This window comes from Variovorax sp. NFACC27 (genome assembly GCF_048301545.1).
Lineage (GTDB): Bacteria > Pseudomonadota > Gammaproteobacteria > Burkholderiales > Burkholderiaceae_C > Variovorax > Variovorax gossypii.
In genome coordinates this window covers 7874386-8105071 of record NZ_CP157613.1, presented here as the reverse complement: position 1 = coordinate 8105071, position 230686 = coordinate 7874386, and the positions used below count along the sequence as shown (strand labels likewise).

Annotated in this window: 199 protein-coding genes and 9 pseudogenes (2 of these 208 running past the window's edge); 113 read left to right on the top strand and 95 right to left on the bottom strand. The window is 66.9% G+C overall.

Annotated features, from left to right (window positions below; genetic code table 11):
* Window positions 1-225, top strand: the 3' portion of a protein-coding gene (locus ABL840_RS38050; RefSeq protein WP_093300147.1) for a murein transglycosylase A. 924 nt of this gene lie to the left of the window's left edge; 225 of the gene's 1149 nt are visible here — the last part of the coding sequence; its start codon lies off the left edge, out of view; its stop codon occupies window positions 223-225.
* A 168-nt stretch (window positions 226-393) separates the two neighbouring features.
* Entirely contained in the window at window positions 394-2640 is a 2247-nt protein-coding gene (locus tag ABL840_RS38045) for a PhoX family protein (protein WP_093300145.1), read from the top strand.
* Between the two features lie 137 nt (window positions 2641-2777).
* Here the strand turns inward: ABL840_RS38045 and ABL840_RS38040 are convergent, their stop codons facing one another.
* Complete coding sequence (locus ABL840_RS38040; RefSeq protein WP_093195988.1) at window positions 2778-3251, bottom strand: Lrp/AsnC family transcriptional regulator; 474 nt, start codon at window positions 3249-3251, stop codon at window positions 2778-2780.
* Window positions 3252-3356: 105 nt separating this feature from the next.
* Between ABL840_RS38040 and mdeB the strand changes: the two genes are divergently transcribed.
* The 11 genes from mdeB to ABL840_RS37985 all read left to right on the top strand — a co-directional run bounded on the left by mdeB (window position 3357) and on the right by ABL840_RS37985 (window position 15670).
* Window positions 3357-6020 carry an alpha-ketoglutarate dehydrogenase gene (mdeB, locus tag ABL840_RS38035; protein ID WP_093300144.1) on the top strand — a complete coding sequence of 888 codons (2664 nt, stop codon included), beginning with the start codon at window positions 3357-3359 and terminating at the stop codon, window positions 6018-6020.
* 76 nt (window positions 6021-6096) lie between these two features.
* Entirely contained in the window at window positions 6097-6873 is a 777-nt protein-coding gene (locus ABL840_RS38030; protein WP_093195990.1) for a FadR/GntR family transcriptional regulator, read from the top strand.
* A 124-nt stretch (window positions 6874-6997) separates the two neighbouring features.
* Window positions 6998-8323: an MFS transporter gene (locus tag ABL840_RS38025; protein WP_093300143.1), complete on the top strand. Its 1326-nt coding sequence runs from the start codon at window positions 6998-7000 to the stop codon at window positions 8321-8323.
* Window positions 8290-9273 (top strand): L-threonate dehydrogenase, encoded by a 984-nt coding sequence (ltnD, locus tag ABL840_RS38020; RefSeq protein WP_418116146.1) that lies wholly within the window; start codon window positions 8290-8292, stop codon window positions 9271-9273. Before ABL840_RS38025 ends, ltnD begins: the two co-directional genes overlap by 34 nt.
* Window positions 9270-10166 carry an alpha/beta fold hydrolase gene (locus tag ABL840_RS38015; protein WP_093300142.1) on the top strand — a complete coding sequence of 299 codons (897 nt, stop codon included), beginning with the start codon at window positions 9270-9272 and terminating at the stop codon, window positions 10164-10166. The genes ltnD and ABL840_RS38015 overlap by 4 nt, the downstream gene beginning before the upstream one ends.
* Window positions 10167-10191: 25 nt before the next feature.
* Window positions 10192-11208, top strand: a complete 1017-nt coding sequence (denD, locus tag ABL840_RS38010; protein WP_093300141.1) for a D-erythronate dehydrogenase — start codon at window positions 10192-10194, stop codon at window positions 11206-11208.
* A 16-nt stretch (window positions 11209-11224) separates the two neighbouring features.
* On the top strand, window positions 11225-12496 hold the full coding sequence (gene otnK, locus ABL840_RS38005) for a 3-oxo-tetronate kinase (RefSeq protein WP_093300140.1): 1272 nt from the start codon (window positions 11225-11227) through the stop codon (window positions 12494-12496).
* Complete coding sequence (locus ABL840_RS38000; RefSeq protein WP_093300139.1) at window positions 12493-13158, top strand: aldolase; 666 nt, start codon at window positions 12493-12495, stop codon at window positions 13156-13158. The genes otnK and ABL840_RS38000 overlap by 4 nt, the downstream gene beginning before the upstream one ends.
* Before the next feature lie 12 nt (window positions 13159-13170).
* The gene (gene otnI, locus ABL840_RS37995; protein WP_093300138.1) at window positions 13171-13992 is read left to right on the top strand and encodes a 2-oxo-tetronate isomerase; all 822 of its coding nucleotides are present in this window, start codon (window positions 13171-13173) and stop codon (window positions 13990-13992) included.
* Entirely contained in the window at window positions 13989-15188 is a 1200-nt protein-coding gene (locus ABL840_RS37990; RefSeq protein WP_093300137.1) for an amidohydrolase family protein, read from the top strand. The genes otnI and ABL840_RS37990 overlap by 4 nt, the downstream gene beginning before the upstream one ends.
* Window positions 15185-15670, top strand: a complete 486-nt coding sequence (locus tag ABL840_RS37985; protein ID WP_093300136.1) for a RidA family protein — start codon at window positions 15185-15187, stop codon at window positions 15668-15670. Before ABL840_RS37990 ends, ABL840_RS37985 begins: the two co-directional genes overlap by 4 nt.
* Here ABL840_RS37985 and ABL840_RS37980 read toward each other — a convergent pair.
* The 12 genes from ABL840_RS37980 to ABL840_RS37925 form a co-directional block, all read right to left on the bottom strand.
* Window positions 15663-16352: a TetR family transcriptional regulator C-terminal domain-containing protein gene (locus ABL840_RS37980; RefSeq protein ID WP_093300135.1), complete on the bottom strand. Its 690-nt coding sequence runs from the start codon at window positions 16350-16352 to the stop codon at window positions 15663-15665. The two genes, ABL840_RS37985 and ABL840_RS37980, sit on opposite strands and share 8 nt — an antisense overlap.
* Entirely contained in the window at window positions 16349-17314 is a 966-nt protein-coding gene (locus ABL840_RS37975) for a PDR/VanB family oxidoreductase (protein ID WP_093300134.1), read from the bottom strand. Before ABL840_RS37975 ends, ABL840_RS37980 begins: the two co-directional genes overlap by 4 nt.
* A gap of 31 nt (window positions 17315-17345) precedes the next feature.
* Window positions 17346-17942 carry an NAD(P)H-dependent oxidoreductase gene (locus tag ABL840_RS37970; RefSeq protein ID WP_093196002.1) on the bottom strand — a complete coding sequence of 199 codons (597 nt, stop codon included), beginning with the start codon at window positions 17940-17942 and terminating at the stop codon, window positions 17346-17348.
* A gap of 157 nt (window positions 17943-18099) precedes the next feature.
* Window positions 18100-19128, bottom strand: coding sequence for an ABC transporter substrate-binding protein (locus tag ABL840_RS37965; protein ID WP_093196003.1), 1029 nt, complete (start codon window positions 19126-19128; stop codon window positions 18100-18102).
* Between the two features lie 59 nt (window positions 19129-19187).
* Window positions 19188-20573 (bottom strand): FAD-binding oxidoreductase, encoded by a 1386-nt coding sequence (locus tag ABL840_RS37960; protein WP_093300133.1) that lies wholly within the window; start codon window positions 20571-20573, stop codon window positions 19188-19190.
* Window positions 20563-21450 (bottom strand): ABC transporter permease, encoded by an 888-nt coding sequence (locus ABL840_RS37955; protein ID WP_176947407.1) that lies wholly within the window; start codon window positions 21448-21450, stop codon window positions 20563-20565. The genes ABL840_RS37960 and ABL840_RS37955 overlap by 11 nt, the downstream gene beginning before the upstream one ends.
* Window positions 21428-22243: an ABC transporter ATP-binding protein gene (locus ABL840_RS37950; protein ID WP_093300132.1), complete on the bottom strand. Its 816-nt coding sequence runs from the start codon at window positions 22241-22243 to the stop codon at window positions 21428-21430. Before ABL840_RS37950 ends, ABL840_RS37955 begins: the two co-directional genes overlap by 23 nt.
* Entirely contained in the window at window positions 22240-23061 is an 822-nt protein-coding gene (locus ABL840_RS37945) for a creatininase family protein (protein ID WP_093196006.1), read from the bottom strand. Before ABL840_RS37945 ends, ABL840_RS37950 begins: the two co-directional genes overlap by 4 nt.
* Before the next feature lie 171 nt (window positions 23062-23232).
* Window positions 23233-25854 carry an autotransporter outer membrane beta-barrel domain-containing protein gene (locus ABL840_RS37940; RefSeq protein ID WP_093300131.1) on the bottom strand — a complete coding sequence of 874 codons (2622 nt, stop codon included), beginning with the start codon at window positions 25852-25854 and terminating at the stop codon, window positions 23233-23235.
* A gap of 121 nt (window positions 25855-25975) precedes the next feature.
* Window positions 25976-27601, bottom strand: coding sequence for an MFS transporter (locus ABL840_RS37935; protein WP_093300130.1), 1626 nt, complete (start codon window positions 27599-27601; stop codon window positions 25976-25978).
* 29 nt (window positions 27602-27630) lie between these two features.
* Window positions 27631-28401, bottom strand: a complete 771-nt coding sequence (locus tag ABL840_RS37930) for an amino acid ABC transporter permease (protein WP_093300128.1) — start codon at window positions 28399-28401, stop codon at window positions 27631-27633.
* 84 nt (window positions 28402-28485) lie between these two features.
* Window positions 28486-29250, bottom strand: coding sequence for a basic amino acid ABC transporter substrate-binding protein (locus ABL840_RS37925; protein WP_093300127.1), 765 nt, complete (start codon window positions 29248-29250; stop codon window positions 28486-28488).
* A gap of 263 nt (window positions 29251-29513) precedes the next feature.
* Between ABL840_RS37925 and ABL840_RS37920 the strand changes: the two genes are divergently transcribed.
* From ABL840_RS37920 to ABL840_RS37900, 5 genes are all read left to right on the top strand, one after another.
* Window positions 29514-30149 (top strand): hypothetical protein, encoded by a 636-nt coding sequence (locus ABL840_RS37920; protein WP_093300126.1) that lies wholly within the window; start codon window positions 29514-29516, stop codon window positions 30147-30149.
* Window positions 30150-30161: 12 nt separating this feature from the next.
* Complete coding sequence (locus ABL840_RS37915; protein ID WP_093196018.1) at window positions 30162-30704, top strand: GTP-binding protein; 543 nt, start codon at window positions 30162-30164, stop codon at window positions 30702-30704.
* The gene (locus tag ABL840_RS37910) at window positions 30701-31084 is read left to right on the top strand and encodes a roadblock/LC7 domain-containing protein (protein ID WP_093196019.1); all 384 of its coding nucleotides are present in this window, start codon (window positions 30701-30703) and stop codon (window positions 31082-31084) included. The genes ABL840_RS37915 and ABL840_RS37910 overlap by 4 nt, the downstream gene beginning before the upstream one ends.
* Before the next feature lie 105 nt (window positions 31085-31189).
* Window positions 31190-31549, top strand: a complete 360-nt coding sequence (locus ABL840_RS37905) for a hypothetical protein (RefSeq protein ID WP_093196020.1) — start codon at window positions 31190-31192, stop codon at window positions 31547-31549.
* A gap of 213 nt (window positions 31550-31762) precedes the next feature.
* Window positions 31763-33439 carry a M28 family metallopeptidase gene (locus tag ABL840_RS37900; RefSeq protein WP_093300125.1) on the top strand — a complete coding sequence of 559 codons (1677 nt, stop codon included), beginning with the start codon at window positions 31763-31765 and terminating at the stop codon, window positions 33437-33439.
* 9 nt (window positions 33440-33448) lie between these two features.
* Here the strand turns inward: ABL840_RS37900 and ABL840_RS37895 are convergent, their stop codons facing one another.
* Window positions 33449-33946: an Lrp/AsnC family transcriptional regulator gene (locus tag ABL840_RS37895; protein WP_093196022.1), complete on the bottom strand. Its 498-nt coding sequence runs from the start codon at window positions 33944-33946 to the stop codon at window positions 33449-33451.
* Between the two features lie 175 nt (window positions 33947-34121).
* Here ABL840_RS37895 and ABL840_RS37890 point away from each other — a divergent pair, with 175 nt between their 5' ends.
* The 5 genes from ABL840_RS37890 to ABL840_RS37870 all read left to right on the top strand — a co-directional run bounded on the left by ABL840_RS37890 (window position 34122) and on the right by ABL840_RS37870 (window position 43896).
* On the top strand, window positions 34122-37748 hold the full coding sequence (locus tag ABL840_RS37890) for an indolepyruvate ferredoxin oxidoreductase family protein (RefSeq protein ID WP_093300124.1): 3627 nt from the start codon (window positions 34122-34124) through the stop codon (window positions 37746-37748).
* Window positions 37749-38057: 309 nt separating this feature from the next.
* On the top strand, window positions 38058-38387 hold the full coding sequence (gene yajC, locus ABL840_RS37885; RefSeq protein ID WP_093196024.1) for a preprotein translocase subunit YajC: 330 nt from the start codon (window positions 38058-38060) through the stop codon (window positions 38385-38387).
* Window positions 38388-38465: 78 nt separating this feature from the next.
* Window positions 38466-40349 carry a protein translocase subunit SecD gene (gene secD / locus ABL840_RS37880; RefSeq protein ID WP_093300123.1) on the top strand — a complete coding sequence of 628 codons (1884 nt, stop codon included), beginning with the start codon at window positions 38466-38468 and terminating at the stop codon, window positions 40347-40349.
* Between the two features lie 22 nt (window positions 40350-40371).
* On the top strand, window positions 40372-41325 hold the full coding sequence (gene secF, locus ABL840_RS37875; RefSeq protein ID WP_093196026.1) for a protein translocase subunit SecF: 954 nt from the start codon (window positions 40372-40374) through the stop codon (window positions 41323-41325).
* Between the two features lie 162 nt (window positions 41326-41487).
* Complete coding sequence (locus ABL840_RS37870; protein WP_093300122.1) at window positions 41488-43896, top strand: DUF1631 family protein; 2409 nt, start codon at window positions 41488-41490, stop codon at window positions 43894-43896.
* A gap of 27 nt (window positions 43897-43923) precedes the next feature.
* Here ABL840_RS37870 and ABL840_RS37865 read toward each other — a convergent pair whose 3' ends face one another.
* The 3 genes from ABL840_RS37865 to ABL840_RS37855 form a co-directional block, all read right to left on the bottom strand.
* A complete protein-coding gene (locus ABL840_RS37865) occupies window positions 43924-44442 on the bottom strand; it encodes a DUF494 family protein (RefSeq protein ID WP_093300120.1) in 519 nt (172 codons plus the stop codon).
* A gap of 107 nt (window positions 44443-44549) precedes the next feature.
* The gene (gene dprA / locus ABL840_RS37860; protein WP_093196029.1) at window positions 44550-45695 is read right to left on the bottom strand and encodes a DNA-processing protein DprA; all 1146 of its coding nucleotides are present in this window, start codon (window positions 45693-45695) and stop codon (window positions 44550-44552) included.
* A gap of 34 nt (window positions 45696-45729) precedes the next feature.
* Window positions 45730-46947 (bottom strand): LysM peptidoglycan-binding domain-containing protein, encoded by a 1218-nt coding sequence (locus ABL840_RS37855; protein WP_093196030.1) that lies wholly within the window; start codon window positions 46945-46947, stop codon window positions 45730-45732.
* A 158-nt stretch (window positions 46948-47105) separates the two neighbouring features.
* Between ABL840_RS37855 and def the strand changes: the two genes are divergently transcribed.
* The 5 genes from def to ABL840_RS37830 all read left to right on the top strand — a co-directional run bounded on the left by def (window position 47106) and on the right by ABL840_RS37830 (window position 50286).
* Window positions 47106-47624, top strand: coding sequence for a peptide deformylase (def, locus tag ABL840_RS37850; protein WP_093300119.1), 519 nt, complete (start codon window positions 47106-47108; stop codon window positions 47622-47624).
* Complete coding sequence (locus ABL840_RS37845; protein WP_256228243.1) at window positions 47621-48148, top strand: hypothetical protein; 528 nt, start codon at window positions 47621-47623, stop codon at window positions 48146-48148. The genes def and ABL840_RS37845 overlap by 4 nt, the downstream gene beginning before the upstream one ends.
* A complete protein-coding gene (gene fmt, locus ABL840_RS37840) occupies window positions 48145-49104 on the top strand; it encodes a methionyl-tRNA formyltransferase (RefSeq protein WP_093300117.1) in 960 nt (319 codons plus the stop codon). Before ABL840_RS37845 ends, fmt begins: the two co-directional genes overlap by 4 nt.
* A complete protein-coding gene (locus ABL840_RS37835; protein ID WP_093196034.1) occupies window positions 49104-49844 on the top strand; it encodes an AzlC family ABC transporter permease in 741 nt (246 codons plus the stop codon). The genes fmt and ABL840_RS37835 overlap by 1 nt, the downstream gene beginning before the upstream one ends.
* Window positions 49845-49938: 94 nt before the next feature.
* Window positions 49939-50286 carry an AzlD domain-containing protein gene (locus ABL840_RS37830; protein ID WP_093300116.1) on the top strand — a complete coding sequence of 116 codons (348 nt, stop codon included), beginning with the start codon at window positions 49939-49941 and terminating at the stop codon, window positions 50284-50286.
* Window positions 50287-50382: 96 nt separating this feature from the next.
* Here ABL840_RS37830 and ABL840_RS37825 read toward each other — a convergent pair whose 3' ends face one another.
* Genes ABL840_RS37825 through ABL840_RS37800 form a run of 6 tightly spaced genes read right to left on the bottom strand, consistent with a single transcriptional unit; the run spans window position 50383 to window position 55898 of the window.
* Window positions 50383-51357: a Bug family tripartite tricarboxylate transporter substrate binding protein gene (locus tag ABL840_RS37825; RefSeq protein WP_093300114.1), complete on the bottom strand. Its 975-nt coding sequence runs from the start codon at window positions 51355-51357 to the stop codon at window positions 50383-50385.
* 53 nt (window positions 51358-51410) lie between these two features.
* Entirely contained in the window at window positions 51411-52376 is a 966-nt protein-coding gene (locus tag ABL840_RS37820) for an MBL fold metallo-hydrolase (RefSeq protein ID WP_093300113.1), read from the bottom strand.
* Window positions 52373-52588: a DUF2783 domain-containing protein gene (locus ABL840_RS37815; RefSeq protein WP_093300112.1), complete on the bottom strand. Its 216-nt coding sequence runs from the start codon at window positions 52586-52588 to the stop codon at window positions 52373-52375. Before ABL840_RS37815 ends, ABL840_RS37820 begins: the two co-directional genes overlap by 4 nt.
* Entirely contained in the window at window positions 52585-54237 is a 1653-nt protein-coding gene (locus ABL840_RS37810; RefSeq protein WP_093300110.1) for an FAD-dependent oxidoreductase, read from the bottom strand. Before ABL840_RS37810 ends, ABL840_RS37815 begins: the two co-directional genes overlap by 4 nt.
* A gap of 7 nt (window positions 54238-54244) precedes the next feature.
* A complete protein-coding gene (locus ABL840_RS37805) occupies window positions 54245-55366 on the bottom strand; it encodes an alpha/beta hydrolase family protein (protein WP_093300109.1) in 1122 nt (373 codons plus the stop codon).
* On the bottom strand, window positions 55359-55898 hold the full coding sequence (locus ABL840_RS37800; protein WP_093300107.1) for a VOC family protein: 540 nt from the start codon (window positions 55896-55898) through the stop codon (window positions 55359-55361). The genes ABL840_RS37805 and ABL840_RS37800 overlap by 8 nt, the downstream gene beginning before the upstream one ends.
* A gap of 93 nt (window positions 55899-55991) precedes the next feature.
* Between ABL840_RS37800 and ABL840_RS37795 the strand changes: the two genes are divergently transcribed.
* The 3 genes from ABL840_RS37795 to pyk all read left to right on the top strand — a co-directional run bounded on the left by ABL840_RS37795 (window position 55992) and on the right by pyk (window position 59750).
* Window positions 55992-56900 (top strand): LysR family transcriptional regulator, encoded by a 909-nt coding sequence (locus ABL840_RS37795; protein WP_093300106.1) that lies wholly within the window; start codon window positions 55992-55994, stop codon window positions 56898-56900.
* Window positions 56901-57018: 118 nt separating this feature from the next.
* On the top strand, window positions 57019-58212 hold the full coding sequence (locus ABL840_RS37790) for a phosphoglycerate kinase (protein WP_093196043.1): 1194 nt from the start codon (window positions 57019-57021) through the stop codon (window positions 58210-58212).
* An 89-nt stretch (window positions 58213-58301) separates the two neighbouring features.
* Window positions 58302-59750 (top strand): pyruvate kinase, encoded by a 1449-nt coding sequence (gene pyk / locus ABL840_RS37785; protein WP_093196044.1) that lies wholly within the window; start codon window positions 58302-58304, stop codon window positions 59748-59750.
* A 102-nt stretch (window positions 59751-59852) separates the two neighbouring features.
* Here the strand turns inward: pyk and ABL840_RS37780 are convergent, their stop codons facing one another.
* Window positions 59853-60869: a 1-aminocyclopropane-1-carboxylate deaminase gene (locus tag ABL840_RS37780; protein WP_093196045.1), complete on the bottom strand. Its 1017-nt coding sequence runs from the start codon at window positions 60867-60869 to the stop codon at window positions 59853-59855.
* Between the two features lie 138 nt (window positions 60870-61007).
* On the opposite strand from ABL840_RS37780, the gene ABL840_RS37775 reads away from it, so the two are divergent.
* The 5 genes from ABL840_RS37775 (at window position 61008) to ABL840_RS37755 (ending at window position 66453) form a co-directional block, all read left to right on the top strand.
* Window positions 61008-61493: an Lrp/AsnC family transcriptional regulator gene (locus ABL840_RS37775; protein ID WP_093196046.1), complete on the top strand. Its 486-nt coding sequence runs from the start codon at window positions 61008-61010 to the stop codon at window positions 61491-61493.
* A gap of 35 nt (window positions 61494-61528) precedes the next feature.
* Window positions 61529-62458 (top strand): alpha/beta hydrolase, encoded by a 930-nt coding sequence (locus ABL840_RS37770; RefSeq protein WP_093300105.1) that lies wholly within the window; start codon window positions 61529-61531, stop codon window positions 62456-62458.
* Window positions 62459-62523: 65 nt separating this feature from the next.
* Window positions 62524-63588 carry a class II fructose-bisphosphate aldolase gene (gene fba / locus ABL840_RS37765; RefSeq protein WP_093196048.1) on the top strand — a complete coding sequence of 355 codons (1065 nt, stop codon included), beginning with the start codon at window positions 62524-62526 and terminating at the stop codon, window positions 63586-63588.
* A gap of 202 nt (window positions 63589-63790) precedes the next feature.
* Window positions 63791-64696, top strand: a complete 906-nt coding sequence (locus ABL840_RS37760; RefSeq protein ID WP_093196049.1) for a phosphoribosylaminoimidazolesuccinocarboxamide synthase — start codon at window positions 63791-63793, stop codon at window positions 64694-64696.
* Window positions 64697-64776: 80 nt separating this feature from the next.
* The gene (locus tag ABL840_RS37755; protein WP_093300103.1) at window positions 64777-66453 is read left to right on the top strand and encodes a hypothetical protein; all 1677 of its coding nucleotides are present in this window, start codon (window positions 64777-64779) and stop codon (window positions 66451-66453) included.
* A gap of 8 nt (window positions 66454-66461) precedes the next feature.
* Here the strand turns inward: ABL840_RS37755 and ABL840_RS37750 are convergent, their stop codons facing one another.
* Window positions 66462-66917, bottom strand: coding sequence for an META domain-containing protein (locus ABL840_RS37750; protein ID WP_093300102.1), 456 nt, complete (start codon window positions 66915-66917; stop codon window positions 66462-66464).
* A gap of 155 nt (window positions 66918-67072) precedes the next feature.
* Window positions 67073-67993 (bottom strand): tetratricopeptide repeat protein, encoded by a 921-nt coding sequence (locus ABL840_RS37745; protein ID WP_093300100.1) that lies wholly within the window; start codon window positions 67991-67993, stop codon window positions 67073-67075.
* A 36-nt stretch (window positions 67994-68029) separates the two neighbouring features.
* On the opposite strand from ABL840_RS37745, the gene purE reads away from it, so the two are divergent.
* From purE to ABL840_RS37730, 3 genes are read left to right on the top strand one after another with little or no spacing between them, the layout of a single operon-like run.
* Window positions 68030-68581 (top strand): 5-(carboxyamino)imidazole ribonucleotide mutase, encoded by a 552-nt coding sequence (gene purE / locus ABL840_RS37740; protein ID WP_093196053.1) that lies wholly within the window; start codon window positions 68030-68032, stop codon window positions 68579-68581.
* A complete protein-coding gene (locus ABL840_RS37735) occupies window positions 68578-69786 on the top strand; it encodes a 5-(carboxyamino)imidazole ribonucleotide synthase (RefSeq protein ID WP_093300099.1) in 1209 nt (402 codons plus the stop codon). The genes purE and ABL840_RS37735 overlap by 4 nt, the downstream gene beginning before the upstream one ends.
* Window positions 69783-70784 (top strand): L-threonylcarbamoyladenylate synthase, encoded by a 1002-nt coding sequence (locus ABL840_RS37730; RefSeq protein WP_093300097.1) that lies wholly within the window; start codon window positions 69783-69785, stop codon window positions 70782-70784. Before ABL840_RS37735 ends, ABL840_RS37730 begins: the two co-directional genes overlap by 4 nt.
* A 115-nt stretch (window positions 70785-70899) precedes the next feature.
* Here the strand turns inward: ABL840_RS37730 and ABL840_RS37725 are convergent, their stop codons facing one another.
* The 3 genes from ABL840_RS37725 to ABL840_RS37715 all read right to left on the bottom strand — a co-directional run bounded on the left by ABL840_RS37725 (window position 70900) and on the right by ABL840_RS37715 (window position 74714).
* Window positions 70900-72504, bottom strand: coding sequence for an alpha/beta hydrolase family protein (locus ABL840_RS37725; protein WP_093196056.1), 1605 nt, complete (start codon window positions 72502-72504; stop codon window positions 70900-70902).
* A 169-nt stretch (window positions 72505-72673) separates the two neighbouring features.
* Complete coding sequence (gene dacB, locus ABL840_RS37720) at window positions 72674-74119, bottom strand: D-alanyl-D-alanine carboxypeptidase/D-alanyl-D-alanine-endopeptidase (RefSeq protein WP_093300096.1); 1446 nt, start codon at window positions 74117-74119, stop codon at window positions 72674-72676.
* 7 nt (window positions 74120-74126) lie between these two features.
* The gene (locus tag ABL840_RS37715) at window positions 74127-74714 is read right to left on the bottom strand and encodes a GDP-mannose pyrophosphatase (protein ID WP_093300094.1); all 588 of its coding nucleotides are present in this window, start codon (window positions 74712-74714) and stop codon (window positions 74127-74129) included.
* A 79-nt stretch (window positions 74715-74793) separates the two neighbouring features.
* Between ABL840_RS37715 and ABL840_RS37710 the strand changes: the two genes are divergently transcribed.
* From ABL840_RS37710 to pyrF, 5 genes are read left to right on the top strand one after another with little or no spacing between them, the layout of a single operon-like run.
* A complete protein-coding gene (locus ABL840_RS37710; protein ID WP_093300093.1) occupies window positions 74794-75615 on the top strand; it encodes a DeoR/GlpR family DNA-binding transcription regulator in 822 nt (273 codons plus the stop codon).
* Between the two features lie 8 nt (window positions 75616-75623).
* Window positions 75624-76337, top strand: coding sequence for a tRNA (adenosine(37)-N6)-threonylcarbamoyltransferase complex dimerization subunit type 1 TsaB (gene tsaB / locus ABL840_RS37705; RefSeq protein ID WP_093300091.1), 714 nt, complete (start codon window positions 75624-75626; stop codon window positions 76335-76337).
* 10 nt (window positions 76338-76347) lie between these two features.
* Window positions 76348-76890 (top strand): ribosomal protein S18-alanine N-acetyltransferase, encoded by a 543-nt coding sequence (rimI, locus tag ABL840_RS37700; protein WP_093300090.1) that lies wholly within the window; start codon window positions 76348-76350, stop codon window positions 76888-76890.
* Entirely contained in the window at window positions 76887-77690 is an 804-nt protein-coding gene (locus tag ABL840_RS37695) for a uracil-DNA glycosylase family protein (RefSeq protein WP_093300088.1), read from the top strand. Before rimI ends, ABL840_RS37695 begins: the two co-directional genes overlap by 4 nt.
* A 44-nt stretch (window positions 77691-77734) precedes the next feature.
* Window positions 77735-78559, top strand: a complete 825-nt coding sequence (pyrF, locus tag ABL840_RS37690; protein WP_093196062.1) for an orotidine-5'-phosphate decarboxylase — start codon at window positions 77735-77737, stop codon at window positions 78557-78559.
* Window positions 78560-78562: 3 nt separating this feature from the next.
* Here the strand turns inward: pyrF and ABL840_RS37685 are convergent, their stop codons facing one another.
* Window positions 78563-79297 carry a helix-turn-helix domain-containing protein gene (locus ABL840_RS37685; RefSeq protein WP_019653935.1) on the bottom strand — a complete coding sequence of 245 codons (735 nt, stop codon included), beginning with the start codon at window positions 79295-79297 and terminating at the stop codon, window positions 78563-78565.
* Window positions 79298-79443: 146 nt separating this feature from the next.
* Between ABL840_RS37685 and ABL840_RS37680 the strand changes: the two genes are divergently transcribed.
* The 7 genes from ABL840_RS37680 (at window position 79444) to ABL840_RS37650 (ending at window position 85824) form a co-directional block, all read left to right on the top strand.
* Complete coding sequence (locus ABL840_RS37680) at window positions 79444-80298, top strand: hypothetical protein (RefSeq protein ID WP_093196063.1); 855 nt, start codon at window positions 79444-79446, stop codon at window positions 80296-80298.
* Between the two features lie 14 nt (window positions 80299-80312).
* The gene (locus tag ABL840_RS37675; RefSeq protein WP_093300087.1) at window positions 80313-82271 is read left to right on the top strand and encodes an MFS transporter; all 1959 of its coding nucleotides are present in this window, start codon (window positions 80313-80315) and stop codon (window positions 82269-82271) included.
* A 126-nt stretch (window positions 82272-82397) separates the two neighbouring features.
* The gene (locus ABL840_RS37670) at window positions 82398-82916 is read left to right on the top strand and encodes a YiaA/YiaB family inner membrane protein (RefSeq protein WP_093300085.1); all 519 of its coding nucleotides are present in this window, start codon (window positions 82398-82400) and stop codon (window positions 82914-82916) included.
* A 29-nt stretch (window positions 82917-82945) separates the two neighbouring features.
* Window positions 82946-83407: a hypothetical protein gene (locus ABL840_RS37665; protein ID WP_143042907.1), complete on the top strand. Its 462-nt coding sequence runs from the start codon at window positions 82946-82948 to the stop codon at window positions 83405-83407.
* Window positions 83404-84204, top strand: a complete 801-nt coding sequence (locus ABL840_RS37660) for a DUF2145 domain-containing protein (RefSeq protein ID WP_093196067.1) — start codon at window positions 83404-83406, stop codon at window positions 84202-84204. Before ABL840_RS37665 ends, ABL840_RS37660 begins: the two co-directional genes overlap by 4 nt.
* 22 nt (window positions 84205-84226) lie before the next feature.
* On the top strand, window positions 84227-85303 hold the full coding sequence (locus ABL840_RS37655; protein WP_093300082.1) for a zinc ribbon domain-containing protein: 1077 nt from the start codon (window positions 84227-84229) through the stop codon (window positions 85301-85303).
* 137 nt (window positions 85304-85440) lie between these two features.
* Window positions 85441-85824: a DUF3597 domain-containing protein gene (locus tag ABL840_RS37650; RefSeq protein WP_093196069.1), complete on the top strand. Its 384-nt coding sequence runs from the start codon at window positions 85441-85443 to the stop codon at window positions 85822-85824.
* Between the two features lie 134 nt (window positions 85825-85958).
* Here the strand turns inward: ABL840_RS37650 and ABL840_RS37645 are convergent, their stop codons facing one another.
* Window positions 85959-86741, bottom strand: coding sequence for an SDR family NAD(P)-dependent oxidoreductase (locus ABL840_RS37645; RefSeq protein ID WP_093300081.1), 783 nt, complete (start codon window positions 86739-86741; stop codon window positions 85959-85961).
* Between the two features lie 113 nt (window positions 86742-86854).
* Between ABL840_RS37645 and ABL840_RS37640 the strand changes: the two genes are divergently transcribed.
* The gene (locus ABL840_RS37640) at window positions 86855-87232 is read left to right on the top strand and encodes a hypothetical protein (RefSeq protein WP_093300561.1); all 378 of its coding nucleotides are present in this window, start codon (window positions 86855-86857) and stop codon (window positions 87230-87232) included.
* Between the two features lie 9 nt (window positions 87233-87241).
* Here ABL840_RS37640 and tgt read toward each other — a convergent pair whose 3' ends face one another.
* Window positions 87242-88414 (bottom strand): tRNA guanosine(34) transglycosylase Tgt, encoded by a 1173-nt coding sequence (gene tgt, locus ABL840_RS37635; protein ID WP_093196071.1) that lies wholly within the window; start codon window positions 88412-88414, stop codon window positions 87242-87244.
* A gap of 5 nt (window positions 88415-88419) precedes the next feature.
* On the bottom strand, window positions 88420-89463 hold the full coding sequence (gene queA, locus ABL840_RS37630) for a tRNA preQ1(34) S-adenosylmethionine ribosyltransferase-isomerase QueA (protein WP_093300079.1): 1044 nt from the start codon (window positions 89461-89463) through the stop codon (window positions 88420-88422).
* Window positions 89464-89583: 120 nt separating this feature from the next.
* Between queA and ABL840_RS37625 the strand changes: the two genes are divergently transcribed.
* From ABL840_RS37625 to recG, 3 genes are read left to right on the top strand one after another with little or no spacing between them, the layout of a single operon-like run.
* The gene (locus ABL840_RS37625; RefSeq protein WP_093300078.1) at window positions 89584-90261 is read left to right on the top strand and encodes a DUF4166 domain-containing protein; all 678 of its coding nucleotides are present in this window, start codon (window positions 89584-89586) and stop codon (window positions 90259-90261) included.
* Window positions 90258-91748, top strand: a complete 1491-nt coding sequence (locus tag ABL840_RS37620) for a TIGR01777 family oxidoreductase (protein WP_093300076.1) — start codon at window positions 90258-90260, stop codon at window positions 91746-91748. Before ABL840_RS37625 ends, ABL840_RS37620 begins: the two co-directional genes overlap by 4 nt.
* An 11-nt stretch (window positions 91749-91759) precedes the next feature.
* Window positions 91760-93889 (top strand): ATP-dependent DNA helicase RecG, encoded by a 2130-nt coding sequence (gene recG, locus ABL840_RS37615; RefSeq protein ID WP_176947406.1) that lies wholly within the window; start codon window positions 91760-91762, stop codon window positions 93887-93889.
* A gap of 6 nt (window positions 93890-93895) precedes the next feature.
* On the opposite strand, the gene ABL840_RS37610 is transcribed toward recG, so the two are convergent.
* Window positions 93896-94528, bottom strand: a complete 633-nt coding sequence (locus ABL840_RS37610) for a LysE family translocator (RefSeq protein WP_093300073.1) — start codon at window positions 94526-94528, stop codon at window positions 93896-93898.
* A 396-nt stretch (window positions 94529-94924) separates the two neighbouring features.
* Here ABL840_RS37610 and ABL840_RS37605 point away from each other — a divergent pair, with 396 nt between their 5' ends.
* A complete protein-coding gene (locus tag ABL840_RS37605) occupies window positions 94925-97978 on the top strand; it encodes an autotransporter outer membrane beta-barrel domain-containing protein (RefSeq protein WP_093445738.1) in 3054 nt (1017 codons plus the stop codon).
* Between the two features lie 41 nt (window positions 97979-98019).
* On the opposite strand, the gene ABL840_RS37600 is transcribed toward ABL840_RS37605, so the two are convergent.
* Entirely contained in the window at window positions 98020-98730 is a 711-nt protein-coding gene (locus tag ABL840_RS37600; protein WP_093196187.1) for a GntR family transcriptional regulator, read from the bottom strand.
* Between the two features lie 325 nt (window positions 98731-99055).
* On the opposite strand from ABL840_RS37600, the gene ABL840_RS37595 reads away from it, so the two are divergent.
* The 11 genes from ABL840_RS37595 (at window position 99056) to ABL840_RS37545 (ending at window position 117371) form a co-directional block, all read left to right on the top strand.
* Entirely contained in the window at window positions 99056-99796 is a 741-nt protein-coding gene (locus ABL840_RS37595; protein ID WP_093300072.1) for a DUF969 domain-containing protein, read from the top strand.
* A gap of 5 nt (window positions 99797-99801) precedes the next feature.
* Window positions 99802-100758 carry a DUF979 domain-containing protein gene (locus ABL840_RS37590; protein WP_093300071.1) on the top strand — a complete coding sequence of 319 codons (957 nt, stop codon included), beginning with the start codon at window positions 99802-99804 and terminating at the stop codon, window positions 100756-100758.
* Between the two features lie 9 nt (window positions 100759-100767).
* Window positions 100768-101454 carry a pyroglutamyl-peptidase I gene (gene pcp, locus ABL840_RS37585; protein ID WP_093300069.1) on the top strand — a complete coding sequence of 229 codons (687 nt, stop codon included), beginning with the start codon at window positions 100768-100770 and terminating at the stop codon, window positions 101452-101454.
* 18 nt (window positions 101455-101472) lie between these two features.
* Window positions 101473-102237, top strand: coding sequence for a LamB/YcsF family protein (locus ABL840_RS37580; RefSeq protein WP_093300068.1), 765 nt, complete (start codon window positions 101473-101475; stop codon window positions 102235-102237).
* A gap of 2 nt (window positions 102238-102239) precedes the next feature.
* Complete coding sequence (locus tag ABL840_RS37575) at window positions 102240-103808, top strand: urea amidolyase family protein (protein ID WP_093300558.1); 1569 nt, start codon at window positions 102240-102242, stop codon at window positions 103806-103808.
* 10 nt (window positions 103809-103818) lie between these two features.
* On the top strand, window positions 103819-105549 hold the full coding sequence (locus ABL840_RS37570) for an acetyl/propionyl/methylcrotonyl-CoA carboxylase subunit alpha (protein ID WP_093300066.1): 1731 nt from the start codon (window positions 103819-103821) through the stop codon (window positions 105547-105549).
* An 11-nt stretch (window positions 105550-105560) separates the two neighbouring features.
* A complete protein-coding gene (locus ABL840_RS37565) occupies window positions 105561-106559 on the top strand; it encodes a TRAP transporter substrate-binding protein (protein WP_093300065.1) in 999 nt (332 codons plus the stop codon).
* Window positions 106560-106864: 305 nt separating this feature from the next.
* Window positions 106865-114364, top strand: coding sequence for a non-ribosomal peptide synthetase (locus ABL840_RS37560; RefSeq protein ID WP_093300556.1), 7500 nt, complete (start codon window positions 106865-106867; stop codon window positions 114362-114364).
* A gap of 4 nt (window positions 114365-114368) precedes the next feature.
* Window positions 114369-115694 (top strand): glycosyltransferase, encoded by a 1326-nt coding sequence (locus ABL840_RS37555; RefSeq protein ID WP_093300063.1) that lies wholly within the window; start codon window positions 114369-114371, stop codon window positions 115692-115694.
* A 29-nt stretch (window positions 115695-115723) separates the two neighbouring features.
* Window positions 115724-115945, top strand: coding sequence for an MbtH family protein (locus tag ABL840_RS37550; protein WP_093196085.1), 222 nt, complete (start codon window positions 115724-115726; stop codon window positions 115943-115945).
* A gap of 169 nt (window positions 115946-116114) precedes the next feature.
* Window positions 116115-117371: an acyltransferase family protein gene (locus ABL840_RS37545; RefSeq protein ID WP_093300062.1), complete on the top strand. Its 1257-nt coding sequence runs from the start codon at window positions 116115-116117 to the stop codon at window positions 117369-117371.
* Window positions 117372-117446: 75 nt separating this feature from the next.
* Here the strand turns inward: ABL840_RS37545 and ABL840_RS37540 are convergent, their stop codons facing one another.
* From ABL840_RS37540 to ABL840_RS37505, 8 genes are read right to left on the bottom strand one after another with little or no spacing between them, the layout of a single operon-like run.
* Entirely contained in the window at window positions 117447-118277 is an 831-nt protein-coding gene (locus tag ABL840_RS37540; protein WP_093300555.1) for an ABC transporter substrate-binding protein, read from the bottom strand.
* A gap of 5 nt (window positions 118278-118282) precedes the next feature.
* Entirely contained in the window at window positions 118283-119254 is a 972-nt protein-coding gene (locus ABL840_RS37535) for a tripartite tricarboxylate transporter substrate binding protein (RefSeq protein WP_093300060.1), read from the bottom strand.
* A 54-nt stretch (window positions 119255-119308) separates the two neighbouring features.
* On the bottom strand, window positions 119309-120295 hold the full coding sequence (locus tag ABL840_RS37530) for a zinc-binding dehydrogenase (RefSeq protein ID WP_093300059.1): 987 nt from the start codon (window positions 120293-120295) through the stop codon (window positions 119309-119311).
* Between the two features lie 22 nt (window positions 120296-120317).
* The gene (locus ABL840_RS37525) at window positions 120318-121133 is read right to left on the bottom strand and encodes an enoyl-CoA hydratase (RefSeq protein WP_093300057.1); all 816 of its coding nucleotides are present in this window, start codon (window positions 121131-121133) and stop codon (window positions 120318-120320) included.
* Window positions 121133-122323, bottom strand: a complete 1191-nt coding sequence (locus ABL840_RS37520; RefSeq protein ID WP_093300056.1) for a CaiB/BaiF CoA transferase family protein — start codon at window positions 122321-122323, stop codon at window positions 121133-121135. Before ABL840_RS37520 ends, ABL840_RS37525 begins: the two co-directional genes overlap by 1 nt.
* 5 nt (window positions 122324-122328) lie before the next feature.
* A complete protein-coding gene (locus ABL840_RS37515) occupies window positions 122329-123399 on the bottom strand; it encodes an isocitrate/isopropylmalate dehydrogenase family protein (RefSeq protein ID WP_418116145.1) in 1071 nt (356 codons plus the stop codon).
* 24 nt (window positions 123400-123423) lie between these two features.
* Window positions 123424-124794 carry an MmgE/PrpD family protein gene (locus ABL840_RS37510; RefSeq protein WP_093300053.1) on the bottom strand — a complete coding sequence of 457 codons (1371 nt, stop codon included), beginning with the start codon at window positions 124792-124794 and terminating at the stop codon, window positions 123424-123426.
* Window positions 124795-124853: 59 nt separating this feature from the next.
* Window positions 124854-125822 (bottom strand): Bug family tripartite tricarboxylate transporter substrate binding protein, encoded by a 969-nt coding sequence (locus ABL840_RS37505; protein ID WP_093300051.1) that lies wholly within the window; start codon window positions 125820-125822, stop codon window positions 124854-124856.
* 100 nt (window positions 125823-125922) lie between these two features.
* Here ABL840_RS37505 and ABL840_RS37500 point away from each other — a divergent pair, with 100 nt between their 5' ends.
* The 4 genes from ABL840_RS37500 (at window position 125923) to ABL840_RS37485 (ending at window position 128857) form a co-directional block, all read left to right on the top strand.
* Window positions 125923-126837, top strand: coding sequence for a LysR family transcriptional regulator (locus ABL840_RS37500; protein WP_093196094.1), 915 nt, complete (start codon window positions 125923-125925; stop codon window positions 126835-126837).
* A gap of 698 nt (window positions 126838-127535) precedes the next feature.
* The gene (locus ABL840_RS37495) at window positions 127536-127820 is read left to right on the top strand and encodes a hypothetical protein (RefSeq protein WP_093429308.1); all 285 of its coding nucleotides are present in this window, start codon (window positions 127536-127538) and stop codon (window positions 127818-127820) included.
* The gene (locus ABL840_RS37490; protein ID WP_093300048.1) at window positions 127817-128380 is read left to right on the top strand and encodes a hypothetical protein; all 564 of its coding nucleotides are present in this window, start codon (window positions 127817-127819) and stop codon (window positions 128378-128380) included. Before ABL840_RS37495 ends, ABL840_RS37490 begins: the two co-directional genes overlap by 4 nt.
* Before the next feature lie 3 nt (window positions 128381-128383).
* On the top strand, window positions 128384-128857 hold the full coding sequence (locus tag ABL840_RS37485) for a hypothetical protein (protein WP_093300047.1): 474 nt from the start codon (window positions 128384-128386) through the stop codon (window positions 128855-128857).
* Here the strand turns inward: ABL840_RS37485 and ABL840_RS37480 are convergent.
* The 4 genes from ABL840_RS37480 to ABL840_RS37465 form a co-directional block, all read right to left on the bottom strand.
* Window positions 128854-129429: a DUF6998 domain-containing protein gene (locus ABL840_RS37480; RefSeq protein WP_093300045.1), complete on the bottom strand. Its 576-nt coding sequence runs from the start codon at window positions 129427-129429 to the stop codon at window positions 128854-128856. The genes ABL840_RS37485 and ABL840_RS37480 overlap by 4 nt on opposite strands.
* Before the next feature lie 10 nt (window positions 129430-129439).
* On the bottom strand, window positions 129440-130618 hold the full coding sequence (locus ABL840_RS37475) for a hypothetical protein (RefSeq protein WP_093300044.1): 1179 nt from the start codon (window positions 130616-130618) through the stop codon (window positions 129440-129442).
* A 216-nt stretch (window positions 130619-130834) separates the two neighbouring features.
* On the bottom strand, window positions 130835-131161 hold the full coding sequence (locus ABL840_RS37470) for a hypothetical protein (protein ID WP_093300042.1): 327 nt from the start codon (window positions 131159-131161) through the stop codon (window positions 130835-130837).
* A gap of 74 nt (window positions 131162-131235) precedes the next feature.
* Window positions 131236-133014 (bottom strand): hypothetical protein, encoded by a 1779-nt coding sequence (locus ABL840_RS37465; protein WP_418116144.1) that lies wholly within the window; start codon window positions 133012-133014, stop codon window positions 131236-131238.
* Between the two features lie 830 nt (window positions 133015-133844).
* Between ABL840_RS37465 and ABL840_RS37460 the strand changes: the two genes are divergently transcribed.
* The 4 genes from ABL840_RS37460 to ABL840_RS37445 are packed head-to-tail and all read left to right on the top strand — an operon-like array spanning window position 133845 to window position 141470.
* Window positions 133845-135308: a hypothetical protein gene (locus ABL840_RS37460; RefSeq protein WP_418116143.1), complete on the top strand. Its 1464-nt coding sequence runs from the start codon at window positions 133845-133847 to the stop codon at window positions 135306-135308.
* Window positions 135305-136033: a hypothetical protein gene (locus ABL840_RS37455; protein WP_093300041.1), complete on the top strand. Its 729-nt coding sequence runs from the start codon at window positions 135305-135307 to the stop codon at window positions 136031-136033. Before ABL840_RS37460 ends, ABL840_RS37455 begins: the two co-directional genes overlap by 4 nt.
* A gap of 8 nt (window positions 136034-136041) precedes the next feature.
* Window positions 136042-140430 (top strand): hypothetical protein, encoded by a 4389-nt coding sequence (locus ABL840_RS37450; protein WP_093300039.1) that lies wholly within the window; start codon window positions 136042-136044, stop codon window positions 140428-140430.
* On the top strand, window positions 140427-141470 hold the full coding sequence (locus ABL840_RS37445; RefSeq protein ID WP_093300038.1) for a Wadjet anti-phage system protein JetD domain-containing protein: 1044 nt from the start codon (window positions 140427-140429) through the stop codon (window positions 141468-141470). Before ABL840_RS37450 ends, ABL840_RS37445 begins: the two co-directional genes overlap by 4 nt.
* Here ABL840_RS37445 and ABL840_RS37440 read toward each other — a convergent pair.
* From ABL840_RS37440 to ABL840_RS37410, 7 genes and pseudogenes are all read right to left on the bottom strand, one after another.
* Window positions 141467-143257 (bottom strand): TniQ family protein, encoded by a 1791-nt coding sequence (locus tag ABL840_RS37440; RefSeq protein WP_143042906.1) that lies wholly within the window; start codon window positions 143255-143257, stop codon window positions 141467-141469. The genes ABL840_RS37445 and ABL840_RS37440 overlap by 4 nt on opposite strands.
* A gap of 10 nt (window positions 143258-143267) precedes the next feature.
* Window positions 143268-144719 carry an AAA family ATPase gene (locus tag ABL840_RS37435; RefSeq protein ID WP_093300034.1) on the bottom strand — a complete coding sequence of 484 codons (1452 nt, stop codon included), beginning with the start codon at window positions 144717-144719 and terminating at the stop codon, window positions 143268-143270.
* Window positions 144707-146878: a hypothetical protein gene (locus ABL840_RS37430; protein WP_143042905.1), complete on the bottom strand. Its 2172-nt coding sequence runs from the start codon at window positions 146876-146878 to the stop codon at window positions 144707-144709. Before ABL840_RS37430 ends, ABL840_RS37435 begins: the two co-directional genes overlap by 13 nt.
* A gap of 158 nt (window positions 146879-147036) precedes the next feature.
* Entirely contained in the window at window positions 147037-147906 is an 870-nt protein-coding gene (locus ABL840_RS37425; RefSeq protein WP_176947405.1) for a TnsA endonuclease N-terminal domain-containing protein, read from the bottom strand.
* Between the two features lie 495 nt (window positions 147907-148401).
* Entirely contained in the window at window positions 148402-148659 is a 258-nt protein-coding gene (locus ABL840_RS37420) for a DNA-binding protein (RefSeq protein WP_093300026.1), read from the bottom strand.
* Between the two features lie 317 nt (window positions 148660-148976).
* Window positions 148977-149105 (bottom strand): annotated as a pseudogene (locus tag ABL840_RS37415) (3-isopropylmalate dehydratase small subunit); the annotation flags it as partial.
* 5 nt (window positions 149106-149110) lie between these two features.
* Window positions 149111-149253: pseudogene (locus ABL840_RS37410) on the bottom strand (aconitase family protein); the annotation flags it as partial.
* Window positions 149254-149299: 46 nt separating this feature from the next.
* Between ABL840_RS37410 and ABL840_RS37405 the strand changes: the two are divergent.
* Window positions 149300-149482 (top strand): annotated as a pseudogene (locus ABL840_RS37405) (PLP-dependent cysteine synthase family protein); the annotation flags it as partial.
* 345 nt (window positions 149483-149827) lie between these two features.
* Here the strand turns inward: ABL840_RS37405 and ABL840_RS37400 are convergent.
* The 8 genes from ABL840_RS37400 to ABL840_RS37365 are packed head-to-tail and all read right to left on the bottom strand — an operon-like array spanning window position 149828 to window position 156062.
* Window positions 149828-150703: an amidohydrolase family protein gene (locus ABL840_RS37400; protein WP_093300024.1), complete on the bottom strand. Its 876-nt coding sequence runs from the start codon at window positions 150701-150703 to the stop codon at window positions 149828-149830.
* A 4-nt stretch (window positions 150704-150707) separates the two neighbouring features.
* On the bottom strand, window positions 150708-151637 hold the full coding sequence (locus ABL840_RS37395; RefSeq protein WP_093300022.1) for a VOC family protein: 930 nt from the start codon (window positions 151635-151637) through the stop codon (window positions 150708-150710).
* Window positions 151638-151650: 13 nt separating this feature from the next.
* Window positions 151651-152547, bottom strand: coding sequence for a fumarylacetoacetate hydrolase family protein (locus ABL840_RS37390; RefSeq protein WP_418116142.1), 897 nt, complete (start codon window positions 152545-152547; stop codon window positions 151651-151653).
* Between the two features lie 2 nt (window positions 152548-152549).
* On the bottom strand, window positions 152550-152945 hold the full coding sequence (locus ABL840_RS37385) for a RidA family protein (RefSeq protein WP_093300019.1): 396 nt from the start codon (window positions 152943-152945) through the stop codon (window positions 152550-152552).
* Between the two features lie 29 nt (window positions 152946-152974).
* The gene (locus ABL840_RS37380) at window positions 152975-154027 is read right to left on the bottom strand and encodes an Ldh family oxidoreductase (protein ID WP_093300018.1); all 1053 of its coding nucleotides are present in this window, start codon (window positions 154025-154027) and stop codon (window positions 152975-152977) included.
* Window positions 154024-154446, bottom strand: a complete 423-nt coding sequence (locus tag ABL840_RS37375; protein ID WP_093300016.1) for a cupin domain-containing protein — start codon at window positions 154444-154446, stop codon at window positions 154024-154026. The genes ABL840_RS37380 and ABL840_RS37375 overlap by 4 nt, the downstream gene beginning before the upstream one ends.
* A 24-nt stretch (window positions 154447-154470) precedes the next feature.
* Window positions 154471-155247, bottom strand: a complete 777-nt coding sequence (locus ABL840_RS37370) for an ABC transporter permease (protein ID WP_093300014.1) — start codon at window positions 155245-155247, stop codon at window positions 154471-154473.
* Window positions 155247-156062: an ABC transporter ATP-binding protein gene (locus tag ABL840_RS37365; protein WP_093300013.1), complete on the bottom strand. Its 816-nt coding sequence runs from the start codon at window positions 156060-156062 to the stop codon at window positions 155247-155249. The genes ABL840_RS37370 and ABL840_RS37365 overlap by 1 nt, the downstream gene beginning before the upstream one ends.
* A 127-nt stretch (window positions 156063-156189) precedes the next feature.
* Here ABL840_RS37365 and ABL840_RS37360 point away from each other — a divergent pair, with 127 nt between their 5' ends.
* Genes ABL840_RS37360 through ABL840_RS37350 form a run of 3 tightly spaced genes read left to right on the top strand, consistent with a single transcriptional unit; the run spans window position 156190 to window position 159575 of the window.
* Complete coding sequence (locus ABL840_RS37360) at window positions 156190-157206, top strand: ABC transporter substrate-binding protein (RefSeq protein WP_093300011.1); 1017 nt, start codon at window positions 156190-156192, stop codon at window positions 157204-157206.
* A gap of 33 nt (window positions 157207-157239) precedes the next feature.
* The gene (locus tag ABL840_RS37355; protein ID WP_093300010.1) at window positions 157240-158841 is read left to right on the top strand and encodes an FAD-dependent monooxygenase; all 1602 of its coding nucleotides are present in this window, start codon (window positions 157240-157242) and stop codon (window positions 158839-158841) included.
* Complete coding sequence (locus tag ABL840_RS37350; RefSeq protein WP_093300008.1) at window positions 158838-159575, top strand: SDR family NAD(P)-dependent oxidoreductase; 738 nt, start codon at window positions 158838-158840, stop codon at window positions 159573-159575. Before ABL840_RS37355 ends, ABL840_RS37350 begins: the two co-directional genes overlap by 4 nt.
* 38 nt (window positions 159576-159613) lie before the next feature.
* Here the strand turns inward: ABL840_RS37350 and ABL840_RS37345 are convergent, their stop codons facing one another.
* The 4 genes from ABL840_RS37345 to ABL840_RS37330 form a co-directional block, all read right to left on the bottom strand.
* Window positions 159614-160285, bottom strand: coding sequence for a GntR family transcriptional regulator (locus tag ABL840_RS37345; protein WP_093300007.1), 672 nt, complete (start codon window positions 160283-160285; stop codon window positions 159614-159616).
* An 88-nt stretch (window positions 160286-160373) separates the two neighbouring features.
* A complete protein-coding gene (locus ABL840_RS37340) occupies window positions 160374-161363 on the bottom strand; it encodes an AraC family transcriptional regulator (protein WP_418116141.1) in 990 nt (329 codons plus the stop codon).
* 11 nt (window positions 161364-161374) lie between these two features.
* Window positions 161375-162172, bottom strand: a complete 798-nt coding sequence (locus ABL840_RS37335) for an SDR family oxidoreductase (RefSeq protein WP_093300003.1) — start codon at window positions 162170-162172, stop codon at window positions 161375-161377.
* 13 nt (window positions 162173-162185) lie between these two features.
* Window positions 162186-163145, bottom strand: a complete 960-nt coding sequence (locus ABL840_RS37330; RefSeq protein WP_093300002.1) for a PDR/VanB family oxidoreductase — start codon at window positions 163143-163145, stop codon at window positions 162186-162188.
* Window positions 163146-163399: 254 nt separating this feature from the next.
* On the opposite strand from ABL840_RS37330, the gene ABL840_RS37325 reads away from it, so the two are divergent.
* Window positions 163400-165739 (top strand): helix-turn-helix domain-containing protein, encoded by a 2340-nt coding sequence (locus ABL840_RS37325; protein WP_418116140.1) that lies wholly within the window; start codon window positions 163400-163402, stop codon window positions 165737-165739.
* An 85-nt stretch (window positions 165740-165824) separates the two neighbouring features.
* Here the strand turns inward: ABL840_RS37325 and ABL840_RS37320 are convergent, their stop codons facing one another.
* The 5 genes from ABL840_RS37320 to ABL840_RS37300 are packed head-to-tail and all read right to left on the bottom strand — an operon-like array spanning window position 165825 to window position 170490.
* Window positions 165825-166997: an ABC transporter substrate-binding protein gene (locus tag ABL840_RS37320; protein ID WP_093299997.1), complete on the bottom strand. Its 1173-nt coding sequence runs from the start codon at window positions 166995-166997 to the stop codon at window positions 165825-165827.
* A gap of 49 nt (window positions 166998-167046) precedes the next feature.
* Window positions 167047-167775 (bottom strand): ABC transporter ATP-binding protein, encoded by a 729-nt coding sequence (locus ABL840_RS37315; protein WP_093299996.1) that lies wholly within the window; start codon window positions 167773-167775, stop codon window positions 167047-167049.
* Window positions 167772-168527 (bottom strand): ABC transporter ATP-binding protein, encoded by a 756-nt coding sequence (locus ABL840_RS37310; protein WP_093299994.1) that lies wholly within the window; start codon window positions 168525-168527, stop codon window positions 167772-167774. Before ABL840_RS37310 ends, ABL840_RS37315 begins: the two co-directional genes overlap by 4 nt.
* Window positions 168528-168543: 16 nt before the next feature.
* On the bottom strand, window positions 168544-169518 hold the full coding sequence (locus ABL840_RS37305; protein WP_093300550.1) for a branched-chain amino acid ABC transporter permease: 975 nt from the start codon (window positions 169516-169518) through the stop codon (window positions 168544-168546).
* Window positions 169519-169569: 51 nt separating this feature from the next.
* The gene (locus tag ABL840_RS37300) at window positions 169570-170490 is read right to left on the bottom strand and encodes a branched-chain amino acid ABC transporter permease (RefSeq protein ID WP_093299993.1); all 921 of its coding nucleotides are present in this window, start codon (window positions 170488-170490) and stop codon (window positions 169570-169572) included.
* A 349-nt stretch (window positions 170491-170839) separates the two neighbouring features.
* On the opposite strand from ABL840_RS37300, the gene ABL840_RS37295 reads away from it, so the two are divergent.
* The 4 genes from ABL840_RS37295 to ABL840_RS37280 all read left to right on the top strand — a co-directional run bounded on the left by ABL840_RS37295 (window position 170840) and on the right by ABL840_RS37280 (window position 174611).
* On the top strand, window positions 170840-172207 hold the full coding sequence (locus ABL840_RS37295) for an aromatic ring-hydroxylating dioxygenase subunit alpha (protein WP_093299991.1): 1368 nt from the start codon (window positions 170840-170842) through the stop codon (window positions 172205-172207).
* The gene (locus ABL840_RS37290) at window positions 172204-172740 is read left to right on the top strand and encodes an aromatic-ring-hydroxylating dioxygenase subunit beta (protein ID WP_093299989.1); all 537 of its coding nucleotides are present in this window, start codon (window positions 172204-172206) and stop codon (window positions 172738-172740) included. Before ABL840_RS37295 ends, ABL840_RS37290 begins: the two co-directional genes overlap by 4 nt.
* Complete coding sequence (locus ABL840_RS37285) at window positions 172737-173339, top strand: cysteine hydrolase family protein (RefSeq protein ID WP_093299988.1); 603 nt, start codon at window positions 172737-172739, stop codon at window positions 173337-173339. The genes ABL840_RS37290 and ABL840_RS37285 overlap by 4 nt, the downstream gene beginning before the upstream one ends.
* A 321-nt stretch (window positions 173340-173660) precedes the next feature.
* Window positions 173661-174611 (top strand): AraC family transcriptional regulator, encoded by a 951-nt coding sequence (locus ABL840_RS37280; RefSeq protein WP_307698096.1) that lies wholly within the window; start codon window positions 173661-173663, stop codon window positions 174609-174611.
* Here the strand turns inward: ABL840_RS37280 and ABL840_RS37275 are convergent.
* A pseudogene (locus tag ABL840_RS37275) lies at window positions 174608-175636 on the bottom strand (IS630 family transposase). The gene ABL840_RS37280 and the pseudogene ABL840_RS37275 sit on opposite strands and share 4 nt — an antisense overlap.
* A gap of 385 nt (window positions 175637-176021) precedes the next feature.
* Between ABL840_RS37275 and ABL840_RS37270 the strand changes: the two are divergent.
* From ABL840_RS37270 to ABL840_RS37260, 3 genes are all read left to right on the top strand, one after another.
* Window positions 176022-177191, top strand: coding sequence for an ABC transporter substrate-binding protein (locus ABL840_RS37270; RefSeq protein ID WP_093299985.1), 1170 nt, complete (start codon window positions 176022-176024; stop codon window positions 177189-177191).
* Between the two features lie 157 nt (window positions 177192-177348).
* Window positions 177349-178137 carry an alpha/beta hydrolase gene (locus tag ABL840_RS37265; RefSeq protein ID WP_176947403.1) on the top strand — a complete coding sequence of 263 codons (789 nt, stop codon included), beginning with the start codon at window positions 177349-177351 and terminating at the stop codon, window positions 178135-178137.
* A 41-nt stretch (window positions 178138-178178) separates the two neighbouring features.
* Complete coding sequence (locus tag ABL840_RS37260) at window positions 178179-179366, top strand: amino acid ABC transporter substrate-binding protein (RefSeq protein ID WP_093299981.1); 1188 nt, start codon at window positions 178179-178181, stop codon at window positions 179364-179366.
* Window positions 179367-179392: 26 nt separating this feature from the next.
* Here the strand turns inward: ABL840_RS37260 and ABL840_RS37255 are convergent, their stop codons facing one another.
* The 7 genes and pseudogenes from ABL840_RS37255 to ABL840_RS37225 form a co-directional block, all read right to left on the bottom strand.
* Window positions 179393-179989, bottom strand: a complete 597-nt coding sequence (locus tag ABL840_RS37255; RefSeq protein ID WP_418116139.1) for an ABC transporter substrate-binding protein — start codon at window positions 179987-179989, stop codon at window positions 179393-179395.
* A gap of 104 nt (window positions 179990-180093) precedes the next feature.
* Window positions 180094-180503 (bottom strand): annotated as a pseudogene (locus tag ABL840_RS37250) (tripartite tricarboxylate transporter substrate-binding protein); the annotation flags it as partial.
* A gap of 216 nt (window positions 180504-180719) precedes the next feature.
* The gene (locus tag ABL840_RS37245; protein ID WP_093299977.1) at window positions 180720-182243 is read right to left on the bottom strand and encodes an indolepyruvate oxidoreductase subunit beta family protein; all 1524 of its coding nucleotides are present in this window, start codon (window positions 182241-182243) and stop codon (window positions 180720-180722) included.
* The gene (locus ABL840_RS37240) at window positions 182240-184492 is read right to left on the bottom strand and encodes an indolepyruvate ferredoxin oxidoreductase subunit alpha (RefSeq protein WP_093299976.1); all 2253 of its coding nucleotides are present in this window, start codon (window positions 184490-184492) and stop codon (window positions 182240-182242) included. The genes ABL840_RS37245 and ABL840_RS37240 overlap by 4 nt, the downstream gene beginning before the upstream one ends.
* A gap of 31 nt (window positions 184493-184523) precedes the next feature.
* Window positions 184524-185303, bottom strand: a complete 780-nt coding sequence (locus tag ABL840_RS37235; RefSeq protein ID WP_093299974.1) for a cyclase family protein — start codon at window positions 185301-185303, stop codon at window positions 184524-184526.
* Between the two features lie 49 nt (window positions 185304-185352).
* On the bottom strand, window positions 185353-186948 hold the full coding sequence (locus tag ABL840_RS37230; protein ID WP_093299972.1) for a phytoene desaturase family protein: 1596 nt from the start codon (window positions 186946-186948) through the stop codon (window positions 185353-185355).
* A gap of 84 nt (window positions 186949-187032) precedes the next feature.
* A pseudogene (locus ABL840_RS37225) lies at window positions 187033-187451 on the bottom strand (FAD-binding oxidoreductase); the annotation flags it as partial.
* Here ABL840_RS37225 and ABL840_RS37220 point away from each other — a divergent pair.
* Window positions 187449-187622, top strand: a pseudogene (locus ABL840_RS37220) (flavin reductase family protein); the annotation flags it as partial. The pseudogenes ABL840_RS37225 and ABL840_RS37220 sit on opposite strands and share 3 nt — an antisense overlap.
* A 3-nt stretch (window positions 187623-187625) precedes the next feature.
* Here ABL840_RS37220 and ABL840_RS37215 read toward each other — a convergent pair.
* The 3 genes and pseudogenes from ABL840_RS37215 to ABL840_RS37205 all read right to left on the bottom strand — a co-directional run.
* Window positions 187626-188102: pseudogene (locus ABL840_RS37215) on the bottom strand (IS3 family transposase); the annotation flags it as partial.
* A 192-nt stretch (window positions 188103-188294) separates the two neighbouring features.
* Window positions 188295-189170: an alpha/beta fold hydrolase gene (locus ABL840_RS37210; protein ID WP_143042902.1), complete on the bottom strand. Its 876-nt coding sequence runs from the start codon at window positions 189168-189170 to the stop codon at window positions 188295-188297.
* Between the two features lie 108 nt (window positions 189171-189278).
* Window positions 189279-190325 carry a phenylacetaldoxime dehydratase family protein gene (locus ABL840_RS37205; RefSeq protein ID WP_093299969.1) on the bottom strand — a complete coding sequence of 349 codons (1047 nt, stop codon included), beginning with the start codon at window positions 190323-190325 and terminating at the stop codon, window positions 189279-189281.
* Between ABL840_RS37205 and ABL840_RS37200 the strand changes: the two genes are divergently transcribed.
* Window positions 190318-191208 carry a helix-turn-helix transcriptional regulator gene (locus ABL840_RS37200; RefSeq protein ID WP_143042901.1) on the top strand — a complete coding sequence of 297 codons (891 nt, stop codon included), beginning with the start codon at window positions 190318-190320 and terminating at the stop codon, window positions 191206-191208. The genes ABL840_RS37205 and ABL840_RS37200 overlap by 8 nt on opposite strands.
* A gap of 179 nt (window positions 191209-191387) precedes the next feature.
* Here the strand turns inward: ABL840_RS37200 and ABL840_RS37195 are convergent, their stop codons facing one another.
* Window positions 191388-192323 carry a LysR family transcriptional regulator gene (locus tag ABL840_RS37195; RefSeq protein ID WP_093299966.1) on the bottom strand — a complete coding sequence of 312 codons (936 nt, stop codon included), beginning with the start codon at window positions 192321-192323 and terminating at the stop codon, window positions 191388-191390.
* 90 nt (window positions 192324-192413) lie between these two features.
* On the opposite strand from ABL840_RS37195, the gene ABL840_RS37190 reads away from it, so the two are divergent.
* The 8 genes from ABL840_RS37190 to ABL840_RS37155 all read left to right on the top strand — a co-directional run bounded on the left by ABL840_RS37190 (window position 192414) and on the right by ABL840_RS37155 (window position 202513).
* A complete protein-coding gene (locus ABL840_RS37190) occupies window positions 192414-193391 on the top strand; it encodes a Bug family tripartite tricarboxylate transporter substrate binding protein (RefSeq protein WP_093299965.1) in 978 nt (325 codons plus the stop codon).
* 1 nt (window position 193392) lies between these two features.
* The gene (locus ABL840_RS37185) at window positions 193393-194298 is read left to right on the top strand and encodes an alpha/beta fold hydrolase (RefSeq protein WP_176947400.1); all 906 of its coding nucleotides are present in this window, start codon (window positions 193393-193395) and stop codon (window positions 194296-194298) included.
* Between the two features lie 11 nt (window positions 194299-194309).
* Window positions 194310-196166: an AMP-binding protein gene (locus ABL840_RS37180; RefSeq protein ID WP_093299962.1), complete on the top strand. Its 1857-nt coding sequence runs from the start codon at window positions 194310-194312 to the stop codon at window positions 196164-196166.
* A gap of 883 nt (window positions 196167-197049) precedes the next feature.
* Complete coding sequence (locus tag ABL840_RS37175; protein WP_093299960.1) at window positions 197050-197463, top strand: hypothetical protein; 414 nt, start codon at window positions 197050-197052, stop codon at window positions 197461-197463.
* A 273-nt stretch (window positions 197464-197736) separates the two neighbouring features.
* On the top strand, window positions 197737-198669 hold the full coding sequence (locus tag ABL840_RS37170) for a LysR family transcriptional regulator (RefSeq protein WP_093299959.1): 933 nt from the start codon (window positions 197737-197739) through the stop codon (window positions 198667-198669).
* A gap of 167 nt (window positions 198670-198836) precedes the next feature.
* Window positions 198837-200105 carry a carboxylesterase/lipase family protein gene (locus tag ABL840_RS37165; RefSeq protein WP_418116138.1) on the top strand — a complete coding sequence of 423 codons (1269 nt, stop codon included), beginning with the start codon at window positions 198837-198839 and terminating at the stop codon, window positions 200103-200105.
* 42 nt (window positions 200106-200147) lie between these two features.
* Window positions 200148-201098, top strand: coding sequence for a Bug family tripartite tricarboxylate transporter substrate binding protein (locus ABL840_RS37160; RefSeq protein WP_418116137.1), 951 nt, complete (start codon window positions 200148-200150; stop codon window positions 201096-201098).
* 212 nt (window positions 201099-201310) lie between these two features.
* Entirely contained in the window at window positions 201311-202513 is a 1203-nt protein-coding gene (locus ABL840_RS37155; RefSeq protein WP_093299956.1) for a porin, read from the top strand.
* A gap of 858 nt (window positions 202514-203371) precedes the next feature.
* Here ABL840_RS37155 and ABL840_RS37150 read toward each other — a convergent pair.
* Window positions 203372-204703: an NAD(P)/FAD-dependent oxidoreductase gene (locus ABL840_RS37150; protein ID WP_093299954.1), complete on the bottom strand. Its 1332-nt coding sequence runs from the start codon at window positions 204701-204703 to the stop codon at window positions 203372-203374.
* Between the two features lie 81 nt (window positions 204704-204784).
* Here ABL840_RS37150 and ABL840_RS37145 point away from each other — a divergent pair, with 81 nt between their 5' ends.
* A complete protein-coding gene (locus ABL840_RS37145) occupies window positions 204785-205678 on the top strand; it encodes a LysR substrate-binding domain-containing protein (RefSeq protein ID WP_093299953.1) in 894 nt (297 codons plus the stop codon).
* Between the two features lie 13 nt (window positions 205679-205691).
* Here ABL840_RS37145 and ABL840_RS37140 read toward each other — a convergent pair whose 3' ends face one another.
* Window positions 205692-206621, bottom strand: coding sequence for a LysR family transcriptional regulator (locus tag ABL840_RS37140; protein WP_093299951.1), 930 nt, complete (start codon window positions 206619-206621; stop codon window positions 205692-205694).
* Between the two features lie 96 nt (window positions 206622-206717).
* Here ABL840_RS37140 and ABL840_RS37135 point away from each other — a divergent pair, with 96 nt between their 5' ends.
* From ABL840_RS37135 to ABL840_RS37110, 6 genes are all read left to right on the top strand, one after another.
* A complete protein-coding gene (locus tag ABL840_RS37135) occupies window positions 206718-208760 on the top strand; it encodes a hydantoinase/oxoprolinase family protein (protein ID WP_093299950.1) in 2043 nt (680 codons plus the stop codon).
* A gap of 1 nt (window position 208761) precedes the next feature.
* On the top strand, window positions 208762-210750 hold the full coding sequence (locus ABL840_RS37130; protein WP_093299948.1) for a hydantoinase B/oxoprolinase family protein: 1989 nt from the start codon (window positions 208762-208764) through the stop codon (window positions 210748-210750).
* Window positions 210747-211739 (top strand): tripartite tricarboxylate transporter substrate binding protein, encoded by a 993-nt coding sequence (locus ABL840_RS37125; protein ID WP_143042900.1) that lies wholly within the window; start codon window positions 210747-210749, stop codon window positions 211737-211739. The genes ABL840_RS37130 and ABL840_RS37125 overlap by 4 nt, the downstream gene beginning before the upstream one ends.
* A gap of 286 nt (window positions 211740-212025) precedes the next feature.
* A complete protein-coding gene (locus tag ABL840_RS37120; protein ID WP_093299945.1) occupies window positions 212026-213507 on the top strand; it encodes an aldehyde dehydrogenase family protein in 1482 nt (493 codons plus the stop codon).
* Window positions 213508-213641: 134 nt separating this feature from the next.
* Entirely contained in the window at window positions 213642-214307 is a 666-nt protein-coding gene (locus ABL840_RS37115) for a haloacid dehalogenase type II (protein ID WP_093299944.1), read from the top strand.
* Between the two features lie 346 nt (window positions 214308-214653).
* Window positions 214654-216276 (top strand): ABC transporter substrate-binding protein, encoded by a 1623-nt coding sequence (locus ABL840_RS37110; RefSeq protein WP_093299942.1) that lies wholly within the window; start codon window positions 214654-214656, stop codon window positions 216274-216276.
* Between the two features lie 85 nt (window positions 216277-216361).
* Here the strand turns inward: ABL840_RS37110 and ABL840_RS37105 are convergent.
* Window positions 216362-216830: pseudogene (locus tag ABL840_RS37105) on the bottom strand (GNAT family N-acetyltransferase).
* Between the two features lie 616 nt (window positions 216831-217446).
* Window positions 217447-217821 carry a hypothetical protein gene (locus tag ABL840_RS37100; protein WP_418116136.1) on the bottom strand — a complete coding sequence of 125 codons (375 nt, stop codon included), beginning with the start codon at window positions 217819-217821 and terminating at the stop codon, window positions 217447-217449.
* Window positions 217822-217896: 75 nt separating this feature from the next.
* On the opposite strand from ABL840_RS37100, the gene ABL840_RS37095 reads away from it, so the two are divergent.
* From ABL840_RS37095 to tnpC, 3 genes are read left to right on the top strand one after another with little or no spacing between them, the layout of a single operon-like run.
* Window positions 217897-218415 (top strand): transposase, encoded by a 519-nt coding sequence (locus tag ABL840_RS37095; RefSeq protein WP_093308105.1) that lies wholly within the window; start codon window positions 217897-217899, stop codon window positions 218413-218415.
* Window positions 218391-218741 (top strand): IS66 family insertion sequence element accessory protein TnpB, encoded by a 351-nt coding sequence (gene tnpB, locus ABL840_RS37090; RefSeq protein WP_093307515.1) that lies wholly within the window; start codon window positions 218391-218393, stop codon window positions 218739-218741. The genes ABL840_RS37095 and tnpB overlap by 25 nt, the downstream gene beginning before the upstream one ends.
* Window positions 218742-218765: 24 nt before the next feature.
* On the top strand, window positions 218766-220361 hold the full coding sequence (gene tnpC, locus ABL840_RS37085) for an IS66 family transposase (RefSeq protein ID WP_093307516.1): 1596 nt from the start codon (window positions 218766-218768) through the stop codon (window positions 220359-220361).
* Window positions 220362-220418: 57 nt separating this feature from the next.
* Here the strand turns inward: tnpC and ABL840_RS37080 are convergent, their stop codons facing one another.
* The 6 genes from ABL840_RS37080 to ABL840_RS37055 all read right to left on the bottom strand — a co-directional run bounded on the left by ABL840_RS37080 (window position 220419) and on the right by ABL840_RS37055 (window position 224264).
* A complete protein-coding gene (locus ABL840_RS37080) occupies window positions 220419-220913 on the bottom strand; it encodes a metallophosphoesterase (protein ID WP_418116134.1) in 495 nt (164 codons plus the stop codon).
* Between the two features lie 76 nt (window positions 220914-220989).
* Complete coding sequence (locus tag ABL840_RS37075; protein WP_418116133.1) at window positions 220990-221934, bottom strand: metallophosphoesterase; 945 nt, start codon at window positions 221932-221934, stop codon at window positions 220990-220992.
* A 1-nt stretch (window position 221935) separates the two neighbouring features.
* On the bottom strand, window positions 221936-222493 hold the full coding sequence (locus ABL840_RS37070; protein ID WP_176947658.1) for an HAD domain-containing protein: 558 nt from the start codon (window positions 222491-222493) through the stop codon (window positions 221936-221938).
* A gap of 18 nt (window positions 222494-222511) precedes the next feature.
* Complete coding sequence (locus ABL840_RS37065) at window positions 222512-222964, bottom strand: hypothetical protein (RefSeq protein WP_093307518.1); 453 nt, start codon at window positions 222962-222964, stop codon at window positions 222512-222514.
* Window positions 222961-223794: a metallophosphoesterase gene (locus tag ABL840_RS37060; protein ID WP_093307519.1), complete on the bottom strand. Its 834-nt coding sequence runs from the start codon at window positions 223792-223794 to the stop codon at window positions 222961-222963. Before ABL840_RS37060 ends, ABL840_RS37065 begins: the two co-directional genes overlap by 4 nt.
* A 29-nt stretch (window positions 223795-223823) precedes the next feature.
* Window positions 223824-224264 (bottom strand): hypothetical protein, encoded by a 441-nt coding sequence (locus ABL840_RS37055; protein WP_418116132.1) that lies wholly within the window; start codon window positions 224262-224264, stop codon window positions 223824-223826.
* Between the two features lie 328 nt (window positions 224265-224592).
* On the opposite strand from ABL840_RS37055, the gene ABL840_RS37050 reads away from it, so the two are divergent.
* From ABL840_RS37050 to ABL840_RS37030, 5 genes are all read left to right on the top strand, one after another.
* Window positions 224593-224874, top strand: coding sequence for a helix-turn-helix domain-containing protein (locus ABL840_RS37050; RefSeq protein ID WP_093307521.1), 282 nt, complete (start codon window positions 224593-224595; stop codon window positions 224872-224874).
* Between the two features lie 326 nt (window positions 224875-225200).
* The gene (locus tag ABL840_RS37045) at window positions 225201-226166 is read left to right on the top strand and encodes a LysR substrate-binding domain-containing protein (protein ID WP_093307522.1); all 966 of its coding nucleotides are present in this window, start codon (window positions 225201-225203) and stop codon (window positions 226164-226166) included.
* A 148-nt stretch (window positions 226167-226314) separates the two neighbouring features.
* Window positions 226315-226890 carry a Dps family protein gene (locus ABL840_RS37040; protein WP_093196096.1) on the top strand — a complete coding sequence of 192 codons (576 nt, stop codon included), beginning with the start codon at window positions 226315-226317 and terminating at the stop codon, window positions 226888-226890.
* Entirely contained in the window at window positions 226880-227779 is a 900-nt protein-coding gene (ubiA, locus tag ABL840_RS37035) for a 4-hydroxybenzoate octaprenyltransferase (protein ID WP_093307523.1), read from the top strand. The genes ABL840_RS37040 and ubiA overlap by 11 nt, the downstream gene beginning before the upstream one ends.
* A gap of 8 nt (window positions 227780-227787) precedes the next feature.
* Window positions 227788-228267 carry a MaoC/PaaZ C-terminal domain-containing protein gene (locus tag ABL840_RS37030; protein WP_418116131.1) on the top strand — a complete coding sequence of 160 codons (480 nt, stop codon included), beginning with the start codon at window positions 227788-227790 and terminating at the stop codon, window positions 228265-228267.
* Window positions 228268-228269: 2 nt separating this feature from the next.
* Here the strand turns inward: ABL840_RS37030 and proC are convergent, their stop codons facing one another.
* Together proC and ABL840_RS37020 are read right to left on the bottom strand one after the other, a co-directional pair.
* Complete coding sequence (gene proC / locus ABL840_RS37025; protein WP_093196098.1) at window positions 228270-229127, bottom strand: pyrroline-5-carboxylate reductase; 858 nt, start codon at window positions 229125-229127, stop codon at window positions 228270-228272.
* Window positions 229124-230215, bottom strand: coding sequence for an esterase-like activity of phytase family protein (locus tag ABL840_RS37020; protein ID WP_418116386.1), 1092 nt, complete (start codon window positions 230213-230215; stop codon window positions 229124-229126). The genes proC and ABL840_RS37020 overlap by 4 nt, the downstream gene beginning before the upstream one ends.
* Before the next feature lie 309 nt (window positions 230216-230524).
* Here ABL840_RS37020 and rplN point away from each other — a divergent pair, with 309 nt between their 5' ends.
* On the top strand, window positions 230525-230686 hold the start of the coding sequence (gene rplN, locus ABL840_RS37015; protein WP_009124801.1) for a 50S ribosomal protein L14. It continues 207 nt past the right edge of the window; 162 of the gene's 369 nt are visible here — the first part of the coding sequence; the start codon lies at window positions 230525-230527; the stop codon falls past the right edge of the window.

The following is a 230686-nucleotide window of genomic DNA, read 5'->3' as shown; positions in this document are numbered from 1 at the left end:
CGCGAGAGCATCCCGTACGGCACGCCGGTGTGGCTTGCATCCAACGGACCGGCGGCGCAACTGCAGAAGCTGGTGGTGGCGCAGGACACCGGCAGCGCCATCCTCGGCGCGGTGCGGGCCGACTACTTCGCGGGCACCGGTGCCGATGCGGGCCGCTTCGCGGCGAGCATGAACCAGCCGCTGCGGCTGTGGGCGTTGTGGCCACGGCAATTGCCGGCGCCCTGAACCAGACGGGCCGATACGGCCCGCGCTGGTCTGCACGGTTGATGAAGGGATGCTGAAAAGACCCGATTCAACCTGACCTGAACCTGAGCAATTCACGGAGTCGTCATACGAAGTGCCTAACTTCGCGGGCTGGTTTTCCTTTCCAACCCACGAAGAAAGACATTGCGCATGACCGCAAACACCCGCACCGACGATCGTCCGGTCGAAATCGAAGACATCGGCACCAACCCCACTTCGAATCCCTCGTTCAACGACCTGATCGCCTCGCGCCTGAGCCGCCGCCACCTGTTCGGCCTGGGCGTCGGCACCGCCGGTACCGCACTGCTCCAGGCATGCGGCGGCGGTGGTGGCGGCGGCACCGCCTTCCCCGTCCTGCCCCCGGCACCGGCTCCTGCTCCCGCGCCGGCTCCCGCTCCTTCTCCCGCTCCGATGAAGCTCGGCTTCAATGCCGTCGCCAAGAGCCTCGCCGACGTGGTCACCGTGCCCGCCGGCTACACCGCCAGCGTGCTCTACCGCCTGGGCGACCCGATCGCCTCGGGTGTCGCCGCCTACAAGAACGACGGCACCGACGACGCCACCACCTACGACCGCCGCGCCGGCGACCACCACGACGGCATGACCTACTTCGGCATGAACGCGTCGAACAAGTGGGACGCCGCCGGCGCTTCGCGCGGCCTGCTCGTGATGAACCACGAGGCCATCACGCCGCTGTTCCTGCACCCCACCGGACAGACCATCACCGGCACCGGCAATGCGGCCGCACGCACCGTCGCGGACGAAGTGCTGCGCGAGTTCTACCTGCACGGCGTGAGCGTGATCGAGGTCAACAAGAGCGGCAGCACCTGGAGCTACAAGCAGGACTCGAGCCTCAACCGCCGCGTCCACACGCTCACCGAGATGAGCTTCTCGGGCCCGGCCGCCAAGACCGACTACCTGAAGACCAAGTACTCGACCGACGGCAGCAAGACCCGCGGCACGCTCAACAACTGCGCCAACGGCACCACGCCGTGGGGCACGTACCTGACCTGCGAAGAGAACTGGGCCGGCTACTTCCGCCGCATCAAGGCCAACGACGATTCCAAGCGGACCGCGAAGGAACTTGCGAGCTTCTCGCGATACGGCGTTGGCGGCAGTGACGGTACCGGCCGCGAACTCTGGGCCACCGTCACGCCCGACACCGCCGAAGACCTGTATGGCCGCTGGAACACCGAAGTCATCGGTGCCACCGCCACGGATGACTACCGCAACGGTTCCAACACCTACGGCTGGGTGGTCGAGATCGATCCGTTCACCCCCTCCAGCACACCCAAGAAGCGCACCGCGCTCGGCCGTTTCGGCCACGAAGGCGCTTGCCTGGGCCCGGTCGTGGTCGGCAAGCCGCTGGTCTGGTACATGGGCGACGACTCGCAGAACGAGTACCTCTACAAGTTCGTGTCGACCAAGGCCTGGGATGCGGCCGACATCGGCGGCGGCATCGGGGCCGGCGACAAGTACATGGACGATGGCAAGCTCTATGTCGCCAAGTTCAAGGCCGACGGCACAGGTGACTGGCTCGAGCTCAAGCTGGGCGTCAACAACATCAACGCCAGCTATTCGAAGTACGCCTTCGCCGATGCAGCCGATGTCGTGATCAACGCGCGCCACGCAGCAGATGCAGCCGGTGCCACGAAGATGGACCGCCCGGAATGGACGGCCGTCAACCCGAAGAACGGCGACGTGTACCTCACGCTCACGAACAACTCGGCGCGCCCGGTCACCGGTACCGACGCGGCCAATCCGCGCTCGTACAACGACCCGAAGAATGGCGTGGATCAGAAGGGCAATCCGAACGGCCACATCGTCCGCTTTGCCGACGCCGGTGGTAACCCGGCCGCCGTGACCTTCAAGTGGGACGTCTATCTCTTCGGCGCGCGTTCCACCGCGGCAGCGGACGTGAACCTGTCGAACCTCGTTGCCGACAACGACTTCTCCAGCCCCGACGGCATGTGGTTCAGCCAGGCTGCGCCCGGCCTGCTGTGGCTCGAGACCGACGACGGCAAGTACACCGACGTGACCAACTGCATGCTGCTCGGCGCCCTGCCTGGTGTGGTCGGCGACGGTGCCGCGAAGACCATCACCAATGTCGATGGCTCCACCACCGCCACGCAAGCCACCTTCGTCGGCAAGGCCCCCGGCACCGACGGCCTGCGCCGCTTCCTGGTCGGCCCGATCGATTGCGAAATCACCGGCATTGCCGAATCGGGCGACGGCCGCGCGCTGTTCGTGAACATCCAGCACCCGGGCGAGAACACGGCCAAGGGCAACATCTCCGATCCCACGAAGTTCCTCAGCCACTGGCCCGACGGCGGCATTACCCGCCCGCGCTCGGCGACCGTGGTCATCACGAAGAACGACGGCGGCCTGATCGGTCTCTGATCGGCTGGCAGGGGCAGGATCCCGGCCCCTTTCTTCACGGGAGACACCGCGGAACCGGCTTTGCCGGGCCGCAGGTGTCGCCCCCGGCGAGGGGGTGGCGTAGCGACACGAAGTGCGCGAAGCCTGGGGGAGCGCTATTACCCTGGCGCTGCCGGCAACGGCAGCGCCGTTTTGTATCTCACCTGCTTGAGCGCAAAGCTCGAGCGGATCTTCTCGATCCCCGGAATCGGCGTGAGCTGTTCCAGGATGAATTTCTCCAGCGCCGCCATGTCCGCCACCGCGATGCGGATCAGGTAGTCGCTGTCGCCCGTCATCAGGTAGCACTCCATCACCTCGTCGTGCTCGGCGATGCGTTGCTCGAAGTCGGCGAGCGACTGCTTGCTCTGCGTCGTGAGGCTGATCGATATGAACACGTTGAGGCCCAGGCCCAGCGCCTTGGCGCTTGCGAGCGCGACATAACGGTCGATCACGCCGTTGGCCTCGAGCACCTTCACGCGCGACAGGCAGGGCGACGGCGAGAGGTGCACGCGTCGCGCGAGCTCCACGTTCGACAGCGCGCCGTCGCGTTGCAGTTCGTCCAGAATGCGCAGGTCGATGGCGTCAAGTTGCATGAAATGCCGCTCAGTTTGAATTTGGCGGAATTTTATGCTGCGACGCGAACGCGGATTTGGCTTCGCCGGTAGCTAATTCTCCGCATTGCGGCCTAAAGTGCCGATATGAACGCCCCGATTTCGCCCGACCAGATGCGCGCCCTGCTGCTGGATGAAACGCAGCTCTCGCACGACCCCGACCCCGCCGAGACCGCCGAATGGCGCGATGCCTTCGTGGCGATGGCGCAGACGCAGGGGCCGCAGCGCGCGCGGCAGATGCTGGTCGAGCTGGCGCGTCTCGCGCGGCAGCAGCGCATCGGCTGGCAGCCCGAACTCGCCACGCCGTACGTCAACACCATCGCGGTGGAAGACCAGCCGCCGTTCCCGGGCGACCTCGCCATCGAGGAAAAGCTCGCCTCGCTGATGCGCTGGAACGCGCTCGCGATGGTGGCCAAGGCCAACCAGGCGTACGGCGAACTCGGCGGCCACATCGCCAGCTACGCCAGCGCGGCCGACCTGTTCGAGACCGGCTTCAATCATTTCTTCCACGCGCGCAGCGAGCACCATCGAGGCGACCTCGTGTTCTTCCAGCCGCACAGCGCGCCGGGCGTCTACGCCCGCGCGTACCTCGAAGGCCGCCTGAGCGAGGAAGACCTGAAGCACTACCGCCAGGAACTCACCGCGCCTGCGTTCGTCGACGGCAGCGGCGCGCGCGGCCTGTGCAGCTATCCGCATCCGTACCTGATGCCGGACTTCTGGCAGTTCCCGACCGGCTCGATGGGCATCGGCCCCATCAGCTCGATCTATCACGCGCGCTTCATGCGCTACCTCACGCACCGCAACCTGCTGAACTGCGAAGGCCGCAAGGTGTGGGGCGTGTTCGGCGACGGCGAGATGGACGAACCCGAGTCGATGAGCGCGTTGACGCTCGCCGCGCGCGAGAAGCTCGACAACCTCGTGTGGGTGGTCAACTGCAACCTGCAGCGCCTGGACGGCCCGGTGCGCGGCAACGGCCGCATCATCGACGAGCTGGAAAAGCTCTTCGCCGGCGCGGGCTGGAACGTCATCAAGCTCGTGTGGGGCAGCGACTGGGACGGCCTCTTCGCGCAGGACCTGAGCGGTGCGCTGGCCCGCGTGTTCGCCAACACCGTCGACGGCCAGATGCAGACCTTCGCGGCCAAGGACGGCCGCTTCAACCGCGACAACTTCTTCGGCCAGAACCCCGAACTCGCGCGCCTGGCCGAAGGCATGACCGACGAGCAGATCGACCGCCTGAAGCGCGGCGGCCACGACCTCGTGAAGATCCATGCCGCCTACGCCGCCGCCGCGGCGCACCGGGGCCAGCCCACCGTGATCCTCGCCCACACCAAGAAGGGCTACGGCATGGGCAGCGCCGCGCAGGGCAAGATGACCACGCACTCGCACAAGAAGATGGGCGACGTGGACCTCATCGAATTCCGCGACCGCTTCAACCTGCCGCTGACCGACGCGCAGGCCACTGCGATGGACTTCTACCGCCCGGCCGAGGACAGCGCCGAGATGCGCTACCTGCGGCAGCACCGCGAGGCGCTCGGCGGTGCCATGCCGCGCCGCGAGACCGCCTGCGAGGTGTTGGCCAAGCCCGACATCGCAAGCTACGCGCAGTTCGCGACCGTCGCGGGCGGCAAGGAGATGAGCACCACCATGGCCTTCGTTCGCATGCTGGGCAACCTCATGAAGGACAAGGCCCTGGGCCCGCGCATCGTGCCCATCGTGGCCGACGAGGCGCGCACCTTCGGCATGGCCAACCTGTTCAAGCAGGTCGGCATCTATTCGAGCGTGGGCCAGCGCTATGCGCCGGAAGACATCGGCTCGGTGCTGAGCTACCGCGAGGCTACCGACGGGCAGATCCTGGAAGAGGGCATCAGCGAGGCCGGCGCCATCGCGAGCTGGACGGCCGCGGCCACCAGCTACAGCGTGCACGGCCTGGCGATGCTGCCCTTCTACATCTACTACTCGATGTTCGGCTTCCAGCGCGTGGGCGACGCCATCTGGGCCGCGGCCGACCAGCGCGCGCGCGGCTTCCTGCTGGGCGCCACTTCTGGACGCACCACGCTCGGCGGCGAGGGCCTGCAGCACCAGGACGGCAGCAGCCACCTCGTGGCCGCGACCATCCCCAACTGCAAGGCCTACGACCCGGCCTTCGCGGGCGAGATGGCGGTGATCGTCGACGCGGGCATCCGCGAGATGATGGTCGAGCAGCAGGACGTGTTCTATTACGTCACGCTCATGAACGAGAACTACGCGCAGCCCGACGTGCCGGCCGGCGCGGAGGGCGACATCCTGCGCGGGTGCTATCGCTTCGGCACTTACGCTCCCGTACCGGGCGGCAAGGCAAAGAAGAAGGTCACGCTGATGGGCTCGGGCGCGATCCTCACCGAGGTCGTCAAGGCCGCGCAGCTGCTGGCCGACGAAGGCATCGAGGCCGAGGTGTTCAGCGTCACGAGCTGGAGCGAACTCGCGCGCGACGGGCTGGCCTGCGAGCAGCGCGCGCTGGCTGGCGAGGCCGACGCCGGCACGCCGTTCATAGCGCAGCAGCTCGGCAAGGGCGGCAAGACGCCGATCATCGCCGCCACCGACTACGTGCGCGCCGTGCCCGAGAGCGTTCGTGCCTTCCTGCCCGAGGGCCGCCGCTACATCACGCTCGGCACCGACGGCTTCGGGCGCAGCGACACGCGCGCCGCGCTGCGCGGCTTCTTCGGCGTCGATGCGCAGAGCATCGTGAATGCCGCGCGCCACGCGCTGGGCTGAGCCGGCCTGAGCCTTGTGCGGCCGCGAAAGTGGCGGGCCCTGCGTTAGAGTCGCAGGCCCCACCACCTTCGCGTCCATGACCGCCCGCTTCCAATCCATCGCCCCCGCCGTCCGCCTGGCCGACCAGGTCGCCGATGCGCTCGCGGCCGAGGTGCGCAGCGGGCGTTTGTCCGAAGGCGACCGGCTGCCCACCGAGACCGCGCTGGCCGAGCAGTTCGGCGTGAGCCGCACCGTGGTGCGCGAGGCGGTGTCGCGGCTCAAGTCGCTGGGGCTGCTCGATTCGCGTCAGGGCAGCGGCGTGTACGTGCGCGCCGCCGCCGTCGAGCCGCTGCGCTTCGAGATGCCGCACGTGGCCTCGCGCGAGGCGGTGATCCAGATGGTCGAGCTGCGCCGCGCGCTCGAAGCCGAGGTGGCCGCGCTGGCCGCCGAGCGCCGCACGGACGAGGACGTGCAGCGCATCCGCGACGCCATCGCCGCACTGCACGCGGCGGTCGAGGCCGGCGGCAACGGCGCAGACGAGGACGTGCTCTTCCACCGCGCCATCGCAGAGGCGGCGCGCAACCCGTTCCTCATCGGCACGCTGCAGTACCTGCGGCAGTTCCTGCACGGCGCCACCCGCGTCACGCGCGCCAACGAGGCGCGCCGCGCCGACTTCGCGCGCGAAGTGGCGCAGGAGCATGCGCGCATCGTCGAGGCCATCGAGGCCGGCGATCCGCTGCGCGCGCGGGAAGCAGCCAAGAACCACATGGACAACGCGATCCGCCGCATCGAGCTGGCCGATCCGGTGTTCTGGCAGCAGGAGGGCGAGCAGCTCGCCCGTCCGCTGGTCGAAGGCTGGCCCGTCGGCGGCTGAGCCGACACACAAAGACACCAGAAAGTCGCCGGAAGACGCTTTTTCCGAGGGTTTACCCGGGTCGGTCAGCAAAACTCAAATTTGTATGATGACCTGACAAATCACCCGAGACATAGCCTCCCTCATGACTTCCTCGACCCTCCAGGCCGGCGCCGCGTCGCTCGCCGCCGCAGATGCCGCGCTCGAAAAGCGCACCTACTCCAAGGTGTTCTGGCGCCTCGTGCCCTTCCTCATGCTCTGCTACGTGATCGCGTACCTCGACCGCGTGAACGTCGGCTTCGCCAAGCTGCAGATGGGCCAGGACCTGGGCTTCAGCGAAACCGTGTTCGGCCTGGGCGCCGGCATCTTCTTCCTGGGCTACTTCCTGTTCGAGGTGCCGAGCAACCTGCTGCTCAACCGCGTGGGCGCGCGCATCTGGATCGCGCGGATCATGATCACCTGGGGCCTGCTCTCGGCCTGCTTCATGTTCGTGAAGACGCCCACCAGCTTCTACATCCTGCGCTTCCTGCTCGGGCTGGCCGAGGCGGGCTTCTATCCGGGCGTGATCCTCTACCTCACGCACTGGTACCCGGCGCATCGGCGCGCGCGGATCATCGCGGTGTTCATGTCGGCGATTCCGGTGGCGGGCATCTTCGGCAACCCGCTCTCGGGATGGATCATGGACAGCTTCCACGGCGTGTCGGCCATGAGCGGCTGGCAGTGGATGTTCCTGATCGAGGCCATCCCCGCCGTGCTCATCGGACTGGCGGTGCTCTTCTATCTCGACAACGGCATCGCCCAGGCGCGCTGGCTGAACGCCGAGGAAAAGGCGCTGCTGCAGCGCGAGGTGGCGAGCGACGCCGCCCACGGCGCGAAGGGCCCGCACTCGGTGGCCGGCGTGTTCCGCGACGCGCGCATCTGGTGGATGGCGTTCATCTACTTCGCCTTCGTCATGGGCCAGTACGCACTCACCTTCTGGCTGCCCACGCTGGTCAAGGCCACGGGCGTGCAGGGCAACCTGAACATCGGGCTGCTCAGCGCCATTCCGTTCCTCTGCGCCATCGTCGCGATGAACCTCTTCGGCCGCAGCGCCGACCGCCGCCAGGAGCGCCGCTGGCACCTGATCGTGCCGGCCATGATGGGCGCCGTGGGCTTCACCGTCGCAGCCTCGTACACGCAGAACACGGCCGTGTCGCTGGCCTTCCTCTCGCTCGCCGCCGCCGGCGTGCTGACCTGCGCGCCGCTCTTCTGGTCGCTGCCCACCGCATTCCTCACGGGCACGGCCGCCGCCGCAGGCATCGCCGCCATCAACTCGGTGGGCAACCTCGCGGGCTTCGTGAGCCCGTACCTCATCGGCTATCTGAAGGACCTCACGGGCAGCACGCAGATCGGCATGTACGTGCTGGCCGGTGCGCTGGTGCTCGGCGCCATCGGCGTGTGGTTCACACCCAAGCAACTGGTCAACCGTTGACCGTTCATCGAAAGAACTCCTGCATGACTTCCAGCAACAACACCCCCGTCGTCGGCCTCGTGGGCCTGGGCGCCATGGGCGCCGGCATGGCGCAGTCGCTGCGTCGCGCGGGCCACGCGCCGCATGTGTTCGACGTGCGCCGTGAGGCCGCCGAAGCCTTCGCGCGCGAGGGCGGCACCGCCTGCGCCACGCTGGCCGAGCTCGGCACGCAGTGCGACATCGTGGTCAGCGTAGTGGTGAACGCCGCGCAGACCGAGTCGGTGCTGTTCGGCGACGGCACCGTGCCCGGCTGCGTCGCGTCGATGAAGCCCGGCAGCGTCTTCGTGATGTGCTCCACCGTCGACCCGAACTGGTCGGTGGCGCTCGAAGCGCGCCTGGAGAAGCTGGGCATCCTCTACATCGACGCGCCCATCTCCGGCGGCGCAGCCAAGGCCGCGAGCGGCCAGATGACGATGATGACCGCCGGCAAGCCCGCCGCCTACGAGAAGGCCGGTGCCGTCCTCGACGCCATGGCCGCCAAGGTCTACCGCCTGGGCGACAGCGCCGGCGCGGGCAGCAAGGTGAAGATCATCAACCAGCTGCTGGCCGGCGTGCACATCGCGGTGGCGGCTGAGGCCATGGCGCTGGGCCTGCGCGAAGGCGTGGACCCGGCGGCGCTGTACGAGGTCATCACGCACAGCGCGGGCAACAGCTGGATGTTCGAGAACCGCATGGCGCACGTGCTCGCGGGCGACTACACGCCGCTGTCGGCCGTGGACATCTTCGTGAAGGACCTGGGCCTGGTGCTCGACGTGGCGCGCGCGAGCAAGTTTCCGCTGCCGCTGTCGTCCACCGCGCACCAGATGTTCATGCAGGCCTCGACCGCGGGCTATGCGCGCGAGGACGACAGCGCCGTCATCAAGATCTTTCCGGGCATCGAGGTGCCGGCGCCGAAGGGGAAAGCCCCGTGAGCGAGCCGCAGGCCAGGTTCGTCGACACGCCGCTGCTGCGCATCGGCTACGAGGAGTGGAACCCCGCCGGCAAGGCCACCGCGGTGCTGGTGCACGGCTGGCCCGACAGCCCGCGTTGCTGGCACGGCGTGGCCGCGCGGCTCGTCGAAGCCGGCTGGCGCGTGCTGCTGCCCGCCCTGCGCGGCTTCGCGCCGACGACCTTCCTGCATGCCGAGACGCCGCGCAGCGGACAGCTCTCGGCGCTGGGTCGCGACCTGCTCGACTTCATCGATGCGCTCGGCCTGCAGCAGCCTGCGCTGGTCGGCCACGACTGGGGCGCGCGTGCGGTGGGCAATGCCTGCGGGCTTCGGCCCGGCGTCGCGAGTTCGCTCACGCTGATGTCGGTCGGCTACGGCACCAACGCGCCCGACCAGCCGATGCCGCTCGAGCAGGCACGCAACTACTGGTACCACTGGTACATGGCCACGCCGCGCGGCGAACGCACCGTGCACGAAGACCGCATCGCCTTCACGCGGATGATGTGGGACACCTGGGCGCCGGCCGGCTGGTACGAGCCCGCCGAGTTCGAGGCCACAGCCGCCGCCTTCGAGGGCGACGACTGGGCGCGGGTGGTGGTGCACTCGTACCGCCATCGCTGGGGCCACGCGCCGGGCGACCCGCACTATGCGGCCGACGATGCCGTGCTGAACCCCGCGCCCGTGCTGTCGGTACCCACGCTGGTGCTGCACGGCGCGGCCGATTCCTGCAATCATCCCGACACCTCGGCCGGCAAGGAACGCTTCTTCAGCGGCCCCTACCGCCGCGAGCTGCTCGACGGCGTGGGCCACTTCCCGCAGCGCGAGGCGCCGCAGGCGGTGGCGGACGCGCTGCTGCGCTTCCTGCCCGCGCTCTAGAACAAGTACGAAAGACAAGACGACCATGAACATCCTCATCACCGGCGGCTGCGGCTTCCTCGGCGCCCGCCTCGCACGCACGCTGCTCGCCGGCGGCAATCTCGCGCTGGCCGGCGGTGCCGCGCAGCCCGTCTCGCGCATCACCCTGGCCGACCGCGTGCCGCCGCCCGCCGACCTGGCCGCCGACGCGCGCGTGCAGTTCGTGCAGGGCGACCTGCTGGAGCAGCTCGCAAGCGGCGCGCTGCCCATTGCCGACACGCAGCTCGTCTTCCACCTCGCCGCCGCAGTCAGCGGCGAATGCGAGGCCGACTTCGACCTCGGCATGCGCAGCAACCTCGACGCCACGCGCGGCCTGCTAGAAGCGGCGCGCCGCGCGGGCCACTCGCCGGTGTTCGTGTTCTCCAGCTCGGTGGCGGTGTTCGGCGATTCGCCCGAGCAGCGCCTGCCGGCCGTCATCGAAGACACCACGCTGCCGACTCCGCAGAACAGCTACGGCATCCAGAAGTTCATCGGCGAGCAGCTGGTGGCCGACTTCACGCGCAAGGGCTTCGTGCAGGGTCGCAACGTGCGGCTCATGACGGTGTCGGTGCGCCCCGGCCGTCCCAACGGCGCGGCCTCGAGCTTCCTCAGCGGCATGCTGCGCGAGCCGCTGGCCGGCGAGCGTGCGCGCTGCCCCGTGTCGCCCGACACGCCCGTCGCGCTGGCCTCGCCCGGCAACACCGTCGCCGGCATCGTGCGCGCGGCCACCGCTGGCGCCGCCGAGTGGGGCGCGCGCACGGCGGTCAACCTGCCCGCGCTGACCACCACCGTGCGCGAGATGGCGCAGGCGCTCGAACGCATCGCAGGCAAGGACGCCACCGGCCTGATCGACTGGGAGCCCGACGCCGCCATCGCGAAGATCGTCACCAGCTGGCCCAGCCGCATCCACGCCGCGCGCGCCGAGGCGCTGGGCCTGAAGGCCGACGCGAGCTTCGACGCGATCCTGCGCGACTACGTGCGCGAGAACGCGCAGGCCGTGAAGCTGCCCGTCGCCAAGGACTGAAGAAGGACCGAACACCATGGCAAAGCTCGTGCTCGGCTGCATCGCCGACGATTTCACCGGCGCCACCGACCTCGCCAACAACCTCGTGCGCGCCGGCATGCGTGTGGTGCAGGCCATCGGCGTGCCCGAGGGCCCGCTCGATGCCGACGTGGATGCGGTGGTGGTCGCGCTCAAGTCGCGCACCATCGCGCCGGCCGAAGCCGTCGCGCAGTCGCTCGATGCATTGCGCTGGCTGCAGTCGCAGGGCGCGAAGCAGATCTACTTCAAGTACTGCTCCACGTTCGACAGCACGCCGCAGGGCAACATCGGCCCGGTGACCGAGGCGCTGATGGACGCGCTGCAGTGCGACTTCACCATCGCCACGCCCGCCTTCCCCGACAACAAGCGCACCGTGTTCAAGGGCTACCTGTTCGCGGGCGACGTGCTGCTCAACGAGAGCGGCATGCAGAACCACCCGCTCACGCCGATGACCGACCCGAACCTCGTGCGCGTGCTGCAGGCGCAGTGCAAGCGCAAGGTGGGGCTCGTCGACTACGCGGTGGTGGCGCGCGGCGCGGCCGCCATCGGGGAGCGCATCGAGCAACTGAAGTCCGAGGGCGTCTCCATCGCCATCGTCGACGCGGTCTCGAACGACGACCTGCTGCGCATGGGCCCGGCGCTCGCGAAGATGCCGCTGCTCACGGCGGGCTCGGGCGTGGCCATCGGCCTGCCGGCCAACTTCGGCCTCGCTCCGTCGTCGCAAGCCAGCGCACTGCCCAAGGCTGGCGGCAGGACGGCGGTGGTCTCGGGCAGCTGCTCGCTGGCCACCAACCGCCAGGTGCTCGACTTCATCCAGCGCGGCGGCGCGGCGATGGCCATTGATCCGCTGCGCATCGCGGCGGGCGTGGATGTCGCCACCGAGGCTCTGGCGTGGGCCGCTCCGTTGATCGACAAGGGCCCCGTACTCGTCTACTCGACCGCCGAGGCCGGTGCCGTGAAGTCGGTGCAGGGCCGCTTGGGCGTGGAAGAGGCCGGCGCGATGGTCGAGCGCACCATCGCCGCCATCGCGCGCGGCCTGGTCGAGCGCGGCGTGCGCCAGCTGGTGGTGGCCGGCGGCGAAACCTCCGGCGCCTGCGTGCAGGCGCTGGGCATCGCGCAGATGCAGATCGGCCCGCAGATCGATCCCGGCGTGCCGTGGTGCCATGCGCGCTCCGAAGCCGCGCCCGAGGCCGGCCTGCACATCGCGCTGAAGTCCGGCAACTTCGGCAGCGACGATTTCTTCACCAAGGCATTTACAGTGCTCGCATGACCGAGAACGAAGCCCGCGAGGAAATCTGCCGCGTTGGCCGCAGCCTGTTCGAGCGCGGCTACGTGCACGCCACGGCTGGCAACATCAGCGTGCGGCTGGACGACGGCTTTCTCATCACGCCGACCGATGCCTGCCTCGGTTTTCTCGACCCCGCTCGTCTGGCCAGGCTCGATGCTCAGGGGCAGCAGACCGGCGGCGATCGCGCCAGCAAGACCATCGCGCTGCACACGCGCATCTACGCCGCTGCGCGCGAGTTCGATGCAGGCACCGCCTGCGTGATCCACACGCACAGCACGCACTGCGTGGCGCTCACGCTGCAGGCTCCCGGCGACGAGCTGCTGCCCGCGCTCACGCCCTACTTCGTGATGAAGGTCGGCCATGTGCCGGTCATTCCGTACCACCGTCCGGGTGCGCCCGAAGCGGCCGAGCAGGTGGCGCAGGCCATCGGGCGCTTCGGCGTGGCCGGCACCCCGATCCGCGCCGTGATGCTCACGCGCCTGGGTCCCAACGTGTGGCACGACACGCCGGCCGCCGCCATGGCCGTGCTCGAGGAACTCGAGGAAACCGCAAGGCTCCAGCAGCTCGCCCAGGCCGCAAGGCCCGAGCCGCTCGATGCCGATCAGATCGATGAACTGCGCCGCACTTTCGGCGCGCGCTGGTAGTAAAAACACCCCATGCCCCAATTCGCAGCCAACCTCTCGATGCTCTATCCGGAGCTCGCCTTCCTCGACCGCTTCGACGCCGCCGCGAAAGACGGCTTCAAGGCCGTGGAATACCTCTTCCCCTACGACTTCGCGAAGGAAGAAATCGTCGCCAGGCTGAAGCACAACGGCCTGCAGCAGGTGCTGTTCAACGGCCCGCCCGGTGACTGGAACGGCGGCGAGCGCGGCCTGGCCTGCCTGCCGGGGCGCGAAGCCGAGTTCCGCGAAGGCATCGCGAAGGCCATCGACTACGCCGTGGCGCTCGACTGCCCGCGCATCCACGTCATGGCCGGCCTCGTGCCCGCGGGACAGCAGCGCGACGCGCTGCAGCCGGTGTACGTCGACAACCTGCGCTGGGCCGCGACCGAGGCCGCCAAGGCGGGCCGCGACGTGCTGATCGAGCCGATCAACACGCGCGACATCCCGGGCTTCTTCCTCAACCGGCAGGACCATGCGCACGAGATCGTCGAGACCGTCGGCGCGCCCAACCTCAAGGTGCAGATGGACCTCTACCACTGCCAGATCGTCGAGGGCGACGTGGCGATGAAGATCCGCAAGTACCTGCCCACCGGCCGCGTCGGCCACATCCAGATCGCGGGCGTGCCCGACCGCAACGAGCCCGACATCGGCGAGCAGAACTACCCGTACCTGTTCGACGTGCTCGACGAGGTGTCGGCGCAGTGCGGCTGGCAGGGCTGGGTCGGCTGCGAGTACCGGCCGAAGCGCGGCGCGGAGCCCGGCGGTACCTCGGCAGGGCTCGGCTGGCTGCGCGACTGGCGGCAGCGGCACGCATGAGGCTCGAAGCGCTGCGCATACCGGCGCCGCTGCGTGCATTCGCGGCGGGCGATGCGCAGCTGTTCGACGTCGTGCTGGCCGGCGACAAGGTCGCCTCCATCGTGCCCAGCGCCCGGCAGCAGCACGCGAAGGGCACGCTGCTGAGCGCACTCGTCGAGGCGCATGCGCACATCGACAAGAACTACACCGTGCAGGACGTGGGCGCGGCCGAGGGCAACCTCTTCGTGGCCATCGAGCGCATGAACCGGCACCGCGAGAGCTGGACCGGCGAATCGCTGCGCCTGCGCATGGAGCGCGCGCTGCAAGACGCCTGGCGATCGGGCACGCGCGCGCTGCGCACGCACCTCGACTGGGTGCAGCCCGAGCCGCCGGCCGCGCTGGAAGTGTTCGAGGCGCTGCGCGAGGAATGGCGCGGCCGCGTCGAGCTGCAGTTCGTTTCGCTCACCCCGCTCGACCTGTTCGCAGACGTCGCCGCGGGCGAGCGCATCGCGCGCGAGGTGAAGCGCGCGGGCGGCGTGCTCGGGGCATTCGTCTATCGCAACGAAGGCATCGTCCACAAGCTGGGTCGAGTGTTCGACCTCGCGCAGCAGCACGGACTGGCGCTCGACTTCCATGTCGACGAGGGCCTGGACATCGAGGCCACCGGCCTGCGCAGCATCGCCCAGCTGGTGCGTGCGCGCGACTTCAGGCTGGGCGTGGTCTGCGGCCATGCCTGCTCGCTCTCGGTGCAGGACGATGCCGTCGCCGCCGAAACGCTCGCGCTGTGCGCCGGCGCCGGCATCCACCTCGTCGCGCTGCCCACCACCAATCTCTACCTGCAGGGCGCGTGGGAGCGCACGCCGGTGCAGCGCGGCATCACGCGCATCCGCGAGGCGGCGGCACGGGGCTTGCGTGCGAGCCTGGCAACCGACAACGTGCAGGACGCCTTCTATCCCTACGGCAGCTACGACCTGCTGGAGACCTTCGGCCTCGGCGTGCAGGCAGCGCACCTCGCGCCCGCATCCGACTGGCTCGACACCGTCACCGTGAATCCCGCGAAGGCGCTGGGGCTCGCATGGGACGGGCGCATCGCGCCGGGCTGCCCGGCCGACCTGCTGGTACTGTCGGCCACCGGGGAACACGAACTGATCGGCCCGCGCGGACGGCAACGCACCGTCGTCCGCGCCGGCCAACGACTGGAGAGCAACGAGCAATGAGCATGGGCAAGCCGATGGCCAACTACGCCGCCGCGAAGCGCGTGGGCGATTTCGTCTTCATGAGCGGCGTGGTCGCCGTCGATCCGGCCACGCGCCGCGCGGTCGCCGGCTACGACGCCATTCCGGAAGAAGCGCGCACCGCGCTGCAGAGCGTGGGCTATGCCACCGGCCAGATGTCGGTGGACGTGTTCGAGGCGCCCATCGTCGCGCAGAGCTGGTTCGTGCTGGAGCGCATCCGCCAGATCGCCGCCGAGCACGGCGGCACGATGGAAGACGTGGTGAAGCTGGTGCAGTACTTCCGTCACCTGCCGCACTACGCCTTCTACAACCGCGTGCGCGGCCTGTTCTATCCGGGCGAGCCGCCGGTCAGCACGGTGGTGGAGGTGTCGCGCTTCCTGCCGGGCGACGAGGTGCTGGTGGAGGTGGAAGCCACCATGTACCTGCCCCGCACTGCCTTTTCTTCTTCGCCGTCTTCTACCTGACGCCCGCGCCCTTGAGCAGGAACTCCGTGACCTGCTCGATCAGGTAGCGCCGGTCCTTGTCGTCGCCTTGCTGCGCGGTGTCGCGGAAGTAGGCGGCCTGCGTGGCGTGGTCGGCATAGAACTGCGTCACGGCCCAGATGTGGAACAGCACCAGCATCGGGTCGGCCTCGTCCATCAGGCCCTGGTTCATCCAGTTGCGGATCACGGCGGCGGCCTGGTCGGTGCGCTGCTTGCTCGTGTCCATCATGCTGTTGAGCACCGGCGCGCCGCGCATCATCTCGGCGGTGAAGATGCGCGAGCGCAGCGGGTGCTCGAACGAGAACATCATCTTGCGGCGGATCAGGTCGCCCAGCACCTTGCGCGGGCCGAAGGCCTCGTCGCTGAAGCCGAACACCACGATCCAGTCGTTGAGGATGTCCTGCAGCACCTGCCGGTACAGCGCCTCCTTGCTGTCGATGTAGTAGTGCAGCTGCGCCTTCGACAGGCCCGCCTTGTCGGCGATGGCCTGCGTCGAGGCGCCGGCCAGCCCTTCGCTTGCGAACACCTCGATGGCGGCCTGGTTGATGAGGCCGAGCACCTGCGTGTACTTGCGCGAGCGCCCGCGCGTGGCGGGGGCCTCGCACTCGCCGCCCTCTTCGTTGACGACAGCAGCGGAAGACGCGGAGGAAGCGCGTGCGCTCACAGCTGCAGTTCCAGTTCCAGCCCCTTGGCGCGCGAGCAGCACAAGGCCACCTTGTGGCGGCGCTCGCTGCCCGTGAGGCAGAAGTCGCGGTGCTCGGCACCTTCGCCGTCGCCCTCGACCACGCAGGTGCCGCACAGGCCCTGCTGGCACGACACCGGAATGTCGATGCCGACCTCGTGCAGCGCGTCGACGGCGGTCTGGTCGGCGGCCACCGGCACCGTGATGCCGCGCCGCGCGAGCTTCAGCGTGAAGGGCAGGCCGGCGGCGGCACCGGCGTCGGTGGGCGCTGCGAAGTATTCGGCGTGCAGCGCGTCCTCGGGCCAGTGCGCGGCGGCGTCGCGCACCGCCTGCATGAAGCCGCCGGGGCCGCACACGTAGAGATGCGTGCCGCTCGCGCGCTCGGCCAGCAGCGAGCGCAGGTCGATGCGCTGCGAGGCATCGCCCTGGTCCAGGTGCAGGCGCAGGTGCGGCGCCAGCGATGGCGCGTGCAGCGCATCGGCGAAAGCCAGGTGCTCCTCGCTGCGCGCGAACACGCACAGCGTGAAGGCTGCGCCGCGCGCCGCGAGCGCCTGCGCCATCGCCAGCAGCGGCGTCATGCCGATGCCGCCGGCCAGCAGCAGGTGGTGCGTGGCTTCATCGCGCAGCGGGAAGGTGTTGCGCGGCGCGCTGATCGGCAGCAGGTCGCCCTCGCGCACGCGTTCGTGCATCGAGGCCGAGCCGCCGCGGCTGGAAAGCTCGCGCTTCACGCCGATCACGTAGCGGCCCGCGTTGGCGGCCGACGGCGCCCGCGCCAGCGAGTACTGGCGCGAGAAGCCGCCGGGCATGTGCACGTCGATGTGCGCGCCGGCCTCGTAGGAAGGCAGCGGCCGGCTCCACGGGTGGGCCAGCTCGAAGGCCAGGATTTCCGGCGTCTGGCGCGAGATGCGTTCGACGCGGACGGTGAGCGTGCGTTCGAGGCTCATGGTGTCGTGTCTCCCTCTGGAGTCTGTGGCTCTACTGCTGGATGCTGCTCAGCTTGCGCGAGACGCGTTCGATGAAGTGGGTGCGGTCGTTCGCGGTGACGGCGTTCATGTCGTGCAGCTGCAGCCATGTCACCTTGCAGCGCCACGCGAAGAGCGCGCGCAGCGCTCGCGTGAAGAGCCGCCTGCCCGGGTCGCCGATGACCATCACGAACCAGCGCGGCGAGCCGCCGGTGGTGACCACCGTGAGCCGCCTGATGTGCCGCATGCCCGACTTCGCGAGCTGCCCCTTGCGTTCCGCCGGCAGGAAGGCCACGCCGGGCAGCCAGACCCGCTCCAGCCAGCCCTTGAGCATCGACGGCGGCCCGTGGAACCAGGTGGGAAACACGAACACCAGGTGCTCGGCCCACAGCAGCGCTTCGACGTGGGGTTTCACACGTTCGCGTATCAGGTCGGGGTTGTCGAGGTAGGCGATGCGCTCTTCGCATGTCAGCGTGGGGTCGAAGCCCTCGGCGTACAGGTCGATGGCCTTGACGGGATGTCGCGGCTGGAGCGCCTCGAGGGCGGTGCGGTAGAGCGCGTGGTTGAAGCTGTCAGGATTCGGATGGCAGTGGACGACTAGCGTTTTCATGGTTGAGGGCCGGTTCGCCCAGGACTTGCGTCGCTGGCGAGACGGGGTCAGAGCCCAAGGAATAAAAGGCCGCGCAGTGCCTTATGGCAACCCAGGCGCCGGCATCTGACCCCGGCGCAAGCCCCGCGCGACCCACGGGAGAAACTTTCGAAGCGACTTACTTGCCGGTGAGCTTCTTGCGGACGTCGATGCCGACGCCCTTGTTCACGAACTGCGTGGTGACGACCTTCGACAGGTCGACCTCGCCGGGCTTGTACAGGCCCGCCTTGACCATCTTGTCGTAGAAGTCCTTCACGCGGGCCTCGTCCATCGCGCCGATTCCCTTGGTGAGCGATTCGCCGCTGTCGACGATGCCCATCTTCTTCATCAGCTCGATGGAGCCCTGCGAGGAGGCCACGGGCGAGTCGGGGTTGATCTTGGCGATCATCTCGTTGGCGGCCTTGTTGTCGCCGTAGAGGTAGTTGTTCCAGCCGATGATCGACGCCTCGATGAACTTGCGCACCGTCTCGGGCTTGGTCTTCACCAGGTCGGCGCGCGTCTCGATGGTGGTCGAGTAGGTCGAGAAGCCGTTGTCGGCCAGGAGCTGCACCACCGGGTCGAAGCCGGCCTGCGCCTTGATCGACAGCGGCTCGGAGATGGCGTAGCCCTGCTGGATCGATTTCTTGTCGGCCAGGAACGGGCCCACGTTGAAGGTGTAGGGCTTGAGCTGCGAGTCCTTGAAGCCGTGCTCCGACTTCATCCACTGCCAGAAGCTGAACTGGCCGTCCTTGCCGATGAAGGCCACCGGCGCCTTGGTCATGTCCTTGAAGGTGTCGAAGCCCTGGCCCGGGTGGGCGAACATGGCCTGCGGGTCCTTCTGGAAGAAGGCCGCCACCACCACGGTGGGCACGCCGTTCTTCACGTTGTCGAAGGACTGCAGCAGGTTGCCGGTCATGAGGAAGTCGACCTTGCCGGCCGGCAGCATCGGCCGGTTGTTGACCATCGGGCCGCCCTGCTGGATGTCGACGTCGAGGCCGTACTTCTTGTAGGTGCCGTCCACCAGCGCCTGGTAGAAGCCGCCGTGGCCGGCCTGCGCCTTCCAGTTGGTGGCGAACACCACTTTTTCCTGCGCCTGCACGGCGAAGGCGGCGCCCGCGAGGGCCAGGCCGAAGACAAGCGGGCGGAGATCGAAAGCGGGGATGCGCATGGGGACGTGCTCCTGTGGAGGTTTCGTTGAAAAGTACGGGATGCGGAGACTAAGGCTTTTCAGCGCCCGACGGCCATGTCGGGGCGCCATCCGCGCGTTTTTCCGGGGTTCATCAGGCCCATCGGGTCGCTGCGCTTCTTGAACTCGATCTGCTGCGTGTCGATGGTCTTCATGCCGCCGTCCTCGATGGTCACGACGTGCGGGTTGAAGATCACGCAGCCGCCTTGCGACTCGATCTCGCGGATCACCTCGTACTGGTGCGCCTCGCCCTTCCAGCGCACCAGCAGGATGCCGAAGGTGCCGCATTCGCCGTTGGCGCGCGCGAAGTCCTGGTGCTGCAGCACGTCGTCGCCGAAGATCTTCAGGTGCCGCTCCACCACGGCCGGGTCGAAGGGCTGTGCGTAGGCCACCTGCAGGTAGGTCCAGCTGCGGTCGGCCTTCAGCGCCTGCAGCGTGGTGTGGTTGAAGGCGCACTCGTAGGCCGGCGGCAGCCCTTCGGCGAGCAGCTCGGCCTCGGTGCCGGCCACCGAGATGGTGCCGCCCTGCGCCGAGGCGAGCGCGCGGAAGTCCGCCATCGATTCGGGAGAGACCATCGCGAACACCGCATGCCGGTCGGCCGGGAAGCGGTCGCGCATGGCCGTGTAGTAGGGCGAGAAGCGCGCTTCCACCGTCGACAGCAGGAAGATGTCGAGCGAAGGCGCCTGCGCGGCGATGCCGAAGTCGAGCGCGCCGCGATACGTGTCGAACAGCACCGTGCAGTGCACCCAGTCGACGGCGGGGCTCAGCGCCACTTCCACGTCGAGGATCACGCCGTTGGTGCCGTAGGCGTGGTGTACCTGCTGGATCTCGTCGCCGTGCAGTTCGATGACGCGCGGCTCGCGCTCCACCGTCATCACGCGCGCGCGCAGCAGGTTGCCGGGGTCGCGCAGGATGCCGTGGCGGAACGAGCCGATGCCACCGAAACCGCCCGCGATGAAACCGCCGATGGAGGCCACATGCCAGGTCGAGGGCCACATGCGCAGCGCCTGCCCGGTCTCGCGCGCGGCGAGGTCGATGTCGTGCATGCGCGCGCCGGCCTCCACGCGGATGCTGCCCGGCTGGATGTCGAGCACGCGGCACATCTGCGTCACGTCGAGCACGATGCCGCCTTCGAGCGGCACGCACTGGCCGTAGTTGCCGGTGCCGCCCGCGCGCACCGTGAGCGGCAGCTTCCACTTCGCGGCCACGGCCGCGGCCTGGCGCACGTCGTCCTCGGTGCCGACCTTCACCACGAGGTCGGCCACGCAGCCCGCGAGCTGCGCGGTGAGGATGGGGCTGTACCAGTAGAAGTCCTTCGACAGCTGCTTGCGCTGTCCGGGCGCGGTGATCACGTTGAGGCCGCGCAGGTCCTCGCGCACGGCGTCCCAGTCGACGGCCGGTGCAGGGGTTGGAGTCCTAGCGTTCACGACGCATCTCGCTTTCGTGCCAGTGGCCCAGGACCAGGCGCGACAACGCGGCGAACACGATGAAGATCACGATGCCCAGCAACGAAACCAGCAGCAGCGCCGCGAACATCATCGGGATCTCGGTGCGGAAGCTCGATTCGAGGATGCGCGAGGCCAGCCCGGTCTCCTTGCCCGCCGTGCCTGCCGTGAACTCGGCCACCACCGCGCCGATCAGGCTCAGGCCGCCCGCGATCTTCAGGCCCGCCATGAAGTACGGCAGCGCGCTCGGCGCGAGCAGGTAGCGGAAGGTCTGCCAGGGCGAGGCCTTGTAGAGCTGGAACAGGTCGCGCAGGTTGCTGTCGGCGCTCTTCAGACCGATGACGGTGTTCGACAAGATCGGGAAGAAGGCCACGATCCACGCGCACAGCAAGAGCGCTGCCGTGGTGCTCGACACGTAGATCAGGATCAGCGGCGCGATCGCGATGATCGGCGTGACCTGCAGGATCACCGCGATCGGGAAGAGGCCGATCTCCACCCACTTGAAGAGCGCGAAGGCAATGGCCAGCAGCACGCCGCCCACGATGGCCGCGACCAGCGCCAGCAGCGTGAGCTTCACCGTGAACCACAGCGCGCTGGACAGCGATTCCCAGTTGTCGAACAGCGTGCGGATGATGAGCGAGGGCGCGGGCAGGATGTAGTGCGGGATGTTGTTGGCGCGCACGGTCCATTCCCACGCCAGCAGCAGCAGCGCGACGATGGCCGCGGGCACCACGATGCGCAGCATCGACTCGCGCCGGCGCAGCCGGTCCTCGTGCGCGCGCAGCGAGGCCTCGGAGGGAGCCGCGTCCGCATCTGCCGTGACGGCGACGGCGGGTTCAGTGATCGATGTCGACGCCATGCAGGGCTCCGTGCAGGGATTGCGACACCGCGGTGCAGTGCGCGTTGTAGCGGGTCGAGGTGCGGAAGTCTTCTCCGCGCGGGTAGGGCTCGTCGATGCGGATCTCGTCGATCACGCGGCCGGGCCGCGCCGCCATCACCACGATGCGGTTCGACAGATACACCGACTCGTACACGCTGTGCGTGACGAACACCACCGAGAAGCGGTGCTCGCGCCAGATGGCCAGCAGGTCGTTGTTAAGCTTGATGCGCGTCATCTCGTCGAGGGCGGCGAAGGGCTCGTCCATCAGCAGCAGGCGCGGGTGCGTGACCAGCGCGCGGGCGATCGACACGCGCATCTTCATGCCGCCGGAGAGCTCGCGCGGGTACACGTCGGCGAAGCGCGAGAGGCCGACCATCTCCAGCGCCTGCTTCACCACCGGCGCGGCGGCGTCGCGGCTGGTGCCTGCCAGCTTCAGCGGCAGCCAGACGTTGTCGAACACCTTGGCCCAGGGCATGAGCGTGGGCTCCTGGAACACGAAGCCCAGGTCGCGGTCGGTCTTGCCGTTCTTGTTGCCGGCGGCTGCGGCACCGGACCAGTGCATGTCGCCCGAACTCAGGCGCGTGAGCCCCGCGATGAGGCGCAGCGCCGTGCTCTTGCCGCAGCCCGAGGGGCCGAGGAAGCTGATGAAGTCGTGCTCGCCGATGTCGAGCGACATGCCCTGCAGCGCGAGCGTGCCGTTGGCGAAACGCTTGCTGACGTTGCGCAGGCTGACCAGCGGCGCGCTGGCGGTGGTGGTGGCGTCGGAGCTCATTTCCAGGCGGGCTGGTTGGCCAGGCGCGAGAGCGGGAAGCGGTCGATTTCCTGCAGCAGCTCGACGAAGCGTCGGCCCACGTGGTCGAGCACGGCGGCGCCCTTCTCGGCGGTGGCGCGCGTGGCGTCGCCGGCGGCGCCGGCGGGGTTGATGTCGTGCATCTGCCAGCCGAGCTTGCCGCTGGGGGTGATCGAGAGGAACTTGTTCTCCGCGGCGAGCTGCTCGGTCATCGAGCTGAAGTTCTGGAACTGGTCGCGGCGCACGTAGTCGGGCGTGAGGTGCAGCATCACCGAGCTTTCGAGGTCGCCGGCGTGGATGCCGTGCTTGCCCTCGTGCGCGGTGAACAGGCCCTCGGGCAGGCCCAGCGTGTACCAGTTGGCGGCCACGACCATCATGTCGTGCTCCTCGCGCAGGTCGCGCGCGACGATGTCCATCACGCTCATCTGGCCGCCGTGGCTGTTGTAGAGCACCAGCTTGCGCACGCCTGCCTTGGCGACGCAGGAGCCGATGTCCTTCCACATCGAGATCAACGTGTTCGCCGACACGGTGAGCGTGCCGGGGTAGCGCGAGTGCTCGTTGCTCTTGCCGTAGGGCACGGTGGGCAGGAACAGCACCGGCAGGTCGTCGGGCAGGTGCGGCAGCGTGGCGCGCACCATGCCGTCGATGGTGGCGGTGTCGGTCGACATCGGCAGATGCGGACCGTGCTGCTCGGTGGCGCCCACCGGCAGCACGGCAATGAGCCGTTCGCGGTCGAGGCGGGAGAACTCTTCGCTGGTCAAGTCGGACCAGAAGCGGCTGCGCAGGGGAGGCGGATTCATCGCGGTGGTACCTCGTGGCGCCTGTTGTGGCGGTGGCTTAAATTATCCATACGGTCAAAAAAGACAGGCTATCCGTGGATACCCGGCGATTTTCACTCATGCAAGCCGCGTGCCATCAAATTCACCCAGTTGGTCAAAAATTGACCGTCCACGGGCAAACCGCCGTTGCGTTCACCAGCGCAGGCGCATCCCGACCTGCCCCTGCCAGCCGGTCTGCTGGGTGTTGCCCACGGCGCTGGTGTAGGCCAGGCCGCCGTAGACCGCCAGCTTCCTGTTCAGCTGCCCCACGATGCCGCCGCCCGCCTCGAGCGCGCCCGAGTTGCGGCGGTTGACGACCTGGTCGGTGGGCCCGAGGTAGATGGCGTTGCTGCCGCCGAAGGTGTGCCACAGGTTGAGCTTGAGGTACGGCTTCCACACGCCGCCGCCGGCTTCGAAGCGGCCTTCGAGCCGCGCGCCCAGCCGGCCGGTGACGGCGTTGTCGCGCTGGAAGCGCACGGAGGAGATACCGTCGTCGAAGCTGTCGAGCGAGCTGCGCTGCCAGATCAGCTGCACCTGCGGCTGCAGCGTGACGTCGTCGCTCAGCGCCAGCGGGTAGCCGGCCTCGATCGACGCGGTCACGCTGGTGCCGTGCGGACGGCCGCCGCGCCCGAGCGTGGAGCGCGCATCGGCCTTGTAGCGGGTGGCCAGCAGCACGGCGTCGCTGTACCAGCCGCTGCTCGCGATGCGGGTCCAGTAGGCGCCCAGGCTGTAGCCCTCCACGGTGATGCGGCCGACCGCCTCGTTGGTGGCGCCGTCGGCGATGCCGCTCGCGTTGCCGCTGGCGCGCGTGTAGCCGCCCAGCACGCCGACGCGATGGCGTCCGCCCGATGCGTCGGTGGCGGCCAGGAAGTCGTGGCCCAGCTGCAGGCCGCTGACGCTGCCGTCGAACTGCGGGTTCGCGTCGCCGCGCAGGCGCTGGCGCGTGCTCTCGCCGAACACGCGGCCCCACGAGGCCTGCCGGCCTTCGCCGCCGGTGTCCCCCGCGTCGTTCGCGAGCAGTTGCTGGTCGCCCTGCCGGTCGTGGAAGGTGCCCAGTTGCGCCAGCCCGAGGCGGCGCACCGCGATCGGCAGCGCGCCGTAGAGCGGGATCTCGGGGCGGTAGAGCTTGACCTGCTCCACCGGCATCGGCCTGCCCGAAGCCTCGGCCTCCTCGATGGCTTCCTCCAGCGAGCCCACCACGTGGCCGCCGACCAGGTAGCCGTTGTTGCGCAGGTACCAGTTGTCGGGGTTGGCGCCGGTCGCGCCGCCGCGGAACAGCCGGTAGCTGTAGGCACCGGCTTCCACCGCCTGGGTCAGCGAGAAGGCGCTGTCGGCCGTGGTGGCGCCGTTCACGGCCTGCACCACCAGGATGCCGTCGGCCAGCGTGGGCGCGCCCATGCCGCCGCGGTTGACCACGCGCAGGCTGGTGGCGCCCGAGGCGGTGCCGCCGTCGATCACCAGCCGGTCGGACGGCGAGTTGTCGCCCGCCAGCACGGTGCTGACCTGCATCAGCGCGCCGCTGCCGCCGAAGTAGTTGCCGCGCACGGTGAAGGCGCCGAAGTTCGTGCCGTCGTTCGGGCCTGGCAGCAGCGTGCCCTGGTTGGTCACGTTGCCCGCGAAGGTGCCGGTGCCGGCCACCGTGGCGCCCGGCAGCACGGTGATGACGGGGCTCGTGAGCGTGGCCGGAAGGGTGAAGCGCCCGGACTCCACGCGCACAGAGTCGGAGAAGTTCGCGTCGGTCAGCCACGACCACGCGGTGCCGCGCATCGTGAGGTTCTGGAAGTTGCGGAAGGCGTTGTCGACGGTGCCGCTGCCTTCGAGGAAGGTGCTGGCGGTCTTGCCGACGCCGCCGTCGGCCCCGCCGCGGATGACCGATCCGGTCTGCAGGATCAGCGTGCCGAGGCCGAGCGCGCCCATGTAGATCGCATCGGTGTTGCCCGCGCCGCCGTGTCCCTCGATGGTGCCGGCGTTGACCAGCGTGTCGTTGCCGTTCTGTCCGCGATAGCCGTAGCCGTTGGCGCTCGACAGCGTGGCGCCGGCGCGGTTCTCCACGCGCGAGAAGAAGCTCGTGCCCAGCGTGTTCGCATGCACCGCGTCAGCCCCGCCCGAGGGCGAGTTGGCGCCGGTGGTGGCGATGCTGCCGGTGTTCACCAGCAGGTTGGCCACGAGGTTGCCGCCCTGCAGGTAGACGCCCTTGGCCGAGTTGCCGCTGGCCGCGATGCTGCCGTTGTTGACGACGGTGTTGCCCGGCCCCAGCGTCGAGATGCCGTGCGAGCTGCCGCCCGTGGTGGAGATGCTGCCGTTGTTGGTGATGAGCGTGCGCGTGCTGCTGTTCGACGTGACCAGGATGCCCGAGGTGCCGCTGCTCGTCGTGCGGATCGTGCCGTTGTTGGTCATGGCGTTGTCGTTGCCCGTGGCCACCATGGCCGCGCGCGCCGAGCCCGAACCGCCCGAGACGGTGATGGTGCCGTTGTTCGTAATGGTGCTGGCGTCGCGCACCAGCAGGGCCTGCGTGGCGTTGGTGGTGAGCGTGGCGCCGTTGTCCACCGTGATGCTCACGCCGGTGCTGCCCGGCGTTGCGATCACGCTGTCCGAGCCGGCGGTCGTTCCGCTGCAGACCACCGTGTCGCCAGTGCCCGGCGTCGCGGTGGGACCGCATGCGGCGTTCGCGGCGCCGCCTGCCAGCCCCGCGAGGGCGGCTGCGAGCCATGGAAGAGGAGAGACCGGGAAGGCCGCATTGCGGCGTGCGGACCTGTCGCGCTGCTCCAGACGCATGGCTCTTGTTCCTTCTTGTTCTTCGCAAGGCCGAGGGGCCCGGCGCGGCCCATTATTCAGGGCAATTGACAATCAGGAAACAATCGAACTTCCGTATCACAGGGTCCGACCGGATGCCCGTTCAGCGCCGCACGATGTACCGCGTGATGACCGGCGACGACTCGCCGATGTGGAAGGCGAGCCGGCGTTCGCGCAGCGCCATGTCGCTGGCGGTGGCGCGGTTGAAGCGGCGCAGGTGGTCGGTCCACGACTCGTCGACGATCTGCTCCACGTAGCGCTCGGGCTGCGCGATGTCGTGCAGCAATTCCCAGCCGATGGCGCCCTGGCTCAGCCGCGCGCGGCGCGTCTGCTGCATCACGAGGTGGAAGGCCGCGGCGCGCGCCGGATCGATGAGGTACTCGACGGTGATCACCACGCGGCCGTTTTCCTCCGGGGCTTCCGCGGGCGGGCCGACGGCCCAGCCGGCCTGCGCGGGGCTGGTGTCGTCCTCGCCGCTCACGTCGGTCACCCAGCGCAGCGCCGCGAGCATCAGCAGCGTGCCGCTGACGGCCGCCACGCTCAGGCTCGCGACCAGCGTGGTGACGGTTGCCACCTGCCCCCAGATGGCCGCGCCGATCGCGCTCGCGCCCATGATCGCCATCTGGTACATCGACATGCCGCGCGCCCGCACCCAGTCGGGCAGCGCGAGCTGGGCCGACACCGACAGCGAGTTGGCCACCGTGATCCACGCCATGCCGCCGAAGAACATCGCCGGCACCGCGACCCATGCATTGGGCGCGAAGGCCATCACCGCCGTGGCGCCCGACTGCAGCAGCGTGCCGCGCAGCACCAGCTGGTCGCGCCCCATCGCCTGGCGCAGCCGCGGCAGGAACAGCACCGCGACGATCGCGCCCGCGCCCATGGCCGCCAGCAGCAGCGTGAAGGTGCCCGCGCCGCCGCCCTGGAGGTTGCGCGCCAGCAGCGGCAGCAGCGCCAGCAGCGCGGTCGAGTGGAAGAAGAAGATCGAGATGCGCGTGAGCACCGCGCGCATGCGCTGCGACTGCCGCACGAACTGCACGCCCACGCGCATCGCGCTGATGAGCTTCTCGCGGCCCAGCGGATTGGGCGTGTGCTCGCGCCGCCAGCGCAGCACCACGAAGCCTGAGGCCACCGACAGCACCGCGTTCAGCGCGAACACCCAGATGCTGCCCGCGCTCGCGATCAGCATGCCGGCGGTGAGCGGGCCCACGATGCGCGATGCGTTCATCGCGATGCCGTTCAGCCCGAGCGCGGCCGGCAGCTGCGTGCGCGGCACCAGCTCGGGCACGATGGCCGCGAACACCGGCCAGCGCAGCGCCAGCCCGATGCCGTTGGCGAAGGTCAGCGCCAGCAGCAGCGGCGCGGTCATGAGGTCGAGTGCCAGCGCGCCGCACAGCACGATGGCGGTGCCGGCCAGCCAGAACTGCGTGGCCACCAGCCAGCGCCTGCGATCGAGGATGTCGGCCAGCGCGCCGCTGGGCAGGCCCAGCAGGAACACCGGCAGCGTGGAGGCCGACTGCACCAGCGCCACCCAGATCGGCGAGGAGGTCAGCGTGGTCATCATCCACGCGGCGGCCACGTCGTTCATCCACATGCAGATGTTGGCGACGAGCCAGGTGCTCCACAGCATGCGGAACACGGGGAGCTTCAGGGGCACGAGCGCCGCGAACTTCGTCGGCTGCGGCCTCGCGGCGGGGATGGGCGTCTCTTCGGGGGATATGGGCGGCATGTGGCGCTATTTTGGCGCGGCCGCCGCTGCTATCCCCTGTCGCTACGCGCGAGGCGGTGCTCCAGGCGGCGCAGCATCGTCGTGAGGATCAGCGTCATCACCCAGTAGATCACCGAGATCGCGAGGTACGGCTCCCAGTAGCGCGCATAGGCGCCGGCCACGGTGCGCGCGGCGTAGGCCAGCTCGGCCAGGCCGATGGCGGAGACCAGCGACGTGTCTTTCAGCAGCGCGATGGCGTTGTTGCCCAGCGGTGGCAGCATGCGGCGGAAGGCCTGCGGCAGTACCACGTAGCGCATCACCTGCGCGGGCGAGAAGCCCAGCGAGCGGCCCGCGTCGAACTGCCCGCGCGAGATCGACTGGATGCCCGCGCGGAACACTTCGGAGATGTAGGCCGCCGAGTTGAGCGTGAGCGCCACCACGCCCGAGATGAGCGCGCCATGCTCCTGCTTGAGCGTGCGCGCGAGCTCGCCGTCGATCAGGATGCCCGAGGTCGGGTGGATGAACACCGGCATCACCGCGAAGTGGATCAGGAGGATCTGCACGAACAGCGGCGTGCCCCGGAAGAAGCTCACGTACACCGTGGCCGGCCAGCGCAGGAAGAAGCGCGCGACCCAGGTCCATGGCGCATGGCGCGGATGCGCCAGCCGCGCGAGCGCGAGGCACAGCCCCCAGCTCGCGCCCAGCAGCACGCAGACCACCGTCATGCGCAGCGTCATCCATGCGCCCTGCCAGAACAGGTCCTTGTATTCCACGAGGATGTCCCAGCGGAACCATCCGAAAAGCAGCACTGGTTGTTCCATGCTTGCGTCCTCAAACTCTCATCGATCAACGGAAAACGAAACGGCCGCGTTGGGGCGGCCGTGTTCGGTGAAATGCCGTGCGGCTCAGCGCACGTTCGGGTCCTTGTTGAACCACTTCTTGTAGATCGTCACGTAGCTGCCGTCGGCGCGGATGGCCGCGAGGCCGGCCGTGAGCTTGTCCAGCAGCGGCTTGTCGCCCTTCTTCACGACGATGCCGAAGCCCTCTTCGGGGAAGGACTTGTCGTCCAGCGTCTTCAGCTCGGGGTTCTGCGCCACGCGGTAGGCGATCACGCCGTTGTCGCCCATGGCGGCATCGACGCCACCGCCGGCCAGCTCGGAAATGATGAGCGGCGTGCTCTCGAAGCGGCGGATGTCGGGGTTGGTCTTGCCGAACTCGCGCGATGCGATGTCGTCGGCGGTGGAGGCGCTGACCACGGCGATCTTCTTGCCGGCCAGGTCCTTCAGCGAGGCCACCTTGCTGTTCTTCGGCAGCGCGATCAGCTGGCGGGCCGCGAAGTAGGGCGGCGTGAAGTCGTAGCTCTGCTTGCGCTTCTCGTTGATGGTGACGCCCGAGATCACGAGGTCGACGTCGCCGTTGTTCAGCGCGCCGAAGATGCCGGTGAAGGGCGTGTTGACGATCTTGATCTTCAGGCCCTGCTGCTTGGCGATGGCGTTGATGATGTCGATGTCGAAGCCGACGATCTGCTTGTCCTTGTTCTCGAAGGCGAAGGGCGCGTAGGTGGCGCTGGAGGCCACGATCAGCTCGCGGTTCTGGGCCTGGGCGCCGAGCGTGAAGGCCGCGCTGGCGGAAAGAAGAACGAGCGACAGGGCGCGCCGGATGCGGTTCATGGGGTGTATCTCCCGGGAAGTGATGGCTAAGGCCGCCCGAAAAGGGCAAAGGAGCGGGATTTTAGGCTCCCGGCCGCGGGCCCCCGGTTGCGCCGCAGCCTGCGCGGATGTGGTGTCGACGCCCTCCCTGTTAACAAACGCTGTGGATTTCTTCTCGTTGCCAGCCCCAATTTCAAGCGTTGCCCCGATTTGCAATACACCAATAGTTAACAGGAATAACAATGGCAAACCTTTGAAAACAAGTAATCAGGGAAGAAGAAGGTATGTCTCTCGTTCTGGGCGTCATGGGGCTCCCTCAGGTTGAGGTCGAGCTCCTGAGAATCATCGTGCGCCTCAGCTCCAATCTCCGCTCGCGCTGGACCGTCAGCGAATCGCGATCCTGCGATCTGCTGCTGATGGACGGCGATTTCCCGGCCTCCGAATGGCAGTCGCTCAGGGCACGCTTCGTGGTGCCCATGGTGAGCCGTGGCGATGCCGCCGCCGCGAGCGGCAGCCGCGCGCTGGCGCGACCCATCTATGCGGAGGAACTGGTCGAACTGCTCAACCAGGTCGGTCCGGGCACGTCGTTGGGCGATGCCGCTCGTGCCGCGCAGCGCCCGGCCGGCATGCGTGCCTCGCTCGTGCGCTGGCCCTCGCAGGCGACACTGCGGCGCCATCCGGCCTTCGCCCGGTTGGCGGCCGCGCTTGCCAGGAGCACGCAGTCGGCGGAAAGCCTCAGCGTGCTCGGCCGCGTCGACGTCGAGGTGTGCAGCACCTTCCTCGGCCTGCTCGACGGCGAAGGCGCCCTGGCCTGGGCCGGGGAGGCCCCCGTGCCTTCCCGCGCGCAGGCCGGCGGCGATGCCGCGCGGCGCAAGCAGGGCCTGCTCTCGCGCATCCGCCAGCGCCTCGGGCTGGCCTGAGCGGAGACAGCCATGAGGGACTACAAGCTCGTCTTCACGGGCCCGATGGGCGTGGGCAAGACCACCGCCATCGCCGCCATCAGCGAAACCCCGCCGATCAGCACCGAGGTCGCGAATGCGGACGCCTCGGTCGCCAAGGCCACCACCACCGTCGGGCTCGACTTCGGCCAGGTGACGCTGGACAACGGCGACCGGCTGCGCCTGTACGGCACGCCGGGGCAGGCCCGCTTCGACTTCATGTGGAAGATCCTGGTGCGCGACGCACTGGGCTTCGCCATCCTCATCGACAACAGCCGGCCCGATCCGCTCGCCGACCTGGCGGCCTACCTCGACGGCTTCGCGGGCGCGCTCGAGAAGATGCCCTGCGCGCTCGGCATCAACCGGCTGCCCACGCACCCCCTTCCCACGCTCGACGACTATGCGCGCGCGCTGGCCGCTCGCGGGCTGGTGCTGCCCGTGCTGGAGATCGATCCGCGCCGCAGGGACGACGTGGTCTCGCTGATAGAGATGCTGCTGATGCAGATCGAGGCGCTCGACGAAGAGGTCGCGCCATGAGGATTCCCCATGCCATCAGGCTGCGCGCCGCGGACGAGGTGCAGCGCGTGCTCGAGGACGTGAACGGCATCGTTTCCGTGGTGATCGCCACGCCCGACGGCTTCGAGATCGCCAGCGCGAGCCAGCGCGACATCGAGCCCGCGCGCATCGCCGCGATGGCCAGCTCGATCTGCGCCATCGGTGCCGTCGCGGCGCAGGAGGCGCGGCTGGGCCGCTGCACCTGCATCACGGTCGCCACCGACAACGGCTTCGCGCTCGTCAGCCCGGTACGCAACGGGGAGACCGAACTGGTGGTGAACGTCATCGCCGGCGCCGGCGCGGTGCTGGCCCAGGCGATGTACCGCACCGCGGCCTGCGTGCGGGCGCTCGAGGCGCCATGAGCGGCCGCCGGCCGGATCGAACCACAGGCGCGGACGGGTTGCATGCGACGCCCTCGCCTCACTCCTTCATTCGCATGAGCAACCGAACCTTGGGAAAACATTGAAATGGCCTCGATCCAGAACAGCCTCGAAAACCTCCTGACCGCCGACGGCGCGCTGTGCGCCGCCGTGGTCGACTCCTCCAGCGGCATGATGCTGGGCTCCGTCGGCACCGGCGTCGACCTGGAAGTGGCCGCCGCCGGCAACACCGAGGTGATGCGCGCCAAGCTCAAGACCATGCGCGCCCTCGGCCTGAACGACAGCATCGAGGACATCCTGATCACCCTCGGCAAGCAGTACCACCTGCTGCGCCCGATGGCGCGGCACGAAGGCGTGTTCATCTACTTCGTGCTGGACAAGGCGAAGTCGAACCTGGCGCTGGCCCGCCGCAAGCTGCAGGAAGTCGAAAAGGAAATGGCCTTCTGACGGCCTTCCGACCTGAGCCCGCGCTGCCGGCCGTACGCGGCCTGGATTGCCGGGCCGGCTCCCTCGCGGGGGCCGGCCCTTTTTCTTTTGCGTCCCTTTGGGTTCCTTCGCGCGGGCGGGCTAACTAAGGTTCTCCGGGCGGGATGAAGGGCATCGCGATACGGCCGGTGCCCGCTGGCTAGCATCCGGGACTTTGCTGTCGAGGAGCCTTGCATGAAGACGTTCCGGCCCGCCTTTCTTCTCTGTGGCATCGGTCTCGCATGGAGCGCCGCGAGCGCGCTGGCGGCCGATCCCGCGGTGCCGGTCTTCGATCCGCAGCGCCTCTCGCAGATCGTGAAGACGGTCTCCGGCGACGACTTCGAGGGCCGCGCGCCCGCCACGCCGGCGGAAGCGAAGACGGTCGACTACCTCGTCGCCCAGTTCAAGGCCGCGGGCCTCGCTCCCGGCGGCGATCTCGAAGGCGGACGGCGCGCGTGGACGCAATCGGTGCCGCTGGTGAAGACCGAGTTCCGCGGCACGCCGCAGATCACGCTGCAGGTGGGCGCCCAGCGCGACGCGCTGGCGCAGGGCGAGCAGATCGCGGTGCGCGCGGCGCTCGACGGCTCGACCGCGGTTTCGATCCAGCAGGCGCCGCTGGTCTTCGTGGGCTACGGCGTCAGCGCACCCGAGCGGCGCTGGGACGACTACAAGGGCGTCGACCTGAAGGGCAGGATCGCCGTGGTGCTGGTGAACGACCCGGATTTCGAAACCGGAAGCGGCGACTTCGGCGGCAAGGCCATGACCTACTACGGCCGCTGGACGTACAAGTTCGAGGAGGCCGCGCGCCGCGGCGCGCTCGGCGTGCTGATCGTGCACGAGACCGCCCCCGCCGCCTACGGCTGGGCCACGGTCAAGAATTCCAACACCGCGACCATGCTCGACATCGAGCGCGACAAGCCGGCGGCCGTGCATCCGAAGCTGGAGGCCTGGATCCAGCGCGACGTGGCCGTCGAGCTGCTGCGCCGCGCGGGACTGGACTTCGAGGCGCAGAAGAAGCTCGCGCAGACCCGCGAGTTCCAGCCCCAGGTGCTGAAGGACGCGAGCCTGTCGGCCGAGTACGCCATCGACCGGCAGGTGATCGTCTCGAAGAACGTGGTGGGCCGCATCGAGGGCCGCAGGCACCCGGGCGAGACGGTGATCTACAGCGCCCACTGGGACCATCTCGGCGTCAGCGCGCCCGATGCGAAGGGCGACCGCATCTACAACGGCGCCGTCGACAACGGCACCGGCCTGGCCGCGCTGATCGAGATGGGTCGCGCCTTCGCAGGCGCGCGTCCCAGGCCCGACCGCTCGGTGGTCTTCCTGGCGGTGACGGCCGAGGAGCGCGGGCTGCTGGGCTCCGAGTTCTACGGAGCCAGGCCGCTGTACCCGCTCGCGAAGACGGTGGCCGTCATCAACATGGACGCGCTCAGCCCCGAGGGCACGGCGCGCAACTTCAGCACCTCGGGCAGCGCGGTCTCGCAGCTGCAGGACCTGCTGGTCGAGCAGGCCAGGGGCTTCGGCCTGGCCTATGCGCCCGATCCGCACCCCGAGGCCGGCTACTTCTTCCGCTCCGACCATTTCTCCTTCGCCAAGCGCGGCGTGCCCGCGCTGTCCTTCGCCTCGGGCAACGACCTGGTGGAAGGCGGGCTCGCGGCCGGCGAGGCGGCCGGCAAGGCCTACACCGCCGAGCGCTACCACCAGCCGGCGGACGAATGGCGCGCCGACTGGTCCTTCGCCGGCATGGCGCACGACCTGCCGCTGCTCTACCGCGTGGGCGAGACGCTGGCCAACAGCCGGCGCTGGCCGGAATGGGGGCAGGGTTCGGAATTCCGCGCGATCCGCGAGGCCAGCCGGGCCGAGCGGCGCTGACCCAAGGACTTAGGCCGCGCGCGGCCGGGCGCCGCCGCCCAGGTGCGCCAGCGGCAGCGCGCTGCTGGCCTTCACCTCGCCCAGCGAGAAGCTGGTGTGCAGGTCCTTCACGTTCGGCAGGTTCATGAGGTGCTGGCGCGCGAAGGCGGAGAAGCTGTCGAGGTCCTGCGCCACCACCTGCAGCTCGAAGGTGCCGGTGCCGCTGATGTAGTGGCAGGCGATCACGTCGGGCAGCTTGCGGATCGCGTCCTCCAGCTTGCGCGTGGCCTCGTGGGTGACGCGCTCGGTGTCCACCCGCACGAAGGCGAGCACGCCCAGGCCGATCTTGTGGCGGTCGATCTCGGCGTGGTAGCCCTTGATGAAGCCGGCCTCCTCCAGCGCGCGCACCCGGCGCCAGCACGGCGCGGCCGACAGGCCCACGCGCTGCGCAAGCTCGGCGTTGGTGAGGCGGCCGTCCGCCTGCAGTTCTTGCAGGATCGCGAGGTCGAACTTGTCAATGCTTTCCATGGATGCCGATGTTAAGCAAGATTCTTTCTGGATACGCGTTTTTCCCGGCAAAGAACGCAAACACCTGTCGCGGACCCCGGCATACACTTTGCGGGATCATGGGCTCGTGCCCTACCCGGGCACAGACCCAGAAACAGCCAGGCCCACGAGGCCCTGCCAAACGGAGACAGACGACATGAATGCACCGCTACCCGCGCACATTCGCAAGGCCCTAGAAACCGTCACGCTAGACGACAAGTACTCCCTCGACTACGGCCGCGCCTTCATGAGCGGCGTCCAGGCCCTCGTGAAGCTGCCCATGCTGCAGCGACTGCGCGACAAGCAGGCCGGCAAGAACACCGCCGGCTTCATCAGCGGATACCGCGGCTCCCCGCTCGGCGGCTACGACCAGGCGCTGTGGAAGGCCAGCAAGTTCCTCAAGGAACAGAACATCGTCTTCCAGCCCGGCGTGAACGAAGAGCTGGCCGCCACCGCGCTGTGGGGCACCCAGCAGCTGGGCTTCTCCCCGCAGGGCACCAACAAGTTCGACGGCGTCTTCGGCATCTGGTACGGCAAGGGCCCGGGCGTGGACCGCTGCTCCGACGTGTTCAAGCACGCCAACATGGCCGGCACCACCCAGTACGGCGGCGTGATCGCGGTGGCGGGCGACGACCACATCTCCAAGAGCTCAACCGCCGCTCACCAGAGCGACCACATCTTCAAGGCCTGCGGCACGCCGGTGTTCTTTCCGGCGAACGTGCAGGAAATCCTCGACCTGGGCATCCACGCCTTCGCCATGAGCCGTTTCGCGGGCGTGTGGTCGGGCATGAAGACGATCCAGGAGATCGTCGAGTCGAGCGCCACGGCCATGATCGACCCCGAGCGCGTCGAGATCGTCATTCCCACCGACTTCGAGATGCCGCCCGGCGGCCTGCACATCCGCTGGCCCGACCATGCGCTGGAGCAGGAAGCCCGGCTCATGCACTACAAGTGGTACGCCGCGCTGGCCTACATCCGCGCCAACCGGCTCAACCACAACGTGATCGAGGGCCCGAACGACCGCTTCGGCATCATGGCCAGCGGCAAGGCCTACAACGACACCCGCCAGGCGCTCATCGACCTGGGCCTGGACGACGCGGCCTGCCGCCAGCTCGGCATCCGCCTGCACAAGGTGGGCGTGGTGTGGCCGCTGGAGGCGCAGCTCACGCGCCAGTTCGCCACCGGCCTGCAAGAAATTCTGGTGGTGGAAGAGAAGCGCCAGGTCATCGAATACCAGCTCAAGGAAGAGCTCTACAACTGGCGCTCCGACGTGCGGCCCAACGTGGTCGGCAAGTTCGACGAGGGCGAGGTGCACGCGGCCGAGGGCTACTCGGGCGGCGAATGGTCGATGCCCAACCCGACCTCGCACACGCTGCTGCGCGCCAACGCCGACCTGAACCCGGCGCTCATCGCCAAGGCCATTGCCACGCGCCTGAAGAAGACCGGCCTGCTGGCCGCCGCCGGCGCCGACATGACCGCGCGCATCGACGCCCAGCTCGCCATCCTCGAGGCCAAGGAGCGCTCGATGGTGCTGCAACAGGCCTCCACCGGTGTGGCCGACGCCACGCGCCAGCCCTGGTTCTGCTCGGGCTGCCCGCACAACACCAGCACCGTGGTGCCCGAGGGCTCGCGCGCGATGGGCGGCATCGGCTGCCACTTCATGGCGACCTGGATGGACCGCTCCACCATCGGCTTCACGCAGATGGGCGGCGAGGGCGTGCCGTGGGTTGGCCAGCAGCCCTTCACGACCGACCAGCACATCTTCGCGAACCTGGGCGACGGCACCTACTTCCACAGCGGCCTGCTCGCCATCCGCCAGAGCATCGCGGCGGGCGTGAACATCACCTACAAGATCCTCTACAACGACGCGGTGGCCATGACCGGCGGCCAGACGGTGGGCGAGCGCCCCGAGGGCCACTCGGTGCTGCAGATCGCCGAGAGCCTGCATGCCGAGGGCGCGGCCAAGGTCGTCATCGTCACCGACGAGCCCGAGAAGTACGAGGGCGTGACCATCCCCGGCGAGCACGTGCAGGTGAAGCATCGCGACCTGCTCGACGACGTGCAGCGCGAGTTCCGCAAGATTCCCGGCACCACGGCCATCATCTACGACCAGACCTGCGCCACCGAGAAGCGCCGCCGCCGCAAGCGCGGCACGGCCGTCGATCCGGCCAAGCGCGTGGTCATCAACGAGCTGGTCTGCGAAGGCTGCGGCGACTGCAGCGTGCAGAGCAACTGCCTGAGCGTGGAGCCGCTGGAGACCGAGTTCGGCCGCAAGCGCACCATCAACCAGAGCAGCTGCAACAAGGACATGAGCTGCCTGAAGGGCTTCTGCCCGAGCTTCGTGACGGTCGAGGGCGGCCAGCTGAAGAAGAAGGGCAAGAACAAGGCGGCCACGCCGGCCGAGTTCGGCCTGCTGCCCGAGCCGTCGATCCCGTCGCTGGAAGGCGGCAGGGTCTGGGGCGTGGTGGTGGCGGGCGTCGGCGGCACCGGCGTGATCACCATCGGCCAGCTGCTGGGCATGGCGGCGCACATCGAGGCCAAGGGCATCGTCACGCAGGACGCGGCCGGCCTCGCGCAGAAGGGCGGTGCCACCTGGAGTCACGTGCTCATCGGCGACACGCAGGACGACATCCGCACCACCCGCGTGGGCACGGCGGCGGCCGACCTGATCCTGGCCTGCGACCCGCTGGTCACGGTGAACGCCGAGACCATGGCGCGCATGCGCGAAGGGCGCACGCACGTGGCGCTCAACAGCCACAGCGCGCCGACGGCCGCCTTCGTGCGCAACGCCAACTGGAAGAACCCGGAAGAAGCCTGCGCGGCCGAGATCGTGCGCGCCGTGGGCACCGACGGCGTGGGCAGCTTCGATGCCGATGCCACCGCGACCGCGCTGATGGGCGACACCATCTACGTCAACCCGATGATCCTGGGCTACGCCTGGCAGAAGGGCTGGATCCCGCTGGCGCACGAGTCGCTGATGCGCGCCATCGAGCTGAACGCGGTGGCCGTCGATAACAACAAGGCGGCCTTCGAATGGGGCCGCCAGGCGGCGGTACGGCCGGAAGAGCTGCAGAAGCGCGTGCGTCCGGGCCAGGTCATCGAGTTCAAGAAGCGCGAGTCGGTCGAGAGCATCGTCGAGCGCCGCGCGGAGTTCCTGACCGGCTACCAGAACGCCGCCTACGCCGACGAATACAAGCAGTTCGTGGGCAAGGTGCAGCGGGCCGAGGCGGCGGTGGGCAAGAGCACGGCGCTCACCGAGGCGGTGGCGCGCTACCTGTTCAAGCTGATGGCGTACAAGGACGAGTACGAGGTCGCCCGCCTGCACAGCGACCCTGCCTTCCTCGGCCGCATCGAGGGCATGTTCGAGGGCCAGATGGGCAAGGACTTCAAGCTCAACTACCACCTGGCGCCGCCGATCATCGCGAAGAAGAACTCCAAGGGCCAGCTGCAGAAGCAGAAGTTCGGCCCCTGGATGCTCACGGGCTTCAGGTTCCTCGCCAAGCTCAAGGGCCTGCGCGGCACGGGGCTCGACATCTTCGGCCGCACCGAGGAGCGCAGGACCGAACGCGCGCTGATCGGCGAGTACCGCGCCAGCATCGAGGAAGTGATCGGCGGCCTGCGCGCCGACAACCACGCGCTGGCGCTGGAGATCGCCGGGCTGCCCGAGCAGATCCGCGGCTACGGCCACGTGAAGGACCGCAACCTGGCGGCCGCCCGCACCCGCTGGAGCGAACTGATGACCCGCTGGCGCAACCCGCAGCAGGCGCCGCGCGCGGCGGCCTGACCCCGGGGGCGCTGGAGCCGCAAGGGCCGGCGGACCATGCAAAGGGCGCCCTCGGGCGCCCTTTGCTATCGAAACCGTAGCAAAAAGCCGGCTCCCGGGACAGCTCGAAAGCCCTCCCCACTGCGCCGGATAAGCGCTCGGAGCCGGCATCCGCGCCGAATACAATGCCCGGTGCTGTGCGCGGCCAGGCCCCGCCGCGCTTTGAGTTGCAGCCCGCATCCCGCGTGGCGGCGAAGCCCAAGGAACCGCGGGCGTGACCCGCGCTCCCACACGTTTTCTTTTCTCTTCTTCCCTCTGCTGGAGACTCTCTTGTTCATTTCCTCTGCTTTCGCCCAGACCGCGCCCGCTGCAGGCGGCGGCGACATGATGTCCTCGCTCGGCAGCATGCTGCCCCTGGTGCTGATGTTCGTGGTGCTGTACTTCGTCATGATCCGGCCCCAGATGAAGCGCCAGAAGGAAGCCCGCGCCATGATCGAGGCCCTGGCCAAGGGCGACGAAGTCGCCACCGCCGGCGGCCTGCTCGGCAAGATCACCTCGCTGAACGACCAGTACCTGGGCCTCGAGATCGCCAACGGCGTCGAGATCAAGATCCAGCGCAGCGCCGTGGTGCAGGTCCTGCCCAAGGGCACCGTCAAATAAAAGCGTGAGCTGAACCTTGCGCCTTGCGGCGCGGGCCCCAGATCACGCCGTGTCTCGTTTCAGAAAAAGCGCTTTCTCATGAACCGTTACCCGGTCTGGAAGTACGCGATCATCGTGATCGTGCTGCTCGTGGGGCTCGTCTACGCCCTGCCCAATTTCTTCGGTGAAGCGCCTGCGGTGCAGGTGTCGGCGGCGAAGTCCACCGTCAAGATCGACGCGTCGACCCAGGCCAGGGTGCAGGAGCTGCTCAAGACGGCAGGCCTCGCGCCCGACCTGCTGACCCTCGAGCCCACCGCCGTGCGGGCCCGCTTCGCGACCACCGACGACCAGATCAAGGCGCGCGACACGCTCCAGCAGGCGCTGGTGCCGGACGCCGACGACGCCTCGTACACGGTGGCGCTCAACCTCGTGTCGCGCTCGCCCTCGTGGCTGACGGCGCTGCACGCCTTCCCGATGTACCTGGGCCTCGACCTGCGCGGCGGCGTCGACTTCCTGCTGCAGGTCGACATGCGCGGCGTGCTCGACAAGAAGGCCGAGTCCTTCGCCGGCGACATCCGCACTGGCCTGCGCGAGAAGAAGGTGCGCGGCAGCGCCGTGAACCGCAACGGCCAGGCCGTCGAGATCACGCTGCGCGACGCCGACAGCGTCGAAGTCGCCCGGCGCCTGATCCAGGACCAGATGCCCGACCTCAGCACCGTCGAGACCCAGCAGGGCAACGAATGGCGCATCGTGGCGAGCATCAAGCCCGAGGCGGCCCGCCGCTTCCAGGACGCGGCGCTCAAGCAGAACGTGACCACGCTGCACAACCGGATCAACGAACTCGGCGTGGCCGAGCCGGTGATCCAGCAGCAGGGCATCGACCGCATCGTCGTGCAGCTGCCCGGCATGCAGGACCCGGCCCAGGCCAAGCGGATCATCGGCCGCACCGCCACGCTCGAGATGCGCATGGTGGACGAGAGCGCCGAGGGCCGCGCCGCCGAACTGAGCGGCGGCCCGGTGCCCTTCGGTTCCGAGAAATTCCTCGACCGCCAGGGCCGTCCGGTGATCGTGAAGAAGCAGGTGCTCGTCACCGGCGAGAACCTCACCGACGCGCAGCCCGGCTTCGACCAGCAGAGCAACCAGCCCAAGGTCGACCTGACCATGGACTCGAAGGGCGGCACCATCATGCGTGACGTCAGCCGCGAGAACTACAAGAAGCGCATGGCCATGCTGATCTTCGAGAAGGGCAAGGGCGAAGTGCTCACGGCCCCCTCGATCAACGGCGAGCTGGGCAACCGCTTCCAGGTCTCGGGCTCGATGAGCGTGGCCGAAGCCAACGACCTCGCGCTGCTGCTGCGCGCCGGCTCGCTGGCCGCGCCCATGGAAATCATCCAGGAACGCACCATCGGCCCGACGCAGGGCGCCGAGAACATCAAGAAGGGCTTCGACAGCGTGATGTACGGCTTCGCCGCGATCATGGTGTTCATGTGCATCTACTACGCGCTGTTCGGCCTGTTCTCGTCGATCGCGCTGGCCGTCAACCTGATGCTGCTGGTGGCCATCCTCTCGATCCTGCAGGCCACGCTCACGCTGCCCGGCATCGCGGCCATGGCGCTGGCCATCGGCGTCGCCATCGACTCCAACGTGCTGATCAACGAGCGCGTGCGCGAGGAGCTGCGCAACGGGGCGACGCCGCAGGCGGCGATCCATGCGGGCTACGAGCGCGCCTGGGGCACCATCCTGGACTCCAACGTGACCACGCTGATCGCGGGCATCGCGCTGCTGGCCTTCGGTTCGGGACCGGTGCGCGGTTTCGCGGTGGTGCATTGCATCGGCATCGTCACCTCGATGTTCTCGGCCGTGTTCTTCTCGCGTGGCCTCGTGAACTTCTGGTACGGCCAGAAGAAGAAGCTCAAGACGGTGTCCATCGGCACGGTCTGGCGCCCTGCGGCCGACGGCACGGCCGCGGCCGAAACGAAGTAAGAAGCAGAAGAGACGCACAGCCATGGAATTCTTCCGCATCCACAAGACCATCCCGTTCATGCGCCACGCGGTGGTGCTGAACATCGTTTCCGTCGTCACCTTCGCGCTGGCGGTGTTCTTCCTGTTCCACCGCGGGCTGCACCTGTCGGTGGAGTTCACCGGCGGCACGGTGATGGAAGTCGCCTACACGCAGTCGGCCGACGTCGGCAAGGTCCGCGAAATCGTCGGCACGCTGGGCTACACCGAAGTGCAGGTCCAGAGCTTCGGCAAGTCGGTGCAGATCCGCCTGCCGGTGAAGAAGGGCGCAACCTCCGCGCAGCAGAGCGCCGAGGTGATGAACGCGCTGAAAGCGGCAGAGCCCACGGTGGAACTGCGCAGCAACGAATTCGTCGGCCCGCAGGTCGGCGACGAACTCACCACCAACGGCCTGAAGGCCCTCGCCATGGTGGTCGTCGGCATCATGATCTACCTGGCGTTCCGCTTCGAATGGAAGTTTGCGCTGGCTACCGTGCTGGCGAACCTGCACGACGTGGTGATCATCCTGGGCTTCTTCGCCTTCTTCCAGTGGGAGTTCTCGCTGGCGGTGCTGGCGGCGGTGCTGGCGGTGCTGGGCTACTCGGTGAACGAATCGGTCGTGATCTTCGACCGGATCCGCGAGAACTTCCGCCGCTACCGCAAGATGTCGACCACCGAGATCATCGACAACGCGATCACCTCGACGATCAGCCGGACCATCATCACCCACGGTTCCACCCAGCTGGTGGTGCTGTCGATGTTCTTCTTCGGTGGCCCGACCCTGCACTACTTCGCGCTGGCGCTGACCATCGGCATCTGCTTCGGCATCTACTCGTCGGCCTTCGTGGCGGCGGCGATCGCCATGTGGCTGGGCGTGAAGCGTGAGGACCTGGTCAAGGGCGGCCCGACCAAGCGCGACGGCGGCTCCGAGGACGACCCGAACGCCGGCGCCGTCGTCTGACGGATACTCCAGGGTTAGGCAACAAGGCGCTGGCGACGGCAACACCGCCGCCGCGGTTCGCATGCAACGCCGGGCACTTCCACACTTGTGCGGCAGCCCGTCCCGATGCAAGCTCGCGGTTGTTGCCGACGAACAGAACACCCTGGCCCTTCCGACTTTTCAATGAGCACCGCTCGGTCCGCCTCTTCCCTGCAGCTCGCACGCGAGACGCGTGAGCGCTTCGTATCGGCCACTGAAGGTGCCATCGTGCCGCTGGCCCGCGCTATACGGGACCGGCTGACGACCATGGCCTCCGAGGCCGGCACCGCCCGCTCCATGCAGGAGAACCGCGACGACTTCGTCGCGTTCCAGGGCCAGGCAACGCAGTGGGTCACGCTTTCCCAGACCGGCTGGCGCAAGGCGCTGGCCGCCTCCGGCGGCGCGTCGAGCATGCCTTCGGCGCTGCGGCTCGAGCTGATCGGCGACGAGGTGGTGGAGAGCAACATCCTCTCCTCGCGGCTCGCCCAGCTGATCCACGACAAGGCCAGCTTCGAGCTCAGCGACCTGCGCCTGCGCATCCAGCACCTGGAGGGCACCACCGAACTCGACGCCAAGGACGTGCTCAAGCCCGAGACGCTGGCCAAGCTGCTGGTCGAGCAATGGCTCGCGGTGGGCCTGAGCCGCGGGCTCTGGACCCGGGTGCAGGACACCGTGCAGCAGGGCCTCGTCGACGTGATCGTCAAGGCCTACGAGAGCGCCAACGCCTACCTGATCGCCAACGGCGTGATGCAGGAGATCGACCTCAAGAGCTTCGTGCGGCGCACGGGCAACGCTGGAGGCGGAGCCGGTGGCAGCGGTGCTGGTGGCGGTTCGGGTGCCGCGCCGGTCGACAACGGAGTCTCCGGCGGCCCCCAGAACAACATGCAGCGCGCCGGCTTCGGATACGACGGCCAGCAGCAGCAGTCGACGCCGACCGCTCCGGCGACCACGTCGACGATGAGCAGCTCGCCACTGATGATCGCGCGGCAGCGCGCCCAGACCGCGCTGCTGAGCCTCAAGCGCTTCGTGACGGCGCGCATCGGCGGCGAAGCGGGGGGCGGCGCCGGGGCGTTCCAGACCGCGAACACGGATGGCCGGGCCACGAGCCCCGGCAGCCAGTCGGGCCAGGGCGGCGGTGGCGGGGCGCCACGCGCGTTCTCCAGGACATTCGCCGGCGCCATCGCCGAGGCCGAGGCCGCCTACCGGATGGCCGCCACGCAATACATGGAGGGCGCGGGCGAGCAGGCCACGCTGATGCAGCAGACGGCCGTCGACCTGCGCCGACGCTCCGCCGAGCTCAAGAAGCGCGCGCCCACCACGGCCGACAAGGCCACGGTCGAGATCGTGGCGCTGATGTTCCAGGCCATCCTCGCCGAGGAACGCATTCCGTTCTCGGCCCGCGTGTGGTTCGCCCGCCTGCAGATGCCGGTGCTGCGCGTGGCCATCGCCGAGCCCGAATTCTTCGGCACCCTGCAGCACCCCGCGCGCATGCTGATCGACCGCATGGGCTCCTGCGTGATGGGCTTCGACGCGGCCGCCATCACCGGCAGCGCGCTCGAAGGCGAGATCCGTCGCGTGGTGCAGGTGATCGAGCAGTATCCCGAGACCGGCCAGCGCGTGTTCAAGCTGGTGTTCGACGAATTCGTCGCCTTCCTCAACCGCTACCTGACGCAGAGCGACACCACGCAGCGCGTGATGAGCGTGGCGCAGCAGGTCGAGCAGAAGGAGACGATGGCGATCCAGTACACCATCGAGCTGCGCAAGATGCTGAACGACATGCCGGTGCGCGACGAGATCCGGGAGTTCCTCTTCAAGATCTGGGCCGAGGTGCTGGCCATTGCCGCGCTGCGCTACGGCGCGCAGGGCGAGCAGACCGTGATGCTCAAGCGCGTGGCCTCCGAGCTGGTGTGGGCCGCGAGCGCCAAGCCCAATCGCACCGACCGCGCCCGCGTGATCCAGGACCTGCCGCAGCTGCTGCAGCGCCTGCGCCAGGGCATGGCGCTGCTGGGGATCGTCGACGAGCCGCAGGAGGCGCAGATCAAGATCATCGGCGCCACGCTGTCCGACGCCTTCCTGTCGAAGACCGAGGCGATCCCGCAGGCCAAGATCGAAGCCATGGCCGAGCGGCTGGCGCACCTGGAAGATTTCGTGAGCGACGTGGGCGGCACCGCCGACCTGCCGCTCGACGCGCAGAGCATCGAACTGCTGCTTGGCGTGGACGCGGCGTCGATCGAGGTCATTCCCGACACCGCCGGCACCAAGGTGCCCGAGGACATGGTCGCCTGGGCCAACGAGCTGCAGGTGGGCAACTGGTTCATGCTCGACCACAACGATCGCGTGAGCCAGGTCCAGTTCGTCTGGCGCAGCGACCGCAAGCAGCTGCACCTGTTCGCCTCGGGGGATGGGCGCAGCTTCCTGATCCAGGCCGGACGCCTGGCGACCTATCTGCAGGCCGGCCTGCTGGTGCCTGCCGAAGAGGAAACGCTCACGGTGCGCGCCACGCGCGAGGCACTGGCGAAGCTCGACGCGAATCCGGAACGTCTGCTGAACTAGCCGGCGCCGAGGGCGCCGGGCCCAGGCCTAGTGTGCCGTGCGGCCTTCGCGGCTCTCGCAGAGCTCGTCGAGCACCAAGGCATCGGGCTCGATGCCGGTGCTCCAGTGCACCATCAGCACGATGATCTTCAGCTCGTCGAGCGCGACCGGTGCGCCCGGCGCGGCCATCGCACGCTCGACGACGATCTCGCGCAGCCCGCAGGGCAGCACGTTCGACGATTCGAGAAAGCGGATGAAGCCGAGGCACTCGGCGCCAAGGTGGTCCTGCTCGGCCAGCGAGTAGACGCGCATCGCGTCGGCGGATTGCGGCATGGCCGCGGGAGGCGCTCCGGACAGCACGACCGTGGCGGTGGCGTCGTCATCGGAGCTTCGCTCGATCTGCATGCCCTGCGTTGCAAGGCTCAGGCCGTCGAGCCAGTGAAGGGCTTCGCGGATCTCTTCTGCCTCGAAGCCGTGTGCACTGAGCTTGCGGCCCAGTTGTTCGGCCTCGGGGCAGGCATCGCCGCGCCAATAGTTTTCGTAGACAAAAACAAGCACTTCGAACATGGGCCCAATATAGCCGACGTTCGTGCAATGCCGACCAGGGCCTGTTCACACTATTTCCGGGGGTGCGAAGGGCACCAACGCAACCCCGGAAATAGTGTGAACAGGCTCTAGGTGGATGCCACTCGTTGGAAGAGGCCGCCGGGCAACCGGGAGACATGCCCGTCCAGTTCCAGCTCGAGCATCCTGGCTTGCAGCGCTGCGGCGCCCCAGCCGGTGCGCGCGCCGAGGGCGTCGAGGCTCGCCGGCTCGAATCCGAGGGCCTCCAGCAGCGGATCTCTCGGCGACGAAGCCATGCTCGCGCTGTCGGAGACGAATGAAGCCGGGGCAGCGCGCGGCGCATGCAGGGGCGGCAGCTCCTCGAGGATGTCGCTCACCGACTCCACGAGCTTCGCGCCCTGGCGGATCAGCGCGTGGCAGCCTCGCGACTGCGGCGAATGGATCGAGCCGGGGATCGCGAACACCTCCTTGCCCTGCTCCGAGGTGAGTCGCGCGGTGATCAGCGAGCCCGACTGCAGCGCCGCCTCGACCACCAGCGTGCCGCGCGCAAGGCCCGCGATGAGCCGGTTGCGCTTCGGAAAATTCTGGGTGAGGGGCGGCGTGCCCAGCGGCAGTTCGCTCACGATCAGCCCCTGCAGCGTGATGCGGTGCGCAAGGTCGCGGTGCCGCGCGGGATAGACCCGGTCGAGCCCGGTGCCGACCACCGCCACCGTCGCGAGCCGGTGCGCATCGCCCGCCGCGTCGAGCGCGCCGGTGTGCGCCGCGCCGTCCACGCCCAGCGCCAGTCCCGACACCACGGGCAGCCCGGCCTCGCCGAGCGCCCGGCCGAAGCTGCGCGCGTTGGTCGCGCCCTGCGGCGTCGGGTTGCGGCTGCCCACGACGGCGATGCTGTGGCCGAGCTGCGTGAGGTCGAAGCCGGTGGCGCCGAGCACGTAGAGCATCAGCGGCGGGTCGGCCATTTCGAGCAGGGAGGCCGGGTAGCCGGCGTCGCCGAGCGTGACCACGCGGCGCGAGACCTTGTCGTCGCCCGCCTGCAGCCATTGCCAGGTCAGGTCGATCTGCGCCTGCAGGCCGGCGGGCGGCTGCGCCAGCGCTTCTGCCTGCGCATGCGAGACGACCTCGCGCAGCGCGGCGTCGGGTTGCACGAAGATGCGCTCGGGCAGCCCGAAGGCCGCGAGCAGGCGGCGCGCGGCACCATCGCCGATGCCGGGCGTCAGCGAAAGCCGCAGCCAGCCTGCGAGTTCTGCGCGTTCCAAACGAGTGTGCGAGAAGAAAGGCCGGAGTCGCGGGTCAGGGATTGACGAGGAAGTCGCCGGCGCGCGGAGTGTCGTTGATTTCGAGCACCAGCGCGTACGAAACCTTCTCGAAAGTGCGGAACACCATCAGCAGGCCGATGCGTTCGTTCGGCAGCTTGATGGTTTCCTTGCGGGCACCGGTGCGGTCGAGGATGGTCTCGCCGTTCTTCAGGATGGCCAGCACGTGGCCGTTGTCGATGCCGTCGCGCGTGCCCTTGTTGATGGCCACCACCTGGTTCTGCGCCGCGAACTGCACCGCGTTGCCGTAGACCGAGATGATGCGGCCGTCGACCTGCGTCGACGGGGCGCGCGGCACGTAGCTCAGCAGCTGGCGCGGCGGCTCGGGCAGCAGGCGGTCGCCGGCGCGCATTTCCTCGCGCGAGGCAATGATGTCGATGCTGGCGGGCACCACCGTGATGAGGTCCTTGTCCTCGACCGTCTCGACGGTGGTCGATTCGCCGCGCTGCAGGCGGGCCTTGCCCAGGTACTGCGCCTCGTAGCCGAGGATTTCACCCGTGCCCGGGTCCTTCAGCGGCGTGGCGTTGCGGAAGATGCGGAAGTTCTGCACCGGGCCCGGCACCTCGACCAGCGGCGCCTCGGCGGTGCCGCGGGCATAGGCCCGGTCGCCGCGCGACAGCAGCACGCGGCTGTCGTTGCCGGCGACGATGCGCGGCGCGGCCTCGAGCGTGCCGGCGTCGACCACGATGGGCTCGCTCAGGAAGGGCTCGATGATGCTCGGGTTGAGCGTGGGCAGCGCCATGCCGGCCAGCGAGTCGAAGCGGGTGCGCGGCGAGAGCTTGATGGTTCCGCCGTCGCCGCTGACGCCGCCGCGGCGGGTGGTCAGGCGGGCGCGGCCGCCGGTCTTGTCCAGGTAGAGCACCTGGCCGGGGTAGATCCGGTGCGGGTTGGCGATTTCATTGATGTTCATGCCCCAGAGTTCCGGCCAGCGCCAGGGGCGCAGCAGGTAGAGGCGGGAAATGGCCCAGAGCGTGTCGCCCGGCTTGACGGTGTATTCGTCGGGCGCGTTGGGCGCCAGCTCGCTCAGCGGCACGCCGGCCTGGGCGGTCTGCTGGGCCGTGGCGCGCTGCTGCTGGGTGATGGGGTAGTTCTGTGCCCAGGACGTCGCGGCGCCGCAACTGCCGATCACCGCCAGGGCTGTCAGCGTGGCAAGAAAGGAGGGGCGCCGGCGTTCGGTGAGTCTGAGCTTTTTCATGTCTGGATGGTGAGCGCGCGACGTATCGCTGCGCATACGAATCTCACAATTTGCTACGAATTCTGCGCTGAAGCCCTTGGGAGGGCAACGTTTTCGGGCTCCTACGGCGCGTGTCGTCGCGGAATTGGCGAAAATAGCCACAACTTTCCCCCGATTTCATGGCCAAACGAAACATTCTGAGTTACCCGGACAAGCGCCTGCACACCGTCGCCAAGCCGGTGCAGGGCGTCGACGCGCGCATCAAGGCCCTGGTCACCGACATGCTGGAAACCATGTACGACGCCAACGGCATCGGCCTGGCGGCCACGCAGATCGACGTGCACGAGCGCCTCGTCGTGATCGACGTGTCCGAGGAGCGTAACCAGCCGATCGTGCTGATCAACCCCGAGATCACCTGGGCCAGCGAGGAAAAGGTCGTGAACGAAGAGGGCTGCCTGTCGGTGCCCGGCATCTACGACGGCGTGCTGCGCTCCACCTCCGTGAAGGTGCAGGCGCTCGACGAGAACGGCGAGATGCGCACCATCGAGGCCGAGGGCCTGCTGGCCGTGTGCATCCAGCACGAGCTCGACCACCTGCTGGGCAAGGTGTTCGTCGAATATCTCTCCCCCCTGAAGCGCAACCGCATCAAGAGCAAGCTGCTGAAGCAGCAGCGCGAAGAAATGCGGGAGCGGGCTTGAACCTCCCCGCCATGACCGACGCACGCCGCCGCTCCCTTGCAGCGATGGCGTTCCTCGCGGTCGCCGGCCTCGGCCTTCTTGCCGGCTGCGCCAGCGAACCCACCCGCATCCAGCCCGGCGCCACCGCCGCCGAGACCCTGCAGCGCCTGGGCACGCCCACCGGCCGCTACCCGCTCACGGGCGGCGGCGAGCGGCTGCAGTACTCGCGCATGCCGGCCGGCTTCGAGGTCGTCGACATCGACGTCGATGCCTCCGGCAAGGTCGTCTCGGTGACGCAGGTGCTCAGCGAGGCGCGCTTCGGCCAGGACATCAAGGTCAACCAGTGGCGCCAGAACGACGTGATGGCCTTCTACGGCCGGCCCTATGAGATCACCCGCGTGAGCTCCTTCGACGGCGCGGTCTGGACCTGGCGCTACAAGGCCGTGAACGAGCGCCGCATGCTGTACATCTACATCGATCCGACCGGCGTGGTCCGGCGCTATCACACGGGGGACGATCTCGATTTCGATCGGATCCGGGATTGAGCCGCCTCAGAGTCGTTTTCGCGGGCACGCCCGAGTTCGCGCGCGTCGCGCTCGAAGCCATCGCCGCCGCCGGCCATGAGGTCGTGCTGGTGATGAGCCAGCCCGACCGCCCCGCCGGCCGCGGCATGAAGCTGCAGGCCTCCCCCGTCAAGCAATGCGCCGTCGCCAACGACTGGCCCGTGGCCCAGCCGCGCAGCCTGCGCCTGGACGGCAAGTACCCCGACGAGGCCTCGGCCGCGCGCGACACCCTGCTGGCCGCGAAGCCCGACGTGATGGTGGTCGCCGCCTACGGCCTGATCCTGCCGCAGTGGGTGCTCGACCTGCCGGTGCGCGGCTGCCTGAACATCCACGCGAGCCTGCTGCCGCGCTGGCGCGGCGCCGCGCCGATCCACCGCGCCATCGAGGCGGGCGACGCGCAGACCGGCATCACCATCATGCAGATGGACGCCGGCCTCGACACCGGCGACATGCTGCTGCGCGAGGCCGTCGACATCGGCCGCGACGACAACACCGCCCGCCTGCACGACCGCCTGGCCGAACTCGGCGGAAAGATGATCGTCGAGGCGCTGGCGCGCATCGGCACGCTCGTCCGCACGCCGCAGCCCGCCGAGGGCGTCACCTACGCCAACAAGGTCGAGAAGCACGAGGCGCTGGTCGACTGGACCCAGCCCGCCGACGCCATCGTGCGGCGCGTGCTGGCCTTCGACCCGTTCCCGGGCGCCAACAGCCCGCTGGACGGCGAAACCGTCAAGCTCTGGGCGGGACATGCGGCGACATCGGCTGAACAGGCCGCGCCGGGCACCATCCTCGCCGTGAGCGACACCGGCGTGACCGTGGCCGCCGGGGCCGGCTCGGCCCTCACCGTCACCGAACTGCAGCGGCCGGGCGGCAAGCGCCTGGCCGTGGCCGATTTCCTGCGCGGCTTCGACCTGAAGCCCGGGCAGGCCTTCGGCTGATGTTCCTCTCGCAAAGCATCCGCAGCCGCCCCGAATTCCGTACCGGCGTGCGCGACATGTCTCCCGTGGCGCTGGGCATCGGTGCCTGGGGGCTCATGACCGGCGTGGCCATGGTCAAGTCGAACATGAGCCTGGTCGAGGCGGTGGCGATGACGCTGCTGGTCTACGCGGGCAGTTCGCAGCTCGCGGCCATTCCGCTGCTCTTCGCCGGCGCGCCGGCCTGGGTGATCCTGGCCACGGGCTTCTGCGTCAACCTGCGCTTCGTGGTGTTCAGCCTGCACCTGCGTCCCTACCTCATGCACATGCCGCGCTGGCGCCGCATGCTGCACGGCTACCTCACGGCCGACATGAGCTACGCGCTCTTCACGAAGAAGTACCCCAAGCCGCCGCTGACCGTTGCCGAGCAGCAGGCGCAGGAGGCCTATCTCACGGGCAACTACTTCGTCACCTGGTGCGCCTGGATGGGCATGAGCCTGCTGGGCATCGCGCTGGCCAACTTCATTCCGCAGAGCTGGGGCCTGAGCTTCGCCGGCGTGCTGAGCCTGGTGGCCATCGTCTGCTCGATGGCGACGACGCGCCTGCGCGTGCTGGCCGCGCTGATCGCCGGCGCGACGGCGGTGGCGGCCTATGCGCTGCCGCTCAAGCTCAACATCGTGGTGGCCATCGGCGTGGCCGTGCTGCTGTGCTTCTGGCTCGAGAAGCAGCTCGGACTCGACCCTGACGCGGAGGACGACAAGTGAGCGCCGCCCGGCCGCCCGAAGGCGCTCGCCCCCTCCGTCCGGAGGGGGGAGGAGAAGCGACACGAAGTGCGCGGAGCCTGGGGGAGGACAACAAATGAGCGCCGCGAATGCGACCACCGACTGGTGGACCATGGGCGTGATCGTCGGCCTGGCCCTGGTCACCGTGCTCACGCGCTGCTTCTTCTTCATCCTCGACAGGCCCTGGGGCCTGCCCGAGTGGGCGCACCGCGCGCTGCACTATGCGCCGGCCGCCGCGCTCGCGGGCGTGATCGCGCCCGAGATCGTCATGACGCAGGGGCACCTCATCACCACGCTGCACGACGCGCGCCTGTACGCGGCGGTGGTCGGCGCCGCGTACTTCTACTGGCGGCGCGGCGTGCTGGGCACGATGCTCGCGGGCATGGCGGTGTACCTGCCGCTGCACCTCGGTCTGGGCTGGTAGGCGGCCGCCGCCGGGCCGCCCCAAGGCGGGCCGCGCCTCCCCCTCGGGGGGAGTTACACGCAGCGAAGCGAAGTGAAAAGCCGGGGGCTCCGGTTTCTAGTCGAGCTTCACGCCAGCGGCGACGATGATCTTGCCCCAGCGATCGCTCTCGGCACGCGAGAGCTTGTAGAAGTCCTGCGGCGTTCCCGGCAGCGCCTCGAAGCCGAAGTCGGCGAACAGCTTCACCACCTTTGGCGCCTTCATCGCCTTGTGCAGCTCGGCGTTGAGCCGCGCCACCGCCTCGGGCGGCATGCCGGCCGGACCGATCAGGCCGTGGAAGGCGTAGGCGTTGACGTCGCTGAAGCCGGCCTCGACGAAGGTCGGCACGTCCGGCAGGGCGCTCGCGCGCTGCGGCAGTGCAATGGCCAGCACGCGCACCTTGCCCGACTTGATGATCGGAAGGCCCGAGGCCAGGTCCAGCATCATCGTCGGCACCTGGCCGCCCATCACATCGGTCATGGCGGGCGCCGCGCCCTTGTAGGGCACGTGCGTGATCGTCAGTCCGGCCTTCTGCTTGAAGAGCTCCATCGCCATGTGATGCGGCGAGCCGTTGCCGGGCGAGGCGTAGCTCACCTTGTCGGGGTTGGCCTTCACGTAGCGCACGAACTCCGCCACGTTCTTCGCGGGAAAGTCGGGGTGCACCACCAGCGCCACCGGAAAGCGGCCGATGGTGCCGATGTAGGTGAAGTCGCTCGCGGGCTTGTACGGCAGCTTGGCGAACATGTGCTCGTTGAAGAGCAGCGCGGCGTTCTCGGCCTGCATGATCGTGTAGCCGTCGGGCTTGGCCTGCATCATCACGCCCACGCCGATGTTGGTGGAGGCGCCCGGCCGGTTGTCGATGATGAGCGGTTGCCCGAGCGACGGCTGCATCGCCTCGGCCAGCGTGCGCGCGAGGTTGTCGGTGCCGCCGCCGGCCACGTAGGGCACGATCCATTTGATCGGCTGGGTGGGGTAGGCCGCCGGCTGGGCCGATGCGAAGGGGGAAGTGGCCAGCGCGAGGGTTGCGGCCAGCATGGGAAGGAATCGCTTCATCGTCTCTTGTCTCCGTTGCTCGTTTTGAAATCGTCGAAAGAAGTCGGTCGGGCTCAGCCGCCGCGCAGCGTCTGCCACAGCTCGCGGTCGCGCTCGGCGGTCCACACCACCGGGTGCTCGATGCCGCGCAGCTCGTCGTACGCGCGCGAGACGTCGAAGGGCAGCACGTGCTGGAACACGGGCCAATCGCCGAAGCGCGGCGTCATCGCCGCCTCGGCGCGCGCGAAGCAGCCCTTGAGCGTGTCGCCGGCCGCGATGCCGGCTTTCACGCTCTCGAGCAGCGTCGAGAGGAATGCCTTGGTGAGCCCGATGGCCTCGGCGCAAGCGGCCTCGTCCTGCAGCACCGCGCCGCGGCCGGGCACCAGCACGCGCGGCTTCAGGGCTGCCACGGCGTCGAGCGTGCCGGCCCAGTCGCCGATGTAGGCGTCGCCTGCATACACGCCGCAGTGGTTCTCGACCACGTCGCCCGAGAACAGCACGCCGCTGTCGGGCAGCCATGCGACGGTGTCGCCGCTCGAATGGCCCCGGCCCAGAGCCATCAGCCGCAGCTCGCGGCCGCCACCGAGCGGCAGCGTCATCTCGCGCTCGAAGACCGTCGTGGGGATGGTCAGGCCCGGAATCTCCTCCACGCCCGCGAAGAGCCGCGGAAAGCGGCCGACTTCCGAGTCGAAGTCGGCCTGCCCGCGCGTGCGGATCCAGTAGAGCGTGCCGCTGCTGGCGACGATGTCGCGCGCCTCGTCGAATGCGCTCGCGCCCATCACGCGCACCGCGTGGTAGTGCGTGAGCACGATGGTGCGGATGGGCTTGTCGGTCACCGTGCGGATGGCCGCGAGGAAGTCGCGCGCCATGCGCGGCGTGGGGCGCGTGTCGATCAGCACCACGTGCTCGTCGCCGACGACGAAGCCGCAGTTGGGATCGAAGTCGCTGATGTAGCCGTACGCGCCGGGCGCGAGCTCCTGCAGCCGGGGCTTCTGCTCGCGGGTGTCGGAGGCGGATGCGAAGGAAACGGTCGTGGTCATGGGGCCTTGTCGTTCGTCGTCGTGGGGTCTTCTTCTTCGGCCGCCGCGCGGATGCAGGCGAGCAGCACGTCCTGGTCGGCGCACTGGTTGGCCAGCAGCAATACGAGGCGCGCGTTGAGGTCGGCGCTCTGCGCTTCGGTGCGGCCCTCGTGCGCGGCGAGCAGCGCCGCGTAGAAGCCGTCGGGGTCTGGGATGCGGGGCTCGGTGATCATGGGTTGCGTTCGTTGGCGGCCAGTGCGGCGCGCACTGCAGATGCGACGGCTTCGGGCGTGGCGCTCGCCAGCGCGGCGGCGCGATAGGCGTCGGGGCGCACGAGGACGAAGCTGCCTGCATCGCCTGCGCCGAGATGGCTTGCGAGCTTCTCGTCGACCTGCAGCGTGGGCAGGCCGCTGTCGCCGTCCACGGCCAGCAGGCGCAGCGGCAGTGAAGCCATCGCATCGAGCGCCGCCCGCGCCTGCTCGCGTGTCGGCGCGAACCACAGGCCGATGCACTCGGTGCTCTCGGACAGCAGCTGCATCAGCGTCGTCTCGCGGCCGTCGGTCCAGCGCAGCGGCAGGTTCTGCACCGAGCGCGCGCCTTCGGGCAGCAGCGGCGCGGGCGGATAGTCGTTGGCCACCGACATGCGGCCGGTGTTCACCAGCGCCCGTGCGAAGGGATGGCGCGCCGCCAGCGCAACCACGGCGCGGCGCAGCGTGTGCTCGGCGGGCGAGCGCGGCGCGAGGAAACGAGCCGAGCGGCTAGTCACCTGCAGGTTCTGCTTCGCGGCGGGTTGCCGCTCCGCGTCGTAGCTGTCGAGCAGCGCGTCGCTCGCCTTGCCCTGCGCGACGAGCGCGAGCTTCCAGCCGAGGTTGGCCGCGTCCTGGATGCCGCTGTTGCCGCCGCGCGCGCCGAAGGGGCTCACCACGTGCGCCGCGTCGCCGATGAAGAACACGCGGCCGTGACGGAAGCTGTCGAGCAGGTGGTCGCGGTAGCCGTAGGGGCCGATCCAGACGAACTCGAACTCCACGTCCGGCCCGAGCTGTTCGCGCAGCCGCGCGCCCGCCACTTCGGGCTTGCTGATGTAGGCGGTGTCGCAGTCCTCGGGCATCTGGTAGTCGATGCGCCACACGCCGTCGGCCATCAGGTGCTGCCACACGCCGCGGCCTTCGTTGAAGGGCGCGTCCACCCAGGTCCAGCGCTCGGTGGGCAGCGGCTTCCTGAAGCGCACGTCGCTGATGCACCAGCGGTCGGTGCTGCGCGAGGAGTGCGCGTCGATGCCGAGCTGCGTGCGGATCGCGCTGTTGGCGCCGGTGGCGTCGATCAGCCGGTCGGCCTCGATGGTGTAGCTGCCCACGGGCGTCTCCACCTCGAGGCGCACGCCGTCGGCCAGTTGCTCCACGCGCGTGACGCGGCTCTTCCAGCGCACGTCGGTGAGTCCCAGTTCGAGGATGCGGTCGACCAGGAACCACTCGACGTAGAACTGCTGCAGGTTGATGAAGGGCGGCTGCCGCGAGACGCTGTTGGCCTGCAGGTTGAAGTTGTAGACCTCCTGCTCGCCCGAGAAGGTGCGCCCGAACGACCAGGTGATGCCCTTGGCCGCGATGCGTTCGTAGATGCCCAGGCGCTCGAAGATCTCCAGGCTCTTCTGCGCGTAGCAGATGCCGCGCGACGATGCGCCGCGCACGCCGACGGTGTCGTCCTCGTCCAGCAGCACGGCGCGCACGCCACGTTGCGCGAGGTCGCAGGCCAGCGTGAGGCCCGAGGGGCCGGCGCCGACGATCACGATGGGGTGGCGCGCGATGGTCTTGCTGCCCAGTTCGGGCGGCGGCGTGAAGGGCCAGGCCGGCAGCTCGTAGGCCGGCGCGAATGCGAAGTTTTCCATGTCTCTGCTAAAGCGCGTGAGCGAACTCGGCGATGGCATCCGCCGCCTTGGGGATCAGTTCCGGCTGCCCCGCGAGATAGTGGTTGCCGCCGACGATGTCGACGTTGCGGATGCGCGATCCGCCCGCCGCCATCCACGCGTCGCGCGTGCTCGGGAAGGTCGACTGGTCGCCCGTGTAGGTCAGCAGCAGCTTGGGCACCGTGGTGCGCGCGAGGTTGGTCGGCCCGTCGGCCTGCGAGCGCGACGACCACTGCGAGAGGAATGCGGTGAGCGAGGTGGTGCGACCCATCGCGTTGGCCGAGTAGTTCACCTGTCGCGCATCGCCCCACACGCTGCCGGGCAGGCGGTCGTTGGGGTCGAGCGAGAGATCCACGCAGCGCGGATCGGCGTGCGTGCGGTAGACGATGAAGGTCTGGTCGCGCGGGGCGCCCGGCGTGTCGCGCAGCAGCGCGAGGCGGTCGATGCACCACTGCTCGATGCGATCGAGACGTGCCTTCTGCGCGGCGCTGAAGCGCGCGAGGAAGTCGCTGTCGTAGGGCACGCGATGGCGCGCGTCGTACATGTCGAGCTCGGGGTCGACCGAGAGCGGGTCGTGCTCGTCGGTGACGGAAGGGTCGATCCAGTCGCGCATCAGCCGCGTGCGGCCCAGGTGCGCGGCGCACAGCGCGATGCCGTCCACGGGCGGAAGGTCGCCCGGGTGCAGGTGCGTGGGGTCGCCGTCGGGCAGGTGCGTGGCGGTGAGCTTCTCGGCCTGCGCCTGGTAGAAGGCCGAGAGTGCGGCGCCGCCGGAGTTGCCGACGAGGAACACCTTCTCGTAGCCGGCCGAGCGCAGGTACTGCACGCCGGCGCCGAGGTCTTGAATGGCGCGCTCCATCAGCAGCACCGTGTCGTTGCCCACGAAGCGGGAGTTCAGGCCCATGCAGCAGATGCCGCGCTCGGCCAGCGGGCCGATCAGGTAATGGCCCATGAAGTTGCTCGTGGGGTGCATCACGATGGCTGCGATCTTCTTCGGCCCCTGCGGCGCGCGGAATGCGCCGTAGATGCGCGGGCGCAGCAGCTGGAGGCCCGACTGGCTCTCCATGGCCGCGCCGGGCTTCACGTCGATGACGGCGAGTTGCAGCTCAGGCATTCGACACGCCCCTTGCCGAGCGAAGTTCAGCCTTGCGCGCGGTCCATGCGTCGAGGTCTGCCCGGGCATGCAGCGCATGCGCGTCCATCTCGGCCTGCGGCACGGTCGGCGTGGTCAGCTCCACGCGGATGCCGTTGGGGTCGAAGAAGTAGATCGATTCGATGATGTGGTGGTCGGTCACGCCCAGCACCTCGATGCCGGCGCCTTCGAGCCGCGCCTTGGCGGCCAGCAGGTCGGCCACGGAATCGACGCGCAGCGCGATGTGGTTCACCCACGAGGGCGTGTTGGGCGAGGGCAGCGCGGCGATGTCGTCGCCCAGGTCGAAGAAGGCGATGTACGAGCCGTCGCGCATCTGGAAAAAGATGTGCACGTAGGGGCAGTACTCGCCGGTGCTCGGCACGTGGTCGCTCTTGATGACGTGGGCCAGCGGCAGGCCGAGCAGGTCTTCGTAGAAGCGGCGGGTTTCCTCGCTGTCGCGGCAGCGCCAGGCGAAATGGTGCAGCCCGCGCACGGGCGGTGGTGGGGTCGGCATGGCTCGTGTGTCTCCGGTGAGCCGGTATTGGGCGATGCTGGGTCTTATGATGCAATCGAAATTAATTCATCGATTGATGAAATAACCGTATATATGAACCTCACCCTGCGCCAGCTGCGCGCCTTCGCCGCCGTGGCCGGGACCGGCAGCTTCACCGCCGCGGCGCAGCAGCTGCACCTCACGCAGTCGGCGCTCAGCGTGCTGGTGCGCGAGCTGGAACGCGAGATGGGCGTGCAGCTGCTCGACCGCAATACGCGCCGCGTGCAGCTGTCGGAGGCGGGGCGCGAGTTCCTGCCCTCGGTGCACCGGCTGCTGGGCGACCTTGCCGGCGCGGTGGCCGGCGTCACGGATTTGCGTGACAAGAAGAAAGGCTTGCTACGGCTTGCCGCGCCGCAGCTCATGGCCTGCACGCTGATGCCGCGCGTGATCGCGCTCTACCGCGAGCAGTACCCCGACGTGGACGTGCGCCTGGCCGACACCCTGCCCGAGCACCTGCTCGCGGGCGTGACGGCGGGCGACGTGGAACTGGCCGTGGGGCAGGACGTGGCCGTCGACGACGCCATCGAGCGCCGCACGCTGCTGCGCGACCGGCACTGGCTGATCTGCCCGCCGGGCCATGCCTTCGCCAATCGCCGCAAGGTGCGCTGGCACGAGCTCGGCCCCTACACCTTCATCGCGCCCACGCGCGACTTCCGCCAGCGCGTGCTGCCCGAGCTGGCACCCGCGGAACGCGAATACATGCTGCGGCCCGGCACGCAGGAGGTGTCGTACATGACCACCGCGCTGGGCATGGTGGCCTCCGGGTTGGGGCTCACGGTGTGCCCGACCTACTCGGCGCCGCTGGTGCGCGCCCACGGCCTGCAGATGGTGCGGCTCGAATCGCCCGACTTCCATCGCGAGGTGTGCGTCTACAGCGCGGCGCGGCGCTCGCTGTCGCCGGCGGCCGCGAGCTTCGTCGAAGTGCTGGAAGGCTTCGCGCGCGAACAGCAGCAAAAAGACTGAAGAACGGGCTGAAGAAAAGCATCGACGCGCGGCAAGAGGCGCACAGGTCGGCGATGGGGCCAAAACTACAATGCAGGCCGATCTCCGTCTTGTCTTCCATCTTCTCCGGACTCCCCTCATGAACGTCATTCGCTTCACCGACCTCTGCGCGCAGGGCAAGGCCGCCGGCCAGCGCGTCTTCATCCGTGCCGACCTCAACGTGCCGCAGGACGACGCCGGCAACATCACCGAAGACACGCGCATCCGCGCTTCGGTGCCCTGCATCAAGCTGGCGCTGGACGCCGGCGCCGCCGTGATGGTCACCTCGCACCTGGGCCGCCCGACGGAGGGCGAGTTCAAGCCCGAAGACTCGCTGGCTCCCGTCGCCAAGCGCCTGGGCGAGCTGCTCGGTCGCGAAGTGCCGCTGGTCTCCAACTGGGTCGACGGCGTCGACGTGAAGCCCGGCCAGGTCGTGCTGCTCGAGAACTGCCGCGTCAACAAGGGCGAGAAGAAGAACGACGAAGGCCTGGCCCGCAAGCTGGCCGCGCTCACCGACATCTACGTGAACGACGCCTTCGGCACCGCGCACCGCGCCGAGGCCACCACCTACGGCATCGCGCAGTTCGCCAAGGTGGCCGCGGCCGGCCCGCTGCTGGCGGCCGAGATCGACGCCATCACCAAGGCGCTGGCGCAGCCCAAGCGGCCGCTGGTGGCCATCGTGGCGGGCTCGAAGGTCAGCACCAAGCTCACCATCCTGAAGAGCCTGTCGGCCAACGTCGACCAGCTCATCGTGGGCGGCGGCATCGCCAACACCTTCATGCTGGCCGCCGGCCTGAAGATCGGCAAGTCGCTGGCCGAGCCCGACCTGGTCGACCAGGCCAAGGCCGTGATCGACGCCATGCGCGCGCGCGGCGCCGACGTGCCGATCCCGGTGGACGTGGTCACGGCCAAGACCTTCGCGGCCGACGCGGCCGCCACCGTCAAGGACGCGAGCGACGTGGCCGACGACGACCTGATCCTCGACATCGGCCCCAAGACTGCCGCCCAGCTCGCCGCGCAGCTGCGCGAAGCCGGCACCATCGTCTGGAACGGCCCGGTGGGCGTGTTCGAGTTCGACGCCTTCGCGGGCGGCACCAAGGCCATCGCGCAGGCGATTGCCGAGAGCAGCGCGTTCTCGATCGCCGGCGGCGGCGACACGCTGGCGGCCATCGCCAAGTACGGCATCGAGAAGCAGGTCGGCTACATCTCGACCGGCGGCGGCGCTTTCCTGGAAGTGCTGGAAGGCAAGACCCTGCCGGCCTTCGAGATCCTGTCGAAGCGCGCCGCGGGCTGAGCGAGGCCCGAAGCGGGAAAACCCATGGGTGACTTCCGTTCGACACACAAACTGTATACAGTAGCGAATACAAAACGGAGACTACCCTCATGAGCACGGACCGCATTCCCCGCCACGCCACCAAGATCGTTGCCACCCTCGGTCCGGCGTCCAGCACGCCCGAACTGCTGGAAAAGATGATCCAGGCCAAGGTCAGCGTGGTGCGGCTGAACTTCAGCCACGGTACGGCGCAGGACCACATCGATCGCGCCGCCATGGTGCGCGAAGCCGCCCGCCGCGCGGGCCGCGAGGTGGCCATCATGGCCGACCTGCAGGGCCCGAAGATCCGCGTCGGCAAGTTCGCGCAGGGCAAGGTCTGGCTGGAGGCCGGCGCCAAGTTCGTGCTCGACGCCTCGCGCACCGAGCTCGGCGACGCCGATGCCGTGGGCCTCGACTACAAGGACCTGCCGCGCGACGTGAAGCCCGGCGACAGGCTCCTGCTGAACGACGGCCTCATCGTGCTGACCGTCGATGCCGTCAGGGGCGAGGCAGTGCACACCACCGTCAAGCTCGGCGGCGAGCTGTCGAACAACAAGGGCATCAACAAGCAGGGCGGCGGCCTCACCGCGCCCGCGCTGACGGCCAAGGACATGGAAGACATCAAGACCGCGATGAGCTTCCAGGCCGACTATGTGGCCGTGAGCTTCCCCAAGAACGCCACCGACATGGAAATGGCGCGCCAGCTGTGCAACGTGGCTGCCGCCGAGTACGGCCACAAGCCCGGCATGATCGCCAAGATCGAGCGCGCCGAGGCCATTCCGAAGCTGGAAGAGATCCTGCGTGCCAGCGACGGCATCATGGTCGCGCGCGGCGACCTCGCGGTCGAGGTGGGCAACGCGGCCGTGCCGGCGCTGCAGAAGAAGATGATCCGCATGGCCCGCGAGATGGACAAGGTGGTCATCACCGCGACCCAGATGATGGAGTCGATGATCACCAACCCCGTGCCCACCCGCGCCGAGGTGAGCGACGTGGCCAACGCCGTGCTCGACGGCACCGACGCCGTGATGCTCTCCGCCGAAACAGCCTCGGGCCGCTACCCGCTCGAGACCGTGCAGGAGATGAGCCGCATCTGCGAAGCCGCCGAGGCGGCCGAAGACAAGCAGCTCGACGCCGACTTCAGCGGCCAGAACTACAGCCGCATCGACCAGTCGATCGCGATGGGCGCGCTGTTCACCGCCCATCACCTTGGCGCCAAGGCCATCGTCGCGCTCACCGAGTCGGGCTCCACCCCGCTGTGGATGAGCCGCCACCGCGCGCACATCCCCATGTACGCGTTGACCTCGCGCCTGGCCACGCAGCGCAAGATGGCGCTCTACCGCAACGTGCGCCCGCTGCTGATGGATTCGGAAAGCGACCGCGACACCGCGCTGCTGCAGGCCGAGAACCACCTGAAGAAGCGCGGCATCGTGCAGAGCGGCGACGTCTACGCGATCACCTGCGGCGAGCCGATGGGTGCCCCGGGCGGCACCAACATGCTGAAGATCTGCAGGGCAAGTTAAGCACTCCCCCAGGCTTCGCGCACTTCGTGTCGCGCGCGCCTTCCCCCTCGCCGGGGGCAACACCAGCGGCCCGGCAAAGCCGGTTCCGCGGTGTTCCTGGAATCAGCCGTTTCGGAACAGGAAGCTGTAGGCATTGAGGGCGGGCACGCCGCCCAGGTGCGCGTACAGCACCTTCGATCCGGCAGGGAATTCGCCCAGCCGCACCTTCTCGATCATCCCGTGCATCGACTTGCCCTCGTACACGGGGTCGGTCAGCATGGCCTCGAAGCGCGCGCTCAGGCGGATGGCTTCCAGCGTGCCTTCGTTGGGCAGGCCGTACTCGGGGCCGCCGAAGCGGCGATCGAGCACGATGTCCTTCTCGGTGATGTCGCGGCCCAGCTCCACCAGCTCGGCCGTGTTCTTGGCGATGCGCAGGATCTGGTCGAAGGTCTGCTGCGGCTTGGCCGAAGCGTCGATGCCGATCACGCGGTCGGCCCGGCCGTCGGCCGCGAAGCCCACCACCATGCCGGCCTGCGTGCTGCCCGTCACCGAGCAGACCACGATGTAGTCGAACTTGAAGCCCAGCTCCGCTTCCTGCTGGCGCACTTCCTCGGCGAAGCCGACGAAGCCCAGGCCGCCGCGCGGATGCTCCGAGCAGCCCGCCGGAATCGGGAACGGCTTGCCGCCGGCCTTGCGGACGCTCTCCATGGCGTCTTCCCAGCTCTTGCGGATGCCGATGTCGAAGCCGGCTGCGTCCAGGCGCACGTCGGCGCCCATGATGCGTGACATTTCGATGTTGCCGACCCGGTCGTACACCGCGTCGGAATAGTTGACCCAGTTCTCCTGCACCAGCACGCACTTCATGCCGAGGTGCGCCGCCACGGCCGCGACCTGGCGCGTCTGGTTCGACTGGATGCCGCCGATGGACACCAGCGTGTCGTAGCCGCCTTCGATCGCCTCGGGGATCAGGTACTCGAGCTTGCGCGTCTTGTTGCCGCCGAAGGCCAGGCCGCTGTTGCAGTCCTCGCGCTTGGCGTAGAGGTCGACCTTGCCGCCCAGGTGCGCGCTCAGGCGCTTGAGAGGCTGGATCGGCGTGGGGCCGAAGGTCAGCGGGTAGCGGGGAAACTTCTCGAGGTTCATGGTGCGGCTCCGTCCAGGAAATTGAAGCTTGAATCGTAGGAAGAAGCCTGCGCAACGTGCTTGCGAAGTTTGCTGGCTTTGGTCGAGAAAAAAATGCAAGATCGAAAAATCGATAGTTTTTGATTTAAAGATCTGGCAATGAGCACAACAAAATTGCGTGACGCGCCGGAGCTCGACCGGACCGACCGCGCCATCCTGCGCACCATGCAGCGCGACGCCTCGCTGTCGAACGTAGCGCTGGCCGCCAAGGTCAATCTCAGCCCCGCCGCCTGCCTGCGGCGCGTGGAGCGGCTCAAGGCGGCCGGGCTCATCAAGGGCGTCGTCGCACTGCTCGAACCCGACGCGCTCGAACTCGGCATGCTGGTGATGATCGGCGTGGTGCTCGACCGCTCCACGCCCGACTCCTTCGCCGATTTCGAGAAGGCCGCCCAGAAGGTCTCGGGTTGCCTCGAATGCCACGTGGTGTCCGGCGAGTTCGACTACTTCATGCTCGTGCGCACCCGCGACAACGACAGCTTCAACCGCCTGCACGCCGAGCAGCTGCTGTACCTACCGGGGGTGCGGCAGATCCGCACCTTCGTCGTGCTCAAGCAGGTGCTGTCGACCACGCAGCTGCCGATCTGACGAAACCGGCACCCGGCAGCGTGCGTACTGTTGCGATGAGCCTTCCCTCCTTCGCATCGCTCCGCCGGCGCCATGGCGCCTTTCTCATCGCGGTCTCCGTCATCGCCGCCGCGGCGCTTTCGGCCTGCTCGCCGGTCAAGGTGCTCAACGGCCTGGTGCCCACCGACACCTACCGGTTTCAGGGCGGCATCGCCTACGGCCAGGCGCCGCACCAGTTGCTCGACGTGTACCAGCCGCTGCCGGCCACGCAGCCAGCGCCGGGCGGGCGGCCGCTGGTCGTGTTCTTCTACGGCGGCACCTGGACGACCGGCGACCGCGCCAGCTACAGGTTCATGGGCGAGGCGCTGGCCGCGCGGGGCGCCGTGGTGGTGGTGCCCGACTACGGGCTCTCGCCGGCCTTCACCTACCCGGCCTTCGTGCGCGACAGCGCGCTGGCCGTCAAATGGGCGCTCGACAACGCGGCCCGGCTGGGCGCCGACCCGAAGCAGGTGTTCGTCATGGGCCACAGTTCGGGCGGCTACAACGCCGCGATGGTCGCGCTCGACGGGCGCTGGCTCGCGGAGGTGGGGGCCAGCCCGAAGCAGCTGGCGGGCTGGATCGGCCTGGCCGGCCCCTACGACTTCCTGCCCATCGTCGACCCCCAGGCGCGGGTCGCCTTCAACTGGCCGGACACGCCGCGCGACTCGCAGCCGCTGGCGCATGTCACGTCCGGATCGCCGCGCGCCCTGCTCATGGCGGCGTCGAAGGACGACCTGGTCCAGCCCGGCCGCAACACGGGGCAGATGGCCGCGGCGCTGCGCGCGGCGGGCGTTTCGGTGCAGGTCCGGCTGTTCGACGACCTGAGCCACGTGACGCTGATCGGCGCCTTCGCCAGGCCCATCCAGTGGCTGGGCGGGCCGGTGCTGCCGCCTGTCATGGATTTCCTCGGGCTGGCGTCGGTCCTGTCCCACAAGGGTGCTCGGTAGAATTACGGCAGTTTTTCCCGCCTTTCCGTCTTCTTCTTCTTTCAATTTCCCGCGAGGTATTTCCCATGGCACTCGTCTCGATGCGCGAACTGCTCGACCATGCCGCAGCCAATGGCTACGGCATTCCGGCCTTCAACGTCAACAACCTCGAACAGGTCCAGGCCGTCATGGAGGCCGCCAAGGAAACCGGCGCGCCCGTCATCCTGCAGGCCAGCGCAGGCGCCCGCAAATACGCCGGCGAGGCCTTCATCAAGCACCTGATCCAGGCCGCGATCGAGCAGTACCCGAACATCCCGCTGGTCATGCACCAGGACCACGGCCAGAGCCCGGCCATCTGCCAGGGCGCCATCGACCTCGGCTTCTCTTCCGTCATGATGGACGGCTCCCTGCATGAAGACGGCAAGACGCCCGCCTCCTTCGACTACAACGTCGACGTGACCCGCAAGGTGGTGCAGCTGGCGCACAAGGTCGGCGTGACCGTCGAAGGCGAGCTGGGCTGCCTGGGCTCGCTCGAGACAGGCATGGCCGGCGAGGAAGACGGCATCGGCGCCGAAGGCGTGCTCGACCACTCCGCGCTGCTGACCGACCCCGAGGAAGCCGCCCAGTTCGTCAAGGCCACGCAGCTCGACGCGCTGGCCATCGCCATCGGCACCAGCCACGGCGCCTACAAGTTCACCCGCAAGCCCACCGGCGACATCCTGTCGATCCAGCGCGTGAAGGAAATCCACGCCCGCCTGCCCAACACCCACCTGGTGATGCACGGCTCGTCGTCGGTGCCGCAGGACCTACTGGAAATCATCCGCAAGTTCGGCGGCAACATGAAGGAAACCTACGGCGTGCCCGTCGAGGAAATCCAGGAAGCCATCAAGTACGGCGTGCGCAAGATCAACATCGACACCGACATCCGCCTGGCGATGACCGGCGCGGTGCGCAAGTTCATGGCCGAGAACCCCGAGAAGTTCGACGCCCGCGAATGGCTCAAGCCCGCGCGCGAGGCCGCCAAGCAGATCTGCAAGCAGCGCTACATCGAATTCGGCTGCGAAGGCCAGGGCGCCAAGATCAAGGGCGACACGCTCCAGGTCGTCGCCACCAAGTACGCCAAGGGCGAACTGGCGCAGGAAGTCATCTAACCAGGCTCGCCCCCAGGCTGCGCGCACTTCGTGTCGCTTCGCCAACCCCCTACCGGGGGCGGGCCGGCCGCTTCGGGCGGCCGTGCGCGGCGGCCCCTCGAATGATCAGGGCCTTTTCACGATCTGCGGGCCACCTTCGATGGTGGCTTTTTTCTGCGCGCACAATCCGAACTCCGCTATCCCGTTTCACCGCACCAGCCCCATGACCACCGTCCACACCTCCTCCATCCAGAGCCTGCCCCTGCTAGCGCGCGGCAAGGTGCGCGACAACTACGCCGTCGGCGAAGACCGCATCCTGATGGTCGCGAGCGACCGCCTGAGCGCCTTCGACGTGATCATGGGCGAGCCCATCCCCGGCAAGGGCGAGATCCTCACGAAGATGGCGCTGTGGTGGTTCGACCGGCTCGGCCAGATCTGCCCCAACCACCTGACCGGCGACGCGCCCGAGAGCGCCGTTACGGCCGCGGAGGTGCCGCAGGTCACCGGCCGCTCGATGCTGGTCAAGCGCCTGAAGCCGATCCCGGTCGAGGCCGTGGTGCGCGGCTACCTGGCCGGCAGCGGCTGGAAGGAATACCAGGAAAGCCGTTCGGTCTGCGGCGTGCCGCTGCCCGAGGGGCTGACCAACGCGAGCAAGCTGCCGCGCCCCATCTTCACCCCCGCCGCCAAGGCCGCGGCCGGCGAGCACGATGAGAACATCAGCTACGAGCGCGTGGTGGAAATCGTCGGCCCCAAGCTCGCGCAGCAGATTCGCGAGACCAGCATCGCCATCTACGAGACCGCCGCGCAGATCGCCCTGACCAAGGGAATGATCATTGCCGACACCAAGTTCGAGTTCGGCCTCGACGAGAACGGCACGCTGGTGCTGATGGACGAAGTGCTCACGCCCGACAGCTCGCGCTACTGGCCGGTCGAGGGCTACCAGGCCGCACTGGCCGCCGGCGCCAATCCGCCGAGCTACGACAAGCAGTTCGTGCGCGACTGGCTCGAGGGCACCAAGATCAACGGCAAGCCCTGGGACAAGACGCCCCCGGCGCCGCGCCTGCCGGCCGAGGTCATCGAGAAGACGGCCGCCAAGTACCGCGAGGCGCTGGAGCGGCTCACCGGCTGACAGGCCGACAGGCTGAAGCAGGGGCTGCCCGCGTAGCCGGGTAGTCCATCCCGGGCGCCTTGTCGCCACGGGAACAGGGGATGCCCGAACGTCCCCGCCTCGCCATCATGTGCGCCAAGAACATGAGGGGCGGGAATATGGAAACCGGAAGCATTCTTCGTTGGCAGCGCTGCGTGGCGGCGGCGCTCGCCTTGGTCATCGCGGGCTGCAGCAGCATCGATCCCTACCAGCGCAGCAAGCGCGCCGACTTGCCGATCAACCAGCTCGGCTACGAGGAGGTCACCCTCGCCAATGCCAGGCCGCTGGCCGGCAATCTTCAGGGAGCGTTGGGCGCGCTGAAGGACCAGCGGCGCGAGTGGTACGAATCGCTGTCGGCGCAGGCCCGCGTCCGCACGATGACCCAGCTCAGCTTGCTGGGCGTGACGGCGCTGGCGCTGTACGGCGGCCTGAAGTCCGGCGTAACCAGCGACCGCGAGAAGACCCGGCTGGCTGCGGCCGGGGCGGTGGGTTTCACGGCCTATTCGGCAAGTAACTGGTTCGTCAATCCCAATCAGGAAAAGGCCTACGTCGAAGGCGTTCTCGGGTTGACCTGCGCCATGCTGACCATTGAACCCTTGCGGCTGGACGTCGAGAGCTTCGACAGGATGTGGGCCGAGCAATACCGTCTGACGCGGGCCATCAACAAGCTCGATGCGGAGTTGCTCCGGGCTCAAGCTGTCTTGCGCTATGCCCGTGACAGCGAACTGCCGCAGGCCTACGTGCGCCGTGAGGCAGCCTCGGCCTTGTGGCGTGCGCGCAAGACCTTGGCCTCCAGCGAGCAGCTGTATTCCCAGCTCGGGAACAGCGGAGTCATCTTGATGCGGGAGGGTGATCTGGTCTTTACCCGCGTGGCAGCACATATCAATGCTGCCAACAAGACGGTATCCAGCCCTGATGAGTTGGTCACGCAAGCCACGGGAATCATCGGCAAGTTCCGTGCGGTCAAGATCGACGCCGCAAATGAGAGCACCCAAGGGGACTCCGAAGGTGCTGGCCGACCGGCAGCGGATACGTCAGGGAAGAAATCGGACGGTGATGCGGGGTCTGCCGGCAAAGACGAGGAGACGCCTGCGGAAGAGCCAGCGACTGCGCCAGCAGCCACCACAAAGAAGGCGCAGTTGCTGGCGCAGTTGGCCGCGATTCAGAAAAAGGAATCAGACGAGGCAGCCGCTCAAGTTCGCAAGAACCTGAAGGCGTCCCAGACGGCGCTCAAGCAGGCCAATGCAGCCAACGCGGTCGCTGCTACCGCTGCAAACAAGCGGGTGATCGATGCCTGCAAGGCGGCAGGCCGCCGTGATTGCAATCCACTGGAGGCGGATGTCATCGCTGACTCGCTCGCCGCCAGCACGGCGGAGATTTATGCCGCACGGCGCCCCTTGAGCAATCGTCTTCTGACTTTCAACGATGCACGCAAGGCGGCAGCTCGAAATCCCGGTTGTTCCGGCGGCAGTAGCGCCATGAGCGTCTCACCAGCGGAGGACGCAAAGGTCAAACCCGGTCAGCGGTACCTCATCACGGTGAACGGCGTCGCCAAGCCGCCGATGGCGTCGGTCAAGGGGCCGGCAACTCTGGAAGTCCTTGTCTCCGGTCCGAACCAGTACACCGTGCGCGTCATGGTGAAGGCCGACGCCAAGGGCACAGTGGATGTCAGCATCTCCGATCAGGGGCTGGTCACCGAGGAGATCCAGCTGACGGTCGATACGTCAGCCGCCAAGTAGCTGCCCCCTCAGCGCCCCCCGCCGCTGTTCAGCAGCGCCACCGTCCGCCCGCTGGCATCCAGCAGCGCCAGCCGGGTCGGCCCGGCCAGCCGGTAGCTCGTGGCGCTCTGCAGCGCGGAAATGAACTGAGCCTCGTTGGCGCCGCGCGCCGGGTCGGTGCAGGCCATGCGGGTCGAAGCCATCTGGCCGATCTTCAGCGCGACGCCGGTGCGCGTGAAAGTGCCCGAGATGCGGTTGCAGCCGCCCGAGCCGCTCACGCGTCCGCTGCTGCGGTCGAACTGCACCTGCGCGCCGCTGCCCGGCGCCACCGGCTCGTCGCCCAGCTGCACCAGTTGCCAGGCCGGGCCTTCGATCGGCTCGTCGAGGCTGATGCCGCTCCCGCAGCCGGTCAGGGCGGTCGTCAGTGCCGCCGCCGCGAGGGCGGAAGGCGCAAGGCGGCGGGCGAGGCGGGCGAATGAGCGCATGGCCGGTCTTTCCTTTTCAGATCAGATCTGCAACAAGTTGAATCGGGCGTGATCGTATGCGACGGCGCGGGGCTCGCCAATGGCGCGCCCGCTTGCCGCAAAGGCCATGAAAAAGCGACCCGGAGGTCGCTTTGGGAAGATCTTCTGGAAGGGGATCAGCTCAGCACGATGCTGCTGAGCCGGCGCCGGTAGCTGGCCACCACCGGATCGTCCGGCGGGATCTGCCCGTCGGCCACCTTCACCTTCGGCGGCTCGATGATGTCGAGGATGGCGATGTAGGTCTTGCGGGCGAGGTCCTCGCTCCAGGTCTTGTCGCGCATCAGGATGTCGAGCAGCTCGTCCATGGCGTCGGTCCAGTGCTGCGCGGCCATCAGCAGGCGGGCGCGGCCGAAGCGGGCGTCGAAGTCGCGCTTGTTGGCGGCGATCTTCGCGTCGAAGTCGGCGACAGCTGGCGCTGCGCCTGCCACCGGTGCTGCGAAATCGATAGCATCCATCCAGCGCTGCAGCGCGTCGAAGCGGCGCACCACCGAGGTCTTGGCGATCACCGGGGCGAAGGCCACCTTGGCGTCGTCGATGCGGCCTTCCTGCAGCAGCAGCTTCACGTAGTCGAAGCGGGCGTCGTCGTTGGCCGGGTCGGTGGCCACCGCGTGCTGCAGCTTCTCGAGCGCGCCCTCGGTGTCGCCACCGGCCAGCGCCTCCTGGGCGGCGGCTTCCTGCGAGGCTGCCTCGGCCTCGTCGGCGCCGGGCACGTGCTTGTCGAGGAATTCGCGGATCTTCTCGGCCGGGATGGCGCCGACGAAGCCGTCCACCGGCTGGCCGTCCTTGAACATCACGCAGAACGGGATGCTGCGCACGCCGAACATCTCCGACAGCTGCGAGGAAATCTGCGGCACCTTGTCGGCGTCGAGCTTGGCCAGCGTGAATCGCCCGCCGTACTCGACCTCGAGCTTTTCGAGCACCGGGCCCAGCTGCTTGCAGGGGCCGCACCATTCGGCCCAGATGTCCAGCAGCACCGGCGTGGCGACCGAGCCTTCGATCAGTTCGGCCTGGAAATTTTCGAGAGTGATGTCGATCATCGGAACCAGCTGGGGGTGAAACGTAAAATTGAAACCATGAACGAAACCATTCAGGTCGGTGTAGTGATGGGCTCGAACTCCGATTGGGAGACGATGCGCAACGCGGTCGAGATTCTCCAGCAATTCGGAATCGGGCACGAAGCCAGGGTGGTCTCGGCCCACCGGATGCCCGACACGCTCTTCGAATACGCCGAAAGCGCCGCCGGGCGCGGGCTGGCCGCGATCATCGCCGGCGCGGGCGGCGCGGCCCACCTGCCGGGCATGCTGGCCTCCAAGACCACGGTGCCGGTGCTGGGCGTGCCGGTAGCCAGCCGACACCTGCAGGGCGTCGATTCGCTCTACAGCATCGTGCAGATGCCCAAGGGCGTACCGGTCGCCACCTTCGCCATCGGCAACGCCGGCGCTGCCAACGCGGCGCTGTTCGCGGTGTCGATGCTGGCGGTGAACAATCCGGCGCTGCGCGCGAAGCTCGACGCCTTCCGCGCCGCGCAGACGGCGGCCGCCGAGGCCATGACCCTGCCCCCGGCCCCCGCTGGCGAGGCTCCCCCCGTGTCTCCTTTCTCGCCGCAAGGCGGAGGTGCCCTGTGAGCAGCAAGAACGGTGACCTGCCCATCCTCCCGGGCGCCACGCTCGGCGTGCTCGGCGGCGGACAGCTGGGGCGCATGTTCGCCCACGCCGCCCAGCGCATGGGCTACTTCACGGCGGTGCTCGACCCCGACACCGACAGCCCCGCCGGCCGCGTGAGCCACCACCACATCCACACCGACTACGACGACGTCGACGGCCTCGCCCGCCTCGCCGGCCTGGCCGACGCGGTGACCACAGAGTTCGAGAACGTGCCCGCGCCCTCGCTGGAGCATCTCGCGGTGGCGCGCCCGGTGTCGCCCGCCGCGCCGGCCATCGCCATCGCGCAGGACCGCATCGCCGAGAAGGCGCACTTCACCCGCTGCGGCGTGCCCTGCGCGCCTTACGCCGTCATCGAGACCGCCGCCCAGCTCGCAGCCGTCGACGACAACCTGCTGCCCGGCATCCTGAAGACCGCGCGCCTGGGCTACGACGGCAAGGGCCAGCAGCGCGTGAAGACGCGCGCCGAGCTGGTCGACGCCTGGCAGGCCACGGGCTGCGTGCCCTGCGTGCTCGAGAAGATGCTGCCGCTCGAATTCGAGTGCTCGGTCATCCTCGCGCGCGGCCGCGACGGCCAGATCGTGCACTTCCCGCCGCAGCGCAACCTGCACCGCGACGGCATCCTGGCCGTGACCGAGGTGCATGCGCAGAACATGCCCAAGACGGTGGCGCAGGGCGCCGTCAATTCGGCAAAGAGCATCGCCAACGGCCTGGGCTACGTGGGCGTGCTGTGCGTCGAGTTCTTCGCGCTGGCCGACGGCTCGCTGGTCGTCAACGAGATGGCGCCGCGCCCGCACAACAGCGGCCACTACACGATGGAAGCCTGCGACGTGTCGCAGTTCGAGCTCCAGGTGCGCACCCTCGCCGGCCTGCCGCTGGCCGCGCCGCGCCAGCACAGCCCCGCGATCATGCTCAACCTGCTGGGCGACCTGTGGTTTCCCGCCGGCGCCGACGGCAAGGCCGACAAGCCGGTGTCGCCGCGCTGGAGCGAGGTGCTCGCGCTGCCCGGCGCGCACCTGCACCTCTACGGAAAGATCGAGCCGCGCCGCGGCCGCAAGATGGGCCACCTCACCCTCACCGGCGCCACGCTCGAGGCGGTGCGCGCCACGGCCTCGCAGGCCGCGCTGCTGCTGGGCCTGCCGGCGGTGAGCACCGCCGACCTCGCATGATCCTCGACGGCCGCACCCCCGAAGCCATCGCCGAGGCGGCGCGCGTGCTGCGCGCGGGCGGGCTGGTGGCCTTCCCGACCGAGACCGTGTACGGCCTTGGCGCCGACGCGAGCAGCGACACGGCCGTGGCCGGCATCTTCGAGGCCAAGGGGCGGCCCTCCGACCATCCGCTGATCGTCCACGTGGCGGCCGGCACCAAGGGCACCGAATCGCTCTCGCGCTTCGCCCAGCCGCTACCGGCCTTCGCGCAGAAGCTGGTGCAGGCCTTCTGGCCTGGTCCGCTCACGCTGATCGTCACGCGCCAGCCCGGCGTGGGCGCGGCGGCCGCCGGCGGGCAGGACACCATCGGCCTGCGCTGCCCCTCGCATCCCGTGGCGCAGGCGCTGCTCGAGGCCTGCGCCGAGCAGGGCGTGCCCGGCGTCGCGGGGCCCAGCGCCAACCGCTTCGGCCGCGTCAGCCCGACCACCGCGCAGCACGTGCACGACGAGTTCGGCGACGACCTGCTGGTGATCGACGGCGGGGCCTGCGACGTGGGTATCGAATCGACGATCGTCGACTGCAGCCGCGGCGCGCCCGTGCTGCTGCGCCCGGGCCTCATCACGCGTGCCGAGATCGAGGCCGCTTGCGGCGAGAAGCTCGCCGACCGCGAAGTGCTGGAAACGCCCGACCCGCGCGCCTCGGGCACGCTCGAAGCGCACTACGCGCCGAACGCCAAGGTGCGGCTGATGGACGCCAAGTCGATCCAGACCGGCCTCGATGTGCTGGGCGCGAATGCCGCCCACATCGCCGTGTGGTCGCGCACGGCGGTGCGAAGCCGCTCGCAGCGCGTGCTGCTGCGACGCATGCCCGACGACGCCGCGGCGAGCGCGCAGCTGCTGTTCGCGGTGCTGCGCGAGTTCGACGCGCAGGGCGTCAAGCTGATCTGGGTCGAGACGCCGCCCGACACGCATGACTGGGAAGGCGTGAAAGACCGCCTTCAAAGGGCGTCGGCCGCTTGAACCTGGCTAACCCCCAGGCTTGCCCACTTCGTGTGGCCGCCCACCCCCTTGCAGGGGGCAACACCAGCGGCCCGGCAAAGCCGGTTCCGCGGTGTTCCTGGAATGGGCTCTTCGTTCAGCCTCCGGCTGCGAGGACACCCTGGAAGAAGCCTCGCGCGGAGGCCAGGCAGAACGGCGGCGCCAGCGTGCCGTGGTACGCCAGAGTGACGGCCTGGGCCTTGTCCGATGCGCTGCCCGACGTGTTCTGCGCCAGCAGGGCCTTGGCCTGCGCGAAGCCGGCGCGGGCGGTCGAGTAGGCGTCGATCGCCGCCGAATCCTCCAGGTCCACCACGGACAGCAAGCTGGACGGCATGCCCTTGGCGCGGAAGTAGCCCGAGGTGGCGCGTGTGCTCACGAAGTTCACCGTGGGGTCGTTGGCGCCGCCGCACATCAGCACCGGCCGGGTCGGCACCCAGTTGCGCAGGTCGTTGGCGATGGCGGCCTTGCGGAAGCCCGTGGACGGCTTGCAGTCCAGCGGCGAGGTCGTGCTCAGCGAGGCCGCCGTGGCCGGAAGCGCGTTGCCGGCGCAGGGGTTGCCCTGGATGTCGCCGGCCGCCTGCGTCAGGAAGCTCTGCTTGATGAGGTTGTTGGCGCCGTAGAAGATCGACAGCTCGGGGCTCACCGGACCCGGCGTGGCGTTGGCCGGGAACAGCGCGAGCTGCGGCAGCTTGCCGCTGGAGAACAGCGTGCCGGGCGAAGTGCTCGGCAGCAGGGTGTCGATGCCGCTGGCGTACTGCGCCTCGTACACGTCGCTGGTGGAGCCGTAGACGTTGCCGAACTGCTGCTGCCAGCTGGTCGACAGCAGCGGCACGAACAGCGTGGCGCCCAGTGCCGGCCAGCCCAGGTAGGTGTAGTCGGTCAGCAGGCTGATGGCCGAGGGAGCCGACAGCGGCGCCGATGCCGTCACCGCCTTGCCGTTGGCCTGCATCTCGCGGTGCGCGGCCATCGCCACGTAGCCGCCCTGCGAATAGCCGGTGATGAAGAGCGAGCCGGCGTCGTTCGCGCCGATGCCCGAGAAGGTCTTGCGCGCCGCGGTGAGCGCGTCGACCATGTCCTTGCCCTGCTGGTCGCCGTTGAGGTACGGGTGGTAGGGCAGCGTCGACTTGTCGTAGCCCGCGTAGTTGGGCGCCACCACGATGTAGCCCTGCGCCGCGAACATGGCGGCGACCATCAGGCCCTCGCCGGCGGCGGCCTGCGTGCTGTCGGTCCACTTCGCCAGGTTGTAGGCCTTGGCGGCGGTGGTGCCGTGGGCATAGAGCACCACCGGGCGCTGGCCGCCGCAGGCCACGTCGGAACCGGTGGGCACCATGATGGCGGCGGTGGCGTTGGTGGCCTCGTTCTTCGCGCCGACGGTGCGGTACTCGAGGTAGCGCAGGTCCACGCCGCACTTGGGCGTGCCCGCCACCTGCAGCAGGGCCTTGCCCTGGTCGCTGGCCTGCAGGCTGGCGGTGAACTGGGTGGCCGTCAGCGCGGCCGTCTTCTCGGGCGGGTCGGTGACCACCGAGCCCCGGCCGTTGTCGACCGCGGGCGGCGGAACGCCCACCCCGATGCCGATGCCTCCTCCGCCCCCGCCACCACCGCCGCACGCGGCGAGCAGCAGCAGCGTCGCGGCGCTTGCGACGGCCGTGAAGGCGCCGGTCTTGCGCAGGGATCTCGAGGACTGGGGATGAGGCTGGTTCACGTGATGTCTCCTGCGCTGGTGCGCTTGGCTTGTCTGTATGGAATCGAACGACCGTCCGATTCTGTGCAGCGGCATGGCCGTGCGCAAGCGGGCGTTTGCCCTCAGAAAACTTCAGTACACAGCGCTGCAAGCCAGCCAGCCGCCGGCCGTGCAGGCGGCCTTCAGGCCCTCAGTTGTCCTGCGAGGCCCAATCGACCAGCGCGTCGAAGGCCGCGCGCGCGGCCCCGGCGTTCTCGCCGTTGGCGATGGCCACGAGCACGTAGCGGCGTCCGCTCGCGCCGTCCACGTAGCCGGCCACGCCCGAGGCGTCGCGCAGCGTGCCGGTCTTCAGGTGCGCCGAGCCGCCCGAACGCAGCGTGCGCTTCTTCAGCGTGCCGTCCACGCCCATGGCCGGCAGCGAGGACATCAGCTCCGGCATCACCGGCGAGCGCCATGCCACCTGCAGCATGCGGCCGAGCGCGGCGGCGCTGATGCGCTCGTCGCGCGACAGGCCCGAGCCGTTCTCGAACACCGGCTGCGCCTCGCCCGTGCCGATGCGATCGCGCCACCACTGGCCCAGCGCCGTGCGCGAGGCCTCGAAGGTGCCGCGGTTCTTCTGCGCCAGCCCGATGGTGAGGAACAGCTGCTGCGCCATCACGTTGTTGCTGTACTTGTTGATGTCGCGGATCACCTCGGCCAGCGGCGGCGACTCGAACTCGAAGGCCGGCTTCAGCCCCGCCGGCACGCGCCCCTCGCGCATCTGGCCGCCGACGCGCCCGCCCATCTCGGCCCACATGCCGCCGATGGCGCGCATGGCGTAGGTGCGCGGGTCGCCGTAGGCCACGGCCCAGCTCTTCTCGCCGCAGCCGCTGGGGAAGCCGCCGTTGAAGCGGATGCGGTTCACGTCGCTGAAGTCGGCGCGCAACGTGCCGCGCCAGTCGCCGCATTCGCCGGGCACCAGCGCCACGGTCTGCGGCATGGCCACGCTGGCCAGCGGGGGCTCGTAGCTCACCCGCGCGATCTGGCCGGCACGGTCGGGAGCGAAGGTCATGTTGACCGACTTGAAGTTCACCAGCAGCGCGTCGGGCGAGGCGTTGTAGGGGCGCAGCGGCTCGCCGTCGAAGGCGGCGGGGTCGCCTTCCACCGTGGTCTCGAAGGCGCTGCGGTCGAGGACGATGTCGCCGCTCACGGTGCTGATGCCCAGCCCCTGCACGTGGCGCAGCAGCAGCCACACGCGCTCCAGCACCAGCTTCGGATCGCCCTGGCCCTTGATGTAGAGGTTGCCGTTGAGCACGCCGTTGTTCACCGTGCCGTCGACGTAGACCGGCGTGGTCCAGCTGTAGGCCGCGCCGAGCAGGTCGAGCGCGGCGTAGGTGGTCACCAGCTTCATGATCGACGCCGGGTTCACCTGCGCCTGCGTGCGCCAGGCCAGGCGAGGCTGGCGCGTGCCGTCGGCCTCGGCGACCAGCATGGTCACCGACTCGCGCGGCACCTTGGCGCGGGCGAGGGCGGCTTCGACCTGGGTCGGGAGGGCTTGCGGTGCCTGTTGTTGGGCGAGTGCGCCGGCCGGAGCCAGCGTTGCGAGAGTCAGCGCGCAGGCGAGCGCACCGGGGACACGACGAAAGGCGAAAGGCATCCGCCCATTATCCCGGCGGGAAAACGTGCAGCTTCGCGTGATACAGCAGCATCACCGTCTTGGCGTCCGCGATGCGCCCGTCGGCCACCATGGCCAGCGCCTCGTCGATGCCCACCTCCAGCACCTCGATGTCCTCGCCTTCCTCGGCCAGCCCGCCGCCTTCGCCGACGCGCATCGAGGGCTCGTAGGGCGCGACGAAGAAATGCAGCTTCTCGGTGACCGAGCCAGGGCTCATGAAGCACTCGAAGACCTTGCGCACCTCGCCCAGCCGGTAGCCGAGTTCTTCCTCGACCTCTGCGCGGATGCGCTCCTCGGGTGCCGCGTTGTCGAGCAGTCCGGCGGCCGCCTCGATCAGCAGGTCGTCGTGCCCGTTCACGAAGGCCGGGTAACGGAACTGCCGCGTCAGCAGCACGGTGCGCTGCTCGAGGTTGTAGGGAAGCAGCGTGGCACCGTTGCCGCGGTCGTAGGTCTCGCGGTGCATGCGCTGCCACTGGCCGTCATTGCGGCGCCAGTCGAAGGCGGTGGTGCGCAGCGTGTACCAGTTGTCGGAGAGCAGGGTGACTTCGTGCACCCGGACGCGGTCGTGGATGGTCATGGCTCGGAGCATATGCGCATGTTCGTGCAAAAACAAGAAAAAACGTGCAAATGCCGGCGCGAGCCGATACCATCGGCCGATGCTCACCAGCCAGCGCAAGCAACACATCCTCTCGGTCCTGCAACGCGACGGCAACGTCGTCGCCAAGTCGCTCAGCGAAGAACTCGGCCTGTCGGAGGACACCATCCGCCGCGACCTGCGCGAGCTGGCGGCCGAGGGCCTGCTGCTGCGCGTGCACGGAGGCGCGCTGCCGCTGGCGGCGGCCGAGGCGGACTTCGCCGGCCGCCAGCAGCTCGCGCCCGACGAGAAGATCGCCATCGGCCGCGCCGCCGCGCGTCTGGTGAAGCCGGGGCAGGTGGTGTTCATCGACGGCGGCACCACCGCCGTGCAGCTCGCGCGACACCTGCCGGCGAATCTGCGGGCCACGGTGGTCACGCACAGCCCGTCGGTGGCGGTGGAGCTGGCTTCGCATGCCGGCATCGAGGTGGTGCTGATCGGCGGGCGGCTCTTCCGGCATTCGATGGTGGCGGTGGGCTCGGCGGCGATGGCGGCCATCTCGCGCATCCATGCCGACACCTACTTCATGGGCGTCACCGGCGTGCACGCCGAGGCCGGGCTGACCACGGGCGACCTGGAGGAGGCCGAGATCAAGCGCGCGCTGATGGCCTCGGCGGCCGAGACGGTGGTGATGGCTTCGTCGGAGAAGATCGGCGCGGCGTCGGCGTGGGTGGTCAATCCGGTGGCGTCGGCCGGCACGCTGCTGGTTTCGCCGCAGGCGCCGGCGGGGGCGCTGGCGCCGTTGCGCCGGGCGGGGTTGACGGTCCTGCGCAGTGACGGTGCGGATGACGCGAACGCAGCCGATATCGCAGGCCGTGCTTCGGGATTGCCCGGCCCTCGATAATCGCGGGGATGCCTTCCGTCCCGCCCAAGCTGCTCGCCTTCGATACCAGCACCGAACACCTGTCCGTGGCCGTGATGCACGGCGACAGGCTGCTGGCGCACGAGGGGGCCGGCGGCGCGCAGGCCTCCAGCACCCTTCTCCCGCTGATCCGGCAGCTGCTGGGCGAGGCCGGCCTCGCGCTGGCCGAGCTCGACGCCATCGCCTTCGGCCGCGGCCCCGGCTCCTTCACCGGCCTGCGCACCGCCTGCTCGGTGGCGCAGGGCCTGGCCTTCGGCGCCAAGGTGCCGCTGCTGCCGGTCGACACCCTGCTCGCGGTGGCCGAGGAAGCGCGCCATGCCTTCGGTGCGCAACAGGTGGTGGCGGTGCTGGATGCCCGCATGGACCAGGTCTACGCCGCGCGCTACGACTTCGCGGCCCATGGCCCGCTCGGCCAGCCCGAAGGCGGCGAGGAGCCCCTGCTGCTGTCGCCCGAGGAGCTCGAAGTGCCCGCCGGCTGGGCCCTCGCCGGCAATGCCTTCGCCGCCTACGGCGCGCGCCTGGCCCCGGCCTCCGCCCGCCACGAGGCGCTGCCGACGGCCGTCGCCATGCTGCGGCTGGCGCCCGCGCTGCTCGCCGCCGGGCGCACCGTGCCGGCCGCGCAGGCCTGGCCGCTCTACGTTCGCGATAAAGTGGCGCAAACCACCGAAGAGCGCGCCGCCATCAAGGCGGCCGCTGCACGCTAGACACCCTCGCATGAGCGCCGTCCTCCAACCCGTCGAAGCCCGCCTCGAACCGCTCACCGTCGAGCGGATCGATGCCGTCTGCGCGGTCGAGCAGACGGCCTACAGCCACCCCTGGACGCGCGCCAACTTCACCGATTCCATGGCCGTGGGCTACCACTGCCAGTGCCTGCTGGCCCCCGGCGCGGCGCCGGGCGTGAATTCGCCGGTCACCCAGCTGGGCGAGACGCTGATCGGCTACTTCGTCGCCATGAAGGGCGTCGACGAGGTGCACCTGCTGAACATCACCGTGGCGCCGGCCTTCCAGCGCCAAGGCTGGGCGCCGCTCATGCTCGAGGCGCTGGGCGGCTGGTCGCGCGCCGAGGGCGCGCAGTGGCTCTGGCTCGAAGTGCGCCAGAGCAACCAGCGCGCGCTCGACATCTACCTGCGCCAGGGCTTCCGCAGCGTCGGCGTGCGCAAGGGCTACTACCCGGCGCACGACGGCAAGCGCGAGGACGCGGTCGTCATGAGCCTGCGCCTGAACGAAAGCACCACCGCCTGGGGAGGCCTGCGATGAGCGGCGCTGTGCAGACACTGAGGCTCGACGCCCGCCAGCGCGCGATGCTCGACGAGATGGGCGTGAAGGTCTGGTGGCCTGTGCCCGAGGCGGTCGAGGTGGCTGCAGCGCCCGAAGCTCCGGCGCCCGTCGAGGAGGAAGTGGCCATCGTCGACGAGCGGCAGGAGGTCGAAATGCCGGTGGCCGCGCCGCCTGTCGCCCGGCCTGCCGTCGCACCGGTGCAGGCCCCCGCGCCGGCTCCGCGCGCCGCCGCGCCAGTCACCCAGGGCGCAGCCGTTCTGGTCGAGGCACCCTGCCGCCTCTATGCAGATGCCGATGCCGGCGCGGAGCCCGCACAGGGCGGCTGGCTGGTCGTGGCCGACATGCCTCCCGAGGCCGACGGCCGCCACGGCGATCCCTTCGCCGGCGACGCCGGCCGCCTGCTCGACAACATGCTGCGCGCCCTGAAGCTGCACGATGGCGGCACGCCGGTGCACCTCATGCGCACCCACCGCGGCGTGGCCGCCGGCCAGCCCGGCAGTCCGCGCGCCATGGACGAGGCCTTCGGCGAGCATGCGGCGGCCATCGCTCCGCGCGTCGTGCTGGCCATGGGCCCGCTGGCCGCGCAGAGCCTGATGCGCAGCGGCGACCCGCTCGGCAAGCTGCGCGGCCGCGTCGTTCCGCTGGATTCCGCCGGCGGCGCGGCGATGGTGGTGGCCACCTACCACCCCGCGTACCTGCTGCGCAATCCGGCCGACAAGGCCCGTGCCTGGGCCGACCTCTGCCTGGCCGCCGAGCAGCACACGCCGGCGTCGAACTGACGGGCTGGCGTGGTTCCGGGGCGGCCCGCCTAAAATCGGGCCTCATGACTTTTCTCGACAAGCTGGCCGCCGCACAGCAAAAAAACGGTTCTTTGCTTTGCGTGGGGCTCGATCCGGAGCCAGCCAGGTTCCCGGGTCAGTTCAAGGGTGACGCCACCCGCATCTACGATTTCTGCGCTCGCATCGTCGACGCCACGGCCGATCTGGTCATTTCCTTCAAGCCGCAGATCGCCTACTTCGCCGCCCATCGCGCCGAAGCCCAGCTCGAGAAGCTCATGGAGCACATGCGCCGCAACGCGCCCCACGTGCCCGTGATCCTCGACGCCAAGCGCGGCGACATCGGCTCCACCGCCGAGCAGTACGCCCTGGAAGCCTTCGAGCGCTACGGTGCCGACGCGGTGACGCTGTCGCCCTTCATGGGCTTCGACTCGGTGGCGCCGTACCTCAAGCACGAGGGCAAGGGCGCCTTCCTGCTGTGCCGCACCAGCAACCCGGGCGGCTCCGACCTGCAGGGCCAGCGGCTGGCGGACGTCGAGGGCCAGCCTTTCCTGTACGAGCACGTCGCCAAGCTGGCGCAGGGGCCGTGGAACCTGAACGGCCAGCTCGGGCTGGTGGTGGGCGCGACCTACCCCGCCGAGATCGAGCGCGTGCGCGAGCTCGCGCCCACGGTGCCGCTGCTGATTCCCGGCGTCGGTGCACAGGGCGGCGATGCGGTCGCCACGGTGCGCGCCGGCTGGCGCGCCGATGCGCCGATCGTCGTGAACTCGTCGCGGGCGATCATCTACGCCTCGTCGGGCGACGATTTCGCCGAAGCGGCCAAGAATGCGGCGCGCACGATGCGCGACACCCTCGAAGCGGCCAAGCCCTGAGCCTCAGGCTCTACGGAGCCTTGTAAAAGCCTCGAACTCCCAGTTCCGCATCCCCAGCAGCAGCGTGTAGCCCTCGCGGTCCTTGGCGGCCAGCTTCTGGTCGGTCTGGTGCTGCTGGGCGAAGTCCTGCGCCACGCGCTGCAGGCGTTCCAGGAAGGCGGGCGCCAGCGAGCGGCTGATCTGGCCGTGCACCAGCAGCAGGCCCTCGGCCGGGCCGTCGAAGCCGCCCTTGTAGTAGTCGAGCACCACGTTCTCGCGAAAGAACTCCATCACCGGGCCGTGCGGCCGCCAGCGGAAGGTCTTGGCGAGCTTCAGGCGATACCGGTTGAGCGGGCGCAGCTCGATGATGCCGATGCGGTCCAGCTGCGCCAGGAAGCCGATGCACTCGGCCTCGCTCACGCGGTAGGCGGCCACGATCTGCTCCAGCGTCCACTGGCTCAGCACGCTGATGGCCACCAGCAGCAGCTTCTTGTCCTTGACCACCGCCTTTTCCTGCTCGTGCGTCAGCTCCTTCAAAAGCGGCTGGGCGTCGGCCACGCGGCGCGCCAGTTCGGCGAAATCGATCTTCAGCGCCCGGCAGATGGCGTCCACGCGCGACAGCGGCATGTCGCTCTTGGCCAGCATCCGCTTGACGCTGGATTCGGCCATGTCCAGCGACCGCGCCAGGTCGGCGTAGGTCATGCGGGCGTTCTTGAGTTCGTTCTTGAGGGCTTGGACGAGATCGACGGTGGTACTCATGGGCCGGAAGCGTACACGGGCGTCGGCAAGTATCAATTGGAGATACCACTGGGTGTGAATTAGTACCTCGTATCGATTCTCGATGCCTCCGGAGGGGTCCGGACCCTAAATTCCGCCCCACGTTCAGACCACCACCGAGGACCGCCATGCTTCTGCCCTCTCTCAGCCGCCGCGAACGCGGGTTGCTTTTCACCTTCGCGCTGCTCACGTTGATCGCCTTCTTCGGCCCCGAGCTGCCGGCGGCCGACGTCGCCATCGCCTCGGTGTTCGCCGACAACCGCGCCTGGCACGGGCTGCCCAATGCCATGGACGTGCTGAGCAACGTCCCCTTCGTGGTGATCGGCCTGTGGGGCCTGTACCGGCTCAACCGCATCGACCGCTCGCACCAGGAGGCGCTGTCGCAGTTCCCGCTGGCTCCGCCCGCCAGCGACCCGCCGGACAACACGCTCGACTGCGCCTGGCTGTTCTTCGCCGGCCTGATCGCCACCGCCGCCGGATCGGCCTTCTATCACCTCATGCCCGACGGCCCCCGGCTCGCGGCGGACCGCGCCGGCATGGCGGTGGCCTTCGCCGGGCTGATCGGGGTGGCGGTCTGCGAACGGGTGAGCCAGCGCGCCGGCTGGCCCGCCGCCTGGTTCGTGCTGACTGCCGGCCTGCTCTCGGCCGAGGTGTTCCAGGAGACGGGCAACGTCATGCCCTGGGCGCTGGTGCAATTCGGCGGCATGGCGCTGGTGCTGACGCTGGCGCTCTCCACGCCGATGCGCAAGTCGGTGGGGCTGAAGCTGGGCTGGGTCATCTTCTTCTACGTGCTGGCCAAGGGCTTCGAGATGGCCGACCACCAGATCTACGAGTTCACGCGGCACACGGTGTCGGGCCACACGCTCAAGCACCTGACGGCCTCGCTCGCCGGGCTGCCCGTGGTGTTCGCCCTGCGCAAGCTGGAGATGCGCTGGGAAGCCGCGCTGCGGCACAATCCGGGCGCCGCCGCCGTGGCCGCATGAGGAGCACTCTTCGAATGACAAATCCCTCCGCCGCAGCAGCCACGCCAGTGGTTCACGAGGAGAACGCCCACGCCAACCAGTTCGCGCTCCTCGGGCAGCGGCGCTTCGCGCCTTTCTTCTGGACGCAGTTCGCGGGCGCGGCGAACGACAACCTCTTCAAGTTCGCCTTCACTGTGATGGTGACCTACCAGCTCCAGCTGAGCTGGATGCCGCCTTCCATGGCGGGCCTGGTGATCGGCGCGCTCTTCATCCTGCCGTTCCTGCTGTTCTCGGCCACCTCCGGCCAGCTCACCGACAAGTTCGACAAGACGAAGATGATCCGCTTCGTCAAGGATCTCGAGATCGTGATCATGCTGATCGCCGCCTGGGGCTTCGTCACGGCCAACGCGGTGGTGCTGCTGGGCTGCGTGTTCCTCATGGGGCTGCACTCCACGCTGTTCGGCCCGGTCAAGTTCGCCTACCTGCCGCAGGTGCTCGACGCGCGCGAGCTCACCGGCGGCAACGGCATGGTCGAGATGGGCACCTTCGTCGCCATCCTGCTCGGACAGGTGGCCGGCGGGCTGCTGGTGGCCCTGCCGCAGGTCGGCCACACGAGCGTGGCCGTGGGCTGCGTGCTGCTGGCGCTGGTCGGCCGGGGCGTGGCGCAGGCCATTCCGCGCGCGCCGGCCACCGACCCGGGACTGGTCATCAACTGGAACCCCATCAGCGAGACCTGGCGCAACCTGAAGCTCGCGAACGAGAACGTGGTGGTGTTCCGCTCGCTGCTGGGCATTTCGTGGATGTGGTTCTTCGGCGCGGTGTTCCTGAGCCAGTTCCCGAGCTTCGCCAAGGAAGTGCTGCACGGCGACGAGCAGGTGGCCTCGCTGCTGCTGGTGGTGTTCTCGGTGGGCATCGGTGTCGGCTCGCTCCTGTGCGAGACGCTCAGCCGCCGGCAGGTGGAGATCGGCCTGGTGCCGCTGGGCGCCATCGGCATGAGCGTGTTCGCCATCGACCTGTACTTCGCCTCGCGCGGCCTCGCTCCCGCCACGCACGACATGGGCATCGGCGCCTTCGTGCACCAGCCCGCGCACTGGCGCGTGATGGCCGACCTGGCGCTGCTGTCGCTGTTCGCGGGGCTCTACAGCGTGCCGATGTACGCGCTGATCCAGCTGCGCAGCCAGCCCACGCACCGCGCGCGGATCATCGCGGCGAACAACATCCTCAATGCGCTCTTCATGATCGGCAGCTCGGTCATCGCGGGCGCGCTGCTGGGCGCGGGCTTCACCATTCCGCAGATCTTCCTGTTCACCGGCATCGCCAACGCGGTGGTGGCGTTCTACATCTTCATGCTGGTGCCCGAGTACCTGCTGCGCTTCGTGGCCTGGGTGCTTTCGCGTTTCGTCTACCGCTTCGACATCAAGGGCGAGACGCACATTCCCGCCGAGGGCGCGGCCGTGCTGGTTTGCAACCACGTGAGCTTCATCGACGCCGTGCTGCTGATGGCGGCGAGCCCGCGGCCGATCCGCTTCATCATGGACCACCGCATCTTCAGGGTGCCGGTGCTGGGGTGGCTCTTCAAGCTGGCCAAGGCGATCCCCATCGCGTCGCAGAAGGAAGACCCGGCGGCCTACGAGGCGGCCTTCGCCAAGGCGCAGGAAGTGCTGCGCGAGGGCGACCTGCTCGCCATCTTCCCCGAAGGGGCGATCACGCGCGACGGCGAGCTGCAGCCCTTCAAGGGCGGCGTGATGAAGATCCTCGAAGGCGCGCGCGCCCAGGGCATCGAGCCGCCGGTGATCCCGATGGCGCTGACCAACCTCTGGGGCTCGTACTTCAGCCGCATCGAGCTGCGCGGCGGCGAGCGCGTGGCCATGGCCAAGCCCTTCCGCCGCGGCTTCTTCAGCCGCGTGGGCCTGAACGTCGGTGCCCCGGTGCCGCCGGCCGAGGTGCAGCCCGATGCGCTGCGCCAGCGCGTGAGCGCCCTGCTGGCCTCCTGAAACACCCGAAAAGTATCTCTTGAGGATACCGGCGGAGCCGAAAACCGCAACTGGTGCAAGCATTCGAGTCTCGCGGTGCGGGAGCGAACCATCATTCGCTCACCTTCACTACGCCGCGAGGCACACATGCAACCCCTCTCATCCACCACGACCGTCTTCATCCAGCGCGACACGCGGGCCTGGCAGTTCCAGGCCTGGGCTTCGTTCGCGATCGCCGTCTTCCTGTGCGCCACCGGCCTGAGCTGGCTGCCGGGCGAGGCGCTGGACCGGGCGTTCATGGTGATGGGCTACGTGTTCTGCCTGAGCACCGCCTTCATGCTGTCGAAGTTCGTGCGCGACAACCAGCAGGCGGCCGAGCGTGGCACTGAAGCGTCGCGTGACGTGCCGATGTGGAAGCTGGTCGTCTGGGGCAGCTTCTTCATTGCGATGGGCCTGACCGGTTGGGGCCTCGTGCGCATGGAGATCAACGAGGCCTACAAGGCCTTCCTGGGCGTGAGCTGGCTGTTCCTCATCAGCTCCGCCTTCACGCTGGCCAAGACGCTGCGCGACCGCCACGAAGCCGACCTGGCCGAAGCCCGCATGCAGGGCCGCCGCATGGCGCGCGCCGAAGCCGCCGCCGCTGCTGCTGCAACTGCCGCCGAATGACCCTCGCACCTCAAGAACGGAGACTCATCATGATCAGGAAGTCGATTGCCGCTGTCCTCGTTGCCGCCAGCACCGCCTTCGCCGGTGTCGCGGTTCCCATGCAAGCCCAGGCGCAGAGCGACGCCTCGCTCGCCCTCTCGCTGATGCCGGTGGCGTCGGTGGTGATCGCGGGCTCCGCCGTCGGGGCTTCGGCCACCACGGCGGTCGCGCTGCCCGCCGCGCTCTCGGTGGGCGGCTCGACGCTCGCCGTGGTCGCGGTCGAGGCCTCGGTCGACGGCACGGTGTACGTGCTCGAACGCGCCTCCGACGGCGCGCGCGCCAGCATCAAGGTTTCGGGCCGGGTGGCCGAAGGCGCGGCGAAGGCCGTGGGCACCAGCGTCCTCGTCACCGTGATCGGCTCGGGCGTCGTGCTGTCGGCCGCCGGCGAGGTGCTGGCCTTCGTGCCCAACGCCATCGGCCGCGCGCTGCTCCACAACGAGAGGTTGTCGTGAACCGCGCGCTGGCGCCGCTGCTCGCGCTGGCGGTCGCGGCGGCCTTGCTGCCCATGCAGGCGCAGGCCGGCCGCTCCTGCGAGCAGGTCAAGCCCACGCCCGACGTGATCGTCAAGGGCATGCGGATGGCCGAGCGCACCTCGCAGGCGCTCGACGCCAGCGGGGCGCGCGTGGTGATCCTGGCGCGCGCCGGGCAGGACCTGAGCAAGTACGGCCTTCGCTATTCGCATCTCGGCTTCGCCTACAAGACCGAGGCCGGCCCGTGGCGCGTGGTGCACAAGCTCAACCAGTGCGGCACCGCCATCGCCGAGGTCTACCGGCAGGGGCTCGGCGAGTTCTTCCTCGACGACCCGTGGCGCTACGAGGCCGCGTGGGTGGTGCCCACGCCCGAGGTGCAGGCGCAACTGCTGGCCGCACTCAACGAATCGCCCGCGCGCATCGTGCGGCTGCACATCGAGCCCTACAGCATCGTGAGCTACGTGTGGGGCCGCAAGTACCAGCAGTCGAACCAGTGGGCCATGGAGACGCTCGCCGCCGCCATGGAGCCCGCCACCATCGCCAACCGCGCGCAGGCGCAGGCATGGATGCAGTTCAAGGGCTACGAGCCCACCACGCTGAAGCTGGGCCCGCTCACGCGGCTGGGCGGGCGCGTGGGTTCGGCCAACGTGGCTTTCGACGATCATCCGAACGACAAGCGCTTCTCGGACCGCATCGAGACGGTGACGGTCGATTCGGTGTTCGCGTGGATGCCGCGCGCCGGGCTGGGCGCTGCGCCTGTGACACTGAAGCTCCAGTGAGAAGGAACAAGGAGAAAACAACATGAGCAAGTCCCTGAGACTTTCCGAGAAATGGTTCCGCCGCGGCCTCTGGCTGGTGGCGCTGGTGTTCGCGAGCTTCCTCATCGGGCTCGGCAGCACGGTGGTGAGCGACCTGCCGCAGGTCGAGCGGGTGCGCCAGCTCGACGACTTCATCGACAAGCCCAGGGCCGAGCCGCTGCGCGCCACCATCAAGGCCTCGGAAGCCGCCGAGCTGCAGGCCGCGCGCGATCTCGACCAGATCCGCCTGCAGCTCAACGCCGCACAGCAGGCCAGTGCCAACGCGCGCGAGACCTTCGGCAACTGGCTTTCCACGCGGCGCGCCACCGCGCAACCCGACCAGGACACCGAGCTCATCGCGCGCACCAAGGCGCTCGATGCCTTCAAGCAGAAGGAAGAGGAACTGCAGCGCAAGGTCAACGCGCAGCAGCAGATCGCGCTGGACGCGCGCCAGGCCGAGCAGGGCGCGCGCACGGCGCTGTCGGTGCTGGAACACGAGGCGCAGCTCAAGCTCGACGCCGAATACCGCCGCATCGAGCTGCGCGTGTTCGCCTACCGGCTGGCGCTCACGCTGCCGCTGCTGGTGGTGGCCGGCTGGCTCTTCGCGAAGAAGCGCAAGAGCACCTACTGGCCGTTCGTGTGGGGCTTCATCTTCTTCGCGCTGTTCGCCTTCTTCGTCGAGCTGGTGCCCTACCTGCCGAGCTACGGCGGCTATGTGCGCTACGTGGTGGGCATCGTGCTCACGGTGCTGGTGGGGCGCTATGCCATCGTCGCGCTCAACAGGTACCTCGCGCGGCAGAAGCTGGCCGAGCAGCAGCCCGACCAGGTGCGGCGGGAAGAACTCAGCTACGACACGGCGCTAGCGCGCCTGGCCAAGAGCGTGTGCCCGGGCTGCGAGCGGCCGGTGGACCTGAAGAACAACGAGATCGACTTCTGCCCGCACTGCGGCATCGGCCTGTTCGACCACTGCGGCAAGTGCAGCACGCGCAAGAGCGCGTTCTCGAAGTTCTGCCATTCGTGCGGCACCTCGGCCGCGCCGCGTGTGCTGCCGCCTATGGGGACGGGCACGGCCGAGGCGTAGTCTGCGAATTCGGTCACGGCCGGCGGAATGATCGACACACCGTGTAGCGGACGCGCCGCACGGTCGTGCTACAACCGCCCGCTGCGACACAAATGTTGCCGCAGCCTTCCCAGCCACCTCTTCAACGGAGCACTCGCATGAGCATTTTTGGCAGCATCCTTTCCAAGATCTTCCCGGGCGCCAAAGCCGCTGAGGCCCCCGCGCCCGCCGCCGCGGCACCAGCCGATGCACCCGCCCCCGCCGTGGCAGCGCCGCCGCCCGCCATTCCGCTGGGTGACGTGGCCGCCGTGCTCGACGCCATGCCCGGTGCGAGCAGCCTGAACTGGCGCACCTCCATCGTCGACCTGATGAAGCTGCTGGGCCTGGACAGCAGCCTCGACGCGCGCAAGCAGCTGGCCGCCGAGCTGAGCTACGGCGCCGACACCAGCGACAGCGCCAAGATGAACATCTGGCTGCACCGTCAGGTCATGACCAAGCTGGCCGCCAACGGCGGTACGGTTCCGGCCGAATTGCGGGACTGAGCAGACCCCCAGGCTTCGCGCACTTCGTGTCGCTGCGCCAACCCCCTTGCAGGGGGCAACACCTGCGGCCCTGCAAAGCCGGTTCCGCGGTGTTCCCCGAAGAAAAAGCCTCGCGCGATGCGCGAGGCTTTTTTTCAGGTCCAGCCGGCGTCGACGACGTAGTCCTGCGCGGTACACATGCGCGAATCGTCCGCAGCCAGGAACAGTGCCATCGCCGCAATGTCCTCGGCCATCACGCGTCCCGGCAGGCATTGCGCCGCATCGATCTCCGCGCCCGACTCGGGCTTGACCCACAGCTTGATCTGCCGCTCGGTCATCACCCAGCCCGGCACGATCGAGTTCACGCGGATGTTCTGCTTGCCCAGGTCGCGCGCCAGCGAGCGCGTGAGGCCGCGCGCGGCCGCCTTGCAGGCCTGGTACACCGGGTAGCCCTTGCCCTTGATCATCCAGCTGATGGAGCCGAAGTTGACGATCGAGCCGCCGCCCAGCGCGCGCATGTCGTCGGCCACCGCCTGCGCGGCGAAGAACTGGTGCTTGAAGTTGACGGCCACGAGGCGGTCGAAGTCCGCGTCGGTCACGTCGGCCATCTCGTGCCGGCGGTCGTTGGCCGCGTTGTTCAGCAGCACCGAGACCGGCCCGAAGCGCTGGCGCACCGCGTCGATGGTGGCCGCGAGGGCGGCCGTGTCGGTCACGTCGCACGGGAGGAAGAGGGCGAGATGCTCGCCCTGCAACTGCGCGGCGAGCGCATTGCCGGCGGCCGTGTCGAGGTCGCAGAAGCCGACCTTCGCGCCCTGCGCATGGAAGGCCCGCACCAGCGCCTCGCCGATGCCGCTGGCCCCGCCGGAGATGAACACGGTGCGCCCGGCCAGCGAGGGATAGCGGGCGGTGTAGGGCGAAAGTTGTGATGCGTCGGTCATGTGGATGCGGCAGCGGAGTCGGAGACGGACGGCAAGCGTAGCGGATAGCGGCCGGCCGGTGTATGGCTTCCGGCGAATGGGCGACGCGCGCGTGCGTGGCTACGCTTGCTCCCATGAAGACGAAGACACTTCCCCGCCGCCGCACCCTCGTTGCGTTCGCGATGCTCGTTCCCGCCGCGCTGGCGGTGCGCTCCGTGCGCGCCCAGGCTGCCGCGGGCGGCGTTCAGCTCTTCAAGGTGGTCTCGTCGCGCGACGAGGTGATCGTGGGCGCCGATGCCGCGCTGCTCGGCGCAGGATCGGGCCCTGCAGTGGAGCGGCTGGCGGCCCAGCTCGCCGCCAAGGGCCAGCTCACGCTGTGGCAGTACGCCTCGAGCAAGGACGCGGGCGGCGCGCTGGTGCAGGCGCCGCTCAGGCAGATCGTGGTGTTCAAGAACGATGCGTTGCGCATCGAGCCCTATGCCACGCCGCTGCCGATCAAGCCGCTGAAGTAAGGCGAAGCCTCAGACGCCTCGCGCCCGCTCCGACTTGAAGCGTGCCCGGAACTCCGTGAACGTGCCCGCGTCGAGCGCCTCGCGGATCTCGCGCATCAGGTTCAGGTAGTAGTGCAGGTTGTGGATGGTCGTGAGCATCGGCCCGAGCATCTCGCCGCAGCGGTCCAGGTGATGCAGGTAGGCGCGGCTGAAGCCTTCGCGGCCGCCGTCGTTCCAGCTCACGCCCGAGGTGCCCGCGCAGGCATGGCAGGTGCAGCTCGGGTCGATGGGCTGCGGGTCGCTCTTGTGGCGCGCGTTGCGCATCTTCAGGTCGCCGAAGCGGGTGAAGAGCGTGCCGTTGCGCGCATTGCGCGTGGGCATCACGCAGTCGAACATGTCCACGCCGTCGGCCACGCCCTGCACCAGGTCTTCCGGCGTGCCCACGCCCATCAGGTAGCGCGGCTTGTTCGCGGGCAGCCGGTGCGGCGTGTGGCCCATGATGTGCAGCATCTCTTCCTTGGGCTCGCCCACGCTCACGCCGCCGATGGCGTAGCCGGGGAAGTCCATGTCGACCAGCGCCGCGAGCGACTCCTCGCGCAGGTTCTCGTACATGCCGCCCTGCACGATGCCGAAGAGCGCGTTCGGGTTCTGCAGGCGCGAGAACTCCGCCTGGCAGCGCTTGGCCCAGCGCAGGCTCAGCTCCATCGAGATGCGCGCCTCGGCCTCGGTCGTGATGTGGCCCTTGGTGTCGTAGGGCGTGCACTCGTCGAACTGCATCACGATGTCGCTGTTCAGGATGGTCTGGATCTGCATCGAGACCTCCGGCGTGAGGAACAGCTTGTCGCCGTTGACCGGCGAGGCGAACTTCACGCCCTCCTCGCTGATCTTGCGCATCGCGCCCAGCGACCACACCTGGAAGCCGCCCGAGTCGGTGAGGATGGGCTTGTTCCACTTCTCGAACTGGTGCAGCCCGCCGAAGCTCTCCATCACGTCGAGGCCGGGGCGCATCCACAGGTGGAAGGTGTTGCCCAGGATGATCTGCGCGCCCATCTCTTCCAGGCTGCGCGGCATCACGCCCTTGACCGTGCCGTAGGTGCCCACGGGCATGAAGATCGGCGTCTGCACCTTGCCGTGGTTGAGCGTGAGCGTGGCGCGGCGCGCGTGGCTGTCGGGGTCGGTCTTGAGGAGTTCGAAGTTCAGCATGTCGTTCAGTCCTGGGTGCGTGCGAGCAGCATGGAATCGCCGTAGCTGAAGAAGCGATAGCGCTCGGCAATGGCATGGGCATAGAGCGCCATCACCCGCTCGTAGCCCGCGAAGGCCGAGACCAGCATCATCAGCGTGCTCTTCGGCAGATGGAAGTTGGTCACCAGCAGATCGACGTGCTCGAAGACGAAGCCCGGCGTGATGAAGATGCGCGTGTCGCCCGCGGCCTCGCCGCTTTTGGCCCATGACTCGAGCGTGCGCACGGTGGTCGTGCCGACCGCGACGATGCGTCCACCGCGCGCCTTGCACTCGGCAATGGCGCGCTGCGTGGCTTCGGGCACCTCGTAGCGCTCGGCGTGCATCGTGTGCTCTGAAATGTTCTCGGTCTTCACCGGCTGGAAGGTGCCCGCGCCCACGTGCAGCGTGACGTTGGCACGCTGCACGCCGCGGGCCTCGAGCTCGGCCAGCAGGCCCTCGTCGAAGTGCAGCGCGGCTGTGGGCGCCGCCACGGCGCCGGGCACGCGCGCGAACACGGTCTGGTAGCGGCTCTCGTCCTCGGCCGAGTCGGTGTGCGTGATGTAGGGCGGCAGCGGCACGTGGCCGCAGCGGGCCATCAGCGCATACGGGTCCTCGCCGGCGTCGCTTTCGAAGCCGAAGCGGAACAGCGCACCGTCTTCATCGGGCCAGCGGCCGAGCAGCGTGGCACGGAAGCCGCCGACCATCTCCAGCGTGGTGCCCACAGGCGGCTTCTTGCTGACCTTCATGTGCGCGACCACCTCATGGCCCTGCAGCACGCGCTCGACCAGCAGCTCGAGCTTGCCGCCGGTCGGCTTCTCGCCGAAGAGGCGTGCCTTGACCACGCGCGTGTCGTTGAAGACCAGCAGGTCGCCCTCGCGCAGCAGCGAGGGCAGGCTCTTGAAGATGCGGTCGACCGGCTCGGGCCCTGTGCCGTCGAGCAGACGGGAGGATGTGCGTTCGGTGGCCGGGTGTTGCGCCACCAGTTCGGGTGGCAATGCGAAATCGAAATCGGAGAGCGTGAAAGCGCGCATGTGCTTGAGGGCCGGACGGGCCCGTTCCAAGAAAGACGGGGAGACGGGGGATGCGACCCGGATTGTCCCATGCCGCGAAAGCCGCCCGTTTTCGAGGGGCTGTCGAGGCAGAATCGGCGGATGGTCGATTCACAAGCTGCGCGTGTTCCGTCGGGCTCGTCGCCCGGCCCCTCCGAAGGCGAACTCTTCAAGAAGATCCTCGGCAGCGCCTGGCAGGGCCTGCACCCCGACATCCGCCGCCGCTTCGACAAGAACCCGTCGCCGGGCAAGGCGCTGCACTACCTGGGCTCGCTCAGCGAACTGCGCTGCTCGCGCTTCGGCAAGCTGCTGGGCCACGTCACGCAGCCGCTGATCCAGGGCGCGCTCATTCCCTACAGCGACGCCAACTTCCCGGTGGAGATCCAGGTCTATGCGAAGCCGCAGGACCCGGCCATCTACAAGCAGCGCATCTATCGCCTGCGCGGGCGCAAGCCGATCCAGTTCACCAGCTTCATGCGCGAGAGCGAGCGCGGCGAGGTGCTGGAGTACGTGGGCATGGGCCTGGGCATGAAGCTGGTGCTGAGCGTGGAGAACGGCAGCCTGCACTTCCAGAGCGACGGCTATTTCTGGGACCTGTTCGGCTGGCGCATTCCGCTGCCCGGACTGCTCACGCCGGGCAAGACATTCCTCTGGCATCACAACGAGACGCCCGAGCGCTTCAACATCCGCATCGAGATCCGCCACTGGCTGATGGGCACGACCTTCACGCAGGTCGGGGTGTTCGAGGAAATCGCGGAACCAAAGGCGACGCCCGCATGATCGACACGCATCTGCTGGCCTTGCAGCTCATGGCGGCGCAGGGCGCGCTGGGCGCCTTCGACACGCTCTATCACCACGAAGGCACCGAGGCGCTGCCGCGGCGCGGCACCGCGGGCCGCGAGCTGGCGATACACGCGACGCGCTCGTCGATCTATTGCGCGCTGTTCATCGGGCTGTCGTCATGGGCCTGGCATGGCGCGTGGGCGTGGGTGCTGCTGGCGGTGTTCGGCGTCGAGATCGTGCTCACGCTGTGGGACTTCGTGGTGGAAGACGGCAGTCGCCTGTTGCCGCCCACCGAGCGCGTGACGCACACGGTGCTGGCCATCAACGCGGGCGCCTTCATCGCACTGCTGGCGATGAGCGCGACGGGCTGGGCCGCGCAGCCGACCGCGATGGTGTGGCAGCCGCAGGGCTGGCTCGGCGCATTCCTGGCGTTGTGCGGCGTGGGCGTCGGCCTGTCGGGCCTGCGCGATGCCTTCGCGGCGCGCGCCCTGTTCAGGCGCGGCGCACAGGAGCAGGCGCGCGCGGCCGAGGCGCCGGTGCGCTTCGGCTCGAAGCCGCAGCGCGTGCTGGTGACGGGCGGCACGGGCTTCATCGGCCAGTTGCTCGTGCGCCACCTGGTGGCTGATGGGCATGCCGTGACGGTCTGGACGCGCGACGCGCGATCGGCCGCCTGGGGCTTCGGCGGCGGGGTGCGGTGCGTGCAGTCGCTCGACCAGGTGCCGGCGGCCGACGATGTCGACGTGGTCGTCAATCTCGCGGGCGCGCGCATCCTGGGCATGCGCTGGAGCGAGCGGCGCCGGGCGCAGCTGCTGCAAAGCCGCGAAGGGCTGACGCAGCAGCTTGTCGCATGGATCGCGGCGCGCCCGCGGAAACCTTGGCTGCTGCTTTCCGGCTCCGCCATCGGCTACTACGGCGTGCAGCCGCAAGGCGACACGGCCGAACTAGACGAGAACGCCCCGCCGCAGGCGATCTTCATGTCGCAGCTGTGCCAGCGCTGGGAACAGGCGGCGCATGCAGCCGTGGCCCATGGCGTGCACGTGGCCTGCATGCGCTTCGGCTTCGTGCTGGGCCACCAGGGCTCGCTGCCGCAACTGCTGTTGCCGATCTCGCTGGGCATGGGCGGGCGCCTGGGTAGCGGGCGGCAGTGGTTGTCGTGGGTGCACGTGCACGACCTGATCCGCGCCATGGCGCATGTCTGGACCGAGGCGCAAAGGGCCGACGCGCCGCCGGCCGCGCAGGCATTCAACTTCACCGCGCCCGGCGCCCTGAGCCAGGAAGAGTTCACCCGCGTCGCCGCCGGCGTGCTGCACCGGCCCTGCTGGATGCCGACGCCCGCTGCGCCCGTCAGGCTGCTGCTCGGCGAACAGGCCGACCTGCTGCTCGAAGGCCAGCGCGTGGTGCCGGCGCGCCTGCTGCAATCCGGCTTCCGGTTCATGTTCCCCGATGCCCGCAGCGCCTTGACGGACCTTTGCCGCCCGCGCTAGAAGCCTTGTCCGTGCCCGCCAAGAAAGCCCCGACTCCTCCACCCGAAGCGAACGCCGCCGCAGCAGCGCCTTCGCAGCCGGGCGCCGGCCTGAGCCAGGTCCAGCGCGCGCTGCGCAAGCTCGGCCTCGTGCGCGACATCGACTTCGCCCTCTACCTGCCGATGCGCTACGAGGACGAGACGCGCATCGTGCGCATCGCCGACACGCGCGACGGCGACATGGCGCAGGTGGAAGGCGTCGTCACCGAATGCGAGGTGGTCTACCGCCCGCGGCGCCAGCTGCTGGCGACCATCGACGACGGCAGTGACACCTGCCAACTGCGCTTCTTCAATTTCTATCCCTCGCAGCAGAAGCAACTTGCCGTCGGCGCTCGGGTGCGCGTGCGGGGCGAGGTACGCGGGGGCTTCGTGGGGCGGCAGATCATGCACCCGACCGTGAAGGCGGCCGGCACGGCGCTGCCGAACGCGCTCACGCCGGTGTATTCGACGGTGGCCGGGCTCGCGCAGCCGGTGCTGCGGCGCGAGGTGCGCTCGGGCCTTGCGCGCGCTGTGCTCGACGAGACCATTCCCGTGCAGATCGGCTTTCGCGGTGCATGGGACCTGCGCGCCTCGCTGAGCTTCCTGCACTACCCGACGCCCGACGTGGCGATCGCCACGCTGGAGGACCACAGCCATCCGGCATGGCAGCGCATCAAGGCCGAGGAGCTGCTGGCCCAGCAGCTTTCGCAGCTGCAGGCGCGGCTGGAGCGCGCGGCGCAGCGCGCGCCGGTGCTGCCGCCCGTGCCACCCCAGCCCGATGCGGCCTCGCTGCATTCGCAGCTGCTCGCAGTGCTGCCCTTCGGCCTCACGGGCGCGCAGCAGCGCGTCGGCGAGGAGATCACGCGCGACCTCGGCCGCGAGATCCCGATGCACCGCCTGCTGCAGGGCGACGTGGGCTCGGGCAAGACAGTGGTGGCGGCGCTCGCGGCGGCGCGCTGCATCGACGCGGGCTTCCAGTGCGCGCTGATGGCACCCACCGAGATCCTCGCGGCCCAGCACTTCGGCAAGCTCGTCGGCTGGCTCGATCCGCTGCTGGCCGCGCGCGGGCTGCGCGTGGCGTGGCTCACGGGCAGCCAGAAGAAGAAGGAGCGCGACGAGATGTCGGCTGCGGTGGAAAGCGGCCAGGCCGCGCTGGTCATCGGCACGCATGCGGTCATCTCCGAGAAGGTGCGCTTCCGCAACCTGGCGCTGGCGATCATCGACGAGCAGCACCGCTTCGGCGTCGCGCAGCGGCTGGCCCTGCGCGGCAAGGCCGAGGGACACCTCGAGCCGCATCTGCTGATGATGAGTGCCACGCCCATCCCGCGCACGCTGGCGATGAGCTACTACGCCGACCTCGACGTCTCCACGCTCGACGAGCTGCCGCCGGGGCGCACGCCCATCATCACGAAGCTGGTGGCCGACCACCGGCGCGACGAGGTCATCGACCGCATCCATTCGCAGATCGCGCAGGGCCGGCAGGTGTACTGGGTTTGCCCGCTGATCGAGGAAAGCGAAGCCGTCGACCTGCGCAACGCCACCGAGACGCGCGACGAGCTGGCCGAGACGCTGGGCGAGCCCATCCAGGTCGGCCTGCTGCATTCGCGCATGCCTACGGCCGAAAAGCAGGCGGTGATGGCCGCGTTCACCGCCAACGAGATCCAGGTGCTGGTGAGCACCACCGTGATCGAAGTGGGCGTCGACGTGCCGAATGCCTCGCTCATGGTGATCGAGCACGCCGAGCGATTCGGCCTCTCGCAGCTGCACCAGCTGCGCGGCCGCGTGGGACGCGGCGCGGCGGCCTCGGCCTGCGTGCTGCTCTATGCGCCGGGCGACAGCGGCCGCGTCGGCGAGGCGGCGCGTGCGCGGCTCAAGGCGATGGCCGAGACCGGCGACGGCTTCGAGATCGCGCGGCGCGACCTGGAGATTCGTGGCCCCGGCGAGTTCCTCGGCGCGCGCCAGTCGGGCGCGCCGCTGCTGCGTTTCGCCGACCTCACGACCGACACGCTGCTTCTCGACTGGGCCCGCGAACTCGCGCCGGTCATGCTGCGCAAGCACCCCGACCTCGCGCAGCGGCACATCGACCGTTGGCTGGGCACCAAGGCCGAGTACCTCAAAGCCTGAGAAAGATCAGGCGGCGGGCCGGCGGGTGAGGGCCAGCAGCAGCCCGAAGCCGACCATCATGCTGCCGCTGATGCGGTTGAACCACCGCATCGCACGGCTGCCGTTGGCCAGCCGGCGCATGCGCGCGCCGAGCAGCGCATAGAGCGCGATCGCCACCAGCTCGAACACCAGGAAGGTCAGGCCCAGCAGCAGGTAGCTGGAGGCGTACGCGCCCGGCACCACGAACTGCGGGAAGAAGGCGGTGAACACCAGGATCGCCTTCGGGTTGCCCGCCGCCACGGTGAACTCCTGCCGCACCAGCGCGCGCATGGAAGGCGGCGCGGACGCGTCGCGCGCCTGCACCTCGGCCGTGGGCGCCGGCGCGCGCAGCAGGCGGATGCCGATCCACACGAGGTACGCCGCGCCGATGTACTTGATGACGTCGAAGGCCAGCTCCGAGGCCACCAGCACCGCGCCCATGCCCAGCCCGGCGATGGCGATCATGATCGCGAAGGCCACGAGCCGGCCGCTGGCCGCGACAACCGCGGGCGAGACGCCGTGCTTCGCGCCGTTGGTCACCGACAGCAGGTTGTTGGGGCCGAAGGCCATGTTGATGGCGAAGCAGGCCGGCAGGAACAGCAGGTAGGTGGACAGGTTCATGGTGACATCCTGCAACGCAGATGACGCAGGCCGAAGAAGGTTCGCCATTATCCGCAGCGCGCGCCGCGTGTACGACGAAAGCTCATTACTGCAACAATGATGCAATAGTGCAAGAGGATTTACGCCGACGAAAGTTGCGCCCGAGGCGTCTTGTTCATCAGGGAAAAGGCGGTGCGCCTCGAGGGAACTTCGTTCCTAGACTGCCCCGCTTGGCAACGGCACCCTCACTTCCGCATCGACTTGCGCATCGCCCGGCGACACCGTCTTCGACGGCCGCGCGCCGCCGCGGTTCCATCCCCGGCCCTTCCTGCCACGGCACGCGTCCCGCGCCTGCCCACGGGGTCTTCCGGTGCCCGCCATCCATTCCAACAACGCACTTCACGGAGGAAAGTCGCAATGACTTCGAAGAGGATGAAAAAGCTCGCGTTCGCCATGGCCGCCGCGGGGCTGGCGACGCATCAGGCATGGGCCATCCAGAGCTACCCCGGCGACCCGGGAATGATCGGCTCGCCGGCCAGCTGGCGCACCGCAGAGTTCCTGCGCGACTGGGGCCTGCGCGCGATGGGTGCCGAGTACGCGTACGCGGCGGGCGTCAGCGGCATGGGCATCAAGGTCGGCGAGGTCGACTCGGGCTATGACGCCTCGCACCCCGAGTTCGCGGCCTCCCGCTACCAGGGCGTGCTCGTGGGCACCATTCCCGGCGCCTACAACGGGGCCTACAACGACCGCCACGGCACGCACGTGGCGGGCACCATCGCGGCCAATCGCGACGGCGGCGGCGCCGTGGAGAACATGCACGGCGTGGCCTTCAACGCGAACCTCTTCGTCGCCAACACGGCGAAGACCGACAGCGCCAACTTCGGCCGGCCGGTGCCGGGGCAGTCCGCGACCATCACGGTCGACGACCAGCACATCGCCGATGCCTACCGGCAGGCGAACGCGCAGGGCGTGCGCATCATCAGCACCAGCTGGGGCAGTCCGCCGACCGGCGAGCAGTACAACACGCTCGCGCAGCTTCACACGGCCAACGGCTACTACGTCGCCAACAACACCTGGATCCAGGGCGCGTTCGACGCGGCGAAGACCGGCACGCTGATGGTGTTCAGCGCGGGCAACGGCGGCTGGCTCAACCCGAGCCCGCGCGCGGCGGCGCCGTATTTCGATCCGAAACTCGAATCCAACTGGCTCGCCGTGTCCGCCCTGCGCACCACGGGGCAGACCTTCAACGACGACGGCTCGGTCAACGTTCCCGGCACCCAGAACTACAACAAATGCGGCGTGGCGAAGTGGTCGTGCGTCACCGCGCCCGGCGTCGCCATCAACGGCACCGTGCTGGGCGGCGCATATGCCTCGCTGAACGGAACGTCGATGGCCGCGCCGCACGCCTCCGGCGCGCTCGCGCTGATCATGGAGCGCTTCGGCTACATGACGAACGAGCAGGTGCTCACGGTGCTGAAGACCACCGCGACGCAGAACGCCACCATCGCCGACGCGGCCGGCACAGGCACCGTCGCCAACCCCGAAGCGGGCCAGCAGGTCAAGGTGCCCGACGTGGTCAACGGCTGGGGCACGCCGAGCCTGCGGCGCGCGATGAACGGGCCCGGCCAGTTCATCGGGCCCTTCGCTGTCAACACGCAGGGGCAGAACGACACATGGTCGAACGACATCTCCGACATCGCGATCCGCGCCCGCCGCGCGGAAGACGCCGCGGAGGCCGCCGCCTGGGAGGCGACCAGGCAGTCGCGCGGCTGGACCACGGGCCTGCCGCCCGGCGCCAGCGACGCGGACCGCAGCGAATACGCCACCGGCACGGCCCGCGAGGCCGCGCGCGCCACGCGGGTCTATGCCGGCAGCCTCGAGAAGCTCGGCGCCGGCACGCTCACGCTGAGCGGCCAGAACAGCTACACGGGCAGCACGGCAGTCAACGGCGGCACGCTCAAGGCCGGTGCGACGAATGCCTTCAGTGGCGCGTCGGCCCACACGGTCGGCGCGGGCGGCACGCTCGACCTCGCGGGCTTCAGCCAGAAGCTGCCTTCGCTGGCCAACGGCGGCATCGTCTCGCTGGTGGGCACTGCGCCGGGAACCACGCTCACCATCACCGGCGCCTACGTGGGCAACAACGGCACGCTGCGGCTGGGCACCGCGCTCGGCGACAGCGGCAGCGCGAGCGACAGGCTCGTGCTCGCTGGCGCCGGAGCCAGCGCCAGCGGCCGCACCACGCTGCAGGTCACGAACCTGGGCGGGCTCGGCGCGCTGACCAGCGGCAGCGGCATCGAACTCGTCAGCGCACTCAACGGCGCCACGACGACGGCGCAGAGCAGCAAGGACGCGTTCACGCTCGCGAACGGGCACGTCGACGCGGGCGCATACGAGTACCGGCTGCATGCGGCCGACGCCAACGGCGCCGGCGAGAACTGGTATCTGCGCTCCGCCGTGCAGGTGGGGCCCGGTCCGGTGCTGCAGATCCCGACCTATCGCGTCGAAGTCCCGATGCTCGCGGCGCTGCCCGAGCAGCTGCGCCAGGGCAACCTCGCCATGCTGGGCAGTTCGCGCGTGCGCATGGGCGACGACGACGCCGGCATCGGCCGCAACGACGCGGGCGATGCGCTCGACGGCCCGCGTCGCAGCGCCTGGGGCCGCGTCGTCGGCACGAGCCTGAAGACGCGCCAGCAGGGCACCGTGAGCCCGGCCGCCGAAGGTCGCCTGACGGGCCTGCAGGCCGGCACCGACCTGTGGGCCGACCGCAGCTGGCGTGCCGGCGTGTATGTCGGCCGGCTCGAGGGCGATGCCAGGGTCGGCGGCTTCGCGCGCGGCGTGCCCGGCCTCGCCGTGGGCAGCACCGACCTGCGCAGCGAGTACCTCGGCGCATACGGCACTTTCACGAACGACACCGGCTTCTACGCAGACGCAGTGCTGCAGGGCGGCCGCCATCGCTACACGGCGGGCCCCTTCGACGGCTCGCCGTCCGCCTCGGGCAAGGGCAACAGCACGATGCTCTCGCTGGAGGTGGGCCAGAGCTTCGCGATGGGCGGCGACTGGAAGATCGAGCCGCAGCTGCAGCTGGTGCATCAGCGCCTGAAGCTGGGCGACGTGAATCTCTTCGGCGCCCGCGTCGCGCAGGACGCCGACAGTGGCTGGACGGTCCGCGCGGGCCTGCGGCTCAAGGGCCGCATCGCGACGGATGCCGGCGTGCTGCAGCCGTATGCGCGGCTCAATGTCTATCGCAGCAGCAGCGGCACCGACGCGGCGCGCTTCATCGGCCCGGCAGGCTCGACCGACATCGTCACGCGCACCGGCGGCACCAGCACCGAGGTGGCGGCCGGTGCCACGCTGTCCGTCGGCGAGCGGACCAGCCTGTACGCCGAAGTGGGCAAGCTGTTCGCCTCGGGCGGCGATTCGCGCGTCAGGAGCGGCATCAACGCCAGCCTTGGCGTGCGCGTGAAATGGTGATGCAGGCCGCGGGCTGAAGGGGGCGGCGGGCCCCCGCCTGTTCAGCTGTCGATGCCGCCTTCGGGCATGCTGCGCGCATAGACCGCCAGCACGATTCGCTCGGAGTGCACCAGGTAGTCGTTGAGCGCGGCCGAGCCTTCGGCGAACTTGCCGGCCTCGATGAGCTCGAGCAGCTTCATGTTCATGTCCACGTAGGGCGCGTGCAGGAACTCCGGGTCCTTGAGCAGGCCGAAGGCCAGCCGCAGCTCGACCAGGATGTGGGCGAACAGGTTGTTCAGCCGCTCGCTGTCGGCGAGTTCCACGATGGCCATGTGGAACTCCATGTTGGCCGTGCCCACGCCCAGCCAGTCGCCGGCCTCGCGGCACCTGAGCGCCATCTCCACCGCCTCGCGCATGTGCTTCTTGGCCGGGTGGCGCGGGTAGGCCTGCGCCAGCGCCTGGCATTCGATGAGCCGGCGCACGCGGTAGATGTCGATGATCGACGCGATGCTCGGCACCGCCACGAACACGCCGCGGTTCGGCGCGTGCTTGAGCAGCCCTTCCTTGGTCAGCGTGCGGAACACCTCGCGCAGAGTGTTGCGCGAAATCTCGAAGCTGTCGGCCAGCGCGGCCTCCGACAGCCGCTGCCCCGGCAGGAACTCGCCCTTCACGATCTTCTGGCGGATGAGCTCCGCCACCCGGTCGTTGAGCGTCTGCGCGCCGGCGGCCGGCGCGGCGGGAGCGGGAGGGGGCGTGGAAGCCGGTGGAGTCATGCCGGAAGAAGACAGCAAGAGGGTGGAAAGGGGCGGAAAGCGCATTGAAAGGCGCGCCGCGACCGCGCGTTTTTAGCAGGTTTTCCCCGCCGGACCGCCGCCGTCCGGGCGCCGCCCGATGCACCAAGTGTTGGCGCGCTCAGGGTTTTCATGGGGTCAGTTCGGCACCGTTGTTGGGCACACTCGCATAAATTGTTCAACAATTTCCATTAAATGAGTGATTCACAAGAAACGAATTGCTCATTCATTGGCACGCAGTTTGCAAGAAGCGGCTGCCGGCGCCCCCGCGCAAGGTGTCTCCGAATCACCCGAACGAAAGACCAACATGACTCCTGACATCCCTCACCTGTGGCCGTTGATCGGCGTCGCCGTGATCATTGCGGGCTTCGTCCTGCGCTTCAATCCGATGCTGGTGGTGATCGTCACCGCCATCGCCACGGCGATCGCCGCGGGCTTCGGCCCCATGGCGATCCTCACGGCCATCGGCACCGGGTTCATCAAGACCCGCAACCTGCCGCTGATCATTCTTCTGCCGCTGGCGGTGATCGGCCTGCTCGAGCGCCACGGCCTGCGCCAGCATGCGCAGAACTGGATCAGCCGCATCAAGTCGGCCACCGCCGGCCGCCTGCTGATCGTGTACCTGGCAGCGCGCGAACTGACGGCGGCCATGGGCCTCACCAGCCTGGGCGGCCATCCGCAGATGGTGCGTCCGCTGCTCGCGCCGATGGCCGAGGGTGCCACCGAGACGCGCTACGGCAAGCTGCCCGACCGCATCCGCCACAAGCTGCGCGCCTATGCCGCGGCCACCGACAACGTGGGCCTGTTCTTCGGCGAGGACATCTTCGTGGCCTTCGGCGCCATCGTGCTGATGACCACTTTCCTGCACGAGGCCGGCATCGACGTGGAGCCGCTGCACGTCGCGATGTGGGGCATTCCGACGGCGATCGCCGCCTTCGTCATCCACGCCTGGCGCCTGCGCCGGCTCGACCAGGCGCTGGCCCGTGAACTCGACGCCGCCCCGGCGTCCGACGTGCCCGCCGTTCCCGCCACGCAGGAAGGACGCTGAGCATCATGATCCTCTCGATCCAGCACCTCTACATCCTGGTCGGCCTGATCCTCGCGATCACGGCGGTCATGACGCTGGCCGACCGCCAGCATCCCAAGCGCTACACAAGCGCGCTCTTCTGGGGCCTCTATTCGCTGGTCTTCCTGGTCGGCGACAAGCTGCCGCCGGCCGTGGTCGGCGTGGGCGCCATCGCCATGGCCGTCATCGCCGGCATGCGCGGCGTGGGCGCGGGCAAGCACAACGAGCCGACGCCCGCCCAGTACGAGGCCAGCGCGAAGCGCCTGGGCAACAAGCTCTTCATGCCGGCGCTGGCGATCCCGCTGGTCACCGTGATCGGCACCGTGCTGATGAGCAAGGTGAAGATCGGCGACGCCTTCCTGCTCGACCCCAAGAACACCACGCTGGTGAGCCTGGGCGTGGGCTGCGTCGCGGCGCTGGCGCTGGCCTGCTGGCTGACGCGCGAGACGCCGGTGCAGGGCATGCGCGAGTCGCGCCGCCTGACCGACGCGCTGGGCTGGGCCGTGGTGCTGCCGCAGATGCTGGGCATGCTGGGCCTGGTGTTCTCCGACGCGGGCGTGGGCAAGGCGGTGGCGTACATCACCACCAGCTACATCAACATGGACATCTGCTTCGTCGCGGTCGCGGTCTACGTGCTGGGCATGGCGCTCTTCACCATCATCATGGGCAACGGCTTCGCGGCCTTCCCGGTGATGACGGGCGGCGTGGGCGTCCCGGTGCTGGTGGGCGTGTACCACGGCGACCCGGCGGTGATGGCGGCCATCGGCATGTTCTCGGGCTACTGCGGGACGCTGATGACGCCGATGGCGGCCAACTTCAACATCGTGCCGGCGGCGCTGCTGGAGCTGCCCGACAAGAACGCCGTGATCCGCGTGCAGATACCGACAGCGGCCGCGCTGCTGGTGGTCAACATCTTCCTGATGTACTTCCTGATGTTCCGCTGAGGCCCCTGCATGACCACCGATGACAAGGCACCCCGGGTGCTGGTCGCGGGCTTCGAGCCGTTCGAGAACGATCCCGTCAACCCCGCGTGGGAGATCGCTCGCGCGCTCGACGGCTGGCGCTGCGAAGGCACCGTGGCGCAGGCGCTGCAGCTGCCCTGCGTGTTCGGCCGCGCGATCCACGTGCTCGACGCCGCCGTGGCGGGCATCGTGGAGAGCGGGAAGCCGCTGCCGCTGGTGCTGTGCATCGGCGCAGCGGGCGGGCGCACCGAGATCTCGCTGGAGCGTGCCGCGCTGAACGTCGACGACGCGCGCATTCCCGACAACGCCGGCTACCAGCCCATCGACATCGAGGTGGTGCCCGGCGCACCGGCCGCCTACTTCTCGACGCTGCCCATCAAGGCCATGGTGCGCGACATGCGCGCGGCGGGGCTGCCCGCGGCGGTGTCCAACAGCGCCGGCACCTTCGTGTGCAACCACATCTTCTACGCGCTGATGCACCGCATCGCGACCTGGCCCGCGCTCGCGCACACGCGCGGCGGCTTCGTGCACGTGCCCTACCTGCCGGAACAGGCCGCCTCGAAGTCGGGCGTGGCGAGCATGGCGCTGCAGACGCAGGTGGAAGCCTTCCGCGTGGCGATCCGCACCGCGCTGCTCGTGCGCGACGACGTGCGCGAGACCGCCGGCCGCCTGCACTGACCGACTGAAGACCGAACGATGAACATCGACCTGAACAGCGACCTCGGCGAGAGCCTCGGCGCATGGCGCATGGGCGACGACGCCTCCATGCTTTCCCTCGTGAGCAGCGCCAACGTGGCCTGCGGCTTCCATGCCGGCGACCCGGCCGGCATCCTGCGCACGCTGCGGCAGGCGAAGGAGCACGGCGTCGTCGTCGGCGCGCACGTGGCCTACCGTGACCTCGTGGGCTTCGGCCGCCGCAACATGGACGTGGAAAGCGCCGACCTGCGCGCCGACGTCATCTACCAGATCGGCGCGCTGAAAGGGCTGGCCGCCGCAGCCGGCACCACCGTGCGCTACGTGAAGCCGCACGGCGCGCTCTACAACACCATCGCCCACGACGAGCGCCAGGCGCGCGACGTGATCGCCGCCATCCGCGAGATCGACGCGAGCCTCGTCCTGGTGGCATTGGCCGGTTCGCCGCTGCTGGGCTGGGCGCGCGACGCAGGCCTGCGCGTGGTGGCCGAAGCCTTCGCCGATCGCGCCTACACGCCCAAGGGCACGCTGGTGTCGCGCCGCGAACCCGGCGCGGTGCTGCACGACGCAGAAGAAGTTGCCGCGCGCATGCTGCGGCTGGCCTCCGAGGGCGTGGTCACGGCCATCGACGGCAGCACGGTGCGCATCGAGGCCGAGTCGGTCTGCGTGCACGGCGACAGCCCCGGCGCGGTGGAGATGGCGCGGCAGGTGCGTGCGCTGCTGGAGCAGTCGGGCGTGGCGATCCGCTCCTTCGTGGATGCCGCATGACCATGCGCTTCCTGCCGGTCAACCTGAATGCGGTGCTGGTCGAACTCGACGACCTGCCGCAGACCCTCGCGCTGCTGGCCTCGCTACGCGCGGAACCCATCGCGGGCATCGAGGAGCTGGTGCCCGCCGCGCGCACGCTGCTGATCACCTTCAGGCCGGCCGCGATCGCAGCCGATGAGCTCGCGCGGCAGGTCGGCGCGCGCAGCCTCGACGCGCGCGAGACGCGCATCGAGCGGCGCATCGAGATTCCGGTGCGCTACGACGGCGAGGACCTGGCCGAGGTGGCCGGCCTGCTCGACATCACGCCCGAGGAAGTGGTGCGCCGCCACACTGGCAGCGACTACACGGTGGCCTTCACCGGCTTCGCTCCGGGCTTCGCGTATCTCTCTGGCGGGCACCCGAGCCTGAACGTGCCGCGCCGAAAGGTGCCGCGCACGCGCATTCCCGCCGGCGCGGTCGGCCTTGCGGGCAGCTTCAGCGGCGTCTATCCGCAGGCCAGCCCGGGCGGCTGGCAGATCCTCGGCATCACCGACGCGCCGATGTGGGACCTCTCGCGCGAGACGCCCGCGCTGCTGCAGCCGGGCGACACGGTGCGATTCGTTGACGTTACCGGGCAGCCGCGCGCGGAAGCGCAGGCCACCACGCCTGCGCCGTCGCAACCGGCGGCAATGAACAACGGCGGCAGTGCCTTCGAGATCCGCGCGGCGGGCCTTCAGGCGCTGCTGCAGGACGGCGGCCGCCATGGCCAGGCGAAGCAGGGCGTGTCGGCTTCCGGCGCGATGGACCGGCGCTCGCTGCAGGCGGCCAACAGGCTCGTCGGCAATGCCTCCGACGCGGCCTGCATCGAAGTCGCGTACGGCGGCTTCCAGCTTGCCTGCCACGGCGATGCGGTGGTGGCTGTCACCGGCGCAGAAGGGCCTGTCACGCTGACCCGCGCCGATGGTGCGCAGTGGCCGCTGCCGCGCTACCAGCCCGTCGCGCTGGCCGACGGCGACGTGCTCGCGCTGGGCGAACCGGGCGCCGGCATCCGCAGCTACATCGCGGTGCGCGGCGGCTTCGACATCGCGCCCGTGCTCGGCAGTCTTTCCACCGACACGCTCGCGCGCGTCGGCCCGAACGCCATTGCAACGGGCGACGTGCTGCCCTTGCGCGCGGTGTCCGCGGGCGCCCTCGTCGGCGAGCCCGAAGCTCCGCCCACGGACCTGCCCACCGTGCAGGAAGAAGTCGTGCTCGACATCGTGCTCGGCCCGCGCACCGACTGGTTCACGCCCGACGCGGTCGAGCTGCTGTGCGCGCAGGCGTGGACCGTCACGCCGCAATCGAACCGCGTCGGCATCCGCCTGGCCGGCGAGGAAGCGCTGGCGCGTGCCAACCACTCCGAGCTGCCCAGCGAGGGCACCGCGCGCGGCTCGATCCAGGTGCCGGCGAGCGGCCAGCCCGTGCTGTTCCTGGCCGACCATCCGCTGACCGGCGGCTATCCCGTGATCGCCTCCGTCGCCACCCATCACCTGGACCGCGCGGGGCAGATCCCCGTGAACGCGCGCGTCCGCTTCAGGCCCATGGCCCAGTGAAAGCCTCCCCATGAAGAAAGTACTGATCGCCAACCGGGGCGAAATCGCCGTGCGCATCGCGCGTGCCTGTGCGGACCACGGCGTGCAGTCGGTCGCGGTGTATGCCGATGCCGACTTGAATGCGCTGCACGTGCGCATGGCCGACGAAGCCTATGGCCTAGACGGCAACAAGCCCGCCGACACCTATCTGAACATCGCCAAGCTGCTCGACGTGGCCGCGCGCAGCGGCGCCGACGCGGTGCATCCGGGCTACGGCTTCCTGTCGGAAAGCGCGGCCTTCGCGCAGGCCGTCATCGATGCGGGCCTTACCTGGGTCGGCCCGCCGCCGGCCGCCATCGCGATGCTGGGCGACAAGGTGCAGGCCCGCAAGCTCGCGATGAAGGTCGGAGCGCCGCTGGTCGCGGGCACGGCCGATCCGGTGAAGAACGCGGGCGAGGTGCTCGCCTTCGCGGAAAAGCACGGGCTGCCGGTCGCGATCAAGGCCGCGTTCGGCGGCGGCGGGCGCGGCATCAAGGTGGCGTGGCGGCTCGATGAAGTCGAGGGCCTCTACGAATCGGCGGTGCGCGAAGCCGTGACGGCCTTCGGGCGCGGCGAGTGCTATGTCGAGCAGTTCCTCGACCGCCCGCGTCACGTCGAGGCGCAGGTGCTGGCCGACACGCACGGCAACGTGGTGGTGCTCGGCACGCGCGACTGCTCGCTGCAGCGGCGCAACCAGAAGCTGGTGGAAGAGGCGCCCGCGCCCTTCCTGAGCGACGCGCAGCGCGAGCGCATCCACCAGGCCGCGCGCGACATCTGCGCGGAGGCCGGCTACACCGGCGCGGGCACGGTCGAGTTCATGCTGAGCGCGAGCGGCGCGATCTCCTTCCTCGAAGTGAACACGCGGCTGCAGGTGGAGCATCCGGTGACGGAGGAAACCACGGGCATTGACCTCGTGATCGAGCAGCTGCGCATCGCCGATGGCCTGCCGCTGCAGGTCAGGCAGACGCCGGCTCCGCGCGGCCACGCCTTCGAGTTCCGCATCAACGCCGAGGACGTGGGGCGCGGCTTCCTGCCCTCGCCGGGGCCGGTGAAGGTGTTCGAGGCGCCTTCGGGCCCTGGCGTGCGCGTCGATGCGGGCGTGGACTCGGGCTCGCAGGTGCCGGGCACCTTCGACTCGCTGATGGCCAAGCTCATCGTCACCGGCGCCACGCGCGAGCAGGCCATCGCGCGTGCGCGGCGCGCGCTGAAGGAGTTCCGCATCGAGGGCCTGCCCACGGTGCTGCCTTTCCATCGCGCGGTGATGAAGCATCCCGATTTCGTTTCGGGCGACGCCTTCAAGGTGCACACGCGCTGGATCGAGACCGACTTCGCCAACGGTGAGGCGCCGGCCCTGCGCCCCGATCCGCTGCCCGATGCCGCGCTGCTGCGCACGGCGATCGAGGTCGACGGGCGGCGCATGGCGCTGGGGCTGCCTGCCGTGCTGCTCAGCGGGCTTTCATCAGCCGCGGGCGGCGCTGTCGCAGCGCCCGCGACGCAGGCATCTGCAGTTGATGCCGCCGCCGTGGCCGCGCCCGTCTCGGGCACGGTGCAGGCGTGGAAGGTGGCCGACGGCGACGAAGTTGCCGAGGGTGCCGTCATCGCCGTGATGGAGGCGATGAAGATGGAGATGCAGGTGCTCGCGCATCGCGCGGGGCGCGTCGCCATCTCGGTTGCCGCGGGTGGGTACGTGGCGGTCGGCGCCGCCATCGCCACCATCGGCTGAGAGGCCTCGACATGAACGGCGGCAGCATCACGCGGCGCGGCTTCGCATGGCTAGCGTGCGGGGCCGGCGTCCTGCCGCCGGCCGCGTGGTCGGCGCAGGCCACCGTGTGGCGGCTGGTCACCGGCTATCCGGCGGAGAACTTCCACACCGCCAACCTGCTGGCGATGGCGAAGGACGTGGAGGCCGCGACCGGCGGGCAGCTTCGCATCGAGGTCCATCCGGGCAACACGCTGTTCGCACTGAACGCCATTCGCGCGGCGGTGCAGGAGGGCAAGGTCGAGGCCGGCGAAGCCATCATGAGCAGCATCGCCGCCGACGTGCCGCTGGCGGGCGCCGATTCCGTTCCCTTCATCACGCGCAGCTATGCCGATGCGCAGCTGCTGTGGCGCATCCAGCGCCCGCTGATCGAGCAGGCCTTCGCGCAGCGCGGTATGCGCGTGCTCTATGCGGTGGCATGGCCGCCGCAGGGCCTGTACTCGAACCGGCCGCTCGGCGGCGCGGGCGACCTGCGCGGCATGCGCATGCGTGCCTACAACGACACCACCGCGCGCATCGCGACGCTGATGGGCGCTGTGCCCGTCGACGTTCCGGCCACAGGGCTCGACAAGGCGCTGGCCGAAGGCCGCATCGACTGCATGATGACTTCCGCCGTGACCGGCGTGGAGAGCCGCGTGTGGCAGTCGATGCGCTACTTCTACGAGATCAACGCGTGGTTCCCGAAGAACCTCGTGTTCGTCAACGGCAAGGCGTGGGACGAGCTGGCTCCGTCCTCGCGCAATTCGCTGGCGGCTGCGTGCGCGGTCGCCGAGACGCGCGGATGGGCTCGCAGCGCGGAGGCCGCTGCCCGTTCCATGGACGAACTGCGGCGCAACGGCATGAAGGTCGAGCCGGTGTCCTTCCTGCTCGGGCGCGACCTGCAACGCCTCGGCGAGAACTTTTCGCTGAACTGGGTCAAGCAGGTCGGTACTGCCGCCAACGGCATCTTCATTCCGTATTTCGAGAAGCGCTGAGCCCGCGCGCTGAGCCCATACGCGGAGGGAAAACCCTACACCCAGGAGATGAAGTTGCTGCGTTGCAACATTCCATTTCCCGCGCTTCCCATTGCGGTTACGACGAAAGCCATCGGATTTTTCGGCCGCTCATCGGGTGACCACTTCCCGATGAAATCTTTCTCGCTCAACGCTCCACGTGAAATGTTTTCACCCGGAAAGCTGTCTCTGAAATTGTTGAAACAGCTTGTACATTGAATCGGGACTGGCGATTGCTTCCTTGCCGGAGCGATCGCCGCCGATCAATTCAAGACGTGGAGAAGTTCATGAGCACGGTCGACCCTCAGGGTGGCGCATCTGTCCTCACTTCGGGCCAGATGGCGATGTGGCTCGGCGCCAGGTTCGCCTCGCCCGATACCAACTTCAATCTCGCCGAAGCCATCGACATCGAGGGCCCCATCGATCCCGACGTCTTCATCGCCGCGATGCGGCAGGTGACCGAGGAGGCCGAGGCCACGCGCCTGAGCTTCGTCGACACCGCGCAGGGGCCGCGCCAGGTGGTCGCACCTGTCTTCACGCGCGAGATGCCCTGGCTCGACTTCAGCGGCGAGGCAGACCCGGTCGCCGCCGCACAGGCGTGGATGCAGGCCGACTTCAACCGCAAGGACGATCTCGCGCGCGACCAGCTGTGGATGTCCGCGCTGATCCGCATCGCGCCCGAGCGCCACGTCTGGTACCACCGCAGCCACCACATCGTGCTCGACGGCTTCGGCGGCGGGCTGATCGCACGTCGCTTCGCCGACGTCTACACCGCGCGCATCGAAGGCACCGAAGTGCCGGAGGCCTCGCGCCTCGCGCCCATCTCGCAGCTGGCCGAGGAGGAGAAGGCGTACCGCGAGTCGGGTCGCTTCCCGCGCGACCGCCAGTACTGGAGCGAACGCTTCGCCGACGCGCCCGATCCGCTGAGCCTGGCCTCGCACCGCTCGGTCAACGTCGGCGGCCTGCTGCGGCAGACAGCGCACCTGCCGGCCGCCAGCGTGCGGGCCCTGGCGGACATCGCGCAGCAGCAGGGCACCACGCTGCCGCAGATCCTGATCGCCACCACCGCCGCCTACCTGTACCGCGCCACCGGCATCGAGGACATGGTGATCGGCATTCCCGTCACCGCGCGCCACAACGACCGCATGCGCCGCGTGCCCGCGATGGTGGCGAACGCCCTGCCGCTGCGCCTCGCGATGCGCGCCGACCTGCGCATGCCCGAGCTCATCAACGAAGTGGGCCGGCAGATGCGGCAGGTGCTGCGGCACCAGTCCTATCGCTACGAGCACCTGCGCAGCGACCTCAACATGCTGGTGAACAACCGGCAGCTCTTCACCACCGTGGTCAACGTCGAGCCTTTCGACTACGACTTCCGCTTCGCCGGCAGCAAGGCGAAGCCGCGCAACCTGTCGAACGGCACGGCCGAAGACCTGGGCATCTTCCTGTACGAGCGCGGCAACGGGCAGGACCTGCAGATCGACTTCGACGCCAACCCGGCGATCTACACCGCGCAGGAACTCGCCGCCCACCAGCGCCGGCTGCTGGCCTTCATGACCGCCGTGATCGCCGAGCCCGACCAGGCCATCGGCCACGTCGACCTGCTGCAGGCCGGCGAGCGCGAGCAGCTGCTGGTGACGTGGAACGACACCGCCCGCGCGGTGCCCGAGACAGACCTCGTCGCGCTGATCGAGGCACAGCTCGCGGCCGATCCGCAAGGCGTCGCGCTGCGCTTCGAGGGCGAGGCGATGAGCAACGACGAGCTGAACCGACGCGCCAACCGCCTCGCGCACCTGCTGCGCGCGCGCGGCGCGGGGCCGGAGCGCACCGTGGCGCTGGCCATTCCGCGTTCGTTCGAGCTCATGGTGGCCTTGCTCGCCACGCTGAAGACCGGCGCGGCCTACCTGCCGGTGGACCCCGACTTCCCGCAGGACCGCATCGCCTTCATGCTCGACGACGCGCAGCCGGCGTGCCTCGTCACCACCGCCGCGCTCGCGGAGTCGCTGCAGGTGAGCGCCCCGACCCTTCTGCTCGATGTAGGGCAAACGTTTGCGGACCTGGCGAATTGCGACGACGCCGATCACGGCGTCGCCATCGACCCCTCGCATCCGGCCTACGTGATCTACACCTCCGGCTCCACCGGCAGGCCGAAGGGCGCGGTGGTGTCGCACCGGGCCATCGTCAATCGCCTGCAGTGGATGCAGGACCGCTACCGCATCGGGGCCGGCGACCGCGTGCTGCAGAAGACGCCGTCGAGCTTCGACGTGTCGGTGTGGGAATTCTTCTGGCCGCTGATCGACGGCGCCACGCTGGTGCTGGCGAAGCCGGGCGGCCACAAGGACGCGGCCTACCTCGCGAAGCTGATCGCGGATGAAGGCATCACCACGATCCACTTCGTGCCGTCGGTGCTGGAGGTGTTCCTGCTCGAACCCACGGCCTCTGCCTGCACCTCGCTGCGGCGTGTGATCTGCAGCGGCGAGGCGCTGTCGCCGGCGCTGCAGTCGCAGTTCCAGCAACTGCTGCCGTGCGAGCTGCACAACCTCTACGGGCCGACCGAGGCCGCCATCGACGTCACCTCGTGGGAGTGCCCGCGCACGGCGGAGGGAGAGACCGCGCTGAAGAGCGTGCCGATCGGCAAACCGATCTGGAACACGCAGATGCACGTGCTCGACAGCGGCCTGCAGCCTGTGCCGCCCGGCACCACCGGCGAGCTGTACATCGCGGGCACCGGCCTGGCGCGCGGCTATCTCAACCGCCCGCTGCTGAGCGCCGAGCGCTTCGTCGCCAATCCTCACGGCGGACCCGGCAGCCGCATGTACCGCACCGGCGACCTGGCACGCTGGCGCGACGACGGCAGCCTGGACTTCCTGGGCCGCGCCGACCAGCAGGTGAAGATCCGCGGCCTGCGCATCGAGCCCGGCGAGATCGAATCTGTGCTGCTGCGGCATCTGCAGGTCGCGCAGGCGGCGGTGGTCGCGCGTGAAGACGTGCCGGGCGAGAAGCGCCTGGTCGCCTACGTGGTTGCCGCTGATGGAGCCGATCCGCAGGCCGCCGAGCTGCGCACCCATCTCGCGCAGTCGCTGCCCGAGTACATGGTGCCTTCGGCCTTCGTCAGCGTGCCGGCCCTGCCGCTCGGCCCCAGCGGCAAGCTCGACCGCAAGGCGCTGCCGGCGCCCGAGCTGCAGGCGGCCACGCCCTACGTGGCGCCGCGCACGCACACCGAGAAGATCCTCGCGGGCCTCTGGGCCGAGACGCTGCACCTGCCGCGCGTGGGCATCGACGACAACTTCTTCGAGCTCGGCGGGCACTCGCTGATGATCGTGCAGCTGATCTCGATGATCCGGCAGCAGTTCATGATCGACCTGCCGCTGGACACGCTGTTCCAGGTCTCCACCATCGCCGGCCTTGCCGAGCTTCTGGACCAGGCCTCGCAGGCGGGGCCCAGCCTCGTGCCGATGCCGCGTCCGGCGCGCATCCCGCTGTCGTTCGCGCAGCGCCGCCTGTGGCTGATGAACCAGCTGGAGAACGCCAACCCCGCCTACAACATGCCGCTGGCGCTGCGCCTGTCGGGCGTGCTCGACCGCGCGGCGCTGCAGTCGGCGCTCGACGACCTGATGCAGCGCCACGAGAGCCTGCGCACCGTCTACCCGAGCGAGGACGGGCTGCCGTACCAGCGCATCCTCGAGGGCGAGCAGGCGCGTGCGCTGCTGATCGAGGCCGACAGCAGCGAGGACGAGATCGCCGCGCAGCTGCATGCCGCCGCCCGCTCGGGCTTCGATCTCGGCAGCACGGTGCCGCTGCGCCCGCACCTGTTCAGGCTGGCCGCCGACGAGCATGTGCTGCTGCTGCTCACGCACCACATCGTGGGCGACGGCGCATCGCTGCTGCCGCTGGCGCGCGATCTGAGCGTTGCCTACGCCGCGCGCAGCGAAGGCCAGGCGCCCGGCTGGACGCCGCTGCCGCTGCAGTACGCCGACTACGCGCTGTGGCAGCAGGACCTGCTCGGCAGCGAGGACGACCCCGAGAGCATGGCCGGCCGCCAGCGCGAGTTCTGGCGCGAGACCCTGCGCGATCTTCCCGAGCGGCTGAGCCTGCCGGCGGACCGGCCGCATCCGGCCGTGCCCAGCTACCGCGGCGACGTGGTGCCGCTGCGGATTCCGGCGCAGGTGCACGAGCGCATGCTGCAGCTGGCGCGCGACGGCCAGGCCAGCGTCTTCATGGTGCTGCAGGCCGCGCTCGCGGGGCTGCTGAACCGGCTGGGCGCGGGCGAGGACGTCGTCATCGGAACGCCCGTTGCAGGCCGAAGCGACCACGCGCTGGACGAACTCATCGGCTGCTTCGTCAACGCGCTGGTGCTGCGCACCGACGTCGCAGGGCAGCCCAGCCTGCGCGAGCTGGTCGCGCGGGTGCGCGCCACCAATCTCGCCGCGTACGCGAACCAGGAGTTCCCGTACGACCGCATCGTGGAGCTGCTGCGGCCCCAGCGCGGCGGCGCCAACCTGCCGCTGTTCCAGGTGATGCTGGGCTTCCAGAGCAGCAACAACCGCCTGTCCTTCAGCCTGCCGGGCCTGTCGATCACGCCGCAGCCGGTGGAAGTCGACACGGCGAAGTTCGACCTGTCCTTCATCCTCGACGAGCAGCGCGGCGCCGACGGCCTGCCGGGCGGCATCGCGGGCGGCATCCAGTACAGCACCGACATCTTCGATCGCGGCACCGTCGAGGCCATCGGCGAGCGGCTGGTGCGCCTGCTGGAGCAGGCCTGCGAGACGCCCGACACGGCGCTGGCCGGCCTCGACATCCTGGGCGACGAAGAGCGCCGGCGCCTGCTGTCCGACTGGAGCGGCGGCACGCGCGAGATCGCGCCGCTCTCGCTGGCCGCCATGGTGGAGGCGCATGCCGCCGCGCGCCCGCATGCGCCGGCCGTGGTGCTCGACGACGCGACCGTCGGCTACGCAGCGCTCGACGTGCGCGCCAACCGGCTCGCGCACCTGCTGCGCGGCCGCGGCATCGGTGCCGGCGACATCGTCGCGACGGTGCTGCCGCGTTCGCTCGACCTCGTGGTGGCGCATCTGGCCATCGTCAAGGCCGGCGCGGCGTACCTGCCGATCGATCCGAACCACATGGCGGGGCGCAGCGCCTTCGTGTTCGCGGAAGCGGCGCCCGCCGCCGTGCTGACGCATGCCTCGCTGCTGCCCGAGCTGGCGGGCATTCCGCACTGCCTGGCGCTGGACAGCGACGAGACCGTCGCCGCGCTGGCGATCCAGTCGGACGGCCCCGTGGCGCTGGCGCGCGCAGCAGATGCGCTCGATGCCGCCTACGTCATCTACACCTCGGGCTCCACCGGCACGCCCAAGGGCGTGGTGGTGCCGCATGCGGGCCTGAGCAGCCTCGGCGCCACGATGGCCGAACGCTTCGCCATCGGCCACGACTCGCGCGTGCTGCAGTTCTCCTCCAGCGGCTTCGACGCCTCGGTGATGGATCTGCTGATGGCCTTCCACGCCGGTGCCGCGCTGGTGGTGCCGGCGCCGCAGCCGCTGCTGGGCACGGAACTGGCCGAGCTGCTCGGCAGGCAGGCCGTGAGCCACGCGCTGATTCCGCCGGCTGCGCTGGCGACGCTGCCGGAGGGCGACTACCCGTACCTGCAGACGGTGGTGGTGGGCGGAGACGCCTGCCCGGCCGAGCTGGCCGCGCGCTGGTCGCAGGGCCGCCGCATGATCAACGCCTACGGCCCGACCGAGATCACCATCTGCGCGAGCATGAGCGCGCCGATGAATGCGAAGGAAGCACCGTCCATCGGCACGCCGGGGTGGAACACGCGGCTTTACGTGCTCGACGACGCGCTGCAGCCGGTGCCGCCCGGCGTGGCGGGCGAGCTCTACATCGCGGGCGGCGGCGTCGCGCGCGGCTACCTGAACCGCCCGCTGCTGAGTGCCGAGCGCTTCGTCGCCGATCCGTTCGGCGAGCCCGGCAGCCGCATGTACCGCAGCGGCGACCTGGTGCGCTGGCGCAACGACGGCAGCCTCGACTTCCTGGGCCGAGCCGACCAGCAGGTGAAGATCCGCGGCTACCGCATCGAGCCCGGCGAGATCGAGTCGGTGCTGCTGCGCCACCCGCAGGTGACGCAGGCGGCCGTGATCGCGCGCGAAGACGTGCCGGGCGAGAAGCGCCTCGTGGCCTACGTGGTCGCGTCCTCCGATCCGCAGCCGCTGGAGCTGCGCGCCCACATGGCGCAGTCGCTGCCCGACTACATGGTGCCCTCGGCCTTCGTGCACCTGCCGTTCCTGCCGCTCACGCAGAGCGGCAAGCTCGATCGCAGGGCGCTGCCGGCGCCGGGACAGCAGGCCGCCGCGCCGTATGCCGAACCCCGCACTGCCACCGAGAGGCAACTCGCCGCGCTGTGGGCCGAGACCCTGCACCTGGAGCGCGTGGGCATCCACGACAACTTCTTCGAGCTCGGCGGCCATTCGCTGATGGCCATCCAGCTCGGCATGCGCATCCGCCAGCAGGTGCGCGCGGACTTCCCGCACGCCGAGGTCTACAACCGCCCGACCGTCGCCGCCCTGGCCGCATGGCTGGACGACAACACGGCGGGTGCCGAGGCGCTCGACCTGTCGCGCGAACTGGAGCTGCCCGCGGGCATCCAGCCCCATGTGGCCCTGCCGCCGCTGATCGCGAAGCGCGTGTTTTTGACGGGCGCCAGCGGCTTCGTCGGCAGCCACCTGCTGGCCGCGCTGCTGCGCGACACCTCGGCATGCGTGGTCTGCCATGTGCGCGCAGCCGACGAGGAGGCCGGCAGGCGGCGCCTGCAGCTCACGCTGGCGCAGCGCCGGCTCGGCGCGATCTGGGACGACGAGCGCATCAAGGTCGTGACCGGCGACCTCGGCAGGCCGCTGCTCGGCCTTGACGACAGCGCCGTTCGGCTGGTGCGCGACGGCTGCGACGCCATCTACCACTGCGCCGCGCAGGTCGACTTCCTGCATCCCTACGCCAGCCTGAAGCCGGCCAACGTCGACAGCGTGGTCACGCTGCTCGAGTGGACCTCGCAGGGGCGGCCCAAGAGCATGCACTACGTCTCGACGCTGGCGGTGATCGACCAGAACAACGGCAAGGAGGGCACCGTCACCGAGCAGTCGACACTGGCTTCCTGGAGCGGGCTGGTCGACGGCTACAGCCAGAGCAAGTGGGTGGGCGACGCGCTGGCCCGCGCGGCGCAGGCGCGCGGCATGCCGGTGGCGATCTACCGGCTGGGCGCGGTCACCGGCGACCACACGCACGCCATCTGCAACGCCGACGACCTGATCTGGCGCGTGGCGCATCTCTATGCCGACCTGGAAGCGATTCCCGACATGGACCTGCCGCTCAACCTCACGCCGGTGGACGACGTGGCGCGCGCCATCCTCGGCCTCGCCGCATTGCAGTCTGCGTGGGGCCAGGTGTTCCACCTGACGAGCCAGGAGGCGCTGCGGGTGCGCGACATTCCGGCCGTGTTCGAGCGGCTCGGCATGCGGCTCGAACCGGTGGGGCTCGAGCCCTGGTTGCAGCGCGCGCATGCGCGGCTCGCCGTGGGGCAGGACCGCGACCTCGCGGCGGTGCTGGCGATCCTCGACCGCTACGACACATCGGCCACGCCACCGAAGGTGAGCGGCGAGGCCACGCACGCGCAGCTCGAGGCCATCGGCGCGGCGATCCGCCCGGTGGACCGCGACCTGCTGCAGCGCTACTTCGTCGACCTGGGCATCGACACCAAGGCGCGCCGCACGGCCGAGGCCGGCGCGTCGCAGGAGGCCTGAAGCCATGGCGCGCTATCTCATCGCGGCGACGCCGCTGCCGGGACACGTGCTGCCGATGCTGGCCATCGCGCAGCACCTGGTGGGCCTCGGGCACGAGGTGCGGGTGCACACCGCGAGCCGCTTCCGGGCGCAGGCCGAGGCCACGGGCGCGGGCTTCGTGCCCTTCGAGGCTGCGATCGACTTCGACCACCACGAGCTCGACCAGCGCTTTCCGCAGCGCCAGCGCCTGCCGTCGGCGCATGCGCAGCTGTGCTTCGGCCTGAAGCATTTCTTCGCCGACGCCATGGCGGCGCAGCGCAGCGGCCTGCGCTCGATCCTGCGCGACTTCGCGGCCGACGCCATCGTGGTCGACACGATGTTCTGCGGCACCTTCCCGCTGCTGCTGGGGCCGCGCGAGGAGCGCCCGGCCGTCGTGGGCATCGGCATCTCGGCGCTGCCGCTTTCGAGCTGCGACACGGCCTTCTTCGGCACGGCCCTGCCGCCATCGGCCACGGCGGAAGGACGCGTGCGCAACCGCGCGATGAACGCCAACCTCCGGCAGGCGATGTTCGGCGAGGTGCAGCGCTACTTCGACGCGCTGCTGACCTGCGCGGGCCTGCCGGCGCTGCCGGAGTTCTTCGTCGATGCCATGGTCAAGCTGCCGGACTTGTACCTGCAGCTGACATCCGAATCCTTCGAGTACCCGCGCAGCGACCTGCCGGCCTCGGTGCGCTTCGTCGGCCCGCTGCTCGCGCCCGCCAGCCGCGACTTCGTGGAGCCCGACTGGTGGCACGAGCTGGATGACGGCCGCCGGGTCGTGCTGGTCACGCAGGGCACGCTGGCCAACCAGAACCCGGCGCAACTCATCGGCCCGACCCTGCAGGGCCTGGCCGGCGCCAGCGACATCCAGGTCATCGCCACCACCGGCGGCCCCGCGCCGGCCGCGCTGAACATGGCCGTGCCCGCGAACGCCCGCGTGCTGCCCTTCCTTCCCTACGACCGGCTGCTGCCCAAGGTGCATGCGATGGTGACCAACGGCGGCTACGGCTCGGTCAACCATGCGCTGAGCCTGGGCGTGCCGCTGGTGGTGTCGGGCGCCACCGAGGAGAAGCCCGAGATCGCCGCGCGCGTGGCCTGGTCGGGCGCCGGCATCAACCTCGGCAACGGCCAGCCCGGCGCGCGCCAGATCGGCGACGCGGTGCGCAGGCTGCTGAACGAACCCGCCTACCGGCAGCGCGCGGGCGTGCTGCGCGACGACTTCGCGCGCCACCGTGCGCTCGACGAAATCGCTGCCGCACTCGAGGCGCTGCGCGAGCCCGCTGCGTCCGCGGCATCCATGGCGATGGCCTGAACGAAGAACCCCCTGCAAGGAATCCGAAGATGAGCAATCCGTTCGACGACAAGAACGCCAGCTTCCTGGTGCTGGTGAACGAGGAAGGTCAGCACTCGCTGTGGCCGGCCTTCATCGCCGTGCCGGCCGGCTGGAACGTGGCGCTGCCCGCCACCGACAGGGCGGCCTGCAGCGCCTACATCGAGGCGAACTGGACCGACATGCGGCCGCGATCGCTCGCGGCCAGGGACCTCGATGCCGCTGGCGCATGAGGGTGTTCGCGCTGTACCGGCGCGGCGCCGCGTGGGCGTATGCGTCGCGCTTCCGGCCGCCGGCCGTCGGTGAGCTGGGCAAGGAGCGCGCGGAGCCGGCGAGAAGAGAGGCCGACATTTCCGCAAAGACGTCCGAAGCGAGAAGGCCGCTGAGCAGGCCGCGCCGCCGATGAGCGTCTTTTCCGCCTGGCCGTATTTCGTGCTCGTGCTGGTCGTGCTCGGGATGCTGGCCCTGCCGGTCTTCCGCGTGGCCGACGAGCCGCACGGGCGCGATCGGCGTACGGCGACGCTCGACGGCCTGCGCGGCTTCCTCGCGCTGAGCGTCTTCGTGCACCACCTGATGGTGACCCACGGCTACATCGAGCGCGGCGAGTGGACCTTTCCGCCGCCGGGCTTTCCCACGCTGCTGGGGCAGGTCGGCGTGGGTGTCTTCTTCATGATCACCGGCTTCCTGTTCTGGGGGAAATTGCTCGACGCGCAGGGGCGGCCTGACTGGAGGGGCCTGTACGTCGGCCGGCTGTGGCGCATCGGCCCGACCTACCTGCTGGCGGTGGGGCTGATGTTCCTCGTCGTCGCATGGCGTACCGGGTTCGAGCTCAGGGAGCCGGCGTGGTCCGTGCTTGCCGCGGTGCTCCAGTGGCTGGCCCTCGGCATCTGGCCGCTGCAGCCGGACATCAACGGCCATGCCGGAACGGGGCTGATCCTCGCGGGCGTGACGTGGACGATCTTCTTCGAGTGGCTGTTCTACGGCGCGCTGCGGCCTATGGCGCCGGTCGCGCGCGGCGGGCGGACGCCGCGCTTCGTCGCGGGCGGCCTGCTGCTGTGCATGCTGGCGCTGACCGTCGCGGCGCTTTCGCCGGGCGCCTCGCCCAATCGCCCGACGACCGCGCTGGTGATCGGTGCCGTGGCCTGGGTGCTGGCCTCGTTCCTGCTGGGCATGCTGTCGGCGTGGCTCGCTCGGCGCAATGGTGCGGACACGGATGCGGACGTGGCCGCGCGGCGCATGCCCGAGTGGGTGGCTTCGCTGCTCGCGCTGGCCTGCCTCGGGGCCGTGTTCCTCGGCTTCGAGCACATGGTCGGGCCCGTCCAGGTGCTGCTGCTGTGGGGCTTCTTTCACCTGGTCTGCCGTGGCGGCACGCTGTTCGGCCTGCTGTCCCTGCGCGCGGCGCGGCGCATGAGCACGGTGAGCTACAGCATCTACCTGCTGCAGGGACTGGTCCTGAGCATCGTCCTCGCCGCGGGGCCGGTGCGGGAGTTCGCGATGGCCGGCGCGCTGCAGTACTGGCTGACCGGCATCTTCTGCGCGCTGGTGCTGGTGGTGGCTTCGGTCGTGAGCTATCGGCTGGTCGAGAAGCCGGGCATCGCGCAGGGCAGGCGGGCGCGATCCGGTTCGCGCCGGGTGCCTGCCGCGCAGGCGGCGCGATAGCATGGCTCGTTCAGCAGTTGGCAGGCCTTGTCGATGTCGACGCGTTGCCGATCGGGGCGTCCCCGGGGCACGCACTCATCCCGCGCGCGGTGGCGCCACGGCGGCGCCCTCGATCGCGTGGCGCCTGAGCGCTTCCGCCACGAAGCCCGATCGCTTCATCTCCTCGATATACGCGCTCAGCCAGACCTGCGCCGCGGTGCGTCCCTTGGGTACGCCCATGGCCTGCTCGATCACCATGAAGCGCCCCGGCAGCAGGCGCACGCCGCCCACGCGCCGGGCGTCGGCCTCCAGCTGCTGCCTGACGCCGGCTGCCACGTCCAGGTCCTGCGCGAGGAACATGTCGGTGACGGCCGGCGAGGTGGACGCGCGCACCAGCGTGGCGGCCTTGAGCTCGCGCGTGAGGAACAGGTCGTAGGCGCTGCCGCGTCCCACCACCACGCGGTTGCCGGTGCGGTCCACTTCCTCGTTGCGCCGCAGCGGCGAGGCGTTGCGCACGAGGTAGGCGCCTTCGATGATCACGTAGGGCGCGGTGTAGTCCATGTCGGCGCCGCGCACCGGGTCGATGGCGACGAAGGCCATGTCCACCCGGCCCGCCTTCACGGCCTCGACCACGCTGCCGGCCGAATTGAACTGCACCAGATCGACGGGCAGGTCCAGCCGCCGCGCGGCCTCGCGCGCGAGGTCCACCGAGACGCCCTGCGGCTCGCCGCCGGAGCCCCTGGTCGCGAGGATGGGATTGCCGAAGTTGATGGCCGCGCGCAGCCTGCCGGTTGGCGAGAGCTCGGTGCGGGCCGCCCGCGCATTGGCCGAAGGCCCGATCGAAGACCCGATGGCGGCGCAGCCGCCCAGCATCACCGCGCCGGCGGCCAGCACCGAGCGCCTGGAGACGGTGACGGTGTGTTCCATGTTCATCACTCCACCTTCACTTTCGCGTTCTTCACCAGGTCCACCCAGAACCTGCCGTCCGACATCAGGAACTGCCCGAACTCTTCCGGCGACGTCGAAAGCGACACCTCTGTGCCCTCGCGCGCCAGGCCGGTCTTCACCGAGGGCTGCTGCATGGCGGTCCGGGCCGCCTCGAAGATCTTCTTCACCACCGCCGGCGGCGTGCCCGCGGGCACGAATATGCCGTACCAGAACTCCAGGTGGTACTCGGGCAGGCCGGCCTCGCGCATGCCGGGCAGGTCCGGCACCAGCGGCGAACGCTCGCGCGTGCTCACCGCCAGCACCTTCAGCCGCCCGCCCTTGGCCATCGGCAGCACCGAGGGCGAGGTGCCGAAGGTGACCTGCGTGTCGCCCGCCATCACCGACTGGATGGCCAGGCTGCCGCCCTTGTAGGGCACGTGGGTCATAGGCGCGCCGGTGAGCAGCGTGAAGAGCGCAGCGCCCAGATGCGGCGCCGAGCCGTTGCCCGAGGTGGAGTAGTTGAGCTTGTCCGGTTCCTTCTTCGCCGCCGCGATCAGCTCGGGCACCGAGCCGATGCCGGCCGCCGGGTTCACCGCCAGCACCAGCGGCGAGGTGGTGATCTTCGTGACGGGCAGGAGGTCGGAGGGCGCGTAGCCGATCTTCGGGTTGAGCGCCGGGTTCACCGAGATACTGCTGGGGCTGGCGATGAGCAGCGTGTAGCCGTCGGCCGGCGACTTGGCGACGATGTCCGCCGCGATGCTCGAGCCGTTGCCCGGCTTGTTGTCCACCACCACCGGCTGGCCCATCGCCCTGCCGAAGGATTCGCTCATCGAGCGTGCCACGTAGTCGGCCGCGCCGCCGGCCGCGAAGCCGATCACGAGGCGGATGGGCTTGCCGGGATAGGGCGCGGGCTGCGCCCACGGGGCGTGCGAAAGCGCGCCCAACGCCAACGCCGTGGCGAAGTGCCTGGTCTTCATGCTTGTCTCCTTCCGTTGTGGCTCTGGTCGTCGTCGAGAACGAAGAGGAAGGCCTCAGGCGGCGGCTGGCATGCGCAGCACGATCTTGCCGACGTGCTGGCCGGCTTCCATGCTGGCCTTGGCCTGCGGCAGGCGGTCGAAGTCGACCACGCGGTCGATCACCGGGCGGATGCGGCCCGCCGCGAAGTGCGGCAGCACCTCGGCCACGAAGCGCGGCACCGCGGCGGCGCGCTGCTCCTTGGTGCGAAGCTTGTTGGAGACGCCGAAGAGCGTCAGGCGCCGCGCGTGCAGCGCGTCCAGGTCGATGTCGGCATGCAGCACGCCGTCCACGTGGCCCACGGTGGCCAGGCGGGCCTCGAAGGCCGCGGCGCGGACGTTCTCGGCGAAGACGGTGCCGCCCACGGTGTTCACGACCAGGTTGGCGCCCAGCCCGCCGGTCGCCTCCATCACCGCCGGCGCGAAGCCGGCGCTGCGGGTGTGAAGGGCCACGTCCAGGCCCAGTTCGCCGAGCGACGCCAGCTTGCCGGCCGAGCCCGAGGTGCCGATCACCTTCGCGCCCAGCGCCTTGCCCAGCTGCAGCGAGGCCACGCCCACGCCGGACGAGACGCCGTTCACCAGCAGCCATTCGCCCGGCTGCAGGCGGCCCTGCAGCACCAGCATGTCGAAGGCCACGAGGAAGGTCAGCGGAATGCCGGCTGCCTGCTCGAAGGAAAGGGTCGCGGGCATCGGCATGGCCTCGGCCGCCTCCATCAGCGCGTATTCCGAGAAGGCGCCGGCGCAGCGGCCCATCACGCGGTCGCCCGGCCCGAAGCCGCCCGCTTCGTCGCCGGCGGCCACCACCTCGCCCGCGCCTTCGCCGCCGATGGCCTTCCAGCTGCCGGGCTTGCCGTGCAGGCCGTGGCCCAGCAGGAACTCGCCGCGGTTGAGCGCGGCCGCGTGCATGCGCACCAGCAGCTGGCGCGGCCCGGGCACCGGCGTGGGCGCCTCGCGCAGTTCGATCACGGTGTCCTTGTCGGTCATCTGCATCCAGTAGGACTGCATCGCGGTTGCTCCTTGTCGTGGTTCAGCGGCCGGTGAAGACCGGCTTGCGCTTCTGCATGAAGGCCGTTCGGCCCTCGGTGTAGTCCGCGCTCTCGAAGCAGCCGCGGATCAGGCTGGTGCACAGCGCCATGTCGAGTTCGGGCGAGGGCTTGAGGATCTCGCGCACGATCGCCTTGCCGGCCATCACGGTGAGCGGCGCGTTTTCCGAGAGGGCACCGACGTACTCGGCCAAGAGCCCGTCCAGGGCTTCGGGCGCGCAGGTGCGCGATACGAGGCCGATCGCCTTCGCCTCGGCCGCGTCGATGCGGCGGGCGGTGAAGAACAGGTCCTTCGCGGCGCCCGGGCCGATCAGGTCCACCAGGTTCTTCATGGCCGAGTAGCGGTAGCCCAGGCCCAGGCGCGCCGCGGGTACGGAGAACACCGAGTCGGTGGCGGCGATGCGGATGTCACAGGCGATGGCCACGTTCACCCCGCCGCCGATGCAGTACCCCTGGATGCAGGCCAGCGTGGGCTTGGCGAAGTCGTGGATGCCCATGAGCGTGGTCTCGGCCATCTGCTCGTAGTGCGCAACGGCCTCGCGTGCCGCGCGCATGTCCTCGAACTGCGAGATGTCCGCGCCGGACACGAAGGCCTTGCCTCCGGCGCCGGAGAACACCACGACGCGCACGCGATCGTCGTCCCGGGCCTGGTCGAGCAGGGGCGGCACCGCCTCCCACATGTCGACCGACAGCGCGTTGTGCCGCGCCGGGTTGTTGAAGCGGACGTGCAGTGCGCGGCCATCCAGCCAGGCCTGCACGCGATCGGTGGTGGAGATGTAGTCGGGGTGGGTGTTCGTCATCAAAAGACTCCTGCGGCCTTCATGCGGGCGAGCTCTTCGCCCGTCAGGCCCAGTTCGGAAAGGATCTCTTCGCTGTGCTCGCCGCGGCGCGGGGCGGCGCGCGCGATGGTGCCGGGCGTGCGCTCCAGCTGCACCGGCTGGCCCACCAGGCGCTGCTCGCCGTGCCAGCGCGAGACCACCTTCTTGACCATGCCCAGGTGCCGGATCTGCGGCTCGTCGAAGACCTCTCCCATGTCGTTGATCAGGCCGCAGGCGACGCCGCCCTCGTTGAACTGCCTGACCCAGTGGGCGCGGTCGTGCGCCGCCAGCCGGCGGTTGATCTCGGCGTTGAGCGCGTCCCGGTTGACCGAGCGCGCGGCCTTGTCGTGGTAGCGCGCGTCGTCGATCCACTCCGGCGCGCCCAGGATGTTGCAGAAGCGCTCCCAGATCCTGGAGCCGAACACCGCGATATTCATGTAGCCGTCTCGCGCCTTGTAGACGCCGGTCGGAATGCTGGTGGGATGGAAGTTGCCCGCCTGCGCCGCGACCTCGCCGTCGATGAGAAAGCGCGAGGTCTGGAAGTCCATCATGTAGACCATGGACTCCAGCAGCGAGGTGTGCAGCCACTGCCCCTTGCCGGAGCTCTCGCGCTCCAGCAGCGCCACCAGGATGCCCTGCGCCGCGAAGATGCCCGCGCACAGGTCGGCGATCGGGATGCCCACCCGCACGGGCCCCTGCTCCTGCAGCCCGGTCACCGACATGAGCCCGCCCATGCCCTGCGCGATCTGGTCGAAGCCCGGCCGTTGCGCGAGCGGGCCGGTCTGGCCGAAGCCCGAGATGCTGGCGTAGACCAGGCGCGGATGGTCCGCCGCCAGCGTCTCGTAGTCGATGCCCAGGCGGAATTTCACGTCCGGGCGGAAGTTCTCCACCACCACGTCGGAGGTGGCGATCAGCCGCTTGAGCGTGGCGATGCCTTCGGCCTGTTTCAGGTCCAGCGTGATCGAGCGCTTGTTGCGGTGCGTGTACTGGTAGTCGGAGCCGTCCTGCCCGCCCAGGGTGTCGTCGCCGCGCATGTGCTCGGGCATCTGCACCTGGATGACGTCGGCGCCCCAGTCGGCGAGCTGGCGGCAGGCTGTGGGGCCGGCGCGCACCTGCGTGAGGTCGATGACGCGAAAGCGCTGCAGCGCGGCGGAGGCTGGAAGGTGAGGCATGCGTGTCAGGCCCTCAGGTTCTTCAGCACGGCCTGCGTGAACGTGGCCGTGTTGCCGCTGCCGCGGATGTCGCCTGTGCGCGCCTGCCGGTCGGCCAGCGCGGCGGTGGTTGCCTTCGCCATGGAGGCGCCCATGCGGACAGCGCCTTCGTTGCCGCGGCTGTGGCCCAGCCATTCGAACATCATCCGCGTGGACTCGATCATGGCGTAGGGGTTGGCGATGCCCTGGCCCGCGATGTCGGGCGCCGAGCCGTGCGTGGCCTGCGCCATCGCCACGTCGCCGTCGCCGATGCACAGGCCCGGCGCCATGCCCAGGCCGCCCACCAGGCCAGCGGCCTCGTCGGACAGGATGTCGCCGAACATGTTGGTGGTGACCACCACGTCGAAGCTCTGCGGGTCGCGCACCAGGCGCATGGCGAAGGTGTCGACGATCACGTCGTCCACCCGAACGTCGGGGTACTCGGCGGCGAGCTTGCGGCACTCCTCCACGAACATGCCGCAGCCCAGCTTGAACACCGTGTCCTTGTGCACGTAGGTCAGGTGCCTGCGGCGCTGGCGCGCGAGTTCGAAGGCGGCCCTGGCCACGCGTCGGCTGCCCGTGCGAGTGATGACGCGCACGGAGAGCGTGACCTCGTCGTTGGGCCGGAACTCGCCCGAGCCGGCCACCATGTTGCGATCGGGCTGGAAGCCCTCGTTGTTCTCGCGCACGATCACCAGGTCGACGCCGTCGTGGAGGCAGCCGATGTCGGGATAGGAGCGCGTGGGCCGGACGTTGGCGAACAGGTTGAACTGCTTGCGCAGGATCGGGTGCGGATTGATCGCGTTGGGCCCAGGGGGATAGGCGCGGTGTCCGATGGGGCCGAGGATCCAGCCGTCGAGTTGGTGCAGCGCGGACAGCGTCTCCGGCGGCAGCGTGTGGCCATGCGTCTGCAGCGCGCTCGCGCCGATGGGCAGCGGCCGCCAGTCGACCTGCACGCCATGGAGCTCGGCCGCGGCGCGGGCGACGGCCACCGAGGCCGGCACGATCTCGTGCCCGATGTCATCGCCGTCCAGGATGCCGATGCGAAGTGCGCTCATGCTCATGTCAGCTCCTTCGCTTCGTCAGGCGGTGCACAGGGCCGTGAGGCCGCGCACGTCGGCCAGCGCGGCCAGCGACCGGCACTGGGCGCTGATGCGGTCGGCGCGCTCCCGGCCCAGCACCGGCACCACCAGGCCATCGAACTTGCCCTGCAGCTGCGCGTCGGCCAGCGGGTTCTGCATGGAGCCGATGGCATGGTCCACGCGCACCTCCACCCGGCGGCCGTCCTTGAGCACCGCGGCCACGCGCACCGCGGCTTCGTCGATGCCGTCGTCCACCGTGGCCTGCACCTTGTTGCGCAGCGCGACCACGCGCGGGTCGGTCACCACCGCGTCGGAGAACTCTTCCTCGCCGGCGCGGCCGTACAGCAGGCCCACGGCGCAGCCGTGGTAGACGCTGAACTTGCCCTGCAGGCCGTCCCTGGGCTCCTTCTTGCCGGTGAGCTCCAGCACCAGCGAATGCACGCGCAGCTCGATGCGTTCCACCTGATCGTCGGTGATGCCCTGGGCGCGCAGCTGCACGCAGGCGTCGATGCTTGGATGGATCACGATGCCGCAGGCAAAGGGCTTGTAGGTGTTGAAGGAGATCTCGAAGCGCTCGCCCAGTTCGTCGGTCACTTCGTTCCATGCCCGCTTGTCCGAGACCACCTGCACGAAGCCGCGCGGCGCCTCCAGCGCCCGCTCGCTGGCGGTGAAGCCCCGGCTGGCCAGCAGCGCCGACAGCAGGCCGGCGCGCGCCGCGCCGCCCGGGTGGAAGGGCTTGGTCATGGTGCCGAACTGCTCGCGCACGCCCACCGGCTGCGAGGCCGCGATGCCCAGCGCCATCGCCGTGCGTTTCTCGTCGAGCTTCAGCAGGCGCGCGCAGCCCGCCGCCGCGCCGAGCATGCCGGTGGAGCCGGTGATGTGCCAGCCGCGGTCGTAGTGGTCCGGGTACATGGCATTGCCCACGCGGCAGGCCACGTCAATGCCCAGCACCAGCGCATCGATGACGTCGCGGCCGGCCAGGCCCTGGTGCTCGGCCAGCGCGAGCACGGCCGAAGCCACCGGGCCGGCCGGATGGATGATCGTCTTGAGGTGCGTGTCGTCGAAGTCGAAGGTGTGCGAGGTGATGCCGTTGATCAGCGCGGCGCTGGCCATGTCCACCTTCTCGCTGCGGCCCAGCACCGTGGCCTGGGGCGCGGGCTGCAGCATCTGCACCGCCCCCAGCGCGGCGTCGGCCGCCTCGTGGTGCGCCGCGCCGATGGCGCAGCCCAGCCAGTTGTAGAAAGTGCGGTGCGCCTCGTGCTCCACCGCGTCGGACCAGCCGCGCGAGCGGTGGCCGGCCACGAAGCGGGCGAGGATGGACGTGATCGGGGGCGCGGAAAGATCGGCGGGGACTTGCGTGTTGCGGGCCACAGGATGAATTCAGGTTGCGGTTGAAGAAACAGGAAGAAGGTGAAGAGAAAGGGGAAGGCTCATTCGTCGAGGCGGATGTTTCGGGCCTTGGCGAGCGCGGTCCAGCGCCGGATGTCGGCAACGATGTACTGGCCGAACTGCTCGGGCGTCATGGGCCAGGGCTCCACCGCCTCGCTGGCCAGCTTCTCCGCCAGGTCGGGCGACTTGAGCACCGCCACCTGGGTCTCGTTGAGGCGCTGCACGACGTCCGCCGGCATGCCGGCCGGCCCCACGGAGCCGTACCACTGCATGGCGTCGAAGCCCTTGAAGCCGGCCTCCTCCATGGTGGGAACGTCCTTGACCTGCGCGCTGCGCTGCTTGCCCGTGACGGCCAGCGCGCGCATGCGGCCCGAGCGAAGGTGCGGCAGCGCGGCGGCCAGGCCGGGGAACATGGCCTGGGTCTGTCCGCCCAGCAGGTCGTTGATGGCCGGGGCGATGCCGCGGTAGGGGATGTGGACCATGACGGTGCCCGTCTCCTGCTTGAACAGCTCCATGGTCAGGTGCGTGAGCGAGCCGGCGCCGGCCGATCCGTAGCTCACGCTGCCGCGGTTGGCCTTGAGGTACTGGATGAACTCGCCCACCGTCTTGGCGGGCACCGAGGCGTTGACCACCAGCACGTTGGGGGTGGCGCCGATCATGCCGATGGGGGTGAAGTCCTTGATCGCGTCGTAGCTCACCTTGCGCGTGGCCGGCGTGGTGCCGTGCGTGGCCACGTAGCCCTGCATGAGCGTGTAGCCGTCGGGCGGGGCGTGCGCGGTGAGCTGGCTGGCGACCACGCCGCCGCCGCCGCTCTGGTTGTCCACGGGCATGGCCTGCCCCAGCAGGCGCCCCCAGCGCTCGGTCACCACGCGGGCGATCATGTCGTTGCCGCCACCTGCGGCCACGGGAACGATGTAGCGGATCGGCTTGCTCGGAAAGGCCTGCGCGAAGGCCACGCCCGGAAGGGCGATCGCGGCCGAGGCGGCTTGCAGCAGTTGGCGGCGCTTCATGTTGTCTCCTTGTTATGGCGCGCATCTTCCGCATTCGGGCCCTTGCAGTAAATTGCAAGTTTCTGGTGTTTTATTGCATTCCTTGCATGAGTGAGTTGCCATGACAAAACCATCGCTGGCCGACCTCCGGGCCTTCATCACCGTGGCCGAGACGCAGAGCTTCGCCGCCGCTGCGCGGGCGCTCTACCTGTCGCAGCCGGCGCTTTCGCGCCGCATCTCGCACCTGGAGAACATGCTGGACGTGCGCCTGTTCGACCGCACCACGCGCAACGTGGAGCTCACCCTGCTGGGCCGGCGTTTCCTGGGCCAGATCCGCGGCGTTGTGGAAGACCTGGACCGGTCGGTGCTGAGCCTGCGCGACGCCGCCGAGCTGGAGGCGGGCGACGTGACCATCGGCTGCGTGCTCTCCACCGTGCACCACTTCATGCCCCCGGTGATCAACGCCTTCCGCAAGGAGCATCCGCGCGTGCTGGTGCGCGTGATCGAGGAGGGCGCCGACGAGGTGCTGGCCAGCGTGAAGCAGGGCGAGGCCGACTTCGCGCTCAACTACATCGGCATGCAGGACCCGGAGGTGGAGTTCACGCCGCTGCTGAAGGAGCCCTACGTGCTGGCCTGCCGCGCGGACCATCCGCTGGCGCGGCGCCGGTCGGTGGGATGGGAGGAACTGGCGGCCTACCCGCACGCCCGGGTTTCCCACGACAGCCGCAATCGGCTGTTCATCGACCAGGCGCTGGCCGAGATGCCGCCGCTGCCGCGCCCGGTGTGCGAGGTGCGCCACGTCTCCACGCTGATCGGCATGGTGGAGAACGGCATGGGCATCGCCGTGGTGCCGCAGCTGACGCTGCCGCGCAAGCCCGCGGCGGTGGTGGGCGTACGGCTGGAGAAGCCTGCCATCAGCCGGACCATCGGCATCATCCGCCGCGCGGGGCGCAGCCTGTCGCCGGCGGCACAGGCCTTCGCCGGCCTGCTGGCGGCGTCGGCCACCCGCGCCACGCCCAGGGCCCGATCCAGATAGATGGAGACAGCCGTTGCCCTTCCGGCTGGCTTTGGGCGGTGGAATCCGACGAATTTGGCGCCCTGCAGGGAGCTTCCAAGACCTAGTGATCCCCAACAGAGTGTTAAAAAAAATCGACGTTTCTATTGGGTTTGGCGCCCTGTTGCCCAGTGGCCCTTGATTGCAGAGTGTTAAATCTGAAAACGCCATCAGATTTCGTTATGACGCGTTCCTAACAGAGTGTCAAAAAAATCGAGGGTTTATTGAAGCTAGACCCCCTTCGGGACGAAACCCATTCGTCTCGGAGGCGAACCACGGCGCGGTCGATACAACTGAGCCGCTGTTGCGGAGTCTTGGAGCTTCCGCTTCAGACTGGTTGCTGCCGTTGGGCACCTGCGACCTTGATGTCTGCAGCAACGCTGACAGCGGTCATTTGGAACTGACTGATTCAGGCAAGCGAGCCGGCACCTAGAGGTTATCCGTCATAACCTATGAACGCAGGCGGAAATGGCCCTCTCCGTACCAGTTGCCAACCCGCGCCTTGAGTTTTCAATCTCTGCTTTGCGCCTTCTTGCTTCACCAATCTCCTGATGCTCCTATGCTTGATATCAGCATTAGACCCTAGCGAATCTCCAGCGCAATCGGCCCACGTGTTTTCCCATGCTGGCCTGCTCGCATCGAGGCGCTAGCATCGGAAAACACTTGTGAAGGACAACCGCATGGCAAAGAACTGGGGCGTTGCAAGGTTCTATGGAATGGGTTCCATGGAGTACTTGCAGGAATCGGGGGAGTGGCTAGCCGATAGAAGGTTGTTCGACGGCGCACCGATTCGCCTGTTTGAATCGATGGCTGAGGCAGATGCATACGCCGAGCAGTTTCCCAAGGAGAGCCAGCCACATGGCGTGCAGTTCATGCTCGATGGGCAAGGTAGGGTGCTTACTGTTCGCGCCAGCCAAAAGAGGCCAACAGGGCGGCATGGACGTGCTAGCTACGGGCGCACATGACGCACTCCATCGACTTCGATTCGATTGAAGCTCGCCTCTTCACGCTTCATCACGTGACGCTCGGTAGTCAGGAGTTTTGCAAGCGATTCCGAATCGTCCGCGATGCTGAACACCCCATGGAGTATGAGTGGTGGCAGTACTTCGGCCATTTGAAAGCTCTCGTTAGTGGCACCATGATCGATGCCGCCATCAAAATCCGGATGTTGCAGGACATTGGTTGTGCGGAGGACAGCCAGTTCGACGCACGCACGCTACAAATGGAAGCAAGCAGCGGCCTTGATATTGGAGCGATTGAAGGCCACGGCGCCCTTTCTCTGCGCGAGTCTTGCAACAAGATCGTCCATGCCACGGGCGCAAAGCTCGTATGGCAGGGTGTTGAGAGAGGCGATGATTCGTTTGAGTACTGGACTGGGGTATATCGCCTGTTTGGCAACGACCAGGCGGGTAGGGAGTGGGTGGCGAGGATCAATGTAGCTGACTGGTGCACTGCAATGATCCGGTTCAACTCATCATTTCAGAACCGCATCGACTGGGCAGACGTGCTCAAGTGGGACGAATAAATCATGGCCCAAGCATCCAATCTCGATGCACTTGGCTTCGAGTTCTTCCGAGAGTTCGCAAGGTGCGAGTACTGCTTGAAGGTCGTCGGCCTGCGCGAACCGAATCGGCGCGATCCAACGGCTGACTGGGGTGCTTTCGCCACCGAAATCCGCCCGACGCTTGAGGCACCGTCTTCCGCGGAACTACAAGCATCCGTTCAGTACTACATTGACCATTCGCCGAAAAAGCAGATTCAGCAGGCGGATGGCTTGTTGGGTTGGAGTGAAGTTCTCCCGGATCACAAGCACCAGGCTGAGCTCATCCTGCGGCTTGTCTGTCGGGTGCGAAACAACTTGTTCCACGGAGGCAAGTTCAACGGCCATTGGTTTGAGCCCCAACGCAGCGAAGTCTTATTGCGCCATGCGCTAGTCATCCTGAATGCCTGCGTCGAAAGCCATCAGGCGGTCCGAGAAGCGTATGCGCAAAAAGCCGTCTAGTCTCCCTTGAGTCGGCCTTGAAGGAACTTACCAGCGCCACCCTTTAGCTCGCTTCGGTCAAACAACTTGCCTTGAAACTGGAATTCGCGATCAATCCGGACGATCAGCAGCTTCTCGAAGTCGCCTTGGCTCTTGACCAGTACGTGGTCGCTGGTCTTTTCGGGCGAGATGGTCTTGACCTCGACACGCTTGCCGTCAATCGTGCCGTCAGAGCCGGGCGCGTGGGTCGCATGGCGGCGAAGACCAAACTTGATCTCTGCGTAGATTTCTCCCAGTTCGCCCCAGACCTGAAGGTATCGGCCTGTGTTCTCGAAGTGGCGTGCCGCGCAGTCGACCAAGTCTTGGAAGATTTCCGTTTGCTCAAGGATGCTGAATGGAAAGCCTTCTCTGCTCCGGACGGGCTGAACTGAGGCCGCGTCCTCTTCTGGCTCCCCCTCAAGCTGCGCCTCGGCCCATTCCCTGTCGATATACTTCGCTTGCCAAGGGGCGTAGCCGCAGGCGGCGGCGTCAGCCATGTCATCCGCGCTGTACCCACGGTCGTGCATGTCGTGCAAGAAATCCCAATCGCTCATGGTTCGCCTTCTAACGTAGAAACGGTTTCAGCCGGTCATCCACAAAGTGATTTGGCCGCCAACCTTTCAGAAGCTTGTCCACCAGAAATGCGTCTGCGGCACCAGAGATGATGCCTGCGGTTGGATCGACGGTGCCGGTCACGAGCGAGAAGAGATACCGAACTGCCTTGACTGGCGCCTTGTCGGCCCAAGTGTCTGCCTTCAACGCTTCGATGTACTGGCTGACCAACTTCTGATCCGGATTTGTTTTCGCCATCCAAGCTTTGAACTTTTGCGCTTTATCCAAGGCCTTCAAGAACTCAGCGAATGATCGCTCTCCGCTGTCGATGACCTCTCGAATGCTTGGGCAGTCGGCCAAAACAAGTTCCGAAAATTGCTCGCGCGCTTCACGATTGCGGTCTGCGCGCTCGAACAAGTGCGCTTGCCGCCACCGAACCAGCGCCGAATTCGCAGTTGTCGTAACGAAATCTCCGCCATAGAACGCAGCCAAGTGCATGTCGGCTCGCGACTCCAAGATGAGATTGAACAGGGCGGCTGGCGTCAGCGGCTCCATCGCCGGGCTCATGCTCGCTCTGCGCTCGTTGACCGCCGCGAAGTCAATGTTGGTAAATAGAAAGTAGCCTAGGTCGCTGAGGACGTAGTCAGCCTCAAGACTGTCGCCCGCGTCATACCCGCCTGGCACAGCGGCGAGTCCTGCCCGCAGAAGCCCTTTCAGCGTTACGCGGTCTTTTGCGTCCATCCGGGCTGCATTCGGGATGCCGCCTTTTACATAGTCGTCCTTCTCCAAGCTCTTCGCAGGAACTGCATCGACAAAGGCTTGAGCTTGGGCCTTCGCCCTACGTGGTTCAATGCCGCAATTGCGCAAACTTATCTCGATGCGTTCTGCCCGGTTCCTTCCCCGGACGTCCTCATGTCCAACCAGCGTCATTGCGCCGAAGTCATACGCCTGTGACGCGCCGTGTGAGTTGGTGACGGTGCCAAGAGTCTCCTCACAATGCACTGCCTGCAGGCGCCCCTCTTTTACAAGCGCCAAGACGTTGCCAAGGCTGCCATCCCTGGCAAACGAAACCAGCGTTCCGTGTCCTACAACAATGCGACTGTTTTGATAGAAGAGAAGCGCCTCCGCAATGGCGCCCAACGTGATGTTTCCAGCGTCCTCGCTGTTCCTAAGTACGATGCTTTCGAACAAGTTCGATCCCTCCAGCTTTGGTTTTTATCATTCGTGTGCGGCCCACTACCGCAGACTTGTTCGCAAGCTGCGTCCACGCCATTCCACGCAGCAAGCGCTCGTCTTCTGATTCGCGACGAGGCCTGCCGATTCCTTGAACACGTGGCCCTTCTCACACTGGACCTCGATGCCCGTGACCAGTCCACGGTAGCTACCGATCATGGCGATGCCGGCGCCCTACAACTGGTCCACCATCCATTCGCGGTTCCGCGCTGGCGTCCTTCGCGGCGGCGGTGGCGGTCGCTCGCCTGCCTTCGTTGCCGCATCCAAGCCCTGCTGAACCCACTTCCACTCCATCTTCCTGACTTCGACGCTTCCTCGAAACGGAATCACGCTCCACGGCGTTGCTCCCCAGAACGTCTTTTCTGCGCAGTAGGGGGCGGTGACTTCGATGTACGTCTTGAGCTCCCAAGGCTGGCCGGTCTCCTTGACGATCTTGCCGGCGTACTCGTCAAAGTTACGGTTGTGCTGCGCCAGCCGTTCACCCGGCTCAAGGATCGTCACCTCGACCTGTACAGGTCCGGATCAGAGGGATGCACCAGCACATACAGGTAGCCTGTCTTTGCCATCTACACCTCCTATGCGGCCTCGTCCTCTTCCAAATGCCCAAAAAGGAGCTTCCCTGTGAGCCATATGGCTCGTCCAAAGTTGTTGATTAGCCGCTCCCCTTGCCGCAAGAAAGAAAGGCTTTGATCAATCCCGGCAAGCTCTATGGCATCCGCGATCCTTGATCCCGTGGGATGCGCATCACCCAAACGCATATCGTAAGTGCCGGCGATTTCGGCAAAGATTCGGCGGGCCTTTTCGTCACCCACCTTTTGAGCTAACACGTCCTGCAGCAGCTTGTTTGAGCCAAGTTTGTCTTTGTCCGCATGCACTGCCACCTTGCGAAGCTCACGAACATTGAGGCGATCCGAGAACATACGAACAATCTCTTTCGCCAGCCGCAGTAACGAAGCTTGATCTTTGCTCGTAAATCTAGACACGTGCTGCATAGCCGCAGCGTCATCTATATCGTGGGTGAAGAGCGAGATTCCGTATACCTTCTTGAAGTTCGTTTCCAGCATTCGCATGGTTTCGAAAAATATGAATTCAACGGCATGCGTGTCTGCGGGCTCAGCCTTGACCTGCGAGGCTAATAATTCGCTCGAAACCTTTCCTTCGGGAACGGCATTATGCGCGGCCCAAATATGCTGCTCCCAAGGGTTCAGCTTGGCAACATCGTAAGCATACACAGTAATCAGATCGGATGAATTGATTCCGAAATGAGTTTTGTAGCCTGACGTTGACTGGATGCCGCCAGTTTCCGCTGTATACCACTCCAGCGAAAAACCTCTGAGGTTCAGAAGCTCATTGACTACGCTGGAGCGGAACCACAGCCATCGGCCAATATCTTCGTTGTCCAGGGCGGCAGATGCCATGCGGGTTCCGTCAGTCTCCACGATGAATTGGGGGAGGTTCGTGTCTGCGTCTCCTCGAACTCGCACACTCCGAGATTGATGGTTAATCCATTCGTCTCGCCAGAATTCGCCTTCAGCCCGAACACCTTCATAACCGCCACGATTCCCGCGTGAGCTTTCATGGCCGGTGTTGTCGTTGTTTTCTGGCCCCATCACCGGGGCATCGTCATCTTCATCGACGTCAGTTCGCCAAGCTCGGAACAACGCCCAGCTTCCTCCGAAAACATCGTTGATATCGCGAATTAGGAGTTGAAATCGTCCACCGTCGCGCTCGTTCTCTTTGTGAGCTTTTAAATTTGCGTAGTTGCTACCGTCAAGCGACGGCACGTTTTCCACTCGTTGGCGATAGAAGGATAGGCGCAAAGATAGATTTCTCGCGGCCAAATAGTCAAGAAGGAATTCTCGCTTGATTTCGATCAGCGTGTGCTCGCCGTCCTTGTCGAGAACCTCGCGAGCCACCACGACGAAATTTTCTTCAGGTCTCACCCAGTTCGTCCCCTCCTTTATCAGGTGGAGCGCAACAACCAGATCAGGATTCAATATCCACTGCCTCCCACCGACGACAGGTTGCGGGTGCTCAAAGACGAGGTTGACCCCTATTGGCTCCTTGTCGTTGTATTGAAATTGATCGATGGTGGCGTAGTAGCCATCTTCGTAGGCGTATGGCGCTATGGTGTGGCCGATGCCGAGGTAGCTCCAGCCCAAGCGCTCCTCTACCAGTGCTCGGTGCTCTGGAGGGAAGGCGGCAGACCCGCAGGCGAAAACGTCGCTGACGAACCCAATCTGCTTCACGTCCCCCTTTTCGTCATTGATGGACGCCCTCAGTGGAACCCAGGTTGCGTTGGCGTAGAGGCGGCGCGTTTCTTTCGTCTGGAGAATCCACTCTTCAGTCATCATCGGTAGCTTTCGATTGCGGAAGTGGCCGCATTCTGCCGCGCGGCTGGGTGGGCGAGGTCCATCTGGAGGAGGACGATGCGACATGCTTCACGGCGCTCCGGATCGCAGCTTGTGCACTTCGTGCGAAACGGGCGTTGCTGGGGCTGGCGCCGGAGCCACGAACGCCTACGCCTGTAGGTAGCGCTGGCCGCCCCTCGATTCGACCCAGCCGCGACCGTCCTATCCACGCCGCGCCCACCTCGTCGCCGGTCTACGGCCGCGCGCTCGCGGTTTACGGTGTTCGCGGGCCACGCGGCGCGGCAGACGTACACTCCACGTCGCACCACATCACCTCCCATCGCTTCAGGTGGGCGCGCGGCGGCATCGAGTGGGAGTCGGAGTGGTTTTCCCCTCAAACCATGCTCCGTCAGAGGGAAAACAACATTTTGATCGAGAACATGTCCCGATCCTGCGAGTCCGGCGAGATTTGTTTTCCCTTCAGACGCCGCTGTGACTGCAGCCCGAGCAAGATGCTTCGCCGGCAGATGAAGGGCAGGTTGCAGTCGCTCGTTTCCGTACGACAGGAAGTCGGCTTACCCTGCACAGCGGTCCTCCATGTACGCACGCGTCAGACTGGGAGCGGTCACTCATCGCGACCAATTCATAGTCGCCGACTCGCTGGGAGCATGTGACCTTTCCTTGCCTACCACGCGCTTCTGGATAAGTCCATCGCGCATGCCAGCCATGGGGCAGACCGTTCTATTTGATATGCTGATTCGAACGGTTGCAGCGGGCTTCCGCGGCGAAATTTGGAGGAACATCATGCAGAACGGCCCCGGGGCGCCGCACCCGTGAAAGAGCCTTCGCTTCCCGCAGGCACCCTCGATTCAATCCGACGGAGCGCCGGGCTGCTGGACTTGTCGCGCCAGCAGCGCAACGTGCTGCTCTTTCGGCCCATGTTTCAGCTGGAGCGATCCAAGGCACTTGTGCAGGAGGCCGACGGCTCTAGCCCGTTCGACGGCGTAGACACCCACTATTTGGCGCTGTCGGCACTGGATCACATGATGGAGGCCACAACGATCTCCATGGGCAGCATGTCGTCCGAAGTGCTGCAGCATGTCGCTGACACGGCCGCCCGTATGCGTCCTAGCTTGACTTCGACTCAGGCCCGGAGAGTGGCCACTGCCGTCCTGGACGGCCTGGACAACAAGGCCAACAAACACCGGGAATTTGAGGCCGAATACTTTGACGCCCCTTCCGAAAGCGTGCGGATGTTCCGGTTCCGGCTGGTTCAGTTCCAGCCGGATCCCCAGGACGTCTACCGGTACACCCCCACCGCCGAGGGCTACCTGGTGTATTTGGGCATGCTGGACCTGTCGCCGGAGGACTCCCAGGAGCTGATGGAGAAGATGCTGGACCTGCTAGTCCGGCGTGGTCGGTTCGAGGCGGCGCTGGACATTGCCCGGCGCGCCCGGAAGCTCTCCATCGAGTTCCGCCAGTTGATCAGCGACAAGCTGCAGCAGGCATACCGGGCCCCGTCGTCGGTGAATTGGAGCAAGGAGATGCAGGGCCGGCTGGCTGAGGCCCGCAAACACGTCAGCGACCGCCAGGCGGAGGATTTCCGGATGGAGCAGGCAGTCGGCGACGTGCTTCACGAAGCCACGGAACTACACACGCGGGAAAACCTGGTGCAGCTGCGGGAAACACTGCGCGGCGCCGGCGATATCCGCATGAAGCTGGTGCGGGACATCTCCGCCTCCAACGAGCTGTTCATCGCAGCCCAGAAGGCTGCCTTCCGGGCGCGTCGACCCATGGGGTTGCCAGACCTCGAAAGCGCCATCTTCCCTAACGTCATGCAGCTGCACTCGCCGGTGCTGCTGGCCGAGGCCGACAAATTCCTTAGCGCCCTGTATCCGCCCCGGCCGCTGAAGGTCTTCGACCTGAACACCGCCTTCACGATCCTGCGGGAGACCCGTACTGACGATACGCCCCCAGCGGAGGACGAGGGCGAGCTGGAGCAGTTCAGCCCTATTCCCGATCCCTTTCCCAAGGCCCTGGTGGACGAGGCCCGCAACTGGCTCGCGGCCAAGTTCGAAACGGGCGCCACCTGGCAGGCGGACTTCCTGCTCGAGCTCGCACGCGAAGACGGCCTTTCTGCGGCGTCCCAGCGCTGCCTGGTCTTCATCCTCTACCAGTCCTTTGCCCAGAGTGAGAACGCCTTCGAGGGTATGGCGGCACGCAAGAGTGGTGAGGAGTTCATCCTGGACTTTGTACGCGGCGACAACCTCGAATTCTTCAAGAAAGACGGCCAGTGAACGGACCAGAACCATCGGTCAAGAACGCAGCGACGTTGATCTACAAGGCGCTGCAGACAAGCTTAACGACCGCCGGCGACACCGAGTACCGGGAACTGGCCGCGCTGTTTCGCGTGGACGCAAGTTTCCGGCGAATGTGTGAGGACGTGGCCACCGGGCTTACTTTGCAGATCATCGACGCCAGCGAGCTGCGCGGGCTGGTGCTCGTGCCTGAATCGAAGGACAGCCGCTTTGCCGTGCGGCTAGGCGACATTCGTGCGCATGGCATGGAGCAGCCTCACCGGGCCGCCCTGGTGTTAGCGCATGTCTCAATCTGTGCGGCGTTCTTTCCGACCAGCGATTCGCTGGACGACGACAGCCTGATCCCGCCACCGGTGACGATCGCAACCTGTCGCGACACCCTTTACAGCCTCGCTCAGCGCCTGAGGGACGCTAATCCGCCGCCAGCGGACATCCCGTTGGACTTGGCTCCGGGTTGGGAGGCGGTATGCGCGCTTCCCCAAACCCTGCGCGAAAGCGTCCGCGCAGCTCCGTCGTCGGGCGCAGGTATCGTGAAGATCGCGTTGAATCAGATGGTGGAAGGCGGCCTTGTGCGGCTTGATCGGGGTACCGAGGATGACCCGCAGGCCAGCTACACCGCCACCCACCGCCTTCGCGTTCAGTTGCGGGAGATCGCGCTGCGCCGCCTGTTCGAGATGGCGCAGCTCTGCACGGCCCGTCGCTAGGAGAAGAAATGCAGCGAATCAGTCGTTTTTATCTGGGGCACTGCGGTTACCGCACGGCGTGGTTCGACGGGGAGATTCTGCCGCTGACCGACCCGGTCACCGACGCTCCCACCGACGCCATCCTCCACCTGGAGAACGGCGGCGGCAAAACGACCCTGATGAGCTTGATCTTTTCTTGCTTCGAGACCGAGCAGAACAAGTTTTTGAAGCACCTTCAGGAGGCGAATAACCGCTTCTCGCAGTACTTCGACCAGACCGGCATCCCAGGCTTCATTGCCGTGGAATGGGTGCTGCCGTCCCGCACGGCCAAGGGAAAACCGATCCGTCTCGTTGTGGGTCAGGCCGTGTCTGTGCGCGCCACCGTGGAGCCGGCGGACGTTGATCGGATTTTCTTTTCGTTCCAGGAACAGGCCGACCTGCGACTGGAGAACCTTCCGGCGCCGCGGCTCGGCCCGACGCCTGCCGCTAGTCTCGCGGACGTGTCCCGGTGGCTGCAGGAGCAGAAGGCGGTCAACCCCGACGTCTTCTTTGTCAAGAACCAGGCGGAGTGGAAGAAGCACTTGCAGGTCGACCGGCTGATCGATCTGGAAATGCTGCAGATGCAGGTGGGTTTCTCGGCGCAAGAGGGCGGCTTCGATGCCTTCATCCGCATGAAGAATGAGTCCGAGTTCATCCACCGGTTCTTCTCCCTTACCCTAGACACCACCCGCGCCGACGAGGCCCGCAAGCTCGTGGTCGAAGTCTGCGAAAAGCACAGTCGCAAGCCCGAGTACCAGGCCCGTCATAACCAGCTGACTCTCTTTAGAAGCCGGATGTCCACGTTCGCGGATGCATCCCGCGCCTACTTGGACTCGGTCGCGCAGCAGGGGCAAGTCCAGCTTCAAGGGGTCTTGACTAGCCTCGCATTGCAGGAGCGCCACGTCGCGGCTGTCGAAGCCGAGAAGGAGCACCGCTGGGAGGAGCAACTGCAGCTTCAGATTCGTCAGCAAGCTGACGCCGAGGGCGGTCGGTTGGCGCGCGAGTACGCAACGGCATTGCATGTACTTCACCAGAAGAAACAAGCGATAGCCAAGCTCGAACGCGAAGCGGCCGACAAGCAGGTGAGGGACCTGCAGGACAAGGAGCGGTTCGTGCGCGCCGCTGTTCTCCAGAAGGACATCCTTGCTTGCGAGCAGCGTATCAAGGATCTCGAGGCTGTGGCGGAGGCCCAAGCGGAAGGCCTGAAGCCAATCAAGGATCACGCGGAAGTACAGGGTTCTTTGTTGCGCGCGGCGCTGTTCCTGGAAGAAGCCCGGCTGACTGGAATCCTGCAGGACCTGACCACAAAGCAGAAAACCAGGAACGATCGTCGCGTCACGCTCGGTAGGGCTCGCGAGGATGCCGACCGGAAAGAGCGGGCCCTGGCGCAGGAGCAGTCGAACCTGAATGGCGCCGAGGCCCGTCGAGCCCTGCGTCTGGACGCTTTCGTGCGGGAGGGCCTCATCGAGCCCGTGGAGCAGGATGCGAGTGTCGCGGCGGTCCATTGGCAGCAGGCGGCCGCGTTGCACGAACGCGACCGCGAGGGTCACCGCGCCACGCGCCGGCAACAGCGGGAGAGCGCCGAGGCGTTGCGCCGCAAATCAAAGGCCGAGATGCAGCAGGCAGTGCAGTTGGAGCAGGACGCACGTCGGCTGCAGGAATTCATTGCGCAAGGAGAGCACGCGCGGGAGGCTCTGTCGCAGCATCCCGCTTTGACGGAAGCTGCGGAGGCCGAGTTCGCCGATCCGTTCTCGCCAATCCTGCTCCAGCGACTGGCCACTGTGGTCGCCTCATACAGCCGCCAGATTGCGACGATCGATGTCCGATATGCAGAGCTGAATCTCACCAAGAGCGCAATCGAGAGCACAAGCGTGGCCGGCGCCGGTGCCGAAGTGGCTCACGTGGTGCGCGTGTTGCGGGACGCTGGGGTCAGGTCTGCCCGTCCGTTCAACGAGTACCTGGCCGAAACGATCAAGGATGCGGAGCGCTCCCGAGCGTTGGTGCAGAGCGACCCGGGGCGCTTCCTGGGTGTGTGCGTTGCCCGGACCGAGTTCGAGAAAGCTGCTGGAGTGACGTGGACCGGCCGGCTGCCCCGCAAGCCCGTCACGGTGTCCGTTGCAAGTCTGGATCCGGCGGCGTCCCAGGCCGACCGTTGCGTCGTTGTCGCCGAGGACGACTCGGCCTTCAACACCGCGGCGGCCGCGCAGCTCGCCCCGAAGCTCGCCGCAGCGATGGAGGCGGACACCGAGGAACGCAAGGCACTGGAAAAGCGGCATGAGCGCTGTGTGAAGGCGCAGCAGGAGCTGGAGTCCTTCTTGGCTGCCTATGGGGAAGGGCGCCTGGCTGAAGCGCATGCCAAGGAGCAGGTGATCGCCGAGGACTCTGAGGCGACTCGGGCGCGCGCCGCGAGCCTGGACGAAGAGGCGGTCCGGCAGGAGGCGGCGGCCGAAGAAAGCGAGGAAAAGGCGCGGCAGAGTGAGGAGCAGCGTGCCACGGCTGCTGAGGCCATGCGCCGCATGGAAGAGTTCATCCGGGACCACGATGCAGGTCGAGCCCAGCGCCTGCATCGCCTCGGTGAATTGCCAGCCCTGATCGCCGCCGCGGAGGAAGACCGCGCAGCTGCGGTCGCCGAACTGGAAGAACTGGTGCTCGAGGAATCGACGGACGCGACGGTGAGGGCCGAGGAGACGGTGAAGCGCGATGGCATGGCCATGGAGCGTGGCCAACTTGAGTACTACGACAGGAACTACGACGCGGTGAAGCACTTGAAGGAGCATCCGCGCGCGCTGGACATCCTGCGCGGCCAGTACAAGGACGCCGCCTCGATCTATCGCACCAAGGAAGAGGACGTATTGGGCAAGCTCCACGAAAAGCTACAGTACGAGCGGGACAAGAAGACGGAGAAGGCCGACCAATTCGCCAAGACCTGCAAGGGCGTGACGGCCACGGACATGAAGCCGTATCTGCATATCGATCACGATGCCGTACTGCGGGAAACAGACAGCGATATTGAACAGGCCCGCGGCGCGCAGGTCGACAAGAAAACGATCGAGCAGTTGGCGATCAAGGACGCCGAGCGCTGGTACACCGTCAACAAGCACCTCGTGAACGCGCCAGACCCTGCGATTGTCGCCATGGGAGTCGACGACTTGCAGATCGAAGCCGCTCGCCTCGACGAACTGCACGGAGTCGAGGCGAAGCGCTCCGAGACGGCAATCGAAGCCGGTAAGCGGGCACGGGTTCGTGCCGAGCAGAAGAAGGCGCAAGCCGATGCGGACCAGGGCGCCGACCAGATGCTTCGCGGCGCCTTGGGCCTCAACGAGCAGACCACCATCGTTCAGGTCCTGGCCGAAACGCAGGCGCTGACGGGCCTGACCCTCGAAGCCGGAGACCCTGTTGTCTTGGAGCAACCTGCCGCCTTGCAGGTTGCTGCATTGAGCAGGTCGTACGCGCAGAAGGGGGCAGCCGTGAAGAAGTTCAGCAGCAAGGCGCGCCAGGAGTTCGACGACCTCAAGCAGGCCGCTGCATCACCGGACTTTGCCAAAGCGGATGCGGCCGTTGCGCAGCAGATGCAGATCAATAGCTTCGAAGACACGTGTCGCGCGGCTGAGAAGATCCTGTCCGCCCTGGACGATCGCATCTCCACCACCAAATCCACCCTCGACACAATGCAAGCGGACTTCGACGCCTGCATCGAGGAGGTGACAGAAGTCGTACGCATCGCTATTTCGACCCTAAACAAGGCGACCAGCTCCGACAAGCGAGTGCCAGATGGCGCCCCGTACATCGGGGGCAAGCAGGTGTTGAAGATGCGGGCGAACTTCAGCAACATCAACACGGATCTGCGAAAGCAGCGGATGCGTGATTACCTTGACATCCTGGCGGCCAGCAAGGCAATCCCGGTGACCGGCACCAGCCTGATCGCCGAATCGGTGATGCGTGTGTACGGCGCCCCGCTCGGGATCCAGATGCTCAAGATGTCGGTGGAGGAAACGGAGCAGTACGTGGTCGTCGACCGGATCTCGAATTCGGGAGGGGAGGGTGTGGTGATGGCCATGTTCCTGTACCTGCTGATCAACCAGCTGCGGGCAGAGAACTACGCCAGCGTCCAGAAGTCCGCCGGAGGACCGCTGCTGCTGGACAACCCGTTCGCAAAGGTCACGTCCGGCGCCATGTGGAAGGCCCAGCGCCTGCTTGCTGCCTCCATGGGTGTCCAACTCATCTTCGCGACTGCGGTAGAGGACTACAACGCCTTGGCCGAGTTCAACCGGTTCGTTCGCCTGCGCAAGGCTGGGCCCCATACCGGAACGAGACGCTGGCACCTGGAAGTGGCCAACTACACTTTCACGCCGAAGCACGAGGAGGAGGCGGCTGCGTGAACGCGTTCCTGAAGAATCTCCAGACTTGCCCCCGCCGGCGTGTCCAGCTTGATGAGATCCGGCGGCACTTCTACGCCGCCTTCCCTGAGGTGCAAGACAGCCCTCACCGTGGAGCTCAGCTCCTTAAAAGCCTGCAGGAGCTGGAAATCACTGGCCACCTCAGGTTGCCGGCCCGCGGGAGCTGGGAGCGTTTGGGCCAGCCTCCGCTACCGCTTTGGATCACCCTTTCTGGGGCCCAGCCGCAGGCCGAGCGCAGGGACTACGGCACCATCGCCTGGGCACCGGAACTTGATTTCTGGCCCCAGCTGAAGGCCCCGCAACTCGAGGCCTTGATGCCGGTGAACGACTTTCTCTTGGGCCGGCGTGGCCTCCTGCCGTTGGTGCCGGCCAAGGAGCGGTCGCTGGAAATTTTCGGCGACGAGAAGCGGCTGGAGCGCATAAGCCAAAGCGGAATGCTTTTCGGCAAGCTCCCGCTGTCCGCTTTGAGTTGCTTCCAGGTCTCCGCGCCGCTTCCATACCGCCCGGGCGCAGCACCCGGCCGGCCGGCCCTTGTCCTTGAGAACAAGGACGCGTACTGGAGTTTTGGAGAGTGGAATACGAAGTCGAACTACTTTTCAGCCGTGGTCTACGGCGGCGGCGAGGCCTTCCAGAGCACCGGAGCGGCCCTCGCCCAGATGATGCATGAGGTGGGAGCAGGGCACGCTCTGTACTTCGGCGACCTGGATCCGAAGGGAATTCGCATCCCCTTGGAATTCAACCGGAAAACTGAACTCGGCCAGCCGCAGGTTTCGCCTGCGGTAGAGCTCTATGCCTGGCTGGTGTCCAACGGTGTGTGTAGAGCGAAGCCTGAGTGCACTGAAGCGCCCTCCGATCTTGCGTCCGCCTGGCTGGAAGAGCCACTGGCGTCGGCAATCCAAGCGATCTGGAGGCAAGGGAAATGGCTCCCCCAAGAGGCCTTAGGGTTTGAGAAGCTGCAGCAAGGCGTTATCCGTTCCGTGGACGCTCATCAGCCTTGTGCGACATATCAGGATCTGCTCTAGACCGCATCAGGCAGTTTTTTTCTGCTGGGGCGGCGAAAAATCCGAGGAAGTTCGCGGGCGTTAATCAGTCGATGTGGTTCTGCCTGCTGTTCCAACCATTCGCGGTCGTATCTCGTAAGCCAAATCCGGGCATTTTTCGGAATTTTTGGATAGCCGTGCTGCGTTACGCGGCGCTCGTTGTAGGCCGCTTCGGCGAGCATGCGGTAGTGAGGACCGTTCGGAGGAACGCGCAGGTTTGCCTCAGGAAACTGCTCGTTCAACCACTTGAAGTCACTCTGCTTCAGCCAATTCCAAATTGCACGATCAATGGCCGGGAATGAATGTCCTTTCATCTTGCGCTTCGCCGCGAGCGCGAGCTTGCGGTAGGCGGTTCTTTTTGTGGAGGTTGAATTCCTCTCGTTCTTTCGTGCACTTGGAAAGTGATTTTGAAGCCACTCGCGGTCATATCGGATCAAGAACGCATAGACCGAACGAGCATGCAGTGCCAGTTGTTTCTTGCGTTTCATTCCCTTCTCACGCGCCGCCAACGCCGCGTTACGCATTTCGGGCAGCTTCGCGATGCGACGGTCTCGTTGCCCATTGTTCGGCGTCGAACGCCGCTTGGTCTTCTTAGCCTTTTTCTTCGGGCTCTGATTGCGCGCTTCCTCAAGTGCGGATGTGCACTCGACGGGAAGACGACATTCGAGTGCGTACAGAAGTGCAGCGGATACGCCCAAGACTACGGCGGCATCTTTGCGAGTACCGCCTTCAAAGAGAAGCTGCAAGGTGCCCGCAGGAAATCCCTCTTCTTCAATACGGGCCGCGGCGGCGGCGACATGCTTTTCGGCCACATGCATCGGTGGGGTGAAAAGACCAAATGATTGAGCAGGACTCACAGGTGCGGCGCTCTCCCAACTCTGTGGCGCTCGGCGAAGTGCGAAAGCGATTGATGCCACTCTCAGAGAGTGGGTGACGAAGCTGGGATACCCCTCGAGGCAAGCCGAGACTGTGCTGGCGCTTTTGTGAGTTCTGAAGGTCTCTTGGAGGGCGGCAAGGTCTTCGAATCCCCATGCCGACATGAACTGTTCAAGCAACTCCACTCGCCGGAAAACCATGGAGTCACGTGGAAACGTTGCACCCACGAGCTGTTGCCTGTCTCGTGGGCGAAGTGCGGGAGCTTCGCCTCGATACATCTCTTCAATCAGTCTCGCAGTCCAGGCGTAATCCTCAGTCTGTTCATAGGGCATGACATCAAGCACCGGCAAGGGCGAAAACGTGCAGCGGGCACATCGCGAATGCGCGGGTCGAAGCCGTTGCGAAGGCTGGCAGATCGGACAGCAAGACCGCAGGCGTGCAGCGTGCCTGGTGCAGTGGCTAAGCAAAGGGACCTGGTGCAGCACGTGATAGTGGCCGAAGCCGAATAGAGCGAAATCCTCCTCGAGGCATTCAAGACATATCCGGTTCAGCTTCGGTCTGATCAGCCCAGAAGTCCCTCTTGGAACATATGCGTTCGCGGCTCGCGCGTCGCCGTTGGTCAAGGCTCGGCGCCAGCGAACTTCGTCTTCCTCTTTCAAAAGCTTCCCCCAGATTCCTGCCTGAGAGTGCTTCGAAAGGAGATCATCTGGGGCAACTGCGTTGTCGAAAATCTTCGTGGCGAAACTTCCTGCGTGCATGGCATATGCATTCTCCATCTTCACTGCCACACCAATCGATTCGTCCAGGTAGTCCGAATCCCGGTAGTGCCCGCAGGACTTGAACGCTATCAAGAGCGAACGTAGCGTTGCGTCTTCAGGGAAGGATGGAATCATGGCGGTTCGCCTAGCTGTTGGAAGATGATGGCTGTGGCGCAAGGGGGCGAGGGCTGCCTTTCGAATCCGACTTCCGTGCGCCTTGCTTGTTGCCTTTCCTCTCGGTGGTTGTGCTGTCAGCAGTTTTGGCTGGGCCATCGCTTGGCGACCTGGCGCTGGCATCAGTACTCTTGAAAATGGAGTACAGGGGTGAGCCCTTCAGTAGATCTATAGGCGGGCGTCTCAGCTTCTGCGGTATCAGCGCCCAGCGCTCGCGAAAATATTCGACGGGCTGATCCTTGAACTTGCCCAACGCCGCGTCGTTGCGTGCGGCCAGTGCAAGAATCAGGGGACGGACGCCTCGCATGACAGCGCCGTTGGCGGCCAAAAGAAGTACCTCCTTGTCGACGTAGTCTTTCTCCATCGATATCGCCTTCATCAAAGCCTCCTTCCGAAGTCGAGCCAGAAACCTGGGTGAACCACCGGTCAAGATCCAGAGCAGAACGTGCAGGTGCTCGATCGGCTTGTCCTTGTTCGAATCGAAGACGGTAAAGCCCCACACGTAGGTGACCAAGTCCTTCCACCGTTCTGTCGCCCATGTGAATTCAGGGTAGTAGTCCCAAAGACCTGCAGAGGTCAGACGGCTCATGTTCTGACTGTTCGTTTCGAGCTCGGAAAAAGCGAGTGGGTTTCCTACCAAGACAACTGGAATGCCACTGTTCAGTAGACGCAAGAAGAAACGCTGGAAAGCCTCACCAAGAACCGGGGTGTCCAGATTTCCCTTTTGCGCCTCTTCCACAACAAGAAAACTGCAGCGATGAAGCAGAAGCCAGTGAATAACCCAAACGAACTTGCTCTCAAGTTTTGTCACCTTTCCGAGCTGCGCTAAGTAGTCCATCCCGAGGGACTTGTCCATCGCGTGTGCAATCGACTCCAGTAATCCTCCGCGGGATGGATCGGGGGGCATCTCAGCCACCAACCAAACCAATTGCTTCAGCTTCAGGTAGCCCAGACTTTCATCGCCGTCTCGATGTATTACTTGAGGGAAGTGGGATAAGAATCTGGATAGGAACGAGGACTTCCCGCCTCCAGTGGGACCTCGAATGATTGCGCCTTGAGCAGCGACCTTTGCGTATGGGATGTCCTCCATCGTCTCGTGTGTTGCTGGATCCGCCGCGTACACCATGATCCTGTTGGCCTCGATGCGCGGGTCACGATTTCGGATGCTCGAAAGCATGGCCATTTGCATCCGTGGCGCGGCCTCTGTTTCATCGAGCTTCGGGACGAACAAGCTTTCGATCTGGGTTACCGATTCCAACCGCTGCCAGTCCTCAACTTCGGTCCCCACCGGAGTCTTCGGCCTATGCATCAGCAAGCGGCCCCACTCGCGTTCCGTGCGCATGCGAGGAAGGCCGAGCAAGAGTGGGTTATCGCCTAGGGCGCTGAACAATTCCTCCGCGCGTGATTTCACTACTGCAGCCATGAGTCTCTGAGCTCCTGATATCGTTTGTTCTGCGATGGAGACTCATCTCCAAAATCGACGAATTCGTCGATGCTCGGTTCTGGGACCGAGGGGGCTGAATCCAGTCCGAGGGCACGATTCCTTATGGCTTCGAGTTCGCTCTTGAGCGCCGCTCGCTTATTGCCGGATATAGCCTTCTTGCTTGGACGCTTGGGCAACTTTTCCTGTTCTTCTTGCTTGGCGCGCTGAGCTTGTTGATTGATCTTTTCGTTAGAAACGACTCGCTCAGCTTCGACCTCATCACGAAGTCGGGCGGTGATGTATGCCGAGTATTTGTCGATGCTACAGATGGTCAGCCAATCGACCAGAGAAAGCTCTTTGAGCTCCGGATCGCGTGTCTTCAGCGACAGCTCCTTCATGCCATTCAACTGAATGTAGGCGCATCCAAGTCGGCCAGGGTTGAGCGCAATTTCGATATCCCTCACTTGCTTTCGTGCGCGAGTGAGAATGTCAGTCTCATAGAGCCAGTCGGCTGAGTAGACGAGGCCAGGAATGAGATCGCGAGCAGTCGATCGCGGATCGCGCACGTGAATGCCATCACCGTGTATCACTGCCGAAAGTCGCGGCAGGCAATGAGCTCTGAGAGATTCCAGATTGGTCGGACTGCTCGCGATGTAGCCCTTTTCAATCTTCCAGAGGACGATCGCCTTGCGGGTAGGCTCGACGCCGTCCCGTCGCATCTCCATCGTTAACAGCTGGGGGACAGGCTCATGGTTGTTATGCTGAAGAATGGCCTTTACAAGCTCGATCAGATTCTGTTTGTGAGTACGGCATGCATCTTCCTCGCGCCGGCGCTCACCGCGTTTTCGCCTTCGGCCTTGCGTAGATCCTGCATTCCGATGATCGGCGCTACGTTGAAGATAGCGGTGCTTCTTTTCAACTTTATCTTTCGAGAGGGGGGAAAATACCTTCGCATAAGAATTAGAGATCTCTGACTCTTCCAGCGTCATGATGCTGTCGTCTTGCTTGATGTCTCCGTTGTCCCCGGTGACCTTCTTTGGCATCCAGGAGATCCAGTCTTCCGGCGCTATGGTGATGCCAATCTCTGCACAGAACGCGACATGATCTTCCACGCAGTTGAGTAATGCGAGCAGCCCGGTAAGACTGCTGGAAGATTCATGTCCTGAGTAGAACCCGAGGATGTACTCCGTAGAGTCCTCCACCACCAGTGTTCGATGGGTGCTTGGGAGTGCCTGCAGGAGAGAGGCCGCACTCACCGGTGTCTGGTCTTCGGGGCTGCTGTCAATGAATGATCTCAGCCCGAAGACGTTTGCGCGCTCAAAGCCAGTATGGCGAATCGGCCGTTGATGACCCTCGTAGTGTGCTTGTCCGAGATTGATGCGGCGTGGGCGATCAACATGAGACTGGGGACCGTGATCTTGGAACTGACTGAGTGTCGGCCGCTCACTGGCCTTCTTCAGCACTATGCGCGGCTCTTTCGAATTGACGTATTCGATCTTTGCGGGGTAGTAGTCCGCCATTGTGAGGTGGTACGCCACCTTCATAGATACATCAGGCTTCTTGTACTTCTTGTAGCCCTCGCGAAGCCACTGGCGATCTATGGGCTTGAGGTTGTAGCCACGAAGCTTCAGGCGTTTGGCTCCTTTCTCTTTCCTCGCAGCTGTGTTGGATTTGCCAGGCTTGGTCTTGCAATACTTCTCTGTCCCCAGTTCGCCGCAGACATCGAAACGCGGCAGGAGCGAGTTGCGATGCCCGAGTCCGAGCATGTGACGACGCAGTAGCTGCCGAATTTTTTCGGCTGGGACCTTCTTCAATCGAGCTTGTTTTTCGGACTGCTCTCGTTCAAGGCCACCTTCGGTGAGTGCGAAGATGTCATAGTCGGCAATGATTTCTTTTATGAGTACGTCGAACCGGTTTCGGTCCTCGAGCCAATCGGACGGCTTTGCGCGAGAGTAGGCGCGTATGAGTTGATCGGGGCGAACGTTGGCTTCCAGTTCTTTGTCTGTGAGGCTCCAGTAGGGCGGAAAGCCCGCCTGGACCACGCTCAGGCTGCCAGCATTGATATCGTGGCGAAATACTTCCGCTGTGACTCGCTGAGGTTCCTTGATGTGGTGTTTAACCGCCTTGGATTCGACGGCGGCCTTGCCTTTCTTTCTCAATCTCGGTTGCTTGGGTTTCGCCGGAGGTCGGTTCTCTGGATAGCGAATCCACCACATCGCGCTTCCATCCGGAACGACGCAGACGATACGCCCTATCGGATGCCATCCTTCGGACGTGCGTGACCGAATCTCCCATCCACACCATTCGATCGGGATCTTTACGCGGGACATAAAAGCTCCTGCGCGACATGGGCTCGCAGGCGCCCACCATCGCGCTGCAGCAGCCTCGTCATCTGTATGGGCTGCAGCAGGTCCGCATCAATCAGGCCAGCCCAGGCGGCCATCCGAAAGCTTGCATGCCCGGTGATGAGATCCATGCCCGTGGACGATGCCGCGTGTTCGACGCAAGCTTCTATCGGGTCACTGTCGCAGCGACGCATGAATGCGTGCGCGTAGTCGAAGATCTGCTGCGAAGTCCGAGCGCTCAAGATTTCTGATCGAAGAGGCTCGAGCCAGATGAGATTCTCGTGAAAGACGCTCGGCAGATAGTCTTCGTGAATGACGGCCGCACAGGCGCCAATGGCCTTCGCATACAGAGTTTCCAGGATCAGTCGTTCGCGCGTCCTGCTGTTCTTCGGTGCCTCGGCGATCTTTCTGGGCTTGCACTGGCAAAGGATGAGGCGGTCATCTGGCGGGATGCCGAACCTCACCATCAAGTCGGTGGTGGCAATGAATGGAATCTTCGTGGCGTAGTAGCGGCCATGATCGATGCCGGCCTTCTTTGCAATCTCCAACAATCCTGGTGCTTCCCCCAGGCTTCGGTCTCTGTCCGGGTGCCATCCGAACAAGGGAAGTCGATGCGGATCCGGCCACATCGGCATTTGCTCTCGCACTTCGATGGCGCCGAGCCAGACGAAAATCCTGGCCATTCGATCCTCGTCGTCTGAGAGCAGGTGCAAGCCACGATGCGAGTACAGCGGCGTGTGTTCGACGTGAAGTGTGCTGACCGGCGAGGAGAGGTGACGCCGAATTCGTATCCATGCACAGTAGTTCTCACCGACACTTCCACCAACGCCGGCGTCGATCATGTCGTAGAGACGGTCCCATGTAACCTTGGTGTACCGAGGTAGTACCAGTCCAATAGGGGCCGACGTCCGCCTGAGGCCGCCCCAGTTTTTCTCCGGGATGTACTGGGGGGCGAGAAGAGGGTGTACGAATGAAGCAGAGTGACCGGGGTTGGATACTGATCCAGTGACTCGTGCTTTGGTGAAGCGGAAGGGGGCAGCCTCGAATGGAGGGTAGGTCTGGTAGTAGTCCCCCCGTGCTGTTCCGCCCTGAACATTTCGTTTCGCTAGGCGCCAATCGGAAGAATCGATGCGCGGTTCTTCCCCTGGCTCGGCTGATCGCATTGCCATATCAAGTCCTTTGGCGCGCGCGCATCGCGCGGAGCGCATGGCCATAGGCTTGACTCAAGGCGGCGTAGTGGCGAAACTATGCCCAAGCTCCCCAGCTTGTTCCTCAAGCGAAGCCGAGTACAAAAGCCAAGCGCGGCAACGCTTGGCTTTTGGCTTTTTGGTGCTGGTCTAGTGGGATTCCTCCTTCTTCGTCGGGGACGGCGAAGCGCCTGGTGCAAGTTCTGAAGGCGGCGACTTCAGGCCCAGTGCCACCGCAATGTGATGCGATGCGCCGCGGCGTGCCCGGGACTGCCCGTTCAACACCCTGTAGACGCTGGCCGCGTGAAATCCGTTTGCGCGTGCCCATGCCGTGACTTCTAGACCTCTGTCAAAAAAGTCTTTTCTGACCTGCTCGAGATCGACCGAACTGATGCGTGGGCTATCCATGTGGATGACGGAAAGTTGCGCAAATCCTAGTCAAACGCCCAAATCTCGATCTAAGTGTTTACCCTTGATATCTAGTATTTTCAATCATTTCCAGGAGAGTGTGCGCAAACATTTATTTTGTGCCATTACTACGGCACGAAAGAAATAACGGGGACCGGCGAGTTGAATGTGGAACGATCGAAAGACGAGGATTCACTTGAAGAGGGGTGGTTGGCCAGGGCCGAGGATTCGATGGTTGAAGTTGGACAGACATCGGTGTCGCGGTTCAATACGCACTCTGATCGCTGCCGGCCGCGCGCATCGAAGCGCAGGTCTTACAGCAGCTCTTCCTTCAAACCCGACTTGGCGATCCCGCGCAGGAATTGCTTGGGCATGATCTGATCCGTGTCAAGATTCTCGATGCGCGGTGCGGCGGCGCGGCCCGAAATGCGGCGGTTTGCGCGCATGCCGGCAGCTCCGGCGCGCGAACGTCGGTGATGCGTCCGGTCATGGCCGCAGCGGCCGCCATCGCCGGGCTCATTAGGTGCGTGATCGCATCGCGTCCCTGCCGGCCCTCGAGGTTGGGGTTGTCGTAGAAGCGCAGCGAACGCTATCGCCGAGCACATTCGTTGACGAGGCGACGCGGCTGACCGACGAACGCGGGAGCCACTATATGGACAAGTTCACCTACGCAGAACGTGCTACGGACTCGCGGGTTAACAACAACATCGCGTAGTCCATCTTCGACCAGATGTACGACGAGCCTCATCCGGTGCCGCGGTGGATGGCGATAGGAGCTGGCACCTCCGCCACGATCGGCCGCTACACTCGTTACCAGGGCCATTAAATCCAGCTGTGTATGGTCGGTCCCGAGAACTCCGGTGCCCTCGACTACCAGCAGAGCCGGGACCGGAAGTTCACTAGCAACGAGGCCAGTGGTGTCGTAGGCATGGGCCGACCGCGAGTCGAGCTCTCGTTCATCGCGGACCTGATGGACCGGATGTGCCGGGTGCCGACGGCTGCCTCGTATGCCGCAATGCGCTTGCTGGCGACCCTGGCCGGGCATCGCCTTGGCGGTTCGCATTGAGGGCCGCGCAGTCGCTATCGGTCGCGTTCACGCCCAACTCCATGCCAGGCACGGGTGCGTACGTGACTGGTGCGCCGACTCTGTGTCATCTAAGGCCTTCCCTCAGGGCTTCTCCAGTCCCATGGGAAACGGCCAGTCGGATCCGAAGAGCAGCTTGTCTTCGCCCAGCACCTCCCTGGCCAGGCGCAGGGCCGCAGGGTGGTGGGCAATGCCGTCGGCGTAGAAGCGCCGCGCGGCCTGCAGCGGCGGCTCCACGCCGAGGTCGACGCCCGGCCGCTGGGTGTCGAAACCCTTCTGCAGCCGACCGACCAGGGCGGTGAAGGCGCCGCCCGCATGCGCGAGGCAGAAGCGGATGCGGGGATAGCGCGCGGGGATTCCCGCGAGCACCAAGTGCGAGGCGGCCACGCCGGTTTCGTAGGGGTTGCCGAGCAGGTTCTCCAGGTAGAACTTGGCCAGCCGGGTGTCGGTGCAGGCGCCCGGGTGCAGGAAGGTAAAGACCCCGCGATCGTTCAGCCATTCCCACAGCAGCGCGTAGTGCGCGTCCGAGTACACGATGCTCGGATGCCCGCCCGCGGCGATGGCGACACCGCCAAACGGGGTGTCCTGGTGTTCCGCGATCAGCCGCGCCAGCAGCCCTGGATGTTCGAGCGGCAGGTGCAGCATCGCGGACAGGCGCCCTTCGCTGCGCGCGCAGACCGCGAGTAACTCCTGGTTGACGTAGCGCGCCCACTCGAGCGCCTGGTCCTCGGGCAGGTGCTGGCGGTAGAGCGGCGGCGGAATCGAGACCAGCGCACGCGCGATGGCGTGGGTCCGCATCCACTCGAGTAGGCGCTCGGGCTCGAACAGCGCGCGCACGCCGACGCGGTAACCGTCCAGCTCCAGCGCGGGTTGCTCCGGCAGCCAGCGGACGCCCGGCAGGCCCTCGAGCTGGGCCGCGTTGATGGGCGCCAGGTGCGTGTGAACGTCGAGGTCGGTCATGGGCTCAGCGCGGTTCGAGGTTGGCGTTCATTTCCTTGCCCCAGAATTCGGGCGCCCACTGGGGCCAGATGTAGGGCAGGTCGTTCCAGTCCTTGGACACCCAGGCCTCGCTGATCTTGTCCATGTCGCTGTAGTACTCGATCCAGCTGCCCCAGGGGTCGCGCGTGTAGTGGAAGAGGTTGGAGGCCAGGGCGTGCCGGCCCACGCCGAAGCCTTCCTGGTGGCCGGCCTTGTGCATCTGCAGGCCGCCCAGGCCGACCTCGTCGAGCGAGCCGACGTGGAAGCTGCTGTGCTGGAAGCCGCGGTGGCTGTCCTTGATGAGGCCGAAGCAATGGTGGTCGCGTACCCCCGTGCCGCCCGACATGAAGGAGACCTTGCCCGCGGCGCGGTCGGCGACACGCAGGCCGAGGGCGTCGGCGAAGAAGGCTTCGCTCTTCTCCCAGTCGTCCGTGAACATCAGCAGGTGGCCGAGCTTGCTCGGACGCACCGGCTTGCGCAGGTCCTGCCAGAAGTGCCGGTCGACGCGGGGTTCGGGCGGCGCGGCGGCCGGCGCGGGGGGCTGCAGCGGGGCGCTCGGCACCAGGTTGACCCAGGTGCCCCAGGGGTCCTGGAACCACAGGCCCTCGCGCACGCGGCCGAACGGCGGGGTGAGCGTGCGCACGCTCATGCCGTGCAGGTGCTCCTCGAAGCGCGGCAGGTCCTGCGGCAGGACTGCGAAGGACAGGTGGTGCAGGCGCTTGCTCGCGCCTCCCTGCAGGGCCACCACCTCGGGCGAGGCGGTGGCCGCGAGGCCGGCGTCCGTGTGCATTTGCAGCGCGCCCTGCGCGCGCTTGGCGTTCAGGCCGAACGCGGTGAAGAATTGTTCGGCCACGCCGAGGTCCGGGACCTCCAGGCCGTAGCCGGCCAGGTGCTGAACTCGCAGTACGTTGTCCATGGAAAGTGCTCTTTCAGGTCGAGTAGGTGGAGAGAGCCACCGGGCGCATGGTATTGCGCAGCTCACCGAGGCCGGTGGCGCGCACCACGAGTTCGTCGCCGGCCTTCAGGAAGACGGGCGGCGTTCGCGCGTTGCCGATGCCGCTGGGCGTGCCCGTGAGCAGGATGTCTCCCGCCCTCAGCGTCATGCCGAAGGACAGTTCGCTGATGAGCTGGACCACGCTAAAGGCCATCTGGGCCGCCGAGGCATGCTGCATGCGCGTGCCATTGAGCTCGAGTTCCAGGCTCACCGCCGACAGATCCACTTGGTCGCGCGGCACGATCCACGGCCCCAGGGGCATGGTGCCGTCGATGCTCTTGCCCTTGAGCCACTGGCCGCCGTGGCGGCGCTGCAGGTCGCGCTGCGACACGTCGTTGGCCAGGCAGTAGCCGAACACATGGTCCATGGCCTTGTCCTGCGGGATGCTGCGGCCCGTGCGGCCGATGACGACGACGATCTCGGCCTCGTAGTCCCACTTGGCCGAGAGGGCTGGGTCGAAGGCGATGGCCTGCGTCGGGCCGATCACGGCATCGGGGCCCTTGGTGAAGAAGGTCGGCGCGTCGGGCTTGGGCACGTCCTGGCCCTCACGCTTGCCTTCGCTTTCGTGGAAGTGGTCCCAGTAGTTCCAGCCCGTGCACAGCACGTCGCGGTGGAAGCGCCGGATCGGCGCCAGCACCTCGACCTGTTCCAGCGCGAAGCGGTCGGCCTGGCCGGTGCGGACCCAGGCCTGCACGTTCTTCATCGCATCGTCGCCGCCTTCGATGATGGCGACCAGGTCGCCCAAGTCGGACGGCAGCAGCACGCCCCCCTGCGCGTCCAGCAGGCAGGCGACACGTTCGGCCCCTTGGGCCCGCACAGTTCCCAGCTTCATCGTCATTGCGGGATGACCGCGATGGCGCTGATCTCGATCAGGTAGTCGGGCGACACCATCTTGGCCACTTCGACCATGGTGGAGGCGGGCAGCGGGTTGGCGAAGTACTCGCTGCGCACCTTGTGGATGGCACTGAAGTGCTCGATGTTGCGCACGTAGACGTCCACTCGGCAGATGTCGCTGAGGGTGCCACCCGCGGCCTCGACGGCGGCCTTGAGGTTCTCGCACACCTGGCGGGTCTGCACCGACACATCGCCGATGCCGGCCACGGTGCCGTCCTGGGTGCGCGCGGTCATGCCGGAGATGAAGACCAGGCGGCCCTTGGCCTCGATGGCGGTGGCCTGCGAGAAGTGGCCGTTGGGGGTGGCGAGCAGGGGGGAGGTGATCTGGGTTTTCATGAGGGGTTTTCCAGGAGTGAACGAGAAGGTCAGGCGGGGAGGCGTTCGGCAATGCCGGCGTCCGCGGAGAGTCGGTTGAGCTTGTGTGCCAGGTCGCCCGAGATCGGGCAGTGCGCGCCGTTGCTGGCGTGGCGCGCGCGTTCGAGGTCGCCGGGTGCGTAGATGCGCTCGGTGTCGGGCGCGCGTCGGGAATCGCGGATGGCCTGGGCGAAGCCGGCCACCTGCGGTGCGATGCCGGCGCCGCCGTGGAGGCGCGCGGCGTCGATGGCGATGAAGGCATGCGAGCAGTCGTAGGGCTTGTCGAGCTCGCCGTAGAGCGGGCGCACCGCGGCGCCCACCGCGCCGTCGGCGAGCGCCCCGCACAGCAGGTCGATGGCCACGGCCAGGCCGAAGCCCTTGGGCCCCGCGGCGGGCAGCAGCATGCCCTGGATGGCCTCGGTGGCCGAGGTCGTGGCCTGGCCCGCGGCGTTCGTGGCCCAGCCCGGCGGGATCGGCTCGCCCTTGGCTTCGGCCAGGCGGATCTTGCCCATGGCGGTGGCGCTCATCGCCATGTCGACCACCAGGGGCTCGTCCTCGCGCGCGGGGAAGGCGATGGCCATGGGGTTGTTGCCGACCACGCGCTCGGCCCCGCCCGGTGCGGGCATCAAGGGCCGGGTGTTGGAGAACGCGAAGCCGACCATGCCCGCGGCGGTGAACTGGCGCGCCCAGTAGGAGGCCGTGCCGAAGTGGAAGGAGTGCCGCACGCTGACCACGCTCACGCCGTGCTGTCGGGCGCGGGCCGTGGCGAGCGCGACGGCCGCGCGGGCCGAGACCTGGCCGAGCGCGTTCCGCGCCGACATCACGACCAGGCCACCGTGGTCTTCGACGACCACGGGCTCGGCGTGGGGGTCGACGCTGCCCTGGCCGATGCGCTGCAGGTAGAGCGGCACCATGGTGACGCCGTGCGAGGCCACGCCTTCGAGGTCGGCGCAGACCAGCGAGTCGGCCACGCCGTCGGCCTTAGCGGCGGCCAGGCCGTGGGCGCGGAAGAGGGCGGCAGTCAAGCCGCGCAGGGCGTCGGCGCTGACGCTGAGCTGGCTCATTGCGCGTCCTTGGGGTCGGTGTACCAGTCGGGCACCTGGGGGTAGTGCGGGCCGTCGTAGACCTCGACGACCACCGTTTCCTCGTGCGCCAGCGTCGGGCCGTGCACGTTGCCCTTGGGGTTGCAGTAGAAGGAGCCGGGCAGCAGCGTCACGCCAGTCTTCGTGTACTCGTACTTTCCGCTCAGGCAGTACATGAACTGGTTGGACGCGTGGCTGTGCGGCTTGGGAATGCTCGCGCCCTTAGCGAACTTGATCAGCGCGATGGAGGCGCCGGTCTGCTCGTCGCGCCAGAGCATCTTCTCGGCGACGCCGGCAAGCGACTTCTCGCGCCAGTCCATGCTGGCGGTGGCGATGAGGATCTCGTCGAGGGAGGGTGCGCCGGGCAGGTCGATCGCCGGCGGCGTGGCGGGGGATGTCATCGGGTATCTCCTTGAAGGGTTGTGTCAATGGGTTGGCGGTGCGGGCGGCAGCCAGCCGGCGATCGCCCGTTCGGCGAGGACGACCATGAAGTAGGTGGCCATGCCCAGCGCCGAGAGGGCGAAGAGGGCGGCGAAGGCCAGCGGCGTGTTGATCTGCGAGGTGGCGCTGAGCAGCAGGAAGCCCAGGCCTTCGCTGGAGCCGACGAACTCGCCGATCACGGCGCCGATGACGGCGAGCGTCACGGCCACCTTGGAGCCTGTGACCACGAAGGGCAGGGCGGCCGGAAAGCGCACCTTGGCGAACAGCTGCCAGGGCGAGGCGCGAAGGCTGCGCGCCAACTCCAGCAGTTCCTTCGGCGTGGACTGCAGGCCCGCGGCGGTGTCGACCACGATGGGAAAGAAGGCCACGAGCCAGGCGATGGCGAGCTTGGACTCCATGCCGGTGCCCAGCCAGACGAGCAGCAGCGGAGCCAGCGCGACCTTGGGCACCGACTGCAGCGCGACCAGCAGCGGGTAGAACATCAGGTTGATCCAGCGGAAGGTGGACACCGCCACCGCGAGCGGAATGCCCAGCAGCAGTGCCAGGACGAAGCCGTACAGGGTGGCCTTGAAAGTGACCCAGCCGTCCTGCAGCAGCGCGGGCCAGAACTGCACGGTGGCCTGCAGCACCTGCCAGGGCGTGGGCAGCACGGCCGTCGGCAGGGACGCGAGCACGCAGACGGCCTGCCACAGCGCGAGGGCCAGCACGGTGCCGGCGACGGGGTAGGCGCATCGCTTCAGTGCGGACGAAACGCTGTTCATCAGTGGGCATCCTCCGAGAGCGCGGGGGTGGTGTCGTACGGGGTGATGACGCCAAGCGCCTCGCCGGCCTCGCGTTGCGCCTTGGCGAAGGCCCCGTCGAAGCGCGTGCCGCGGTGGCGCTCGCTGCCCAGAGCGGGCCGGATCTCCAGCGCCACCCGCGCCGGGCGGCGGCTGAAGACCAGGACCTTGTCGCCGAGGTAGACCGCCTCCGAGATCGAGTGCGTCACGAATAGCACGGCGGCCCCGGTCTGGCGGCGCACGTCGAGCAGCAGGTCGTTCATGTCCAGGCGCGTCAGTTCGTCGAGTGCGCCGAAAGGCTCGTCCATGAGCAGCAGCTTGGGCTCGTGGATCAGCGCGCGGCACAGCGACACGCGCTGTTGCATGCCGCCCGAGAGCTGGTGCGGGCGTGCGCCCTCGAACGCCTCCAGGCCGACCAGGGACAGCAGGTCGCGAGCCCGCTTGCGCGCCGCGGCGTCGCTGCGCTTGAGGATCTCCATGGGAAACAGCACGTTGTCCAGCACGCTGCGCCAAGGCATGAGGCCAGGCGCCTGGAACACGAAGCCGTAGTCGCCATAAGGGCCGTTCACGTCGCGGCCGCCGATGCGCACCGTGCCCGAGGTGCGCGGGATCAGGCCGGCGACGATGCGAAGCAGGGTCGTCTTGCCGCAGCCGCTGGGGCCGAGCAGGGAGACGAACTCCCCCTGCTCGAAGCTGAACGACGCATCGTCCAGTGCCACCAGGTCCTGCGTGGCCTTGCCCCCGAGTTCTCTGGCCGAGAACACCTTTCGGGCGCGATCTATCACTCCATATGCCAAGTGAATCTCCTCGTTCTTGTGGACGCGGCCGCGAAGGCGGGATGCCGGTCGTTTATCCGCTGATATTGCCTGTGCAATACCTTATGATATATTACATGGCATGTCAATCAACCACCCGAGGTGACGGATGAAGGTCCTGAAAGTTGTTCTGGCTGCGGTCGCGGCGGTCCTGGCGCTGGGCGGCACCGCGCAAGCCCAGACGGGCGGCGGTGAGAAGGAGATCCGCTTCGCGCTCGACTTCATTCCCCTGGGTCGGCACGCGCCCTGGTACGTGGCCCTGTCCAAGGGCTACTTTAAGGAAGAGAAGCTCAACGTGAGCATCCTGCCCACCAAGGGCACGGCCGACGCCGTGCGCTACGTCGAGTCCGGCCTCGCGGAAATGGGCTTCATCGATATCCCCAGCCTTGTGGCGGGCGGCGCGGCGGGCGCGTCGGTGCGCATCGTGGCGGGCATCTACCAGAAGGCGCCGTACTGCGTGTTCAGTCTCGACCCGGGCGCCAACGTCGTGTCGCCCAAGGACATGGTCGGCTTGGAGATCGGCTCCAGCAACGCCTCCTTCATGCCGCGCATCTTTGCCGCGTTCATGAAGATGAACAGCCTCGATCCGTCCACGCTCAAGGTCGTGAACATCGATGCCGCGGCGCGCGTGCCCATGCTGGTGTCCAAGAAGGTGCCGGCCATCGACCAGTTCCTGATGGGCGAGCCCTCCATCCGCCGCGCCGTGGGCGGCGCCGGCACGCCCAAGTGCCTGCTGCTGGCCGACCATGGGCTGGACATCTACGCCAACAGCATCGGCGTGAAGGACGACTTCCTCAAAAGCCACCCGGAGGCCGTCACGGGCTTCGTGCGCGCCGCCCTGCGCGGCTGGAAGGACGCGCTGGCGAACCCGGAAGAGGCTGCGCGCATCCAGACCAAGTACCTCAAGGCGCTCGATCCCGCCATCGTGGTCGAGGAACTGCAGATCCTCAAGCGCATCGCGCTCACGCCGGACGTGGTGCAGAACGGCTTCGGTACCATGTCCAAGGACAAACTGCGCCGAACGGTGAACTTCATCAGCCAGAACATCGAGATCGCCGGCGGCGCGCCCGACCCGGACCGCCTTTTCGTCGAAGGCTTCCTGCCGGCGACCCCGATCAAGCCCTAGGCGATTCCCAGCCCGAAGACGCGAACACCGCACATGCAGAACAACAACCCCAAGCAACTACCCGTGGCCATCGTGGGCGCGGGCCCCATCGGACTGCTGACGGCGCTGGGCCTGGCGAGCCAGGGCGTGCGCTGCGTCGTCTACGAGGACGACCGGCACCTCTCGCTCGACACCAAGGCCGGCACCATCCTCTCGCGCACGCTGGAGATCTTCCGCCGCTACGGCGTCGCCGACGAGGTGCTGGCCAAGGCCTTGCGGGTCGACGAAATCGGCGAGATCGACCGCCAGACCCAGCGCTCGACCTTCCCCGTGCTCCTGAGCGAGATCGGCGCGGAAACGCGCTACCCCTTCGTCATCAACCTGCCGCAGCAGGACCTGGAGCCCATCCTTGCGCAGTCGCTGGCCCGGCACCCGCTGGTGGAGCTCAAGCTGGGCCACCGGCTCGAGTGCTACGAAGACCACGGCGACCACGTGAGCCTGCACCTGCACACTGCGGAGGGCGAGATCCGGGCCGAGGCGGTGTTTCTGCTGGCGTGCGATGGCGGCCGCAGCACGGTGCGCGCGCAGATGGGCGTGGTCGTGGAGGGCATGTCGCTCAACACCAAATACGCACTGGTCGATCTGGTGGTCGATCTCGACACCGAGAACCCGCGCGACTACCCCTACCTCGCATACTTCGCCGACCCCAAGGAATGGATGATCCTGGTGCGGCACCCTCACTGCTGGCGCTTCCTGTACCCCATGGCCGAGGGCGCGCCCGAGCCGACGGCCGAGGAGCTGCGCGACAAGTCGCTTTCGTTCATCGGCGACGTGAGCAACGTCCAACTGCTCAACAAGGTGACCTACAACGTGCACCACCGCGTGGCGCAGGAGTGGCGCCGCGGGCGGGTGTTCCTGATGGGCGACGCCGCGCACCTGATCACACCGATGTGGGCGCTGGGGCTCAATACCGGCGCGCTGGACGCGTCCAACCTGCCGTGGCGGCTGGCGTGGTACCTGCGCGGCTGGGCCGACATCGCCGTGCTGGACGGCTACGAGCGCGAGCAGCGGCCGCTGGCCATCCACGGCTCGGGCGAAATGGCCGAGGCGGCGCGCCAGTCCATGGCCAAGCGCGGCGACGCGGGCGCCCTGAGCGACAACAACTGGAGCAATGCCTGCACCCGCACCATGCTGGGCGTGACGCTCGACGTCGAAGGCAAGGGCGAGTGGTCCATGGTGGTGCGGGAAACGCGCCCGCCCGCATGCGCGGGTGCGCGGCTGCCGGACTACCTGCTGCACACGCCCGAGGGACGGCAGGCGCGCGCCCACGACCTGTGTTCGGGTCGGTTCACGGCGTTGTACTTCAGCGACGTGCGCCGCCGGCCCGCGATTCCTGTCAACGGTTCCCCGGCCTTGCGGTACTGGGTGGTTTCGCGCTACGACGCGCCGCACGACAGCGGGCTGCGCGACCGCAGCCTGCTGGACCCGGGCAATGCGCTCATGAGCCGCCTAGGCGTGGCGCCCAATACGCTGGTGCTGGTGCGCCCGGACGAGTACATCGCCGCCATCGTGCCGATGGATGGGACGCTGAATCAGGCCGCCGCGCTGTACGAGCGCATCGTGGGTCTGCCCCCCGTGATGGAGAAACCCCTGTGAAAGCCAGCTTCGACTTTGCCGGCCACGTCGTCCTCGTCGCGGGCGCGGCCTCGGGCATCGGCCGCGCGACCGCGCTCTCCTGCCTGCAGGCCGGCGCGACCGTCCTGGCGATGGACATCGACGCCGCGGGCCTTGCGGCCCTGCCGCCCCAGGCGCGCCTGCTGACACAGGCGGTCGATATCTCCCAGTCCGACGCGGTGCGCGCTGCGCTGCGGCAATGGCTGGCGCGCGTCGGTCGCATCGATGGCGCGGTGCTGACCAGCGCCATCCAGCGGCGCACGCCGATCGACGAAACCAGCGACGCCGAATGGCAGCGCCACATGGACGTCAACCTCTCGGGCGTCTTCTACCTGCTGCGCGAGCTGTTCCCCGTGATGAAGGCGCAGCGCTCGGGCTCGATCATCGCCTTTACCTCGGGCTTGGCGAGCAACGGCTGGATCGGCGCGGCCGCTTACGCGGCCACCAAGGCCGGCATCGTGGGCCTGGTGAAGTCGGCGGCGCTCGAGTTGCGTTCGCACGGCGTGCGCATCAACGCGCTCTCCCCGGGCCTGGTGGCCACGCCCGTGTTCCTGGATTCCGCGAGCGCCGCGGAGCTCGAGATGTACGAGCGCACGCTCGGGGTGTCGACACCGGAGGAGGTCACGCCGACGCTGATGCACCTGCTGTCGGACGCCGCGGTGTCGATCTCGGGCAACGTGATCGAGCGCCGGCTGATCCCTCGCGCGGAAGCCTGAGCCAACGCCTGAGCCGGCCCGGGGCGGCCCGCGCAGCCTCAGCGCTCGAGCGAGCCGGCCAGGATGCGGTCGTGCAGGGAGCGCAGGTGCTCTTCCATGGCCTTGCGCGCGCCGTTGGCGTCTCGCTCAATGATGGCCTTGAGGATGTTCGTGTGCTCGCGCTGGTTGACGACCAGGCCGTCCTCCTTCATCACGCGCAGGTGCCAGATCAGCTCGGAGCGTTCGTGCAAGGGGCGCTGGGCATCGGCCAGGATCTGGTTGCCCGCCGCTTCCGCGATCAGCCCGTGGAAAGCCCGGTCGAGCTTCATGAAGGACATGCGCTCGCTCTGGTTCACGATGCGCTTGGACTCGGTCACCAGCTGCTTGAGCTCGGCCACCTGCTCCTTGGTGGCGCGCGTGGCCGCCAGGGCCGCGATGTTGGGCTCCATGGCCAGCCGGGCTTCGAGCAAGGTGAGCATGTCCTGCAGCGAATCGGGGCGGATGACCAGGCCCTTGCGCGGAATGACCTCGATCAGGCCCTCGGCCTGCAGGCGGTGCACCGCCTGGTGCACCGGCATGCGGCCGATGTCGAGCAGCTCCATGAGTTCACGCTCGTTCACGAACAGGCCCGGCCGCAGCTGCAGCGTGAGGATGCGGCGCTTGAGCTCCTGGTAGGCCTGTTCGGCCAGCGACAGGGAGGGCGATTCGTTGGAGGCGGCTTTTCTGGGCATGGCGGCGAGCGGAACACTAGGCAAGGACCGCCGCGGCGCGGTGGTGACTTACCTTAGATATATCACACAATGCAAGCCCGGGCCGCGCTCAGGGCGAGGCTTGTGTCTCGCTGGGCAGTTCGCCGAAGCGGCGCTGGTAGTACGCGGAGAAGCGCCCCAGGTGACCGAAGCCGCAGCGCAGCGCGACCTCGGCGATGGAGTGCGCGTCCCCGCGCCTGAGCTGAGCGCGCGCGGCGTCGAGCCGCTGCAGCCTGAGCCAGGCCATGGGGCGCACGCCGAAGGCGCGCGTGACGTGCGTGTGCAGCGTGCGTTCGCTGACACCCGCGGCTTGCGCCACGTCGCCCAGCGCGATGGGCGAGGCGAGGTTGGCCTGGATGTAGCGGCCCGCGGCCTTGAGCACGCCGCCGTGGCCGCACGGCGCGGCCAAGTCCGCGCCCGCCTGCTCGCTCGCGAGCGTCAACAGGAACAGCGCCAGGCCCGTTTCACAGTGCCGCTCCCAGGCCGGGTGCGCGCCGCGCGCGCCCTCGGTGGACGGGCCGAGCGCGATGAGGGACTGCACGATCGGCCGCCAGCGCGCGCCGTCGACGCGGTCGATGACGGCGAGCGGGGCCGGCCAGGGCGGCGCGCCGCTGGCGGCATCGGGCCCGAGCCCGGTGTCGCTGGCGGTGGCGCGCAACAGCCCGTGCGGCACCCGCAGCAGCAACTGCTCGCTGCCGGGGCTCCAGCGCACGCGCAGGGCGTGGCGCGGCGACAGCAGCGCCGACTGCCCGCTGCCCAGCGACAGCGCTTGGCCATCGCAGACGATGTCGGCGCTCCCGCTCAGTGGGATCTGGATCAGCGAGAAGTCCTCGAACGCGGGGCTCAGGATTTCCGCCTCGGGGCCGTAGCGGATCAGCAGCATGCGGACCGAACGCAGCGGCAGCGCGCACAGCGAGGCGTCGACCTTGCCCTGCCCGATGCGCAGTTCGTGGTCCGCGATCCAGCGGCCGTGCACCGCGCGGGCCTCCTGGGGGTTGGTCGAGCGGAACACCCGCCGCCGATAGAGCGGCGAGGCGTCGACGCCAGGGGCGGCGGACATCGGCGCGCGGCTCAGCCGCCCGAGCCTTCGAACCAGTCGCGGGCCGAGGCGCCCTGGTCCGGGCCCAGGCTGGAGAAGCCGCCATCCACCGCGATGTCGGTGCCCGTGATCCACGAGGCCTCGTCGCTGGCAGCGAAGGCCACGACCCGGCCCACCTCGGCGCCATCGCCCACGCGGCCCAGCGGGTGCGTGATGCCGCCCACGCGGTCGGCAATGCTGCGCGAACCGTGCGCCATGCGCTCAAGCGATGGCGACCAGGTCCAGGCCGGCGACACCGACAGCACGCGGATGCCGCGCGGCGCCAGCGTGACGGCGAAGTTGCGCGTGATCTGGATCATGGCCGCCTTAGAGGCCGGGTAGATGGCGCGGTTGGCCGTGCCGAACTTGCCGCCCACGCTGCCCAGGTTGACCACCACGGCGCCACGGCCCATGTGCGGCTCGACCTTCTGCGTGAACACCGCCGCCGACACCAGGTTGACGTCCAGTGTGGCGTGCCATTGCGCGCGGCTGGAGGCCAGGCCGGCGTCGTCGTAGATGCAGGCGCAGTTCACCAGGATGTCTATCTGGCCGTTGACGGCCAGGGCCTGCGCCACACAGCGCTCGATCGCCTGGTCGTCGGTGATGTCGGCCTCGATGGCGGTGGCCGTCGCGCCGATCTCGGCGGCCACCGCCGTGCCTGCCGGCAGGCCGCGGCCCACGATGAAGACCCGTTGTGCACCCTCGTGCGCCAGGGCGCGGGCGATGTCGGCGCCGATGCCCTGGGTGGCGCCGGTGACGATGGCCACCTTGCCGTTCAGTCTTTGTGTCATGGGGGCTCCGGTGTCAAAGGGCCAGCACCAGGCGCTCGCCGCGCGCGCGCGAGACGCAGATGCAGAAGTTGCCGGCCTCGTGCTCGCGCGCCGACAGGCAGATGTCGCGGTGGTCGGCGTCGCCGCCAAGCACACGCGCCACGCAGATGCCACAGTCGCCCCGGCGGCAGTCGAACAGCGGGTCCAGGCCGGCGCTTTCCATCGCCTCCAGGATGGTCTGGTCGGCCGCCACCGACAACGTGAGCCCCGAGTCCTTGAGTTCGACCTCGAAGGCGCGGTCGCCTTGCGCCGCCAGCGCGCCGGTGAACAACTCGCAATGCAGCCGTTCTTCCGGCCAGCCGAGTTGGCGCGCGGTGTCGAGCACCGCGGCGATGAAGGGCTTGGGGCCGCAGACGTGCAGGTGCCGCTCGGCGATGGGCGGGCCGATCACCGTGGGCAGGGGAATGCCGCGCGAGGGGTCGCCTTCGTCGAACCAGCAGGTGGCGCCCGCCAGCGCCTCGACCTCGCCCGCGTAGGCGGCGAGCTCGCGGCTGCGCGCCACGTAGTGCATTTCGTGGGGCAGGCCCTGGCGTTCGAGCTCGAGCGCCATGCACAGGATGGGCGTGATGCCGATGCCTGCGGCCAGCAGCAGCGGCCGCTGCTGTTGGCCCTGCAGGGGAAAGAGGTTGCGGGGCGGGTTGGCGGTGAGGGTGTCGCCGCTTTGCAGGCTGTGCACCCAGCGCGAGCCACCGCTGCCGTTTTCTTCGAGCTGCACGGCGATTTCCAGCGCGTTCGCGCCGGCCGAGGGCCGCACCAGCGAATACGCGCGGTGCAAGGGGGCTGTGTTGGCCGTGCCGGGCACATGCAGTTCGATGTGGGCGCCGGCCTCGTAGGCGGGCAGGGGCGCGCCATCGGCCAGGCCCAGCACGAGTTTGCGCACCCGCGGGGTGAGGGTCTCGATGTGCCGGACGTGAAGGGCAAGCGTGGATTCCATGGGGGCCTCGTCGATCGCGGTCTGTCGGTTCGCCGCGCGCCGGTGCGCACGGTGAAATCAATGTAGCGAGGCGGGGCGCGAGAAAAAAGCCAGCATCGGCAGTCCTTGTCCGTTTTCGACGCCGGCGCCGCACGGCGGATCGCCGTCCGGCGGCGCGCCCCGTCGGCATGGTGTAACCCCTCTTGCGCGCCGGGCCGGCGCGCGGGCATCGTTCTTGCAAATTGCACGACCCCACGTGTGCTTGCCGGTGTGTCATGACCCTTGCCTTTGCCCCAGCCCCCACGGGCCTCGCGAGCGCGCGCTCGCCCGCCCAGCTCGATCTCACACCGCTCTACGAGCGCTGCGTGTTCCGTTCCGCGGTGCGCAGCCGCTTCCACCAGTCGCTGCGCGACTCGCTCAACGACCACGAGGTGCAATGGGGCGCCGGCGATGCCGACGCCGTCATGTGGAGCGCCGCCACGCCGCGCCTGCAGCTCATGGTGTTGCGCTACGGCTCCGAGGTCGAGATCCGGCCGCGCCCCTTCGAGGATTTCGGCCTGATGCAGATGCCGCTGCGCGGCTCGATGCAGGTGGAGTCCGCGGGCGGCCGCCACGACGTGGGCCCCGGCCAGGTCGCGGTGCTGTCCTCGCGCGACCCGCTCACGCTGCGCTGGAGCGAAAGCTGCGAGCAGATCATCGTGCGCATGCCGCATTCGTTGCTGCGCAGCGGCGCCTCGAGCATCCGCAGCCCGGGCCGCGCGCCCGACGGGCAGCAGGTGTTCGTGCTGGAGAGCGAAGCGGCGCGGCAATGGGGGGCGCTCCTGCAATCGCTGCTGAACACCTTGCCGGCCAGCGACGCCGCTGACAGCGCGGCATCGCCCTTGCGCGACCCGGCGTGGATACACCACCTCGAAGACGGCATGGCGCTGTTCACCACGCTGCACATGCGCCAGCGTGCGCGCGAAGGCGCAACCACCGAGCCGGGCCCGGCGGCGCCTGGCGCCTCGGGGGGCTCCTCGGCCCGCCTGCAGGCCGCCGAGCGCTGGGTGCGCACGCGGCTGTGCGCACCGCTGGCGCTGGAAGACCTGGCGCGCGCGGCCGGCGTGAGCTCGCGCACCTTCTACATGGACTGCATGCGCCAACTGGGCGTGGGCCCCATGGCCTGGCTGCGCGACCTGCGGCTCGACAGCGCGCGGCGGCAACTGCTCGCCGACCCCGGCCGCAACATCACCGACGTGGCCATCGATTGCGGCTTCACCCACCTGGGGCGCTTCTCCGCCTACTACCGCGAACGCTTCGGCGAACTGCCCAGCGAGACACCGTGGCGCGCGCGCTGCGCTAGCCACCGGCCGGCCCCGACCGCTCGCTGCGTGCGCGGCGCTTGCGGAATACGGACACAGATGGCGGCGCCGCTTCGGCCACCGGATAGCGCCCCGTCCAGGGCCTTCCTAGACTGGGGCCTCACTGCCCGCGCACGCGCCCCCCGGGCGCGGCACCAGTGCCTGCCCCTCGCGTTCGGTCGCGAGCGTTCCCAACGTGTCACCCGAGCTTCAATGAACACCGACGCCTCTCCCTCTCCTTATGTGCACAACGCCTGGTACGTCGCGGCCTGGGCGAAGGACCTCGTGCACGCGATGCGCGCGATCACCATAATGGACCGACCCGTGCTGCTGTACCGCACCGAGGACGGCCGCCCGATCGCGCTGGAGGACCGCTGCTGCCACCGGCGCGTCCCGCTGTCACGCGGGACCCTGATCGGCGACACCGTGCAGTGCGGCTACCACGGCTTCACCTTCGATTGTTCGGGCCAGTGCATCGCCATTCCCAACCAGGAGCAGATCCCGCCGCGTGCGCGCGTGAAGGGCTACCCGGTGTGCGAGAAGCACCACCTGGTCTGGATCTGGATGGGCGACCCGGCCCGGGCCGACGAAGCGCTGGTACCGGACTTTTCGGTGCTGAGCGACCCGCGCCATGCCTGGGAGCGCGACTACATGCACGCCCAGGGCAACTACCGGCTCATCGTCGACAACCTCAACGACCTGAGCCACCTGAGCTTCGTGCACAGCTCCACCATCGGCAACGCGGCCACCGCGCTCGCGGAGCTGGAGGTCAGCGACGGCGAGCAGGGCGTCACCCAGACGCGATGGATGATCGACACGCCGCCGCCGCCCACGTACCAGCGCCTCGCGGGCTTCGGGGGCCCCATCGACCGCTGGCAGGTCATCGCCTTCCTGCCGCCGACGACGGTGCGCATCCGCACCGGCGGGCGCGCGCGCAGCAACGGCGAGCGCAACTTCGACGGCGACGACACCATCGGCATGGTCGCGCTGCACGCCATCACGCCCGAGACGGCCACCACCAGCCACTACTTCTGGGCGCAGACGCACGACTTCCGCACCGATGAACCCGCGGTGACGCAAAGCCTGTTCCAGGAAATCAAGAAGGCCTTCCACGAAGACCTCGAGATCTTCGCGCTGCAGCAGGCCGCGATCCTGAACGACCCGAACGGCGAGGAGATCAGCTGCCGTGCCGACCGCGCGCAGATCGCAGTGCGCCGACACATTCAGCGCCTGCTGCAACAGGAGAGCAGCGGGGCGCCCGCCAGCAAAGATTGATCGCCGCGGCACAAAAAAGGGCCCCGCGGCCTTGCGGTCGGCGGGGCTCCGGGGGGCAGCCGGCACGCCGGCTGCGGGCCAGGCATCAGGGCAGCTTGCACTGCGCGGCGTAGGGGTCAGCGTGGTTGGGCAGGATCTCCCCGACGAGCTTGTTGGCGATGCGGCCCGACGCGTCCTTCTGCACCACGCGCATGTACAGCGTGTGGATCGGGAACTGGTTGTTGTTGAATTTGAACGGCCCGCGCAGCGAAGGGAACTGCGCCTCGCGCAGGGCCTTGCGCAGCGCATCGCGGTCGGCCACCTTGCCGTCGACGCGGCGCACGGCGTGGTCGATGAGCAGCGCGGTGTCGTAGGCCTGGGCCGCGGTCATGGTGGGGGCGCGGCCATAGGTCTTGGTGAAGTCTGCCACGAACTTCTGGTTTAGCGCGCCGGGCAGGTCGGCTGCCCAGTGCGAGGCGTTGTAGACGCCGACCATGGGTTCGCCCACCGCGCGCAGCGTGTCTTCATCGGCGGAGTAGCCCGGCGCCAGCAGCGCGATCTGTTTGGTCAGGCCGGCGGCCTCGAACTGCTTGATGAAGTTCACGCCCATGCCGCCGGGCAGGAAAAAGAACACCGCATCGGGCCTGGACGCGCGCAGGGTTGCGATCTCGGCGGCGTAGTCGAGCTGGCCCATCTTGGTGTAGATCTCCTCCACGATCGGCGCCGTGTACTGGCGCTTGAAACCGATCGCCGACTCGCGGCCGCCCGGGTAGTTGGCCGCGATCATGGCCACGCGCTTGTACTCGCGCGTGGCGGCGAAGCGGCCCATGGCCTGGGGGATGTCCTCGTTCTGCCAGGCGGCGACGAAGAAGTTCTTGTGGCACTTGGCGCCTGCGTAGTCCATGGGGCCGGTATTGGTGCTGATGTAGACCGTGTCGCTGGCCAGGATGGTGGGAAGCACCGGCAGCAGCACGTTGGAGTACACGACGCCGGTGAGTATGTCGACCTTGTTGAGCTTGATGAAGCGGTCCACGCTCTGGCGCGCGCTGTCCGGGCTCAGCTGGTCGTCCACGACCTGCAGGTCCAGCGGCAGGCCGCCGAGCCGGTCGCGGTTGTGTTTGACCGCGAGCGCGAAACCGTCGCGCGTGTCCTGGCCGAGCGCGGCGCCCGGCCCCGACAGCGTGGTGAGGAAACCGATCTTCAAGGGGGTGTTCGCCATCGCGGCGGGCGCGGCCAGCAGCGAGGCGGTCAAGGTCAGGGCAGACAGCAGAAGCTTCATTGGGGTCTCCGAAGCAGGGTGGTACAAAAAGGGCGGGAAAGGGAAGGGGTCACAGGCTGAGGTAGCGCGACCACAGCGTGCGGTCGGCGTCGAGCGCGGATGAGGTGCCCTGCCAGGCCACGCGGCCCTTCTCGACGATGATGTGGTGGTCGGCCAGGCGGATCAGGCGGTCTACGAATTTGTCGATCACCAGCGTGGTCTGGCCCTCGCGCCGCAACAGGGCCAGGCAGCGCCAGATTTCTTCGCGGATCAGCGGGGCGAGGCCTTCCGTGGCCTCGTCGAGGATCAGCAGGCGCGGCTGGGTCGACAGCGCGCGCGCGATCGCCAGCATCTGCTGTTCGCCGCCCGAGAGTTGGTTGCCGAAGTTCTTCTGCCGCTCGGCCAGGCGCGGGAAAAGGCGGAACAGGCTGTCCACGTTCCAGTGCGTCGACGCCGAGGCGCCCGGCCGGGGCTTGCGGTAGAAGGCCTGCAGGTGCTCGCGCACGGTCAGGTTGGGAAAGCACTGGCGCCCCTCGGGCACCACCGCCACGCCCAGCCGGGCGATGGCGTCCGAGGCCTGGCCGTCGATGCGGCGGCCGTCGAACTGCACCTCGCCGTTCAAGGGCTTGAGCTGGCCCAGCACGGTTTTCACCGTGGTGCTCTTGCCCATGCCGTTGCGGCCGAGCAGGCCGACGACCTCGCCCGCGGCGATGTCTAGGTCGATGCCGAAGAGCACCTGGCTGCGGCCGTAGCCGGCTTGCACGCCGCGGCAGGAGAGGAGGGTGTTGCCACGGCTCATGCGTTCACCTCGCTGCCCAGGTACACGTCCCGGACCTGTTCGTTGTTGCGGATCTCATCGGGCGTGCCCGAGGCCATCACCCGGCCGTACACCAGCACGGAGATGCGGTCGGCCAGACGGAAGACGGCGTGCATGTCGTGTTCGATCAGCAGGATCGCCATCGACTGGCGCAGCTTCTCGATCAGCTGGGCCACGCGTTCCGACTCGTCTTGCCCCATGCCGGCCATGGGCTCGTCGAGCAGCAGCAGCCTGGGCCGCGCCGCGAGCGCCAGTGCCACGTCGAGCTGGCGCTGGGCGCCGTGCGGCAGGGCGCCGGCGGTGTGGGCCAGGCGGCCCTCGAGGCCCACCATCTGCGCGAGGTCGAGCGCGTGCTCGTTGATCTCGGCGTGCCGGTCGCGCCGGCCCCAGGGGTGCCAGTAGCCCGGCAGGTGCGACTGCGCGGCGAGGCGCAGGTTGTCGAGCACGCTGGCGGCCGGAAAGATGCTGGTCACCTGGAAGCAGCGCGAGAGGCCGGCGCGCACGCGGGCGTGCGCGGACAGGCCTTGCAGTTCGCAGCCGTCGAGCGTGATGCGGCCCTCATCGGCGGGCAGCAGGCCCGAGATCAGGTTGACCAGGGTGCTCTTGCCGGCGCCGTTGGGGCCGATGAGCGCATGGACCTGACCAGGGTGCACATCGATGCTGACGTTGTCGGTCGCCAGCAGGCCGGGGAAGGACTTGCGCAGCCCTTGGGTGGAGAAGAGAGGCTTGGCCATCGGGTCCTCGCGGGGGTCAGTGGGCGGTTGCAGGCTTGCCGCGCCGATGGAGCTGGGCAAGCCCCTGCGGCACCGCCAGCACGATCAGGATCAGCAGGGCGCCGAGCGGCCAGTGCCAGTACTCTGTGGATTGGCGCAGCACCTCTTCGAGCACCATCCACACCGTGGTGCCGATGGCCGCGCCCCAGGGGCGCGCGACGCCACCGAGCACCAGCATGACCAGCAGGATGGAGGACTGCGACCAGTGGATGCTCGAGGGGCTGATGAAGCCGTTGTGCATGATGAGCAGCGAACCCGACAGGCCCGCTATCGCGCCCGCCAGCGTGAAGGCGGCCAGGCGCAGCCGGAAGACCGGATAGCCGAGCGCGGTCATGCGCGCCTCGTTGTCGCGGACGCCGCACAAGGCCTTGCCGTAGCGGCTGCCCAGCAGGTACTGCAGGCCCGCGAAGCAGGCTGCGGCGAAGGCCAGCACGAGCCAGAAGAAGGTGGCGCTGTCGTCCAGGCTCAGGCCCGGGCCGGCTTGCGGCCGAAACGGCAGGTTGTAGCCGTCGTCGCCGCCGTAGATGCGCATGGACACCGCGAGGTAGTACAGCAGCTGCGCGAAGGCCAGCGTGATCATGATGAAGTACACCCCGCGCGTGCGCAGCACCACCGTGCCCATCAGGCAGGCCACCAGGCCGGCGCACACGCCGCTCAGGGCCCACAGCGCCCAGGCCGATTGCACGCCCGCCTCGACGAAGGCGGCTACCGTGTAGGCGCCGACGCCGACGAAGCCGGCGTGTCCCAGCGCCACCATGCCGCCGTAGCCGACCAGCAGGTTCAGGCTGGCGGTGGCGAGCACGACGATGAGGATGCGGCGCGCGAAGTCGAGGTAGTAGTACTGGTCGGTGGCGGCGGCCCACAGGGGCAGCGAGGCCAGGACCGCCAGCACGATCCAGGGCACGAAGGTGGGGGCGCCGAAGCCGCGCTCCCGGGGGGCGTTCAGGCGCATCGGGCTCGCCGAGGTGATAGGAGTGCTCATGGGGAAGCTGCTTTCTGGGGTTCAGCCGCGGGCCGGGAACAGGCCGCGGGGTTTGAAGAAGAGCACCGCCACCATCAGCAGGTACATGGTCATGCCCGCGAGGGCCGGTGAGGTGTCGGCCACCAGGGCCGGTGGCATGAACTGCTTGAGCAGCGCGGGCGCGAAGGCGCGCCCGACGGTCTCGACGGTGCCCACCAGCAAGGCGCCCACGAGCGCGCCGCGCACCGAGCCGATGCCACCGATGACGATGACGATGAGCGCCGGGATCATGATGGTCTCGCCCATGCCGTTCTGCACCGCCGATAGCGGGCCCATCAGCGCGCCGGCCAGGCCCGCGAGCGCGGCGCCCAGTAGGAAGATCACCGAGAACACCTGCTTGACGCGAACGCCCATCAGCTGCGCCATGGCGCGGTTCGAGGCGCCTGCGCGCACCAGCATGCCCAGCCGCGTGTGGTTCACCAGGGCATAGAGCAGCGCGGCGACCGCCAGTCCCGCCACTAGCACCAGCACGCGGTACGAGGGGTAGGCCCAGTCGCTCGTGATCTGGATCGGCTGGCTGAAGGCCTGGGGCGCGCCCGCGATGATGGGCGCGGCGCCCCAGGTCGCCTTGACGACGTCGTCGACGATGAGGATCACGCCAAGCGTGGCGACCACCTGGACCAGGTGGTCGGACACGTACAGGCGCCGCATCAGCGCGATCTCGAGCGCCAGCGCCAGCAGCACCGTGCCCACGACCGCGCCGGCCACGGCCAGCACGAAGGAGCCGGTGTAGAGCGAGAGGGTGGCGCCGATGTAGGCGCCCATCGTGAAAAGCGAGCCATGCGCCAGGTTCATGGTGTCCATCACTCCGAAGACGAGGGTGAGGCCGGCGGCGAGCAGGAACAGCATCAGCCCGTAGCCCAGGCCATTGAGCAGCTGCTCGGCAATGAGGGTGGAAGACATCAGCGGTCCCGTCCTTCGTGGAGGAACGGGGAGGCGGCGTGGACAAGGGGATCGGGCTTCACGAGGTTCTCCTGAGGGTTCGAGGGCGTGAAGAAAGTCTAGGGACGCGCGCTGGAATTCGATATCCGCAGCAGGAAGCCGCTGTCCGCTTTTCGCAGCGCTGGCGCAAGCCTTCATGGGGTTTGCACGGAGGCGGTGCACGCGCTCCGTTCGCGGTGCACGGACGCTGCCGAATCTGGACAGCGCGCGGCCTGGCCGATGTGGAAGTTGGCTAGCGCGCGCCTTGGGCTGCGCTCAGACTTGCAGCCACCCCTTTCCCTTCATTGCTCCTCATCGACGAGACACACCCATGACGAACGACGAACTGGCAAAGCTGTTCAGGCCGGGCAGCGTGCACAAACGGCTCTACACCGACAAAGACATCTTCGACCTGGAGATGAACCGCATCTACGGCCAGGCCTGGATCTACGTGGGCCACGAAAGCCAGGTGCCCAGGCCCGGTGACTACCACGCGACGCGCTTAGGCGATCAGGACGTGCTGATGGTGCGCGCCAGCGACGGCCAGGTGAACGTGCTCTACAACCGCTGCCCGCACAAGGGCGCCAAGCTGGTGACCGAAGGCGACGGCTGCGCGGGCAAGTTCTTCCGCTGCCCTTACCACGCCTGGACCTTCAAGCTCGATGGCACGCACATGTCGCTGCCGCTGCGCGCCGGCCTGGAAGGCACCTGCTACAGCGCCGACAACCCCGACTTCTCCATGAAGCGCCTGGCGCGCGTGGACCAGTACCGCGGTTTCGTCTTCGCCTCGCAGAGCGCGAGCGGGCCCGACCTGCGCGAGTTCCTCGGCGGCAGCGCGAGCACCATCGACAACCTGTGCGATCGCTCGCCGGTGGGCGAGGTCGAGGTGGCGGGCGGTGTGTTCCGCGTCATGCAGCAGTCGAACTGGAAGGTGTTCTACGAGAACCTGCACGACACCATGCACGCGCCGGCCACGCACGAGTCCTCGGTTGTCGCCGCGCGCGAGCAGTCCAAGGCCATCGGCGAGATGCCTTTCGAGCTGCTGATCCAGGAAGGCAATGGCGAACCCTGGGCCTTCTGGGAAGCGCTCGAGCTGCGCGCCTATCCCTACGGGCACGGCTACATGGAAGGCATCTTCGACCCCAACGCGGCCGAGAAGGACGCCGTCACCAAGGCCCACCAGGCCTCGCTGATCGCCGCGCACGGCGCCGAGCGCGCGCGCGAGATCATGGGCATGAACCGCCACAACACCATCATCTACGGCAGCGGTTCGCCCCACAATGTGTTCCAGCAGTTCCGCGTCATCCGCCCGATCGCGGTGGACCGCACGCTGATCGAGATCCAGGTGTTCCGCTGCAAGGAGGCGCCGCAGGCGGTGTTCGACCGCGCCCTGGTCTACGCCAACCTCATCAACTCGCCCTCGTCCAACGTCATGCCCGACGACGTCGAGCTCTACCGCCGTTGCCAGGAGGGCAATAGCACGCGCGGCGGCGACTGGGTGTCGCAGCACCGCTACCTCGGCACCGACAAGTCCATGCCCGACGGCGGTGCCGTGTCCATCAATGGCACCAGCGAACTGCCCATGCGCAACCAGATGGCCGCGTGGCGCCACTACATGCTGGGCGACGACGTGTCCCCCGAACAAGAAGCGGCCTGGACCGGCCGCACCCCATTGAGTACCGCAGGAGCCCTGGCGTGAACCTTCTAGATCGAACCTTCGACCACTCGACCGTGCCGGTGAGCGGCGCGAAACTCGACGTGCAGGCCATCCGCGGCGTCGAGCAGTTCCTCTTCAATGAAGCGCGCCTGCTGGACGAACGCCGCTTCGACGAATGGCTGGGCCTGTGGACGCCCGAGGGACGCTACTGGGTGCCGCGCCACCATGGGCAGCAGTCGCCGTTCGACCAGATCTCGATGTTCTGGGAAGACGCGGTGCTGCGCGAGTTGCGCGTGCGCCGCATCACCAACCCGCGAAACTGGTCGCAGCAACCCGTGACGCGCAGCAGCCGGCTCGTGGGCCAAGTGCAGATCGACGGCCTCGACGCCGAAGGCCGGCTGATCGTGTCGTCCAGCATGCAGCTCACTGAGTACCGGCTGGACCAGCGGCAGCTCGCCGCGCGCGTGTTCCACAAGCTCGAGTCGGGCGATGACGGGCGCTGGCGGCTGCACCTCAAGTGCGTCAACCTGGTCAACTTGGACGCGATCTTCTCGAACCTCGAGGTGTTTCTGTGACACCCGTCACCACTGCCGTGCTGGCGCTGCACTACCAGAACGAGGTGCTGCACCCGGACGGCAAGATTCGCGTCGGCGTCGATGCGAACGACCCGCGGCGGGCGGCGGTGGTGGGCGCGGGGGCGCAGCTGCTCGCGGGCGCGCGCGAACGCGGCTGGCCGGTCATGCACGTGCGCATCGCCTTTCGCTCCGACTACTCGGACTGCCCGGTCAACACGCCGGTGTTTCGCAAAACCGTCGAGCTCGGTGCGGTCAAGGATGGCGAGTGGGGCGCGGACTTTCTCGACCGGCTGGTGCCGCAGGCGCGGCCCCGCGAGTTTGTGTTCACTCACACGCGCATCAGTGGCTTCGCGGGCACCGCGCTTGAGCAGACCCTTCGCATGCTGGGCGTGACGCGCCTCTTGGTGGGCGGCGTGGCCACGCACTCGGTCGTCGAGGGCACGGTGCGCGACGCAGCCGACCGTGGCTTCGAGGTCTGGGTCGCGCAGGACGCCTGTTCTGCTGGCACGCGGCAGACGCACGAGGCCGCGCTGGCGAGCATGTCGCTCATCGCCACCATCACCGACGTGCCCAGCGGCTTCGCGGCGCTGGACGCGTAGCGGCCTGAGCGGGCGGCGGGTTGCGCCTGATCGCGGCCGCGCACCGTGGTGCCCTGGCCGCGCCGCCTTGGCCAGTAACGGCAATGCTTATCCATTTTCCGCCAAGACGAGCCCATCGGGCGGGGGGCTTAGTGAAACCCAGATTGCCGGGCACCCGCGGGCACCGGTATCGTTCTTGCAAATTGCACGCCCCCACGTGTGAAAAGCAGGTGCCTCATGCATGCCGACATTGCCCCCCCGTTGCCCTCGCCCCCGGCGGCGGCGCCTCCGACCGGGCTGGACCTGAGTCCTGTGTACCGTCATTGCGTGTTCCGCTCGGCTGTGCCTAGCCGGTCACACCAGCTGCTGACCGATTCCCTGATCGATCACGAGGTGCAGTGGGGCCGCGGCAGCGTGGATGCGGCCATGTTCCGCGCCGACACGCCCCGGCTGCAGGTCATGGTGCTGCGTTATGGCTCCGAGGTCGAGGTCAAGCCCCGACCCTTCGAAGGCTTTAGCCTGGTGCAGATGCCCCTGCGCGGCACGATGTCGGTGGAGTCCGGCGGCGAGCGGCTTGAGGTGGGGCCGGGCCAGGTCGCGGTGCTGCCCTCGGACCGGCAGCTCAAGCTCGCCTGGAGCGAGGCGTGCGAGCAGATCATCGTTCGCATGCCGCACGCCCTCATGCGCGGCGGGGTGTCGCAGCTCAAGGGCTTTGGCAACGCGCCCGGCGCGCAGCCGGGCTACCTGCTTGACGGCAGCGCCGCGCGCCAGTGGGCCGCGCTGCTGCAATCGCTGCTGGCCGCGGTGCCGGGGCAAGACGGCGCATCGCCACTGCGCGACCCCGCCTGGGTTCACCACATGGAAGACGGCATGGCGCTGTTTACCCTGCTGCACCTGCGCCGTTGGGTCGAACAATCGCTGGCCACGTCGCCAGCGGGCAAGGCCGGCGTCCGTTCGCTGCTCGGGACCTCGGAGCGTTTGCAGGCGGCCGAACGCTGGGTCAGCACCCGGCTGTGCGCGCCGCTGGCCCTGGAGGATCTGGCCCGCGCGGCCGGCGTGAGCGCCCGCACCTTCTACATGGAGTGCATGCGCCAGACGGGCGTGGGCCCCATGACCTGGCTGCGTGACCTGCGCCTGGACGCGGCGCGGCTCAAGCTGCTCGAGCGCACGGACCGAAACGTCACCGACGTGGCCGGTGACTGCGGCTTCGGGCACCTGGGGCGTTTCTCGGCCTACTACCAGCGCCGCTTCGGCGAACTGCCGCGCGAGACCCTGTCGCGCGCGGGCCGCTAGCGTCCTGTCCCAGTAATTCGCCCGCAGAGTCGGGCGAGTTTTTCAAGGATTGAATCGGCGGTGGCGGTCCAGGTGAACGGCTTGCAGTTTTCGTTGTACTGGCTGACGAAGCTGTCGATCTTCTTGGTCAGTTCCTTGACGCTCTTGAACGAGCCGCGCCGGATCGCCTTGTCGGTGATGATCCCGAAGAAGCGCTCGACCTGATTGAGCCAGCTGGAATAGGTTGGGACAAAGTGCATATGCCAACGTGGGCGCTGCGCCAGCCATGCGCGCACCTTCGGATGCTTGTGGCTGGCGTAGTTGTCCACGACGCAATGCACGTCCAGATCTTGCGGCACGGCCTTATCGATCTCGCGCAGGAAGGACAGAAACTCTTGATGGCGATGGCGCGGCTTGCAACTGGCAAGCACGGCCCCATTGAGCACGTTCAGCGCCGCAAAAAGCGTGGTCGTTCCATGACGCACGTAGTCATGGGTGACTCCCTCCACGTAGCCCAGCCCCATCGGCAGCATCGGTTGCGTGCGCTCCAGCGCCTGGCACTGGCTCTTCTCGTCCACACACAGCACGAGAGCGTTCTCGGGTGGATTCAGATACAACCCCACCACGTCGCGTAGCTTCTCAATGAACAGCGCATCGGTGGACAGCTTGAAGTTCTAAACTCGATGCGGCTTGATCTGAAAGGCTTGCAGGTAGCGCGCGACAGTGCTCTTGCTGATACCCGTTTCGCCCGCCAATGTGCGTGTGCTCCAGTGCGTGGAGCCGTCAGCCGGCTTGGTGTGCAACGTCTTGTTAATCAGCTCGGCAACCCGCTCGTCGCCCACCGATCGCGGGCGGCCAGGGCGAAGTTCGTCATACAGCCCTGGCAGCCGATCGCGTGCATAGCGGCCACGCCACTTCGTCACCGTGGCTCGGTTGATCCCCAGCGCTTGCGCAACGTCGGTGCTGGCCCTGTCTTCGCCTTCACAGGCCAATACGATTCGCGCACGCAACGCCAATGCAGCCGGCGGCGAACGCGATCTGGCCATGGAGGCCAGTTCTGCTGCTCGCCTTCGTGATGGTGGTCGTGCGCGTGTATGCGTTGGGCATGATGCATCTCCAAGGATGCCGCATCCCACGCAGTTTTTGTGCCTGCGAAATAACGGGACAGGACACTAGCACGCCGGCAGCAGCGTAGACGGCCGCTTGCGTCTCTCCTGCCGAGCGCCAGCACGCCGCTGATCAGGCGGAGGCGAATGGGCTGCGAGAAACGGATAGCGGGTTCCGGTTGGCGGATATCGAGGCCCCGACCCCGTCCCTACACTGAATCCAACGCACGAGCCTCCGCCGAACCGGACGCCGAGCGGTGTTCGTTGGCGCTGCACCTGAGCCTTCAACGAGTTCCCCCCTATACCCAACAAGACCGGAGACACCATGAATCGACTGCTCACTCGCGTCGCGCTCGTCGCGGCCACTATGTGCATCCCCATCGCGAGTGCAAGCGAGGCACTGAAGATTGGCTTCCTGACCACGCTCTCGGGTCAGGGCGCGGCGATCGGACAAGACATCAGAGACGGCTTCGCCCTGGGTGTCAAACACAGCGGCGATCGATTGGGCGGCGTTCCCCTGGAGATCCAGTACGTGGACGACCAGCTCAGTCCGGAGAGCGCTCGCCAGACCGCCGACCGCTTCATCAAGTTGAACAAGGTCGACATCGTCACCGGCGTGGTTTACGGGAGCGTCCTGATTCCGATCCTGCCCGCCATTCTCGCCAGCGACACCGTGTACATCAGCACCAACCCCGGCCCCGCGGATTACGCGGGCGCCAAGTGCCACAAGAACCTCTTCGTGGCGGCGCTGCAGAACGAAGACATCCCGCAAGCCATGGGGCGTTATGCGGCCTCCAAGTCGTACAAACGGGTCGCCTTGATTGCGGCCAACTATCCGGGCGGGCGCGAGGCCATCGTGGGCTTCAAGCGCCAGTTCAAGGAAGCGGCGGTCGAAGAGATCTACACGAAGCTGGGTCAACTCGACTATGCGTCCGAGATAGTCACCTTGCGTGAGTCCAAGCCTGAAGCGATCTTCTTTATGCTGCCTGGCGCCATGGGCATCAACTTCATCAAGCAGTTCGAAGCGGCGGGCCTGACCAAGCAGATTGCCCTGTTGGCCCCGGGTTACTCCGCCGACGAAGACACGATTCGGGCGGTCGGCGATCCCGTGGTCGGGGTGTTCAATGCCTCGCAGTGGGCCGCGGACCTCCCGGGCGCGCTGAACCAGAAGTTCGTCGCGGATTTCACGAAGACCTATGGCCGTCCGCCGACCATGAACGCCTCGCAAGGCTACGACACCGCGTTGCTCATCGACAATGCCGTGCGCAAGGCCGGCGGCAAGGTTCGCGATCGCGAAGCGCTGCGGCAGGCGCTGCGCAAGGCGGAGTTCCAGTCTCTGCGCGGTCCGTTCCGTTTCAACACGAACCAATTTCCGATCCACACGCTGTACCTGCGCGTGGTGCAGAAAGACGCGTCGGGAAAGATCGGTAACAAGCTGGTGGGCGAACTGCTCCCGAACCATGCCGATCCTTATGCGGCGGAATGCAAGCTGTGAGCCCGCGCCCGCTTTTTGCGGAATTCGGACGAACCCCTATCAACGCCGGATAGCCAGCCCGGTCTGGCGCGGCGACCATCGCACGGTGAACAGGCCCTGTCGCGGGGCCGTCATGCACCACACAAACTTTTCAAGCACCTCAGTCAGGAGCGCATCAATGTCGGATATCACGGGATACAAAGTCGGCGGCTTGTTTGTGGAGACCTGCAAGCCTCGCCAAGCGGGCGCCAGGAAGAACCCCATCATCTTCGTACACGGTGGCTGCCATGGGAGCTGGTCCTGGGAGAAGTTCCTGCCGCACTTCGCCGAGGCAGGCTGGGAGTGCCATGCCCTGAACTGGTTCAACCACAACGGCTCGGATCCGCACCCGAAGAACGATCTGATCCAGCGCGGAATCGCCGACGTGGTGGAAGAGATCTCGTTGGTGGCGGGCCAGTTCGACGCCAAGCCCATCGTCATCGGTCACAGCATGGGCGCGCTGGCGTCGCAGAAGTTCGCCGAGCAGAACGCGCTCGCGGGCCTGGTCCTGAGCACCTCGGTGGTCCCTTCGGAGGTGGGCGGCGCGAAGATCGATGTGCCGGTCGACTTCAGCCGGCCCTGGGGCCCGCCGCCCTTCGAGATGGCGATGCAGCTTTTCTTCCAGGGGCTCACCGAAGAAGAAGGGCGTCACTACTACGCGCTGCTGTGCGCCGAGTCGCCCAGGGCCGCGTACGAAGCGACCCGCTGGACCGTCTCGGTCGACAAGACCCGCGTGTCGAGCCCGGTACTGGTGCTGGGCGCCGAACTGGATGTGTTGACTCCGCCGTCCACCTCGCGCGCGCTGGCCGATTTCTACGGGGCCGACTACCGGTTCATCCGGGGCCGTGGCCACAACCTGCTGCTCGAACCCGGCTGGAAGGAAACCGCGGACCTCATCATCGACTGGCTCGAACGGTCGGTCTGCTGAGCCCCGATTCACTGACGCGTGTCTGCGCCCAAGGAGACTTCGTGCCTTCGCACCCAAGTCCCAGCCGGCCGCTGGCCGATGTGCTGCCCACCGACCCAGCGGCAACTGCCCAGGATGTGGTGGTCGGCGCATCCATTCCCCTGTCGGGTCCGCTCGCCGGGTTCGGCATGTACCAGCGCTGGGGTTATGAGACGGCCGTCAAGGACCTGAACCGGGCCGGCGGCATCAGGATCGACGGGCTGCAGCGAAAGATCAGGCTGATCGTTCGCGATGACCAGAGCGATCCGAGCGTCACGGCCGACAACACGGACCGCCTGATCACCCGTGACAGCGCGGTGGCCATGCTCGGCTCTTGCACACCGCCGCTGGTCAATGCCGGTGCGAGCGTTACAGACCAACGCAGGGTGCCCTTGGTCACGGGTTGCAATCCGCTGGGAGTGTTCAAAGCGGCCAGGCGGTGGCAATACGCATGGAACATCTTTTTCGATGAACACGAGCTGTCGTCGGTTCCGTTCCGGATGATGGCCGACATGGGCCTCGTGTCCAACAAGAAAGTCGCCATACTCACGGACCACGGTCCTCACGAATCGCATCTGGCCGGCCAGCTGTGGCCGGCCCAGGCCGCCAGCGGGGGCTACACCGTCGTCCACAACACCGCCTTGCCTGCCGACCCACAGCAGCTCAGTGCCTTGATCGACCAGGCCCGATTGACCGGGGCGGACATCGTGCTGGTCGATGCCATCCCGCCGCGGGCCATTGCCCTGCGCCAGCAGATGGCCAGCGCGGGCTTTGCGCCCCGGTTTCTCGTCATCGAGAAGGGGGGCGAACCCGAGTTCTTCGCGCAGGCCACCGGCCCCTTGTCCGAAGGGGTTCTCGTCAGCGGCTACTGGGATGCGAGCTTTCCTTACCCCGGGGCCATGCAGCTCGGCCAGCGCTTCGAGGCCGAGACCCAAGGAACGCCAGGCGCGCAAATCGCGAACTCGCACGCCGTGGCCCAGGTGCTGCTCGATGCGATTGCACAAGCGGGTTCGCTCGATGCGGAGAAGATCAACGCCGCGATCGCAGCGACCGACAAATCCTATGTCGTGGGGCCGGTGAAGTTCGCCGCGGACCACACCTCTCCCATCCCCCTCACCATGACGCAATGGCAAGGCGGCCGCGCACGCGTCGTCTGGCCGAGCGACCGCGCCAATGGCCAGCTGATCGTCGGACTGCCATCCGCGCCTTAGACCCTTCCCGGTTCAAGCCGACCAGTTCAGGCCGGCCGGGTCAGCCAGGCCGGATCGGGGTCGGGCAGTGGAATCGCCGCGATCAGCGCGCGCGTGTAGCCGGCCTGGTCCATCAGGGCCGCGGCGCGCTTGGGGTCGTAGGCCGCGTAGCTGCGGGCCTGCAGGGTGTCCATGGGCGCCACGTGGCCCTTGAGCAGGCGCTCGGCCAGGCCCTTCTTGTCGATCGCCGTCGCGAGCGCCTGGCGCACCTTGTCCTGGGTCATGGGCGCGACGTTGGTGAGAACGATCATGCCGATGTCGGACACCGGCGTGATGCTCGCGCCGAAGCTCCTGGCGCGCAGGCGCTCGGCCTCTTCGTACGGCACTTCGAGCGTGAGGTCGGAGCGGTCCGACTCCAGCTCGGCCACGCGCGCCGAGGGGTCAGTGGTGAACTTGACGACCACTGCCTCGAAGGCCGGCTTGGGGCAGTAGTAGTCCTTGAAGGCGCGCAGGCGCATGTGCGAGTCCGGCACGAATTCGTCGACCTGGTAGGGGCCGCTGCCCACGGGCTTATTGTCAAAGCCCGCGGCGCCCACCTTCTCGTGGTAGGCCTTGGGCAGCATGTAGCCCGCGAGGAAGGCCATCCACTTGAAGAAGGGACGGTGGGGAACACCGTGCCGGGCGCGAAGCCGAAATCGATCCGGCCGGCCCTCACTGCCTGGATCACGGGCGCGGCGCCGCGGTAGGGCACGTGTGTGGCCGTGATGCCGGCGCTTTGTTTGAGCAGTTCGCCGGCTAGGTGAGGCGTGGTGCCGTTGCCCGCCGAGCCATAGCTCATCTTGTCCGGGTTGGCCTTGGCGCGGGCGATGAAGTCCTTGAAATTGTTGGCCGCCAGCGTGGCGCGCGTGATCAGGAAGAGCTGGCTGTTGGCGAGCAGGGCCACGGCTGCAGGTCCTTCTGCGGATCGAAGGGCATGCGAGCAAACATCGACGGGTTCACCGATTCGGTGGTGGAGGTCGTGATCAGGAAGGTGTGGCCGTCGCCGCCGTTACGCGCCACCTCGGTGCCCGCCACGTTGCCGCCCGCGCCGCCGCGGTTCTCGATCACCAACGGCTGACCCAGGGCCTCGCCGAGCTGCTGCTGCACCGAGCGCGCCATCACGTCGGCCAGGCCACCGGCCGGGAAGGCCACCATGAGCCGCACCGGGCGCGTAGGCCAGGCCGCGGTCTGTGCGGCAGCCGGGACCAGCGTGGCCAGGCAACACAGGCCGGTGATCAGCGCGATGGCGTGGCGGGAGACGGAAGCGGGGAGGCGGCTCACGGGAGCTCCGGGAGAATGGGTGGGTGGGGGAAACGTGGAACGGCAGGCCGGCGCTCATGCGCTCAGGCCCAGGGTATGCAACTGGGCGGCCAGGGCGCGGCCTTCCGAGTCCTTGAGCGCGGCCTCGCGCAGGCGGCCGAGCGCGGCGCCCGCGTCGGGCCGGCCCGCGAGTTCGCGCGCCGCGCGCTGCAGGCGGTCGAAGCGGCTGCTGCCGCGCGCATGGGTGTCGCTGTAGCCCTTCACGAGGCGGCGGCAGCGCAGCAGCTCGATCGCGAGCACCGCGTCCTGCGACAGCAAGCGCTGCACCTCGGCGAGCCAGGCCTCGATGTGCGCGGTCTCCTCGGCGTGGCGGCGGCTGCCGCGGCGCCGGCCGCGCAGGCCGGCCATGAAGCGCAGCTGCAGGTGGCCGCGCAGCGTGTGGGTCTGGATGCGGCGGCCGCGGTCCAGCATCGGGGCCAGCCGGGCCTTGAGCCGCGGCCAGGCGTCGAGCCAGTCGGCTAGGCCACGCGGCAGCAGGCCCATGATTTCTTCGAGCCGCGGGTGGAAGTACTCTTCGCTGCCCACCACGTCCGTGGCCTGGGCGCCCACCTCGCGGCGCAGCCGGGCCGCGCGCTCGCCGCGGGTCTTGAGGTCGGCCACGCGGATCACGTCGTCGTAGCTCATGGCCACCGCGATCCAGCGCGCGGCCTCGACGGCGGCCTCGGCTTGGCGCTCGCCCGCGCTGGCCAGCACACGCCCTACGCGGTCGAGGTACTCGCGGCCATAGGCCGCGTCCTGGTAGTCCACCACGCGCGCGATGCCTTCGCCCAGCCAGTTCCAAGCCGGCTCGGGGAAGTTGCGGCGGATGCGGTCGAGCAGCGGCTGCAGGCCGGCGGCCACGCCGCGTTCCGGCAGGGGCCGCGCGGCGGTGAGCATCGGGTCGGCCGGGGGCGGCGGCGGCTCGGCGCGCTGCGCCACGCCCACCGCGGCGCGCAGCGCCGCCAGGCTGGGCTTCACGCCCACGCCACTGCGCTCCACCACGGCCTCGAACTCGGCCTGCGAAAAGGGCAGGGCGCCGCTGCCCGCAAGCGCGCCGAACAGGCTGGCCGAGATCACGCTGCCCTGGCTCACGGCCAAGGCCTGCATGTCGTCGATCACAAGCTGGCGCGACTGCTGGCGCAAGATGGCCAGCACCGCTTCGCTGTCGGCCACGCCATTGCCCGGCACCATTTTCTCTTCCACCGAGTAGGTGCGGTGGTTGCTGGTGATCACGGTGGTGCGGTCGGGCGTGACGAAGCCGCGCTGCACCGCGCGCCCGGCTTCCATGAGCTCGGCCGCGATCATTACGTCGACGTCGCCGGGCACGGCCATCTGCGCCATCACGGGCCGCAGGCCGGGCGTGGGCTCGATGAGTTCGATGTAGTAAATGGTGGCGCCGGTGCGCTGCGCCACGCCGGCCACCGAGGTGGACTGCGCGGTCCAGCCCGCGTGTTCGGCCAGGTCCACGATCCAGTCGACCAGCACACCGCCGCCCTGGCCGCCCAGAGCCAGGATGGCGAGGTGGATGCAACGCGGTTGCAAGGGGTTGAGCCGGCTCATTTCAGCGCCTCCAGCGGGAACAGCGCGCGCTCGCTGCGCGCCCGCCACTGGCGCGCCTGCAACCAGCCCACGGTGGATCGGCGGATGCGGTCGCGCCAGCGTTCGAAGCGGCCCGGGTTGTGCACCTTGGTAGCCTTGTAGAACGAGGGGCAGAGCACGGCGGCGTCGGCGACTTCGCCGCAGTGGCCGCAGGCCACGCAGTGCTCGTCCACGCTGGCCACGGGGTCGGGCTTGAGCGCGTCGCCGCTGGGCGCGAGCGTGAGGCTGGGGCAGCCCGAGACGCGCATGCAGGCGTGGTCGCCCGAGCACACAGCGGCGTCGACACCGAAACGTTCCTTGAGCACCCGCTCGCCGCCCTTGATGGCCTTGGCCTTGGCGGGCTTCTCGCGGCGCTGGCGATTGAGCATGCACTCGCTCTGCGCGATCACCACCTTGGGGCCGGGCGTGTTGGTGCTCAACGCTTCCTTGAGCGCGGCGCGCATGCCGTTGATGTCGTAGGTGTGCGTGAGCGTGCGCACCCAGTCCACGCCCACGCCGCGCACCGCGCGCTCGATCGGGTGCTGGGTGCTGCGGTGGGGGTTGAGCGCGCGCGAGGACGGGATGTCCTGCCCGCCCGTGGCCGCCGAGTAGTTGTTGTCCACGATCACGAACACGTTGTCCTGCTTGTTGAACACAGCGTTCGCGATGCCCGAGGTCAGGCCGTTGTGCCAGAAGCCGCCGTCGCCCATGAAGGCGATCGCGCGCTTGGACGCCCCCAGCTGCGCGCCCGCCGCGAAGGCAGAGGCGCTCGAACCACCCAGGCCGTAGCCCATGGTGGTGGCGCCCAGGTTGAAGGGCGGCATGATGGAGAACAGGTGGCAGCCGATGTCGGCCGACACATGGTGCATGCCGAGCTCGCGCTCGACCAGCTTGAGCGAGGAGAAGATGGGCCGCTCGGGGCAGCCCACGCAGAGGCCGGGCGGGCGGGGCGGCAGCAGGGTGGCGAGGGTGGTCGCGGGGGCTGGTGACGCGCTCGGTGCCAGGGTGGTGGCGCTTGCGGTGGCCGTGGCGATGGCCTCGGTGGCGGCCGTGGCCGCGCGCGCCGTCGGCATCGCGAGCGCCACGGGCTTGGCGAAGGCCGCCGGGTGGTGGCGCTCCAGGAAGCCGCGCAGGCCCTTCTGCAGCACGGCCACGGTGTAGTCGCCGCCCAGGGGCAGCAGGTCCTTGCCGTGCACGGCCGTGTCCAGGCCGTGGCGGCGCAGGATGGTGTGCAGGTTCTGCTCGAGGTAGTCGGGCTGGCCTTCTTCCACCATCAGCACCGCGCGCTTGCCCTGGCAGAAGCGGATCACCTCTTCTTCCACCAGCGGGTAGGCCACGTTGAGGACGTAGAGCGGCACGCGCGTGTTGCCGAACAGGTCGGCCTGCTCGAGGTTCTTGAGCGCGCGCAGCACGTTGTTGCTCATGCCACCGAGCGTGATGACGCCGATGTGGTCGAGGTCGCCCTCGACGAATTCATTGAGCTGGTGTTCCTGGATGAACTTCACGGCCGCGGGCCAGCGCTGCTCCAGCTTCTCTTTCTCGTGCAGGAAGGAGGCGGGTGGCAGCACGATGCGGTTCACATCGCGCGTGGGGTTCTCTAGCGCCTGCTTGAGCGTGAAGGCGGGCCGGCGGTTCTCGCGCGTGGTGAAGCTGCCGTGCAGGTGGCAGGAGCGGATGCGCAGCTCCAGCATCACGGGCGTGTTGGTGGCTTCGGACAGCGCGAAGCCGTCGTGCACTGCCTGCACGATCGCGGGAAGGTTGGGCTTGGGGTCGAGCAGCCACATCTGCGACTTCATCGCGAACGCGTGGGTGCGCTCCTGCATGATGGATGAGCCCTCGCCGTAGTCCTCGCCCACGATGATCAGCGCGCCGCCCGTGACACCGCCGGAGGCCAGGTTCGCCAGCGCGTCCGAGGCCACGTTGGTGCCCACCGTGCTCTTCCAGGTGACGGCCCCGCGCACGGGATAGTTCACCGAGGCCGAGAGCGCCGCGGCGGCGGCCGCTTCGCTCGCGGCGGGCTCGAAGTACACGCCGAGTTCGTTGAGGATGGGCTGGGCATCGGCCAGCACGTCCATGAGGTGCGAGATCGGCGAGCCCTGGTAGCCAGTGACGTAGCTCACGCCCGATTCGAGCAAGGCCTTGGTGACGGCGAGGATGCCCTCGCCGCGGAAATCGGTGCCTGCGGGAACGCGCAGTTGCTGCACTTCCCGGGCAAATGAGCGCTCGGCCATGGGATCGTCGAAAGCGGTCTGAAAGAAGGGCTTACTTCACGAGCGCGAGCACGCGCAGCGGGCTGCCCGAGCCGCCCTGGATCTTGAGCGGCGCGGCGAAGATCACCGCGCCCGTGGGCGGCAGCTGGTCGAGGTTCTGCAGGCACTGCAGGCCGTACTTGTTGGCGCCGTGCATGAAGGTGTGGCAGGGGTAGGGCACGGGCCAGGCGAAGGCCTGGCCGGCGTCGGTGTTGATGGTCTCGACGCCGAAGCCGCGCACGTCGCGCTCCTTGATGAGCCATTCCACCGCCTCCTGCGTGGGGCCGGGCGTGTGGGCGCCGTCTTCGCGCATGTTCACGTAGGCCTCGGGCCGGTGGATGCGTTTTGCCCAGTCGGTGCGGAACAGCAGCCACGCCCCTGCGGGGATGCGACCGTGCTGTTGCTCCCAGGCCTTGAGGAAGTCCACCGTGAGCAGCCAGTCGTCGTTCTTCGCCACCTCGGCGCTCGCGTCCACCACCACGGCCGGGCCGATGAACTGGCGCGGGTCGATGGTGTCAACCGTGTTCTGCGCATGATCCTTGCCGCTGACCCAATGGATGGGCGCGTCGAAGTGCGTGCCCGTGTGTTCTCCGCACGAGAAGTTGTTCCAGTACCAGCCCGGGCCGGCGTCGTCGTACTGCGAGATGCGCTCGGACTTGAAGGCCCAGACCTGGCCGAACTGCGGCGGCAATTGCAGCGCGGGGAACTGGTCGGACAGGGTGTGGGTGAGGTCGACGACGCGCACGGCGCCGTTGGCGATGTCCTGTGCGAATTGGGTGAGCGAATCGGCCATTGAGGTCTCCTGCAGTGTCGTTGGAAAAAAGCTTTTGTGGACAAGGGGTTCAGGCGGCGCCCAGCGATTGCGCGAGCAGGAAGCCAGAGCCGCCGCCCAGGCCGGGACCGGGGTGGGTCGAGGCGCCGATGTGCCAGAGGTGGTCCAGGTGCGTTGCGTGGTTGCGCGTGCCGCGCATTGGGCGCCAGAGGAAGTACTGGTCCAGGCTGCAGTCGCCGCCGTAGGGGTCGCCGCCCACCAGGTTCATGTTCATCGCCTCGAGGTCGGTGGGCGAGATCACGGCGCGCGCGAGCAGGCTCGCCTTGAGGTTGGGGATCTGGCGAGCCAGGCGCTCGATGATGCGGTCGGCATAGGCTTCGCGCAGCGCGGGCGTCCAGCGGCGGCCCGCGGGCACCTCGATCAGGCCGGCCGCATCGCCCACGGGCTCGCGCGGGCATTCGGGCAGCTGGACCCACAGGATGTGTTTGCCCGCGGGCGCGCGGCTCGGGTCCAGCGCCGTGGGCTGGGCCACGCAGATCGTGGGCTCGGCGGGCAGCAGGCCACGCTCGGCCTCGTTGACCGCGCGCGAGATCGCGTCGGCGCCGCTCGTGAGGTGCAGGTAGCCCACGCTGTCGAGCGAGGCGTCGGGCCAGCGCGGCGCTTCGGACAGCGCCAGGTGGATCTGCATGTTGCCCTTGCCGTAGCGCCACTGGCGCGCTTGCGTAGCGAGCGGGGCGGGCACTTGCGTGGGGTCGAGCAGGCGCTGGTAGAGCTGGGTGGGCGTGACGTTGCAGACCACGTCCTTGGCGCGGTACTCGCGACCGTCCACCAGGCGCACGCCCACTGCCTTGCCGTTCTCCACCAGCACGCGGGCCACGTCGCAACCGATTTCCAGTTCGCCGTCGGCCTCGCGGATCAGCGTCTCGAAGGCGCGCACGGTGTTGGCGTTGCCGCCCTGCACCATGGGCATGCCCACGGCCTCGAGCGTGAAGGCCACGACCTGTGCCATCAGCGCCGACAGCGGCGCGTCGGGCCCCAGGCCGCAGTGCAACACCCAGGGCGCGAGCAGCGCACCCACCAGATCGCTCTGGAACCGCTGTTCGAGCCAGGGCCGCGCGGGCGTGAGCGCTTCGCCAAAGAAGCCCGCGAGCGCGTGCGGGCCTTGTTTCCAGGCCGCGCCGGCTAGGGTCTTCGCGGTGCCCAGGCGCCAGAGTTCGTTGCCCAGCAGCGAAAACAGCAGCGGGGCCTGCGCGCCCACCTCGTCGAGCGCGGCGGCATAGGCCGCGCCGTCGCCCGGGCGCAGGGCCGCAAAGCGCTGCACGTTGTGTTCGCGCGACCGCGCGAGCACCAGGTGGCGGCCATCGGGCGTGAGCACGCCGGTGGGCGAATCGGTGTTGCAGTACTGCAGGCCGGCCGCGTGCAAGGCCTTGCCCAGCGCGGCGTAGGCCGGCCCCACCAGGAACATCGGGTGGGCCGTGGACAAGGTGTCGTGGCGCAGGCCCGGCAGGGTCAGCTCGTCGGTGCGGATGCAGCCGCCGAGCACGGTTTCGCGCTCCAGCACGCGAACGCGGCGGCCGGCGCGCGCGAGCAGCGCGGCACAGACCAGGGAGTTGATGCCGCTGCCGACGAGCAAGACATCGTCGGTCCGGTAACGGGGATTTTGCATGGGGGGATCTTGCGGTGGCGGGTCGGGGTCGGCTATCCGAATCCCGCGCCGCACCATCCGAAATCCGAAAATCCGCCCGCCCGCTCAGGCCAGCGCGGCGTGCTGATCGACGAGGCGCTCGTAAGCCGCAGGGTCGGTCCACCAGGGGGAAAAGTCCGGCGGGTTGTTGAAGTTGTTGGCGATGCGGTGGGCGATCGTGGGGATCTGTCCGGCCGCGCCCAGCAGGTTCAGGATGTGGGGCGTCGGCGTGAGCAGGCTGTTTGTCCAGTTCACCACGTGCTCGCGTAGTCCCAGTAGCGCTCGAAGGTGGCGTTGCCGCGCGCCACGATGCTGTCGTGCACCACCTTGAAGACCTCGAGGGCGTTGTTGGAGCCTTGGCCCGTGATCGGGTCGTTCACGCAGACCGCGTCGCCCATGCCGGACACCTGCGCCCCCGAGGGCAAGGTGGCGACGGGCTTGCGGACGGTGAGCGCGAAGCGGCTCGCGAGCACGCCGTTGTCATCGGCTGGATCTCCACGCGCTCGGCCGCGGGGAACATCAACCTCGCGCCCTACAGTTTCTCCGACGTCTTCAACTACAAGCCGCCGATCGTGGCCTTCTCCAGCGTGGGCTGGAAGGACACCATTTGCAACGTGCGGGACAGCGGCGAGTTCGTGGTCAACTTGGCCACCCGCACTGCGTTGCTCGTTGTACCAGCGGATGTAAGAGTCCAGGGCCTGAGTGAACTGCTCCATGGTCGTGGCCTGCCAGTCGCGGGCGTAGAACCACTCCGTCTTCAGTCGTCCAAAGAAGCCTTCACAGGCCGCATTGTCTGGCGAGTAGCCCTTGCGTGACATCGAACGTACCAGCTTGGCATGGGCGATGCGTGACAGCCATGCTGGCCAACGGTAGTGGGCGCCGCGGCGGAGTGAACAACAGGTCGTGCGTCTGTGCTTCCCAATGAAGCGATTGCTGCGTTCAGCATCGTGTTGACGAGCTCTGCATCGGGTCGTGTGCCGATGGACCAGCTCACCACCATCCATCGAAGCAATCGACTATGGGCGAGAGGTAGACCTTGCCAGCGGGCAGTTGGAGATGTCGGTGAGCCACTTCTGGTTCGGCGCCGCGGCGCTAAAGTCGCGGTTCAGCAGGTTCTCCCGTGCCGGGCGGATCTCGCGCCACATCAACCGCTGGCTCGTCGCTTCGATGCGATCGCGCATCCCATAACGCGCTTGCAAGGCGCATTCCTGGTCATGGTAGATCGAGCTCTCCTTGGAGTACCTGGCGCCGCCTGCGCTGCGCCGCAATGGGTTCGGCGAGCGTCGTGGCCCGGAATGACGCGATCATCGATGGAGCGGTGACTTGCCCTACTGGCTGGAACCGGATGCGATCAGATCAGCAATCAATTCTGCGACCTGGTTGGCTGCCTCGATTTGCGGCAGATGGCCCACGTTGTCCAGAGTGCGGCTGGTTGCGTGCGGCACAGCCCGCAGCACATGTTCCACAAGCGCCTGCGTGACAACGTTCTCGTGGCTTCCACAGGCAAAGACCACCGGCATATCGAGCTTCGCGAAAACATCCACGTTGCTGACCGGCCTTCGGGCAAACGCACCGGCCGGCATGAACGGAGTGGAGATGGCCCCTTGTGCGATCAGCGCGTCGTGAAGGTCCGCGGGAAGCGGGCTTCGTGAGATCGCCTGAACGAAACAGCGAATCGCGGCCACCCGTTCCGACAGGTCTTGGCTGGTGGACGCTTGCAATGCGGGCAGCGTGTCCGGCTGGACGTAGTCCTGGGCAACCCCGGGTGGCTCCGCGACCGCTGCGAGGAGGAGTAGGCTCTTCACGGCCGAGCTTCCCATGTGGCGAAGGTAGTCGAGCGCCACGACGCCGCCGTAGGAGTGTGCGACCAGTATGAAGTGTTTAAGGCCCAGCGCCGACGTGATCGCCGCGATATCTTCCGCCCACACCTTGCTGTCGGCGTAGGCTGATGGTTCCGCGGGCTTGTCGGAGGCGCCGTGCCCACGCAGTTCCACCGTGACGAGGTTCGCCTGGCTAGCCAGCGGCCCTCGGATCAGCGGGGCCCACGAAAACCTTCCACCGAGAAAGCCGTGGATCAGCAGAACCGCTGGCCCGTCGGCGGGTCCCCAGGCCTGCGCGGTGACAAAGACCCCGTTGGCGCCGGCGACGCGGATGCTCTGCCGCGGAGGCGGCATGACGGGTTGGATTGCGGGTTGTGAGGTCACAACGAGTCCTTTCGATCGTTCTTGGAAGACAGACTGTGGGGTGGAGTTAGGTCGGATTGCTATCCGGTTTGCGCCGCTTCTGGCCGGAGAAAGCCAGGGGCTTTGGATCTAGTCCCCGTGGGACCATGGCAGGAAGCCCGTGGATCGAGCGCAGTTGATGTACTCGGCTGACAGCATGCCTTCCGGCAGCACGGACACCTCGTGTCCAAGCTTGACCGCAACCTCGCCCTGAAAGCGCTGGACCATCGATATGGCGGCCTGGAAAATGTTCAGATGCGTGGGATGTGTGTGCGTCCACCGCTCCAATGTCTGCAACGACTCGAAGTAGCCGAACGTGCTCGTGCGATTCAGATCGACGGCTCCGCTCATGTCGTACTCACGGATGTAGCGCATGCCGTAGCACCTCGCCTCGGTCCTGTTGTCGTTGAGGTAGTCCAAACCGATGCGCAAGACCGGCTCGACGTTGCCGAGATACCAATCGACTTCGGCTGCCTGTGCCTGCGACCAGTCTTGGAACGAACGGATCACGCAAGTATTTCCGGGGAGGGTGATCCGGACGCGCCGGCCCCGCGTTTCCGTGGCTGCCGGCGGTCGCCGCATGAAATCGGGCGCGGCGGACGGCATCGTGTCGCGGGCGCTTGCGGGAATGCGCTCGCGAGCGGAGCCCCAGTAGCCGTGCACGTCGGTCTTGCGCATCTGCTTGTCGATCTGCGCCATGCCATCGTAGGCTGCGTCGTTCGAATAGTTGGTTTCGTTGCGCTCGACAGGAATGACCATGGACTCTCGCCACAGGCCTAGCGGCCCCTCAAGAAGCGCGTCGGCAGCCCAGAGCGAGGCGACCTGCGGCGTCGTGAGCCACGCAGCGTAGTGCGCAGGCGAATTCCAGTAGGCATAGAAGATGTCGGATCTTTCGCCGCCGGGGCCCGTCGCGATGCCGCGCCCGAGGCTGGCCGGACCCACCGCGCCAGCAAACGTGTTGATCACACGCTCGAGCAAGGCGCTGGCATCAGCCCCGCTCGATTCCACGCCGACGAGGCAACGGACATAATGTGTGCGGTGCGCAGGCGTCGCGACTTCCCACGTAGCATAGTGATTGACGTGGCCTGCGGGTCGCAGGCTTGCGGCGCGATCGCCCTGAGTCGCTGACTTGTTCACCGAAGCTCAACCTTTCTACTGTCCGATGGCGCAAACAATAGCGGATGGATCAAGCAAATTCATCCCTCCAAATGGAGGGATGGGGAGCTGCACACGAGCGCGCAGGTGGGACGACCTTTCCGCGTTAGACCCTGACTTTGTGTTGGCTGATGCGGTCCTGGAGATCACGACAGCTGTTGACCGCGAGCTCCTCGCTGCCACTGCGGTGGACTTGGGGCGGCGCTTGTTCGGTGCCGCTGCGGCGGGCTTCTTCCTGTTCGATGGAGGCGGCACGTGCCCGCAAGTTGTCCATGCCAAGGGGGCCGCAGCCGGGTTCGTGGAGGAATACGAGCACGGTTTGAGGCGAGTGGACCCGGTGTTGCGACTCGTGCGCAGAAGCGGTCGCGCCGCAAGCGCGCGGTGTGCTATCGCACCTGTTGACTGGGGCACGGCCGCGATTGCCGGGCATCTCAAGCGATGGGGATTTGGCGACTCGATGCAGGGGCCGCTGCATGGCGGTGGACGGATTGTCGGGACCCTGAACGTGGTGCGGCATCGCGATGACCGTCCGTTTGGCGCCGGCGATCTCGCAGCATTCGAGAGGGTGTGCCGAGCCTTGTCGCATGCGTTGGACGTTGACGTGCGACTTGCGTCGGCGGCCTCGGATTGCGCACTTGCCAACCCGGGCGGCCCTCTGATGAGGCTGGAGGGGCGCGCGAGAGACGTCGGATGGCTCGTCCTCGATGGTGCGACGAACAAGGTGATCGCGCGTCAACTTGGCATCTCTGAGCCGACGGCCAAGGAGCATGTTGAACGCTTGCGCGCGCGCTTCGGAGCGGTCAACCGGACTCAGCTCGCGGCGTGTCTGGCGCAGCACTTGGTTCGTCCGGCCGAAAGCGGATGAGATTGGCAGCGAACGGCCAGCTTGGACGCATTTGAGCCTTCCAGACTGAAACTTCCGGGGCGGTCCGATTGATCAACAGAAAGGAGGCTCTGGGGTTTCAAGATGGAGCGCATCTCTCACGACGATGAGGTGACCTGGCATGGCACTGACGGGTTCAGTCAGCCAAAAGCACATGTCAGTCATGGCGAAGCAGCGGCATATTTCGCCAAGAAGTCGGCCAGTTGCAGCGCAGCGCTGCCGGACTCGTCCTCCAGGCGCATCACTCCGAGCGAGCCAAACGGATAGACAGTATCCAGATGGAGAATTTTGTAGTGCCCCGCTTCCACCAGCTGCCTGACGACGCTGTGGGGCACAAGCGAGACCATATCGGTTTGCTGAAGCAGCGACCAGCTCAGTGATGCGGCCCGTGTGATGATCCTGCAGGTCCTTGCGGGCGGATCCCAGCTGCGCGTCAGGTCTCCAAACAAGGCCTGAGCCGCCGTCGAAATCGGCAAGGGCAACCAGAGCTGCGATTGAAGTTCGTCGAATCGGATGCTGCGGCGCCCGGCCAGCGGATGATGGGATCCGCAAACCACCACGAAGCTGTCGTCGAACAGCCAGCTGAAGGTCCAGCCCTCAGGGAGGATGGACGGCTGGCGGCACAGCACCAGGTCGGCATCCCGATGCGCCACCGCCAAGCCCAGTTGTTCCACGTCAACCTCGGCAACCTGCACCACGATGTCCGGACGCACGGCGTTGAACGCGGGAAGCGCGCGCACCAGCAAGCCCGAAATGCCGCCAGTGATGGAGGCGACCCTTACCGCGCCCTGCGCCTCGCCATGCCGCGCCGCCACCATTTCGGCGCCGTGCGCCAGATTGTCCAGGATGCGCCGCGCCGATGGAAGAAGTGCCGCGCCCATGGGCGTGGGGCGGACACCGCGCGCGTGCCGGTAGAAGAGCTGTGTGTCCAGCAGCTCTTCAAGGTCCTTGAGAAGGTGTGTCACCGCGGGCTGCGTGAGGCCCAGGTCCTCGGCCGTCCGCCGAAGGCTGCCCAGTTCCGCCAGCTTCACGAGCATTTGCAGATGCCGGAAGCGGCTGCGCGACAAGAGGCGATTCAGGAGGACGCTCGGCAGCATAGGTATAAAAGGTATTTATCGTTACCCCATTCATTCTATTTGTTGTTAATTCCTGCCAACCTAGACTCGCGCTGAAACCAGGAGACACGCATGAGATCAATTCCCTTCGGTATTCGCTTCGTTCTGCTGATGGCCGGTCTGTGGGCGGCTGTCGGCGTCTGCCAGGCCTCCGAGCCGTATCCGGCAAAACCAATCACGCTGATCGTCCCTTACCCTCCAGGCGCGGCAGTCGATACCGCCGGGCGCCTCATCGCCCAGGATCTGGGCAAACGCCTGGGGCAGCAAGTCGTAATCGAAAACGTCGGCGGCGCCTCTGGAACGATAGGCGCCAAAAAGGCGCTGCGCGCGCCCGCCGACGGCTACACGCTGATGCTCGGGAACGTCAGCGACATGGTTCTGGCCCCGATGATCGTCAAAGACGCGAAATACGAGGGCAGCGACTTTGCCCCGATCGCGAAGATGCTTGGCGGGACCGCCGTGCTCGTTGCCAAGCCAAGCTTTCCCGCCAACACGACTGACGAACTGATTGCCTACGCGAAAGCCAATCCCGAGAAGGTGAGCATGGGCTCCACGGGAAGCGCCACCTTCCAGACACTGGCGGCGCTGATTTTTCAACAGAAAGCCGGCATCAAGTTCGTCGAGGTTCCCTACAAAGGGGGGGCGCCCATGACAGTTGATCTGATGGGCGGCCAGCTCGACCTCGGGGCAATCGCGTTGCCATCCGTATTGCAGTACATCCGGCAAGGAAAACTCAAGTCCCTTGGCGTCTTGAGTGCGCAGCGCGACATCAACGCCCCTGATCTGCCCACCGTCAACGAGTCTCGGCATGTCAAGGACGTCGGGGCCATCATGTGGGCAGGCATCGTGGGGCCGCCCAAGCTTCCCGCGGAGGTGGTCGAGAAGCTGAACAGAACGATCAACGAAATGATGCGCTCGGCTGACTTCAGGCAAGCGCACGCCCAGCTCGGAAGCATCACTTTCGAGCCGTCCACGCCCGCGGACTTCCACAAGTTCATCAGTGAAGAGCAAGTCCGCTATCGGCAACTGATCGATGGCAGGGAGAAATAGATTGACCTCGGTTCAAACAGATGACCACAAGGCGCTGAATTTTCACGACCTGCCCACGCGGACCGCAAGGCTGCGAAACGGGATCGAGCTGTGCTACGTGGAGCAGGGAAACGGTCTGCCTCTCGTCTTCATTCATGGGCTCCTTGGAGACTGGCGGTCCTGGCAACCCCAATGGGATGCGTTCCTGGCGCAGGGCTACCGATGCCTTTCCTACAGCCGACGCTATAGCTTTCCGAATGCCAACGAGTTCGCTTCGCCAGATCATTCGGCGCTGGTCGATGCTGCCGACCTCGCCGGCCTCCTCGATGCACTCGGCATCCCCGCGGCGATCTTGATCGGAACGTCCTACGGGGCATTCACGGCTCTCGCTTTCGCCGTGCACCATCCCGGGCGTACCCTGGCGATCGTCGCCACCGAGCCACCGATGATGAGGTATGCCGACTTCAGCCACGAGGGGAAAGTCCTGCGCGCCGAGTTCGAGCGTAAAACTGAAGCCGCGGCACATGCCCTTCGGCAGGGCAACGACGAGGAAGCCGTCCGCACGATGACCGATGCGATCAACGGCGGAGAAGCCAGCTCCGCGAACACCGCAGGGGCTTTGCAGCGCCGCTTCGAGAATGCCAAGGCCATGCGTGCGCTGATGCTGTCGACCGATCCGTTTCCACTTCTATCGCCGCAACAGCTGCGGGAGATTGCGGCCCCAACGTTGCTCGTAGCAGGCGAGCGAACGCAGCCGATCCATGACGCGGTGTTTCGCAGCGTCTGCGCTGCAATGCCTCAAGCGCGCGCCAGCCGGGTCCATGGAGCTGGACACGGCGTGCATCGGGACAACCCGAGCGAATTCAATGCGATCGCCCTGCAGTTTCTCCAGCGCCAGATCGAATCACTGCCGCGGGCAATCCCGTGAGAGGAGTCAAGATGAGCCTTACTGCAACACCTCTTACCAGCGCGGACGGCATCGCTCAGTTCGAGCGCGACCAAAGCAAGCGCGACCTGTGGGAGAGCCTCCTGTGCGGCTCCATCTATGCGGCATTCCAGCGCAGCTCGTCCGCTTTCGGTCCCACCACCGCAGTCACCTTCGTCCGATCGTCCGCGGGTCCCGACATATCGATCAGCTACAAGCAGCTGTTCGAAGGCATCACAAGGACCGCCAATTTCTTGGGGGATATGGGGGGCCGCGGGTGTGGAGTTGCCTACATGCTTCCCGCATCCATTGAAACGCATTTCTTGCTGTGGGGCGCCGAATCTGCTGGGTATGCGGTGCCGCTGAATCCGTTCCTGCTGCCAACCGAAATCGTCGAATTGGTCAAGTCGGCGGGGTGCAAGCTGTTTGTCATTCCGAAAACAGACGATCCGGAAATTGCGAGACGGACCGAGGCTGTCAGGCAGGGCGTCCCGGGCATTCGTGTCATCGCGATCGGTCAAGGCCCCTTGCCGCCTTCGGCGATCGAATACGAACATGAAGTTGTGCGATACAGCGGCAGCGAGGCAACGCACTTCGATGCCGCGCGGTCGTCTTTGGAAACCGTCGCCTACTTCCACACGGGCGGAACAACCGGAACGCCGAAGCTGGTTGCTCATGCGAGCAAGAATCAGCTGGCGGCCGCAGCCGGTGCTGCTGCCATGCTTCATCTGGGCCCGGGACAACGCCTCACGAATGGAATGCCGCTGTTTCACGTCGGCGGCACGGTCGCGAGCAGCCTCGCTCCTTTCCTGGCCGGTGCGCAGATCGTTGTGATGTCGGGCCTAGGGTTCCGAAACCCCGACATGATCTCCGGTATATGGAGGATCGTCGAGCGCTGCAAAGTGACCGCCCTTGCGGCAGTGCCCACGGCCATGGGCGCTCTTCTCAACACCGCGGTGGATGCCGACATCTCTTCGATTCAATGGGGCCTTACAGGTGCCGCCTCGTGCCCGCAGAGTGTGACCGAACGATTCCAGCAAGTGACCGGGGCCTGCCTGCATGAGGTCTTGGGGATGACGGAGACAGGCGGAGTCACTGCGGTCGATCCCGTCGGCGATGCCTCGACTGCTGGTTCGGTCGGCTTCCGGCTGCCGCACACCCGGTTGCGCGTTCGCAAGCTTCTCAGTGACGGTGCGCTGGGGGCCGACTGCGATGCTGACGAGATCGGCGTGCTCTTTGTTGAAGGCGCCCATGTTTCTTCCGGCTACCTGGATCCCGCCCAGAACGAGGGCGTTTTCATCGAAGGTGGGCTGAACACTGGTGATCTGGCGTACTTCGGCGAGAACGGCAAGCTTTTTGTCGCCGGACGAAGCAAGGACCTGATCATCCGCAGTGGCCATAACATCGATCCAGGCATGATCGAGAACGCATGTGTGGCGCACCCCGCGGTGTCTCTTGCTGCCGCCGTCGGCCAGCCGGATGCATATGCGGGGGAGCTCCCGGTTGTTTTTGTGTCGCTCAAGCCAGGCCAGAAAGCCGATGTCCCGGAGTTGATCGCGCATGCGCGTGAGCGCATTGCCGAGAGACCGGCTTGGCCGAAATCCATTTACGTTGTCGATTCGATCCCGGTGACACCCGTCGGCAAGATTTACAAACCGGCCCTACGCGCAGAGGCAGCGCGGCGAGCATTGACTGATCAGATTGCACAGATCGCGCCGGGATCAAGCTTTCAGATCCATGTGGCGAGCGCGGGCAAACGGGGCCTGCACGTCGACGTTGAGTTGTCAACAACGGATGAGGCCGCGCGCATAGCGGTCGAGACGTTTCTGAAAGCCCATACCTTCAGCTGGTCATTGATGAAGCCTTCCTAAAACGTAGCGCGTTGCTGTTGTCTTCCAGCGCGGCATGATCGGCCGCGTATCCTCCTGGGGAACGGCCATCCGTACTCGAACGCGGCCAGGCGTGCCTTGTACGCGCGCCCCGACTTCGTATATCAGGTCGAGTTGGTACTGAAGCTCATGACAGAAGGTCAGGCAAACCGCCGTCCTTCACCACGCGGTCAAATCCGGTCCCGTGGGGCCCTAGGCTAACGGGCAAGTTTTCCTACTTCTAGCAAGGGAAGTGTTAGGGATTTCGAGTCGCTGCTTGGGCGTCAGTTGAAAGACGCCACAGTCATAGGCGAGGTCACGGGCGGCCGAGCTCATCCTATGAAGCCATTCCGGCTCGATGAGCACCTACAGATTTGGGTACCGTTTGCTCGCGCGGTTAGCCCCATCACCAAGGGAAATTGGGAGGGCCGCGAAGTTCAGCCCGACGTTGTCTTGCCGGCGGACGCCGGCGCTCAATCGTGCTTACCTGTCCGCCCTAAGACTGATGCGGGACAGCGGGAAGGATTCCGCCATAGCTGCCGACCTAGGCAGGGCGACGACTGTGGCTTCGGAGGCGGAGTCCAAGGCCACTCAGAAGTAGTGGCAGATTGCGGTCTACGCAGCCACTGGGCCGTGTCGGGCCCTTCCACGACGGTGACGCATCCGGCTAGAGTCGGCCATAACCCGCCGTCCGAGACGTGCCCCTAGCTAAACCGATACGGTCGTCTTTTCCGTCGGTGGTCGCGCCTCGACGCCGCCTCTTTGAGGGTGCCCTCTGATGGATAGACGGAGTTTGCCGGCGGTCGCTCGAACTGCCGCTATCGTGCAGAGGGACCGTACGGCACCTAGTTCCGGGTCAAATTGGTCAACAAGAGGAGAAAACTCAATGAAAATCTCTGCGCTCACTCTCGCATTCGCCCTCGTTTCCCCCGCTGCGCTCGCGGCTGACCAGGAATGGGACTACCAGCTGAGCGGCGTCAGCCCGGCTAGCGGAACGCAGCGCCCGACAAGCGGGAAGAACATCGCCGAGCTCAATCAAAGCAAGGACGGGAGCTACGAGTTCCGTATCCGTGGGAATACCGCGCCAAGTTGCTACAAGAGCTTCAGGACCGCTCAGGTGGAGAAGGCCGATGGCACCCTCATCATCACCCCCGAGCCGCTGTTCGGCAGCTGCGAGCGCATTCGCCTTGTTGTTAAGGTGGACGGCGGTGGTGGCGTCCAACAGCAGCTCATAGGCAAGAAACCGAACCAATCGTGGCAGGACGAAGAAGTACAAGGTTATGGCCTCACCGCCAGATGACACCCAACGGGAGAATCCAGGCGCCTGCTTGACGAATACGCTTTCAGAAATTCGTTCATGAAGCTGGTAGCCGCAAGACGGCAAAATCCGACCAGAATCGGAATTTGGGCGCAGCCCTACAGCGGAAGTTCCAGCGCCTCCTGTTTGCGCTGCATGACGACCTGCCGACGGAGGTAGTCTGTCGGAATAGCCTGGGAACCCCAGACCGGAACCCGTCCTGCGTACTCTCCCAACCAGACCTCCCAGCAATGCGCACCGCCTTTTGCGGAAACTATGACGCCCTTTCGAGGAAAACTACGGATCCGCCACCTCGAGATCGTCTTGATGGTTGCGGATCAAGGCAGCCTATCCAAGGCCGCTTCCCAGCTGAACATGACGCAGTCGGGCCTCTCTCGCGCGATAGCGGAGATCGAGGAGTGCGTGGACGGTCGCTTGTTCGAGCGCTCCGCCAAAGGCATGGTCTGCACGCCCCTCGGTCTGGCCATGTGCCGACACGCCAGCATCTTGCTGAGCGATTTCGGCAAGGCAGAGGCGGATCTGGCCGCAGTCGCCCGTGGGGAACTGGGCAGTCTCACTGTGGGATGTTTTGCGATGTTCAGCGGCTGGCCGCTCGCCGACGCCGTTCGAGGATTTCGCGGGACCCATCCACAAGTCGCACTCACGATACAGATGGGTACTCACGAGCGACTGATCGAAGACTTGGACTCGGGCTCGCTCGATGTGTTGATCAGTCGCTACACCTCCAGCCTGGATCCGTTGATCTACCGCTCCATTTCCCTGCTGGACGATAGCGTCGTCCTGACCTGTTCCATTGGGCATCCGCTGGCTGCTTCGACTGACCCGAAGTTGGCAGACTGCGCACGCTATCCGTGGTTGACAGCCCTGCCGGGCGGCCGGATACGCAGAGAACTGGACGACATGTGGAGACGGCACAGCTTGGCGCCTCCCGCCATGATTGGTGCCCTGTCACTGGAGTTTGGAATGGCGATGTTGTCCAGCGGCGAGGGGAACTATGTGTGGATGCTCCCCGGAAGCGTTGCTGCAGCTTTGCAGGCGCGCGGCGCGCTATGCGTTCTCCCTGTCGACCTGCAACTTGCGACATTCCCATTGGCGGCGATCTGGCGCAGAGACAGGTCGAGCACGCGCCAGGTCCGCGCCTTCACCGCCGCTCTCGCCAGGGTCGTCAAGGAAGGACAGGCGGCGTAGAGCGCGTCTGATCGATCGCGCTGTTCTGAGCCTGTGATCGCAGGCATGAGTGTCGCGCATGGCGATGCTCGGAAGTCGCATGACCCAAAGTACTCACGCATGCCTACCATTGCCCGGCATGGCGGACCGTATCCACGTTCCGCATGTCACGACGAGGGGCATCCAAGGTGGACGAAGACGTGCAAGCCATTGTTCGCAATGGCAAGGTGATCGGAACTCGGGAACATGGCGTCTGCCGGTTCAGCGCGATTCCGTATGCGCAGGCGCCCGTTGACGACCTGCGCTGGCGTGCTCCGGTGCCTGCGCAGTGGACAGGCTGTCTGGACGCCACACGACCTGGTCCCGTGGCGCCGCAACTGCCCTCACGTCTGCGCGGTGCCATGGGCGACTTCGACGCTGCGCAGTCCGAAGACTGCTTGCACCTGACCGTCTGGACCCCAGCAGCTGATGGCGGTCGACGCCCCGTGGTCGTCTGGCTTCATGGGGGCGCGTGGCAAAGCGGCGGCGCAGCACTCGAGTGGTACTCCGGGGCGCAGCTCGCCGTGCAGGGCGACATCGTGGTGGTCTCGCCGAACTATCGCCTGGCCGCACTGGGCTGGCTTTTCGTTCCGGGCATGGTTGCCAACGTGGGGCTGCTGGATCAAGAGGCTGCCATCGATTGGGTTGCAGAGCACATCGAGAGTTTTGGCGGCGATCCGCGCAAGATCACGGTCATGGGGCAGTCTGCGGGTGCCGCATCGATTGCATGTCTCTTGGCCAGAAGGCCGCGCTTCAATCGCGCAATCATGCAAAGCGCTTCGTTGGGACGTGGATTCCGCAGCGCTGAACAGGCCCATCGATTGGGACGGATCCTGCTTCAAGCGGCAGGCGCCAGGGATCTCGACGAAGCACGCACGCTACCGTGGGAAGCACTCTTGCGCGCGCAGCAGGCTCCAGAGGTTGTCGAGGCCTTGTTTGCGGAAGGCGACCATCGCAGCCTCTTCGCTCTGGTCAGCGATGGGGAAGTTCTCCCTCAGGACATGCAGTCCGAGCTGCAGGCCGCCGCAGGCCGCGCCGATGTCCTCATCGGCTATACGGGAGACGAGATGAAGGCCTTCCCCGACGCGCCGATGGACGAAGCCGGTCGGCGCGTCGGCGATGAGATCTTTGGCGCACCTTCGCGCCAATGGGCACAGGACGCAGCTGCACAGGGGCGCGGTGCGTGGGTCTTCAAGTTCGACCACGCTCCCTCTGACGCGTTCGGGGCATGCCATTGCGTCGAACTGCCTTTCGTTTTCGGCACGCTCGATCGATTTCGCGATGCCCCGATGTTGCATGGCCTTCGTCCGCAAGACGCGCAGCGCCTGATGCGGGAGATTCAAGCGGCCTGGATCGCTTTCATTCGAGGCGGTTCGCCTGGATGGGATGCCTCGCCGCGGATCAGGGCCTTCGATTAAACGCTAGGTGCGTCCTGTAACTCAGCTCCGAAAGGGAACATCTTGATCAAAAAGATCGTTGCGGCATCCTTGATGCTCATGTCCGCCGTCGCCATGGCAGGGTTCCCGGAGGAGCCGGTAAAAATCATTGTGGCAAATCCGGCCGGCGGGCCAGTGGATGTCATGGTGCGCGTCTTGGCCCATCGACTCAGTGCGTCGTGGGGGCAGCCAGTCGTGGTTGAGAATAAGCCAGGCGGGTCGGGTATCGTGAGTACAGGCGCATTGGTCAAGGCCAAGCCTGACGGCTACACGCTGGGCATGGTGGTTGCGTCTGCTCTCACCATCGTTCCATTTGCAGTGGAAAGGCTGCCATACGATCCCGTGCGTGATCTGAAGCCTGTTTCACTTGTCGCGCGCACGCCTTTCGTCTTCGTCGTTGATCGGGCTAGTCCTCTCAAGACTTGGCAGGACTTCGTGCGGGAAAGCGCAAAGCGCGACTTGAGCGTGGGCTCCATGTCGATCGGCACGGCGTTCCATCTCGTGTGGGAGCAGACTGCACGACAGGCAGGCATCAAGGCGCTGTATGTCCCTTCGCCGTCCTCCGGCAAAACGCAGAGCGACCTGATCGGCGGCATGTTGGACGTGGCGCTGGATGCGCCGTCCAGCGCCAAGGGTCTGATCGACGGCGGGCGCCTACGGCCACTCGCGGTCACGAGCAAGGAGCGATTCCCCGGGTTGCCGCGGACGCCTACTCTCGAAGAGCTGGGTCTGAAGGGCTACTCCGCCCAGCCATGGATCGGGTTGATGGCGCCGGCCGGCACACCCGCAGACCGCATCGCACAGATCCAGCAGGCAGTTGCGACTCTTCTCAAAGATCCTGCGCTGAAGGCGCAGATGGAGTCCCTGGGCATGACCCCGGTGGGCAGCAGTGCAGAAGAGCTTGCCGCCACGATCTTGAACGACCGACGGGACATGGAACCTCTGGTGAAAAAGCTAGGCATCAGGCTGCAATAGCACTTGCCGGCTTGCTGTTTGCGGAAGTCCGCAAACAGGCGTGCCGCTCACCTGGCAGTGACCACGATAACGAGGGCGCACCTGCGATCCCTTGCATGCGCACGCCACGGTCGCATCAACGGAACCGTTCGATCCTCTCGCCGCCTCTATTGACTCCAACTGCGGTGAGACCTTGGCCCAAAGAGCGATAAGTAACCTTAGAGAAATCTGCAATGAAAAAAACTCTGTTCGCGCTGATCACCTTGACCGGTTGTGGCATCGCATTGGCTCAGTCGTCCGTCACGCTTTTCGGCGTGGTTGATGCGTCAGTCAGTGGTTATTCAAATCGTTCGAATGACGAACGCGCGGTGCTGCTCCATCAAGGCAGCGTCAAACTCAGCCGTACTGCGCTCTCCAATTCCGGCTACAACCCGAGCCGTCTGGGCTTCCGCGGCACGGAAGACCTCGGCGGAGGCCTGGCAGCTAGCTTCTGGCTCGAAGCGCCGATCACAAATGACGATGGTGCCACCGGCGTTTCGAGCTTCACGCGGCGCTCAACGGTAAGCCTGTCAGGTGGTTTCGGTGAAATCCGTCTTGGTCGCGATTACACGCCGACGTTCTGGAACAACGCCGTGTTCGATCCGTTCGGCGCCAATGGTGTCGGCACCAATTTGATCCACTCCGCCAGCAATTTCAATGTCACTGGCGGCACGGGTGGCGTCGCTGGGAACCCCAACGTTCTGCGTGCCAGCAACTCGATCGGCTACTTCCTGCCACCGAGTCTAAGTGGCTTCTACGGCCAGCTGCAGTATGCGTTCCATGAGCAGACCAAGTACGATCCGGGCACATCCACGCCGGTAAACGCACTCGGCGTTGCCGCCCCAACGCGTGCTGGTAGGTATGTCGGCGGCCGCTTTGGCTATGCCGACGGCGCGTTGGACGTTGCAGTGGCGTATGGCAAGAGCACGAGCGGTGATCAGTTCTATCTTGGCACCACCGATTCTGTGAAGACCATGAACCTCGGGGCGTCCTACGACTTTGGGCCGGTCAAGCTTTTTGGAGAACTGTCGCACTCCAAGAGCTCGCGCAACTACGCAGTCACCCCGATGGCCGCAACCAGCGGTATCGATTTGGGAGGTTACCTGCTCGGTGTGACCGTGCCCATCGGCGCAGGCCTAGTTCGCGCGTCCTATTCGCGCGTCCACTACGACCGCAACCTGCCTTTCACCCTGCTCGATGATCCGAAGGCAAGCAAGCTCTCACTGGGCTATGTGTACAACCTTTCGAAGCGTACGGCGCTTTATGCAACGATTGCACGCGTGAGCAACAGCAATGGTGCCGCTCTCACCGTAGGTGGTCCGGCCTTCATCAGCAACGCTGTCTTCACTCCGCGACTCTCGAGGGGCTATGACTTGGGCATTCGGCATGCATTCTGATGGTGACGTCGCTCGCATCGGCGCACCGTCCCAGCCGAACAAGTTGAGCACGGCAGAAATTCCGGATTGCTTACGCGACGTACGGCAAGCCTAGCTGCCCCAAGCGCGATGCAAACTTGCAAGACATACTCGAGCCGGACGCCGGTAGTGTCCCGGGCGTCGCGTTCGCGCTCGACATGCAGCAGCCAGGTGCTGAGCTGGCGTTTTAGCCCGAGGTTCTCGAAAATGTCAGTGACCTACTGTCCGGTGGATGAGCGTCATTCCAAGGGTCGCTCAATATCTGATGCGAATGTGAGGCAATCTCGCGCTCGTAAAAGTTTGCCCTTCGGGCCGAGACCTCCGAATGTTCAAGATGTGATGGCTGTTCGCTTACCGATTGGGCCGTTCAGAACATCCCGCAGTGACTGCCGTCACGGGAATGGCCAGCGGTTTCTCGGAGCGCTTAGGCGTGAATGAGTGTGAGCTTCGAGAAGCCTTGAGCGTTATCGGTGGTGTTTCGTCATAGCCATCTTGGGCGGCAGCTTTCTTGGCGACTGATCGGCCGCTTTGGTTAAGGGTTGTCAGACACCAGAATGCTTGGCGAAAGCGAGGGGCATGGCGCAAAGGCCAAATTGAAATGCACGGCGGGACAGTGGTGGTTGCTTCATGGCTGGCTCGTGGTGGGATTGCGCATCGCTGTGCTAGGGCTATGGTGATGCAGCGCAAGCTGCCGTTGAAACGCGCCACTGTCGAAGTCACGATGACCAATATTCAAAGCCCAGGCAGGACGTAAATCCGAGGCGTTCCGCCGTGCCACCATTCCTGGGTTTGGGATGACGTGACGAATAACCATACTGCTCGACGTGCGGAACCTGCGCGTCAATACAGAAGGCTCGGATGCGGGGGGGGGCCGTCGGTGAGCCGCTCGTAAACAAAGGGTTTGAGGTCGAAGCTCGGATTGCTGCCCACCAGGAGTTCCGCAAGGGCTCGGCCAGCGCCCATCGATGAGCTGAAGCCGTGCCCGCTAAAGCCCGTGCACAAGTAAAGGCCGGGGAGGCGCTTCACGTCTGACACCACCGGGATGCCGTCGGGCGTGTTGTCGATCGTGCCACCCCACGCCGAGTCGATCAGCTGTGGCCCCAAGCCTGACAACGAAGGCTGTGCGTCCAAGTAGGCTTGCCGCACAAGCGCCATGTCTGGCAAAGGGTCGAGGATGCGATTGCGCGAAAAGGGCGCGTTGCCCAAGTGAAGGTAACGAAACTCCTCCCATGCCTGAGAAAAGAACCGCCGACCGAATTTCACCGACACCTTCCCCTTTCGAGCCCGGTACATCGCCTGGAATCTGAAGGCGTAGCGAAGCAGGTCGGGCTCGACGTGTATCGTGCCTCTGCCGCTCTTGGCGAGCAACAAGGAGCCGTCCTCCCGCGGACGGAACGCAAATGCGGGGGCGCGCACGGGTGCCGCGCCTCCCGCGTCGAACGCAGAACTGGCAGATGCGGACGATTCCACGCGCAGGATCGGAAGTGGCAACCGATGTTTCCGGCAGAAAAGCGAGGACCATGCGCCACCCGCCAAAACAACTTTCGCCGCACGGACTGTGCCCAGTTCTGTTCGTACGCCGGCGACCTTTCCTGCTTCCGTGAGCAACTCGTTCACGGCGCATTGCTGAAAAATGAGTACGCCGCGGCCAAGCAGATGTTGCGCCAGCAGCGGAATGGCGCGCGCCGGTTCCGCGTATCCGTCGGTTTCGGTGCGAATCCCGCCGATCCACGGCTCGTTCCGCCACGCGTGGGTGGCATTGGCCTCGCGTCGCGACAGCATGCGCGCGGGCACGCCCTCGCGACGTGCGACCTCTAGCCACTTCTCCCACACGGCAAGTTCCCGTGCGTCGTCCGTCACGAACGCCACGCCCGTTTGCATGAAGCCCGCGTCGACTCCCGTCTGCGCCTGCAGGTTCCGCCATAGATCGACGCTGAGCTTGGCCATCGGCAACTCGCGAAGATCTCGTCCGAGCGTGCGGCACCATCCCCAATTGCGACTGCTCTGCTCGGCGGCGACAGTCCCTTTCTCGAACACCGCGACTGATACGCCGCTTGACGACAAAGCGTAGGCGGTTGCGATGCCCGCCGCACCGGCGCCGATGATGGCGACATCGACCTGCGCTGGCAGGCTATGGGGAGATGTTTCAATCGTCAGGAGGCTATGTCGCATGAATGGATGCTAGGCAATCACTCGTCCTCGCGCCAATCAATTCATCACACGTGTCCATACGGATTTGATATAGCATCAGCCATGCTCAACTTCCGCCAAGTCGAAGCGTTCCGGGCGGTGATGCTCTCAGGTTCGATGACGCAGGCCGCCAAGGATCTGAGCACCACCCAGCCGAACGTAAGCCGTGTCATTTCGCAACTGGAGCGGCGCCTCGGGCTTAGTTTGTTCGAGCGCATTGCGGGAAAGCTTGTACCCACGCGAGAGGGAGAGGTGTTCTTCAGGGACGTCGAGCGCGCCTTCGCAGGACTGCGTTCGCTGGAACACTCCGCCGCAACTTTGGGTCGGCGGGGCGCCGGCCACCTGCGCGTCTGGGGCGTGCCCTCGCATTCGATGGTGCTGGTGCCGCAGGCTTTGCGGCTATTTGCCCGGCGCTTTCCAGACGTGACGGTCTCGTTGCAAGTTGCGGAATCGATCGCCGTGTGCCACGCGATGGCGGCAGGGCAAGGCGATATCGGCGTCGCTTCCGACATTCTTCAAAGTCCTGGCATCGAATATGAGGTCGCGCATCAGGGCGTGGGTGTTTGCATCGTGCCCTCGAAGCACCGACTCGCGCGCGGAACCGCCGCTTTGAAGCCCATCGATCTCGCTGGCGAAGTATTTCTGTCGCTCTCGCCGCACGATGCCATGCGCAAAGCGATCGACGACATGTTTCAGACCTATGGCGACGAGCGCATCCCGGGCTACGAATCGCACTTCGCGTCGGCGATCTGCCAACTGGTGGCGCTTGGACTCGGGGTGACCATCGCGAACCCGCTCGCCGTTGCGGACCACGCGCACCTGCCGATTGTGGCGAGACGGTTCTCTCCCGAGATCGTGTTTCCAACCTATCTCGTGCACCAGGGCGGACAGCCGCGGAGCATGCTGGCAAAAGGCTTCTCCGAGTGCTTCTCTCAAGCCGCAGCGAAGCGGAGGTGAAGCTGCCGCCGCGTCAGTCTTGCGCCGCGACAGATGCCTTATCGATGGTCCCGCACAGTTCCACCAGCCATGCCCGGAACTGGAGATAGATGGGTCGATCGCGCACGCTCTTCTTCGACACGAGATAGTAGGAGGAAAGTCGCGGCACGTAAGCGACATCGCAGACGCGACGCATCGTGCCAGCGGCCACGTGCCGCGCGGCCATGAATTCCGGCAGGAGCGCGATGCCGGAACCGTTAAGCACGGCCTGCGCGGCAGTGCCAAGCATCGAGTGGTTCGCACCGATCATGTCTGGGGAAAACACCAGCCCCAGCCGCTGCAGGTATTGGGGCCAGGCTTGAGCGTGGCGCATCTGACCGATCAACTTGTGCTGGTAGAGGGTCGTGAGGTCACATACCGTATCGCGCGGCAGCAGCCCCGTTGAGATATACGCATAGAACGGTGGCGAGCAGAGCAACTCAGGATGCCCCCCTTTGGACCGCGGTTCACCGGAAACCACCGCAGCGTCGAGGCCATCTTCCTCCTCGATCTCCACATCACCCACGCGAGTGAAAAAGTTGATCAGGTAGTCGGGGTGGTCTCTGAGGAAATTGTTGATGTCGCGGGTGATGACTTCAACGCCCAGGCTTGGTGTGATCGAAACATTGAGGGTGTCGCGTCCAGGAGTCTTCAGCGACGCGAACACCTCCTCCAGACGCCCCAGAGCCGGTTGCAACTCGACCGCGAGATGTTGCCCGGCAGTCGTCAGCTCGAGCCCGTGCGATCCCCGGGAAAACAGGCTGATGCCAACGAACTTTTCCAGGTCGAGGATTTGCCGGCTCACGGCGCCTTGCGTCAGAAAGAGCTCTTCCGCAGCCAACGTCACGCTGCGCAAGCGCGCAACCGCCAGGAAGGCTTCCATGTTGGCCGCCGGGGGCAGCCGCTTTTTGCGGGAGATCTTCATTACGGAAATGAATGGGGCATGGATTATTTTGCCTCGACGCCTTGCTCTCTACTAAATCTAATACCTGCACCCACCACTTTATGGAAAGACCAGGCCATGGGCTACAGAGTAGGCGTTGACATTGGCGGGTCGTTCACCGACTTCGCGGTGTATGACGACGAGACCCGCACCATCAGCAGCATGAAGGTATTCTCGCGCCCGGACGAACCGGGCTCCGAGGTGATCGCCGGAATCCAGATGCTCGGCGAGCGCTACGGCATCCAGCCGAGCCAGATCAGCTATTTCACGCACGGCACCACCGTGGGGATCAACGCCGTGATCCAGCGCAAGGGCCTACGTCTGGCCTTGCTGACGACCCTCAACTTCTCGGACGTGTTGGAACTGGGTCGTCTGAAGACGACCGACATGTACCACCTGCTGTCGCGGCGACCGGACCCGCTGATCTCGCGCGATATGGTCTACGGCATCGCTGAGCGAATCGGACCGGATGGCGCGGTCCGCACGCCATTGGACGAGGGGAGCGTCTCCGATGCGCTTGCGCAGGCTCGTGCGGCAGGCGCTGAAGGTATCGTGATTTCGCTGTTGCACTCGTACCGCAATCCGGATCACGAACACCGCGTGAAGGCGATCGTCCAAACGCTGGCCCCCGACCTGCCCGTCTTCTGCTCCGCCGAAACCTGGCCCATCATCCGGGAATACGAGCGCACAATTACCGCCGTGATCGGCGCCTACGTGCAGCCGAGGGTCTCGCACTATTTGGGCTCACTTCAGAAGGCGCTCAAGGACGTGGGCGTGACGGCGGAGGCGCACCTTACCAAGTCGAACGGCGGCATCATGAGCGCCGAGCAAGGCAAGACGGAATGCGTGCAGATGCTCCTTTCCGGTACCGCGGCGGGCGTGATCGGCGCGAGTCACCTCGCCGCGACGAGCGGCATTCCGCGTTGTCTGAGCTTGGACATCGGCGGCACGAGCGCGGACATCGCGGTGATCGTCGACGGCAAGCCGCAATACGGCGTAGGTGAATTGATCGGCGACTTTCAGATTCACATTCCTTCGGTTTCCGTCTCGTCGGTGGGTGAAGGTGGCGGCTCGATCGCGTGGGTGGATGACCAGGGTGTCCTCAAGGTCGGACCGGACAGCGCGGGCTCGCGCCCGGGGCCCGCTTGCTACGGTCGCGGCGGCACCCGGGCGACTATCACCGACGCCTTCGTCGTCTGCGGAATCGTGGGGCACTCCGCCCTAGGGTATCAGGCAGTGTCTGTTGATTCGGCCGCATCTCGCAGAGTGGTAGGCGAACTGGCCGAGAAGCTGAAGGTGCCCACGGAGAGAGTGGCGGAAGCGATCATCCAGATCGCGATCTCGGGTATGTATGCCGAAGTAAGCGGCCTGGTCTCGCGCTACGGCATCGATCTGCGCGAGTTCTCCCTCATGGCCTTCGGTGGTGCTGGGCCAATGATGGCCTGCTATTTGGCGCGCGAGCTCAACGTGAAGGAAGTGGTGGTGCCGCACTCGCCCGGCACTCTCAGCGCGCTCGGCGGTTTGATTGCTGACTTGAAGAACGAGTTCCTCAAGACCGTGTACGTGGACCTCGCCGCAGCGTCGATGGATGTCATCCGCAAGGAGTACGACGTGTTGACGCAGCGTGCGCTCGAGTGGCTACGCAACGAGCAGGGGAATACCGATGGCTCGACGCTCACCTACTCTGCAGAGATGCGCTATCGGGGCCAGTCGTTCGAACTCCAGACCCCGTTGACTGCTGCCGATCTCGCGAGTGGCAATGTCGATGCGTTCTCCAGAGCGTTCCACCAGGAGCACCACCGGATCTACGGACACGCCGACGAGTCAGCGCCGGTGCAGGTGGTGAGCCTGCGCGTGCTGGTGACGGGCCGACACGAGAAGCCGCGCTTCTCGCAGCAGGTGCTGACCCCGGGGACCGTTACACCCGAGCGTTCGATCACCGTATGGATGGACGGCCAGTTCAGGGAAGTGGCGCTCTACTTCCGGGCAAAGGCCCTGCCCGGCATGCAGTTCACCGGCCCTGCCATCGTGGCCCAAGACGACACCACCACCGTCGTGTTGCCAGGCTATCACTGCACCGTGGACGCCTACTCCAACCTGCGCATCGTGAAAGGAGCCTGAGATGCCGATCGAAAACACCCAGTTGCAGGTACTGGCCAACCACTGCATGGCTGCGGCCGAAAGCATGGGCTACACCCTGATGCGCACAGCCTACTCCAGCTTCGTGAAGGAGACTGAAGATTTTTCGGCGCAGCTTTTGACCCCGAGCGGCCAGACCTTCGCCTCCCCGCGCACCCTGGGCGCCACGTGGTACACGGGGCTGGACTACGGCCCTGTCATCAAGCTGTTCGATGACTACCGGGAGGGCGACATCTACATCACGAACGACCCGTATAGCGGCTTCGTGTCAACGCACACGCCGGACGTGCACCTCTGGAAGCCTGTATTCCACTCGGGACGCCTCGTGTGCTTCCTTGGGAACCACATTCACAACACTGACATGGGCGGAGCGGTGCCGGCTTCGCTGTCGCGCGCATTGACCGAGGTGCACCAGGAAGGCGTGCGCATCCCGCCAATGCTGCTGGCTCGCGACGGCGTGATAGACCCGAAGATTTTGCAGATCCTCGAGACGAACGTGCGTGCGCCCGAGCTCAATCGGGGCGATCTGAATGCGCAGATCGCGTGCCTCAATACCGGCGAACGCAAGGTGCACGAGATCGTGGATCGCTTCGGCATCGATGAGTTCGTGGAGGGTACGGAGCAGCTCCTCGACTACGCCGAACAACAAACGCGAAGTCTTATTCAAACCATGCCCGACGGTGAGTACTTCTTTTCGGAGTACGCCGATGAAGACTCGCCCAACGGTTTTCCGTGCCGCATCGCGATTACGCTGCGCATCCGGGGCGACGAACTCGAGCTCGACTTTACCGGCAGCGACCCGCAAGTGGCTTCCGCACTTAACGTCCCAACCGGCGGCAATCCGCGCCACGCGGTGATTACTGTGGGGCTCATCTACGTGCTGCACTCGCTGGCGCCCCTCAACGTGCTGAACGCCGGCACCGTCCGGCCATGCAATGGCATTCTCCCGGAAGGAACCATCGTCAATCCGCGGCACCCGGCAGCCGTGGGCATGCGCAGTCTCACCAGCGCGGTGTTGCAGGCGTGCACATTCGGCCTGTTCAGCCAGGTTCTGCCGCAGTTGCTGCCGGCATGCCCGGCCGGAGGCTCGAGCAACCTCAACGTGAAGACTATTTCCGCGGATGGCCGGCCAGTCCTGTCGTCCATCGGCCCTTGCGGCGGCGGCGCAGGCGGTGGGCCAGAACGTGATGGAGTCGAGGGCTGCGGCGCAAACTCCGCCTTCCTGAAGAACACTCCCGTGGAAATCAATGAGGCCGAAGTGCCGATCGAGATCTTGCGCTATGGCCTGGTTTCCGACACGGGCGGCGCTGGCGAGCGGCGGGGTGGCAACGCGGCAACGCTTGAGTTCCGCGTGCTCTCGCCCAACGCGGTGGTCACTGCACGAAACCGCAACCGCACGGACATCGCCGCCTGGGGCGTGCTCGGCGGCCACGCGGGCGCGAACTCGCGCTTTACCAAGAACCCCGATACGCCTCAAGCCGTCGAACTGCGCAACATGGACGTGGTGCCTTGCGCGCCAGGCGACGTGATCCGCGTGCAGGGACCGGGCGGCGGCGGCCATGGCGACCCGTTCAGGCGGCCGGTGGACGCGGTACTGCACGATGTGCGATGCGGTTTTGTGTCACCTGAAAGAGCGCGTAGCGACTACGGCGTCGTCGTCGCCCCGGCCATGCAACTCGACGTCCATGCCACGCATGCTTTGCGAAGCGACCGGCAAGGACCTTCCGCTGGGCATTTTCACTTCGGTCCCGGTCGCAGCCGCTTCGAAAGCGTGTGGACACCGCAGCGCTACAAAGCCTTCGCTGCCATCGCGCGAGCGGTTCCCGTTTCTTGGGCGCACTATGTCAAGCATCATCTGTTCACTGTCCTGAAGGACAACGTCGCACCGGTGGACGGGGGCGCGGCGGACGTGTACCGCGTGTATCGCGACCTGCGCGCACAGTTTCCGACGCTTCCCGAGGTGGTCGCGTGACGAGCGTCTCCCGACGCCACGTCCTGCGGCTCGTACCCGCGGCCGCGATGCTCCCGTATGCGGGCGCACAAGCGTCGGTGTCGACAGGCGGATACCCAACCCAATCCGTCAGCGTCATCGTGCCCTTCGGTGCAGGCAGCAGCACCGACTACATGGCTCGCCTGATGACGAATGGGCTCAATGCGAGGTACCCAGGGCGTTTCATCGTCGACAACAAGCCGGGCGCCGGCGCCAGCATCGGTACGGCCCATGTCGGCAAGAGCCGTCCGGACGGCTCGGTGCTGCTCTACACAACAGCGACGCCTTTCGTGATCAACCCTTTCATCTACAAAAAGCTCCCCTACGAGCCGCGCGAGTTCATTCCAGCCGCGCGCACCGTCGAGTTGGCGCTGGTGCTGGTGGTGAGTGCGAGCCTCGGAGTAAGGAACTTCGCCGAGCTGCGGCGCTACCTGGAACGCAACTCCAAAGCCGCGAGCTACAGCTCGTACGGCGCGGGCACCTCTTCACACATCGCAGGTGCAGTACTGGCGCGCAAGCTCGATCTGCCTGAACTTCTGCATGTGCCCTACAAGGACACCAAGGCTATCCCGGATCTGGTAGCAGGCCGCAACACCTTCCACATGGAGGCCTGGTCTTCGGTGAAGCCACTCGTGAAGGCTGGGCAACTTGTGGCCATTGCCGTAACCAGCGCGCACCCCGTCAAATGGGCGCCCGAACTGCCCACCATCGCCAGTGCAATCGGTACCGAATACGACGTTGCAACATGGCACGGCATCTTCGCGCCCGCCAAGACGCCACGAAACATCATCGACTTTCTCAACGATGAATTCAGGTTGCGCATGGAAAGCGCCGAGCCTCGGCAGGCATGCCTGGACATGGGATTCAATCCCTATCCCCACATGACCGCAGAGCAGTTTTCGGCATTCGTGAAGAGCGATGCAACTCGTTGGCACGGGTACGTCAAGGAGGCCGGCATTCAGCCGGAATGAGCTTCATGACGCGAGCTGTGCGAACCCATCGCACCCACTCTCTTCTTGCATGTCGATGGAAGCTCCCTGCGCCGCAATGTGGCCAGAGGCTGCCGCGAAAGAAGATGCTGGCGCTGCACGGATACAGGAATTCTGTGCTGTCGCACGCCCCCAAATTCAGCTCAAGCGTGCAGGACTCGACCCCGCTGCTCCCGAGCAGAGACCCCACATCCAGAATTCCATCCATGCAGATACGGCGCCAGCATGCCTCGCATGGCATGCCGCCCTGACCACTTCGGGACCACTTATGCAAATCTTCGACCCCCGACAGATCCATGTGTCCTCGGGCCATTTCATCGGCGGACGCCTGATCCCCGATGTGGGCCGCATGGTCGTGCGACGGCCCTCCGATGGCCAGCCGCATGCGGAACTGCCCCTCGCCGACGCCGCCACAGTGGACACCGCAGTCCGCGACGCTTATAGCGCTTGGCGCGTGAGCGACTGGGCGCGCCGCCCACCTCGCGAACGCGCACGCGTGCTGCGCCGCTGGGCGGAACTGGTCGAGGTCGACGCAGCCCGGCTCGGGCCTCTCGAAGCAGTGTGCTCCACGCGTCCGGTGCGCGATGTCATCGCGTGGGATGTCCCCTTCACAGCGGAGGGCCTGCGCTTCTTCGCCGAGTATGCGGACAAGCTCGGCGGGGAGGTCGCGGCGACGCGACAAGACCATCTGGGCATGGTCGTCGCCGAACCCTACGGCGTGGTTGGCGCCATCACGCCGTGGAACTTCCCTCTGGTTATGGTGTCGTGGAAGGTCGGTGCCGCGCTCGCCGCTGGAAATGCAGTAGTTCTCAAGCCATCCGAGCTGACGCCCTACTCCGCCGTGCGACTCGCCGAGCTAGCAGTCGAGGCCGGTGTGCCGGCGGGACTCTTCAACATCGTTCAAGGCACCGGTGCTATCACAGGTGACGCACTCTCGCGGCATCCCCTCATTTCGAAGATGACATTCACCGGATCCACGCGAACGGGCTCGGCCATCATGGCTGCTTGCGCCTTGACCGGACCCAAGCCGGTGACCCTGGAACTAGGAGGCAAGAGCCCGCAACTGGTATTCGACGACGCGCCCGGTCTGGAACGCCTCGCCGGCATGATCACCGACTCGATCATAGGCAACGCTGGTCAGGTTTGCGTGGCCGGTACTCGCCTGATCGTGCAAAACGGCATCGCCGAGGCACTGGTCGAGCGGATCGCCGCACGCCTCGCCTCAGCACGCCCCGGCGCCACGTGGGAGGACAACACCACGTTGCCGCCGATGATCTCGGCCTCGCACGCTGAGCGCATCCTCAACGTCGTCAATCGCGCCCGTGACGCGGGTGCGCGCGTGCGTTGCGGCGGTGACCTGCACGACGGTGGTCCCGGCGGCGCCTACTTCCAGCCCACGCTGATCGAAAGGGTCAGCGGGTCCAATCCGGCAGTTCAGGAAGAGATCTTCGGTCCGGTGCTCACGGTACAGACCTTCGCCGATGAGGAGGAAGGCTTGGCCCTGGCCGCACACGAGCACTATGGGCTCGCAGCGGGCGTCCACACCGCCGATATTGGCCGTGCACTCCGTGCGATGCGCGGCATCTCCGCCGGCACCATCTGGATCAACCGATATGGCCGAAGTGCGGATTTCGTGATCCCCACCGGGGGCTTCCACCAGTCAGGCATCGGCAAGGATCTCGGTCGACAGGCGGTCGAGAGCAACCTTCGCTTCAAAAGCGTGCTCATCGACTTCGGTGCGGCGCACTAAGGTTCATGGTCGCATGGCATGCCTCCCCCAAATCCTTAACCACTGCTTCGCTTCGCCACGCACCGCCTCTCGAGGCCCACTTCGCTTCATAACGATTTGTCGCATTTGCCACCCTTCACAGAGGATTCGAGACCATGACCTTCCGTCCCAAATACGTGACCTTCGACTGCTACGGCACCCTCACCCGGTTCCGCATGAAGGAGCTGACCCTCGACCTTTTTGCCGACCGCATCCGGCCCGAGCAGATGGACCAGTTCGTCGAGGACTTCACCGCCTACCGCTTCGACGAAGTGCTGGGCGCGTGGCAGCCCTATGAGGTGGTGCTGAAGAACGCCGTGCGCCGCCTGTGCAAGAAATGGAAGATCCAGTACTTCGACAGCGACGGCCAGAAGTACTACGACGCCGTGCCCACCTGGGGCCCGCACGACGACGTGGCCGCAGGTCTTGCCAAGGTGGCCAAGGAAATCCCTCTGGTCATTTTGTCGAACGCCTCGGACGACCAGATCCAGAAGAACGTGGCCATGCTCGGCGCACCGTTCCACCGCGTCTACACCGCGCAGCAGGCCCAGGCCTACAAGCCGCGCCTGCAGGCCTTCGAATACATGCTCGACTCGCTGGGCTGCAACCCGGAAGACGTGCTGCACGTGTCGTCCAGCCTGCGCTACGACCTGATGTCGGCCAACGACATCGGCATCGTCAACAAGGTGTTCGTCAACCGCGGCCACGGCCCGGGCAACCCGGCCTACGGCTACACCGAGATCAAGGACATCGGCGGCCTGCCTGGCGTCGTCGGCCTCTGATCTTTTTTCCGCGCATCCAACCACCCCACGCCATGAAGCTCGACTCCTACTGGACCGATTCCGCGTCGGCGTCAGCCCAGCGGCCTGAACCAGGCGATGGACTGCAGCCGCCATGGCATGCAGATGTCGGTCCACAAGGACCAACGCATCGCCACAAATGGGCAGTCGCGACGCCAAACCTTCGTACGGGAGCGGGCGGACCGTCACTTCCCAGCCTCTCCGGATTTCCGTCGGTCCAGTCGGCGTCGAACTGCTCACTCGACGATCGGTTGGCCTCAGCCACCCGCTAAACCTGGCTCTTCCCCTTCCGCTCTTCAATCACAGGCTTCACCAGGAGTAGTCCACCATGAACGACAGCAGCCACAACGGTTTTGAAAATCTCGTCGGTCCCAACGAGAGCCTCCGCATGATGGAGTCTCTGCGCCGCGGCGCCACGCGGCGCGACATTCTCGCGATGTTGATGGCGTGCGGCATGCAGGCCACGCTGGCCGGCGGCATCGCCGGCGCTGCCATGTCCGCTCACGCGCAGACGCCAAAAAAGGGAGGCCGGATCCGCGTCGCGGGCGCCACCGCCGCCGTCACCGATACGTTGGATCCGGCCAAGCAGTCGAACCAGACCGACTACTCGCGCTGCAACATGATCTACAACGGCCTGACATCGCTTGACGGCAGCCTCACGCCTCAACCGGCCCTTGCCGAATCATTCAGCAGTCGAGACGCCAAGACCTGGGTCTTCACTCTGCGCAAGGGTGTCACTTTCCACGACGGCAAGGCGCTCAACCCCGCCGACGTGGTCTATTCATTGATGCGCCACAAGGATCCGGCCACCGCGTCCAAGGCCAAGACGCTGGCTGACCAGATTGACAGCGTTAAGGCAACGGGGCCAAACGAGATCACCGTGGTGCTGTCGGCGCCCAACGCCGATTTGCCGGTGATCGTCGGTACCTTTCACTTTCACATCGTCAAGGAAGGCACCACCGACTTCAACACCGGCATCGGCACGGGCCCGTTCAAGCTTAAGGAGTTCAAGCCAGGCGTGCGTTCCATCGTGGTTCGCAACGAGGCCTACTGGAAGCCGGGAAAGCCCTACCTCGACGAGATCGAATTTGTGGGCATCGGCGACGAAAGCGCCCGCGTCAACGCATTGCTTTCAGGCGGCTTGGACCTGATCGGCTCAGTTAACCCACGATCCGTGGAGCGCGTCAAGAGCACCCCTGGCTTTTCGATTTTCACGACGCAGGCGGGCGGCTATACCAACCTGATCATGCGTCGCGACCAGGGACCGGGCACGAGTCCTGATTTCGCGTTGGCCATGAAATACATGTTCAACCGCGAGCAGATGAAGAAGACTATTGCGTTGGACTACGCAGTCATCGCCAACGATCAACCAATCGACCCGACCAACAGATTCTTCTTCGACGGACTGCCGCAGCGCCCCTTCGATCTCGACAAGGCCAAGTTCCACCTGCAGAAATCCGGCATCACTGGCAAAGTGCCGGTGGTGGCTTCGCCCGCAGCGATCTACTCGCTGGAGATGGCGCTGCTGATGCAGCAGACGGGCCAGCGCATTGGATTGGAGCTTGACATCAAGCGCATGCCAGCCGATGGCTATTGGTCTAACCACTGGCTCAACAGTCCAGTTGGCTTCGGCAACGTGAACCCACGTCCGAGCGCTGACACGCTGCTCACTCAGTTTTTTCACTCCAATGCGGCGTGGAATGAGTCTCGCTGGAAAAACGAGAAGTTCGACCAACTGCTGCTCAGTGCGCGCGGCGAAACCGATGCGACCAAGCGCAAGCAGCACTACGCGGACATGCAGACCATGATTCACCAGGAAGCTGGCATCGGTATCCCAATGTTCTTACCCAGCATCGATGGGCATACCAGCAAGCTGAAGGGACTTTCGCCACTTCCGTTAGGCAATCTGATGGGGTATTCCTTTAGTGAGAACGTCTGGCTCGAGACTTAGGCCGCGCACGCAGAAGACCCCAAATCAATCGCCAGTGCAGGCAAGATTCAAGGCGAGTTTTTTCAACACAATCGGCCGACTGCCGTCAGTGCCTGACCCCATGGTAGGTTGAACCCTCCACCCGCGCCTCGAAGCCAAATTTTTCAGCAAGAGCCACCGAGGGGCGATTGTTGGTCCAGCAATCGCAGTTCGGGATTTGCCCATGCTTCAGGCAGTGGTCGATGAACGCGCACGCTACCAACGTGCCAAGCCCTTTGTTGATGACTGTCAGTAGTCAAGATGTCGATGTCGTGATGCCCATGCCACGCAAAGGCCGTATAGCACATGCTGACGATGGAGTCTTGATATGTGGCGCAAAAGCCAAGGCCGTGTTGCTCGAAATCACTAGCTGGTCTCCAGTAGCTTAGGCTGTAGGGATTGGCAACATCGCGAATCTGTTGCATCAGTCGCTCGTCGATGCGGCGCAATTCATAACTTGTCGGAACGTCGCCCTTCCATCCCTCAAGCGAGAAGATTTTGAGCGGTTGAAATCGAAGTCCAAGCGTCGTCGCCATCACCGATGTTGCGAACCCCGAGAGTCCGCCTGAGGTCCTGTTTGTTGCTTCACTGGTTACTGTCGAGCCACACGAAGGTCTGGCAGAGATCAAAGAGACGCGCTTGATCGAATGAAGGTTCGAGTTGACGGAGCACAGTCGCTTTGGACTCCTTAACGTCGACGATGCCTGGGACTAGGTCGGCTGCGGAGCCAGCGCCTCGCCGCCTGTCGCTCACGAAGGATGGCGAAGAACTCAAGTTGAACCTTGCCTCTGTCGTTCCCGAATGGAAGGGCCATTGGCTCTGAGATCCTAGCGATCGAGAACTCTGATTCAGCGATCTGGCCAACCGGCGGCGAGGCCCTGGCATTGCTTTTCAATCTACTGTTTTCGTGTTCGAGTGGAGAAGCCCGCGAGCTTTACTCAAACTGCCTATGATCGATGTGTCAGGCCTTCAGCTTGACATCCTCTCTGCTCGCTGGGAGCGAGCCTTGGGCCCGCTTCTGCGGGTTTTTTTCTTTTTCGTAGTATTCGTGCATGCGGGCGATTTCAACAACCAGTTTGCCGGGCGGATCGAAGTCGCGACACCGGGTGGCTGCAACTTAGCCGGGCGTGAAGTTGGAGGGAGGGAGCGGCTTCACGAGTCGATGCCTCCGACGACAACTCTCAAATCGATGACCAGCCCAGGATTGAACGCCTTGTTCTCGATCCTTCCGCTCCAGTTCACATAGCCGCGCGGATTGCACACGACCCGGCAAGTACGGACTCGATAGTCGAACTGCTGATGCGTGTGACCGTGGATCCAGAGGACGGGCACATCAAAGAACGTATCCGGAAGCTCGTTCACGAAGGCCCCCGAAGCCCAGTCATCGGCATAGCGCTGTGAAAGGGAGCCGCGATGAGGTGCATGGTGCGTCACGACCACTGTAGGTCCGGCGAACGGCTCTACGAGCCTGTCGCGCAGCCAGGCGCGCTGCGCCTGATGAACCCGCAGCGTGTCGTATGCGGTCAATTAACCACGCCCTTGTTGAGTGAACGATGAGCTGTGAGGCTACGTGTCCATGTAGAGCAACATGGACATGTAGAGATGACAGAGCAGTACGCAGAGTTGAGAAGCCGGTTGGTTGTGGGACGCAAGAGTGACGGTCGCGGCGTCTACGACGAAGCTGCCAAGAAGGAATTGATCATTGCCTGCCTCAAGCCGGGAGTGTCGGTGGCACGCATGGCGATGGAGCACGGTGTCAACACAAACCTTCTGAGGACGTGGATCACGGCTTACCAGCGGCGAAGTGCCCAGGTGCCGACAGGTGACATCGCGCGAACGCACGATGCAGCATTCGTTGCTGTACACGTCGAGGGTGAGCAAGATCTGCCTCATCGCGAGTGTGCAGTGGCTGCGCCCGCGATGGCCCACGCACCTGCTACGGCAGTGGCGGTGATCCCGGATGACAGCCCCTTGGCGGCGGCACCGATCCCGATGGTCGGGTTGCAGGTGCGCCTGCCCAACGGCGTGCAGCTCGATCTCGGTGAGACGAGCTTGCAGCAATTGCCGACGCTGGTGCAAATGTTGAGCCGACTGCCATGTTCCGCTTCGACGAAGGGCTGAAGGTCTACCTGCACCGCGAGCCCGTGGACTTCCGGCTGAACATCAACGGCCTGGCCGTGCTGGTAGAGCAGGCACTGGGCCTGGACCCGTTCGCCTCGTGCGCCTACGTGTTCAGCAACCGCCGGCGCGACCGGGTAAAGATCCTGGGTTGGGAGCGCAACGGCTTCTGGCTGTTGCTCAAGCGTCTCGAGAAGGACAGGTTCGTCTGGCCCTCGGCCGAGGCGGTTCCCACGCTGACGGCCGAACAGCTGCACTGGTTGCTCGAGGGCATCGACATCGCGGTGGTGCAACGCCACTCCCGACTGCGCTATGCCAGCGTGGCTTGAGGTTTGACGGAACAATGATGGGGCATGTCGATCCAAGCGGGCGTGTCGCCACCAGCCGCCCCTGCCACCATCACCGCTGAAGAACTCGCCGCGCTCATTGCCGAGCGCGATGCGCTGGCCGGCGCGCTGCGGGTGGCGACCACCGAGCGGGACCTCGCCCTGGAGCGGTTGAAGGCGCTGCAGCGCCAGCTCTTCGCTGCCAAGAGCGAAGCCCGCGGCACGGATCAGAAGGACCTGTTCCTGAACGAGGCCGAGGCACTCGCGCCCACCGATCTGACGCCGCAGGCCGAGGTCGAAGACATCGACGAAGAGGAATCGACACCGGTCGCCGGGCACCAGCGCAAGAAGCGTGGACGCAAGCCGCTGGACCCCGCGCTGCCGCGCGAGATCGTGCGCCACGAGCTGCCCGAGGCCGAGCGGGTGTGCGCCCATGACGGGCACGCGCTGGTGGAGATCGGCGCCGAGGTCAGCGAGCAGATGGACGTCATTCCCGAGCAGGTGCGTGTGCTGCAGCACCACCGCATCAAGTACGCCTGTCCCTGCTGCGACCAGAGCCTGAAGCTTGCACCGGCGCCGGCGCGCATCATCCCGCGCGGGCTGCTCACCGAAGAGGCCCAGGCCTGGGTCATCACCGGCAAGTACCAGTTCGGCATGCCGTTGTACCGCACGGCCGTATTGCTGCGCCGCTTCGGCGGCGACATCGCGAGCAACACGCTGGCTGCCGGCATCGTGCGCATCGGCCAGGCCGTGCAGCCGGTCATCAACCTGCTGCGCGATCACTTGCTGGACTCGGATCTGATCTACGGCGACGAGACCCACGTCCAGGTACTGAAGGAGCCTGGGCGCAAGGCACAGACGAAGAGTTTTATGTGGGCGCAGATGAACGGCACCGGCCCACCGGTACGGCTGTTCGCCTATGCGCCGGGGCGCGGCACGGTGCACGCCGAGAAGCTGTATGCCGGCATCCGCCCCGGCACCACGCTCATCACTGACGGCTACGAGGTCTACAACGGCATCGCGAAGGCCGGCGGCCTCACGCATCTCGGATGCTGGGTCCACGCGCGTAGGCCGTTCATCAAGGCCGAGGAGGCCGTGCCGAAGGCAGCCCGCTCGTCCGATCAGCTCGCGACCCGGTTCGTGCGGCTGATTGGCAAGCTGTACCGTGCGGAGGCCTTGGCCAGGGATTGGACGCCCGCGCGCCGGTTGCGGATGCGCTCGCGCTACAGCGCCGCGGTCGTGCGCGAGATCGAGCGACTCATGCTCACGCATCTGCACAGCGTCTCACCGTCGAGCCTGCTGGGCGAAGCACTGCACTACCTGCACGGGCAGTGGCCCAAGCTCGTGCGGTTCCTGGACAACGGCGCTTGGCCGCTGGACTCCAACCCGGTGGAGAACGCGATCCGGCCCTTCGTCGTCGGAAGGCGCAGTTGGTTGTTCGCTGACACCGTGGGCGGCGCGAACGCCAGTGCCAATCTTTATTCGCTCATCGAGACCGCCAAGGCCAACAACATCGAGCCCTACCGATACCTGGTCGCGCTGTTCAAGAAGCTGCCGCTGGCGCAGACTGCCGACGACTACGAGGCGCTGCTGCCCTGGAACATCGAGCTCGTCGAACCGTAGACCTCTGCGCGCGCATCGATTCCGGCGCCGCGCGCAAGGGCGTGGTTTATTGAGCGCTTACAGCGTGTCGGCTGCTTGAAGCTTTCTTCCCTGCTTGTCCCGCCAGGTATCGGGCTCTGCGGATTCGTCGACTGTGCGGATCAGCGCATAGTCGTTCAGCAGATTCGTCGCCATCTTCATGGCACGCTCGACATCGCTGACCGGACCTTCAGGTGTCTCGATGGCGAGCGCGAAGTCGGTCCACAGCGTTGCGCCGAGGAAGCGCACGCCGTCGATCACCAACTCGTCACCGTCGAGCAGATGGACATTGGTTCCTTCGGCTTCGCGGCGGGCTTCGGCAAGTGTCGTATCCAGCCGTCCATCGTAGTACTCGTGATTTCCAAGCAGATAGATCGCCGGCTTGCCACGGAAGCGATCCGCCGCCCACTGGACGGCGCGCTTGGCCGGCGAATGGATGTCGCCGGCGAGGATGACGACATCGAACGCGAGGTCGGGCGCCGGCTCGAAGGGCGCGAACTCGAGGTGAAGATCGGAAAGGATGAGGACTTTCACTGGATCGCTCCTCAAAGCGTGGGAAGCTTGGTGCTTGTCTTGGCCCTGAAGACGCAGAACGGCGTTGCGGCGGTCCTCATACGACCCCGCCGTGTTGAATTGCGTTGAGCATCGATCGCACCTTGTCCGCACCGCCCGCGGCAGCGAACGCTGCTGGCGTTTGGCCATCGAGCCATTCGTGTGGTTTGTCCAGCCACGCCTGAGCCGCTGCGCCGAAGACCTGGGTCGCGAGATCCAGCAAGTCGGGTGGCGGACTTCCCAATCCGGCCTCGTTCTGAAAAGACCGCGGCCATGCCAGGTGCGAGCCCATGTCGACCCCGAAGGCCCGAAACGGTGCCGTTTTGGTCAACATTCCCTCGGCGCGATAGTCGATGTTCTGATGATGATGGCCGTGGACCACCAACTGCACGCCGAGCGCTTCGGCGAGCCCGTCAATCGCCTGCCAGCCGTGCGGATGCGCAGCTGGCGCCTCGTGCGTCACCAGGATATCGGCAGATGGGCTCCGAAGCAGTGGCTGATAGTCGTCCGGGAAGATCGTGGACCGGTGCCGGCGGGCAATGCCATCTCTCCACCGCTCCTCGGGACGCATGGACCGGCGCAACGCGTCAGCCGAGGCGAATGCGGCTTCCTTGAGCGGTTGTCGCGGGTCCCAGATCTTGCTGCGAAAGATGCCGCCCAGACCTGCAACCTTGAAGCCGGCGATCTCGACGATGCGTCCATGCAGGTTGCGATCCGCGAGCTCTGATCCCCACAGGTTGTCGTAGTCGGCATCGGAGTCCGTGTCGTGGTTCCCGTGGATGAACCAGACCTCGGTGAGATCCAGGATCGGTCCCAGCTCGATGTGCAAAGGCCGGCGCGCCTGGATGTCGCCCAGCAGCACGATCGCCTCGGGCCGGAAGCGCTCGACCGCGGCGATCACGGGCTCGAGATCGCCGTGCGGGTCGCCGAAAAACATCAGCTTGGGAGCCGACTGTTCGTGCCCGGAGTGCGCGGGGAGATTCGAAGGAATGAGAGGGTTCATTTCACGTGTGCGTCGAAGTGGCGGCGGAGCATCGGCCAGCGGCAAACCGCAGAAAGTGCGAACGCAGCTCCTGAAAACTGTCCTGATCGAACGCCCGTTGGGAATCGGTGAGCACCAGCCGCTCGAAACCCGTTTCGAAGCTCCCGGGCCAATCGTCGAGTGCGACCCACTCTGCGTCATGGCGGCCATTCCCGTCGAGCCAGGCCTGGATCTCCATTTGGCGCCGGTGGTGGACAGCCACACCGGGGTCGATCTGCGGCGTGGCGCCGATGATCCGAAGCCGGATGTCGGCGCTGAAATACCATTGCAGCTGCTCGATGCTTTCGGCCAATCGCCAATCCGACGAGATGACGACATCGATGGACCTGAACTCCCGGAGCAGCTCTTCCAGAAGCGGCAGATGGCTGAAGAACCTGCTGCTGAACGAGTAGTCCGTACCGACGGGATGAAGAACGCCATCGACATCCAGGAACAGCAGATCGCTGGAGTCGCCTTGATATCCTGCGGTGCCCTGGTCCACCGGATCGGGCGGCAGTCGCGGGGTTGGAGGCTGGTCCATGGCCTTCCTTCGATGAACCTATGAAGCGATATTGCGGACATTGCGATGACGCCGATTCGGCCGGATGGCCTGAACCCCAGGCGTTGCCGCCAGCTCTCGAATCTGGTCGGCCGTGGCCTCCACGACAAAGGAACCACTGAGATCATTCCGGCGGGCCAGGCCGTCAAGACCGAGACGCTTCAAAGCCTGCTCGATCTTCACCATGGCCTCTGGGGTGCCTGATGCTGTCGTGCCGACTTTCTTGGTTAGCTGCTTGAGCAATGCCACTGCGGGCGGCGGCAGCATGCGCCGGGGAGATGAGATCGCTGTGCGTCCAGCGCGAGAAGGCGCACTCACCGCGGGGCGCGCGGACTCGATGATGATCGACTTCGTGCGACCGCTCGGGCTGTCGTGCAGGAAAGCGACGAGCTCGGCCCCCCGGATCGTGGCGATCAAGATCTCGTTCCCGCCAGGCGTATGGGCGTCTTTCATAGGTCGACCACCAGTCCTGGATTGAACCGCTGGTTCTCCAGGCCGCGACCGTACTGCAAGTACCCCCGGGGATTGCACAGGACGCGGCACTTGCCGACCTGGTAGTCGAAGCTCTCGTGGATGTGGCCATGCACCCAGAGCGTGGGCACCTCGAAGAAAGAGCCCGGGAGCTCGCTCACGAAGGCGCCGGACAGCCAGTTGGCCTGGTAGTGCGATGCGAGCGATCCGCGGTGCGGTGCATGGTGGGTCACGACCACCGTCGGTCCGTCGAAGGGCTCTGCGAGCTTCTGGGCCAGCCAGGCACGGTCACGCTGGTGCAGCGCCCGCGTGTCCTCGGGCGTCAGCCGGCGCTTCCTCGGCTTGGCGTGCGCCACGGACTGTTCGGCAGGCTCTGGTGTCTCGGCCCACCGGATCGATGAGTAGTCGTTGAGTTGGAGCTTGGCCACCTTCATGGCGCGCTCGGTGTCGACGGTGGAGCCGCTCTTGGCCTGAATGGGCAACTCGAAATCGGTCCACAACGTGCAGCCCAGAAATCGGACACCGTCGATCACGGCCTCACCGGGCGCCAGAAGATGAACCTTGCACGCGGCCGCGGTCAGCGCCATTTCCTTCTGCGTGGTCTGCAGCACGCCACTGTAGAACTCGTGGTTGCCCGGTACGAAGACGATCGGGATCGTCTCTCCGAAATTGTCTGCTCGCCGGGCCCAGCGCATGGCCTTGGAGCCGGGTACGAAGATATCTCCGGCAAGGATGACGGCGTCGTAGTCGACCTTGGGGGCGTTAAAGATGCCGAATTCAAGGTGCAGGTCCGAAAGGATGAGCAGTTTCACATCGGGATGTCTTTCTCTTTGCTGTGCGCTCAGGGCATCAGGATCGAGAGCTTGGCATTCCACGCCTCGCCGTCGGACCTGGAGGGCACGGCGACGCGAATCGTCGGGCGATCGAAGTCACTGGTCTCGAAGAGGAAGTGCACGTGCTGAAAGCGAAACACCGGATTTCCGGGATATTCGGTCCACTTGAGCTGCCAGGTCTGGAAGTAGTCGAAGTCGACCGTGCGGGCCTTCTTGCCCCGACTGACGATGCAGGCTTTGCGGGCATCCGGATCAAACAGGATGCAAATTTCATCCCAATCGCCCAGCATGCGGCGCGGATCGACTGGGAAGAAGGTCGCACCGGATGCCTGACCTTGGGCCCGGAGCAACTGCTCGCGCCCAGCCTGGATCGAACGAGGCGATGCGATCCAGGCCCAGTAGAAGAGAACCAGCGCGACTGCGAGCATGGCCACGAGTGGGAGTGTCACGAGCGAGTCTCCTGAGACCAACGTGAACGAGTGCTGCCTCTCAACGACAAGTCGACGATGTCCTGTGGTGGTGCCAAGCGCGGCCCATTTCGTCGAGAACTTGATGAATCGGCCGGCAAAGCTGGATCACCAAGATCTGCAACCCGGCTATTGATTGGAGGCTGTGTCGGTTCTGCTTTCATTCATCGTCCTGTGCCAGCTGTAAGACGACGCAGACTCCGCTGGGAGCCGCGACGAGTCGAATCGCTTCAGTGCGAGATCTGAAGAATAGTCGAATTTCCACTATTCCAAAACGAACTTCAGGGTGCGAGCCACAAGGAAGTGGCTCATGCAGAAGACAATTTACAGCCGGCAAAGCAAGCTGGTGACGACTCTCCTACGAGAGTTCAGGCAGGCAAGAGAAATGACTCAGGTGGAACTGGCCAAGAAACTTGGCATAACCCAAAGCGACCTCAGCAAAGTTGAGCGGGGAGCTCGGCGCATCGACTTTGTTGAACTGAGGCATTGGGCCGCCGCACTGGGTATCGATATGGGACTTTTCGTCGCCGAGTTTGAGGCGAGGCTTGAAGCCGCGTCTGTGGCGGCGCAGGTGCACAGGCGCCCCCACTGATGCGCTGGCGAGCTCAGTCGAGGTAGGGGGCGTCCCGCGTTAGACGCCAAGAATACTGCTCTAGTTGAGGCAATGACTTGATTTCATGCGCAGTCTCCGGTGCCGGGTTCGCTGGCAATAAGTGAGACTTTTTCCTTCGATGTTAGTGTCTACTACTGGCATTTGCTCCGAGTTTTCCGCAGAAATTTTTGACACTCTGTTATCCAATGCTTGCGCCTGCGTTCTCGATTTTTGACACTCTGTTGGGAAATTTGACACTCTGTTAGGAGCCTCTAAGACCCCAAGCCATCCTCGTGACACACCCTTGCGCATAATTGACGCAAGCTATGACTCTCACCGAACTCAAATACATCGTCGCAGTGGCCCGCGAACGGCACTTCGGCAAGGCGGCCGAGGCCTGCTACGTTTCGCAGCCGACCCTCTCCGTCGCCATCAAGAAGCTCGAGGACGAGCTCGAAGTCAAGCTCTTCGAGCGCAGCGCCGGCGAAGTGACCGTCACGCCGCTGGGCGAGCAGATCGTGCAGCAGGCGCAGAGCGTGCTCGACCAGGCAGCCAGCATCAAGGAGATCGCCAAGCGCGGCAAGGACCCGCTGGCCGGTCCGCTGAACCTGGGCGTGATCTACACCATCGGGCCGTACCTGCTGCCCGACCTCGTGCGCCAGGTGATCGCGCGCACGCCGCAGATGCCGCTGGTGCTGCAGGAGAACTTCACCGCCAAGCTGCTCGAGATGCTGCGCGCCGGCGAGATCGACTGCGCCATCATGGCCGAGCCCTTTCCCGACACCGGCCTCGCGATGGCGCCGCTGTACGACGAGCCCTTCATGGCGGCGCTGCCCAACAAGCACAAGTTCGCCGACCGCGAATCGATCACGTCCGAGGAACTGCAGAGCGAGACGATGCTGCTGCTGGGCACCGGCCACTGCTTCCGCGACCACGTACTGGAGGTGTGCCCGGAGTTCGCGCGCTTCTCGAGCAACGCCGAGGGCATCCGCAAGAGCTTCGAGGGCTCGTCGCTGGAGACCATCAAGCACATGGTGGCCTCGGGCATGGGCGTGACGCTGGTGCCGCGCCTGTCGGTGCCGGCCGATGCCATCAAGCCGAAGGTCAAGGGCCGCAAGGAGCCCGAGCAGATGGTGCGCTACCTGCCGGTGCGCGACGCGCACGACCGCGATCCGCCCACGCGCCGCGTGGTGCTCGCATGGCGCCGCACCTTCACGCGCTACGAGGCCATCGCCGCGCTGCGCAACGCGATCTATGCGTGCGAGCTGCCGGGCGTGAAGCGCCTTTCGTAGTTCGCAATTCGAGAACTTGACCTACGCGGCGGCCGTTTTGAATCGTTGATCGCTGAGATAGAGTGACGCTGTTGCGAAGCCGCGCGCCGGCTTCCAGAATTCAGTCCAGCACCTCCCAAAATTCGATCGAAGAAAAGGATCTCGCTCTATGGCCAAAGACTCGAAGAAAACCTCGTCCGCCTCTTCCGCCGGCAAGGTGCCCAAGAAGGGCGGCAAGCAGGTCGCGCAGGAGTCGGGCAGCCGCAACGCGCCCATCATCAATATCGGCATCGAGCGCCAGGACCGCGCCGCCATCGCCGAAGGCCTGAGCCGCGTGCTGGCCGACACCTACACGCTGTACCTCACCACGCACAACTTCCACTGGAACGTGACGGGCCCGCACTTCAACTCGCTGCACGCGATGTTCATGGGCCAGTACACCGAGCTGTGGGGCGCGACCGACGTGCTCGCCGAGCGCATCCGCGCGCTGGGCCACTACGCGCCGGGCTCGTACGCCGAGTTCAGCAAGATCGCCACCGTGCCCGACGTGCCGCAGAACCCGCCCAAGGCGATGGAGATGGTGCGCATCCTGGTGAAGGGCCACGAAACCGTGTCGCGCATTGCGCGCGAATTCATTCCTGTCGCCGAGGAAGCCGGCGACGACCCGACGGCCGACATGCTGACCGCGCGCTGCACGGTGCACGATCAGACGGCCTGGATGCTGCGTTCCCTCCTTGAAGACTGATTCCGCTCCTTCCGTCACTGCGCCCGCGGCTCGCCGCGGGCGTTTTGCGTTGTATCTCGACCTGATCCGCTGGAACCGTCCGGCGGGCTGGCTGCTCCTGCTCTGGCCCACGCTGGGCGCGCTGTGGTTCGCAGCGGGCGGCTGGCCCGGTTGGCACCTGCTGGTCGTGTTCACGCTCGGCACCGTTCTCATGCGCAGCGCCGGCTGCTGCGTGAACGACGTGGCCGACCGCGACTTCGACCGCCACGTGAAGCGCACCGCGCAGCGGCCCGTGACCAGCGGCGAGTTGCCGGTCAAGGAGGCGCTGGGGCTGGGCGTGGTGCTGGCACTGGCGTCCTTCGGGCTGGTGCTCACGACCAACCGCACGACGGTGCTGTGGTCGTTCGCGGCGCTGGCCATCACGCTGGTCTATCCCTTCGCCAAGCGCTTCGTCTCGGTGCCGCAGGCGGTGCTGGGCGTTGCCTTCAGCTTCGGCATTCCGATGGCCTTCGCGGCGGTGCAATCCACCGTGCCGCTCTTCGCCTGGGCGCTGCTGGTGGGCAACCTGTTCTGGGTGCTGGCCTACGACACCGAGTACGCGATGGTCGACCGCGACGACGACCTCAAGATCGGCATGAAGACATCGGCCATCACCTTCGGCCGCTTCGACGTGGCGGCGGTGATGGCGAGCTACGCGATCTTCATCGCGGTCTGGACCTGGGCCGGCGCGAGCCGTTCGCTGGGCGTGCTGTTCTACGTCGGCATCGCGGTCGCCGTGGCGCAGGCGCTGTGGCACTGGCGGATGATCCGCGACCGCACGCGCGAAGGCTGCTTCAAGGCCTTCCGGCTGAATCACTGGCTGGGTTTCACCGTGTTCGCCGGCATCGTGGCCGGCTACGCGCTACGTTGAGCATCACCATGTCCGATGTGCTGGAGCGGCTGAAGCAGAAGATCGGCCAGGAGGGCCACTCCGGCTGGCACCGCATCACGCAGGAGATGGTCGACCGCTACTCGGAGCTGTCTGGCGACGGCGAGGGCGAATGGATCCACCTCGACCCCGAACGTGCGGCGCGCGAGGCCGGCTACGGCGGCACCATCGTGCAGGGCTTCTTCCAGGTGTCGCACCTGATCCGGCTGACCGGCGAGGCCATGCGCACGCTGCTGCCCTTCGACTCGAACCACGCGCTCAACTACGGCTTCGACCGCCTGCGCTTCGTGCGGCCTATGCCGGTGGGTGCGCGCTTTCGGGCGCGCGTACGCATTGCGGACGTGACGGCCAGGCCGGGCGACAGCTATCTGCTGAAGGAAGAGGTCTGGCTGGAGCTGGAGGACGGCACCGTCACGCTGGCTGCCGAGTGGTTGTTCCTGCTCGGGCCGGGGGCGTTGTCCGAGGCCTGAAATCAGCCTCGGCCGAATTCCTCGCCCAGCTCTGCGGCGCGCTTCTGTGCGGCGCGGATCGCTGTCTTGAACTGGGACTTCACATCGGCCGCCTGGAGCGAAGTGATGGCCGCGTAGGTCGTGCCGCCCTTGGAGGTCACGCGCTCGCGCAGCACCGAAGGCGGCTCGGTCGCGCTGTGCGCCAGTGCCGAGGCGCCGGTGAAGGTGCCGACGGACAGCCGCAGCGCCTGCTCGGGCGTGAGGCCCATCTCGACGCCGGCCTCGGTCATCGCCTCGATGAAATAGAACACGTAGGCCGGGCCGGAGCCCGAAATGGCGGTCACTGCGTCGAGCGCCGGTTCGGCGTCGACCCAGAGCAGCTCGCCGGTGGGCGCCAGCAGTTGCCCGACCATGGAGCGGTCGGAACTGTCGACGCCGGGCCGGGCGAACAGGCCGGTCATGCCCTTGCCCACCAGCGCGGGCGTGTTGGGCATGGCGCGCACCACGCGCTCGGTGCCGAGCCAGCGGGCGATGCTGTCGGATGGAATGCCGGCTGCCACGCTCAGGTGCAGGGCGTCTTCGACATGGGCGCGCACCGGCCGGGTGGCTTCCGCGAAGGTCTGGGGCTTGACCGCCCAGACCACCACGCCGCAGCGCGAGAGGGCCTCGCCCGCCTCGGCCTTCGCGACGATGCCGAAGGACTGGGACAGCTTTGCGCGCGCTTCCTCGAAGGGCTCGACCACCTCGAAGGCCTCGGCCGGGGTGCCTTGCTGGATCAGGCCGCCGATGATGGCGCTGGCCATGTTGCCGCCCCCGATGAAGGCGACGGGGGGCAGCGGCGCGGGGCCGGTGCGGGGCAGGAAGGTCACGGCGATGGTCATGGTCGGTCGGCGTATTCGAAGGCGGCGAACTGGGTGATTTGAAGCGGATTGAAATTGTCGTCGCTCACGACCACCAGCATGCGCTTGCCGCCGGGCAGGGGCGGGCCCCAGCACATGCCTTCGGTGTTGTCGAGCCTGGACAGGCCCAGCGTGGCGAAGTCGGCCACCAGCGTCTTGGCCGCCGGCCGGTGGTTGCCGGGCGCCAGCGCGTCGACGGCGAGCACGTCGCTGGCCGCGCGGGTATCTATTTCATACAGGCGCAGCGAATTGCCGCGGCCGGTGGCGTAAGCGCGCTCCAGCACCAGCATGCGGTCGGCGTCGATCATCAGGATCTCGCTCACGCCGTTGTCGGCGTAGCTGCCGGGAACGAGCGGGCGCAGCGGGATGGCGTCGGGAATGTAGGCGATCTGGCGGTCGGCCTGGCTGGTCTCCAGGTCGATCCGGGTGAAGCGGCAGGGGCCGCCGGGGGCGCCGACGGCGGGTTCGGGGCCGTCCTGGATGAGGGCATTCTCCATCGCCAGCCAGGCGAAGCGGCCGTCGGGCGTGAGGCTGACACCCTCGAAAGTCAGGTTGTCGCGCGGCCCGCGGCGCTTTGCCGGATCAGGCTGGAACATCGCCGGCATCCGGAATTCGCGCAGGAAGCGGCCGTCGCGGGCCGATTCGTACAACGCGGGGCCGAAGCCGCGGGCGACGTCGCCTTCGCTGGTCCACAGCAGGGTGTTGGTGGCGGGGCGCAGCCGGAGCGCCTCGGGGTCGGGCACCGGGAGACCGTCGACCGCGTTGCGCCGGTTCGGCCAGGGGCCGCCGCCGGGGCGTTGCAGCTGCACCACGCCTGTCGGTTCGGGCGGCGCGGCCGGTGGATCGGGCCAGCGGGCGACGTAGTAGCGGACGGGAGCCAGGTCCGACCGGTCATCGCTGATGAGCAGGTACTCACCTCGGATCGGGTCGTAGTCGACGCCCGAGAGGCCTCCGGCCGTGGTCCCTTCTATATGAAGGCGGTGCGGCCATCGCGCTTCGGCGATGCGGCGCAGCCGGCCGGAGTCCGGGTTCGGCGTCGCGCCGCCCTTGCAGCCGGCCACGCCCAGCATCGCCAGCCCGGCGCCGCCGGCCAGCAGGAGGCGACGGCGCGGCAGCGGCAATGAGGTCGAAAGAATGGGTTTTTCGGGCTTTTCGGACGGGCGCACGCCCCGGAGTCTAGTGGCAGCGTCCCGCCGCAGACGGGTTGTTGACTTCCCGGCCTTCGCGTGCAACAATCGCGGGCTTCGCTTTCAAAAGGCGGAGCTTTCAGCCCAAAGCGGAAGTGCCCCGAGTGGTTCGGGGTATGGACGACGGGCCCAAGACTGACTGATTTGCCTCCCTCCTGGAAGCACATCGGTACAAGTTGGGAATATCAAGAAATGATCCAAACTGAATCCCGGCTCGAAGTGGCCGACAACACGGGCGCGAAATCCGTCCTGTGTATCAAGGTGCTCGGTGGCTCCAAGCGGCGTTACGCCAGCGTGGGCGACGTCATCAAGGTCAGCATCAAGGAAGCCGCTCCGCGTGGTCGCGTCAAGAAG

Coding starts and splice junctions, on each gene's coding strand:
- ABL840_RS38045 (WP_093300145.1), top strand. CDS start 394: ATGACCGCAAACACCCGCACCGACGATCGTCCGGTCGAAATCGAAGAC.
- ABL840_RS38040 (WP_093195988.1), bottom strand. CDS start 3,251: ATGCAACTTGACGCCATCGACCTGCGCATTCTGGACGAACTGCAACGC.
- mdeB (WP_093300144.1), top strand. CDS start 3,357: ATGAACGCCCCGATTTCGCCCGACCAGATGCGCGCCCTGCTGCTGGAT.
- ABL840_RS38030 (WP_093195990.1), top strand. CDS start 6,097: ATGACCGCCCGCTTCCAATCCATCGCCCCCGCCGTCCGCCTGGCCGAC.
- ABL840_RS38025 (WP_093300143.1), top strand. CDS start 6,998: ATGACTTCCTCGACCCTCCAGGCCGGCGCCGCGTCGCTCGCCGCCGCA.
- denD (WP_093300141.1), top strand. CDS start 10,192: ATGAACATCCTCATCACCGGCGGCTGCGGCTTCCTCGGCGCCCGCCTC.
- otnK (WP_093300140.1), top strand. CDS start 11,225: ATGGCAAAGCTCGTGCTCGGCTGCATCGCCGACGATTTCACCGGCGCC.
- ABL840_RS38000 (WP_093300139.1), top strand. CDS start 12,493: ATGACCGAGAACGAAGCCCGCGAGGAAATCTGCCGCGTTGGCCGCAGC.
- otnI (WP_093300138.1), top strand. CDS start 13,171: ATGCCCCAATTCGCAGCCAACCTCTCGATGCTCTATCCGGAGCTCGCC.
- ABL840_RS37990 (WP_093300137.1), top strand. CDS start 13,989: ATGAGGCTCGAAGCGCTGCGCATACCGGCGCCGCTGCGTGCATTCGCG.
- ABL840_RS37985 (WP_093300136.1), top strand. CDS start 15,185: ATGAGCATGGGCAAGCCGATGGCCAACTACGCCGCCGCGAAGCGCGTG.
- ABL840_RS37975 (WP_093300134.1), bottom strand. CDS start 17,314: ATGAGCCTCGAACGCACGCTCACCGTCCGCGTCGAACGCATCTCGCGC.
- ABL840_RS37970 (WP_093196002.1), bottom strand. CDS start 17,942: ATGAAAACGCTAGTCGTCCACTGCCATCCGAATCCTGACAGCTTCAAC.
- ABL840_RS37965 (WP_093196003.1), bottom strand. CDS start 19,128: ATGCGCATCCCCGCTTTCGATCTCCGCCCGCTTGTCTTCGGCCTGGCC.
- ABL840_RS37955 (WP_176947407.1), bottom strand. CDS start 21,450: ATGGCGTCGACATCGATCACTGAACCCGCCGTCGCCGTCACGGCAGAT.
- ABL840_RS37950 (WP_093300132.1), bottom strand. CDS start 22,243: ATGAGCTCCGACGCCACCACCACCGCCAGCGCGCCGCTGGTCAGCCTG.
- ABL840_RS37945 (WP_093196006.1), bottom strand. CDS start 23,061: ATGAATCCGCCTCCCCTGCGCAGCCGCTTCTGGTCCGACTTGACCAGC.
- ABL840_RS37940 (WP_093300131.1), bottom strand. CDS start 25,854: ATGCGTCTGGAGCAGCGCGACAGGTCCGCACGCCGCAATGCGGCCTTC.
- ABL840_RS37935 (WP_093300130.1), bottom strand. CDS start 27,601: ATGCCGCCCATATCCCCCGAAGAGACGCCCATCCCCGCCGCGAGGCCG.
- ABL840_RS37930 (WP_093300128.1), bottom strand. CDS start 28,401: ATGGAACAACCAGTGCTGCTTTTCGGATGGTTCCGCTGGGACATCCTC.
- ABL840_RS37925 (WP_093300127.1), bottom strand. CDS start 29,250: ATGAACCGCATCCGGCGCGCCCTGTCGCTCGTTCTTCTTTCCGCCAGC.
- ABL840_RS37920 (WP_093300126.1), top strand. CDS start 29,514: ATGTCTCTCGTTCTGGGCGTCATGGGGCTCCCTCAGGTTGAGGTCGAG.
- ABL840_RS37915 (WP_093196018.1), top strand. CDS start 30,162: ATGAGGGACTACAAGCTCGTCTTCACGGGCCCGATGGGCGTGGGCAAG.
- ABL840_RS37910 (WP_093196019.1), top strand. CDS start 30,701: ATGAGGATTCCCCATGCCATCAGGCTGCGCGCCGCGGACGAGGTGCAG.
- ABL840_RS37905 (WP_093196020.1), top strand. CDS start 31,190: ATGGCCTCGATCCAGAACAGCCTCGAAAACCTCCTGACCGCCGACGGC.
- ABL840_RS37900 (WP_093300125.1), top strand. CDS start 31,763: ATGAAGACGTTCCGGCCCGCCTTTCTTCTCTGTGGCATCGGTCTCGCA.
- ABL840_RS37895 (WP_093196022.1), bottom strand. CDS start 33,946: ATGGAAAGCATTGACAAGTTCGACCTCGCGATCCTGCAAGAACTGCAG.
- ABL840_RS37890 (WP_093300124.1), top strand. CDS start 34,122: ATGAATGCACCGCTACCCGCGCACATTCGCAAGGCCCTAGAAACCGTC.
- secD (WP_093300123.1), top strand. CDS start 38,466: ATGAACCGTTACCCGGTCTGGAAGTACGCGATCATCGTGATCGTGCTG.
- secF (WP_093196026.1), top strand. CDS start 40,372: ATGGAATTCTTCCGCATCCACAAGACCATCCCGTTCATGCGCCACGCG.
- ABL840_RS37870 (WP_093300122.1), top strand. CDS start 41,488: ATGAGCACCGCTCGGTCCGCCTCTTCCCTGCAGCTCGCACGCGAGACG.
- ABL840_RS37865 (WP_093300120.1), bottom strand. CDS start 44,442: ATGTTCGAAGTGCTTGTTTTTGTCTACGAAAACTATTGGCGCGGCGAT.
- ABL840_RS37855 (WP_093196030.1), bottom strand. CDS start 46,947: ATGAAAAAGCTCAGACTCACCGAACGCCGGCGCCCCTCCTTTCTTGCC.
- def (WP_093300119.1), top strand. CDS start 47,106: ATGGCCAAACGAAACATTCTGAGTTACCCGGACAAGCGCCTGCACACC.
- ABL840_RS37835 (WP_093196034.1), top strand. CDS start 49,104: ATGTTCCTCTCGCAAAGCATCCGCAGCCGCCCCGAATTCCGTACCGGC.
- ABL840_RS37830 (WP_093300116.1), top strand. CDS start 49,939: ATGAGCGCCGCGAATGCGACCACCGACTGGTGGACCATGGGCGTGATC.
- ABL840_RS37825 (WP_093300114.1), bottom strand. CDS start 51,357: ATGAAGCGATTCCTTCCCATGCTGGCCGCAACCCTCGCGCTGGCCACT.
- ABL840_RS37820 (WP_093300113.1), bottom strand. CDS start 52,376: ATGACCACGACCGTTTCCTTCGCATCCGCCTCCGACACCCGCGAGCAG.
- ABL840_RS37815 (WP_093300112.1), bottom strand. CDS start 52,588: ATGATCACCGAGCCCCGCATCCCAGACCCCGACGGCTTCTACGCGGCG.
- ABL840_RS37810 (WP_093300110.1), bottom strand. CDS start 54,237: ATGGAAAACTTCGCATTCGCGCCGGCCTACGAGCTGCCGGCCTGGCCC.
- ABL840_RS37805 (WP_093300109.1), bottom strand. CDS start 55,366: ATGCCTGAGCTGCAACTCGCCGTCATCGACGTGAAGCCCGGCGCGGCC.
- ABL840_RS37800 (WP_093300107.1), bottom strand. CDS start 55,898: ATGCCGACCCCACCACCGCCCGTGCGCGGGCTGCACCATTTCGCCTGG.
- ABL840_RS37795 (WP_093300106.1), top strand. CDS start 55,992: ATGAACCTCACCCTGCGCCAGCTGCGCGCCTTCGCCGCCGTGGCCGGG.
- ABL840_RS37790 (WP_093196043.1), top strand. CDS start 57,019: ATGAACGTCATTCGCTTCACCGACCTCTGCGCGCAGGGCAAGGCCGCC.
- pyk (WP_093196044.1), top strand. CDS start 58,302: ATGAGCACGGACCGCATTCCCCGCCACGCCACCAAGATCGTTGCCACC.
- ABL840_RS37780 (WP_093196045.1), bottom strand. CDS start 60,869: ATGAACCTCGAGAAGTTTCCCCGCTACCCGCTGACCTTCGGCCCCACG.
- ABL840_RS37775 (WP_093196046.1), top strand. CDS start 61,008: ATGAGCACAACAAAATTGCGTGACGCGCCGGAGCTCGACCGGACCGAC.
- ABL840_RS37770 (WP_093300105.1), top strand. CDS start 61,529: ATGAGCCTTCCCTCCTTCGCATCGCTCCGCCGGCGCCATGGCGCCTTT.
- fba (WP_093196048.1), top strand. CDS start 62,524: ATGGCACTCGTCTCGATGCGCGAACTGCTCGACCATGCCGCAGCCAAT.
- ABL840_RS37760 (WP_093196049.1), top strand. CDS start 63,791: ATGACCACCGTCCACACCTCCTCCATCCAGAGCCTGCCCCTGCTAGCG.
- ABL840_RS37755 (WP_093300103.1), top strand. CDS start 64,777: ATGCCCGAACGTCCCCGCCTCGCCATCATGTGCGCCAAGAACATGAGG.
- ABL840_RS37750 (WP_093300102.1), bottom strand. CDS start 66,917: ATGCGCTCATTCGCCCGCCTCGCCCGCCGCCTTGCGCCTTCCGCCCTC.
- ABL840_RS37745 (WP_093300100.1), bottom strand. CDS start 67,993: ATGATCGACATCACTCTCGAAAATTTCCAGGCCGAACTGATCGAAGGC.
- purE (WP_093196053.1), top strand. CDS start 68,030: ATGAACGAAACCATTCAGGTCGGTGTAGTGATGGGCTCGAACTCCGAT.
- ABL840_RS37730 (WP_093300097.1), top strand. CDS start 69,783: ATGATCCTCGACGGCCGCACCCCCGAAGCCATCGCCGAGGCGGCGCGC.
- dacB (WP_093300096.1), bottom strand. CDS start 74,119: ATGCCTTTCGCCTTTCGTCGTGTCCCCGGTGCGCTCGCCTGCGCGCTG.
- ABL840_RS37715 (WP_093300094.1), bottom strand. CDS start 74,714: ATGACCATCCACGACCGCGTCCGGGTGCACGAAGTCACCCTGCTCTCC.
- ABL840_RS37710 (WP_093300093.1), top strand. CDS start 74,794: ATGCTCACCAGCCAGCGCAAGCAACACATCCTCTCGGTCCTGCAACGC.
- tsaB (WP_093300091.1), top strand. CDS start 75,624: ATGCCTTCCGTCCCGCCCAAGCTGCTCGCCTTCGATACCAGCACCGAA.
- rimI (WP_093300090.1), top strand. CDS start 76,348: ATGAGCGCCGTCCTCCAACCCGTCGAAGCCCGCCTCGAACCGCTCACC.
- ABL840_RS37695 (WP_093300088.1), top strand. CDS start 76,887: ATGAGCGGCGCTGTGCAGACACTGAGGCTCGACGCCCGCCAGCGCGCG.
- pyrF (WP_093196062.1), top strand. CDS start 77,735: ATGACTTTTCTCGACAAGCTGGCCGCCGCACAGCAAAAAAACGGTTCT.
- ABL840_RS37685 (WP_019653935.1), bottom strand. CDS start 79,297: ATGAGTACCACCGTCGATCTCGTCCAAGCCCTCAAGAACGAACTCAAG.
- ABL840_RS37680 (WP_093196063.1), top strand. CDS start 79,444: ATGCTTCTGCCCTCTCTCAGCCGCCGCGAACGCGGGTTGCTTTTCACC.
- ABL840_RS37675 (WP_093300087.1), top strand. CDS start 80,313: ATGACAAATCCCTCCGCCGCAGCAGCCACGCCAGTGGTTCACGAGGAG.
- ABL840_RS37670 (WP_093300085.1), top strand. CDS start 82,398: ATGCAACCCCTCTCATCCACCACGACCGTCTTCATCCAGCGCGACACG.
- ABL840_RS37665 (WP_143042907.1), top strand. CDS start 82,946: ATGATCAGGAAGTCGATTGCCGCTGTCCTCGTTGCCGCCAGCACCGCC.
- ABL840_RS37655 (WP_093300082.1), top strand. CDS start 84,227: ATGAGCAAGTCCCTGAGACTTTCCGAGAAATGGTTCCGCCGCGGCCTC.
- ABL840_RS37650 (WP_093196069.1), top strand. CDS start 85,441: ATGAGCATTTTTGGCAGCATCCTTTCCAAGATCTTCCCGGGCGCCAAA.
- ABL840_RS37645 (WP_093300081.1), bottom strand. CDS start 86,741: ATGACCGACGCATCACAACTTTCGCCCTACACCGCCCGCTATCCCTCG.
- ABL840_RS37640 (WP_093300561.1), top strand. CDS start 86,855: ATGAAGACGAAGACACTTCCCCGCCGCCGCACCCTCGTTGCGTTCGCG.
- tgt (WP_093196071.1), bottom strand. CDS start 88,414: ATGCTGAACTTCGAACTCCTCAAGACCGACCCCGACAGCCACGCGCGC.
- queA (WP_093300079.1), bottom strand. CDS start 89,463: ATGCGCGCTTTCACGCTCTCCGATTTCGATTTCGCATTGCCACCCGAA.
- ABL840_RS37625 (WP_093300078.1), top strand. CDS start 89,584: ATGGTCGATTCACAAGCTGCGCGTGTTCCGTCGGGCTCGTCGCCCGGC.
- ABL840_RS37620 (WP_093300076.1), top strand. CDS start 90,258: ATGATCGACACGCATCTGCTGGCCTTGCAGCTCATGGCGGCGCAGGGC.
- ABL840_RS37610 (WP_093300073.1), bottom strand. CDS start 94,528: ATGAACCTGTCCACCTACCTGCTGTTCCTGCCGGCCTGCTTCGCCATC.
- ABL840_RS37605 (WP_093445738.1), top strand. CDS start 94,925: ATGACTTCGAAGAGGATGAAAAAGCTCGCGTTCGCCATGGCCGCCGCG.
- ABL840_RS37600 (WP_093196187.1), bottom strand. CDS start 98,730: ATGACTCCACCGGCTTCCACGCCCCCTCCCGCTCCCGCCGCGCCGGCC.
- ABL840_RS37595 (WP_093300072.1), top strand. CDS start 99,056: ATGACTCCTGACATCCCTCACCTGTGGCCGTTGATCGGCGTCGCCGTG.
- ABL840_RS37590 (WP_093300071.1), top strand. CDS start 99,802: ATGATCCTCTCGATCCAGCACCTCTACATCCTGGTCGGCCTGATCCTC.
- pcp (WP_093300069.1), top strand. CDS start 100,768: ATGACCACCGATGACAAGGCACCCCGGGTGCTGGTCGCGGGCTTCGAG.
- ABL840_RS37580 (WP_093300068.1), top strand. CDS start 101,473: ATGAACATCGACCTGAACAGCGACCTCGGCGAGAGCCTCGGCGCATGG.
- ABL840_RS37575 (WP_093300558.1), top strand. CDS start 102,240: ATGCGCTTCCTGCCGGTCAACCTGAATGCGGTGCTGGTCGAACTCGAC.
- ABL840_RS37570 (WP_093300066.1), top strand. CDS start 103,819: ATGAAGAAAGTACTGATCGCCAACCGGGGCGAAATCGCCGTGCGCATC.
- ABL840_RS37565 (WP_093300065.1), top strand. CDS start 105,561: ATGAACGGCGGCAGCATCACGCGGCGCGGCTTCGCATGGCTAGCGTGC.
- ABL840_RS37560 (WP_093300556.1), top strand. CDS start 106,865: ATGAGCACGGTCGACCCTCAGGGTGGCGCATCTGTCCTCACTTCGGGC.
- ABL840_RS37555 (WP_093300063.1), top strand. CDS start 114,369: ATGGCGCGCTATCTCATCGCGGCGACGCCGCTGCCGGGACACGTGCTG.
- ABL840_RS37550 (WP_093196085.1), top strand. CDS start 115,724: ATGAGCAATCCGTTCGACGACAAGAACGCCAGCTTCCTGGTGCTGGTG.
- ABL840_RS37545 (WP_093300062.1), top strand. CDS start 116,115: ATGAGCGTCTTTTCCGCCTGGCCGTATTTCGTGCTCGTGCTGGTCGTG.
- ABL840_RS37540 (WP_093300555.1), bottom strand. CDS start 118,277: ATGGAACACACCGTCACCGTCTCCAGGCGCTCGGTGCTGGCCGCCGGC.
- ABL840_RS37535 (WP_093300060.1), bottom strand. CDS start 119,254: ATGAAGACCAGGCACTTCGCCACGGCGTTGGCGTTGGGCGCGCTTTCG.
- ABL840_RS37530 (WP_093300059.1), bottom strand. CDS start 120,295: ATGCAGTCCTACTGGATGCAGATGACCGACAAGGACACCGTGATCGAA.
- ABL840_RS37525 (WP_093300057.1), bottom strand. CDS start 121,133: ATGACGAACACCCACCCCGACTACATCTCCACCACCGATCGCGTGCAG.
- ABL840_RS37520 (WP_093300056.1), bottom strand. CDS start 122,323: ATGCCTCACCTTCCAGCCTCCGCCGCGCTGCAGCGCTTTCGCGTCATC.
- ABL840_RS37515 (WP_418116145.1), bottom strand. CDS start 123,399: ATGAGCGCACTTCGCATCGGCATCCTGGACGGCGATGACATCGGGCAC.
- ABL840_RS37505 (WP_093300051.1), bottom strand. CDS start 125,822: ATGAAGCGCCGCCAACTGCTGCAAGCCGCCTCGGCCGCGATCGCCCTT.
- ABL840_RS37500 (WP_093196094.1), top strand. CDS start 125,923: ATGACAAAACCATCGCTGGCCGACCTCCGGGCCTTCATCACCGTGGCC.
- ABL840_RS37495 (WP_093429308.1), top strand. CDS start 127,536: ATGGCAAAGAACTGGGGCGTTGCAAGGTTCTATGGAATGGGTTCCATG.
- ABL840_RS37490 (WP_093300048.1), top strand. CDS start 127,817: ATGACGCACTCCATCGACTTCGATTCGATTGAAGCTCGCCTCTTCACG.
- ABL840_RS37485 (WP_093300047.1), top strand. CDS start 128,384: ATGGCCCAAGCATCCAATCTCGATGCACTTGGCTTCGAGTTCTTCCGA.
- ABL840_RS37480 (WP_093300045.1), bottom strand. CDS start 129,429: ATGAGCGATTGGGATTTCTTGCACGACATGCACGACCGTGGGTACAGC.
- ABL840_RS37465 (WP_418116144.1), bottom strand. CDS start 133,014: ATGATGACTGAAGAGTGGATTCTCCAGACGAAAGAAACGCGCCGCCTC.
- ABL840_RS37450 (WP_093300039.1), top strand. CDS start 136,042: ATGCAGCGAATCAGTCGTTTTTATCTGGGGCACTGCGGTTACCGCACG.
- ABL840_RS37440 (WP_143042906.1), bottom strand. CDS start 143,257: ATGATTCCATCCTTCCCTGAAGACGCAACGCTACGTTCGCTCTTGATA.
- ABL840_RS37435 (WP_093300034.1), bottom strand. CDS start 144,719: ATGGCTGCAGTAGTGAAATCACGCGCGGAGGAATTGTTCAGCGCCCTA.
- ABL840_RS37425 (WP_176947405.1), bottom strand. CDS start 147,906: ATGATCGACGCCGGCGTTGGTGGAAGTGTCGGTGAGAACTACTGTGCA.
- ABL840_RS37420 (WP_093300026.1), bottom strand. CDS start 148,659: ATGGATAGCCCACGCATCAGTTCGGTCGATCTCGAGCAGGTCAGAAAA.
- ABL840_RS37400 (WP_093300024.1), bottom strand. CDS start 150,703: ATGACCGACCTCGACGTTCACACGCACCTGGCGCCCATCAACGCGGCC.
- ABL840_RS37395 (WP_093300022.1), bottom strand. CDS start 151,637: ATGGACAACGTACTGCGAGTTCAGCACCTGGCCGGCTACGGCCTGGAG.
- ABL840_RS37390 (WP_418116142.1), bottom strand. CDS start 152,547: ATGAAGCTGGGAACTGTGCGGGCCCAAGGGGCCGAACGTGTCGCCTGC.
- ABL840_RS37385 (WP_093300019.1), bottom strand. CDS start 152,945: ATGAAAACCCAGATCACCTCCCCCCTGCTCGCCACCCCCAACGGCCAC.
- ABL840_RS37380 (WP_093300018.1), bottom strand. CDS start 154,027: ATGAGCCAGCTCAGCGTCAGCGCCGACGCCCTGCGCGGCTTGACTGCC.
- ABL840_RS37375 (WP_093300016.1), bottom strand. CDS start 154,446: ATGACATCCCCCGCCACGCCGCCGGCGATCGACCTGCCCGGCGCACCC.
- ABL840_RS37370 (WP_093300014.1), bottom strand. CDS start 155,247: ATGAACAGCGTTTCGTCCGCACTGAAGCGATGCGCCTACCCCGTCGCC.
- ABL840_RS37360 (WP_093300011.1), top strand. CDS start 156,190: ATGAAGGTCCTGAAAGTTGTTCTGGCTGCGGTCGCGGCGGTCCTGGCG.
- ABL840_RS37355 (WP_093300010.1), top strand. CDS start 157,240: ATGCAGAACAACAACCCCAAGCAACTACCCGTGGCCATCGTGGGCGCG.
- ABL840_RS37345 (WP_093300007.1), bottom strand. CDS start 160,285: ATGCCCAGAAAAGCCGCCTCCAACGAATCGCCCTCCCTGTCGCTGGCC.
- ABL840_RS37340 (WP_418116141.1), bottom strand. CDS start 161,363: ATGTCCGCCGCCCCTGGCGTCGACGCCTCGCCGCTCTATCGGCGGCGG.
- ABL840_RS37335 (WP_093300003.1), bottom strand. CDS start 162,172: ATGACACAAAGACTGAACGGCAAGGTGGCCATCGTCACCGGCGCCACC.
- ABL840_RS37330 (WP_093300002.1), bottom strand. CDS start 163,145: ATGGAATCCACGCTTGCCCTTCACGTCCGGCACATCGAGACCCTCACC.
- ABL840_RS37325 (WP_418116140.1), top strand. CDS start 163,400: ATGACCCTTGCCTTTGCCCCAGCCCCCACGGGCCTCGCGAGCGCGCGC.
- ABL840_RS37320 (WP_093299997.1), bottom strand. CDS start 166,997: ATGAAGCTTCTGCTGTCTGCCCTGACCTTGACCGCCTCGCTGCTGGCC.
- ABL840_RS37315 (WP_093299996.1), bottom strand. CDS start 167,775: ATGAGCCGTGGCAACACCCTCCTCTCCTGCCGCGGCGTGCAAGCCGGC.
- ABL840_RS37310 (WP_093299994.1), bottom strand. CDS start 168,527: ATGGCCAAGCCTCTCTTCTCCACCCAAGGGCTGCGCAAGTCCTTCCCC.
- ABL840_RS37305 (WP_093300550.1), bottom strand. CDS start 169,518: ATGCGCCTGAACGCCCCCCGGGAGCGCGGCTTCGGCGCCCCCACCTTC.
- ABL840_RS37300 (WP_093299993.1), bottom strand. CDS start 170,490: ATGTCTTCCACCCTCATTGCCGAGCAGCTGCTCAATGGCCTGGGCTAC.
- ABL840_RS37295 (WP_093299991.1), top strand. CDS start 170,840: ATGACGAACGACGAACTGGCAAAGCTGTTCAGGCCGGGCAGCGTGCAC.
- ABL840_RS37270 (WP_093299985.1), top strand. CDS start 176,022: ATGAATCGACTGCTCACTCGCGTCGCGCTCGTCGCGGCCACTATGTGC.
- ABL840_RS37265 (WP_176947403.1), top strand. CDS start 177,349: ATGTCGGATATCACGGGATACAAAGTCGGCGGCTTGTTTGTGGAGACC.
- ABL840_RS37255 (WP_418116139.1), bottom strand. CDS start 179,989: ATGGCCTTCCTCGCGGGCTACATGCTGCCCAAGGCCTACCACGAGAAG.
- ABL840_RS37245 (WP_093299977.1), bottom strand. CDS start 182,243: ATGAGCCGGCTCAACCCCTTGCAACCGCGTTGCATCCACCTCGCCATC.
- ABL840_RS37240 (WP_093299976.1), bottom strand. CDS start 184,492: ATGGCCGAGCGCTCATTTGCCCGGGAAGTGCAGCAACTGCGCGTTCCC.
- ABL840_RS37235 (WP_093299974.1), bottom strand. CDS start 185,303: ATGGCCGATTCGCTCACCCAATTCGCACAGGACATCGCCAACGGCGCC.
- ABL840_RS37230 (WP_093299972.1), bottom strand. CDS start 186,948: ATGCAAAATCCCCGTTACCGGACCGACGATGTCTTGCTCGTCGGCAGC.
- ABL840_RS37195 (WP_093299966.1), bottom strand. CDS start 192,323: ATGCTGCCGAGCGTCCTCCTGAATCGCCTCTTGTCGCGCAGCCGCTTC.
- ABL840_RS37190 (WP_093299965.1), top strand. CDS start 192,414: ATGAGATCAATTCCCTTCGGTATTCGCTTCGTTCTGCTGATGGCCGGT.
- ABL840_RS37180 (WP_093299962.1), top strand. CDS start 194,310: ATGAGCCTTACTGCAACACCTCTTACCAGCGCGGACGGCATCGCTCAG.
- ABL840_RS37175 (WP_093299960.1), top strand. CDS start 197,050: ATGAAAATCTCTGCGCTCACTCTCGCATTCGCCCTCGTTTCCCCCGCT.
- ABL840_RS37170 (WP_093299959.1), top strand. CDS start 197,737: ATGACGCCCTTTCGAGGAAAACTACGGATCCGCCACCTCGAGATCGTC.
- ABL840_RS37155 (WP_093299956.1), top strand. CDS start 201,311: ATGAAAAAAACTCTGTTCGCGCTGATCACCTTGACCGGTTGTGGCATC.
- ABL840_RS37150 (WP_093299954.1), bottom strand. CDS start 204,703: ATGCGACATAGCCTCCTGACGATTGAAACATCTCCCCATAGCCTGCCA.
- ABL840_RS37145 (WP_093299953.1), top strand. CDS start 204,785: ATGCTCAACTTCCGCCAAGTCGAAGCGTTCCGGGCGGTGATGCTCTCA.
- ABL840_RS37140 (WP_093299951.1), bottom strand. CDS start 206,621: ATGAAGATCTCCCGCAAAAAGCGGCTGCCCCCGGCGGCCAACATGGAA.
- ABL840_RS37135 (WP_093299950.1), top strand. CDS start 206,718: ATGGGCTACAGAGTAGGCGTTGACATTGGCGGGTCGTTCACCGACTTC.
- ABL840_RS37130 (WP_093299948.1), top strand. CDS start 208,762: ATGCCGATCGAAAACACCCAGTTGCAGGTACTGGCCAACCACTGCATG.
- ABL840_RS37120 (WP_093299945.1), top strand. CDS start 212,026: ATGCAAATCTTCGACCCCCGACAGATCCATGTGTCCTCGGGCCATTTC.
- ABL840_RS37115 (WP_093299944.1), top strand. CDS start 213,642: ATGACCTTCCGTCCCAAATACGTGACCTTCGACTGCTACGGCACCCTC.
- ABL840_RS37110 (WP_093299942.1), top strand. CDS start 214,654: ATGAACGACAGCAGCCACAACGGTTTTGAAAATCTCGTCGGTCCCAAC.
- ABL840_RS37095 (WP_093308105.1), top strand. CDS start 217,897: ATGACAGAGCAGTACGCAGAGTTGAGAAGCCGGTTGGTTGTGGGACGC.
- tnpB (WP_093307515.1), top strand. CDS start 218,391: ATGTTCCGCTTCGACGAAGGGCTGAAGGTCTACCTGCACCGCGAGCCC.
- tnpC (WP_093307516.1), top strand. CDS start 218,766: ATGTCGATCCAAGCGGGCGTGTCGCCACCAGCCGCCCCTGCCACCATC.
- ABL840_RS37075 (WP_418116133.1), bottom strand. CDS start 221,934: ATGAACCCTCTCATTCCTTCGAATCTCCCCGCGCACTCCGGGCACGAA.
- ABL840_RS37070 (WP_176947658.1), bottom strand. CDS start 222,493: ATGGACCAGCCTCCAACCCCGCGACTGCCGCCCGATCCGGTGGACCAG.
- ABL840_RS37065 (WP_093307518.1), bottom strand. CDS start 222,964: ATGAAAGACGCCCATACGCCTGGCGGGAACGAGATCTTGATCGCCACG.
- ABL840_RS37050 (WP_093307521.1), top strand. CDS start 224,593: ATGCAGAAGACAATTTACAGCCGGCAAAGCAAGCTGGTGACGACTCTC.
- ABL840_RS37045 (WP_093307522.1), top strand. CDS start 225,201: ATGACTCTCACCGAACTCAAATACATCGTCGCAGTGGCCCGCGAACGG.
- ABL840_RS37040 (WP_093196096.1), top strand. CDS start 226,315: ATGGCCAAAGACTCGAAGAAAACCTCGTCCGCCTCTTCCGCCGGCAAG.
- ABL840_RS37030 (WP_418116131.1), top strand. CDS start 227,788: ATGTCCGATGTGCTGGAGCGGCTGAAGCAGAAGATCGGCCAGGAGGGC.
- proC (WP_093196098.1), bottom strand. CDS start 229,127: ATGACCATCGCCGTGACCTTCCTGCCCCGCACCGGCCCCGCGCCGCTG.
- ABL840_RS37020 (WP_418116386.1), bottom strand. CDS start 230,215: ATGCTGGGCGTGGCCGGCTGCAAGGGCGGCGCGACGCCGAACCCGGAC.